We start from the raw sequence: 227,676 nt of genomic DNA, 5'->3' as shown, positions 1-227,676 counted from the left end.
CCATGGACGCCTCCCGCGGGAACAGCCTGTCCGGCTGCGCGTCACAGTCCAGGGCCACCTCGCGCACCAGCAGCCGGGTGCACTCGATCTCGGTGGCGAGGTCGGCCACCCGGTGCCGCAGCGCCTGGAAGGATCCGACGGGCCGCCCGAACTGCTCGCGTTCACGGACGTAGGCGAGGGCGTCGTCGAAGACGCGGCGCGCCAGGCCCAGCATGTTCGCGGCCAGGAAGAGCCGCTCGTGGTTCAGCCCGGCCATCAACTGCCGCCAGCCGTCGTCCACCCGGCCCACCACCGCGTCGGCGGGCAGCCGGACGCCGGTGAGGAACACGTCGTTGACCTCCCGGCCGCCCATGGTCTCGATGCCTTGCACCTCCACGCCCGGGGCGTCGGCGGGCAGATGGAACATCGTCAGCCCGCCGTGCTTGTCCTCGCCGGTGCGGGCCACCAGCAGAATGCTCTTCGCCAAGTGTGCGTTGGAGATCCAGGTCTTCTGCCCGTCGATCTCCCAGGTGCCGTCCGACGCCTGCCGGGCCCGGCAGCGCAGCGCGCCGACGTCCGAACCGGCGCCCGGCTCCGACATGGCGATCGACAGGACGTCGCCGCGCACGGCGCCGGACAGCACCTCGTGCCGCTGCCGCTCGGTGCCGAACCGTTCGTACGCCTTCGCGGCGATGACGGTGGTGACGAAACCGCCGGCCGGGACCATCCCGTAGGAGGTCTCCTCCAGGAACAGGCAGGCGTCGGCCAGCCCCCCGCCGGAGCCGCCGTACTCCTCCGGAAGGCACACCCCGAGCCAGCCCAGGCCGGCGAGCCTGCCGTACAGCCCCGGATGGTGCGCCTCACGACCGCCCGCGGTCAGCGCGTCCCGCTGCTCCCGGGTACCGCACTCGCGCTTGGCGAAATCTCTGACGGCCGCGGCGAACGCGGACTGCTCTGCGGTGAGACGACTGCCCATCAGGCCCTCCAGAGTTCGTGTTACAAAGTGTTGAGAGTTGTTACTTGTTTCCCGGGACGGGGGTGTCGGTTTCGTGAGCACGGTCCGGAAGACCGAGACGGAGGACCCGACCGCACGGCGCATCCTCGACGCCGCGCTGGAGCAGTTCACCGCCTTCGGCCTGCGCCGTTCCTCCGTCGACGACGTCGCCAAACGGGCCGGTGTCTCCCGGGTCACCGTCTACCGGCGCTTCCAGAACAAGGACAGGCTGGTCGAGCAGACCCTGCTGCGCGAGAACAGCCGGTTCTTCCAGCGGCTGGACTCGGCGGTGGCCGCGCTGCCGACCATGGAGGAACGGGTCGTCGAGGGATTCGTCGTCGCCTTGCGCCACACCCGCGCACATCCGCTCTTCGGCGGCCTGCTGCGCCTGGAACCCGAGGTGGTGCTGCCCTACCTGACCGTGCACGGCGGCTCCTCGCTCTCCGCCACCGTCGAGTACCTGACGGGACATCTGCGCCGTGCGCAGCAAGCCGAGGGCCGCCCCGACGCGGACCCGCGGCCGGTCGCCGAGCTCATGGTGCGCGTGGCCGTCTCCTTCCTGCTCAACCCCGCCAGCTGCATCGAGATGGAGGACGAGGACCAGGCCCGGGCCTTCGCCCGTCGCTATCTGGCCCCCCTCCTGAACGCCTGACCGGCCGTCAGGGCGCGGTCCGGCGGGTCAGTGCCGCAGGTGCAGAGCCCGGGCCAGCCGCACCGCGCGCTCCCGTGCGGCGGCCGGTACGTCGAAGGAGGTCAGCGCGATCGGCGGGGTGAACCGCTGCACGGTCGTCGACTGCACGGCGGTGAAGGCCCGCAGCCCCTCCGCGCCGTGTATCCGCCCGAAGCCGGAATCCTGCGAACCGCCGAACGGCAGCGCCGGTACGGCCGCGAAGCCCAGCACCGAGTTCACCGACACCGCTCCCGCGCGCAGCCGTGCCGCGATCGCGGCTCCGGCACGCCGGTTCCCGCAGAACACGGCGGCTCCCAGGGCGTACCGGGAGTCGTCGGCGCGGGCCACCGCCTCGTCCACGTCGGCCACCGCGTTGATCGCGACGACCGGTCCGAACGTCTCCTCCGTCATGGCCGCCGCGTCCTGGGGCACATCGGCCAGGACGACGGGCGCGACGTACGGCGCCCGGACGGACTCCGGTCCGCCCAGCAGGAGTCGCGCGCCCGACGACACCGCCGTGGTCACGTGCCGCTCCACGGTCCCGATCTGGCCCGGCAGGGTCATCGGACCGTAGGCCGCGTCGCCGCCGGCGCCCGGGCGCAGCGCACCGGCGCGCTTCACCACCCGTTCGCACAGCGCCGCATGGATCTCGCGCACGGCGTAGACGCGTTCCACACCCGCACAGGTCTGTCCGGCGTTGCTCAGCGCGCCCCACACGATCGCGTCGGCGGCTGCGTCCAGATCCGCGTCCGCGGTGACGATCACGGCGTCCTTCCCGCCGCACTCGGCGAGGAACGGCGTCAGCGTCTCGGCGCACACCGCCATCACCTTGCGCGCCGTCCCGGGCGAGCCGGTGAACGCCAGCTTGTCGACCCCGGAGCGGGCCAGCGCCTCTCCGGCGGCCGCGGCGCCCGTGACGGTGGTGAGCAGCCCGGCGTGCGCGGGCACGGCCGCGTCGAACAGTTCGGCGAGCAGCACACCGGTGCCCGGGGTCAGCTCGGACGGCTTGAGGACCACGGCGTTCCCGGCCGCCAGGGCGTACCCGACGGAGCCCATCGGGGTGTAGCAGGGGTAGTTCCACGGGCCGATCACGCCCACCACGCCCAGCGGCCGGTGCACCAGCGAGGCCCGCTGGTGGGCGGTGAACAGCCCGGTGCGCACCCGCCGTCGGCGCAGCACGCGGTCGGCGTTGCGCGCGGCCCAGCCCAGGTGCTCCAGAGTGAGGACGACCTCCAGCGCGGCGTCGCCGGCCGGCTTGCCGGTCTCCTCGGCGATGGTCCGGGCGACGGTGCCCAGGTCGGAGGCGAGGGCCCGCTTCCAGCGCAGCAGATGGTCACGGCGCCGGGCCGCGGGCAGCGCGGTCCATTCCGCCTGCGCCTTCCGGGCCCGGGTCACGGCACGGGCGATCTGCTCGGGACCGTCCACCGGGTACTCGGCGAGCGGCTCGCCGGTCGCCGGGGAGCGGGTGGTGAACGTCGCGGTGCGGGGGGCGGCGTCCGGGGCGGTGTCGGTCATCGGGCTCCCTGCGAGTCGAAGATACAAAAACTATTAACTTGTTTCATGGGGGCGTCAATACTCCGGTCGCGAGGGAGGGGTGCCGCGCACCGTGGCCGCTCCCGCGCGTCCACCCGGACGTACGGCGCCGCCCGTCACTCACGGCGACTGAACCTGATCGAGTCGGACCGCTCTGCAGCGCTTCGGGAACGGAAGCTTCGCCGACTTATCGGGCTGTCGTACGAGGGCTCATACCAGAGCGGGACGTTGTCCGGGGGACTTTGTCAACTGCCCATCGCGCAGGATGCGCAGGCGACTACTGTCAGTGTCCGTCGGGCGGCGTAGGGCCGGTTCACCACCCTCGGTCCGTTCGGCCGACACCGCGATGACGCGTGCCCGCGTGGCGTCACGTGGCCGCGTGGCACTCCGCCACCACGCGCGAGCACCAGGGTCCGATCCGGGCCCGACGGACCAACGGACCAGTACGAGGACCCCGATGTCTCACCTCCGCGCCCCGGCCGCGCGAGCAGACCGCCGTGAGGGCGGGCGGCACGGCCGGCCGGCCTCACGGACAGCACCCGCGCTGCCCGAGACCCACATACGGCCCCAACTCCTGCGTCTCGCCGTGCTGCCGCCCGTCGCGGTCGCCCTCAGCGCCAGCGCGGTCGTCCTGTTCACCGTGCGGTCCACCGGCGCGCGGCCCGGCCCCGTGCTGTGGGTCGTGCTCGCCGGCGCGGTCTCGGTGACCCTCGCCGCCGTGGTCATCGCCGCCGTCGCGGCCGACCGCGCCGCGCGGTCCGTGTACCAGCGCGTCGGCGCACTGCGCCGCAGCACCGCGCGTGGAGAGGGCGAACTGCGTGCCGTGGTCGAGGCTCTGCGCCGCGGCGAGACCCCGCCCCGGCGCAAGCCGCGCAGCGGACCGCCGGACGACGCCGACGACTTCGAACTGCTCGCCGCCGACCTGTCCCGCGCCCACGACGGCGCCGTCACCGCCGTCGTCCGGGCCGCCCAGCTCTCCAGCCAGGCGGGCAGCGAACAGAAACTGGAGGTCTTCGTCAACCTCGCCCGGCGCCTGCAGTCGCTGGTGCACCGGGAGATCTCCATCCTGGACGAGCTGGAGAACGAGATCGAGGACCCCGACCTCCTCAAGGGCCTCTTCCACGTCGACCACCTCGCCACCCGCATCCGCCGCCACGCCGAGAACCTCGCCGTGCTCGGCGGCGCCGTCTCGCGCCGCCAGTGGAGCAACCCCGTCGACATGACCGAGGTGCTCCGCTCGGCCATCGCCGAGGTCGAGCAGTACTCGCGGGTCCGGCTGGTCCCCCCGATCGACGGCACCCTGCGCGGCCACGCCGTCGCCGACGTCATCCACCTGCTGGCCGAACTCGTCGAGAACGCCACCCTGTTCTCCGCCCCGCAGACCCAGGTGCTGATGCGCGCCAGCCTCGTCACCTCGGGCCTCGCCGTCGAGGTCGAGGACCGAGGACTCGGCATGCCCGTGGGCGAGCAGAGCCGGATGAACACCCTGCTCGCCGACCCCGACCAGGTCAACGTCGCCCGCCTGCTCGCGGACGGCCGCATCGGGCTGTACGTCGTCTCGCAGCTCGCCAAGCGGCACGGCATCACCGTCCGCCTGCAGAGCAACATCTACGGCGGTGTCCAGGCCGTACTGGTCGTTCCGCAGGCCCTGCTGGGTACGGAGCCGGACGCCCTCCCCGGGGGCGTGACCCGGCCGGCGGAGGTCACGGGGGCCGAGCCTGAGCCCGTACCGCCGCTCCCGCGGCAGCCGAGCCCCACGGTCACCTTGGTACCGCCGATTCCCGTCGCGCCGGTTCCAGCGGCGCCGGCCCCCGATCCCGCTCCCGCCGCTCCCGTCCCCGCCCCAGTCGTCCCAGCGGCGCCCGCGCCGGCCGTGCTCCGGGAGGTGGACAGCGGCGAACCCATGCCGCTGCCCGTCCGTGAAACCCACCAGGAACGGCCCACCCCGGCCGCCGCCGTACCCGGTGTCCGGGCCGAGGACCGCGGCGTCCTCGCCGAGCACGCCGCCACCCCGCCCGTCTCGCGCCACGGCGTGGTGCGCGGCACCATGGGCAAGCCCCAACTGCCCCGCCGCCGCGCCCAGGAGCACATCGCACCCCAGCTGCGGGGCGGTCCCGCACCCCGCCAGGAGCCCGAGCAGCACGTCGGCCACGACCCCGGACTGATGGCGGCCTTCCAACGCGGCATCGGCCTTGCGGAGGCGCGGCAACGCAGGGAGTCGACCTCCATCGAGCCGCGCCGTGCGGAGCCGGCCCTTGTGGAGCGGGCCCCTGGGGAGTCGGCCCATGTGGAACCGACCCATGGGGAGGGGGGCCACACAGCGCCGACCCACACAGCGCCGACCCACACAGCGCCGACCCACACAGCGCCGACCCACACAGCGCCGACCCACACAGCGCCGACCTACACAGGCCCGGCCCACACAGGCCCGACCCACATGGTGTCACCGCACATGGAGCCGACCCACAGAGACCCGGCCGGATGACCACTCCCGCAACCACCCCCAGTTCCCTCCCCACCACCACGACCAGCGCTCCCGCACACCTTCGTACCCCAAGGAGTCGATCCACCATGGCGAGCGACGCGCCGACCGGCCATGTATCCGATCTCGACTGGCTGATGAGCGGCCTCGTGCAGCGCGTACCGCACACCTCCAGCGCGGTGCTCCTGTCCTGCGACGGACTGGTGAAGTCCGTCCACGGCCTCGACGCGGACAGCGCCGACCACATGGCGGCCCTGGCCTCCGGCCTCTACTCCCTCGGCCGCAGCGCCGGTGTCCGCTTCGGCGACGGCGGCGACGTACGGCAGGTCGTCGTCGAACTCGACTCGACCCTGCTGTTCGTCACCACCGCCGGTTCCGGCACCTGCCTCGCCGTGCTGGCCGGCCGCGAGGCCGACGCGGCCGTACTCGGCTACGAGATGGCGATGCTGGTCAAGAGCGTCCGGCCCTACCTGGTCACCGCGCCCCGGCAGCACGCGGTCGAACCCCCGGCGATGAGGCCTTGAAGGTGGCCGCGGCCGGCGACGGGCCCTGGCTCGACGACGCGGCCGGACGGCTGGTGCGCCCCTTCACCGTGAGCAACGGCCGTACCCGGCCCACCGTCGCGCTCGACCTGATGTCCCAGGTGATGGCCACCGGAGCGACTCCCCTCGGCTACCTCGGTCCCGAGCACGCGCAGGCGCTCGACCTGTGCCGGGCGCCCCTCCCGGTCGCCGAGCTCGCCGCTCATCTGAGGCTTCCGGTGGCAGTCACCAAGGTGCTGCTGTCGGACCTCGTGGACTGCGGCGCGCTGACCACGAAACCCCCCGCCGCGTTCCACCACGACCCCACGGACCGGGCCCTTCTGGAGGCAGTGCTCGATGGACTACGACGACAGCTCTGACTACGACCACGGATCCGGCCCAGGAGCCGGCCACGACACCGACCCCTTCCCCACCGCGCTCAAGATCCTCGTGGCGGGCGGGTTCGGAGTGGGCAAGACGACCTTCGTCGGCGCGGTCAGCGAGATCGCACCGCTGAGCACGGAGGAACTGCTCACCACCGTCAGCGCCGCGACCGACAACCTCGACGGAATCGAGAACAAACTCGAAACAACCGTGGCCATGGACTTCGGCCGCCTCACCCTCGACCCGGAACACGTGCTGTACCTGTTCGGGACACCCGGCCAGGAACGGTTCTGGTTCATGTGGGACGAACTGTGCGAGGGCGCCCTCGGTGCGGTGATCATCGCCGATACCCGCCGCCTCGAGGAGTCCTTCGCCGCCGTCGACTTCTTCGAGGAGCGCGGACTCGGCTTCGTCGTCGCCATCAACGAGTTCGACGGCTCGTACCGCTACGACCCCGAGGAGGTGCGCGCCGCCATGGACCTCCATCCCGAGATCCCGATCGTCCGATGCGACGCCCGGATCTCCAGTTCCGGCATCCAGACCCTGCTCACCCTCGTACGCCACCTCATCGCCCACACACCGGCCCCCACGACGGGGTACGGCGCCCGCAGGTGATACCCAGGCATACCCAGGTGATCCCCGCCCACACCGCCACGGAGCCGCACATGACGCACGCCCACAGCGACGGAGCCCGCCCATGAGCTATGACCCGCCGCGCCCGGTCGGACGTCTGCTGCTCACCCCCGAGGACCGGGAGGCCCCCGCCCGGGTGCGACGACTGCGCCGGCTCGGTCTGGCGGAACGTCCGGACCCGGCCCTCGACGCCTTCGCGGGCCATCTCGCCCATCTCGCCGAGGCGCCGTACGCGATGGTCAACTTCCTGGTCGAGGGCGGGCAGTTCTTCGCGGGCCTCAGAGTGCCCGAGATCCCGCCGGTGACGCGCGGGGACGGCACCAGTCCGGAGTTCGGCCGCGTCCAGCCCCGGGACCACGGCTTCTGCCCGCACGTGGTGGTCCGGCGCAGGGCACTGGTCCTGGAGGACGTGTGCGACTATCCACGCTTCGCGGGCAACCCGGTCGTCGACGAGTTCGGCATCCGCTCCTACCTCGGCGCCCCGCTCATCGACAGCACGGGGACGGTACTGGGCACCCTGTCCGCGGCCGACGTGCGGCCCCGGGCCTGGGGGAAGGCGGGCCTCGCGACGATCAAGTCGACCGCGGCCGACCTGGTACGCCGCATCGAACGCAGTGCGGAGGACGGACTCCCGCTGTGAACCGCCGGGCGACGGCACAGCGGGCGCGAGGGGTGCGAAGGGCACCAGGGCGGTAAGGGCGGTACGTGCGCGAGGGCGTGAAGGAAAGCTGCGACCGGGCTTAAGAAAGCCTCGATGGACCCGGAACGGCACCGTACGGCAGATTGTCGTGCGATTCCCTCCCCTCCCCGGACGCGGGCTGCCTCGGCATGCCCGGCGCGCCGGGACCTCACCCGTCAGGAGCCGTAGCGTTGAAGGCGCTGGTCAAGGAGAAGGCGGAGCCCGGGCTGCGCCTCGCGGACGTCCCCGAGCCCGTCATCGGACCCGGTGACGTGCTGATCAAGGTGCTGCGCACCGGCATCTGCGGCACCGACCTGCACATCCGGGCCTGGGACGGCTGGGCGCAGCAGGCCATCCGCACCCCGCTCGTCGTCGGGCACGAGTTCGTCGGCGAGGTCGTCGACACCGGGCGGGACGTCACCGACATCAAGGCCGGTGACCGGGTCAGCGGCGAGGGCCACCTCGTGTGCGGCAAATGCCGCAACTGCCTGGCCGGACGGCGCCACCTGTGCCGCGCCACGGTCGGTCTCGGCGTCGGCCGGGACGGGGCGTTCGCCGAGTACGTCGCCCTGCCCGCCGCCAACGTCTGGGTGCACCGCGTCCCCGTCGACCTCGACATCGCCGCGATCTTCGACCCGTTCGGCAACGCCGTGCACACCGCCCTCTCCTTCCCGCTGGTCGGCGAGGACGTCCTCATCACGGGCGCCGGACCGATCGGCCTGATGGCCGCCGCCGTGGCCCGGCACGCCGGGGCGCGCAACGTCGTGATCACCGACGTGAGCGAGGAACGCCTGGACCTCGCGCTCAAGGTCGGTGTGAGCCTCGCCCTCGACGTCTCGAAGGCGACCATCGCCGACGGACAGCGCGAACTCGGCCTGCGCGAGGGCTTCGACATCGGCCTGGAGATGTCCGGCCGCCCCGAGGCCATGCGCGACATGATCGCCAACATGACGCACGGCGGCCGGATCGCGATGCTCGGCCTGCCCGCCGAGGAGTTCCCGGTCGACTGGGCCCGCATCGTCACCTCGATGATCACCGTCAAGGGCATCTACGGCCGCGAGATGTTCGAGACCTGGTACGCCATGTCGGTGCTGCTCGAAGGCGGCCTCGACCTCGCCCCCGTCATCACCGGCCGCTACAGCCACCGCGACCACGAGGCCGCCTTCGCCGACGCCGCCAGCGGCAAGGGCGGCAAGGTCATCCTCGACTGGACCGCGTAGGACGTCCGCGCAGGACGACCGCCCACCACGTACGTACTCCTAGGAGCTTCACGATGTTCGACTCCGTGCGCGACGACCTGCGCGCCACCCTCGACGAGATCCGCGCCGCCGGCCTGCACAAGCCAGAGCGCGTCATCGGCACCCCGCAGTCCGCGACCGTCAACGTCACCGCCGGCGGCCGCCCCGGCGAGGTCCTCAACTTCTGCGCCAACAACTACCTCGGCCTCGCCGACCACCCCGAGGTCGTCGCCGCCGCCCACGAGGCGCTGGACCGCTGGGGCTACGGCATGGCCTCCGTGCGCTTCATCTGCGGCACCCAGGAGGTCCACAAGGAACTGGAGGCCCGGCTCTCCGCGTTCCTCGGCCAGGAGGACACGATCCTCTACTCCTCCTGCTTCGACGCCAACGGCGGCGTCTTCGAGACCCTCCTCGGCCCCGAGGACGCGGTGATCTCCGACGCCCTCAACCACGCCTCCATCATCGACGGCATCCGCCTCAGCAAGGCCAAGCGCCTCCGCTACGCCAACCGCGACCTGGCCGACCTGGAGACCCAGCTCAAGGCCGCCGGCGACGCCCGCCGCAAGCTGATCGTCACCGACGGCGTCTTCTCCATGGACGGCTACGTCGCCCCGCTCGCCGAGATCTGCGACCTCGCCGACCGCTACGACGCCATGGTGATGGTCGACGACTCGCACGCCGTCGGCTTCGTCGGCCCCGGCGGACGCGGCACCCCCGAACTGCACGGCGTCATGGACCGCGTCGACATCATCACCGGCACCCTCGGCAAGGCCCTCGGCGGCGCCTCCGGCGGCTACGTCGCCGCCCGCGCCGAGATCGTCGCCCTGCTGCGCCAGCGCTCGCGGCCCTACCTCTTCTCCAACACCCTCGCCCCGGTGATCGCCGCCGCCTCCCTCAAGGTGATCGACCTGCTGGAGTCGGCCGGCGACCTGCGCGTGCGGCTCGCCGAGAACACCGCCCTGTTCCGCCGCCGGATGACCGAGGAGGGCTTCGACATCCTCCCCGGCGACCACGCCATCGCGCCGGTGATGATCGGCGACGCGTCGAGGGCGGGCCGCATGGCGGAGCTGCTCCTGGAGCGCGGCGTCTACGTGATCGGCTTCTCCTACCCGGTCGTGCCGCAGGGCCAGGCCCGCATCCGCGTGCAGCTGTCCGCCGCCCACTCCACCGAGGACGTGAACCGCGCGGTGGACGCCTTCGTGGCGGCACGTGCGGAGCTCGACGCCTGACACGTGCGTGACCTGCGCACATCGATGAGAGAATCGATGCCGTGATCGAAGCGCGGCGGCTGCACATCCTCCGGGCGGTGGCGGACCACCGCACCGTGACGGCGGCCGCCGCCGCGCTGTACCTCACCCCCTCGGCGGTCTCCCAGCAGCTGACCGCCCTGGAGCAGGAGACCGGACACCGCCTGGTCGAGCGCGGCGCCAAGGGCGTACGGCTGACCCCGGCCGGCGAGATCCTGCTCGACCACACCAACGCCGTCCTCGCCCAGCTGGAGCGGGCCGAGGCCGAGCTCGCCGCGTACAGCTCGGGCGAGGCCGGCACGGTCACGGTCGCGTCCTTCGCGACCGGCATCGCCCTGGTCGTCGCGCCCGCGCTGGCCCGCCTCGCCGAGTCGGCGCCCGGCATCCGCATCCGCGTCCAGGACGCCGAGGGCGACGCCAGCCTGCCGATGGTGCTGGACCGGCAGGTCGACGTGGCCGTCGCCGTCGAGTACCGCGGGGCGCCGCCCGCCGACGACCCGCGTCTGACGCACGTCCCCCTGTACGCCGAGCCCTTCGACGCGGTCGTTCCGGTCGCCCACCGCCTCGCCGACGCCGACGAGGTGCCGTTGGCGGAGCTGGCCAAGGACCCGTGGATCGGTCCCTACCCCGGCAACCCGTGCCACGACGTCGTGGTCCTGGCCTGCGAGAACGCAGGCTTCCAGCCCCGCATGGAGCACTCCTCGGACGACTTCCGCGCGGTGGTGTCCCTCGCCGCGGCCGACGTCGGCGTGGCGCTCGTCCCGCGTTCGGCGCTGCACGGCACGGACCTCACGGGCGTGGTCGTCCGTCCCGTCGACGGGGTCGCGCCCACTCGCCGGGTCTTCGCGGCGGTACGCCGGGGTGCCGAGGAGCACCCCTTGATCCGCCCGGTCCTGGACGCACTCGACGAGGCGGCCCGGGCGTGAGGCTTCGGTAACACGGTTGTCTCGTACGCGGGATAGCGTCCCGGATATGAGAGACGCCGATGACGCGCCCGATCCCGTGGACGCCCGGCTCGCCACCCGGCTGGCCGGGCTGCGCGCCGAACGAGGCTGGTCACTGAGTGAGTTGGCGGAGCGCAGTGGAGTGAGCCGGTCCACGCTCTCCCGGGCCGAACGCGCGGAGACCAGCCCCACCGCCTCCGTCCTGAACCGCCTCTGCGCGGTGTACGGACGCACCATGTCCCGGCTGCTCAGCGAGGTCGAGGCGGAACCCGCGCCGGTGGTCCGGGCCGCCGAGCAGCCGCTGTGGGAGGACCGGTCCGCCGGCTTCGTACGCCGCTCGGTGTCCCCGCCGCACGCCGGGCTGCGCGCCGAACTCGTCGAGGGACGGCTCGCCGCGGGCGCCGACATCGCCTACGACCGGCCGCCCGTGCCCGGCCTGGAGCAGCACATCTGGGTCCTGGAAGGGGCCCTGAGGGTGACGGCACAGGATGTCGAGCACCACATCGGTACCGGGGACTGCCTGCGCACGCGGGTGTGGGGGCCGACGAGGTTCCGGTGCGCCGGCCCCGACGACGTCCGCTACGTGCTGGCGGTGGTGCTGCCGTGACGGTGAGCCGCGTGGACGAACACCGACTGACCGGTCTGCTGGAGGAGTTGGCGGACCTGCTCACCGAAACCGTCGACGGCGGCGCTTCGGTCGGTTTCCTCGCGCCGCTCGACCGGGCCGAGGCCGTCGCCTGGTGGCGGGGCCGGGCCGCCGCCGTGGCCGCCGGGAGGCTCGCCGTCTGGGTGGCGTGCGAGGGGGAGCGGGTGGCCGGGACCGTGAGCCTCGCCCTGCCCGACAAGCCCAACAGCCGCCACCGCGCCGAGCTGGTCAAACTGATGGTCTCCCGCACGGCCCGCGGCCGGGGCCTGGGCCGCGGGCTCCTGACCGCCGCCGAGGAGGCGGCCGTGGCGGCCGGCATCACCCTGCTCCACCTGGACACCGAGACCGGCAGCCCCGCCGAACGCCTCTACCGCTCCGCCGGGTGGACCCGGGCCGGGACGATCCCCGACTACGCGGCGGACCCGGGCGGGGAACTGAGGCCGACGACGCTCTACTTCAAGCAGCTCGGCGCCCCGGCCGCCACCGGGTGATTGTCAGTGGCGGCGGCTACGGTGCCTGACATGCCGGACGCAGAAGACGTACGCCGTATCGCCCTGTCCCTGCCGGACACGACGGAGAAGATCGCCTGGAGCATGCCCACGTTCCGGGTCGCGGGCAAGATGTTCGCCACGCTGCCCGAGGACGAGACGTCCATCGCGGTGCGCTGTCCCAAGGAGGAGCGCGCCGAACTCGTGCTGGCCGAGCCGGAGAAGTTCTGGATCGCCGGCCACGAGGCCCAGTTCGCCTGGGTGCGGGCCCGCCTCGCGGCCCTCGACGGCGAGGAGGAGCTGCGTGACATCCTCGCCGACTCCTGGCGCCAGGCGGCCCCGCCCCGGCTGCTGGAGGCCCATCCCCGGCTGGGGCTGCCGGCCGGGGGCTGAAAACCCTTCGGGCGTTGTCAGTGCCCCGTGGCATGATCCGAAGGCTTGCGTCGCAGCCGGAGCCGGAGGGGGGCTCCGGCTGTCCGACGTACGACGTGAGCAGGGAATGGCAGCGGTGGTACGGGGGTGGTCGCCGCGGGCCGGCCGGGGGGAGGGGGAGCGCGGGATGACAGGGACGTCGTCGCAGTCCACGCACGCGGGTGAGGGGACGGGCGGGCCGCGGGCGGGACGAGCAGTGTGGTCGCGGGACTTCGCGTTGTTCTTCGCCGCGCGGGCCGTCGCCAGGCTGGGCGACACCATGCTGCCCGTCGCACTCGCGGCCGGTCTGCTCCAGCACGGGTACGGGGCGGGCGCGGTCGGTCTCGCCATGGCCGCGACGGCCGCCGCGTTCGCCGGCCTGGTGATCTTCGGCGGTGTCCTCGCCGACCGGTTCAGCACCCGCAAGCTGATGATCGGCGCCGATCTGGTGCGGCTGGGCACCCAGGCCCTGGCAGCCGTGCTCTTCTTCTCCGGACACGTCGTGCTGTGGCAGATCTGCGCGATCGGGTTCGTCAACGGTGTCGCGGGCGCCGTGTTCCAGCCCGGCGTCGCCAGCACCGTGCCCCGGCTCGCCTCCGACATACAGGGCGCGAACGGCGCGATACGCGTCGCCGAGTCCGCCGCCCAGCTCGCGGGCCCCGCCGTGGCCGGCCTCCTGGTCGGCTTCGCCTCACCCGGCGGGGTCTTCGCGGCCCACGCCACCACGTACGCGGTCAGCGCGCTGTGCCTGCTGCTGCTCCGGCTGCCCCCGCTCGCGCCGGGCAGCCGGGCGGCGGCCGGCCGTGGGGCGAAGGCCTTCCGCGCCGACCTGGTCGAGGGATGGCGGGAGTTCCGCTCCCGTCAGTGGCTGTGGGGCGTCATCGCCGTCTGGGGCGTCTACATGATCGCCGTCTGGGGGCCGACCGTTCCGCTGGTGGCCACCGAGGTGGTGCGGGAGCACGGCCCCCGCGACTACGGCCTGGTCAACTCCGCCCTGGGCGCCGGCACCGTCGTCGGCGGGCTCCTCGCGCTGCGGCTGCGGCCTCGCCGCATGCTGCGCGCCGGGGCGATCGCCCTCGTCGGCTTCGCCGCCTTCCCCGCGAGCGTCGGAGCCGGTCTCGGCGTACCGGCCATGGCGGCGGGCGCCGCCGTCGCCGGGGCCGGGATGTCCTTCTGGGGCGTGATGTGGGCGACCAGCGTGCAGACCCAGGTCCCGCCGGACGTCCTCAACCGCATCCACGCCTACGACGTGGCGGGCTCGCTCGCGATGATGCCCGTGGGCCAGGCCCTCGCCGGGCCGGCCGCCTCGGCCGTCGGCGCCGACCATGTGCTGCTCGTGGCCGGCGCGACGAGCCTCGCCGTCTGCGCCGCCCTGCTCCTGATACCGGCGGTACGCGACCTGGTGCGGGTCGACGCGGCAGCGGCCGACTCCGGCCGCACGGCGGCCCTGCCCCTGCGGTCCCGTAAGGAGAAGTGCTGACCGGCGGACGGCGCCCCCGGAAACGCGATGCGCGACCACGGGCCCGAGTGCGGTATGGTTTTCCTGCGCGTCCGGCCGGGGAAACCCCAGGTCAGACGGGAAACGGGACGTGGCGCAGCTTGGTAGCGCACTTGACTGGGGGTCAAGGGGTCGCAGGTTCAAATCCTGTCGTCCCGACTCGAGAGAGTCGCAGATCGAGGGGTGCTTCCGGAGAGATCCGGAAGCACCCCTCGATCAGTAGGTCACGGAAGCCGGGTCGGCCCGGGGCCGGTCCGGTGGCGTCGCGGACACTGCGGCGTGCCTGGGCGCCCAGACCGGGTGCCCGATATATCACTGTCGGGTGTCCTGTCCTTCCGCCGCCACCGTGCCTTCGCGCGGACCCGCATGACCGCACTCGTCCTCTGCCACTTCGCGCTCGCGCTGTTCGCCGCGCCGCTGGTGAGGTGGTGCGGAACCCGTGCCTTCCTCGTGCTGGCCCTGCCGCCCGCGGCGGCGGCCGTCTGGGCGGCCACCCGGTGGAGCACGACGGCCGCGGGCGGTGCCGACACCGCCGAGTGGGCCTGGCTGCCCGCCTACCACGTGGACTGGGCGCTGCGCCTGGACGCCCTCGCCGAACTGATGGTGCTGCTCGCCGCGGGAGTGGGCACCCTCGTCCTGGTCTACTGCGCCTCGTACTTCGACGACCGGTCGCGGCAGCTGGGCAGGTTCGCCGGGAACCTCCTCGCCTTCGCCGGGGCGATGCTCGGCCTGGTCCTCGCCGACGATCTCATCCTGCTCTACATCTTCTGGGAACTGACGACCGTCTTCTCCTACCTGCTGATCGGCCAGACCAGCGACCACAAGCGGAACCGGCGCAGCGCCCTGCAGGCCCTGACGGTCACCACGCTCGGCGGACTGGCCATGCTCGTCGGTTTCCTGATCCTGGGTCACGAGGCGGGCACCTACCGGATCTCGGCGATCCTCGCCGACCCGCCGCCCGCGTCGGCGGCGCTGTCCACGGCGGTCGTGCTGATCCTCGTCGGGGCCCTCGCCAAGTCCGCGATCTGGCCGTTCAGCCTCTGGCTGCCCAACGCCATGGCCGCCCCCACCCCGGTCAGCGCCTACCTGCACGCCGCCGCGATGGTCAAGGCAGGCGTCTACCTCATCGCCCGGCTCGCTCCCGCGTTCGCGGAGGTCACGCCCTGGCGGCCGCTGCTGCTCGTCCTGGGCTCCGCGACGATGCTGCTGGGCGGCTGGCGGGCGCTGCGCCTGCACGACCTGAAACTCGTCCTCGCCCACGGCACCGTCAGCCAGCTCGGCTTCCTCACCGTCCTCGCCGGGGCGGGCCGCCACGACACCGGCCTCGCCGCCACCGCCATGATCCTCGCCCACGCCCTGTTCAAGGCCCCGCTCTTCCTGGTCACCGGGATCATCGACCACGCCACCGGCACCCGCGACCTGCGCAGACTCTCCGGGCTCGGGCGCCGGCTGCCCGCCGTGTGCGCGGTCGCCGGGGCCGCCGGACTGTCCATGGCCGCCGTACCGCCGCTGCTCGGCTTCACCGCCAAGGAGGCCGCCTTCCAGTCCCTCCTGGACGGGAGCACCGCCGACCGCTGGGCGCTCGCCGCGACCGTCGCCGGCTCGGCCCTGACCACCGCCTACACCCTGCGCTACCTGTGGGGCGCCTTCGCCCGCAAGCCCGGCGTCCCCGACACGGACGCGCACCCCGTCCCGCCGGCCTTCCTCGCCCCGCCCGCCGTGCTCGCCCTGGCCTGCCTCGTCCTCGGCCCCGGCGTGCCCTGGCTCCAAGGGCTCCTCGGCACCTACGCCGAGCAGTTCCCCGCACCCGCCCACCCGTACCACCTGGCGCTGTGGCACGGGCCGGGCCTCGCCCTCGGCCTGTCCTGCGCGGCCTGGGCGGGCGGTGTCCTGCTGTTCCTCGCCGCGGGCCCCGTCCGGCGGGCCGGACAGGCCCTCGCCTGGCGCTCCGCCGACCGGGTCTTCGGACGGCTGCTGCTCGCGCTGGAGCGCACCGCCCTGCAGTGCACCGGTTTCGTGCAGCGCGGCTCGCTGTCGGTGTACCTCGTGACGACCATGAGCGTGGTCCTCGCCGGGCAGATCGCCGTCCTCGTCGCGGACGAACCCTGGACCTCGGTGCCCGCCCCACGGCTCTGGGACCACCCGGCCCAGGCCGGTGTCGCGCTGCTGACCTGCGCGGCCGCCCTGCTGTGCCTGGGGGTGCGGCGCCGGATGAAGGCCGTCGTGTTCGCCGGTCTCACCGGATACGGCACCGCGCTGCTCTTCGTGGCGCAGGGCGCGCCCGACCTCGCGCTGACCCAGTTCGGCGTGGAGACCGTCTCGATGATCGTCTTCGTGCTCGTGCTGCGCCGGATGCCGGTGTACTTCGAGGAGAACTACAGCCGGTGGCGACGCGCACTGCGGATGCCGGTGGCGCTCGCGGGCGGCGCCGCCCTCGCCGTCGTCGTCTGGATCATGGCGGGCCACCGCCGGGCCGACAGCGCCGGAGCGGCGATGGTCGAGGAGACCGCGCACCACGGCCTCAAGGAAGTCGTCGCGACGATCCTCGTCGACCTGCGGGCCTGGGACACGATGGGGGAGTCCGCGGTGCTCGCCGCCGCCGCGATCGGCGTCACCAGCCTCATCTACCTGCACCGCCGCACCGACGACGCCGAGCAGCCCGTACTGCCGCTGCCCGGGGACCACCCCCACGCCGGCCTGCGCACCGCCTGGCGGGCGACCCCGTACGAACTAGCGGGCCTGCCCAGCGGCGACGAGGGCGCCCCGGAGCGGACCTGGCTCGCGGCCAGTTCCACCCTCGCACCCGAGCGCCGCTCCCTCGTCCTGGAAGTGGTCGCCCGCCTCATCTTCCATCCGATCCTCGTCCTCTCCGTCTACCTGCTCATGTGCGCGGAGAACCTGCCGGGCGGCGGCTTCGTCGCGGGCCTGACCGCCGGCGTCGCCTTCATCGCCCGCTATCTCGCGGGCGGGCGGCACGAGCTCGCCGACGCCGTGCCCTTCAAGGCGGGCCTGTTCACCGGCCTGGGCCTGTTCCTGTCCACCGGGGTCGCGCTGGGCGGCCTCGCCGAGGGCACCGTGCTGCACGGCTGGACCTGGCACGGCCACCTGCCCGTCTGGGGGGACGCCCACCTGTCCACCGCCGTCCTCTTCGACTGCGGGGTCTACCTCCTCGTGCTCGGCGTGGTCCTGGACATCGTGCGGGCCCTCGGCGCCCGCGTCGACCGGCAGATCGAACGGGCCGCCGGCCGGCGCGCCCCGCGCGCGGAGGCGGGCCCCGCATGACCGTGAGCCTCTCCCTCCTGGTGGCGGCCGCCGTCCTCAGCGCCGTCGGCGCCAGCCTGTTGCTGACCCGGTCGCTGACCCGGATCCTGCTCGGCGCGGTCGTCCTCGGCAACGGCGTCAACCTGCTGGTCCTCGCCTCGACGGGCAGGGCGGGCAACGCGCCGCTCCTCTACCCGCACGTCATCCGCAACCGGGTCACCGACCCGCTGCCCCAGGCCATCGCCCTCACCGCGATCGTCATCACCCTCGCCACCACCGCGTTCCTGCTCGCCATGGCCTACCGCAGCCACCAGGTCACCGGTTCCGACGAGATCAGCGACGACACCGAGGACCGGCTGGTCGCCCTGCGCGCCGAGTTCCTCGACCGGCGCGGCGAACTGCGCGACCGCTACCGCGAAGCCCGGGCCGAGCCCGGCACCGACCCCGAACTGGGCGCCCGCTACCGCGCCGCACGCAAACGGCTGCGCCGGCGGGTCCGCGAGGAACGCGCCTACCAGGCCCGCGCCAACGACGTCTCCGGGAACCTGTGGAACGACATCCTCGGCGCCGACCCCGAGGACTACCGGGAAGGCCGGGAGCTGGGCTCCACCGACGCGGCGGGCCGGCCCGGACCGGCACCGGCCCGTGTCGCCGGGCCCTCCAACGACCCCGAGGAGTCCGGCCGCGAGCCCGATTCCCACCCCGGCGAGGACTCCGGCCACCCGCCGCCCGACCAGCCCGACGACCCCGAGGGCGCCGGCACGGAAGGAACCAGGTGAACGCGCTCGTCCCCCTCCCCGTCCTGCTGCCCCTGTGCGTCACGGGCCTGAAGCTCGCCATCGGCCCCCGGCTCCAGCGGTTCCAGCGCTTCATCACCCTCGCCGTGCTCGGCGCGGTCCTCGTGCTCTCCGTGCTCCTCATGGTGGCCGCCGACCGCCACGGCCCGCTCAGCGTGCACCTCGGCGACTTCGCGCCGCCGATCGGCATCACCCTCGTCGCCGACCGGCTCGCGGGCCTGATGCTCACCGTGTCCAGCGCCGTCACCCTGCTCGTCAACCTGTACTCGCTCGGCCAGGGCATGGCCGACCGCGACGACCAGACGCCGGTCGGCGTCTTCCACCCCGCCTACCTGATCCTCGTGGCAGGCGTCTCCTGCACCTTCCTGGCCGGAGACCTCGTCAACCTCTACGTCGGCTTCGAGATCATGCTCGTCGCGAGTTTCGTCCTGCTCACCATCGGCGGCACCGCGACCCGTATCCGGGCCGGATCGACGTACGTGATCATCTCGCTGTTCTCCTCGGTGCTGTTCCTGGTCGCGATCGCCATGACGTACTCGGTCGCGGGGACCGTGAACTTCGCGCAGCTCGCGGGGCGGCTGCAGGAAGTCCCGGTCGGGGTGCGCACCCTGCTGGAGGCCATGCTGCTGACGGTCTTCGCGATCAAGGCGGCGGTGTTCCCGCTCGCGGCCTGGCTGCCCGACTCCTACCCGACCGCACCCGCACCGGTCACCGCGGTCTTCGCCGGTCTGCTGACCAAGGTCGGCGTGTACTCGATGCTGCGCACCCAGACCCTGCTCTTCCCCGGCCACCGCCTCGGTGACCTGCTGATGCTCGCCGCGCTCGCCTCCATGGTCATCGGCATCCTCGGCGCGGTCGCCCAGACCGACCTGAAGCGGGTGCTGTCCTTCACCCTCATCAGCCACATCGGCTACATGGTCTTCGGCATCGCGCTCGCCGGGCGCGGCTCGATCGCCGGTGCGATCGTGTACGTGGCCCACCACATCACCGTGCAGACCACCCTCTTCCTCGTCGCCGGGCTCGTCGAGCGGCGGGGCGGCACCACGGAACTCACCCGCCTCGGCGGCCTGGCGAAGACGGCGCCGCTGCTCGCCGTGCTGTTCTTCGTGCCCGCCATGAACCTCGCCGGCATCCCGCCGCTCTCCGGGTTCATCGGCAAGCTCGGCCTGATGCGGGCGGGCGTCGACAACGGCGGCGGCTGGGCCTGGGCGCTGGTCGCCGGGTCCGCCGCCACCAGCCTGCTCACCCTCTACGTCATGGCGAAGGTCTGGAACCTCGCGTTCTGGCGCGACGCGCCGCCGGGGGCCGAGGGCGAGGGCGTGGTCCTGGAGTCCGCCGGCGACGAGCCGGGCGACGATTCCGGCGACGACGAGGACGGGGAGGCGACCGGCTCCGGGAGCGGCCTGCCGGTACCGGCGGGCGCCGTGGTCTCCGCCGGCTTCCTGGGACAGTCCATCACCACCACCAGGCGGCTGCCCTGGCCGATGCTGGTGGCGACCGGCGCCGCCGTCGCCCTCGGCCTGCTCTACACCGTGCTCGGCGGCCCCCTCACCACCTTCACCGACGCGGCCGCCGCCGAACTCCTCGCCCGCACCCCCTACATCGAGGCGGTGCTCGGCCGATGAGCAACCTCTACCGCGACCGTTCCCCCTACAGCTGGTCGTTCCGTATCGGCGGCGGCAGACGCGTTCTCGACCTGCCGCTCATCGCCTGGCTCACGGTCATCTGGATCCTGCTGTGGGGCACCCCGTCCTGGGCCAACCTCGTCAACGGCGTCATCGTCGCGGTGTGCCTGTGCCTCGCCTTCCCGCTGCCCGCCGTAGACCTCGGCCTGCGGCTGCGCCCGCTGGGCATCCTGCGGCTCGCGGCCTACCTGCTGTACGACATGTTCTCCTCCAGCGTCGAGGTCACCCGGCAGATCTTCGCCAAGGGCCCCTACCACGCCGCGGTCGTCGCCGTCCCGCTGCGGGTGCGCAGCGACCTCATGCTCACGGCCACCGCGGTCGCCGTCTCCAACGTCCCCGGCGGCTCGGTGATCGAGGTGCGCCGGTCGACGGCCACCGTGTTCCTGCACGTCCTCGACGCCGACGACCCCGGCGAGATCGAGAGCGCCCAGCGGTCGGTGTGGCGCATGGAGGAACTCGTCGCCCGCGCCTTCGGCACCGCCGAGGACATCGCCCACGCCGCCCGGCCCGTACCGGAAGGGGACGCCTCCCCGTGACCACCCTGCACGCCGTCGAACAGGCCATGCTGGTCGCCTCGCTGGTGATGATCCTCGTCGCCGGCGCCCTGCTGCTGTACCGCGTCTGGTACGGGCCCTCGATGCTGGACCGCGCGGTCGCCCTGGACGTGGCGGCGGCGCTCATCATCGCCGGCATCGCCGTCAAGGCCGTCCACGACGGAGACTCCTTCTACTTCCCCGTGATGCTGGTGCTCGCCTTCCTCGGCTTCACGGGCTCCGTGGGCATCGCCCGGTTCATCGCCGTACGCGACCGGCCCCCGGTCCGGGCGGACGGCAAGGAGGACCACCGGTGAGCGGCTGGGCCGAGGCCGCCGACCTGGCCGGGGCGGCCCTGCTGTTCCTCGGCTGCCTGCAGTGCCTGCTCGGTGTGATCGGGATGCTCCGCTTCCCCGACGTGCTCTCCCGCAGCCACGCCGCCACCAAGCCGCAGACCCTCGGGACGCTCCTCGTCCTCGCCGGGGTGGCGCTGCATCTGCGTCACGGCATCGACCTGGGCACCCTCGCGCTCATCGTCTTCTTCCAGTTCCTCACCGGCCCGGTCGCCTCCCACCTGGTGGCCCGCTCCGCCTACCGCACCGGCCAGACGGGGTCCCGGGGGCTGCTCCGGGACGATCTGGACCCGCAGTTGAGCGACGGGGAGCGGCCCGAGGAGTAGCTCCGCGGGCCGCCTTCGGCCGGTCGGCGGTGTGGCGCCACCGGCGTCCGGCCGGCGTCCGGCGAGCCACCGAGCGCTCAGACCACGCAGCCCACATGCGCCAGCGCCTGCTTCAGGAGCACCCCGTGCCCGCCCGGCATCTCGCTCTGCACCGCCGGTGACAGGGCCTCCTGCGGGCTGAACCAGACGAGGTCCAGCGCGTCCTGACGGGGCCTGCAGTCGCCGGTCACCGGGACGACGTAGGCGAGGGAGACCGCGTGCTGCCGGGGGTCGTGGTACGGCGTGACGCCGTGCGTGGGGAAGTACTCGGCCACGGTGAACGGCTGGAGCGAGGACGGCACCCGGGGCAGCGCCACCGGGCCGAGGTCCTTCTCCAGGTGACGCAGCAGGGCGTCCCGGACCCGCTCGTGGTGCAGCACCCGGCCGGAGACCAGCGTCCGGCTGACCGTTCCGTCGGGCCCGATGCGCAGGAGCAGGCCGACGCTGGTGACTTCGCCGCTGTCGTCGACGCGCACGGGCACCGCCTCGACGTACAGGATCGGCATGCGGGCGCGTGCCATCTCGAGGTCGTCGGTCGACAGCCAGCCCGGTGTGGTTTCGGTCGTGTCAGACATCGCTTGATCATACTTTCAGCCGCTCCCGCTTCCCGGGCGGCGCTCCAGGACTGTGACCCGTCCCACGCCCCTCAGCCGTCGTCCACCGGGGAGCCGGCGTCAGTCCGGGTCGGTGGGCTGCGGGGACGGGGTTCCGCCGTGCAGGACGGTTTTCAGGCGCTCGGTGCCCTGTCGCACCCCCTGTTCCACGTACGCGAGCTCGCCGCCGTCCAGGCCGCCGCCCGTGACGGTGAGGGCGGAGGTGCCGACGCGTACGGCTGCGATGTCGAGGGTGAGGGTGGCCGGGGTGTCGGCGGCGGTGCCCTGGACGGTCACGTGCAGGCCCTCGCGGGCGTCGCCCACGTCGGGCACCGAGGACTCGGTCACCTGGACCGTGCGCTTGTCCCCGTTGTCGTCGGTCGCGGTGAACTGGTCGCACTTCTGCGGCAGGGAGTCCAGCCACTTCAGGCGGTCGTCGAGCCCGGCGCGGTCGTAGCCGGCGACCTGCTCCAGCAGGCGGGAGTCGCCCTGCTCGAAACCGGTGAGCGCCGACGGGCCCGACGGCTCGCCCAGCAGGTCGTCCCGGTAGAGCGAGTCCAGCAGTTTCTGGCAGTCGGCGGCGTCGGTCCTGGCCGTGAGGAAGTCGGACACGTCGACCTCGCCGACGAGCAGCCGGTCGCGCCACTTGTCCGCGTCCTGGACCTGGTTCCAGTCGCCCTCCAGGTCGGCCTCGGTGAGCAGGGCGGCCCTGGCGCCGGATTCGGTGAGGGCCGCGGCGGCGGTCGGGGAGGCCGTCGAGGAGCCGGTCGGGGACCCGGTGGGGGAGCCGGTCGGGGACGCGGTGGGAGCCTGTTTCGCCGCGGCCCGGGCGGACTCCCCGGCCGCGGTGTCGGGGGCGGCGCCCGGAGCGCCGTCGTCCGAGCAGGCCGCCGTGGCCAGCAGCGCCCCGGCCGCGAGCGCGGAGGCGAGGAGACGGACGGGGTGGGGCGGACGACGGCTCATCGCGGATGCCTCCTGAGGGACGTGGCACTGTGCCCCAAGGGCATCACCGCGTCCTCGGGGCCACCAGTGCGCGGGGCCGACCGGGTGACGGCGCGACCACCGGTCGCGGTGCCCGGCCGGCCACGACAAGGGCCCTGTCCCCGCCGCCGGAAGGGTGGCGAGGACAGGGCCCTTGCCCTGGGCTGTGCGCCGAGGCGCTACATGTAGTAGCCGAACAGGTCGGCGATCACATGCACGCTGCCGGCGTTCGGACGGAAGTCGATCTTTCCGTTGACGACCGGTACGGTCACCAGGTTGGCCACGGTCTGGCCCTTGACCCAGTTGACGCTGGAGGCGTTGGGCAGCGCGGTCCCGTCGGGCCAGACGGTCAGGAAGCCGCTGGACGTCGGGGCGGTGACGGTGACGTTGAGGACCACGGCCTTGGCCTTCGCCAGGGTGTGGCCGTCGTCGACGTTCAGCACCAGCGTGGCGCCGCCGGGCACCGGGGTGTTGCGGGCGGTGCCGAGGGCGTAGCGGGTGTCGAGCAGTCTGCTCGGGCCCGCGGTGTGGAAGGACGAGCCCGTCGTGTCGGCCGTGAAGTAGCCGGCGACGTCCGCGACGAAGTGGACGGTGCCGTAACCGGCGTTGAACAGGTTCACCTTGCCGTCGGTGCCGATGGGCAGCACGACCATGTTCGGACGGGTCTGCCCCTTGAGCCAGTTGATGTTCGACGACTCCGTGCGGGTGGCGCCGTTCGGGTAGGCGATCAGGTGGCCGGTGGAGGCCGGTGCGGTGGCGGTGATGTTGAGGACCACGGCGGTCGCCCCCGCGGCCGGCACGCCGCCGGCGCCCGCGACCTTCAGGGAGACGGTGCCCCTGCCCGCGACGGGCGTCCTGGTGGACACGCCGATGGCGTTACGGGTGTCGAGGACGCGGGACGGACCCTTGGGCAGGTAGGTGCCGCCGCCGGCTTCGGTGGAGTAGTAGCCGGCGACGTCCGCGACGAAGTGGACGGTGCCGCTGGAGGCGTTGAACAGGCTGACCGAGCCGTCCTTGCCGACGGGGACGGTCACCAGGTTCGGGATGATCTCGCCCTTGAGCCAGTTCATGTTCGACGACTGGGGGCGGGTGGTGCCGCTCGGGTAGGCGATGAGGTGGCCGGTCGCGGTGGGCGAGGCGGCGGTGACGTTGACGACGACCGCGGTGACACCGGTGGCCGGGACGCCGCCGGCGCCGGTCACCTTCAGGTTGACCGTGCCGTTCGCGGCGACCGGGGAGGTGCCGGCGCGGCCGAGGCCGTAGCGGGTGTCCAGGACGCGGGTCGGGGTCAGCGCGTTGAACGTACTGGCCGCGGAGCGCGGGACGGCGGCGCACAGACCCTTGACGATCTCGCGGCCGTTGGGCGTGCCGAGGCCGGTGGCGAGGTCGTAGCCGGTGCCGGCCAGGTACTGGCCGCTGTGGTTGCCGGACTCGGTCAGGTTGTTGTTGCCGGTGGTGACGTCCCGGAACGCGGTGGCCGGCAGCCGGTACAGCGCGTTGTGCGCGTGGCCGACGGTGCCGTTGGCCTGGCAGGCGAGGTCCTGGTCGGCCTGCGCCATCAGCGCGGCCCACACCGGAGCGGCGCCGCTGGTGCCGCCGATGATGTGCCAGTACTGCCCGCCGGTGCTGGTGCGACCGAAGGCGACCGGGTAGCCGGTGGCCGGGTCGCCGACCGCGGACACGTCCGGGACCTGACGGCAGGTCTCGCCCGAGCCGGCGGCGCAGACGTTGGCGTAGCCGGTACCGGTTCGGTTCTGGAAGCTGCCGGAGGCGAGCTTGGCGCGCTGGGAGACGCCGCCGCCCGAGCCGGTCCAGGTGGTCTGGCCGGTGACGGCTCCGCGCATGGTGGTGCCGCCGACCCCGAGGACGTACGGCGAGCTCGACGGCCAGTCGGTGACCAGCCGGTCGGCGTTGGGCGCGTCGTAGTACGGGTTGTAGCAGCCCGTGGAGCCGCTGTCGCCGGAGGCGGCGACGACGGTCTGGCCCTGCGCGGCGGCCTGCTGGTAGAGCAGGTTCTCGGCGTCCATCACCTCGGTGGGCGTGTTCGCCTCGCACAGGCCCCAGCTGATCGAGACGACCTTGGCGCGGTTGTCGGTGACGATCCGGCGCAGCACGGCCGTGGCGTCGTCCCAGGTGTTCTCGCCCTGGTAGACGAGGACCTTGGCCTGCGGGACGAGACCGATGACGGTCTGCACGTCCAGCGCGGTCTCCATGCCGACACCGGTGTCGATGCCGGACGGCTCGGAGGGGCCGCCGTTGACCCGCACGGAGCTGACCGAGGCCTTGGTGCCGTGGCAGGCCTGGTAACTGTTGATGTCGCGCAGGTCGTAGTTCTCCAGCGAGTAGACGGCGACGGTGGTGCCTGTCTGCACGTTGGGCTGGTCCGCCATGTTGTACGCGGCCGCCAGCGACCGGGCGCTCCAGTAGTCCTGCTTGTCGTACGCGGCCGGGGAGCCGTCCGAGGCGGTCCCGTACAGGTTCTTGATGTCGGCGCACATCGTGCCGGTGGTGCCGGTCAGCCGGGGCTGGCGGGCGCCGTCCGGGGCCGTCTGCAGCCGGGCCGGGCCCTTGGCGCCGGAGTTGCGCGGTACGTAGCCCGCGAGCGTGCTCAGGCCGACCACCGCCCGGACGTCACCGGCGATCTCGCCGGCGAACCGCGGGGCGCGGGTGTTGGTGAACCCGGTCCCGCCGTCCTTGAGCCGGTAGCCGTCGAAGTCGGTCGCGAAGGCCTCGGCGGCCTTGCCGACCGTCGCGTGCACGGGCAGGGTGAGACCGTCGGGCTCCAGCGTGCCGACCTCGAGCCCCCGGGCCGCGAGCTCCGCGCGGACCTGGGCGACAGTCTGCGGCGACGCGCCGAAGCGGCCCGCGAACTCGCCCGTGCCGAGGTACTTGCGGTAGTTCGGGGATCCAGGGTCGGAGACCTCGGCGAGGAATCGGTTCAGCGCCGCCGGGTCGCGCGGCTCCAGGACCACGCTGAGATCGAGCGCCTGACCCGCCGCCGGGTCCGCCGCGCGCACCGCTCCCGCCGGGATCTTCGGAGCGCCGCCGACCCGCTGCGGGGTCGGCTCGTCCGCCGCGCCGGCGTACGACATCGGTGCCATGGTGACGACCGTGGCCAGGGCGGCCGCGGTCGCCGTCCCCCATCTGAACGCCTTCTCGCGGGCGGTTCTGCCCATGCACACTCCCTCTTCGTCGGTTCCCCGCCGCCCGTGTGCGTGGAGGCAGGTGGAACCGCGGAAGGGCGCGCCCGTGCGAACACGGGCGGAAGCGTGAAGAGTCGCGTGCGAAAAGGTCCGGCATGACCGGACCTCGGAAAAGCCCCCCCGGCGATGTCACCGCTCCCACACGGTGGACGACGGCCAGACCCGAATCTCTATCAGGCTCAAGATCGGCTCGCCAAGCCGGAGGACTGGCGTGATCGTATCGTGACCATGACAAGTTGGGGTGTTCGTGACCAAAGCCGCCGTGCCGTCGGGGCGAAGGCGGTGTCGGTCATGTGGAGTGTGCTCGTGCAGGTGTCCGGGGGTGCGGCGCTGTTTCCGCCGACGGGGCCGGCGCCCGCGAGTGCGTCGCGGCCGTCGGGGGCCGGTCCCGTGGTGGGTGCGTTCAGCCGGCGCGGTCGAGGGTGTCCCGGCCGACCTCCTTGTCCACCGCCGCGCGTACCAGCGCGGCCGCGAGGACGGCGGGCTCCGTCGTCCCGGCCAGGGAGACGAGCCGGTCCGGGTCCGCGGGCAGGCCGAGGCGTTCCGCGCCTTGGAGGGCCTTGCGGTCCAGATAGGGGGCCACCTCCGGCCAGACGCCCTGGACCTCGCGCAGGAAGATGTCCGCGCCCGTCGGGCCCACTCCGGGGAACTCCTGGAGCAGACGGCGCACTTCGGGCACCTCGCCGTCCGCCTCCTCGCGCAGTCGCCGCAGGTCACCGCCCCATCGCTCGGTCAGCAGTTCGGCGGCCTCGCCGAGTTGGGCGGCCGTGCGCTCGTCGTAGCGCCGGTAGCCGCCCCGGCCCAGCGCGTCCACCCGCTCCTGCCAGTCGGCGTCGGCCATGCGGCGCGGGTCGCGCAGCCCCGCCTCGCTCAGGGCGCGGGCGGCGGCCACGGCGACCGAGCCGCGGATGCGGGCGCTCAGCAGATGGGCGAGGACCAGCAGCCGGTACAGCGGCTGCGGGGTGTCCTTCAGCCGGATGCCCGCCTCCTCGGCGTACGTCCGCCCGTGGGCGCCGACGAGTTCCCGTACGACGCTCCGCTGGTCACGGCTCACGGCTACGGTTTCAGCGGGTCGTGGCCGACCGTCATCAGCCGGTGCCGCAGCCGGGTGTCCTCGGCCCGGGGCTCGTTCTCCAGGTCGGTCTGCGACGTCACGAGGTCCACGACCTTGCGCATCGCCCGGAGGTCGTCCTCCGTCAGGTCCGTGCGCCGCTTCTGCAGGATCGCGAGGACGTGCTGACCGAGCGGCGAGCCGGCGTCGTCCGGCACCGGCTCGGTCAGTTCGCCGGAGTCGCGTACCCGCAGCCAGTCCGAGAGTTCCGCGGAGGTCATGTTCACGACGCGGTGGAAGTCCTCCCACAGCGCGTCGAGTTCGAGGGCGTCGGCCATGAGGTGCCCCTCTTTTCGTCGTGCGTATGTGCGTACTGCGCGGTCGTACGGAGCGGGGCGACGCGCTCGTCCGCGTCGGCGCCTTCCCGGATGCCCGACGTCTGCCCCGGACCGGGGCGGGCCCCGGCACCGGGTGCGCACCGGGCAACGGGCGCGGACGCTCGGTGGCCTCGGTGTCCCGCCGGGCCGGTCCTGCCGGCCCACCGGGAGGAACAGTGGGGGTTCCGCATCCACACGGGCGGCGCGGCGCAACCACTCCATGGGGGCGCGGGTGCCCATGGGGCACCGGGGGCAAACGCTCCGGCCGGGCGCCGGGGTGAACGCCCCGGCCGGTCAGCGGGCGAGCACGCCGTCCAGGAAGCGGGTGACGTCGGCGAACACCTCCGCGCGGTTCGTCTCGTTGAAGATCTCGTGCCGGGCTCCCGGATAGATCCGCTCGGTCAGGTCTCCGCCGCTGAGCCGCTCGACGCCGACGCGGCTGCCGGGCAGCGGTACCAGCCGGTCGTCGTCGCCGTGCGCCCACAGCAGCGGCAGCCGGCCGACGTCGCCTTCCTTGGTCACGGTGTCCAGGGTCCGTACGAACGCCTGGGCCGTCGGCCGTTTCATGGGGCCGTGCCACACCAGCGGGTCCGCCGCGTACGCCGCCCCGACCGCCGGGTCCCGGGAGAGCGAGGCGGGGCTGATCGGGGTGTCGGGGATCTCGTCCAGGGCGAGGAGCCGGCGCGGCAGCTCCCAGTCGCCGATGACCGGTCCGGACAGCACCAGCGCGGTCAGCGTGCCGGGGTGGCGCTGGGCGTAGCGGGAGGCGATCAGGCCGCCCATGGAATGCCCGACCATGACCACCGGGAGGTCCGGGTGGGCCGTGCGGGCCCGCTCGGCCACGGCGTGCACGTCGGTGACCACGTCCTCGAAGTCCTCGATCAGCACCCGCTCGCCGTCCGACCGCCCGTGTCCGGTGTGGTCGGCGCCGTACACGGCCGCACCGTGCTCCGTCAGGACGCCGGCCACCTCTTCGTAGCGGCCGATGTGCTCGCCGTAGCCGTGTACCAGCAGCGCCACATACGTGGGCCGCTCGGCGGGCCACTCGCGGGTGGTGAGGCGTCCCCGGGTTCCGGTCAGGACGTGTTCGCGGGGCTCGGTCATGTCTCCTCCGGCTGGCGTCGGTGAAGGTCACCGGGGGATCTTCCCAGGGAGCCGCCCGGAGGTCTATAGTCCAAAACTAGCAGTGCTAATTAAGTGTTCGCTCGCCGCCCGGCGACCGAGTGACGGTCAGGAGTCCCCCGTGCGTCCCGTCCACTTCGCGGCCGCCCGCCGCACCCCGATCGGCAAGCTCCGCGGCGCCCTGTCCACCGTGCGGCCCGACGACCTCGCCGCCACCGTGATCCGGGGCCTGGTCGCCGACGTGCCCGCGCTCGACCCCGCCCGCGTCGACGACGTCTACTGGGGCGCCGCCAACCAGGCGGGCGAGGACAACCGCAACGTCGCCCGCATGGCCGCCCTGCTCGCCGGCCTGCCCGAGTCCGTGCCCGGCGCCACGGTGAACCGGCTCTGCGCCTCCGGTCTGGAGGCCGTGACCACCGCCGCCCGCACCATCGCCGCCGGCGAGGCCGACATCGTCCTCGCGGGCGGCTCGGAGTCGATGAGCCGCGCCCCCTTCGTGCTGCCCCGCCCCGACGAGGCCCTGCCGCACCGCATCGAGACCGCCGACACCAGACTCGGCTGGCGCCTGGTCAATCCGGCGATGAAGGACCTGCACGGCCTGCTGGCCATGGGAGAGACCGCCGAGGAGGTCGCCGAGCGGTACGGCGTCCCGCGCGAACGCCAGGACGCGTTCGCCCTGCGCAGCCACCGGCTGGCCGCCGAGGCCCGCAAAAACGGGCATTTCACCGACGAGCTGCTCCCCGTCGAGCGTCCCGACGGCGTGGTCGTCGACACCGACGAGTGCGTCCGCGAGGACACGTCCCTGGAGAAGCTGGGCCGCCTGAAGCCCGTCTTCCGCCCCGGCGGCACGGTCACCGCGGGCAACGCCTCCCCGATGAACGACGGCGCCGCCGGACTCCTGCTGGTCAGCGAGGAGGCCCTCGACGACCTGGGCCTGGAGTCCCTCGGCCGCTACGTCGCCGGCGGCTCGGCGGGCGTCCACCCGGACGTCATGGGCATCGGCCCCGTCCCCGCGACCCGCAGGGTCCTCGCCCGGGCCGGCTGGAACGTCGGCGACCTCGCGGAGGCCGAGTTCAACGAGGCGTTCGCCGCCCAGGCCCTCGCCTGCGTGGATCAGCTGGGCATCGACCCGGACCTGGTCAACCCCAGCGGAGGTGCCATCGCGCTCGGCCACCCGCTCGGCTGCTCCGGCGCCCGCATCCTGACCACCCTGCTCCACCGCATGCGCCGCACGGGAGCGGCCCGCGGGCTCGCCACGATGTGCGTCGGCGTGGGGCAGGGCAGCGCGGTCCTCGTCGAACGGCACTAGGGACTGGCTGAACGGCACCAGGGACTGGCCGAACCGCACCAGGGACTGGCCGAACCGCACGGGGGACCGGCCAGCCGCACACCACCCACCCTCCGCAGAGCCGCAGCAAGGAAACGGAGCAACACCCCATGGCAACCCTCTCCGTCGCCGCCGTACTCGCCGAGAACGCCCGACGCCGTCCCGACAAGGAGGCACTGGTCGAGGGCGACCTGCGGCTCACCTTCGCCGAGGTGTGGCAGCGGGCCCGGGCCCGGGCCGGCGCCCTCACCGGCCTGGGCGTCCGGCCGGGGGACCGGGTCGCGCTGATGGCGCCGAACACCGCCGACTTCCCCGTGGCCTACTACGCGATCGCCGCGACCGGTGGCGTCGTCGTACCGGTTCACCTGCTGCTGTCACCCGCCGAGGTCGAGCACGTCCTGCGCGACAGCGGCGCCACGCTGCTGCTGTGCCACCCGGCGCAGGCGGAGACCGGGGCGGCCGCGGCGCGGGAGGCGGGCGTCCGGGTGATCACCCTCGGCGACGAGTTCGACAAGCTCGCGGCCGACGCCGAGCCGCTGCCCTCGTACGTCACCCGCGACGCCGACGACCCGGCCGTCGTCTTCTACACCAGCGGCACCACGGGCGTCCCCAAGGGCGCGGTGCTCAGCCACTTCAACCTGGTGATGAACGCGACCGTCAACGCCTTCGACGCCAACGACATCCGGCCCGACGACGTCGCGCTCGGCGCGCTCCCGCTGTTCCACGCCTTCGGCCAGACCGTCTCCCTGAACTCCACCTGGCGGGCGGGTGCCACCCTCGTCCTGCTGCCGCGCTTCGACGCGGCGCGCGCGATCGAACTGATGGTGAGGGAGAAGGTCAACACCTTCCACGGGGTGCCGACCATGTTCGTCGCACTCGCCGCCGCGGCGGCCGGGGCCGACGCCCTGCCCGGCCTGCGGGTGTGCGTCTCCGGCGGCGCCTCGCTGCCGGTCGCCGTGCTGGAGCGGTTCGAGGAGGCCTTCGGCGCCAGGATCTACGAGGGGTACGGGCTGTCGGAGACCTCCCCGGCGGCGGCCGTGAACCAGCCGGTGTTCGGTGCCAAACCCGGCACGATCGGCCACCCGCTGTGGGGCGTGGACGTCGAGATCGCCCGCGCGGAGGCCGAGGACGGCATCGAGCTGCTGCCGCCCGGTGAGCTGGGTGAGGTCGTCGTGCGCGGCCACAACGTCTTCTCCGGCTACCTGGGCCGGCCCGAGGCCACCGCCGAGGCGCTCGTCGACGGCTGGTTCCGCACCGGGGACCTCGGCACCAAGGACGACGAGGGGTTCCTCAGGATCGTCGACCGGAAGAAGGACATCATCATCCGCGGCGGTTACAACGTCTATCCGCGCGAGGTCGAGGAGGTGCTGATGCGCCACCCCGGCGTCGCGCAGGTCGCCGTCATCGGCCTCCCGGACGAACTGCACGGCGAGGAGGTGTGCGCCGTCGTCGTCCCCGCCCCCGGTGCGACGCCGGACGCCGCCGAGGTCACCGAGTGGTCCAAGCAGTACCTCGGCAGGTACAAGTACCCGCGCCGCGTGGAGTTCACGGACGCGCTGCCGCTGGGCCCGAGCATGAAGGTGCTGAAGCGGGAGCTGCGGGTGCGGTACGCGGTCGGCTAAGGGGCCACTTGGCGAGACGGTGCTTACGGCGTCGGTCGGGTGCCGCATAGCATCAGTGCCCGCAATGGACATCATGACGCACTGGCACCTCACCGGCTGGGAGTTCGCCGCCCTCGCCCTCGCCGCCTTCCTCGTCGGCTTCTCCAAGACCGCCGTGAGCGGGGCCAACACGGTCAGTCTCGCGATCTTCGCGGCGATCCTGCCCGCCCGTGCCTCCACCGGCATCCTGCTGCCGGTCCTGATCGCGGGTGACGTCCTGGCCGTCCTCACGTACCGGCGCCACGCGCACTGGCCCACGCTGTGGCGGCTGTTTCCGGCCGTGGGGGCCGGCGTGGCCGCCGGCACCGTGTTCCTGGTGTGGGCGAACGACGCGCTCGTACGGACCTCGATCGGCGTGATCCTGCTGCTCATGGCCGGGGTGACGGTGTGGCGCCGACGGCAGGCCGACGCGGCCGGGCAGCCGGCCGAACAGCCGGACGGGACGATGTCGCGGGCCGGCCGGGTGAAGGCCCGCTCGTACGGCGTCCTCGGCGGTTTCACCACGATGGTCGCCAACGCGGGCGGCCCGGTGATGTCGATGTACCTGCTCTCCGCGGGCTTCCGGAAGCTGGGATTCCTGGGCACGTCGGCCTTCTTCTTCCTGATCGTCAACGTCTCCAAGCTGCCCTTCAGCGCCGGCCTCGGCCTGATCGACGGCCACTCGCTGGTCCTCGACGCCGCACTCGTGGTGTTCGTGGTGCCCGGTGCGTTCATCGGCAAATGGGCTGTGAACCGGATCAACCAGCGCCTGTTCGAGCGGTTGGTGATCGCGGCGACGGTGGTGGGGGGCCTCCAGCTCCTGGTGCACTGACGGCCCGTAGTCTCGACGCATGTCCTGTCCGGTCCCGTCGTCCAGCCCGCTGCCGTCCCCGTCCCGCTCGTCCCCGTCCCGCCCGTCCCGCCCGTCCCGCCACGTGCTGATCCTCGGCGGCACCACCGAGGCCCGTCGGCTGGCCGCCGACCTGACCGCGTGTCCCGGTGTCCGCGTCACCACCTCCCTCGCGGGACGCGTGACCCGGCCGGGCCCCCTCGCCGGTGACGTGCGGACCGGCGGCTTCGGCGGACCGGAAGGACTGGCCGCCTGGCTGCGCGAGCAGCACGTGGACGCCCTCGTCGACGCGACCCACCCCTTCGCCGGGACCATCACGGCGAACGCGGTCCGCGCCGCGGCGGCCACCGGCGTCCCCGCGGTGATCCTGCGCCGCCCCGGCTGGCAGGCCGGCCCCGGTGACCACTGGCATCCGGTCGCCTCCCTCGCCGAGGCGGCCGACCGGCTCCCGAGCCTCGGCCGCCGCGTGTTCCTGACCACCGGCCGCCTGGGTCTGGCCGCCTTCGCGCACCTGACCGGCCTCCACTTCGTCGTTCGCTCGGTGGAGCCCCCCGAGCCGCCCCTCCCGCCGGACACCCGTGTCGTGCTGGCCCGCGGCCCGTTCACGGTGGCCGACGAGACGGCCCTCCTGCGCGATCACCGCATCGACGTCCTGGTGACCAAGGACAGCGGGGGAGCGGCCACCGCGGCCAAGCTCACGGCTGCCCGCGAGCTGGTGCTGCCGGTGGTGGTGGTTCGCAGGCCCCCGCTGCCGGAGGGTGTGCGGGTGGTGCCCGACGTGCCGGCGGTACTGGAGCGTCTGGGCCTCGGCGGACCGTGACCGTGTCCGTGACCGCTCGGAACCGGCGGACGGTGACCGGCCGGGGCCTCAGCGGACCATGACCGGGGTCCGGGCCGCACTGGGCCGTGACCGGGGTCCGGGCCACAGTGGACGGTGACCGGTCCGGGTCGCAGCGCGCACGAGAGCCGCGGGTGAGTGACCGGCCGGGTGTCAGCGGACCGTGACCGGCTGCCGCACGCGGCCCGGCAGGCCGTTGCCCAGGTCCTCGACCAGCAGGCGCTTCGCGATGGAGTCGAGCGCGGCGCGCAGTTCCGCGTCCGAGGGGCGGCCGACGTCCTGCTCCACCCGGTCCTCCAGCCAGGCGGTCCAGGCCCGTCCGATGACCAGCGCCTCGCGGGCGCCCGCGTCCGTGTGGGAGAGCAGGGAGCCGTGACGGGTCAGGAAGCCCTCCTCGACCATGCGGTCGAAGACCGGCAGCAGGACCTCCGGCGGCATCCGGCGGCGGGCGGCGATCAGGCCGAGGCTGGCGTGCCCGACCAGCCGGGTGAACAGCTCGACCTGCATGACGGCCCAGGCGCCGGCGATGTCGAGCCGGGTGTCGCTGTCCGCGATGATCCGGCGGGCGGTGTCCAGCTCCGTACTGCCGATGATCCTGCCGACGGCGGCCTCCAGCGCCCGTCTGCTGCTGGCGTCGTGCGGTGAGGCGAAGCCCTCGCCCATGTCGGTGGAGCCCATGCGGGCGCTGTCCCGCAGCTGGACCTGCTTGAGGAACAGGGCTACGAGGAAGCCGAGCGCCGCGACCGGCACCGTCCACAGGAACACGGTCTGGATGGTGTCCGCGTACGCGCCGATGACCGGCGCCGACGCGTCCGGCGGCAGCCGGTGCACGCCCTCCGGACTGGTCGCCGCGCCGCTGATCACGTCTGGGTCGGCGGCTCCGGTCTCCGCGGCGGCAGTGACGCCGTCCCGCAGGTTGGGGCCGAGCGCGTTGGCGTAGATCGTGCCGAAGACCGCGGTGCCGAAGGAGCTGCCCAGCGTGCGGAAGAAGGTGACGCCGGAGGTCGCGGTGCCGAGGTCGGCGTAGTCGACGGTGTTCTGCACGGCGATGGTCAGCACCTGCATGGACAGGCCGATGCCCGTGCCGAGCACGAACATGTACAGCGACTCCAGCCAGGCGCCCGTGGACGGGTCCATGAGCGACATCAGATACAGGCCGACGCCCATCACCAGGGTGCCCACGATCGGGAACAGCCGGTACCGCCCCGTCCTGCTGACCACGCTGCCGCTGAAGACCGACGCGATCAGCAGTCCGGCCACCATCGGCAGTGTCCGGACGCCCGAGACGGTGGCCGAGTCGCCGTCGACGTACTGCAGGTAGGTCGGCAGATACGTCAGCGCGCCGAGCATCGCGAAGCCGACGATGAAGCTGAGGACCGAGCAGACCGTGAACACCGGGTCGCGGAACAGCCGCATCGGCAGCATCGGTTCGTCCGCCCGGGTCTCCACCCAGCAGAACAGCCCGAGTGCGATCAGCCCTCCGGCGAACAGGCCGATGATGACTGCCGAGCCCCACGCGTACTCGTTGCCGCCCCAGCTCGTCGCCAGGATCAGTGCGCTCGCGCCGACCGCGACCAGTGCGATGCCCAGATAGTCGACGACGGGCCGGGCGGCCGACTTCACCACCGGGATGGTGCGGGCGGCGGCGATGACGACGACGATCGCGATGGGCACGTTGACGTAGAACGCCCAGCGCCAGGACAGGTGGTCGGTGAACAGCCCGCCCAGCAACGGCCCGATGACGGTCGCCACCCCGAACACCGCGCCGATGGCGCCCTGGTACTTGCCGCGCTCCCGCAGCGGGATGACGTCCGCGATCAGTGCCATCGACGTGACCATCAGCCCGCCCGCGCCGATGCCCTGCATCGCCCGCCAGATGATCAGCAGCGGCATGGTCGTGGCCAGCCCGCACAGGAACGAGCCCGTGATGAACACGATCGCCGAGACCTGGAAGACGACCTTCCGGCCGAACATGTCGCCGAACTTGCCGACCAGCACCGTCGCCACGGTCTCCGCGAGCAGGTACGAGGTCACCACCCACGACATGTGCTCGCCGCCGCCCAGGTCCGACACGATCGTCGGCAGCGCGGTGCCGACGATGGTCTGGTCCAGGGCCGCCAGCAGCATGCCCAGCATGATCGTGACGAAGACGACGTTGCGGCGGCGCCTGTCCAGCACGGGCGGCTGGGCGGCGGCGGCCCGTGGCGTTTCCTCGGCGACTGTCACACGGTCACGATCACACCGGTGCACCGGCCACGCATGCGGGGGCGGTCCGCCCGGGTGCAGCCACCGGACCGGCTGGTCAGCCGGTTCGGTGAGCCGGTCCGGTCAGCCGTCGCCGGGGTTGCGCCGCAGCAGATACGTGTCCATGATCCAGCCCTTGCGCTCCCGCGCCTGTGCGCGCAGCCGCTCGATGCGGGGCGCGGCCTCGGCGATCGGACCGGAGGCGAGGATCTCGTCGGGGGTGCCCAGGTAGGCGCCCCAGTAGATGTCGATGTCCTGATCCGCGTACTGCCGGAAGGCCTGGTGGGCGTCGAGCATCACCACGACGTCGTCCACGCCCTCCGGGAAGCCCTCCGAGAGCCGGCGCCCGGTGGTGATCTGCACCGGGCGCGCCACCCTGTTCAGCCCGGTGCGGTGCCGGGCGACGAGCGAGGAGACGCTGCTGATACCCGGCACGACGTCGTACTCGAACGCCACCGCGCCGCGCTCCGTGATCTCCTCCAGGATGCCCAGCGTGCTGTCGTACAGCGCCGGGTCGCCCCACACCAGGAACGCGCCGCTCTGGTCCTCGCCCAGTTCCTCGGCGATCAGCCGCTCGTAGATGCCGGCACGGGCGCTGCGCCAGTCCTCGACGGCGGGGGAGTACGCCGTGCCGCCCGCGCTCCGGTCCCGCTCGGGGTCGCGTGCCTCGACGATCCGGTACGTCCCCTCCGGTATGTGCGTCTCCAGCATGTCGAGGCGCAGCCGCACCAGGTCGGACTTCACCTCGCCCTTGTCCAGGACGAAGAACACGTCCGTGCTCCGCAGCGCCCGGACCGCCTGCAGGGTCAGCTGGTCGGGGTCGCCCGCGCCGATACCGATCACATGAATCTTCCGCACGCCACGAGTCTGCCGTACGCCACTGACAACGCCCCGGCCGGGCTCTCCCCAGCCCTGTGGCCGGGGCTCCCCTCAATCCCGGGGCCGGGCTCTCCCCGATCCCGCGGCCGGCGGATCTCAGCCCCGCAGCCGAGGCGCCCGCGCTCCCGCGTCCACGGGCGCGCCGCCCTCCACGTCCTGCGCCAGCTCCCGGGCCCACCCGGCGATCCGCCCCAGATCCATCCCGTGAGGGCGGTCCTGCCCGGACGCCGAAGCCGCCCACTCCGTCACCGCCCCGGCCCCGCGCCGCAGCAGCCTCGCCCCGCCGGTGACGTTGCCGCGGGCCGCGTGCGTGAGCCCCACGGCCAGCTGGGCCATCCCCCGCCACAGCTCCCGTTCCTCCTCGGGGCCCGACTTCCAGGCGTCCTCGAAGACCTCGTGCGCGTGGAACGGCCGCCCCGCGTCCAGCAGCCGCTGCGCCTCGGCGACCGTCTCCCCGGGGGCGCGCACGACGCCTTCCGGCTGGCGGGGGACGCCGTCCGCGCCGTACGGCAGGGGGCGTCCGAGCCCGTCCCGGGGCCGGGCGTTACGAGCGCGCCCCTCGCCGTCGCGGTCGCGCGCGTCCACCGGGCGGAGCGGGTCTGCGCTGTGTCGGGGGCTGTCGGCAGGGCTGTCCATGGGCCGATTGTCCCTCGCCCGTGCCCGCGTAGGAGTGGCCCGGTGGGTGGGGTAAAGTTCTCTACGCGTGATCGCGCGGTTCGCCGCGTGTGAGTACGCCGGGACGTGGCGCAGCTTGGTAGCGCACTTGACTGGGGGTCAAGGGGTCGCAGGTTCAAATCCTGTCGTCCCGACTGGAGACAGTCGCAGATCAGGGCCGGTTTCGGAAGCATCCGAAACCGGCCCTTGGTCATTCTCGGGACCGGTCGGGGACCGGCGTGCTCGACCGGAGTCAGCGGGTCACGACGATCGGGCTCGGCAGCGAGCGCGGTGCGCGCACCACGCTGAAGCGGGCGGAGAGCGCGGCGCCGGCGTCGGGAGGCGCACGGACACACGCGGACACACGCGGACACACGCGGGTGTCCCGCCCGGATGGTGTATGCGTCAACCGACGGGACGGCAGGGCAGATCCATTTGCCGCCCTCCCCGGTCGGAGGGACGATGAAAGTGCACTGCGGCGCCCCACGGCCGGGCCTGCGTCCTCGGTCGCACTCGGTCGCGTCGGGCGGCCCGCACGCCTCACGTCCCGGCCCGTGACACAGCATCCGCGTTCCTGCGATGCCCACCTGGGGGTCCGGATGGCGAGAGTTCCGCGTGGCGTGGCCGATGCGCGCGGCCGGCAGGCCGTCGTGCACGATCACGAAGGTGCGCTGATGGCGCTGGACCTGGAGACCGGCGCCCTGCTGTGGCGCCACGCGCCCAGTCTGCGACCGTGCGCACTGCTCGCCGTTTCCGTCGTGACCCTGAGGATCAGCCCGTCGCCGACGCTCGTGGTCGTGGTGCTCGACGCCGCGACCGGCGAGGACCGCTGGACCTCGGAGCCCGTCGGCCTGCCGCCGTGGGCGCGTTGCACCCTCGACGACACCCGCGCCTTCACCCTGCGGACCGACGTGGCCGACGACACCGTGGTGCTCCGCTGGGTCGCCCGGACCTGGTACCGCGGGGGTGCCGCACCGAGCGCACGCGTCCTGGAGGAGTCCCGGCGCGTGGCGCACGGAGCAGTGAGGGTCACTCTGGCCGGCACCCCTTCGCTGGAAGTGCTCCCCGAGGCGGAGGCCGGGGCCGAGGCGTGGGCGGAAGCCGGAGCGGGGACCTGGGCGGAAGCCGGGGCGGAGGCAGAGGCGCTCCCGGAGACGGCCGACGCCGAGGTGCCGGCCCCCGCACCTCCGGCGGCTTCCGACCGGCAGTCCGCCGTACTGGACCGGAGCCTGGTCGGCGACAGACGCATGGACCTCCTCCTCCGCCCCGACTCCGGCGCCGTCGTCCTCAGAGCCGTTGATCCCCGCACCGGCACGCTCGCTTGGGAGGTGGAACTGGACCGCGCGACCCCGAGGCGGGCGCCCAGGCTCCGGCCCTAGACGCTCTCTCGTCCCCACCGCACCATCCCACCCCGATCGGGGGTGCCATCATGGCCATCTCAACCGAAGAAGTCGCCCAGTCGAAGAACATCAGCGTCGCGCAGGTGCAGGCGCTGTGCCGTTTCCGGGGCACGACGAACGAGACGCTCGCGGCCCTGCCCGAGACCGCGGTACGACGGGCCCTGCTGCGCCTCGACTTCCCCGACCTGCCCACCGCCCGCGGGCTCTTCCGGGTCAAGCAGGAGCGCAGTGACGACGGGAACGTCCGGCCGCACGGTCTGGGCGAGGCCTACGTGCAGGTGGAGAGCCTGCTGGGTCGCGAGGCGCCGCCCATGACCGCCGGTGTGCCGACCGGTCCGAACGGCCGGACTCGCCGGGCCGGACCGGCACCGACGGCCGGCATGCAACTGTCCAACTGGGTGTGGCTCGGCCCGGGGAACATCGGCGGACGGACCCGCGGCATCGTGATCGACCCGGCCGACCCGGACAGCATCTGGGCCGTGAGCGCCGGCGGCGGGGTGTGGCACACCGAGGACGGCGGTGCCCAATGGGCACCGGTCGACGACTTCCTGGAGAACCTCTCCTGCGGCTGCATCGCCGTGGACCCGTCCGACGCGGCCACGATGTACGTGGGGACGGGCGAGGCCTTCCACAACCTCGACGCGATCCGGGGCAACGGCATCTTCCGCACCACCGACGCGGTCGCCTGGGCCCCCATCACGGCCACCCAGACCCCGGACTTCCAGTTCGTGAGCCGGATCGCGGTGTCGCGGGACGGCGCGGTCGTCCTCGCGGCCACCTCCACCGGGCTCTTCCGCAGCGCCGACCCCGCGCGGGCCACCTGGACCAAGGTGCTCGGCCACCCGCTCGGTGACGTCCGATTCGATCCGCTGGACAGCGACAAGGCGGTCGCCGGGGCGCTGGGCGCCGGCGCGGCCTGGTTCAGCCGGGACGGGGGTCTCACGTGGGACCTCGCGACCGGCGGCCCGTGGAGCGGCCGGGTCGAGCTCGCGTACGCGGCGAAGGACCCGGACATCGTCTACGCGTCGGTCCAGATGACCACCGGCCAGATCTGGCGGTCGCAGGACGGCGGCGCGTCCTACACGCGGAGGCAGACGCTGACCCCGGACGGCCTGCCGTCGGACTACCTCGGCGGTCAGGGCTGGTACGACAACGCCGTCTGGGCCGGGGACCCGACCGACGCCGACCTGGTGGTCGTCGGCGGCATCGACCTGTACCGCAGCACCGACGGCGGCGACCATCTGGCCGAGATCAGCACCTGGTGGGAGCCCACCTCGGTCCACGCCGACCAGCACGCGATCGTCGCGCACCCCTCGTACGACGGGGTCACCAACCGCACGGTGTTCTTCGGCAACGACGGCGGTGTGTTCAGGGCGGACGACCTGGCGACGGTCGGAACCGAGCCGGAGCCCCCGTTCGTGAACGGGTGGACCGAGCTGGTGAACGACTACGGCGTGACGCAGTTCTACGCAGGGGCCGGCCACTCCGGCAGCGGGAAGATCATCGGCGGCGCGCAGGACAACGGCTCGCTCGTCTTCGACCCCGCCCTCGGCACCCAGGACTGGCGCGAGTTCTTCGGCGGTGACGGCGGCTGGTGCGCCTCCGACCCCACCGACCCCGACGTGTTCTACGGCGAGTACGTCTTCCTCAACATCCACCGCAACACCGACGGCGCCACCAGCGACGACACGCAGGGCGACCGCTACATCAGCGGCCAGTTCTTCAACTTCGCGACGCGCGACTGGTCCTGGAAGCAGGTGCCCTTCCGTATCCCGGACGCGAAGAACGAGAACGCGCTCTTCATCGCACCGTTCGTGCTCGATCCCAACGACGAGAACCGGATCCTGGCAGGCGGCGCGTCGCTGTGGCGGACCGACAACGCCAAGCAGCCCAACACTCCTGCCGACGGACCGTCCTGGCGGGCGATCAAGCCCGGCGCCGGCGCGTTGATCAGCGCGATCGCGGTGGCGCGCGGCAACTCGGACGTGGTGTGGGTGGGCCACGAGAACGGCATGGTCTTCCGCACCGCCAACGGCACCGCGCCGACGCCGACCTGGGCGCGCGTGGGCGCGACGGGGCCGAGTCCGCTGGAGCCACGGCGCTTCTGCACCGGCATCACCGTGCACCCGACGGACCCGGACACCGCCTACGTCACCTTCGGCGGATACGAGCGTGGCAACCTGTGGGTGACCACGGACGCCGGTGCCGCCTGGACCGACCTCGCCACCGCTCTGCCGCGCGCGCCGATCCGGGCCCTGGCAGTGCACCCGCGGCGGACGGACCTGCTCTACTGCGGCACCGAGGTGGGCCTGTTCGCCAGCGAGAACGCCGGGGCGAACTGGTCGCCGACGAACGAGGGCCCGACCAACTGCTCGGTCGACGACCTGTTCTGGATGGACGAGGTGCTCGTCTGCGTGACCCACGGCCGAGGGATGTTCCAGATCGACCTGTCGACGATCCCGTAAGGCGAGACGCGATGGAGCCGCTTCTGATTCCGGTCGTGTTCCTCGCGGTGGCGGCCGCGTTCCTCCTGTCCGCCTCGGCCGGGTTCGGGGGCAGTCTGATTCTCGTCCCCACGCTGGCGCTGGTTCTCGGCACCAAGTCCGGGGTGGCGCTGGCGGCCCTCCTCCTCGCCGCCAACAACCTGGTGAAGGTCTTCGCCTACCGGACGACGCTTCCCTTCCGCAAGGCCGCGGTCGTGATCCTGCTGGTCGCCGCGGGGGCCTTCCTGGGGGCCAAGTTGCTCGTCTCCGCCCCGGAACGGGCCGTGACGCTCGCGGTCATCGCGAGCTTCGCCGCCGCGTTCCTGGCGGAGACGTTCGATCTGACCCGCTGGCGGCGGGCCGGCTCCCCGCTGCTGGCCTTCGCCTCGGGTGCGACGTCCGGATTCAGCGGTACGTCCGGCCCCCTGAAGGGCCTCGCGGTCCGCGGACTGGTTCTGGACCGCCTCCACCTCGTCGGCGCGCTCTCCCTGGCCTCACTCGTCGGGGACGTCACGAAGACCGCCGTCTGGACGGATGCCGCACTGCTGACGGGTCGGGACTACCTTGTCGCCCTGATGTGCGTGCCGCTGATGTTCGTCGCGACGTTCCTCGGCAGACGTTTCAACACCGGCATCGGCGAGCGGGGCTACACGGGCCTGTTCTGGACCGTGATGGTCGGCTACACCGGGCGCCTGCTGGCCGGCCTGTGACCCTGACCGTCACCGCCCCAGTCCGCGGGAGGTGACGGTCGGTCCGGTCTGGGACTGGTTCGAGCCGCAATAACTTGCGGAAACTTTCAGAAGGTCATTGCCGACCGGGCGGACGGCTGCTTGACTCACGACATCCGAGCGAGAGGAACGAGCCGACTCCCATGGCCATTGAGACCGACGTCCTCGTCCTGGGCGGCGCGGGCGTGGACACCATCGTCCACGTCCCGGAGCTGCCGCTCCCCTACGCCGACAGCTACATGATCCAGCCGGGCATCGTGACCCGGGCGGGCCAGAGCGGGGACTTCGTCGCGCTCGGCGTGAGCGCCCTGGGGCTGCGCACCCACCACATCGACGTCGTCGGTGCCGACCCCGAGGGTGACCTGGTGCGCGCGCTGCACCGGGACCGGGGGATCCCCTTCACCGAGGTGCACTCCGCGGCGGGCACCAAGCGCGCGGTCAACCTGGTCGGTCCGGACGGGCGGCGGCTTTCCCTGTACGACAACACCCGCAGCCAGGAGACCGACCGGCTGCCCGAGGTCACGGTGCGTGCCCTCGCCGCCGCGAGCCGCCACGCCCACGTGGTGATCACGCACCCGTGCGCGTACGCCCTGCCGGCGCTGCGCGAGTCCGGGGTCACCCTCTCGACGGACCTGCACGACTGGGACGGCGTCAATCCGTACCACGAGCCGTTCGCGCTCGCCGCGGACCTGGTCTTCCTGTCCACCACCGCCCTGGCCGACCCGGAGCACACCATGCGGGACATCGCCGCGCGCGGCCGGGCCCGGATCGTCGTGGCCACCGCCGGGGCCGAGGGCGCGTACCTGCTCGTCGACGGCGACCTCAGCCACGTACCCGCCGTCGCTCCCCCCGCTCCGGTGGTGGACTCCAACGGGGCGGGCGACGCCTTCGCCTCCGGCTTCCTGCTCGGCTGGCTGGAGGGCGAGGACCCGCTGCGCTGCGCGCGCTACGGAGCCATCGCCGGCGCGCACGCCTGCACGGTGCCGTCGACCCGTGCCGACGCTCTCGCGCGTGACGGACTCCTCGCCCGCGCGGCCGAGCCGGACGCCGTCGCAGAGGGCGCCGGGGTGCACGGATAGCAGGGGGCACGGATAGGAGGGTGCACGGTTGAGCAGGACCGAGGCCACCGTCGCCGGGGTCCGGCCCGGCCGGGCCGGACCCGACCACGGACCCGACCACGGACCGGACCGGTGGCTCCGGCGGAGGGCGACGGCCACCCCGGGCGACCGGTTTCCGCGGGAGCCGGCGTGAGGGCCGGACGCCGGAGCGGATCAGGGAAGCCGAGCGGAACGGCCAGTGAGGTCCGCCGTGTCCGCCGTGTCCGCCGTGTCCGGCGACCTCACTGGTCTGACCGACCTGACGCGCCTCAGCGGGGGCCGCGCGCCCCCGCGGCGGTCAGCAGGTCGACTGTCTCGGGATGCGGTCCCTTCATCGCCCACTCCAGCGGGGACCAGCCGGTGCCGTGGTCCTCGCGGAGGTTCGGGTCGGCGCCGTGTTCGAGGAGGGCGCGTACCGCCTCGGTGTGACCCCAGCAGGACGCCCCGCACAGGGGCGTGCCCTCGGAGCCGATCCCGCTCTCGGTGTCGGGGGAGGCGCCGGCCGCCAGCAGCAGGCGGACGATGTCGGCGGCTCCGCTCACGGAGGCCAGGTAGAGAGGCGTGGTGCCCGCGGTGTCGGCCGTCTCGGCCGGCGCTCCGGCCCGCAGCGCCGCTCTCACCCCCGCGATGTCGCCGACCAGCGCGGCGTCGACGAGACGGCGGGACAGCTTCTTGTGTCGTCGTCTGTTCACGGGGCCTCCACGACCGGCGGCTCGCCGCGCGGCAGGGTCAGGGCGGCGCGCAGTGCCGTGGCCGGCGCGGCGCCGATGCGGTCGGCAAGGACGTTCTCGATGACGTCGAGGGTGGCCTGGGCGCGTTGGTGGACGCGGGTGCCCTCCGCGGTGATGCGGATCAGGCGGTTGCGTGCCGAGGTGGGGTCCGGCACCTGTTCCAGCAATCCCAGTCCCACCATGCCGTGCACGGCCTGGTGGGCGGTCTGACGGGTGACGCCGAGGCGGCGGGCGAGCTCGGCGACCGTGGTGCCCTCCGTGTCCAGGAGGGCGAGGACCTGGCCCTGGGCGCTGCTCAGCGGCTGCTCGCCCGCTGCCCGCATGCTCGCCATCAGCGCGTCGTCGAACCAGCGCTTGGCTCCGGCCAGCAGCAGGGGCATGTTCTGTGCGGTTTCCGTCATGTCTCCTCGGGTTCCTCCGGCTCCGAGCATACGGGCAGCTCCGGCAGGCGTTTTCCTCTTTTTCCCGGGCGGGAGCTTGCCGCCACCCCAAAATGTCAGGTAGCCTGACAGTCACGCGAACGTCAGGTAACCTGACGTTATTGTTCGACCGGAGGCTTCCATGACCATCGAATTCGCCAGGCGCTCCCACTCACTCATCCCCGCCGAACCCGGCAAGCCGTACTTCATCGAGAAGGGCATGGGCGACCGCGCCCACCTCTTCGGCGACCTGTTCACGATCTACGCGGGCGGACCGCAGACCGAGAACACCTTCAACTTCTTCACCTGCGACGGTCCCAAGGGCGACGTCATCCCGGCCCACTCCCACCCCGACACCTACGAGGTCTTCTTCGTCACCCAGGGCGCCGTCCGGCTCTTCGTCGAGGACCTCGAGGGCGAGCAGCAGGAGAAGCTGCTCACCGTCGGCGACTTCGGCTTCGTACCGAAGAACTGCCCGCACGCCTACCGCATCGAGCGCCACCACAGCCAGATAGTCGGCGTCGCGGCCGGTCCCGGCGGCACCTTCGAGCGGTTCTTCGAGACCCTCGGCACCGAGACCGACGAACTCGGCCTGCCCAAGCGCCCGTTCGTGCCGGAGCCGCACAAGTTCGGCACCGTGCCGCAGCGGTACGACGTGACCTTCCTGCCCGACCACCAGTGGCGAACGGAAAGCTGAGAGCACGATGGCGTACGTATGGGCGCTGCTGGCCGGCGCTCTCGTGGGCGCGCTCTACGCCGCCCTGAAGGTGAGGTCCCCGGCGCCTCCGCCGGTCGCCCTGTTCGGCCTGCTGGGCATGCTCGCGGGCCAGGCCCTGCTGGGGGCGCTGTGAGGTCCCTACTCGCCCGTGCACGCGGCCCTGCCGTCAGCCTGCTGGCCGGGCTGCTGATGGGGGCCGTCTACTGGGCCCTCGGCCTCACCTCACCCGCTCCGCCCCTGATCGGCCTGACCGGACTGCTCGGCATCGTGCTGGGCGAGCGCGCCGTCACCCGGCTGCGCGACCGTACGGCCGCGTCGAGAAACCACCCCCGGAAGGAAGAGTCCCATGACGGTCCCCGCTGAAGGACCCGGTCTCGTCGACGTCCACGCCCACTTCGTCACCGAGTCCTACGTACGCCGGGCGAAGGCCGCCGGCCACGAACTGCCCGACGGCGTGCCCGCCTGGCCCTCCTGGTCCGCCGAAGCACACCTGGCGCTGATGGACCGCAACGGCATCCGCACCTCGATCCTCTCCGTCTCGTCGCCCGGCGTGCACTTCGGCGACGACACCGCCGCCCGCGGCCTCGCCCGCGAGGTCAACGAGGACGCCGCCCGCACCGCCGCCGAACACCCCGGCCGCTTCGGCTTCTTCGCCTCCCTGCCGCTGCCGGACGTGGACGGCGCCCTCGCGGAGATCACGCACGCCTTCGACGAACTCGGCGCCGACGGAGTGGTACTGGAGACCAACACCCACGGGGTGTACCTGGGCGACGCGCGGCTGGAGCCCGTCTTCGCCGAACTCGGCCGCCGCCGCGCGGTCGTCTTCCTGCACCCGACCTCCCCCGTGTGCTGGGAGAGGTCGGCGCTCGGACGGCCGCGCCCCATGGTCGAGTTCGTCTTCGACACCGCCCGTACCGTCACCGACCTGCTCATGGCCGGCACCCTGGAACGCCACCCCGGCCTCGAGGTGATCGTCCCGCACTGCGGTGGCGCGCTGCCCGCCCTCGCCGACCGCATCAACGGCTTCATGAAGCTCTTCCTGCCGTCCGGCGAGGACGGCGCCCCCGACGCCGTCCGGCAACTGCGCCGCCTGCACTACGACATGGCCGGCCCCGCCTTCCCGCGCCAGGTCCCCGCGCTGCTCGGGCTCGTCGAACCGGACCGGCTCCTGTACGGCAGCGACTACTGCTGGACCCCGGCGCACGCCGTGGACGCCCATGTCGCCTCCGTCGAAGCGGCCCCGGTGCCGTCGGGTGCGGCCGGCTGGCGGGACCTGACGACGGCCAACGCGCACCGACTGCTGCCCCGCCTCGCCGGCCGCCCGCCCCGCACACCCGGGAAGTGACCTCGTGCACTGCGCACTCGCCCCGTTCCTCGCCCCGCCCGACCCCGCGGCGCTGCCCCTGCCGGCCGCGGCGCACCCCGCGGACGGCGTACGGCTCCTGCGCGCCGTCCCGTACGCCGTCCGCGACGGCAGCCGCCCCCTGGAACTCGACCTGTGGCTCCCCGAGGAGCCGGCCGCCGGCCCGCCGCCCGTGATCCTCTTCGTCCACGGCGGCGCATGGCGCACCGGACTGCGCGACGACCTCGGCCCACGCTTCCGCGACCGGCGGCCCGGCCCCTTCGCCCGCCTCGTGCGAGCCGGGTTCGCCGTCGCCTGCCCCGACTACCGGCTCAGCGGCGAAGCCGCCTTCCCGGCCCCGCTGGACGACCTGTCGGCGGCGCTGGCCTGGCTGCGCACCCGCGCCGCCGAACTCGGCGTCGACGCCGACCGCGTCGTCGCCTGGGGCGAGTCCGCGGGCGGCCATCTCGCCGCGCTCCTCGCCCTGACCGCCGCCCCGGCAGCCGTGCGCGGCTGCGTCGTCTGGTACGGCCCCACCGACCTCACCGCCGCGCCCCCGCACACGCCCGAGGCGGCACTCCTCGGCGCCCCCGCCGCCGACGCCCCGGACCGGGCCCGCGCCGCCAGCCCGCTCGCCCGGGTCGCGCCCGGCGCCCCGCCGTTCCTGATCCTCCACGGAGCCGAGGACACGGTCATCCCCGTCGCCCAGGGCGAGGCACTCGCCTCGGCACTGCGCGCGGTGGGCACGGAGGCCGCCTTCCGGGCCGTCCCAGGCGCCGACCACCTGTGGATCGGAGCGGCCGAACAGGACGTCGAGGACTGCTTCACCGCCTCCCTCGACTTCGTACGCGACCGGACCAGGTGATAGAAGCGGGCATGACCAACTTGCCCCACACCGTGCCCCCGAAGGGCCCCCGGCCGGACGGCCGCCGATGACCGCCGGCATCGACACCCCGGACCGCCGGGGCCGCACCGGACTCGACCGGGCGGGCCGGGACCTGACCGGCAACCCCCGGGTCAGGGTCCGGGACGTACGGCTCCTGTCCAGTCACTGGTACGTCGAACGCACCACGACCTTCGACATCCAGCGCGCCGACGGCACCTGGAGCACCCAGGAGCGCGAGACCCACGACCGCGGCAACGGCGCCACCGTGCTGCTCCACGACACGGAACGCGGAACCGTGCTGCTCACCCGCCAGTTCCGCCTCCCCGTCTACGTCAACGGCCACCCCGACGGCATGCTGATCGAGACACCCGGCGGGCTGCTCGACGACGAGGACGAGCACCCCGAGGTCGCCGTGCGGCGCGAGGTCGTCGAGGAGACCGGGCACACCGTCGGCGAGGTCCGGCACGTCTTCGACGTCTACATGAGCCCCGGCTCGGTCACCGAACGCGTCAGCTTCTACGCCGCCGCCTACGGCCCCGCCACCCGCACCCACGAGGGCGGCGGCCTGGACGAGGAGGGCGAGGACATCGAGACCCTCGAACTGCCCTTCGGCCGGGCCCTGGAGATGATCCGCACCGGCGAGATCGCCGACGCGAAGACGATCATGCTGCTCCAGTGGGCCGCGCTGGAGGGTCCCTTCGCCCGACCCCTTCGGGAAGACCCCCGGGAATACACCAGGGATGACACCCGGAACGACATCCGCGAAGACACTCGAGACGCTTGACTTGAAGCGCACTTCAAACTGAAGACTCCCCTTCGTGCCCGGACGACCGGGCGCGAAGGGGAGGACCACCATGAAGTACCGCACCATCGGCACCGATCCGGCCCACCGTGAGGTGAGCGTGCTCGCGCTCGGCGCGATGCTGTTCGGCTCGCTGACCGACGAGAAGACCTCCTTCGCCGTCCTCGACCGCTATGTCGAGGCCGGCGGGAACTTCATCGACACGTCCGACAACTACGCCTTCTGGACCGATGGCGGCCAGGGCGGCCAGAGCGAGGAACTCCTCGGCCGCTGGCGGCGCAGCCGCGGCATCGGCGACGAGATCGTCATCGCCACCAAGGTCGGCGCCCGCCCGCTCGCCCCCGGCACCAGCTACACCGACAACGCGGAGGGCCTGTCGGCCAAGGTGATCCGCGAGGCCGCCGAGCGCAGCCGGGAAAGGCTCGGCGTCGACAAGCTCGACCTGCTGTACGCCCACATCGACGACCACACCGTGCCCCAGCGCGAGACCGTCGAGGGGTTCGGAGAACTGGTCGCGGAGGGCACGGTCGGACTGCTCGGCGTCAGCAACCAGGCGATGTGGCGCGTGGAGCGGGCCCGCGCGCTCGCCGCCGCGGCCGGACTGCCCGGCTACGAGGTGCTCCAGTACCAGCACAGCCACCTGCGGCCCCGCTTCGACGTGCCCAGTGACCTCTTCCCGGACGGCAGCCTCGGCCACGCCGGCCCCGAACTGCTCGGCTACCTGCGGGCCGAGCCCGCCCTGACCCTGGTCGCCTACTCGCCGCTGCTCACCGGGGCGTACGTCCGCGAGGACAAGCCCCTGCCCCCGGACTACGACCACCCGGGCACCCCGGTCCGGCTCGCGGTGCTCCGCGACATCGCCCGGGAGACCGGCGCGAGCGTCAACCAGGTCGTCCTCGCCTGGCAGATCGGCGCCGAACTGCCGATCGTCCCGCTGGCCGGGGCGTCGTCGGTGGCGCAGCTGGAGGAGAACCTGGCCGCCGTGGACCTGGACCTCACCCCGGAGCAGCGGGCCCGGCTGGACCGGGCCCACTGACCGGCGTCACGGCCTGACCAGCAACTGGAAGTCGAACGCGTACCGGGACGCGCGGTATATGTGCGTCCCGTACTCGACCGGCCGCCCGGTGTCGTCGTACGCCGTGCGCGTCATGGTCAGCAGTGCGGCACCCTCCTCCTCGTCCAGGCGGCCCGCCTCCTCACGGGTGGCCGAGCGGGCGCCCACGGTCTGGCGGGCGCTGTGCAGGGTGATGCCGCAGGCGCGCATCATCCGGTACAGGCCGGTCGACTCCAGCCGGGCGTCGTCGAGCTCCAGCAGCGTCACCGGCAGGTAGTTGCACAGCAGTGCCACCGGCCGGCCGTGGGTGAGGCGCAGCCGCTCCAGGACGGTGACCTCGCCGCCCTCCGCGATGCCCAGGGCCGCCGCCACGTCGGCGGAGGCGGGCACGCCCTCGTTGCGCACCACCCGCGTGGTGGGTCCCTGCCCGGCCGCCTCCAGGTCGTCGTAGAGACTGCTCAGCTCCAGGGGGCGCCTGACCTGGCTGCGCACCACCTGCGTGCCGACCCCGCGCCGCCGGACCAGGAGGCCCTTGTCGACCAGGGACTGGATGGCCTGGCGGACGGTCGGCCGGGACAGGCCGAGGCGGACGGAGAGGTCGACCTCGTTGCCCAGCAGATTGCCCGGGGCGAGGACGCCGTGCTCGATCGCCGCCTCCAACTGCTGGGCGAGCTGGTAGTACAGCGGCACCGGACTGGCCCGGTCCAGGGCGAACTCCAGGGTGCTGAGCGCGGGGGCGGTCACGGCACGTGCGGGGTCGCCGGTCCTCGCCATGGACGTACCTCCTTGCGTGGGTGCCGAAGTGTCAGAGGTGGCGGCGGCGGTCGGCGACGGCGCGTTCGTACGCGGCCCGGGCGCCGGTGGCGGCCTCGCGGGCGGACACCTCGGCGACCGGCACGTCCCACCAGGCCTCGGCGGCGGGCGCGGTCGGCGCGGGGTCCGTCTCGACGTAGACGCAGGTCGGCCGGTCGGAGGCGCGGGCCGTCCGCAGGGCCTCGCGCAACTCCCCTACGGTCTTCGCCCGCAGCACCTCCACGCCGAGGCTGGCCGCGTTGGCGGCGAGGTCGACGGGGAGCGGGGCGCCGGTGAAGGCGCCGTCGGCCGCCCGGTGGCGGTACGCGGTGCCGAAGCGCTCGGCGCCCACCGACTCGGAGAGGCCGCCGATGGACGCGTAGCCGTGGTTCTGCACCAGGACCAGCTTGACCGGCAGGTTCTCCTGGACGGCGGTGACGATCTCCGTCGGGTTCATCAGATAGGTGCCGTCGCCGACCAGGGCCCACACCGGCGTGCCGGGCGCGGCCTGCTGGACGCCGAGCGCGGCCGGGATCTCGTAGCCCATGCAGGAGTAGCCGTACTCCACGTGGTACTGGCGCGGGGAGCGGGCCCGCCACAGCTTGTGCAGGTCGCCGGGGAGCGAGCCGGCCGCGTTGATCACCACGTCCTCGTCGCCGACGACGGCGTCCAGCGCGCCCAGCACCTGCGTCTGGGTCGGCACGGCACTGTCGTCGTCGGCGCCGAGCGCCGCCTCCACCGTCTCCTCCCAGCGGGCCCGGCCGGCGCGGTACTCGGTCTCGTACAACGCGGCCACCCGGTGGCCGGACAGCGCGTCCGCCAGCGCCGTGAGCCCCGCCCGCGCGTCGCAGACCAGGGTGCGGGCGGCGAGCTTGTGGGCGTCGAAGGCGGTGATGTTGAGGTTCAGGAAGCGGACGTCCGGGTGCTGGAAGAGGGTGCCGGAGGCCGTGGTGAAGTCCGTGTAGCGGGTGCCGACCCCGATCACCAGGTCCGCGGTGCGGGCGACGTCGTCGCCGACGGCGGTGCCGGTGTGGCCGACGGCGCCCAGGTCGGCCGGATGGTCGTGGCGCAGCGCGCCCTTGCCGGCCTGGGTGGAGGCGACGGGGATGCCGGTGGCGTCCACCAGCGCCTTCAGCGCGCCCTCGGCCTCGCTGTGGTGGACGCCGCCACCCGCCACGATCAGCGGCCGCCCGGCGGCGCGGATCGCCCGCACGGCCTCGACCAGCTCCTCCGGGTCGGGTGCGGGGCGCCGTACGCGCCAGACGCGGTCGGCGAAGAACTCCTCGGGCCAGTCGTACGCCTCCGCCTGGACGTCCTGGGGGAGGGCGAGGGTGACGGCGCCGGTCTCGGCCGGGTCGGTGAGCACGCGCATCGCCTGGAGCACGGAGGCGACGAGCGCCTCGGGGCGGGTGACGCGGTCGAAGTACCGGGAGACGGGGCGCAGGGTGTCGTTGACGGACACGTCCGCCTCGATCGGGTGCTCCAGCTGCTGGAGCAGCGGGTCGGCGGCGTGCGAGGCGAAGTAGTCGCCGGGGAGGAGGAGGACCGGCAGGCGGTTGATCGTGGCGAGTGCGGCGCCGGTGACGAGGTTGGTGGCGCCGGGGCCGATGGACGTCGTCACCGCCTGCGCGGACAGCCGGTTCAGGTGGCGGGCGTGGCCCACGGCCGCGTGCACCATGGCCTGTTCGTTGCGGCCCTGGTGGTACGGCATGACGTCGCCGTACTCGACGAGGGCCTGGCCGAGTCCGGCCACGTTGCCGTGGCCGAAGATGCCCCACGTGCCGGCGATCAGGCGGCGCCGTACGCCGTCGCGTTCGGTGTACTGGGCGGCCAGGAAGCGCACCAGGGCCTGGGCGGTGGTCAGTCGGCGGGTGGCGGCGGCGCTCATGCGGACCTCTCCGGTGCGGTGTAGAGGGGGAGCCTGGGGTCGACGGGCCGGCCCGCCCAGGTGTCGCGGATCCAGGCGTGGTCGGGGTGGTCGCAGATCAGCCAGGCCCGTTCGGCCTCCGGGCCGGCCATGACGTTGAGGTAGTACATGTGGTGGCCGGGGACCGCCATGGACGGTCCGTGCCAGCCGTCGGGGATGAGGACCACGTCGCCGTCGCGCACCTCGGCCAGTACGTCCGTGCCCCGTCCCCGCCCGGACGGGGAGACCCGCTGGTAGCCGAGGCCGGGGGTGCCGTCGTGGTCCGCGAACTCGAAGTAGTAGATCTCCTCCAGCACCGACTCCTCGCCGGGGCGGTGCTCGTCGTGCTTGTGCGGTGGGAAGGAGGACCAGTTGCCGCCCGGGGTGATGACCTCGACCGCGATGAGCTTGTCGCACGCGAACGTCCCCGCCGCGCCGAAGTTGTTGACCTGCCGCGAGCAGTTCCCGGTGCCCCGCAGCTCCACGGGCACCGACGACGCCGGGCCGTAGCGGGCGGGCAGCCGGCGGGTGCAGCGGGCGCCGGTGAGGGCGAACCGGCCGCCGCCGGTGGACGTCACGGTCGTACGGGCGTCGCGCGCTACGTACGCGAAGTCGCTGACGCCGCTGAACACGCTGTCGCGTCCGGCAAGTTCGAAGGTGTCCTGGCCGAAGTCGTCGGCCGTGGCGACGGTGCAGCCGCCGCTGAGCGGGAGGACGATCCACTCGCTGTCGCCGCTGTCGAAGGTGTGGCTGCCGCCGGGGGGCAGGTGGAGCACGCGCAGGCTGGAGTGGCCCCAGCCGGCCTTCTCGGGCGTCACGTCGACGGCCAGAGCGCCGCCCGCGGTCGTGCCCGCCGGAAGGTGGTACGTCATCTCCTCGTCCCTCTCCTCGTGAGTCGCCTCGTCGGTCACAGCAGTCCGACGGCCGTGTCCACCGCCTGTTCCACGCTGCCCTCGGCCGGGTAGAGCAGTGAGCGGCCGACGACCATGCCCTGCACGGTGGGCAGCGTGAGCGCCTTGCGCCAGCGTTCGTAGGCGGCGGCCTGGTCCGCGGGGGAGCCCCCTATGTCACCGCCGAGCAGGACGGCGGGCAGTGTGGAGGTCTCCAGGACCTCGCCCATGTCGTCCGGGTCGTGGGTGACGGGCAGTTTCAGCCAGGTGTAGGCGGAGGTGCCGCCCAGGCCCGAGGCGATGGCCACGGACCGGGTGACGGCCTCGGCGGACAGGTCGTTGCGGACCCGGCCCTCGACGCGGCGCGAGATGAACGGCTCGACGAAGACGGGCAGTTCCCGCGCGGCCATGGCGTCGACCGCGCGGGCGGTGGACTCCATGGTCGCCAGCGAGCCGGGGTCGTCGTAGTCGATGCGCAGCAGCAGTTTGCCGGCGTCGAAGCGGAGGCGGGCGATGTCCTCGGCGCGGTGGCCGGTGAAACGGTCGTCCATCTCGAAGGCGGCGCCCGCGAGGCCGCCGCGGTTCATCGAGCCCATGACGACCTTGTTCTCCAGCACCCCGAGAAGCAGCAGGTCCTCCAGCACGTCGGCGGTGGCGAGCACCCCGTCGACGCCGGGCCGGGACAGCGCGGTGCACAGGCGTTCCAGCAGGTCGGCCCGGTTGGCCATGGCGAGCCGGCGGTCGCCGACGCCGAGCGCCCCGCGCGCGGGATGGTCGGCGGCGACGATCATCAGGCGGCCGGAGCCGCCGATCAGCGGGCGGCGTGCCCGGCGGGCGGCCGCCTCGGCGATCGCCTCCGGGTGCCGGGCTCTGACCGCGGTGAGGTCGGGGATGCTGAGGGACAAGGCGTTGCTCCGTTCAGGGAGTGGCTCGCGCGAGGAGGTCGTCGACCTCCGCCTCGGTGGGCATCGCGGAGGAGCAGGCGAGACGGGAGGCGACGAGGGCACCGGCCGCGTTGGCGTACCGCATGGTCCGCTCCAGCGCCCAGCCGGAGAGCAGGCCGTGGCAGAGCGAGCCGCCGAACGCGTCGCCCGCGCCGAGGCCGTTGACCACCTCGACCGGCACCGGAGGCACCTCGGCGCTGCGGCCGTCGCGGTGCACGGCGAGGACGCCCTTCGGGCCCTGCTTGACGACGGCCAGCTCCACCCCGGCCGCCAGCAGTGCCTCGGCGCAGGCGCGCGGCTCGCGCACGCCCGTGGCGATCTCGCACTCGTCGACGTTGCCGACCGCGACGGTCGCGTGCCGCAGCGCCTCGGCGTAGTGGGGGCGGGCCCGGTCGGGGTCGGTCCAGAACATGGGGCGCCAGTCCAGGTCGAAGACCGTGGTACCGGACTTGGCGCGGTGGGCGAGGGCGGCCAGGGTCGCCGTACGGCTCGGCTCCTCGCTCAGCCCCGTGCCGGTGATCCAGAAGACGGAGGCGGCGCGGATCGCGTCGAGGTCCAGTTCCTCCGGGTGGATTTCCAGGTCGGGGGCCTTGGGGCGCCGGTAGAAGTACAGCGGGAAGTCGTCCGGCGGGAAGAGCTCGCAGAAGGTGACGGGAGTCGGGTGGGCGGAGACCGGGGTCACCCAGCGGTCGTCGACGCCGAACTCCTTGAGCGCCTGGTGCAGATAGCCGCCGAACGGGTCGTCGCCCGTGCGGGTGACGACGGCCGTGGCGCGGCCGAGGCGGGCGGCGGCGACCGCCACGTTCGCGGCCGATCCGCCGAGGAATTTCCCGAAGGTCTCAACCTCCGCCAGGGATACACCCGTCTGCAGGGGATAGAGATCGACCCCGATGCGGCCCATCGTGATCAGATCGAAACGCGGGACTGACTCGGCCATGTGCGACGCTCCTCTGGCTGGGCGGGGGCCTGCCGCCTCCCAGGTGTATGACTCCGAGGCGACCGTGTCAATGCTTTGTACTTACATTCGGACTAGCTCGTGAAATGATGTCTTAACAAAGTATTGACAGCGGGCGTCCCAAGGACTTGTATCCGGTCCCAGCGCAACAGCCGTTCTTCTCTGGTCTGGCACACGGCTTCCCCGTCGCACAGTCGCACAGTGAGGTGCAGGAAAGATGGACCGCTCTTCGCACGCCCGCTCCCGCGGATTCGCCCCCGCCGTGGCCCTCGCCGCCGCCGCGGCCCTCGCCCTGGCCGGCTGCTCCAGCAGTTCCGGGGGGAAGAAGGCCGACGAGGAGGGTGACTCGGGCGGCTCGGCGGGCAAGGCGAACACCCCCCGGATGACCGTCGCCCTGGTCACCCACCAGGCCCCCGGCGACACTTTCTGGGACATCGTCCGCAAGGGGGCGGAGGCGGCCGCGGCCAAGGACAACATCAAGCTCGTCTACTCCGCCGACCCGAACGCGGGCAACCAGGCCAACCTGGTGCAGAACGCGATCGACCAGAAGGTCGACGGCATCGCCGTCACCCTGGCCAAGCCGGACGCCCTGCGCAGCGTCATCGAGAAGGCCGAGAAGGCCGGCATACCCGTCGTCGGGCTCAACTCCGGTCTCGCGGACTGGAAGAAACTCGGCCTGATGGAGTTCTTCGGCCAGGACGAGACCGTGGCCGGCGAGGCGCTCGGCAAGCGGCTCAACGAGGACGGCGCCAAGAACGCCGTCTGCGTGATCCACGAGCAGGGCAACGTCGGCCTCACCCAGCGCTGCGACGGCGTGAAGAAGACCTTCGAGGGCTCGATCGAGAACCTCTACGTCAACGGCACCGACATGCCCTCGGTGAAGTCGACCATCACCGCCAAGCTCAAGCAGGACGGCGACATCGACCACCTGGTCACCCTCGGCGCCCCGTTCGCCATGACCGCGGTGCAGTCGGTGGACGAGGGCGGCAGCAAGGCCAAGGTGGCCACCTTCGACCTCAACAAGGAACTGACCGGCGCCATCGAGAAGGGCGACATCGAGTTCGCCGTCGACCAGCAGCCCTACCTCCAGGGCTACCTCGCCGTCGACGGCCTGTGGCTCTACGAGAACAACGGCAACTACAGCGGCGGCGGTGAGCAGCCGGTGCTGACCGGCCCGGCCTTCGTCGACAAGACCAACGTGAAGGCCGTCGCCGAGTTCGCCGCGAAGGGCACCCGGTGATGAGCGCGACCCGACAGGCCGGGCCGGCGGTCACCACACCGCCGGCCCCCGGCCCCGGCCGGCCCGACGGGCGGACCCGGCAGCGCTCCCTGGCGCTGCGACTGCTCGCCCGGCCCGAGGTCGGGGTCTTCCTCGGTGCCGTCGCCGTGTTCGTCTTCTTCCTGATCGCCGCGCCCTCGGTGCGCGACGGCAGCTCCATGGCGACGGTCCTCTACCAGTCGTCCACCATCGGCATCATGGCCCTGCCGGTCGCCCTGCTGATGATCGGCGGCGAGTTCGACCTGTCGGCCGGTGTCGCCGTGGTCACCTCCGCGCTCACCGCGAGCATGCTCAGCTACCAGCTGACCATGAACGTCTGGATGGGCGTGATCGTCGCCCTCGTGGTCTCCCTCGCGGTCGGCGCCTTCAACGGCTGGGTGCTGGTCAAGACCGGCCTGCCGAGCTTCCTGGTGACGCTCGGCACCTTCCTGATCCTCCAGGGCGTCAACCTGGCGGTCACCAAGCTGGTCACCGGCAACGTCGCCACCGACGACATCAGCGACATGGACGGCTTCGACCAGGCCAAGGCCCTCTTCGCCTCCTCCTTCGACGTCGGCGGCGTCCAGGTGAAGATCACGGTCGTGTGGTGGCTGGCCTTCGCGGCGCTGGCCACCTGGGTGCTGCTGCGCACCAAGTACGGCAACTGGGTCTTCGCGGTCGGCGGCAGCAAGGAGTCCGCCCGCGCGGTCGGCGTCCCGGTCACCTTCACCAAGATCACGCTGTTCATGCTGGTCGGCTTCGGCGCCTGGTTCGTCGGCATGCACCAGCTCTTCTCCTTCAACACCGTGCAGTCCGGCGAGGGCGTCGGCCAGGAGCTGATCTACATCGCCGCGGCGGTGATCGGCGGCTGTCTGCTCACCGGCGGCTACGGCTCCGCCATCGGCCCGGTCTTCGGCGCCTTCATGTTCGGCATGGTGAACCAGGGCATCGTCTACGCCGGCTGGAACCCCGACTGGTTCAAGGCCTTCCTCGGCGTGATGCTGCTCGGAGCCGTCCTCATCAACCTGTACGTCCGCCGCGCGGCGACCCGGAGGTGACAGCGATGACCAGCAAGACCACCGGCACCCACGGTGCCGTCCTCGCGGATCCCGCACCCGAGAAGGACGGCCGGCCGATCGTCGAACTGCGCGGCGCCGGCAAGGCCTACGGCAACATCCGCGCCCTGCACGGCGTCGACCTCGCCGTCCATCCCGGCCGGGTCACCTGCGTACTCGGTGACAACGGCGCCGGCAAGTCCACCCTCATCAAGATCATCTCCGGTCTGCACCAGCACACCGAGGGCGACTTCCTCGTCGACGGCGAACCGGTGCGCTTCAGCACGCCGCGCGACGCCCTCGCCCGCGGCATCGCCACCGTCTACCAGGACCTCGCCACCGTCCCGCTGATGCCGGTGTGGCGCAACTTCTTCCTCGGCGCCGAGCTGACCAAGGGCCCCTGGCCCGTACGCCGCCTCGACATCGCCCGTATGAAGCGGACCGCCGACGAGGAACTGCGCAACATGGGCATCGTCCTGGACGACCTGGAACAGCCCATCGGCACCCTCTCCGGCGGCCAGCGCCAGTGCGTCGCCATCGCCCGCGCCGTCCACTTCGGCGCCCGCGTCCTCATCCTCGACGAGCCCACCGCCGCCCTCGGCGTCAAGCAGTCCGGCGTCGTCCTCAAGTACATCGCCGCCGCCCGGGAACGCGGACTCGGCGTCATCTTCATCACCCACAACCCCCACCACGCCTACCTGGTCGGCGACCACTTCAGCGTGCTGCGCCTGGGCACCCTCGAACTCAGCGCCGCCCGCGCCGACATCACCCTCGAGGAACTCACCAACCACATGGCGGGCGGTGCCGAACTCGCCGCCCTCAAGCACGAACTGGCGCAGGTCGGCGGGGTGGACGTGGCGGCGCTCCCGGAGGAGCCGGAGGTCCCCGCGGCCGGCGTACCCGACCCGGCCGGCGACACCCCCGCGTCCGACACCGCCGCACCCGCCGAAGGGAAGGCCTGACATGCCCGCTGCCCTGGACCGCATCCGCGTCGGCTCGGCCCCCGACTCCTGGGGCGTCTGGTTCCCCGACGACCCGAAGCAGGTCCCCTGGGAACGCTTCCTGGACGAGGTCACCGAGGCCGGCTACGAGTGGATCGAACTCGGCCCCTACGGCTACCTCCCCACCGACCCGGCCCGCCTCACCGACGAGGTGACCCGGCGCGGACTCAAGGTCTCGGCGGGCACCATCTTCTGCGGGCTGCACCGCGGCCCCTCCGAATGGGACGGCACCTGGGAGCAGGTCAGCCGCGTCGCCGCCCTCACGCAGGCGATGGACGCGAAGCACCTCGTCGTCATCCCGTCCTTCTGGCGCGACGACAAGACCGCCGAGATCCTGGAGCCGCCGGAGCTGACCGGCGAGCAGTGGGCATACCTGACCAAGGGCATGGAACGCCTCGGCCACGAGGTGAAGGAGACCTACGGCCTGGACATCGTCGTCCACCCGCACGCCGACACCCACATCGACACCGAGGAGCACGTCGAGCGCTTCCTCGACGCCACCGACTCCGACCTGGTGAGCCTCTGCCTGGACACCGGCCACTACGCCTACTGCGGCGGCGACAGCGTCAAGCTGATCGAGACCTACGGCGAGCGCATCGGCTACCTCCACCTCAAGCAGGTCGACCCGGAGATCCTCGCCGACGTGCGCGCGAACGGCGTCCCGTTCGGGCCGGCCGTGCAGCGCGGGGTGATGTGCGAGCCGCCCGCCGGAGTGCCCGACCTGGGCCCGGTGCTCACCGCGGCCCAGAATCTCGACGTGGACCTCTTCGCCATCGTCGAGCAGGACATGTACCCCTGCGAGCCCGACAAGCCGCTGCCCGTCGCCGTCCGCACCCGCAGGTTCCTGCGCTCCTGCGGCGCCTGACGGCACACACGCGGCCACCCGGCCCGGCCCTCCCGCCACGAGCCACGAGGACCGGGCCACGAGGACCGGGCCACGAGGACCGGGCCGGCCGCGTGCGCCCCGCTCGGCGAGCCGTTGTCAGTGCCGCGCGCTAGCGTGCAGGGCACAGACCGTTCATCCCGTTCCGGGAGGTTGACATGGCCTCGCGCCTCAACCCGTATCTCAGTTTCGACGGCGACGCCCGCCAGGCGATGGAGTTCTACGAGCAGGTCTTCGGCGGGACCCTCGCGCTCAACACCTTCGGAGCGTTCGGCGACGCCGACGCCCCGGAAGCCGACAAGATCATGCACGGCATGCTGGAGACGCCGAGCGGCTTCACCCTGATGGCCTCGGACACCCCGCCCGGCATGGAGTACACCCCGGGCACCAACTTCTCGGTGAGCCTGAGCGGCGACGACGAGACCGAGCTGCGCGGCTACTGGGAGAAGCTGTCCGCCGGCGGCACCGTCGCCGTACCGCTGGAGAAGCAGATGTGGGGGGACGTCTTCGGCATGTGCACGGACCGGTTCGGCGTCCCCTGGATGGTGAACATCAGCGAGCCGGCGGGCTGACCACTCGGCCCGCCGGCCCGCCGGTCCGCCTGGTTCGCTTCAGCCCCGCCGCACCTCCGCGACCGTCACGGGACGGTGCTCCCGCAGCGACAGCGTGCACGCCTCGGCGATCCAGCCCGCCTCCAGCGCGTCCTCGATCGTGCAGGGAGAGGGGCGTGCCCCTGCGACGACCTCGGTGAACGCGGTCAGCTCGGCGCGGTAGGCGGCGGCGAAGCGGTCCATGAAGAAGTCGTGCGGGGTGCCCGCCGGGAAGGTGGCGCCGGGCTCGACCGAGCGCAGCGGCAGCTTGTCCTCCAGGCCGACCGCGATGGAGTCCGCGAAGCCGTGGATCTCCATGCGGACGTCGTAACCGCGCGTGTTGTGACGGCTGTTGGAGACCACGGCGATCGTGCCGTCGTCCAGGGTGAGGACCGCGCCGGTGGTGTCCGCGTCGCCCGCCTCCCGGATGAAGTCGGCACCCCGGTTGCCGCCGACGGCGTACACCTCGGTGACCTCGCGGCCCGTCACCCAACGGATGACGTCGAAGTCGTGCACCGAGCAGTCGCGGAAGATGCCGCCGGAAGCGGCGATGTACGCGGCCGGCGGCGGCGCCGGGTCCAGCGTGGTCGACCGCACGGTGTGCAGCTTGCCCAGCTCACCGGCCTGGACGGCCGCCCGTGCGGCGACGAAGGCGGCGTCGAAGCGGCGGTTGTAGCCGATCTGCACGGGCACGTCGTGACCCGCGACCGCCTTGAGCACCTCCACGCCCTCCGTCATGGTGCGGGCGACGGGCTTCTCGCAGAAGACGGGGACCCCGGCCTCCACGGCGGTGCGGATCAGGACCGGGTGGGCGTCGGTCGCCGCCGCGACCACCACGCCGTCCACCCCGGCGGCCAGCACCGCCTCGGGAGAGTCCGCGATCTCGGCGCCGAACCGCTCGGCGGCCGCTGTCGCGGCGTCCGAGAACGGGTCGGCGACGACGAGCGAGTCGACCGCGTCCAAGGCGGCGAGGGTCTCGGCGTGGAAGGCGCCGATGCGGCCGAGGCCGAGGATTCCGATGCGCATGGTTCTCGTTGCTCCTTGTGCGTGGTTGCCGTGTCGGGCCTGCGGTGCGTGGTAGGGGTGCCGGGCCGGCGGTGCGTGGTTGCCGTGTCGGGCCGACGGTGCGTGGTAGGGGTGCCGGGCACGCGGTGCGTGGTTGCCGTGCCGGGCCCGCGTACTCAGTCCAGGCCGCCCAGGACGTTCTGGTCCCAGTCGATCACCGAGCCCGTGACCACCCCGGACCGGTCCGACAGCAGCAGGACCACGAAGTCGGCGATCTCCTCCGGCTGCCCGAGCTTCCCCATCGGCAGCCGAGCGGCGGCCTGCTCGCGCCAGTCGTCCCCGGCGCCGTGGAAGGCACGCTGGGTCGCGTCCTCGCCCTCGGTCGCCGTCCAGCCGATGTTCAGGCCGTTGATCCGCACCCGGTCGAAACGGTGCGCGTGGGCGGCGTTCCTGGTCAGGCCCACCAGGCCGGTCTTGGCGGCGACGTACGGCGCCAGGAAGGGCTGACCGCCGTGCGCCGACGACGTGATGATGTTGACGACGGTGCCGGGCGCGCCCCGGCCCACCATGTCCGCCACCGCCGCCTGCATCGCGAAGAACGGCGCCCTGAGGTTGACCGCGATGTGCTGGTCGAACAGCTCGGGCGTGGTGTCCAGCAGCGTCCCCCGGGAGGTCAGCCCCGCCGAGTTGACGAGGCAGTCGACACGGCCGTACACCTCCACCGCCTGGCCCACGGAGGCCTTCGCCTGCCCGGCGTCCGCCAGGTCGGCCCGTACGAACAGTGCCCTGCCGCCGGCCGCCGTCAGTTCGGCCACCAGGGCCTCGCCGGGTTCCGGCCGCCGCCCGGTGACCGCCACGACCGCACCCTCACGGACGGCGGCCCGGGCGATCGCGGCGCCGACGCCCTGGCTTCCGCCGTTGACCAGGACGACCTTGCCGTCGAGAAGCGTCATCGCGTCCCCCGGCTCGTCCGGCGCCCGGAGCCGGCCCGCAACCGGGCGCCGAGCGCCTGCGGCGTCCACTCCTCACGCAGCGCCCGCCGCACCACGTCCGCCTGGGACGGAGGGGCCAGACCGTCCACGGGCGGATCGCTGTCGAGGTCGGTGGGGAAGGGGTAGCCCTCCGCGCTCGCGGCGACCACGTTCTCCAGCCACCGCTCGCCCACGCCCACGGCCTTGCGCCTGAGCAGCACCGGGTAGACCGCGTCGACCACCGCCTCCCGGTCCACGGTCTCCATCGCCCGGCCGAACGCGGAGGAGACCTGCAACAGGTTGGCCATGCGGCGGATGTCCGACGAGCGGTTGGTGCCTGCCGCGTGGAACAGCGCGGGGTTGAAGAACACCGCGTCGCCCTTGGCGAGGGGCAGCTGCACGTGGTGCGCCTCGAAGTAGCCCCGGAAGTCGGGGAGCCGCCAGGCCAGGTAGCCCGGCTCGTACTTCTGGGAGTGCGGCAGATACATCGTGGGGCCCGACTCCACCGGCATGTCGCAGTGCGCGACCGCGCCCTGGAGCGTGAGGACGGGGGAGAGGCGGTGCACGTGCGCCGGGTAGGCCGCCGCGGCCTCGTCCGAGAGGAAACCGAGGTGGTAGTCGCGGTGCGCCGTCTGGGCGGCGCCGCCCGGGTTGATCACGTTGATCTGCGAGGTGACCTGGTAGCCGGGGCCGAGCCAGGCCCGGCAGACGAGGGCGAGCACGTGGTTGGCGTAGTAGTCGGCGAACGTGTCGGGGTCGTGCAGGGCGGCCTTCTCCAGCGCGTTCCACACCCGGTCGTTGGCCCCCGGTGCGGCGAAGTGGTCGCCGGCGGTGGCACCCGAGGCACGCTGCCCGGCGATCAGCGCCTCGAACACGGCGGTGGCCCGGTCGACGACCGCCGTGTCCGGGAAGGCGCCCTTGAGGACGATGATGCCGGGGCCGTCGGCGAGGGCGTGGACGAGTTCGGCCGCCGTCCCCGGGTCGTCGCGCAGCCGGCCCGCGTCGTACACGGGGACGTTCTGCTCCACGGCGGTGGCCCGCGGGTGCGCGGCGGGGTCGGTCGGCTGCTCGACGAGCGTACGGAAGGTGTCGAGGTCGCAGTCCTGCTGGGACAGCCAGGCACGGTGGGAGGGGGCGTGAGTGGCGGGCATCGGCGTCACCTTCGGTGAGGGAGCGGTGCGGGGAGGGGGAAGAGGAGGCGTTCAGTGCGGGGTGCGGTGCTTCGCCGGAGGTCCCGTCTCACATCTGGGGACACACATCGACCCAGGCACCCCGCTCCGCCGACCGCGCCATCGCGTCCAGTACCTCCGCACTGCGCACGGCGTCCGGCAGGGTGGCGCCGTACGGGGTTCCCTCCGCGATGGAGCGCAGGAAACGGTGGGCCTCCACCACCTTGAGGTCGTCGTAGCCCATGGCGTTCGCGGCCCCCGGCTGGAAGGCGGCGAACTCGCCGTGCGCCGGGCCGACGTAGACCGTGCTGACCGGCTGGTCCTGATAGGCCGTGCCGCGGCTGACGCCCAGCTCGTTCATACGGCGGAAGTCCCAGAACACCGCGCCCGTGGTGCCGTGCACCTCGAAACCGTAGTTGTTCTGCTCGCCGACCGAGACCCGGCAGGCCTCCAGGACACCGCGGGCGCCGGAGGCGAAGCGCAGCAGGCAGCTGACGTAGTCCTCGTTCTCGACCGGGCCCGACTCGCCGCCCGAGGCCCGCGCGTGGCCGGCGGTCGCGGCGGTCGGGCGGGCCCGCTCCGGCAGGAAGACCGCCGTGTCCGCGGTCAGGGACGCGATGTCGCCGAGCAGGAACCGGGCCAGGTCCGCGCCGTGCGACGCCAGGTCGCCGAGCACCCCGCTGCCACCGCGCTCCCGCTCGTAACGCCACGTCAACGCGCCCTCCGGATGAGCGGCGTAGTCGCTGAAGAGGCGGATGCGGGCATGGGTGACGGCGCCTATCTCCCCGGCGGCGATCAGGTCGCGGGCGGCCTCCACGGCGGGCGCGTTGCGGTAGTTGAAGCCGACCGCGCCCTGGACTCCGGCCTTGGTGACCGCGTCCGCCACCGCCCGGGCGTCCTCGGCGGTCAGGCCGACCGGCTTCTCGATCCAGATGTGCTTGCCGGCCTCGGCCATCGCGACGGCGATCTCGCGGTGCAGGAAGTTGGGGGCGGTGATGCTGACCGCCCCCACCCGCGGGTCGCCGGCCACGTCGCGCCAGTCCCGGGTCGTCGACGCGAACCCGAACTGCGCGGCGGCCTCCTCCGCGCGCCCCGGCACTTCCTCGGCGACCGTGACCAGCTCCGGACGCAGGGCGAGTCGCGGGTAGTGGTGCCGGACACGGGCGTACGCCTGGGTGTGCACCCGGCCCATCCAGCCGAAACCGACGACGGCGACACCGAGCGCATCCACCATGAGAGCCCCTCTTCGGACCGGTCCCTGCTCTGTCCCGCCCACCCTGGGTCGGGCATCGGCATCATGTCAACCTTTTGACAGGACAAATGCCCGGCGGGAGCGGGACACCCCGGCCCTCGTCCCCAGTCCCGAACCCGCTGGAGACCGGCGACACGCTCCCGGCCCCCGCCCGGACGTCCGGACCGGCCGCCTTCCCCTAAACCTTCCGGTAGGAATACGCCTCCTCCGCCGCCGCCTCCACGGCCGCGAGGCCGGCGCCCGTCGACGCCGTGACCACCGCGGCCACCGCGCCCTCGACGAAGGGGGCGTCCACCAGACGGGTGCCGTCCGGCAGTTCGTCGCCCTCGGCGAGCAGCGCCTTGACGGTGAGCACCGCGCTGCCGAGGTCGGTGAGGACGGCGACTCCCGCGCCCCGGTCCACGGACGCGGCAGCGGCGGAGACCAGCTCGGAGCTGGTGCCGAACCCGCCGGAGGCGGTCCCGCCCGCCGCGGCGACGGGCACGGCCGCGCCACCACCCGCCAGGCCCTTCGCCAACTCGGCCACGGACGCGGCGACCTCGGCGCTGTGCGACACCAGCACGATCCCGACCAGCTTCCCGTCACTCACCGGCCGCCTCCTCCAGCGCGGCGACGAGCAGTGCCGCCGAGGTCGCCCCGGGGTCCTGGTGCCCGATGCTGCGCTCGCCGAGATAGCTCGCCCTGCCCTTGCGGGCCTGCAGGGGCACGGTGGCCTCGGCCCCCTCGTCGGCGGCGGCGCGGGCCGCGGCGAACGAGTCGCCGAGGGCGTCCACGGCGGGCACCAGGGCGTCGATCATGGTCTTGTCGCCCGGCGCGGCACCCCCGAGCGTCCGGACGGCGTCCACCCCTGTCCGCAGCGCCTCGGCCAGCTGCTCCGGACTCACCTCGGCGGCGTCCCCGAGCGCCTTGCCGGTACGGCGCAGCAGCGTCCCGTACAGCGGCCCCGAGGCGCCGCCGACCGTGGAGATGAGCTGCCGTCCGGCGAGGGTCAGTACCGCGCCGGGCGTGCCGGGCGCCTCCTTGTCCAGCGTGGCCGTCACGGCCGTGAACCCGCGCTGGAGGTTGCTGCCGTGGTCGGCGTCACCGATCGGCGAGTCGAGGGCGGTGAGCCGTTCCGCCTCGCGGTCGACCAACGCGGCGGTCGCCGTCATCCAACGGCGGAAGAAGTCGGCGTCGAGCACAGGATCTCCTTGCCTGGTAGGTACTTGCGATCCCTTCCCCGTTCGCCGTCACATGCCCCACCTCAGTCCCGGTGTCTTCACCGGCGCGTCCCAGAGTCCGAGCAACTCCTCGTCGATCTCGCACAGGGTGACCGAGGCCCCCGCCATGTCCAGCGAGGTGACGTAGTTTCCGACGAGGGTGCGGGCGACGGCGACACCGCGCTCGCCCAGTACGCGCTGCACCTCGGCGTTGAAGCCGTACAGCTCCAGCAGCGGCGTCGCGCCCATGCCGTTGACCAGGGCCAGGACGGGGTTGCGCGGGTCGAGGTCGGTCAGGACAGCGTCCACGGCGGCCTCGGCGATCTCACCCGAGGTCATCATCGGGCGCCGCTCCCGACCGGGCTCGCCGTGGATCCCGATGCCGAGCTCCAGTTCCCCGGCCGGCAGGTCGAAGGTCGGGCTGCCCTTGGCCGGTGTGGTGCAGGCGCCGAGCGCGACACCGAAACTGCGGGAGCTGTCGTTCACCTGACGGGCGATCGCCTCCACCCGTTCCAGCGGCCGGCCCTCGTCCGCCGCGGCCCCGGCGATCTTCTCCACGAACAGCGTCGCTCCCGTACCCCGCCGCCCGGCCGTGTAGAGGCTGTCCGTCACCGCCACGTCGTCGTTGACCAGTACCTTGGCGACCTGGATGCCCTCGTCCTCGGCCAGCTCGGCGGCCATGTCGAAGTTGAGCACGTCACCGGTGTAGTTCTTGACGACGAACAGCACCCCGGCCCCGCTGTCCACGGCGGCCGCCGCCCGCACCATCTGGTCCGGCACCGGCGAGGTGAACACCTCACCCGGGCAGGCCGCCGACAGCATCCCGGGACCCACGAACCCGCCGTGCAGCGGTTCGTGCCCGGAGCCGCCCCCCGACACCAGGGCGACCTTGCCGGCCACGGGAGCGTCCCGCCGCACGATCACCCTGTTCTCGACATCCACGGCCAACTCGGGATGGGCCGAGGCCATACCGCGCAGCGCGTCCGCGACCACGGTCTCCGGGACGTTGATGAGCATCCTCAAGGGTATCTCCTAAGCAGGTTAGCAGAGGGGCCTGTGACCTGTGTTTTTACTGGTCAGAGCAGGATCGGGTAGTTCGTGATCGGGGCGGTCCATGGCGGTCGTGGGCGGGTTCTGGCGGTACTGATGCTGACTCAATGCTGACTTTGGTGACGCACCGTCAGGTCTTTTCGGCGAGTCGACTGCAGACCGACGGGAGTCCTCCAGGGGCAGTATCGACCTTGCGACCGCGAAGGTCACGCGAGGCGGCGTTGGGAAAGACTGGGGAGTACCGATCTGGCAGATGCGGCCAGCTCTCAGGACCTGTCGGACGCCGGGTCATGCCCCAAGGTGCTGTCGCTTGCCTTCGGTGTAAACACCTGCTCGCGCCGTCACGGTCCTGGCGCCATCAGCGTGTAACGGAGAGAGGACGAGCGTGAACGTTGACACGGTTGCGCCGGCGGGACCGTCCATCGACCAGGCTGGGCGCGATGCACAGTGGTCACGACCGCGCGCCGGGAACGTGCCTGGTGATCGCGGCGTACGGCTCCGGCGGGCAGGCATTGCAGATCGCCGCCTTCATCCGGATCAGGCCCGGCATCTCGCGGAGCACACAGGATTTCGACACCGTGGGTGATGTCTCTGCCGTCCAGGTCCACGGCACCGCTCACCGGTCAGGCCCCATGCATGTGGTCCCGGACTGGGATCGGTCTCTGCCAGCGGCCACTCGTGCTTTCACCGACTGGAGTCCCGCGCGGCCGGAGAGGCTGTGTTCGCGACGCGGCTGTGCTTGCCAGAGTGCTGGTCACTTGAGCGGAAGATGCACTTCGGAGTGCGCCGCGTTTTGTCAAATCCTCCTGGTGTCAGGGGAGATGTCGTCTAGCGTCTGGTCTGTCGGGAAGGGACGGAGGCGGTGTCGATGAGCGACGGCGGTGGGAAGCGGAGCCGTCCTTCATCCAAGGCGGTTCTCGCCGTCTGGGTGCGCAGTGGAGGCAGGTGCATGCTGTGCAACGCGTATCTGCTGGAGGGGCCGATGTCGGGACGGACGCTGCCTTTGGGCGAGGTCGCGCACATCGTCGGGCAGAGCACTGATCCACGCTCGCCGCGCGGTTGGGATCCGTTGGAGAAGGAGCTGCGGGACGAGGCGGACAATCTGATGCTGCTGTGTGCCCAGCAGCACATGGAGATCGATGCGAAGGCTGCACTGGACGTATTCACCGTCGAGTGGCTGCGCCGCGTGAAGCAGGAGCACGAGGACCGTGTCAGGCACCTGACTGCGCTGGGGCCGGAAAGGGCCACCACGGTGGTGCGGATGGTGGGGTCGGTGCATGGAAATGCGGTGGAGTTGTCAAGGGAGACCGCTGCTAGCGCTGTGACGGCGGCCCGCCGATTTCCTTTGTACCTGGAGTCCTACACCCGGCACGGTGTGGAGATTGATCTGCGGCAGACCCCCGGCGAGAGGGCAGCCGCTGCCTGGGACGCTGAGTCTGCCGCCGAGGCCAGCCGTCACTACTACCGGCAGGCTACAAGGGTCATCGATGACATAGTCCTGCATCGGCTGCGGCCGGGGATAGAGCGAGACTCCGTGCAGCACGTGAGCGTGTTCGGGTTCGCGCGTCTGCCGTTGCTGGTCTACCTGGGGTCACTCTTGGACGACACTGTGCCGACGGACATCTACCAGCGTCACCGACACGAGCAGACCTGGGTGTGGCCTGTCGAGAGCGGCCCGGCTATTGAGTTCGCCGCGCATCTGGTTCAGGTCGGGCCGAGCGGGGACGAGGCTGTTGTCGTGGTGAATGTCTCGGGGGTCATTGCCCCTTATGAGATTCCGCGGGAGCTTTCGGCTCTGCGCCGCTACGAGGTCAGCCCGGTGGGCGCACAGGCCGGTCCGGACATAATGCGGTGCCCGGCGTCATTGCGGCGGCTGGAGGAGACGCTGCGGGTACTTCTTGCGCGGCTGGAAAGGGAGGCGAAGTCGGTGCGCCGCCTGCATGTCCTGCCTGCCGTTCCCCTCTCTGCGGCTGTCGCCCTGGGCCGTGCTCACCATCCACAGGTGCACCCGCAACTGGTGATTTACGAGCGTTTGGCGGGCAGCTACGTGCCCACCTTGAAGGTGGCGCAGGTTCCCGGCTGACCCGGGGCGGTAGTGCGCCGTACGGCACCTTCTCCTCAGGGCTTGGAGGTATGTGGTCACGGCGGGGTGTGCGGGTCCTTGCGGAGCTGCGCTGTGGGTGCGGCCTGGGTACGCCTGGCCTGTTGCCGACGCCCGACAGCCTCACGGGCGGACGGCCCTGCCGGGGGATGCAGAGCCGCCGGTTCAGCGACTCGGGGACTATTCCTTACGCGGTTGTGTGGGGAATGAAGTGGTGTGCCGGGGCCGTCCCGGTGTGGGGCTGGGCGCACAGGTGCGTCCCGGATATGGGGTGGCGCATCTGGGTGCCCAGCAGGGTGATCAGGGTGGCGGTGGTTGCCATCAGGTCGGCGGCAGAGCCGTGGAATGTGGGAGTGGAGCAGCCTCTTGTGGGGCGCAGTTCCTCGCCCGGGGCTGGTTCGTCCCATAGCGCCTGGTACGCCTCGAGGGTCGGGTCGTTAAGGACGTGGCCGCCGGCCGTGTGGTCGATGGTGGACAGGGGGGTTGGGTTGCCCGGGGCAGCGATGGTGAGGACACCCAGGCTGGCGGTGAGGCTGTCCGTGGCGAGCTGGGCGAGGACGGCTTTGCGGTGAGGCTGCTGGGCAAGGAGGTCGAGGAAGCGTCCAGCGGTGATGCTGACGGTGGCGTCGATGATGAGGTCGGCTTGGTCTGCGGCGGTCAGGAGGGCGGGGTCGGGGGGTGAGGTGGCGGTGTCGATGTGGATGTCGTGATGGATGGTGCGCAGGTGTGAGGCCAGAGCTGTCGCCTTGGTCATGCCGATGTGGTGTTCGGTGTAGTTCTGCCGGACCAGCAGGCCGCCGGTGACACGGCCGGGGTCGCTGAGGGTGAGATGCGAGGCGCCGGCCCGGGCCACTATCTCGGCTGCCCAGGAGCCGATGCCGCCGCAGCCCCAGATGTGTATGTGGCAGTCCTGGAAGGCGCGGACGGGGCGGAGGATGTCACGGCGGGTGGTTACTTCGGGGCGCTCGTCGGAGAGGTAGCACCATTCGATGGGGGTGTGGCGCAGGCCGTCGGGCAGGTTGCCCAGGCGGCTGGGGGTCGCGCGGCATGCGAGGCGACGCAGCGTGTCGCTGGCCTGGGGCTGCAGGCGGCCGGCGAGGAGGAAAGGGGGGGTTGCGGGTGTGGCGGGGTGCCGGACGGCCAGGACGAAGTGCTGGGTGGTGCCCTCGGGGTTTCGCAGGGCGCTGGCGGCGAGTGCGGTCAGCAGTGCCGGGGATGCGGCGTCGGCCGCTTGCGAGTTGTGGGCGGTGGTGGGGTGTGTGAGGGTGAGGAGTTCGGCCAGAGTGCTGCCCGCGCCGAGGGGCAGCGTGTCCACTGGCACGATGGGGGTGCGATGGCTGTGGGAATCTGCCGGGGCGCTGGCCAGGTCGAGCCGGTCGGTGGTGCGCTGGGTTAGCCAGGCTGTGGCCAGCCGGTGGGAAACGGGTTCTCGTACGACGACGGTGGGAGTGCCCAGGGTGTGGTGCAGGACACCGCCGACGGGGTGGTAAAGGGCGGTGGCGGGATCGAACGTGCCGGCTGCGGCGGCTGTGAGCCACTGCCACAGGCGGTTGATGACGGGGGTGATTCCGGCGGCGGGGTCCCATTCGCGGGCCGGGTCGAGGTAGAGGCACAGCCGGTTGCCCTGTAGGACGTGCGGGGTGCCGGCAAACCGGAAGTGAGGGGTGCGCACCTGGGGTGGAATTCTCGGGGTGGCGGGCAGAGTGAGGTGGAAGTCCTCAGTCTCTTTGAGTTGCAATCCTCCTGGAGCGTGCGGCATGCCGCCGGTGCGGACGCTGATGAGGACGGTGACCAGGCCGTCGGCGTCGGCTCGGGGACGGTCGGTGATGCGCAGGTCCGGCTCATGCGTGGTTGCCAGCGTTGTGAGCTGGTCCAGGATTCGGCGCTGGGAAGGGTTGGGACGGGCTGCGGGCGGCTTGCGCTTGCTCATCCGGCCCGCCCTGTGCGGGAGGTTGTAGTGACCAGCAGCGGGGAGGCGAACTTGGCCGCTGTGGGGGCGAGGGAGGCGGCGGCACGCGGCAGGTCAGGGAAAGCGTCGCCGAACAGCTTGCGCCACAGCCGCACGCTCCGGTCGTAGTCCGGCTCGTCGTAGGCTGCGCGGATCTCGCGGGCGTGGGTGTGGATGCGGGCCCGGAAGTAGCTGTAGGTCGTCTGGTCCCAGCGGTGGTCGAAGGTGACGCCCGAACCGGAGGGGTCGGGGATGGAGGGCTTGTAGGGGCGCTCCTGCAGCCAGCGGTCGAGGTCCTCGACGATGGTGAGCAAGGCGGTGGGCACGTCGCTGTGACAGCCGGGTTCCGTAAGCGTCTTGATCTCCGCGACGCGCTCGCCGAGCAGGGTGGTGAGGATGATGGAGCGGGTGCCGGTGAAGGAGCCGCGGTGATTGCGCAGGTACTTCATCAGGCGGATGACCTTGCGAAGGTTGTTGTTGGCAATGCCGTCTTTCGTCTGCATCCAGGCGGTGAACCCGGCCGGGTTGGTCTGCTCCCACGTGTTGGCGTCACGGTTGACGATCACCTCGCGGCCGTCGGCCAGCTGAAGGTAGGGGACGATGTCGACGTGCATGGAGTTGGCGTAGCTGAGCTGCACGCAACGGCACTTGCGGGTGTGGGGCATGCTGCCGTAAACGCTGTGGCGGTGCAGCGCGGTGTAGACCTTGTCGATGTAGGTCTTGGGATTATCGGCCCACTCATCCTTCTCGGTGAAGTGGAGCATGAAGTCGGCGTCGAACTCGCTGTTGCCGACGGGGTTGATGATGGTGCGCTGCGCCCAGGAGCCCTGGGGCTTCTTGCCGCGGATGAGCGGGCCGAGTTCGGGGTCGGCTTTGAGGGCTTTGTAGATGGCTTCGACACGGTCGTCGAGGAGAGTGAGCTTGGCCTCGCTTAGGTTCACGGTGTCCTTCAGGAAGGTGTCGAAGTTCTTGCGGCACTGCATGATGAGCGTTCCTTTCTGCGGCGCCCCGGCTGAGGGCTCAGGATGATGGGTTGTACGTGGAGGCCTGCCGACGGGATACGTGACGGCGCGGCGTAGGGCATGGAGGGACCGGGACGGCGAGTGGGCTTGCCTGTAAGGCGGGCGCACGGGTGCGAACGTGTGTGTGCATGCGCGAGAGGCCTGGTGTGGGCTCGCGGAAGGGGCCGACCATGGCACTGGGCAGAGGGTCGGCCGATGCATGGCATCAGCGGATGGCCGTGGTGACGGCTGGCCATCGACGGGAACGGTGCAGTCCAGTCGACAATGCCCGCCATCATGGCCGGGTACGCAACGCGGTACTGCCCGCGAGTGGACTTTCCCGTCGGCCTCACGCCGAGCAGGGGCCACCTGTTATGCACAGAGACCGGTCACTCTCTGCGGTAACTAGTACACCACGCAGAGCGACACTCGCGCAAGGCGTTTTTTGGATGTCAATTTGGCTGACGTCTCTTCAGGGCCAGTTAGGGGACGGTTGGTTCGGTTCCCCTCGTCGCCCTTCGGGCAGCCGAAGGGGAGATCCGAAGGGGAACGGTCCTCAACGGGCGTGGCAGGGCGGGGCCAGGAACGACCATCGGGCGGCAGGGGCTGGGCCGGCGCTCTGGTGGGGTGGCATCAGTGAGCGGGGCCGGAGAGGATGCCGAGGTTCATCAAGCGGTAGGTCATGGCCACTTCGCTCAACTGGAAACGCTTGGCCAGGACCTGCACAAGGTCGTCCGTCGTGCGGAAGCTGATGTGCTGTGCCGCTCGGCGGACCATGTCCTCCGGAGCCAACAGTGCTGCGGCGAATCGGTTGGCGTCGATCTCCTCGCGGTCCGTGGCCAGGCTCGAGACCGCGTTTCGGTAGTTCACGCGCGCGTCGGTGTCCAGGATCAGCGGGCGCCCTTCGTGCAGGCGCAGGTGTCCTAGTTCGTGTGACACCGTGAAGCGCTGCCGTTGGAAGGAGTGCGCTTGATTGACGCCGATGACGCAGGTTCCGTCTTTCCGTAGGAGCATGCCAGAGACATCGTCGTCCATGTGCTGCGGGACGACCAGGACGCCGAGGAGTTCGGCCAGATCGAAGGGGTCGACCGGTGGCGCGTCAATCCGGAGCTCTCGCAGCAGCCCGCGGGCGGCCAGGTCAGCCTTCGCCACCGCCACCCCTCCTCTTCGAGGCCTGTGCCCACACCGCGGCGACATCAGCGGCATGGCGTGCGGCAAGTCCAGACGCCGCGTCCAGGCTGAGTGGAGGGAGCAGGTCGGCAGGCTCCGTGTTGACCGCTGCGGCGATCAGGGCAAGCCGGTAGATGGGTGGGGACTGGGCTCCGGACTCGATGTTCGTGATCGAACCGCGGGTCAGCCCCGCCTGACGCCCTACGTACTCCTGTGTCACTCCAGCACGCTTCCGCGCATCTCGGATCAGTCGGCCAACGGTTTCGTTGAACTCTCGCTCTTCCATATATCCCCCAAGCGCTGCCAGTCTCCCTGACAACCTAGTTCCCCGCTCTGTACCCGACCAGCGTTCTTGACGACGCGAGCGCGTCCGCTGTCGGCGCCTGGATCCCCAGGCGAAACCGCGGCCAGGTCATCGTGATGGCGCTGGGTGGTCACTGGCCGGGGGCGGGTGGGCGCATCGATCTACATCTGATGAGCCGCGAGGAAGCACTCGAGCTGCTGCATCTGCGGTTGCCGGTCGGCGGACAGGAGGCCGTCGAGCATGCTCCAGTACTGTTCCATCTGGCATGCTCAAGCGCGGTCCTTGCGGGCTTTCAGGACCCGATCGTGGCCCGCACATTCACTTGATCCAAGCGGTTGATCGCCCTACTTATCAAACAGCCCTGCCGGGACAAAAGGCTCCTTAAAAGAGCGTTTTGTCCTGGCGGGGTTGTTTGGTTCGAGGTTTAGGTGTCGCGCCAGTTTTGGGTGGATTCGCTGGTAAGTCGTCGGCTTATGAGGTCGATCATCGCGATGTGAATCATCGCTTCGGACTGGGCGTGGGTTTCGTAGTCGCGGGCGAGGCGGCGGTGGTGCATGAGCCAGCCGAAGGTCCGCTCGACCACCCATCGCCGGGGAATCACCTTGAAGCCTTTGGTTCCAGGGTCGCGCTGGACGACTTCGACGTCGATGCCGAGGCGGGCGCCGTGGTCGATCACCTTCGTGCGATATCCGGTGTCGGCCCATGCCTTGGTCACGTGGGGGCTTGTGCTGGCGATCTGGGAGAGCAGGTGGATGCCGCCGGCGTTGTCGGAGACGCTGGCCGCGCTCACCCAGACGGCCAGGAGCAGTCCGAGGGCGTCGACCCCCAGGTGGCGTTTCCGGCCTGCGATCTTCTTGCCTGCGTCGATGCCCTGATCGGCTGCCAGCACGTTGGCGGAGGTCTTGACGCTCTGAGCGTCCAGCACGCAGGCGCTCGGCTCTGCGCTGTGGCCTTCGGCTTCACGTACCAGGCGGCGCGGCAGGCCGTTGAGCTGGTCGAAGACGCCTTCCTTCTGCCAGGCGGCGAAGTAGCCGTAGACCGTCTCCCACGGTGCGAAGTCGTGCGGCAGGTAGCGCCAGGGGATCCCGGTGCGGTCGACGTAGAGGATGGCGTCCATGATGCGGCGCAAGTCGTGTTCGGGCGGGCGGCCGATGTCCAGGCCCTTGCACCTGCGCTGGGCCCGCCAGGCGGTGAGCGTGGGACCGATCAACTCCCATCGGGCATCGGACAGGTCGCTGGGATACGGGCGCTGTCGCGTCATGTTTCGGTAGTACCGTCGAGCAGGCCACCTCCACAGGGCGCAAACAGCGTCAACCGGGGGCGCTTTGGAATCAGACAGGAGCGACTCGACTCAAACGGGCAGAGCTATGGAGACTCCTGCCGCACAGGTCGCATTGCCCACTCTTACCTCAGCAGTGACAGCCCCACTCGCCCTTCAAAGCGCTACCAAACACCCTTACCAGGATGAAACGCTCTTTAAGAGGTCGTTTTCGCCTGGACGGCCCGAGTGTTGAGAGGTTTTCAGGCCGGCAGGGCGTGGTGCTCGTGTGGCTGGAAATGTGGGGTGGTTCTTGCTGGTCAGGTGGGGTGGCAGCCGACGCGACGCCCGTACCCGAGCGATCTATCCGATGCACGCTGGGAGTTGATCGAGCCGGTGCTGTCTGCCTGGCGCTTCGAGCGCCGGGGCAGGGCCCTGGACTTCGGCCGGCCGCCGGAACATAACCTGCGCGACACCATGGACGCGATCTTGTACGTGGACCGGTCCGGGGTTCAATAGTGCTACCTCACTCACGACTATCCGCACTGGAACACGGTCTACGGCTACTTCGCCAAATGGGCCGACGAGGGTGTGTCCACCAGCCCAATGGCCTGCTCAGGCAGCAGCTACGCGAGAAGGAAGGACGGGACGCTGAGCCGTCGGCCTGCGTTATCGACGCCCAGAGCGTCAAAACCTCCACCAGCGTCCCCGCCACCGGCCAGGGCATCGACGCCGGAAAGAAGATCGTCGGCAGGAAGCGGAGCATCGTCACCGACACCCTCGGGCTCCTACTCGCGGTGCTGGTCACCGCGGCGAGCGTGGAGGACTCCATCGCCGGCACACGCCTCCTGGACCAGGTCGCCGCAGACCACCCCGGGATCCGAAAAGTCTGGGTCGACGGCGGCTACCGACAGCACCTCGCCGAGCACGCGGCCGCCCTCCGCGTCGACATGGAAATCACCGGCCGCAAGCCCGGGACCAGGGGCTTCACACCGATTCCGAAGCGGTGGGCGGTCGAACGTGCTTACGGCTGGCTTATGCTCCACCGCCGCCTGCCCCGCGACTACGAAACCTTGCCCACCCCCTCCGAAGCCATAATCCACACCGCCATGACCGACCTCATGGCCCGCCGTCTCACCGGCAAGGACACCATCTCCTGGCGTGCTCCGACACTACAGACAAAACAACAGATTCCAGGATGAAACAAAGGGAGGAAATGAACTGTAAAGGGTGCTGCAGAAGCCCATGAACTGGGCATTGGATGGGGTGTTGAGGACCGATCGGGTGTGGGTGGAGACGTTCACGGGGTTGCGGGTCGATCAGTTCGGCCGACTGCTGCGGGCGGTCCGGGAACGTGGTGGAGAGGGCTGCGGCTGGGGGCGTCCGTGGCGGCTGCGGCTGGCCGAGCGGGTGCTGCTGGTAGCCGTGTACTACCGCACGAACCTCACCATGTTGCAGCTCGCACCGCTGTTCGGCGTCTCTCCGGCGACAGTGTGCCGGGCGATCCAGCGGCTCGGCCCGCTGCTCGCACCTGAGCCGGCCCGCACCCCCCATGACGCTGTCGAGCGAGTGTGGGTTGTCGACGGCACCCTCATCCCGGTCCGCGACCGCACGGTTGGGGCGTCCTCCCGCAACTACCGGTTCTCGGGCAACGTACAGGTCATCGTGGACGCCGAGACAGGACTGCAGCAGGCGCACTGCGAGCCGCTGCCAGAACTTCTCGCTGCCTCGAAACGTGGAAGCGAATCACCGACGGCAGTGGTCCTGCCGCCTGTCCCATCCCTGGCCGGGCCCGCTGCCGTGACAAAGTGGCGCACTTCGTCGCATGCGGCGCAGACGGACCGCCACCCGCTCGACGGCCGGCCGGACGCCGAGCGACGCAGGTTGTAGGTGTACTCGCCGCCCCCGTGCGATGTGGTGGCCTGGGGTGGGCGCTCGGCCCGGCCAAGGGCCCGGGCAGGTGGCGGCACCGTGGCTGCCATATATCCGGGCGAAAGGGCAAGTAGAAGACGGGGCCCCCGTTGCCACAACTGCTGCGTTCGGATACCGGTCATACCCGAGGCCCGGTGTCCTCCAGCTGCGCGAGCAACGACACCCGGTTATGCTCGACGAGACCGGTTACGTTCCGGAGTGGAAGTACTCCCCCGGGGAGGAGATCCGCCGTCACGCGGTGCGGATCGCGGAGAAGTTCGATCTCTATGCCGACGCCGTCTTCTCTACCTCCGTCGCTTCTCTGACCTGGGACGACACCTCGCAGGCATGGATTGTGTCGACCGACCGGGATGACAAATTCCGGGCCAGGTACGTCATCACGGCTACGGGTACCCTCACCGAGCTGAAACTCCCCGGGATCCCCGGCATCGAGGACTTCAAGGGGCACACCTTCCACACCTCGCGCTGGGACTACGCCTACACCGGCGGCACCCCGGACGGCGGCCTCACCGGCCTCGCGGGCAAACGCGTGGGCGTCGTCGGTACTGGAGCCACAGGTGTCCAGGTCGTCCCCAAGCTGGCCGAGGACGCGGGACACCTTTACGTCTTCCAGCGCACCCCCACCACCGTGGACGTGCGTGCCAACCGGCGTACCACCGCGCGGGACGTGGGCGCCGATCACGAGGGCTGGGCGCGCGAGCGCCGCGACAACTTCCTGCGCATCGTGTCCGGAGAGTCCGTGGAGCACGATCTGGTGGCGGACCGGTGGACCTCGTCGGCCGGCCTGCTGGAGAAGCTCCTGCCGAGCTTCCGCCGCCCTGCGGACCGGCAGGCGTTCGAAGCGGCCTACGAGGTCGCGGACGCGGAGAAGATGAACGAGGTCCGTGCCCGCGTCGAGCGGATCGTCGCCGACGCGGACACGGCGGAGAAGCTCAAGCCCTGGTACCGGTACGCCTGCAAGCGCCCCACGTTCTCCGACGCCTATCTGCAGGCGTTCAACCGCGACAACGTCACCCTGGTCGACACCGCGGACACCCATGGCATCGAGCGGATGACCGAGCACGGTGTGGTGGTGGGCGACGCCGAATACGAGCTCGACTGTCTGATCTTCGCCACCGGCTTCTCCGTCGGCGTTTCCGGCGTCCACTCCGGGAAGCTGTCCGTCCGAGGCCGGGACGGCGTCGAGCTGCTGGACGCGCTGACAGAACGCGGACCGCGTTCCCTGCACGGCTTCACCAGCAACGGGTTCCCGAACCTGATCCAGCTGGGGGCCACCCAGAGCGCCAGCAGCGTCAACTTCACCCATGTACTCGACGAGCATGCCGTCCACGCGGCGGCACTCGTCGCGGCAGCCGTGGCCGAGGCAGCCGTCATCGAGCCGTCCCGCGAGGCCGAGGACGCCTGGCTTGCGGTCCTGGCCGAGGGCGCGCCCGACCACGAGTGGTTCCACGCCGAGTGCACACCTGGGTACTACAACGGTGAGGGACGTGGCCGCCCGAACGCGCAGATCGCCTACCCTCACGGCGCGGCTGCCTTCCACGACCTCCTGAAGCGCTGGCGCGAGACGTCCATGAACGACGTTCTCCAAGTCGGTAGGCCTTCTTGAGCTTGTGGCGGGGCCGCAAGGCACTGTGGTTCGGGGCTCGGCAGCCGCCGGGCCCCGTCCCGTTTCGGCAGGGCCCTGTCTTCCTTCGAACCACGGATGAGTGAGGTGCCGCGTGCTCGAGTCGAAGCGGTGCGACTCCTCGGCGGGTGTGGCCAAGGCGCGTCAGACGGCGGACCAGCCGTCGTCGACGGGGAGGATCGCGCCGTTGACGTTGCTCGCGGCGTCCGAGGCGAGGAACAGGATCGCGGCCGCCTGCTCCTCCGGCTGTGACACGCGCCCGAGGTTGACGAAGTGCGGTCCGATCGCCGCCGGCCCGTGCGCCGTGCGGTCGGCCTCCACCGCGATGGCGGTGGCGGTGCCGCCCGGGCAGATGGCGTTGGCGCGGATGCCGTTCTTGCGGTACATCACCGCCAGCGACTTCGTCAGCCCCACCACACCGTGCTTGGAAGCGGTGTAAGCGGCGCCCGCCGCGCTGCCGCGCAGGGCTGCCTCGGAGGCGGTGTTCACGATGGCGCCGCGGCCCGCGGCCAGCATGTGGGGCAGCACCGCGCGGGTGAGCATGAACGGGGCGGTCAGGTTGACCCGGACGACCCGGTCCCACTCGGCGTCACTCACGTCGGCCGGTGCCGACATGCTGTCCATGATCCCGGCGTTGTTCACCAGGACGTCCACGCCGCCGAACCGCTCCACCGCCGTCGCCGTCACCCGGTCCACGACGGCCTGCTCGCCCAGGTCACCCGTGACGGCCACCGCGGTGCCGCCGGCCTGCTCGATCTCCTTGACGACCGCGTCGGCTCCGTCGGCGTTGAGGTCCGCCACCACCACGCGGTCGCCCTGAGCGGCGAAGGCGAGCGCTGCCGCGCGCCCTATGCCCGATCCCGCTCCGGTGACGATCACGCTGCGTCCGTTCAGATCGCCGGTCATGAAGTGCTCCATCCAGGAAGTGCCGACGCGGCGGACTCCTGTCGCACCGCACCGGCACCCCACTCGTTTATGTCTCTGAGTGACATAAAGTCGGGGTGGGGGAGAATGCCCATGGCAGTGATCACCGGCGCCGGAGGGGCAGATGACCGCAGCTCGCGGACGGACGGGGCGGCCACCCCTGACCGAGGAGCGCAAGGCCGCCATCAGGCTGGAGATCGCCCGGGCCGCGGTCGACCTGTTCATCGCCCAGGGCGTCGCCGCGACGACGGGTGAGCAGATCGGACAGGCGGTCGGCGTCTCGGCACGCACGGTGTGGCGCTACTTCCCGACCAAGGAGAGCTGCGTACGGCCGCTCTTCTCCACCGGCATCGACACGATCGCCACCGCACTGCGGCAGTGGCGCCCCGGCCGGCCCCTCGAGGAAGCCTTCGACGGACTCTGGACCCGCGACGCGCCCCTGCCCGGCCCGGACGTGGGCGCCCTGCTCCGGCTGACCCGGACCGAACCTGGGCTGCGCGCGGTCTGGCTGCAGACCCACGACGAGGCGGAACCCGCCTTCGCGCGCGCCCTCGCCGAGCGGGCCGGGCTGCCCGCCGACGACGTACGGCCCGCGATCCGGGCCGCCATGCTCAACGCCGCGCTCCGTGCGGCGGTCGAACACCACGCCTACCGGACGACCGAGCCCGGAAGCGACCCCGCGACCGCCCGCGCCGACCTCGCGGAGACCCTGCGGACCGCCCTAGCGGTCACGGCGGCCGGCCTCGCTTGAGTGCTCCGGCGTTGCCCTGCTCCCCCCTGCGGACGCGGTCAGTCATGTGACGGCTTACGGCCGCCCAGTGACTTCCAACGGGTGCGCAGGGCGTGCGCGGCTGCTTTGGGCCGCCGGTCGCGGGTGAAGACTCCCTTCCTGTTGCCGTCGACCCGGTGTATGCCATTGGAGGTCTGGAAGTCGGCGAAGTTCCACACGTGCTCGCCGACCACGGCCTCGCTGCGGTCGAAGGCGCGGTGGTTGGCCTCCAGGTAGGCGAGCTGGTACTCCTCCGTCCACGGCATGTCCCACACCGAGTGCAGCCCCGGCAGCGCGTCGGCGCCGTACTCGCTCATGAGGATGGGCATGTCGAACTTCTCCGCCCAGCCGCGGAGCTCCATGTCCATGTACGTCTCGGCGGTGGCGAGGTCACCGGTGGCGACGTACCAGCCGTAGTAGCGGTTGAGGCAGACGATGTCGAAGAGGTCGGCGATACGGTCGTTCTTGTAGGTCGCGAACATCACGGCCGCATAGCTGACCGGCCGGGTGGGGTCGAGCTTGCGGGTGAGCTCGACCAGTGGTTCGAAGTACTCGCGGGCTCCGTCCTCGTGGGAGGAGGGTTCGTTGGCGATGCACCACATGACGACGCTGGGATGGTTCTTGTCCCGGGCGACGAGTTCGCGGACGGCCTGTGCATGGGCGGCACGGGTGTCGTCGTTGAAGGTGTCCGGAGAGAAGGTGGGCTTGTGGGGTCGGCCGGCCAGCCCGCCTTCGACGGCCAGGTTCAGACCGACGGCGGCGGTCTCGTCGATGACGACGATGCCGTGCCGGTCGGCGAAGTCGAGAACCTCATCGGCGTAGGGGTAGTGGGAGGTGCGGAAGGAATTGGCGCCGATCCATTCCATGAGCTGGAAGTCGTGCACGAGATAGGCGTCGTCGTGCCCCTTGCCCCGGACGGGTGAGTCCTCGTGTTTACCGAAGCCGGTGAAGTAGAAGGGTTCCCCGTTGATGAGGAAGTCCCGCCCGCGGATCTCGACGGTGCGGACGCCGAAGGGCAGAGTGTAGGTGTCGGTCACCTCATCTCCGTCGATGATCTCGGCGACGAGGTCGTACAGGTGGGCCGCGCCTGGACGCCATGGGGTGACGTCTTCGATACGCAGGGTGTTGGTGGCTCCCTCGACGGCTGCCACCTGTGTGCCGTCGGCGTCGAGGACGCGGACACGTACGCGGGCGGACGCGGTGGTCTCGACCGAGTAGTCGACGATCCCGACGCCTCCCTCGATGCCGGTGGCGATGGTGATGTCATCGATGTGGACGGCGGGGACGCTGTGGAGCCGTACCGAACGGGCGATGCCGGCGTAGTTGTAGAAATCGTGCAGGTACTTTTGCGTGCGTCGTCCGTCCTGGGCCACCGTGATGGTGCCCGGCGGGATCGTTACGTTCGTCAGCTCGTTGTTGACGCCGACAGTGACGCGGAACTCCTCACCCGCGCCGACGAGTTCGGTGATGTCCGCCTCGAACGGCGTGTATCCGCCCACGTGCTCCGCGACAAGGTGATCGTCGACGTACACCTTCCCTTCGTGCGTCACGGCGTCGAAGCGCAGCATCACGCGCTCTCCCGCCCAGCCGCGCGGCACTCGTGCGGTGCGCTGGTACCACACCCAGCCGACGTGGTCACGGATCGCGCTGTCGGTGAATAGGTCGTTGTAACTGGCGGGTACGGCGGCTTCGAGTGGTGTGTCGAGCGGGCCGGCCCATGGCTCAGGGCCGGCGCCCGCGGAGGTGGCGAACTTCCAGAGGCCGTCGAGGCCGACGAGCTCGCGGGTGGAGGTGGGACGGGGTTTCAACATGGGCGTTCTCCTTCTTGGAACGCTCCGGTGCGCCTGCGGGCGCGCCGAAGCCGCGCGGGGCGGAAGCGGTCGGGCGGTGCGGGGCGCGGGACCTCAGCGAGCGCGGCCGGGGGCCCGGGTGAAGGCGGACGCCAAGGCGCCGGACGTGCCGGGGAACTGGTCGAGGACGGTCCGCAGGGTGGTGCCGGCCGAACTTCTGGCAGCGTAGGAGATCGGGATCTGCGGCAGGTGCTCGGAGAAGACCCGCTTCACCGCTTCCCAGACCAAGTCGTCGCTGACGAGTACACGCAGAGGGGTGTGCAGGGTGTACAGGGCATGTGGGTCGTACCCCGGCGGTGCTGGGTGGGTCCAGTCGTGCGTGCCCGCGGTTACTGCGGTCCGTAGTTCTTCGGGGTGGAGAGGAAGCGTGACCGTGGCCTCGGTGCCGGGCGGCACGGTGACCTCTACGGTCACGTCCGAGGCGGTGACCCGCCAGGCGACCCGGACCTCGCCGTGCACGGTGAGATGCCGCAGCGAGGCGTGAGAAAGGCCCGGCCCGGGACGCGGGGCCACGGACATCCGGCGGTAGCCGGGTTCCGTCGGCCTGAGGCCACCGACGCTCTGGTGCAGCCAGGCGGTCACCGCGCCCAGGGCGTAGTGGTTGTAGGAGGTCATGTCCGAGGGATGCCGGCTTCCGTCGGGACGTATGGCGTCCCAGCGTTCCCAGACGGTAGTCGCTCCCTGGGTGACCGGGTGGAGGAAGGAGGGGCACCCGGTCTGCACGAGCATGCGGTAGGCCGCGTCGAGGTGTCCGGTTTCGGTGAGCGCGGGCAGCACCCACGGAGTGCCCGCAAAACCGGTGGTGATGCGGAAACCGGCCTGGGTGACCAGTTCGGCGAGGCGGGCGCCGGCCTTGGCTCGATGGACGGGGGAGAGGAGGTCGAAGGAGATGGCCAGGGAATAGGCGGTGACCGTCCCACCTGCGAGGTGGCCCGAGGGGGTGACGTACTCGCGCCGGAAGGCGGCGCGCACCGCGTCGTCGAGCGCCGCGAAGCGTCCGGCGTCGTCGCGCTCGCCGAGAGCCCGGGCGGCCCGGGCCATCTCGCGGGTCGTCTTCGCGAGGTACGCCTGAGCGACCAGATACCTGTCGGTCTTGCCCCTGGCCGCGTCATCGGCGGGGGCGTCCGGGTCCAGCCAGTCACCGAACTGGTGACCGCTGCTCCACAGGCCCTCCCCGTCGAGCAGCTTCTCGACATCCCCGACGAACCGCGTCATGGACGGGTAGGCGCGGCGCAGGATGCCGAGATCGCCGTACTCCTGGTACAGCGCCCATGGCAGGTTGACCGCCACGTCGCTCCAGAGCGCGGCGGGTGCCGAGGGGCGGACGAACACGTCGGGCACGACGTGGGGGACGTAGCCCTTCTGCCGTTGTTCGGCGGCGAGGTCGTCGAGCCAGGAGCCGAGAACGTCGCGGACGTCGTAGAGGAAGGCGGCGGTGGGGGCGAAGGCATTGATGTCGCCGGTCCATCCCAGGTGTTCGTCGCGCTGAGGGCAGTCGGTGGGCAGGCCCACGAAGTTGCCGCGCATCGACCACACGGTGTTGGCGTGGAGCCGGTCGACCAGGGGATGCGAGGTCTCCAGCCAGCCGGTGCGCCGCATGTCATTGTGCACGACGACGGCGACAACCTCGTCGAAGGCATCGTCGATCTCCGCATAGCGGAAACCGTGGAGGGTGAACGCCGGTTCCCACACCTCCGGCCCGCCGCCGCGCAGAACGTACCGGTCGACCGACTTTGCCGAGCGCAGCGACGTCGTGTCCAAATCGCCGTCGGTGAGGATCTCGGCGTGGCGCAGGGTGACGGTCTGTCCGGCCCGGCCGGTGGTGGTCACGCGGAGACGGCCGGCGATGTTCTGGCCGAAGTCGACGATGGTGCGCCTCGAGGGGCTGGTGGTGACGGCGACCGCTGCGAGTTCCTCGGTCCGACGGATTGGTTCGGCCGTGCGCGGGATCAGCGTGGTCATGTCCCAGTCGTACCGAACGGCCGGCGACCAGCTGGTGTCGTCGAAGCCAGGCTTGTCCCAGCCGACGGGTTCCAGCCGGGCGGCGGGGGTCTCGCCGTCGTAGAGGCTGCGGGCGATGACGGCACCGGTGGCGCACCTGAAGGACTCGTCCGTGCCCAGCACGTGGGTCGTGCCGTCGCTGTGCCGCAGCTCCAGTTGGAGGAAGAGCGCGGGGCGGTCGGCGTAGTGGCAGCGAGCGCTGTCCTGCACCGCCGAGGGGTAACCGATCCTGCCGACCGCCCAGCCCTCGCCCACGATGGCGCCGAGGGCGTTGGCGCCGGGCGCGAGCAGACCGGTGACGTCGTGCGTGGAGACGGGCAGCCGGTGCTTGTAGGACGTCCAGCCGGGCGCGAGCACCTCGCCGCCGGCGCGGGTGCCGTTGAGATACGGCTCGACGACGCCCAGCGCGGTCACCCGCAGGAGGGCCCGCTCCGGCAGCCGGTCCACGGAGAACTCGCGTCGGAGGTAAGGTGCTTCGCCCTCTGCGGAGAGCGGGAAGGACGGGGTGATGAAGGTGGCCTGAGACGTGTCGTTCATCTTGTCGCCTGTCAGGCTCGGGTGCCGGAGTCGCTGAACACCGCGGGGACGCGGACCGTCTTGGTGCATCGGATGTCGTCGCTGCTCAGTCCGGCCATCAATGTCACCTCGCCCGCTTCGCAACGACGCCGGCCGTCGGGAAGCGTGTAGGACAGCCGCTCCAACGGCGCCTGGAGGACGAGGTCCGCGGACTCCCCGGCGGCCAGAGCCAGACGCTGGAAGTCGAGGAGCTGACGCACCGGACGTACGACGCTCGCGTGCTCGTCCCGCGCGTACAGCTGCACGACCGTCTCGCCGTCGCGGGCACCGGTGTTGGTGACCCTGACAGGCGTCCGCAGCGTTCCGTCGCGCACCTCGGCGTCGCCGTCGGACGTCACCTCGAACGCCGTGTACGACAGTCCGTGTCCGAAGGGAAACAGCGGGGCCTGGTCGGGCAGGTCGACGTAGGTGTAGTTCTCGCAGGCCGGATGGTCGTAGCCGCTGCCGTGACGGTGACCGTGGTAGGCGGGGATCTGGCCGAGGTGCCGGGGGAAGGTGGCGGGTAGCTTGCCGCTGGGGTTCGTAGTGCCGAACAGCGCGGAGGCGATCGCCGGCCCCGCCTCCTCTCCGAGGAGCGGCGCGAGCAGGACGGCGGCGGATGCCCGGACCACTCGGTCCAGGAGCAGGGGGCGGCCGGAGACGACCACGGTGACCACCGGCTTGCCGGTCGTGGCCAGCAGCTCGACCAGGTCCTCCTGGTCACCCGGCAGCGACGGCGACACGCTGCTCCGGCCCTCACCGGCGGTGTTGCCGCCGACCCGGCCGCTGCGCTCGCCGACCACGGCGACGATCACGTTGGCTTCGGACACCGCCGCACCGACCGTCCCGGCGTCGAGGGGCTCGGCGTCCTCCGTGGTGAAGGACCCGAGCGACACGTACTCGGCCTTGGCACCCGTCTCCCGCAGGGCTTCCCACACCGTGGAGGACTCGGGATGCAGGGCGCGGGTCATGTCCTCGAACTGCGGCTGCAGCGTCGGCAGCGGTGTGGAGACGATGTCGGTCGAGGCGAAGGTCGTCGGGTCGACGCCCGGCACCTTGCCCATCCGTACCGCCTTGATGGCCGCGGGCATCTCCGCCGCGGCCACCGAGGTGTAGGCCCCGAAGTGGATGCGGAGTTCGTCGGCGGCCGGACCCGTCACCACCATCCGGTGCTGCTCTGCTGCCAGCGGCAGGGTGCCGTCGTTGTGCAGGAGTACCGCGCCGCGTGCCGCGAGTGCCTGCCGGATCGTGGCGGCCTTCGTGCGGTCCGGGCCCACGGGCCGCGCCGGGGTCGGCCTACCGAACCCGGGGATCAGGCCGGTGCGCGCCTTCACGGCGAGGACACGGGCCACGGCCTGGTCGATCAGCTTCTCGTCCACACGACCCGCGGTGACCTCCGCGACCAGGTCCGGGTAGTTGACCGCGTGCGGCAGCTCGACATCCAGGCCCGCCGTGACCGCCTGCGCCGCGGCCTCGCCGGGGGTGGCCGCCGTACGGTACCGGGTCCGCAGCATGGCGACCGAGTCGTAGTCGCTGACGGTCATGCCGCTGAAGCCGAGTTCCTCGCGTAGGAGGGTGGTCAGCAGCCAGTGGTTGGCGGTGGCCGGGACGCCGTCGATGTCGTTGTAGGCGTTCATGACCACTGACAGGCCGGCCTCGGCGATGGCCCTGCGGAACGGTTCCGCGTACTCGTCGACGAGCGCGCGACGGCCGAGCTGGGTGGTGGCCATGTTGAGGCCGCCCTCGGAGGCGCCGAAACCGAGGAAGTGCTTGCCGGTGGCGAGGAGCTCGTTGCCGCCGTACTCGTCCGGCGCGCTCTGGATGCCCTGGACGAAGGCGACCGAGAACCGCGCGGCCAACTCCGGGTCCTCGCCGTACGTCTCGTGCACACGCCCCCAGCGCGGGTCCCGGCTGAGGTCCATGACCGGGGCGAAGACGAGCTGTACGCCGAGGTCGCGCATGTGCGCGGCGGTGACGGACGATGCCTGCCGGGCCAGGCCGGGGTCCCAGGTGGCCGCCTGGGCCCAGGCGGTCGGGAACTGCTCCCCCGCCGCGTGCAGGAAGCCGTTGATCCCCTCGAAGTGGACCAGCCCGCCTATCCCGAACGGCGATGCCTCGCGCGCCGCCCGCTGCACCTGCGCCAGCGCGTCGCGCAGGCTGTCGGCGTCCTGGCCGAGGAACCAGGCCAGCGACAGATGCCCGACACCGTGGGGGCACAGTTCCGCGATCCGGTCGGTGTCCAGCTTGGGTGTTCCGGTCGGGCCGGGGGCGAGCAGGCCCGGCAGGGCGATGCCGCCGAGTTGCGCGACCTTCTGCTCCAGGGTGAGCCGTCCGATGAGCGCGGCAAGGTTTTCGGGGGTGGCCATGCCATTCCTCTCAGTGCATTGTGCTGGATGTACCGGGTGGTGCGCGGGCGTCAGGCGGCCGTGCCTGCCGCGTGCACTGTCACGCTTGCCGTCTCGCAGTCGTTCGCGGTGACCGTCACCGGGATCGGCCGGTTTTGGTGGGCCGTACGACGGCGAGCGCCCGGCCGTCGTTCGTGGTGTGCGTGCAGCCCGCGAAGGTCTCCTCGGTGGCGGGCCGTCCGAAGCCGAGGCTCTGGAGCACTCCGGGGCCGGTGATCTCGACGGTGACGGGACGGTCCGCACGGCGCCGGGGCATGCAGTCACTGTCGGTGATGCCGACCTCTGGGCATGCCAGGTCGGTCTCGCTGGCTCGGAGGTCCCGGTAGACGACGCCGACCGCGGGGTACTCGATTACGCCGTTCAAGAGGAAGTTCGTCGCGCCGCCCGACTCGGGAGTGCCGCCGACTCGGGAGTGCCGCTCGGACTCGATCACGGCGTCGTGCGGAAGGGTCACGCTGCGGTGAGCCGGAGCGCGGCTGCCTCTCTCCAGGAAGCGGTTGACCTTGGGGCGGAACTCCCAGCCGGAGTTGGGTGACGTGAAACGCACGGTGCTCCTCGGTAGAACAGGGTGGTGAACGGATTCGGTGGCAGGTGTCGGGGAGTGACTCAGCGCACTCCTCGGACCCGGCAGAAGGCGATCAGTCCGCCCAGCAGTCCCAGAACGCCGGACGACAAGTACAGAAGGGTGTAGTTCTCCTCGCCGACGGCACCGAGGGCGAGGAGCAGCGGGGCGGTGAGCGGGGCGAGCGCAGCGGGTACCTTCTGGGAGAGCGTCACGATCGCCAGGAAGCGCCCCGCCTCGGTCTCCCGCTCGGGGAGGATGTCGAGCACGGTCGCCTGGCTGCTCGCCGAGAAGACCGCGATGCCGAGGTTCATCAGAGCGGCACCGGCCAGGATGCCGGCCAGCGTGTGCGCCGACGCCGAGGCCACGGTCCCGGCGGCGAAGATCACGGCGGCTGCCAGTGCGAAGGGACGGCGGCGGCCGAGGCGGTCGGACAGGAAGCCGCTGCCGAGCGTGCCCGCTGTCATCGCCACGACGCTGATCCCGCCGCTGACCGCTACGAGTCCGGCGACCTCGGCCAGAGTGATGCCGAGTCGTTCGGCGTAGAAGAAGGTGACGAAGGACGTGTAGAGGGACTGGCCGTAGTAGAAGACGAAGCGTGCCAGCAGGTGCCACGTGAAGTCGGGGTAGGACCGCGGATCGAAGAGGTAGGCCCGCAGGAGGCGTCCGGTCGTCAGTCGTTCCGGGACTGCGAGCGCCCGAGTGTCGTCCTCCCGGACGAACACCACCAGGACGGCGAGCAGTACGGCCCCCAGGACGCCTGGCAGGAGGAACACCAGAGGGTGGTTGTCGCTCACGGCGCCGACGAGGAGGACGCCGACGACGGGTGCCACCATGGTGGTGGCTCCCGTCAGACCGGCGACCTTCCCTCTCTGGGAAGGCGACAGCCTGTCGGCCTGCAGCGTACTCAGCGTGCCGAGTACCGTCCCCCAGCCGAGTGCGGCCAGGGCCCACCCGGCACCGAGGACGGTGATGTTCGGCGCGTACGCCATCACCACCAGGGCGGCCATGCCGAGTACGCCACCCCCGATCAGGTAGGGCGTCCGGCGCCCGAGGCGAGAGCGGGTGCGGTCGCTGAACGTGCCGATCGGCGGCCCGGTGATCAGGGAGAGGGCCGAGCCGATGCCGAGGATGTAGCCGACGGCGGCCTCGTCGCCGGGAGCGAGCCGGTCCGCGCGCAGGGCGAGCGAGAAGGCCATCGGCACCATGAGTGCCATCGCCGCACCGAAGGTGGCCGCCACCAGGAGCGCGATGCGGCCCCGGGACAAACGGGGGAGGGTGAGGTCGGAGGGGCTGGCCGGGGCGGGTCCCGTGTCCTTGGTCCCGTCCTCGGCCGCCTCCGACGCGGAGCGCCGGCGGGACGTCGTCATGTCGGTCAGGGCCGCCCGCGCCGCGCGACCTCGCCCAGCCACTTCAGGCTGGGCTTCGGCCGGCGCTCGAACGTCTCCCGGTCCACGGCGATCAGGCCGAACGTGGGCTCCCAGTGGCCCCACTCGAAGTTGTCCAGCGCGCTCCAGTGCAGGTAACCGCGGACGTCGGCGCCTTCCTCGACGGTCTCGAAGAGGTGGCGCAGGGCTTCGGAGGTGTAGGCGATCCGACGGTCGTCGTCCTCGGTGGCGATGCCGTTCTCGGTGACGAGGACGGGCGTGTTGTCCGTGGCCTTCCACGCGTGCCGCACGGCGATGCCGAGCGCGTCGGGCCGGTAGGCGTTGCCCGTGAGCGTGTTGTCGGGGTGTCGCGGATGCGGTACGACACCGTTCTCGTCGACCTCCTGGCTGGAGTACGACTGCACGCCGATGAAGTCGTCATCGCGGGCCGCCTCGAGGTAGAGGTCCTCCCGGACGTACCGCAGCTCCTCGAGCCTGCCCTCGTTGCCCGGCGTGGCGGTCAGCGCCTGGCAGGCCACGGTCCAGCCGACCTTCGCACCGGTGTGCTGCCCGAGCACGTCACGGGCGCGGTGGTGCGCCTCTGCCAGGCGGAGGCCGATCTGCGGGTCGGGGTCTGGCAATACAGGCCGTGCGGCGCCCTCGACGGTGGGGCTGAGCCACTTCTTGGTCTCGCCCGTGCGTGCGGCATGGCTCATCATCACCATGAGGGCGAGCATGTTGGGTTCGTTGAGGGTGCAGACCCACTCGACGCCGTCGAGGATCGTGGTCGTCGCGTGTATGTAGGAGACGAAGCGGTCGATCGCCTTCTCGTGCATCCATCCGCCGGCTTCGGCGAACCAGCGCGGATGGGTGAAATGGTGCAGGGTGACGACCGGCTTCAGGCCCAGGTCCAGAGCCGTGTCGATCATGCGGCGGTAGTGGGCGAGTTCCGCCCGGGAGATGTGCCCCTCGGCGGGCTCCACGCGGGCCCACTCGATGCCGAACCGGTACGCGTTGAGGCCGGCGTCGGCGAGGAGTCGCATGTCCTCGGCGTAACGGTGGTAGCTGTCGCAGGCGTCGCCGCTGCGTTCCATCCCAGCGGCGCGGTGCTCACGCACCCACCAGTCGCTGTTGGTGTTGTTTCCCTCGATCTGGTGCGGCGCAGTGGACGCGCCCCACAGGAAACCGGGAACGGTGGAGTTCATGGTCAGCTCGCTTTGCTTTCGGACGACTTGAGCGCGGCCAGGCGACGGCGCTTCTCCCGGCGCTCCCGCTGACGTGCAGGGTCGGCGACCGGAGCGGCCAGCAGGAGATCCCGGGTATAGGGATGTTCGGGCGAGGTGGTGATGCGGTCGGCCGGACCGGTCTCGACGACTTCTCCCCGGTACAGGACGGTGACTCGGTGACTGACGTGCCGGATGACCGCCAGGTCGTGCGATACGAACAGGTAGGCCACACCCGTGCGGCGCTGGATGTCGATGAATAGGTCCAGCACGCGGGTCTGGGTGGACAGGTCGAGAGCGGAGACGGGTTCGTCGCAGACGATGAGTCTGGGGCGCGGAGCCAGGGCGCGGGCGATCGCCACCCGCTGCCGCTGGCCCCCGCTGAACTCGCGGGGCAGCCGCGCCGAGGCGTCCGCGGGCAGGCCCACCTGGTCCAGCAGTTCCAGCACCCGGGTCCGGGCGTCGGCGACGGACGCGCCCTGCACCACCAGCGGTTCGCTGAGGATGTCACCGATGGTGAGGGACGGGTTGAGGGAGGTGTAGGGGTCCTGGAAGACCACCTGTATGTCGCGCGCCATGGTGCGGCGGACCTTCGCCGGGACATGGGTGATGTCCCGGTCTTGGAAGAGGATCCGTCCGCCACTGGGCTTGGCCAGCCCGAGGACCGCACGACCGATGGTCGTCTTGCCGGAACCCGACTCACCGACGAGTCCGAGGGTCTCACCTGTGCGGACACTCAGCGACACTCCGTGCAGCACCTCGTGCGGTCGGGCGCGGAAGCCCCGCCCGGGATAGGCGACACGTAGTTCGCTCACATCGAGAAGAGGGCCGGTCATGACGCCTCCGTCCTGACCACGGTGCTCGCCGCGGGGGAACCGGGTTCGACCGGCCCGTCGGTGCGCACCTTGCTCTCGTCGAGGATGGAGTCGAGCAGCATCCGGGTGTAGAAGTGCGTGGGTTCCCCGAACAGGTCGTCCGTGCGTCCCGCCTCCACGACCTCGCCCCGGCGCATGACGGCGATGCGGTCGCAGCTGTCGGCGACGACGCCGAAGTTGTGGGTGACCAGAAGAACGGCCATGTTGAGTTCCTTCTGCAGGTCGCGTAGCAGGTCGAGGATCTCCGCCTGGACCGTCACGTCGAGCGCGGTGGTCGGCTCGTCGGCGATAAGCAGCAGGGGCCGGCTGGCCACGGCACCCGCGATGAGCACCCGCTGGGCCATGCCGCCGGAGATCTGGTGTGGGTAGGAGGCGAAGGTCCGCTCGGGTTCTGGGATGCCCACCCGGTCCAGCAGGGCGAGGACCCGCTCGCGTGCCTCACGCCGGGAGAGGGTGGTAGCCGCGCGGACGCCCTCGACGAGCTGGGCGCCCACTGTGAACGAGGGGTCCAGGTTGGACATCGGTTCCTGCGGGACGTACGCGATCGAGGTGCCCCGTACCTTGCGCAGTTCAGCCTCGGGAAGCCTGAGGAGTTCGCGTCCGTCGAGGCGGATCGAGCCCCGGACGACGACCGCTTCCGGGGGCAGCACCCCGAGAGCGGCGAACGCGGTCTGGGTTTTGCCGGAGCCCGACTCCCCGACCAGGCCGAGGGTCTCCCCGGCCTCCAGGGTGAGGCTGACGTCGCTGACGACCTCTTTCAGCGTCCCCGAGGGTGTCGGGTAGGCGATGGCGAGGTCTTCCACGACGAGCAGCCCGGAGAGGGTGCCCGTCTCGGAGGCGCCCGGGCGACCGGGTTGCCGTGTGGGCCGGCTGGGGGAGCGGGCGACGCCGGTCGCCTTGGGCCGGCCGCCTTCCAAGGCGTCCCGCAGGGCGTTGCCGAGCAGTACCAGGCAGGCGGTCATGATGCCGAGCGACAGGCTGGGCCAGACGAACTGCAGCGGCTCCTCGTAGAGGTTGGTGAAGCCGTCGGAGACCATCGCGCCGAAGCTGGGCACGTCGTTGGAGCCGATGCCCAGGAAGGCGAGGCCGGACTGGACGCCGATGGACGAGCCGGCGAGGAACGCGGCCGCGATGACGATCGGTCCGCGGACGACGAAGAGGACGTGCCGCCTGAGGATGCGCTGATCGGGCAGCCCGGAGACGCGCGCGGCATCGACGTACAGCTCTTTGCCGACGCCGACCACCAGGTTGCGTACCAGACGGTAGATGCCGGGGGAGAGCAGCACACCGAAGATCAGCATCGTCACCCGGTAGTCGCCGTCGGTGACCGGGAGCAGCACGATGAGCAGCAGCAGTCCGGGAAAGGTCATGACGAGGCTGAACAGCCACTCGGTGACCCCTCGGACGCGTCGGCCGAAGTAGCCGCCGATCAGGCCGAAGGTGACACCGATGGCGAGGGCGATGCTCGCGCCGATGAGGGCGGAGACGACACTGGTGTTGATCGAGTGGAGCAGCCGAGCGAAGATGTCGCGCCCGCTCTTGTCGCCGCCGAGGAGGTAACCGTCCGTCCCCGGGGCGGTGTTGACCGCGTCCAGCGACGAGTTGTTGGGGCCGTGCTCGGTGAGGATCGGGCTCAGCAGGCCCAGTAGGACGATGACGAGCAGGATGCCCGCGCTGACGACCGCTTGTGGATCACGCAGGAGCGTGTGCAGGGCCGACTTGCGGCCGGGCTCGGCCGACTTCCCCGCGGAATGCGTTTCGGTGGCCTTCGACGAGCTGCTCAATGGATCCTCGCCTTCGGGTTGAGCCAGCCGTTGACGAGATCGACGGCGAGATTGACACAGATGACGAGCAGGACGCCGAAGAGCGTGATGCCCATGATGATCGGGACGTCCCCCTGCAGTGACGCGTCGAAGGCGTAGCTGCCGAAGCCCGGAAGGGCGAAGACCTTCTCGATGACCAGCGCGGCGCCGAACATCTGCACGAACTCCAGGGACAGCACGGTCAGCGCCGGCCCGGCGGCGTTGCGCAGGGCGTGCCGCAGCACGACCGACCGGGTCGGGATGCCGCGCGTGCGCAGGGTGCGTACGTAGTCCTTGCGCAGCTCGCCGATCATGGCACCGCGGATCTGGGCCGTCAGGTTGGCGATGCCCGGAATCATCAGGGCGATCACCGGGATGGCGATGGACTTCGCCCAGCTACCGGGGTCGTCGGTGAGCTCGGTGTAACCGGTGGCGGGCAGCCACTTCAGTTCGATCGCCAGCAGGTAGACCAGGGCGATCGCGATCAGGAGGTTCGGCACGAGAAAGCCGATGAGGGAGGCGCCCTGGGCCACCCGGTCCACGGCACCGCCCCGGGAGGCGGCCAGGACGCCGAGGACCACGCTGACCACGGCCGTGATCAGCAGGGCGGCGAGCACCATGGAAAGAGTGACGCCCAGTCGTGCGGCGATGGCGGAGCGGACGGGCTCGGCGGTGAAGAAGGAGGCGCCGAGGTCACCCCGGACCGCGTGGGAGAGCCAGTCGGCGTACTGGGTCAGGATGGGACGGTCGAGCCCCATCTGGGCTTTCTGGGCCTGGATGCCCTCGGGGGTCGCCCCGCTGCCGAGGATGGTGCCGGCGACGTCGTCGAAGGAGGTGCCCAGCAGCAGGAAGGTGATCAACGTGACCAGGACGGCAAGGACCAGGCCGGTGCCCAGGCGGCGCGACACGTAGGAGATCATCGGTCGATTCCTCCGGTCACTGACCCGTGACGCCGAACTGGCGGACGGTGCTGAACGTGGAGGAGCCGTCGCCGAGGTAGGTGATGCCCTTCTTGGTCACCCAGTAGGTGCCGACGTAGAAGACGGGCGCGTTCCAGGCGTTCTCGACGGTGAACGCGTTGATCTCCCGGTAGGTCTTCGCGGCCTTCGCGGGGTCGACCGCACGGTTGGCCTGGGTGACGAGCGCGTCGAACCGCTCGTCCGAGGTGCCGAAGACGTTGCGCGTGCCCTCCGGGTTGAAGTTCTTCCTCACCTCCATCGGAGCGGTGTCGAGGCCGTCCATGGTGAAGAACATCGGGTACTTCTTGGAGATCAGTGCGGAGTTGGTCTGCTGCGCGGGCACCGTCTCCCACTTCACCGAGATGCCGATGTCCCTGAGGGACTGGGCGATCGTCGGCTCGAAGGGCTTGGTGTACACCAGACTCGGCATCGACACCGAAAATCCGTTGGGATAGCCGGCCTCCGCCAGAAGCTGCTTGGCCTCGGCCGGGTCGTAGCCGTACGTCTTCTCCAGGGCCGGGTCGTAGGCCTGGCCCTTGGGATTGAACACCTGCACCGTCGCCTTGCCGCTGCCCTGGAGAATCTGCTTGACGATCTTGTCGCGGTCGAAGGCCATGTTGATCGCCTTGCGCACGCGCACGTCGCCCAGTGGCTTGAGCTTCGTCCCGGTCCGGTCGGCCAGTACCAGGACGCCGGCGGCCGTCGCCTCGACGTGCTTTACCTCGAAACCGGAGGATTCGAGAGCCCCCACCTGTGCCGCCTCGACACTGCCGGCGTTGACCTCGCCCGCCTTGAGCGCGTTGACGGAGGCGGTGCGGTCCGCGATCACCCGCACCTTGATGGTGGGGAACGGGTAGGCCTTCTTGTTCCAGTAGTCGTCCCGTCGCTTCAGTACGTAGACCGAGCCGTTCACCGTGGCCTTCTTGTCCAGCGTGTACGGTCCGGAACCGATCGGGTTCAGGGCGGCGCCCTTCGACGTCATCGTCTCGGGGTCGCCGATGACTCCGGCCGCGCTCGAGAGTGAGGACAGCAGGGCGCCGTCCGGCCGCTCGAGGTCGAGTACGACACCGTGGTCGCCGTTGGTCTCCACCGACTTGACGGCTGCCAGTGACGTCTGGTTCGGCCCCGGCGTCGTCCTCATCCGGTCCAGGGTGGCCTTCACCGCGGCCGAGGTCACCGGTGTGCCGGTGCTGAACTTCATTCCCTTGCGGATCCGGAGCGCCAGCGTGCGCCCGTCGTCCGAGTATTCCCAGCTCTCCGCCGCGCCCGGAGCCAACCCGCCCTTGTTGTCCTGGGTGAGCAGTGTGTCGTAGACCGAGTCCCAGACGTACGTCTGCTGGCCGTCGATGAGCTGAGTGGGCTCGAACGAGTTCGGCGTGCCGATGATGGCCAGTGACAGCGTCTTTCCGCCGTCCGACGAGGCGCCCGCCGGTTGGTCGTCGCACGCTGTCGTCGAAAGCAGGGCCGCCATCGCGACCGCGACGGGTACGGCCCGTGACAGTGGCCGCGCGTGCGGGAAGCGGTTGCGCATGGGCAATCTCCTTCGACTGCGGGGGGTCCGTGGGGACGTCGGGTGCTGGTGGTGGGGCGAAAGGTGTGCGGGGCGACTCTCGGTCAACACTTACCAGTCGGTTGGTTTTCGATGGGAACTGTGACCCAGGGAGGGAAGGTGCGGAAGACGCCGGTAGGCCTTCGTAATGAGAGCGTTACCTTCGAGTTGTGTGTCCGCGGAGCGTTGGCATTCTTGGGGTGCGTGGCTCTCGGCGCGAAAAGCAACCGCGTGGTAGATATTGGGCGGCCGTGATGAGCGGACAGGAGTCGAAGCTCGGAAAGAGCGTCGGAAATGGTGCCTTCGGGGTGCCTGGGGAGAGAGGCGTTGGCCGTGGGGCAGGCAAAGTCACGGGGACCGTATGCGAAGACGGCGGCACGGCAGGCGGAGATCCTGCGCGCGGCACGTGACAGCTTCGCCGAGCGCGGTTACGCGGCCGCCTCGTTGCGGGACATCGCGGAACGGGCCGGCATCACCCATGCCGGGTTGCTGCATCACTTTCGCAACAAGGAGGAACTGCTCGCCGCCGTGCTCGCCCAGAGGGACGCGGAGGAGTGGCAGGAGGGCAGGACGGAGGTCGACAGGCAGGCCGAATCGCTGGGCCGCTACCTGGTGAACGTCCTGCTCCGTCACCAGAAGTCTCCGGAACTGATGCGTCTGTGGCTCGAATTGACCGCCGCGTCGTCCCGCCCCGACCATCCCGCGCACGACTACTTCGTGGATCGGTACGAGCGCAGCCGTGTGCACCTGACGCATGCGACCCAGGAGCAGTCGGTGCGAGGTGAACTTCGCGAAGGGCTTTCGCCAAAGCAGGCGGCGGTTCTTCTTCAGGCCGTGCTCAACGGCTTGCAGATGCAGTGGCTGCTCGACCCACGCATCGATCTCGCCGATGCGGTCAACGCCTTCCTGGAGCTGATCCACGCCCCAGGTGATCGGTGATTGCCGGAATCGTCATGTGACGGGCATCGAGCGTGTCGCCCATGGCGCCACGGGCCCCGGGCCCGTGGCCTTCCCGGGGGTCGTTCAGCGCTTGTTGGGGCGGTGGTCCCCGGGCAAGGTCACGGGACGAATCCTTTCGTCAGTCGCCCACGACGATCCGGGCCCGCGCCAGATTGCCGATGCGGCCGAACAGTGTGTCCGCGTCCGCGTCGCGCTGTGCTGTGACCCGCACGGTGGCGAAGTGGGTGCCGGGCGCCGAATAGGTGTGGTGCCGCTCCAGGGTCAGCCGGGAGGCGGGCTCGACGAGGTCGTCGATCTCGTACACACCGTCCCCGTCCAGGTCCCACTGCACCCGCACGATCCTGCCGGCTCCCGGCGGGGATTCGACGGTCGCCACCAGGGCCACGCGGGAGCCGGCGGGCACGTCGGCCCTCGCGCCTCCGTCGACGTCGAGGCGCACCACCGGTTGGACACCGCCGCGGTCGGTGGCGGAACCCGGCACGACGACCTGTCCGTCACTGATCCCGTACCGGGTGCTCGGGGCCGGGCGTATGCCCTTCTCCACCCAGTCGGCCAGCTCGCGCAGCGCCTCGTGCAGCACGCCGAGGTAACTGACGGTGGAGGTCGGGTGTTCCTGCCGTTCCGCGTCGGCGTGCAGCGCGTTGTCGACGTACCAGAGCCGGAAGTGGTCGTCGAAGGCGTCCCCGAGGTGCTCGGCGGCCTTGCCGCGGTACCAGTCGGCCTGCCACGGGAAGGCTTCCCGGTCGAGCAGGCAGGACACGACGATCATCTTGCCGGTGAACTTCCCCGTGGGCACGTGCCCGGCAGCGGACGCGGCGAACATCGGGGCGAGCAGGAACGGCCGTTGCGGAGGTATCGCGCCACCGGCGGAGTCCCGGAACTGGTCCCACGCCGCATACTCGGGCCCCGGCACCTGATGGCGGTGGTAGGTCTGCGCCGCGAGGAAGTTGCTGTTGTCCACGCGGACGGTGTCACCGGGACGTACACCGCTGAGGGAGCGCTCGGTGTCAGGCATGTCGATGACGGCGAGGTCCTGCCGGAAGCCCTTCAGGCGCAGCCGGGTGCCGGCCGCGGCGCCGCTGGTGACGGTCAGTTCGGCGCCCACGGTCTCGGTGCCGGGAACGGAGGTCAGGCGTAGCGCGACGACGGTGCCGCCCTCGCCCGCGGGCCCCTTGAACGCCTCGTCCACGCCGCCCTGCGGAGCTTCGCCGGCTTCCGTGAAGGGCCCGAGATCAGGGACGTCACGTCTCAGGAGGACGCCGCCGACCGTGCCGTCGAAGCGGACGCGGTCGCGATGGATCGAGGAGTCGGGGTCGGCGCCGAGGTGCCCGGGCTCGGTCCAGAACTCCTCGAAGTACCCCGGGTCCGCGGCGACGATGTGCGGATACAGCGTGCCGAAGGCGTGTGTCCCCATGGTGCGGTGCCCGAACCAGGAGCGGATCGGGAAGCCCATCCGCGTCACCTCGGTCAGCGCGGCGCTCTCCTCAGCGGTCAGGCCCTCGTGGGGGTCACCGCTGCCGCCGGGTTCCACCGCGTCCACGATCCGGTCGAGCTTGTGGCGCAGCACCCGCTGGGCGTGCATGCGCACGGCGAAGACGTTGGGAGCGGCCATCGGGCTGCCGGGGACGTAGGGGACGAAGCCGTCCCACACGCCTTCGGTGTTCTCCGCGCACCCCATGGTCCGGAAGGCGCCGCCGCTCCCTCCGTAGGCGTACCCGTAGGGGCGGTGGTCGTCGTCGTACACCTGATGGGCTATCAACCGCGAGTACTCCGCGGTGGCGGCGTTGGCCCGGTAGCCGGCGATGGTCGGGTCGGTGTCGGAGCCCGGTGTGCCGGACGGCCCGCCGCCGTTCGTCTCCAGGAAGTAGCCGCCGGCGCTGAAGGCGAACGCGATCTTGTCCTCCTCGCCGGTGGCGGACTGCGCGAGGTGCTCGCTCTCGGGAACCGGGGTGATGTGCTGGAAGAAGCGTCCCTGGTAGATCTCAGGGGGAGGGAAGTAGAGGGAGAAACGGGTGTCGGTGCCCTTGAAACCTCCGTGTATGTAGCGGTGGGGCTGAGGTGAGTCGCGCCGTTCGTCGATGTCCACGTAGGGGCTGTCGAAGGTCTGTGCCGTCACGTGTATCTGCTTCCGTTCGCTCAGAGGCCGTAGTCCGGCCGGTTGAGGGCGGCCAGTCCCTCGATCCAGTTCTGGCCCGTGAGGCGGCGGACGCCTTCCACCAGCGCTCGACCGCAGTCGAAATCCGGGTCACTGAGGTGTGCCAGGACCAGGCCGTCCCAGAGTGCGAGAACCTGCCGGGCCGCATCGCCCGGATCCAGACCGGGATGGGCAAGTCCGTCACGCTGCCTTCTCGAGATCATCTCCGTCCAGACGGTCAGCGCGCGCTCCGTGCGACGGGCGAAGTACTCCGCTGCCGGGTGGTTCGGCGTGGCGGCCTGGCCGCGCAGCTTCACGAACAGACGCAGTCGCCGTACGTGTGCCGACACCGCGGCATTCGCGACGGTGCGCAGGGCGTCGAGGTCGAGCGTCAGTTCTCCGTCCCCAGCGGTGGCCAGGCCCAGCTCGAGGTCGTCGGAGCGGTCAAGGGCGGCGACGAAAAGGTGCTCCTTGGTCGGGAAGTGATAGAGCACCGTCGGTTCGCTCGATCCCGACCGGGTGGCGACGAGCGAGATGGTGACTCCTTCGTGGCCCAACTCGTCGACCAGCTCCAGTACCGCGAGTGCGATGCGCTCCCGACGTTCGCGGGACCGTTGGTACGGGCCGCGCTTTCGTGGGCGTGTGTCGGCATCCATGGTCAGCGGGCCTCTGTGACCTCGTCCACCAGGCCCCAGCGCAGTGCGTCCGGCGCGGCCAGCGGGGCGCCGGAGAGCGCCAGGTAGGCGGTCCTTTCCCGGCCGACGCGGGCCGGCAGGCTCGCCGTGCCACCCGCGCCGGGGATGAGGCCCATCCCGATCTCGGGCAGCCGTATCACCGTGTCCGCGGTGGCGGTCACCCGCCCGGCGAATGCCGCCAGTTCGATGCCCGCGCCCACGCAGGCCCCGTGCAGGTGTGCGCTCACCTTGTCCGCGCAGCGCAGGAGCAGTGCCGCGGGGCTGCGGGACACCCGCACCCGGTGCGCCTGCGCGGTGTCCCGTGAGGTGCCGAACTCGGTGAGGTCGCCCCCGCTGCAGAACGCCGGGCCGGTGCCGCGCAGGTCGACCCGGGTGATCGACGGGTCGGCCGCGGCGACTTCCAAGGCTTCGCAGAGGGCGTCCCGGGTGGCCGCGTCGAAGGCGTTGCGTGCCCAGGGGCGGTCCAGTACGACGCTCAGCCGGTCGCCGTGGCGATGGAGCCGTACCGGTTCCTTCGCGGGGCGTGGTGTACGCGGCGGGGCGGCGGCCAGCCAGGCGCGGAAGTCTGCACCGCCCTGGAGGGCCGAGTACGCGAGGGACTCGACCAGCAGCCTGTCCGGCGGGAGAAGCGCATGCCCCATGCGGAGCACCTGGACCAAGGCCAGGGAGGCGGTGGGGTGTCGGCTCACTGCCTCGCCGATACGGCGCGCGGTGAGGTGCGGATCAGCACACGCCACCCAGGGGCGCGGCGCATCGGAGCCGGCGGTCAGAAGGAGGTCGAAGCCGACCGGCGCCTGCCCCGGCCGGGCGGCCACGCCCACCACGACCTCGTCGTGCGCAGGCGACGGTGGCGGTGTCGAAGGCGTTATGTCGATCACGCAGAACGGCGACTCCATGACCATCCGAGTGTAATGTGAATCTCTCCTAGGAGAAGGGTGTTTGCGCGATGGATAATGCCACTCTCGACCGGTGGGTGTCGTCCACCGCGACCAATCTCGGTCCGCTGCGTGCCGTCGTCGGTGACTTCACGGCCCGCACCGGCGTCGCCGTCGACCTGCCCACGGCTCTCTTCCTGCGGGCACGGCTCGCCGGGCTCCCGCCGCCGGGCCGCATCTCGGCCGGTGGCTCCTGCCGACTCCTCGGAACCGCCGACGGATGGGCCGCAGTCAACCTGGCCCGTGCGGCCGACCACGCGTCCCTTCCCGCGCTGCTCGCCCTCCTCGCCGCCGGCGACACGGACCTGTCCGGCGCCGCCTGTCGAACCACCGCCTCCCGACTCGCCGACGCCGCCCAGACGGTGGGCATCCCGGCCGCCGCGCTCGGAGCGGCCCGTTCCCTCCGCGGCCCCGTCCGCGCACGCTCCTACGGCGGACGACGATCCCGCCCACTCGCTGGGCTGCGCGTGCTCGACCTCTCCGCCCTCTGGGCCGGGCCCCTGTGCGCGCGGTTGCTCCATCTGGCCGGGGCACACGTCACCAAGGTGGAGAGCACCACCAGACCTGACGGAGCACGATGGGGGAACCCGGAGTTCTACCGCTGGCTGCACGACGGACACGACAGCCTGGTGCTGGACTTCGCCTCCGGAGCCCTGGCGGACGCCGTGGAGCGGGCGGACATCGTCATCGAGGCGTCCCGGCCCCGCGCCCTGCGCCGACTCGGGGTGTACGCCGAGGAGTTCCTGGCCGCGCGTCCCGGGCGGGCCTGGGTGAGCATCACCGGATACGGCCGCGACGACGACCGGATCGCCTTCGGGGACGACGCGGCGGTGGCCGGCGGACTGGTCGGCCGCGACGCGCACGGCGATCCGGTGTTCCTCGGTGACGCCCTCGCCGACCCCGTCACCGGCCTGTACGCCGCGCATGCCGTCGTCCGCTCCCTCGCGTCCGGCGGCGGGGAGTTGCTGTGCGTGTCCATGGCGGCGTGTGCCGCGGCGCTCGCCGCCTCCCGGACGGCGGTGCCGTGCTGATCCGGAACGTGGAGGTCGAAGGACGGGCCGGTCTGGACGTGCGGGTCGGCACCGACGGCCGGATCAGGGAGATCGGTCGCCGCCTGCCCGGAGAGGAGCAGATCGACGGACGCGGCGGGGCGCTGCTGCCCGGACTGCACGACCACCACGTGCACCTGACCGCGCTCGCCGCGGACGCCGCCTCCGTCCGGGTGGGCCCCGCCGAGGTGAGCGGACCGGACGGACTCCGGGCGGCCCTGCGTACGGGGCGGCCGGGGGAGTGGGTGCGGGCCGTCGGCTACCACGAGAGCGTCGCGGGGGACCTCGACCGCTCGGCGCTGGACGCGCTCGTCGCCGACCGGCCCGTGCGGGTGCAGCACCGCAGCGGGGCGATGTGGTTCCTGAACACGGCAGCGCTGCGGGCGGCCGGGCTGGACGGCGACGGCCGCCTGTGGCGGGAGGACGAGCGGCTGCGCCACCTCGTGCCGCCGGTACGGCTGGACCTGGAGCGGCTGGGCCGGCGGGCCGCGCGACTCGGCGTCACCGGCTTCACCAACGCCGACCCGCACCCGGCGCCCGGCCTGCGAGGGACGCTGGCGGTCCTGCCGCAACGGCTCACCGTCATGGGCGTCGACCCACCCGTGAAGATCCTGCTCGACGACGCCACCCTGCCGGCGCCCGGCGACCTGGCCGCCGGGGTGCGCGCGGTACGGCCCCGTCCGGTCGCCGTGCACTGTGTCACCCGCGTGCAGTTGCTCGTCACGCTGCTTGCCCTGGAGGAAGCCGGACCGGCCGCCGGGGACCGTATCGAGCACGGTGCGGTGATCCCGGCGGAGACCGTCCCCTGGATCGGACGGCTCGGCCTGACCGTCGTCACCCAGCCGCACTTCCCGGTGGAGCGGGGCCGCGAGTACGCCACCGAGGTCCACCCCGACGACCGGCCCCACCTGTACCGGTGCCGCAGCCTGGCGGAGGCGGGCATCCCGCTCGCCGCCGGGACCGACGCGCCCTACGGCACCGACGACCCGTGGGCGGTCATGCGGGCCGCCGCCGGACGCGACGACGGTGAGAGCCTGACACCAGAGGCCGCCCTTCGGCTCTTCCTCGGCGCGCCCGACCGTCCGACCCGGGTCCGTAGGCTGACGGCGGGCGCGCCGGCCGACCTGTGCCTGCTCCACGTACCGCTGCGCGAGGCCCTCGGCGTCCTGTCCGCCGACACGGTGCGGGCCGCATACGTGGGGGGCCGGCCGATCACCCCCTGAACCACCGTGTGCTTAGACGCTGTAGCCGCCGTCCACGCCCAGGGCCTGCCCGGTGATGAACCCGGCGCGGTCGGACGCGAGGAAGGAAACGGCCTCCGCGATGTCCTGAGCCCGACCGAACCGGCGCATCGGGATGCTGCGCCGCGTCACGGCGAGGGCGTCCCCGTCCAGCTCGCCGGTGCTGATCAGCCGGCCGGCGATGCCGTCCGTGAGCATGCCCGGGGCGACGCAGTTCACGCGGACGCCGTACCGTCCCTCCTCCGCGGCTAGCGCCCGGGCCACCGCCTCGACCGCGCCTTTGGCGCCGGAGGACAGCCCGTCCCGGACTGGGTACCGGCGGGTGGCGACCGTCGTCACGGCGACGACACTGCCCTTGCTCTCCCGCAGCAACGGCAGCGCGGGATGGACCAGGTTGAAGAAGGCCACGGCGTCGGCCTCGAGCTGGGCGCGGTACCGCGCGGGCGTCACCTTGCTCAGATGCGTCATCGGTACGTGCGGTCCGGCCGCGTAGACGAGTGTGTGCAGGCCGCCGAAGTGCTCCGCGGCGGCACGCACGGCACGTGCCGTAGCCTCCTCGTCGGTCAGGTCGAGCCCGGTCGCCGAGACCCTGCGCCCGCAAGTCTCGACCTCTTCGGTCAGTGCCCGCGCGGCCTCCTGGTTGGCGCGGTAGGTGAACACCACGTCGCTGCCGCGTTCGGCCAGCATGCGGACGATCGCCGCGCCGATGCCGCCGGTGCCGCCCGCGATGAGGGCGACACCGGGACGGGACGAGAAGTCCTCCATGCCTCACAACCCCAGGGACTTGGCGATGATGACCTTCATGACCTCGCTGGTTCCGGCGTAGATGCGGGTGATGCGGGCGTCCGCGTACAGCCGCGCGATCGGGTACTCCAGCATGTAGCCGTAACCGCCGAAGAGCTGCAGGCAGCGGTCGACGGCGCGGGCCTGCGTCTCGGTGCAGAACAGCTTCACCTTGGCGGCGTCGGCGCCGGAGAGGCGGCCGTCGACCAGTTCCAGCACCGCCCGGTCGAGGACGGCCTGTGCCGCCTCCACCTCGGCGGCCACGGCGGCGAGTTCGAACTTCGTGTTCTGGAAGGAGGCGACGGCGGTGCCGAAGACCTTCCGTTCCTTCACGTACGCGAGGGTGGTGTCGAGCGCGGCCCGCGCCTGTGCCACGGAGCCGACCGCCACCGTCATCCGCTCCTGCGGCAGGTTGTGCCCGAGGTAGCCGAACGCCCTGCCCTCCTCGCCGAGCCGGTTGGCGACGGGCACCCGGACGTCGTCGAAGGCCAGCTCCACGGTGTCCTGCGCCTTGATGCCCATCTTGTCCAGCACCCGTCCGCGCATGAATCCGGGCATCCCGTCCTCGACCACCAGCAGGGTCAGTCCCGCCCGCCGGTCATCGGGGTCGTGCGAGGTGCGCGCCACCACGATCACCAGATCGGCCAGAAGGCCACCTGTGATGAAGGTCTTCGCGCCGTTCAGGACGTAGGTGTCCCCGTCGCGTACGGCGGTCGTACGGATGCCCGCGAGGTCCGAGCCGGTGCCGGGTTCGGTCATCGCTATGGCGGTCAGGAGGCCGCCGGAGGCGAGGCCGGGGAACCAGCGCTCGCGCTGCCGCGGGTTCGCGTAGGCGAGGAAGTAGGGGAGCACGACGTCCAGTTGGGTGCGGACCGTGCCCAGGGTGACCAGGGCGCGGACCGCTTCCTCCTGGAGGACCACGTTGTAGCGGTAGTCGGTCTGACCGCCTCCGCCGTACTCCTGCGGTATCGCCATGCCCAGCAGGCCGAGCGAGCCCAGCTGTTCGAAGAACGAGCGGGGCAACCGGCCGGCCTTCTCCCACTCGGAGTAGTGCGGGACCACCTCTTTGGCCACCACGTCCCGGACCAGTTCCCGGAAGTCCTCGTGGTCGGCGGTGAAGACGTCTCGGCGCACGGTGACTTCCCTCCTCAGTCGGCGAGTTCGACGACGGTGGCGTTGGCGGTTCCGCCGCCCTCGCACATGGTCTGCAGGCCGTAGCGGATGCCGTGTTCGCGCATGTGGTGGATCATGCGGGTCATCAGCACCGCGCCCGACGCGCCCAGCGGGTGGCCCAGCGCGATGGCGCCACCGAGGGGGTTCAGCAGCTCAGGGTCGGCGCCGGTCTCGGTGAGCCAGGCCAGCGGTATCGGGGCGAACGCCTCGTTCACCTCGAAGACGCCGATCTGCCCGAGCGAGACGCCCGCCTTCCGCAGGACCTCCTCGGTGGCCGGGATGGGCCCGGTCAGCATCAGCACGGGGTCCGAGCCGACGACCGCGCCCGCCCGGTAGCGGACCAGGGGGGCGAGCCCGAGTTCCCGCGCCTTCTCCGCCGTGGTCACCAGCAGGGCCGCCGCTCCGTCGGAGATCTGCGAGGCGTTGCCCGCGTGCAGAACCCCGTCCGCCTCGAACGACGGCTTCAGCTTCGCGAGCGTCCGCACGCTGGTGCCGCGCCGGATCCCCTCGTCGCTTCCTACCCCCGCCACGGGCACGATCTGCGCGTCGAACGCCCCGGCGTCCTGCGCGGCCGCCGCCCGCTCGTGGGACTGCGCGGCGTACGCGTCGAGCCGGTCCCGCGTGAACCCCCACTTCCGCGCGATGCGTTCCGCCGAGATCCCCTGGTTGAAGGAGAAGTGGTCGTACCGGTCCAGGACGCGCGGGCCGTACGGCATCCCGTCCGCCTTCGCGGCCCCCAGCGGTACCCGGCTCATGACCTCGACGCCACCCGCCACCACCACGTCCTGCTGCCCCGACAGGACCGCCTGCACCGCGAAGTCCAGCGCCTGCTGGCTCGACCCGCACGCCCGGTTGACCGTCGTCCCCGGAACGCTCTCCGGCCAGCCCGCCGCCAGCACCGCGTACCGGCCGATGTTGCTCGACTGGTCGCCGATCTGCGACACGCAGCCCCACACGACGTCGTCGACCACCTCCGGATCGATTCCCGTCCGCTCTGCCAGGGCCCTCAGCACGGCGGCGGACAGGTCCGCCGGGTGGGAACCCGCCAGACCACCGCCCCGTTTGCCGACGGCGGTGCGGACCGCACCGACGATCACCGCTTCCCGTGTCATGTCCGGTCCTCCGATCGTCCGGCCGCCCTGCCGGGCACCGCCCAGCGGCCGGTGAAGTGGGCATCACGTCCCTCGGCGAAGGCCGCGTACGCCTCCGGCGCGTCGGCGGTCGCGAAGTTCACCGCCTGCGCCCGCGCCTCGCCGACGAGAGCCTCCCGCAGGGTGTGATCGGCGCCCTCGTTCAGCAGAGCCTTGGTCTGTGCGAGTGCGACCGGTGCGCCGGCCACCAGACGGGTGGTGAGGTCGTCCACGAAGGCGTCCACCTCCCCGGTGCCCACCACCCAGGTCACCAGATTCAGGGCGCGGGCCTCCTCGGCGTCGATGGTCTCCGCCAGCAGCGCGAGGCGCTTGGCCTGCTGAAGGCCGACGAGCCGGGGCAGCAGCCAGGAGCCGCCGCAGTCGGGGGACAGCCCCCGGCGGGTGAAGATCTGCGAGAACGTCGCCGAAGGGGTCGCCACGACGAGATCGCAGCCGAGCGCGAGGTTCCAGCCCGCGCCCACGGCCACCCCCGTCACCTTCGCGACCGTCGGCACCGGCAGCTCGTGCAGCAGCAGCGTCACCTCGGTCAGCGTACGCATCCGGTACACGGGGTGGACGTCACTGAGCCCTTTGGAGATGTCGGCGCCCGAGCAGAACGCGCCGCCCGCCCCGGTCAGCACCAGCGCCCGCACACTGCGGTCCCGTCCGGCCTCCTCCAGGGCCGCGCGCAGCGCCTCCCAGAGTCCGGCGTCGATCGCGTTCCGGCGGTGCGGCCGGTTCAGGGTGAGGGTGCGTACGCCGTCGGCGTCGTCGACGAGGAGACCGGTCACCGCACGGCCCCCTGCGCACGGAGCGCCGCGATCTCCCCGTCGGTGAGCCCGAGTTCGCCGAGTACGGCGTCCGTGTGCTCGCCCAGTGCGGGCACCGCGCCCATCGGCGGCTCGTACCCGGCGATGACGGGCGGCGGCAGCAGCGCGGTCACCGGCCCGCCGGGCGTCGCGATCTCCCGCCAGCGGTCGCGTGCGGCCAGCTGCGGATGGGCCAGGACGTCCCGCTGGGTGTTGAAGCGGGCGTTGCCGATGCCGGCGGCGTCCGCGCGCTCCTGCACATGCCTCAGGTCGTGGCGAGCGCACCAGGCGGTGATCGCGGCGTCGAGGACGGCCCGGTGCTCGACCCGGCCCGCGTTGGTCCGGAAGCGTTCGTCGTCCGCCAGGTCGGGCCGTCCGAGCAGGTCCCGGGCCAGACGCTGCCACTCGCGGTCGTTGGTGGTCCCGAGGACGACCGTCTGTCCGTCGGCGGTGCGGTAGGCGCCGTACGGGGACACGGCGGGCGAGCCCATGCCGAGCGGTTGCTGCTCGACGCCGGAGTGCCGGGTGTACGTCAGCGGATAGCCCATCAGCTCCGTCATCGTGTCGAACAGGCTCACCGAGACCGAGGCGGTGGGCCGGCCCCGCCCTTTGCCGTGCAGCAGGGCGAGGACGGACAGCGCCGCGTACAGGCCGCTGCACACGTCGGCCACCGGCGGTCCCGGCTTGGCGGGCGCCCCCGGGTGCCCAGTGACCGCGCACGCGCCCGACTCGGCCTGCACGAGCAGGTCGTAGGCGCGCTTGTGCGACAGGGGCCCGCCGGGTCCGTATCCGTCGATCTCGACGGCTGTCAGGCCCGGGTGGCTGACCTCCAGATCGGCGGGGGACAGGCCCAGCTTGGGGGTGGTGCCCGGGGCGAGGTTGGAGACCAGCGCGTCGGCGCGGTCCAGCAGCCGGTGCAGGACGGCCAGCCCGGCATCCGACTTGAGGTCCAGCGCGACCGACTCCTTGCCCCGGTTGACCCACACGAAGTGGGCCGCCAGACCGCCCACCACGTCGTCGTAGTGCCGGGCGAAGTCGCCGCCCGCCGGGTTCTCCACCTTGATCACCCGGGCGCCGAAGTCCCCGAGCGTGCGGGTGCACATCGGCGCCGACACGGCCTGCTCCAGCGCCACCACGGTGACACCGGCCAGCGGTCCCTCACTCATCGGCGCTCCCCTCCCGGTACCGGGCGCGCAGGTCGTCCTTCAGGACCTTCAGACTGGCGTTGCGCGGCAGCGCGTCCACGAACCGCACGTGCCGGGGCACTTTGAAGTTGGCCATGTGCTCCCGCGCCCACGCCACGACGTCCTCCTCGGTGGGGCGGGCGCCCGGTGCGGGGACGACGAAGGCGCAGCCCACCTCGCCCAGGCGCGGGTCGGGCACGCCGACCACCGCGACCTGTGCGACTCCCTCGCAGCCGAGCAGCAGTTTCTCGATCTCGGCCGGGTAGGCGTTGAAGCCGCCGACGATGTACATGTCCTTCTTGCGGTCGACGATCACCAGGTTGCCGGACGCGTCCAGGTGCCCGACGTCACCCGTGCGCAGCCAGCCGTCGCCGTCGATCGCCGCGGCGGTGGCCTCCGGGTCGTCCCAGTAGCCGCGGGTGACGTTGTAGCCGCGCACCTGTATCTCTCCGTCGGCGTCCGGTGGCACCCGTCGTCCCGAGGGGTCGGTGACGCGGACCTCGACGTCCGGGATGGGACGGCCGGTGGTGCGGGCCACCGTCTCCTCCGTGTCGCCGGTCCGGGTCGTGGTCGCCAGTGCGGTGGACTCGGTGAGCCCGTAGGCGCTGAGCACGATGTCGAAGGAGAGGTCCTTCTTCATGGCGCGGATCAGGGATTCGGGGATGGTGGAACCGCCCGTCATGGACAGTCGCAGGGACGACAGGTCGCGGTCCGGGCGGCCGGGGTGGTGCAGCAGGTCGTGGAAGATGGTGGGCGGCCCGAGCAGGATGCTCACCCGTTCCCGTTCGATCAGCTCCAGCGCCCGCCCCGCGTCGAAGACGGCCATCGGGATCACCGTCACCCCGTGCAGGAACGAGGCGAGCCAGCCCGCCTTGTAGCCGAAGCAGTGGAAGAACGGCGGGATCACCAGGAAGCTGTCCGAGGGTGCGAAGCCGTACTCGCGGGACATCCAGCCGTAGGCGCGCAGGGACTGCCCGTGGGTGAGCATGACGCCCTTGGGATGCCCGGTGGTGCCGGAGGTGAACATCACGTCGCTGACGTGGTCCGGGGTGAGCCGGTCGATGGCCTCGTGCGCGCCGGCGCGGTCCGCTCCCAGGCCGAGGAACTCGTCCCACGTCAGGTCGGCCTCGCCGCGCTTGCCCAGCAGCGACACGGTGGTGCGCAGCGCGGGCAGCTCCGGGTCCGCACGCTTCAGGCCGGCCACGTAGTCGTTGCCGAGGAAGGACGCCGCGGCGAACAGGGCCTTGGCCTCGGACTTGCGCAGGATGTAGGACAACTCCTCGGCCTTGAACCGGGTGTTCAGCGGTACGACGATGCCTCCGGCACCCTGGATGCCGAGGGCCGCCACGATCCACTCCACCGAGTTCGGCGCGCACAGTCCGACCCGGTCGCCCGGCTCGATGCCAAGAGCCATCGCGGCGGCGACGGCCTGCACCATCTGGTCCTTCAGCTGCCAGAAACTCAGGCGCTGGTCCCCGTCGACGAGGGCGGGAGTGTCCGCGAACCGCCGGGCGGCGGTTCTGACCATGTTCGGGATGCTCTGGTGTTCCTGGTCGTGTCGCATGACGGGACTCCGTTCAGCCGCGGCCGTCGGCCGGCAGGCGCAGCAGCCGCTTGGCGATGATGTTCCGCTGGATCTGGGACGTCCCGCCGTAGACGGACGCGGCCCTGGAGTAGAGGTAATCGCCGAAGACCTCCCCGCCCTCCCCGTGCAGTTCCTCGGGGAACACCTTCAACGCCGTGTCGTACAACCGCTGTTCGGCCCGGGTCATCAGCAGTTTGTCGACGGACGACTCCGGGCCGGCCACCCGCCCCGCCAGCCGCTCGGCGGTGCGGCGCCGGGCGTGGGCGACCAGTACCTGGTAGTCGACGACGCACCGGCCGATGTCCGACAGCAACCCGTCCGCAAGGGCCGTGCGGTGCTCGCGTGCGCGGTGGCGCAGCCGCTCGATCAGCAGGCCGTACTTCGACAGGTGGCCGGTGTCGAGGGCGTTGCGCTCGTACGCCACGGTCGTCATCGCCAGCGGCCACCCGTCGCCCTCGGCGCCGATGCGCTCGGACTCCGCCAGGCGGACGTCGTCGAGGAACAGTTCGCAGAACTCGTCGTCGCCGTTGGCCGCGCGCAATGGGCGTACGGTCACGCCCGGCCGGTCGAGGGGCAGCACGAACGCCGAGATCGAGGCATGCGCGGCGGCGTCCGGGCCGGTGCGGGCCAGGAGCAGGCAGAGATCGGAGTACTGGGCGTAACTGGTCCACAGCTTCTGCCCGTTGAGGGTGTAGTGGCCGTCCGCGCCACGCTCGGCGCGGGTGCTCATGCCGGCCAGGTCCGAACCCGCGCCCGGCTCGCTGAAGCCCTGGCACCACACGTCGTCGCCCGCGAGCATGCGCGGCAGCAGCAGGCGCCGCTGTTCCGCGGAGCCGAACTCCAGCAGGGCGTGGGCGAGATATCCGATGCGGGGGACGCCGGGTGCGCCGCGCGCTCCCAGTTCGTCGCTGACCGCGACCTGGTGCAGCGCGGTCAGTCCGCGTCCGCCGTACTCCCGCGGCACGTCGAGACCGACCCAGCCACCGGAATGCAGTATCCGGTGCCAACGGTGCAGGAAGACGGGGACCGGCTCGTCAGCGTCGCGCTCGGGGAGCGGGTGCTCGGCGAGCCAGGCGCGGAAATCACGGCGCAGGCGCTCCAGGTCGGCGGGATCGCCGAAGTCCAGCGGGAGGCCGGTCATCGTGTCACCTCCGGGGCGGCCGTAGTGGTGGCGAAGGGCTCGGCCAGTGCGGGCAACAGGTCCGCAGTGGTCGCCAGCAGGCGGGCGCCCACCAGAACCCGGCGCAGGTACAGGTGGGCGACGTGCTCCCAGGTCTGGGCGATGCCGCCGAGCACCTGCATGCCGGCGTACACCGCCTCGACCGCGGAGGCGTTCACCTCTGCCTTCGCCACCCGAGCCGCCGTGAGCGCCCGGTCCGCGGGCTCGTGGTCCAGGCACCAGGCGGCGTACCGGGTGGCGCTTGCGCACGCCTCGACCAGGACCGTCGCGTCGGCGAGAAGGTGCTGCACGGCCTGGAAGGAACCGATCGGGCGCCCGTACTGGCGACGGTCCCGGGAGTAGTCCGTGCTCAGGGTGACGAGCGCGTGTGCCGCGCCGACCAGTTCGGCGGCCACCACGACCAGGGCGTACGCCTGCCAGCGCTGCCGGGCCTCGACGGTGAGCCGTCCGATGACCTCCCCGCCGTCGCCGGTCCCGGAAGCCTCGCGTACGTGGCGCAGCAGGTCGGCGGTCCGCACGGGCGGTCCGAGGGCGACCCGCCGTACCGTTCCGTCGGGAGCGACGTGCAGCGCGCAGTCGGCGGCGTCGCAGTCCCAGGCGGCCGGCGGTGCCGGGTCCGGGCCGGGGAAGCGGAGGTCTCGGGCGAGGGCGATCGTCGGGCGGGACGCCGGGGCCGGGGTCCCGAGCAGACGCAGCAGCTCCGGGGCGAGGAGGGCGGTGCCGAGCAGGGAGGTGGTCAGGGGGTGTCTGCCGTGTTCCTCGGCGAGCAGCGCGCACTCCTGCACCGTCGCGGCCGGCGGGGAGGTGCGGCGCAGTTCGCCGAGGCCCAGCTCGTCCAGCGCGTGCTGCGCGGCTGTCCGGGACTGCGGCTCGATCTCGTCGGCGGAGCCGACGCGGTGCCGGAGCGCGAACGACCGCAGCATGTCACGGACCAGGGTGTACTCCTCGGTCTCCATGCTCACTCCTCCTCCGGGGCGGTGGCGCGACGGGATGCGCGGGCGGCCAGGCCGGTGATGACGCGGATGTGGTCCGGGCTGGTCATCGTGGACCGTTCGGCCTGCAGGGCCGCCTCCATGCCGCCGCGCGTCACCTGCTCCACCACCGCGGCCAGCGCGGCCTTGGTGGCGCGCAGCGCCTCCGCCGGCTGGGCCGCGAGCCGGTGGGCGAGTGCCAGGGCCTCGTCCATCAGCTGCCCGGCGGGCACCGTGCGGTTGGCCAGCCCCAGGGCGACCGCCGTGGCCGCCGGGATCCGGCCGCCGGTGAACAGGTACTCCTTGACCCGCAGCAGGCTGGTCAGCAGCGGCCACAGGGTCACTCCGCCGTCGCCGGCCACCAGGCCGACGGAGACATGGGGGTCGGCGAGGTAGGCGTCCTCGGCCATCAGGACCAGGTCGCAGCCGAGGGCCAGGCTGCAACCGAGTCCCACAGCCGGGCCGTTGACGGCCGCGACCACCGGGAGCGGGAAGCGGATCATCTCCGTCTGGATGGTCCGGTCGAGCCGGATCGAACGCTCGCGCAGTTCCGGGTCGTCGTGGTGACGCAGCAGGTGGTCGAAGTCGCCTCCGGCGCTGAACGCCCGTCCCGCCCCGGTCAGCACGACCGCCCGGGCCTCGGTGTCCTGCGCCAGCTCCCGCCACACCTCGGACAACCGGCGATGCAGTTCCTCCGAGACGCCGTTGAGTCGCTCGGGCCGGTTCAGTGTGACGACGCGGACATCGCCGTCGGCGGCCACAGTCAGGACGGGGCTCACGTCGCTCATGCGGTGATGGTAGTAAAGGTCAGACCGATACTGTCAATGGCATTGCCTCAGTTGGAGAATCTAATTCTCGCCCAGGTGTGCGCGGTCCGTGGTCGTGCGCGTTCCGGGAAGGGGCGTCAGTCGCCGGAGTCCGGCAGGTCCACCAGTTCGCGTCCGTCGACCTCGGCGGCGGCGCGGGCGAAGCCGCACACATGACGGCTCATCCGCCGGTGCGCCGCCTCCGCGTCGCCCGCCCGGATCGCCTCCGTGATCCGGGCGTGGGCATGGGCCGTGAGCTGACGGATACGCAGGTCGAGGAACCGCGCCAGGTCCGTGGACGCGTGGATCGACTCCGAGAGCGCGCCCAGGAAGCCGATGAGCAGTTCGTTGTCGCCCGCCCTGGCCACGGCGTTGTGCCACTGGATGTTGGCCCGCAGGAACCGCGGCAGGTCCTCGCCCGCCCCGACCAGCTCGGCGTGGGCGGCGTCCAGATCCGCCAGGTCCCGCTCGGTCCGTCGTCTGGCCGCGAGTGCCGCGCACGCCGGCTCGATCGCCTCACGGGTCTCGTGCAGCGCCTCCAGCCGGATGCGCTGCCCCCGGATCACCAGCCGCACCGTATGGGCCAGCGACTCACGCCCGGGCCGGTGCACGAAGGCCCCGCCCCCACGCCCCGGCCGTATCTCCACCAGTCGTTCGACCTCCAGGATGCGCAGCGCCTCCCGTACCGTCGCCCGGCTCAGCCCGGTCTGCTCCACGAGCTGGCGTTCGGGCGGCAGCGCCGTGCCCTCGCCGAACTCCCCGGACAGGATCCTCTCCCGAACCTCGGCCGCCAGCACGTCCGACGCCTTCGGGACGGTGAGCGTCTCGAAGCGCGGGGTGGGCGGGGTGGGTTCGGCGCTGGACACGGTGCGGGCCTCTCGTCGGGCGTTCTGCTTTTCGGCTGAACCATTCAACACAGCCGACGAGGCGCCTGTCACATGACCATGCCCCCGTCCACGGGCAGCACCTGCCCGGTGACGAACGAGGCGGCGTCCGAGGCGAGGAAGACGAACGCCCCGGCGACCTCGTCGGGTTCGGCCCACCGGCCGAGCGGGATACGGGCGAGCATCCGCTCCGCGAACTTCGGGTCGGTGCGGATGGTCTCGGTCATCGGGGTCGCGGCCAGCGGTGCCAGGGCGTTGACCAGGATGCGCTTGCGCGCCAGCTCCCGGGCGAGCGACTTGGTGAGGCCGACGATGCCCGCCTTCGCCGCCGAGTAGTTCACCTGGCCGAGGGTGCCGGTCAGTCCGGCGGACGACGTGACGTTGATGACGCGTCCGGTCCCGTCCGTCGGCAGGTACGGCAGGGCCGCCTGCGCGCAGTGGAAGGCGCCCATCACATGGACCTCGATCAGCCGCCGCACGGAATCCTCCGTCAGCCTGTCGAACATGGCGGGCGCGGTGACCCCGGCGTTGTTGACCAGGATGTGCAGGGTCCCCTCGGCGAGTGCGGCGGCTGTGGCCACGGCGCCGTCGGCGGCGGCGCGGTCCGTCACGTCGAGCGCCGCGCCCTCGGCGGTCAGCCCCGCCGCGGTCAGCTTCCCCGCCACGGCCGCCGCCGCCCCGCCGTCCACGTCGGTGACGAGCACGGCCGCCCCGGCACGGGCCAGGGCGCCCGCCACGGCGGCGCCGATCCCGCCCGCCGCCCCGGTCACCAGCGCCGAGCGCCCCGTGAGGTCGAACAGGTCCGTACGTCCGGTCATACCGGGCTCCTCCTCGTAGACACGAACTCGTACTCACGAAGACTCAGTACTCGCGAAGACTCAGTACTCAGACTCAGTACTGATGAAGACTCAGTAACTGCGGGGCAGTCCCAGCGTGTGGGACCCCAGGTAGTTCAGGACCATCTCCTGGCTGACCGGCGCGATCCGCATCAGCCGGGCCTCCCGGAAGAGGCGGGCCACGGGGTACTCCTCGGAGTAACCCATCCCGCCGTGCGTCTGCAGGGACCGGTCGGCCGCGGTGAAACCGGCGTCCGCGCACAGGTACTTGGCGGTGTTCGCCTCCCTCCCGCAGGGCCGCCCCCGGTCGTACAGCCAGGTCGCCTTGCGCAGCACCAACTCCGCGGCGTCTAGGCGGGCGAGCGAGTCGGCGAGCGGGAACTGGATGCCCTGGTTCATGCCGATGGGCCGGCCGAACACCTCCCGCTCACGGCCGTAGCGCACCGCCCTGTCGAGGGCCACCCGGCCGATGCCGAGGGCCTCGGCGGCGATCAGCATCCGCTCGGGATTCAGACCGTCGAGGAGGTAGCGGAACCCTTGGCCCTCCTCGCCGACCCGGTCCCGGACGGGGACGCGCAGCTCGTCGATGAACAGTTCGTTGGAGGTGACGGCGTTGCGGCCCATCTTCGGGATGGGGCGAATGTCCACGTGGTCGCGGTCGAGGTCGGTGAGGAACAGCGTCATGCCGTCCGTCGGCTTCGCCACCTCCTCGCGCCGCGTCGTGCGGGTCAGCAACAGGATCTTCTCCGACTCCACCGCCTTGGAGATCCACACCTTGCGGCCGCTGACCACGTAGTGGTCACCGTCCCGCCGCGCGTACGTGGTGATGCTCGTCGTGTCCAGGCCGGCGCCCGGCTCGGTCACGCCGAAGCAGACGTGCAGATCTCCGTCGGCGATGCGGGGGAGCGTGCGGCGCTTGAGGTCCTCGGAACCGTGCACCACGACCGGGTGCATGCCGAAGATGGACAGGTGGATGGCGCTGGCGGCGTTCATCCCGCCCCCCGAGCGGGCCACCTCCTCCAGCAGCAGCGTGGCCTCGGTGATGCCGAGCCCGTGGCCGCCGTACTCCTCGGGCATCGTGATGCCGAGCCAGCCGCCGCGCGCGACGGCTGCGTAGAACTCCTCGGGGAAGGTGTGGTCGCGGTCCTTCTCCATCCAGTACCGGTCGTCGAAGTCGCGCAGCAGGCCGGCCACGGCCTTGCGGATCGTCTCCTGGTCGTCGGTCAGCTCGAAATCCACGGCGGGGAACCCCTCTGCCGGACGCTGATGTGTGAAACATATCAAAGGTCAGACCGAAAGGGAGAGTCAACTACCTGGACGTGGGCGGTACTTGTCCGGCATGCGGGAAGGGCCCGCCGGAGCGAGCCCTTCTTCGTGTCGGTGCCGGCGTCAGCCCTTGGTCGCCGTGGCCTTCCTGCCCGTGGCCTTCTGCGCCGCCGTCTTCTTGACGGCAGGCGACTTCTTGGTGGCAGATGCCTTCTTGGCGGCGGGCGTCTTCCTGGCTCCGGCCGAGTCGTCGCCGGCGGCCCCGCCCGATCCGCTGATGCCGCCCAGGCAGAACGCCCAGACATCCTCCGCGCCGATCCGGGAGGGCTGCGCGCCGACGGGGGCGGCGGGCGCCTGCGCCGTGAACATCGCCGTCTGCATGATCAGGGATGCGGTGCGGCGGGGCCGGGGCGCGACGGCCACACCCGCCTCGACCGCGTCCTCCACCAGTTCCGTGAACAGAGCCAGCAGCGGCAGGTGCGCGGTGGCCACCTGGTCCGGGTGGCTGACCAGCAGCTGGATGGCGAAGTCGGTGAAGAGCGGGGACTGCTGCCCCTCACGCGGCGTGGAGGCGTCGTACAGCAGGTCGACGGCGACCTTGAGGCGCTCCAGCGGGTCCGTCACGGTCGTGATCCGCTCGCGCATCTCGACCGCCGACTTCGACAGCGCGTCCTCGAAGAGGGCGAGCAGCAGCTCGTGCTTGCCGTCGAAGTGCTGGTAGAAGCTGCGCAACGACTGGCGGGAGCGCTCGACGACCTCCTGCACCGTGACATCGGTGGTGCCCTTGTCGGCGATCAGCTCCTGGGCCGCGTCCAGGAAACGCTGTACGCGCTGTTCTGCGCGGAGTTTCGCGGCCCGGGTGGACCGCTCGACGGCACGCTGCCGCCATGCGGGCTCAGGGGGCTCGACCGGTTCGGCGGGGACGACACTCATGGGAAGAACGGTACTCCACGTATGTGAAAAGAGACGGCACTCCCCCTACCGAATCGCGCTCCGCGCGAAGCGAGACTCTTACTTCCTAGTAGTGAGAATGATATTCTCGCACCGTGTGTTGCCGCACAGGGCGCCGCCGGGACGGCGGGAGAGAGCGGAGGCCGGGCGTGGAGTTCGAACTCGACGAGGAGCAGCGCATGCTGCGCCGCACGGTGCGCGAGACGGTCGCCAAGGTGCGCACCCAGGGTGAGGAACGGCAGTGGGACACCTACCGCGCTCTCGGCTGGCTGGAGGCGCCACCGCTGGAGCTCGTCCTCATCCTGGAGGAGCTGGGATACGCGGCCGATCCCACCCCTTTCCTCGCCACGGCGACCTGGTTCGCCCCCCTTGCCGGCCGCCTGCCGGAGGGCAGCGGTACGGCCGTCTTCGACGGTGCCGGCCGCTACGTCCTCGACGCCGACCGAGCCGACGAGGTCGCGCTGCTCACGCCGGAGGGCGTCACCGTCGTGCCGGGCGCGCACCTGACCGCCCGACGTGTGGAGGTCCTCGACCCGCACCTGCACGTCGCGCACGTCGACGCGGGCCCGCTCGCCGCCGCCGTTCCCGACCTCGCCCTCACCGGCCTGGCCGCCACCGCGGTCGGTGCCTGCCGCCGCGTCCTGGACCTGGTCCTCGCCCACGTGAAGCAGCGCACCCAGTTCGGCCGCACGCTGGGCTCGTTCCAGGCCGTCAAGCACAAGGCGGCCGACATGCACGTGGCCGTCGAGCGGGCCCGTGCCCTCACCCACTTCGCCGCGCGCGCCCTCGCTGAACAGGACCCGCGCCGCACCCAGGCCGCGCACATGGCCAAAGCCGCGGCGGGGGAGTGCCAGCGCCTGGTCTTCCGGCACGGCCTGCAGCTGTTCGGCGCCATGGGCTTCACCTGGGAAAACGAACTGCAACTGCACCTGAAGCGGGCCCAGGCCTGCGACCTGCTGCTCGGCACCGCGTCCGCCCACAGGAAGGCCCTGCTGTCCGCATGAAGCTCGCCGACGACCCCGAGGTGGAGGAGTTCCGTGCCCGGTTCGCCGCCTTCCTCGACACGCACCTGCCCGCCGAGGCCCAGGCCCGCGAACGCGCCCGCTCCAGCGCCCACATCCCCGACTGGGCCCGCCGCTGGCAGCGCACCCTGTTCGACCACGGCTGGCTGCTCCCTGGCCGGCCACCCGAGTACGGCGGCCGGAACGCCACCCTGCCCCAGCAGCTCGCCCACCTGGAGGAGCTGGCCCGCCGCCGGATCTACCACAGCTTCAACCCGCAGGGACTGGGCATCATCGCCGCCTCCCTGCTCTCCTTCGGTACCGAGGAGCAGAAACGGCGCTGGGCCGTGCCGATCCTGCGCGCGGAGATCACCGCCGCGCTCGGCATGAGCGAACCCGAGGCCGGCTCCGACCTGGCCTCGCTGCGCACCCGGGCCGTCCTCGACGGCGACACCTTCACGGTCAACGGGCAGAAGATCTGGACCTCCGGCGCCCACGACGCCGACGTCCTCCTCACCTTCGTGCGGACCGACCCCGACGCGCCCAAGCACAAGGGTCTCAGCGCGCTGCTGATCCCGACCGACACTGACGGCGTCGTCCGTCGGCCCTTCGGCTCGATCGCCGCCGAGGACGACCACGACTTCAACGAGGTGTTCCTCACCGATGTACGCGTGCCTCGGGCGAACCTGCTGGGGCCGCTGGGCGAGGGCTGGCGCGTGGCCAACGGCTCCCTCGGTCACGAACGCACCCTGCTGTGGCTCTCCTACGCCGAGCGCCTGGAGGACCTGGTCCGTGACGCCGCGGACGTCGGTGCCGGACAGGAGTGGTACGCCACCCTCCTCATGGACCTGACGGCCCTGCGCCTGCTCGGCCACCGGCAGCTCGGCCAGGACCGCGACCCGGCCGAGATCTCGGTGCTGAAACTCTTCGGCTCCGAGGCCGTGCAGAGCGCCTCCCTGCACGCCCTGGAGGCGCATGGCGCCGACGCGCTGGTGCACCCCGCCCGCACCGGCCCGTACCACCACATGCACCACGAGGACTTCGTCTCCAGCTGGTTCGAGCGGTATGCCCGCAGCTTCGCCGGCACCATCGCCGGCGGCACCAGCGAGATCCAGCGCAACATCATCGCCGAGCGCATCCTCGGCCTACCGCGTTAGGACGCCGGTCATGGACCAGATCCTGTACGAAGCGGGGGACGGCGTCGCCGTCATCACGCTCAACCGCCCCGAGGCCGCCAACGCCCAGACCATGGCCCTCCTGGACGACCTGGACGCCGCCTTCACCCGCGCCGCCCGGGACGAGGAGGTGCGCGTGGTCGTGCTGCGGGCCAACGGCCGCCATTTCTCCGCCGGGCACGACCTGAAGGACCGCTGGCCCGGCCCCGACGAGATCACCCTGGAGTGGATCTACGACGCGGAGACCCGCCGCTACCTGGAGTACTCGCTGAAGTGGCGCAACATCCCGAAGCCCACCATCGCCGCCGTGCAGGGCAAGTGCATCGCCGCCGGACTCATGCTGTGCTGGCCGTGCGACCTGATCGTGGCCGCCGAGAACGCCGAGTTCTCCGACCCGGTGGTGCACATGGGCATCGGCGGCGTCGAGTACCACGGGCACACCTGGGAACTGGGCCCCCGCAAGGCCAAGGAAATCCTGTTCACCGGCCGGCCGCTGACCGCCCGGGAGGCCGAGCGGACAGGCATGGTCAACAAGGTCGTCCCGCTCGACGCCCTGGACGACACGGCCCGTGAACTGGCCGCGCGGATCGCGACGATGCCGCCCTTCGGGCTGCGCCAGGCCAAGCGGGCGGTCAACCAGACCCTGGACGTCCAGGGCTTCTACGCCGCGCTCCAGTCCGTCTTCGACGTCCACCAGACCGGTCACGGCAACGCGCTCAGCGTGGGCGGCTTCCCGATCCTGACCCGTCTCGACGACATGAAGCAGCGCATCAAGCAGGGCTGAGGACCACATCACCCGGGGGGACGGCCCGTGCCGGAGTCCAGGCGACTCCGGCACGGGCCCGCGGCCGTCAGCCGAAGCCGTCGTCGTCGAGCCCGGGCTCCTGTTCCACATCGAAGGTGTTCAGGACCGCCGCCAGCATCCCGTACGCGCCCACGGTGAACACGAAGTCCAGGAGCTGGCGTTCGTCCAGTTCCATCGCCAGCTCCGCATATGTGGTGTCGGAGAGCGTGGAGGTGGTCTCCAGCTCGTCGACGGCCCGGTTCACCAGCGTGCCGGCGCCGGTCCGGACCCCCTCCAGGTCGTCGTCCTCCAGGCCCGCCTGCCGCCCGATGAGGACGTGCTGTGCCCACTCGTAGCGGCACCGGCGGCGCCAGGCGACCCGGAGGACGGCCAGTTCACGCATCCTCGGCGGCACCGAATTGCGCGCCAGCAGGTGGGTGGAGAAGGTGAGGAACGACTTGGCCAGCGCCGGATGGTGGAGCAGCAGGCCCAGCACGTTCGAGGGAGGCACGGTCCGCCCGCCCGTCAGCGGGCGCAGCGCCTCGGCGTCCCAGTCCTCGTACGGCACCGGGGGCAGTCGCGTCATGTGTTGCGGCCTCCGTTCACGCCGATGATCTGCCCGGTGACGTACCCCGCCTCCTCACTCACCAGGAAGGAGCACGTCGCCGCGATGTCCTCCGGGAGGCCCACCCGGCGCACCGGGGTCCGCGCGATGTGCTCCTCGACGGTGCCGCCGAGCCGCTGCTCCTGCTCGGCGGTGCGCAGCATCGGGGTGTCGATGAAGCCGGGCGGCACGGCGTTGACGGTGATGCCCCGGGGCCCCAGCTCCAGGGCGAGGGCCTTGGTCAGCCCGTTCACCGCCGACTTGGCGGCGACGTAGTGGGCCATGAAGGGCTGGCCGGAATGGGTGCTGGAGGAAGAGATGTTGACGATCCGTCCCCAGCGGCCCTCCCACATGTCGGGCAGCGCCGACTGCACGCAGTGGTACACCCCGTTGAGGTTGATGTCGACGATGCGCTGCCACTCCTCGAAGGAGAGCTTCGCGAACCGGGTGAAGCCGTCCTTGCCCGCCGCGTTGACCAGGACGGAGACCGGGCCGTAGCGGTCGCGCACCGCGTCCATCGCCTTGTCCACCTGTGCCCGGTCGGTGACGTCGACGGACAGCGCGTAGCCGTCCTCGGCCGGCGCGATGTCGAACACCGCCACGTCGAACCCGTCGTCGGTGAGCCGCCGCGCGATCGCCCGGCCGATGCCGGAGGCGCCGCCGGTGACGACGGCCGTCCTCGCCGCGCTCACGCGAACGCCTCGTCGCCGACCACCGTCGTGCGGTGCAGCAGGCGCTCGGAGGTCTCGTCGTAGGGCAGTGCCCGGTGCAGGATCCCGGTGTTGTCCCACACCACGAGGTCGCCGACCTCCCAGTCGTGGGTGTAGCGGAACCGCTCCTGGGTGGACCAGTCGAGCAGTTCGTCGAGCAGCGCACGGCTGTCGGCCGGGTCCATCCCGACGATGTGGTCGGCGGTGGTGCCGGTCACCAGGGAGCGGCGGCCGTCCCGGCGGCGCCACACCAGGGCCGCCTCGTGGCTGGGCTGGGTGCGCCAGGCGGCCAGCTCCTTCTCGCTGGGGTCGGGATTCACCAGCCGCTGGGCCGCCTCGAAGCTGTGCACCACGCGCAGGGACTCGTAGCGCTCGCGTTCCTTCTCCGGCAGGTTCTCGTACGCCGCGTAGGTGCTGGCGAACTCGGTGCCTCCGCCGATCGTGGCGACGTGCCGGGCGGTCAGGGTGGTCGCCTTGACGGGGACGTCGTCGCTGGTGCCGTCCAGATGCCAGTGGAAGGCGCCCTTGAGGTACTTGGCGCTGCTGCTCTTGGCCGGGTTGACTGAGATGGGAAAGATCTCCTGGCCGCGCAGCGCGACCACCTCGCCGAGCGCGCGGCTGAACGCCAGCTGCCGTTCGTCGTCGAGGTGCAGCCCTCGCACGAGGAGGACCCCACGCCACTTCAGGGCCTCGGTCGCGCGGTGCACGAAGGCGTCGTCGAGCGGGTCCGTCACGCCGGTGAACTCGACCCCGAGCGACGGACTGAGGGCCTTCGATTCGATCATGGAAACACCCCTTTCGTTTGCGAGAATCATATTCTCGCAAACGGTGAGCCGGGAACCCCCGTGCCCGGTGCGGGGCCGACGGGTCGTGTGGGCGCCTTGGGGTTTCACCGAAGTAAGCATCAGCTTCTCTTGTCTGAATGCTTGATTCGCTGAAAGTGAGAATGTAGTTTCCGAGCAATCGAGCGAGGAGGCTGGTATGCGCTTCGAGGGCAAGGTGGCGATCGTCACCGGGGCCGGTCAGGGCATCGGCGAGGGATACGCGAGGGCATTGGCCGCCGAAGGCGCACGGGTCGTGGTGGCCGAACTGAACGAGGAGCAGGGGCAGCGCGTCGCCAAGGAGATCGGCGACGCGCTCTTCGTGCGGACCGACGTCGGTGACCCGGCGTCCGCCGAAGCCCTCGCCGACACGGTCATCCGGGAGTACGGCCGCATCGACCACCTGGTCAACAACGCGGCGATCTTCCAGGGCATGCGCCGCGAGGGCCTCACCACCGTCGACTACGACTACCTGGACCAGTTCCTCAAGGTGAACCTGCTCGGCGCCCTGCACATGACCCGCGCCGTCCTGCCCCACCTGAAGGAGGGGTCGGCCATCGTCAACCAGTCGTCCACCGCCGCCTGGCAGGCGACCGGTTTCTACGGCCTGGCCAAGGCCGGCATCAACCACCTCACCGCTTCCCTCGCCGCCGAACTCGGTGACCGCGGCATCCGCGTCAACGCGATCGCGCCGGGGCCGACGGACACCGAGGGATCCCGCGACATCATCCCCGAGCAGGTCCGAGAGGCACTGGTGCGGTCGCTCGCACTCAAACGCATGGGGCAGCCGGCGGACCCGGCGGGTGCGCTGCTCTTCCTGCTGTCCGACGCCGCGAGCTGGGTCACCGGCCAGGTCATCGCGGTCGACGGCGGATCGGTGGTGCGCCTGTGAACACCACCCCCACCAGGTCCCAGCTCATCGACGGCAAACTCGTCGCCTCCCAGCCGGCCTTCGCCTCCCACAACCCCGCCACGGGCGAGCTGGTCGGGCACGCGCCGGAGGCCACCAGGGCGGACGCGGAGACGGCTGTCGCCGCCGCCCGCCGCGCCTTCGACACCACCGACTGGCCCACCGACCGCGACCTGCGCCTGCGCAGCCTTCGCCGGCTCCACCAGGTCCTCGACGAACACCGCGAGGAACTGCGCGAGTTGACCATCGCCGAGGTCGGAGCCCCCCGTCAGCTCACCCACGGCCCTCAGCTCGACGAACCGATCGGCATCGTGAAGTACTACGCCGACCTGCTGGAGTCCTACGAGTTCACCGAGGACCTAGGCGAGATCGAGTCGCGCGGGCAACGCCACCACCGCTGGGTGGAGAAGGAGGCGGCCGGCGTCGTCGCCGCGATCCTCCCGTACAACTTCCCCAACCAGCTCGCCCTGGCCAAGCTCGCCCCCGCGCTCGCCGCCGGCTGCACCGTCGTCCTCAAGGGCGCCCCGCAGACGCCGCTGACCACCCTCGCCCTCGGTGAACTGATCGCCGAGCACACCGACATCCCGCCCGGCGTCGTCAACGTCCTCAGTTCCTCGACACCCGAGGTCGGCGAGGTGCTCACCACCCACCGCGGTGTCGACGTCGTCACCTTCACCGGCGCCACCGCCACGGGCCGACGTATCATGGCCGCCGCATCCGGATCGGTGAAGCGGGTCTTCCTCGAACTCGGCGGCAAGTCCGCCATGATCGTCCTGGACGACGCCGACGTCACCAAAGCCGCCATGTTCGCCGCATTCACGATCTGCTCCCACTCCGGCCAGGGCTGCGCCCTCACCTCCCGCCTGCTCGTGCCACGCGCCCGCCACGACGAGATCGTGCACATGGTCGCGGCCGGACTGGACCGCGTCCGGGTCGGTGACCCGAACGATCCGCAGACGAACATGGGCCCGCTGATCAGCGAGGAACAGCGGGACAAGGTCGACAGCATGGTCCGCCGGGCCGTCGACGAGGGGGCCGTCCCAGTCCGCGGGGGCAAGCGGATCGACCCCGGCTTCTTCTACGCCCCGACCCTGCTGGCCGAGGTCGACCCGGAGAGCGAGATCGCCCAGGAGGAGGTCTTCGGCCCCGTCCTCGCCGTGATCCCCTACGACGACGAGGACGACGCCGTCCGTATCGCCAACAACTCCAGGTACGGGCTGTCCGGCGCCGTGCACAGCGCAGACGAGGACCGCGCCGTCCGCATCGCCCGGCGCATCCGCACCGGCACCTTCTCCATCAACGGCGGCAACTACTTCGCCCCCGACGTGCCCTTCGGCGGCTACAAGCAGTCCGGCATCGGACGGGAGAGCGGCCGGTCCGGCTTCGAGGAGTTCCTCGAGGAGAAGGCCTTCGCCCGCATCGTCGTACCGCGGGAGCAGGGATGAAGCCGCTGGAGGGGATCCGCGTCCTCGAGGTCGCGATGTACGGCTTCGTGCCCTCGGCCGGCGCCGTCCTCGCCGACTGGGGCGCCGACGTGATCAAGGTCGAGCACGCGGTCACCGGCGACCCGCAGCGCGGACTGCGCCGGACCGGCGCGTTCACCGTGGAGGGCGATCCCAACCCCAACGTCGCCCACGCCAACCGCGGCAAACGCTCCCTCGGTCTGGACATGTCCAACCCGCGGGGCCGCGAGGTGCTGCACGAACTGGTCCGGGACGCCGACGTCTTCCTCACCAGCTTCCTGCCCGCCTCCCGCGCCCGGCTCGGCATCGACGTCGACGACATCCGCGCCGTCAACCCGCGGATCGTCTACGCCCGCGGCAGCGCCCTCGGCCCCCGCGGCGCCGAGTCCGACCGGGGCGGCTACGACATGACCGCCTTCTGGGCCCGGGCCGGCACCGCCGCCAGCATCACCCCGCCCGGCACGGACGGCGTGATCACCGCGCCCGGACCGGCCTACGGCGACACCGTCTCCGGCACCAACCTGGCCGGCGGCATCGCAGCCGCCCTGCTGCGCCGCGAACGCACCGGAGAGTCGTCCGTCGTCGACGTCTCCCTGCTCGGCAGCGGCCTGTGGGCGCTCGGCCACTCCATCGCCCTGTCCCTGCACCTGGACCGAGCCTGGGAGGGCGTCACGCCCAGCGCCCACGCGTCCCCCGCCAACCCGCTGACCGGGCTCTACCGCACCGCGGACGACCGCTACGTCTCCTTCGTCATGCTCCAGCCGGCGAGGTTCTGGGCCAACGTCTGCCACTGCCTCGGCCGCCCCGACCTCGCCGACGATCCCCGGTTCGCCACCACGGAGTCCATCGCCGCGCACACGGCCGAGGCGGTCAAGATCCTGCGCGAGGTGATCGCCACCCGGCCGCTGGCCGAGTGGTCCGAGCGTTTCGTCGCGCTGGACGGCCCCTGGGCGCCCGTGCAGGACACCCTCCAGGCCGCCGCCGACGCGCAGGTACGCGCCAACGGCTACATCGGGCAGGCCGGCGACCTCGAACTCGTCGCCAGCCCCGTCCAGTTCGACGTCGAGTACACCAGCCTCGGCTCCGCTCCGGAGTTCGCCGCGCAGACGGAGGAGATCCTCACCGAGCTCGGCTACGACTGGGACCGCATCCTCGCCCTCAAGGCGAGCGGAGCGGTCACCTGACCCGCATCTCCCGTCACCTCCCTCGGACGACGGCGTCCGAGCTTCCCGAGGAGGCACCATGCGCAGGCTGCTCACCGGCGGTGTCACCGCTCTCGCGGTACTGCTGGCCGCCGGCTGCTCCACCCGGTCCGACGACGACCCCGACCCCGGGCGGCAGAACAGTCCCGCCGCCCAGGAGACCGAGACCGCCTCGTCCGGCTTCGGCACCCTGAAGGGCGTGTGCGGCCCCGGCACCGCCGAGAAGTCCACCGCGCAAGGGGTCACCGACGACACGATCCAGGTCGGCGTCCTGTCCGACGTGGGCTTCACCAAGAAGTCCGAGTTCGTCGACACCGCCGAGGTGTTCACCTCCTGGTGCAACGACGCGGGCGGCATCAACGGACGGAAGATCGAGGCGGTCTCCCGTGACACCCGCTTCACGGAGGTCCGGCAACGCACCATCGAGGCGTGCAAGGAGGACTTCGCGCTGGTGGGTGGCGGTGCCGCCCTGGACAGCCTGGGAGTCAAGGACCGGCTGAAGTGCCTGCTGCCCAACTTCCCCGCGCAGTCCAGCCAGATCGGGGCCATCGGCTCCGACCTCCAGGTGATCGCCTCACAGCCGACCGCCGGCTACTTCCAGTACTCCGGCTACTACTCCTGGCTGATGAAGGAGAAGTACCCCGAGTCGGCCGACAGGGTCGGCGTCATCGCCGGTGACTCGCCCGTCACCAAGGTGATGTCCGCCCAGTTCGAGGAAGCCGTGGCCGGCCTCGGTGGCAAGGTCTCCTACACCGACCTCTACCCCGCCTCCGGGGTCTCCGACTGGACACCGTACGCCCAGGCCGTCAAGGAGGAAGGCGTCCGGGGCCTGGTCTTCCTCGGCGACTTCGCCAGCCTCGCCAAACTGGAGCAGGCCCTCACCAACATCGACTACGTGCCCGACTGGATCGACGCCAACTCCAACGCCTACGGACCGGCCTTCCCGCAACTGGCCGGGGCGGCACTGGCCGAGCAGCACAACTACGCCGAACTCTTCGCCACCGCACCGCTGGAGAGCGCGGCCGACAATCCCGCCACCCAACAGGCCGTCGACCTGTTCGAGAAGTACGCGCCGGGGAAACAGCTCACCTACCCGGCCCTGCGCGCCTTCTCCTCCTGGCTGCTGTTCGCCACCGCCGCCCGGGACTGCACCACGCTCACCCGCGCCTGCGTGTACGAGAACGCGCGCAAGAACACCGACTGGACGGCGGGCGGCCTCCAAGCGCCCTTCGACCTGACCTCCGAAGAACCGACCACCTGCTTCGCCGTCGTGGAGGCCACCGCAGAGGGCTGGCGGCCCGCCGACTTCGAGCCCGACCAGGGGGCCTTCCGCTGCGACGGGCCCGCCTACAAGTACAAGGGCGACTACGGCAAGCCCGCCACCCTCGCCTCCGTGGGCAAATCCCTGTCCGACCTGAAGTGAACGCGAACGTGAACGGGAGCTGAGTGACGTGAAGGTACGCGTCGACCCCGAGCGCTGCCAGGGACACACCCTGTGCGCCATGCGCGCCCCGAAGGTCTTCGAACTGAGCGAGATCGACGGCCACTCCTCGCCCATCGGCGAGGAAGTCCCCGACGACCAGCAGGACCAGGTGGTGGAAGCCGTCCGGTCCTGCCCCGAGCGAGCCATCAGCGTCTACTAGGCCGTGTTCACGGTCTGGCCGGGCGCGCGGCCGACACGAGGAGAACGCACACCATGACCGGACCCGACTCGCACGACGACGAGGCGCGCAGGCAGCCCCGTGTCCACTTCGACCGGCACGCCCCCGAGTACCGGGACCAGTTCGAGGAGCAGACCCGCGCCTTCCACTCCGGCTGTCCGCTCGCCTGGTCCGACACCTACGGCGGACACTGGGTCGCCGCCGGCAATCGCGAGCTGCTCGCCTTCGCCCGTGCCGGACAGCAGCTGTCCAACGACCACGACGTCAACGGCGAACGCCGTGGCTACCAGGGCATCAGCATCCCGGCGCCGGTGCGCGGCAAGGGCTTCCGCGGCGGCTTCCTGGAGATGGACCCGCCGGAGCAGCGCGCCTACCGCAACGCCCTCAACCCCTACCTCTCCCCGGCGGCCGTCGCCCGCTGGATCCCCTTCATCGACGAGGTGGCCCGCGCCTGCCTCGACGAGCGGATCGAGTCCGGCCGGATGGACTTCGTCGACGACCTCGCCAACATCGTCCCGGCCGTCTTCACCCTCGCCATGATGGGGGTGCCGCTGAAGAAGTGGCAGCTCTACAACGAGCCCGCCCACGCCGGCGTGTACACCCCGCCGAACTCCCCGGAGATGGCCCGGGTGGCCGAGGCCCACATGGCCATGCTCAAGGACATCGCCACCACCCTGCACGAGGTCCGGGCCCGCCCGCGCCCGGGGCTCGCCGACGCCCTCGCCCGGCTGGAGATCAACGGTGAGCGGCCGTCCGACCTCGATCTGGTCGGTGCCATGGCCCTGCTGATCGGCGGCGGCTTCGACACCACCACCGCGCTCACCGCGCACGCCCTGGAGTGGCTCTCCCAGCACCCCGGGGAACGAGCCCGGCTGAACCGGGAACGCGACACCCTGCTGGACACCGCCACCGAGGAGTTCCTGCGCTATTTCACGCCGGCTCCCGGCGACGCGCGGACGGTCGCGGAGGACTGCGAGATCGCCGGGAAGGAGTTCAAGGAGGGCGAACGGCTGTGGCTGTCCTGGGCGATGGCCAACCGCGACCCGGCCGTCTTCCCCGACCCGGACCACGTCGACCTGGAACGCGGCGGCAACCGCCACACCGCCTTCGGCCTCGGCATCCACCGCTGCATCGGTTCCAACGTGGCCCGTACGGTCTTCAAGCGGATGCTGATCCAGGTCCTGGACCGCATCCCGGACTTCGCCTGCGACCCGGAAGGAACCGTCCACTACGAGACCATCGGCGTCATCCAGGGCATGCGCCACCTGCCCGCCACCTTCACGCCGGGACCCCGCCTCGGCCCCGGCCTCGACGAGACGCTGGAGACCCTCCAACGGGCCTGCGACGAGCAGGGACTCGCCGAACCGGTCACCGTGCGCAAGGCGGAGGCGAAGGTCCGTTGACCGCGCCCCACCCCGGAGCCGCCCGCCCGCGGCCGCAACCGGACCAGGAGAGCGAGTTCTTCTGGACCTCCGGCCGCGACGGACGCCTCCGCTTCCGGTCCTGCACCGCCTGCTCGGCCCTGATCCACCCGCCGCAGCCGCTCTGCCGGCACTGCCGGGGCCACGACACCGACGTCCGGGCGGTCTCGGGCCGGGCGACCCTGATCGGCTTCACCGTCAACCACCGCTTCCCCCTCCCCGGCCTGCCCACCCCGTTCGTCGTCGCCCAGGTCGCGATCGAGGAGGATCCGCGAGTCCGCCTCACCACCAACGTGGTCGACTGCGGGCCCGAGGACCTGCGTATCGGCATGCGGATGGAGGTCGTCTTCGAGCAGGCCGGAGACACCTGGCTGCCGCTCTTCCGCCCCGCCGCCGACCAGCCCGACCCGGCCCCGCTCCCGGCCGACGACCCACCGCCCGAGTACGTACGGGGCCATGTCCGCCGCACCCCGGTGACGAGCCGGTTCGAGGACCGTGCCGTCATCAGCGGAGCCGGTGCCTCCCGCATCGGCCGCCGCCTCATGGTCCCGCCCCTCCACCTCACCGTGGAGGCCTGCGAGAAGGCCGTCGCCGACGCCGGGCTCACCCTCGACGACATCGACGGCCTGTCCACCTACCCCGGCGGGGGCGCGTACGGCGGCTTCGCCGAAGGAGGTGTCACCGCGCTGGAGTCGGCGCTCGGGCTCCGCCCGGTGTGGCACAACGGGGCAGGGGAGACCTTCGGCCCCGGCGGCTCCGTCATCGCCGCCATGCTCGCGGTGGCCGGCGGCCTCGCCCGGCACGTGCTGTGCTTCCGCACGGTGTGGGAGGCGACGTACGCCGAACTCGTCCGCCAGGGAAAGATCCGGCTGCCCCGGGGGAACACCGCCGACGGCTGGTTCAAGCCGTTCGGCGCCGTCTCGCCCGCCGTCATGCTGGCGATGAACGCCCAGCGGCACATGCACCGCTACGGCACCACCCGCGAGAGCCTCGGCTGGATCGCCCTCAACCAGCGGGCCGGCGCGGCCGACCATCCGGACGCGATCTACCGCGACCCGCTCACCATGGACGACTACCTGTCGGCTCGCCCCATCGCGACCCCCTTCGGCCTCTACGACTGCGACGTCCCCTGCGACGCGGCGACGGCCGTCGTCGTGTCCGCCGCCGAGACCGCGGCCGACCTCCCGCGACCGCCCGTCCGGATCGAGGCGGTCGGGACGCAGGTCGCCGAACGCCCCGAGTGGGACCAGGCGACCCTCACTCACGAACCCCAGGTACTGGGCCAGGCCGCCCACCTGTGGACCCGCACCGACCTGCGTCCGCCGGACGTCGACGTGGCCCTCCTGTACGACGGCTTCACCTTCAACTGCCTGTCCTGGATCGAGGCCCTCCGTTTCTGCGCGATCGGCGAGGCCCGCGACTTCCTGGACGGGGGAAAGAACATCGCCCGGGACGGGATCCTCCCCCTCAACCCGCACGGCGGACAACTCTCCCACGGCCGCACCCACGGCATGGGCCTGCTCCACGAGGCCGTGCTCCAACTGCGCGGCGAGGCCGGCGCGCGCCAGGTCCACAACGCGCGGACGGCCGTGGTCTCCAGCGGCGGGCTCACCCCCAGCGGCGTACTCCTGCTCAGGACGGACCGATGACCTCGACCGAACCCGAACTCGCCACCGGCGTCCACCGGGAGGTGGCCGACGTGCACGGCGTCCCCGCCTCGGCGCTCGTCGCCGAGGCGGCGCACCCACGCGCCGTGATCGTGGCCCTGCACGGCGGCGCCACCACCTCCACCTACTTCGACCACCCCGGCCACCCCCGGCTCTCCCTGCTGCGCACGGCGGCCACGGCCGGCTTCACCGTCATCGCGCTGGACCGCCCCGGCTACGGCAGCTCCGCCGGACACGAGGAGCGCATGCGCGCACCACGGCAGCGCACTGACTACGCGTTCGCCGCCGTCGACGCGTTCCTCGAAGGTCGGGACAAGGGCCTCGGCCTGTTCCTCTGGGCCCACTCGGCGGGCTGCGAGCTGACCATCCGCATGGCGAGTGACCCGCGCGGCGCCGGCCTGCTCGGCGTGGAACTCGCCGGCATGGGCCGCACCCACCATCCCACGGTGCTCACCGCCATGGAGGAATGGCGCAACGATCCCGGCCGCACCCGGCCCAACCTGCGCAGCGCCCTGTGGGACCCGCCGCACGCCTACCCGCCCGACGTCTACGGGGGACGCGGCATCGGCGCCACCTCCCCGTCGTACGAGGGCCGCCGGGAGAGCTGGCAGGAGGAGTTCGCCCGGCTCGCCGCACGCGTGCCGGTGCCGGTCCACCTCACGCTCGCCGAGTACGAGCAGGTGTGGATGAACGGTCCGGAAGGACTGGCCGACCTGGCCGCCATGTTCACCGCCGCGCCCCGCCTGGTACTGCACGAACAGGCCGGCGCGGGCCACAACACCAGCGTCAGCCGCACCGCGCTCGCCTACCACCTGCGCGTCCTGGCCTTCGTCGAGGAGTGTGCGCTCGGCGTGCCGGCCCTGCCCTCGGAGAGGGGGCGGGGCGATGGGTGAGCCCGGGGACGCCGCGCTGCTGGCTGTCCGGGTCGTGCTCGGCGCGGTCATGGTGGCGCACGGCTGGAACCACTGGCGGGGTGGGGGCGGCATCGCCGGTACGGCGGGCTGGTTCGCCGGACTCGGGCTGCGGCGTCCGCGCCTGCAGGCCTGGTTGAGCGTGCTGACGGAGATCGGCGCGGGAGCGCTGCTGGTCCTGGGGCTGTTCACGTCACTGGCCTGCGCGGCGGTCCTGTCGGTGATGCTCGTCGCCGGGCTGCTCGCGCACCGCCCGCACGGCTTCTTCGTCTTCAAGGAGGGCTACGAGTACGTCCTCGTGCTGGGCGTGCTCGCGGTGGCGCTCGGGGCGTGGGGACCGGGGGAGTACGCCGTCGACACGGCGGCGGACCTCGCGGTCACCGGATGGGGCGGTGCCGGTCTGGTGCTCGGCGTGGCGGCCGTGGCGACGGGCGGACTCCTCGCCGCGTTCTGGCGGCCTCGGGAAACGACGTGAAAGGGCGACGCGACATGCGGGTCGGCTTCATCGGGCTGGGCAGCCAGGGCGCGCCGATGGCGCGGCGCATCGTGCGGGCGGGATACGAGACCATGCTGTGGGCGCGCCGGTCCGCCACACTCGCATCGTTCGCGGACACCGCCGCCAAGACCGCCGGATCACCGGCCGAACTGGCGGCGGCCTGTGACGTGGTGTGCCTCTGCGTCGTCGACGACGCGGACGTCGAGCAGCTCACCACGGGAGCGGACGGCGTCCTCGCCGGGATGCGCGCAGGCGGGGTGATCGTGGTGCACTCCACCGTCCACCCCGAGACCTGCCGCCGGCTGGAGGACCGTGCCCGCATCCAGCGGGTCTCGGTACTGGACGCGCCGGTCAGCGGCGGCGGACGGGCCGCGGAACAGGGCACCCTGCTCGTCATGGCGGGCGGTGATCCGCAGGTCTTCGCCTTCTGCCGACCGCTGTTCGCCACGTACGGCGATCCCGTGGTCCACCTGGGCCCGGTCGGCTCGGGACAGGTCGCCAAGCTCCTCAACAACGTACTGTTCACCGCCCAGTTGGGACTCGCGGCGGACGCGCTCGAACTGGGAGGACAGCTGGGCCTGGACACCGAGGGGCTCGGCCGGATCCTGCCACGCGGCAGTGCGGCGAGCTTCGCGCTGGAGCGGGTCGTCGACGCGGGCGGCACCCTCGCCCGCATCGCGGCACACGCGGGCGGGCTGCTGGCCAAGGACGTGCGGCTTCTCGCCGACGTCGCGGACAACGCCGATACCTCCGACATCGCCGATACGCCCAGCCTCACCGAGAGTGCCGCGCCCCACGGGGAACGGCGGCCGCGCCCGGTGCGGGAAGCGGCTCGTTCCGCACTGGACGCCATGGGACTCTGAGGTGCGTACTGTGTGCGGGCGGCTCTCCAACGGCGGAAGGTGCACCACGTGGGTTCTGCGCGGCGTCAGGCGATACTGGAAGCGGCCCTGGAGGTGTTCGCCGAGCGCGGCTTCAAGAGCGCGTCGATCGACGCGGTGGCCGAGCGGGCCGGACTGACCCGGCAGGGCGTCCTGCACTACTTCCCCAGCAAGAAGCGGCTGCTGCTGGAGATGCTGACCTTCCGTGAGCAGCTCAACCGCGAGCACCTCGCGGACCACCCGGCCGGTGAGGACCTGCCCGCCGACTTCGCGGCGGCCGTCGCCTTCGAGCAGGGCCACCCGTCGTTCGCCACCGTGCACAGTGTGGTGATGGCCGAGGCTGTCACCGGCCAGGAACCCGCCCGGGGCTACGTGGGAGACCGCTGCCGCTCCCTCCAGGCCCACCTCACCGCCCGGCTGACCGAGCGCTACGGCGAACGGCTGCCCAGCGGACTGAGCGCGTCGGCCGCCGCCACCGCCGTCCTCGCCCTGATCGAGGGCATCCACCAACTGTGGCTGGTGGACCCCGGACCGGACACGGACCGCTACCCGAGCGTGGTGCGAGACGCCTTGGCCGTCCTCGTCGGGGAGGAACCAGGGGGTGGCGGGGAGGCGAACGATCCTGCTCAGGCGCCTGTGGTGAAGGGGTAGATCCGGGTGAAGTCGGCCCCGGGTTCCGCGGCGGCGAACGCCTCCCACACCGCCCGGGTGACCGCGGCGACCGCGGACGTGCCGCCGAGGGCTTCGCTCTCCTCCAGGTACAGGCCCACGTCCTTGGCCATCAGCGTGTTGCTGAACCCGGAGGCGTAACGGCCGGTCAGTACCTCGTCGGGGAACTTCTCGGCGGTGGCACCGCTGCGTCCGCTGGAGACGTTGAGCACCTCCAGCATCACGGCCAGGTCCAGCCCCGCAGCCCGTCCGAAAGCGACGGCCTCGCTGGTGGCGGCCAGTGCGGTGGCGGACAGGAAGTTGTTGGCGAGCTTGAGCGCCTGCGCCTGGCCGGGCCGGTCGCCGACCCGGCGTCCGCGGTCGCTGAGCCCCGCGAGTACGGGCTCGACGCGCGCGCAGTCCTCGTCGGTCCCCGCGTACATCACCATCAGGCTCCGGCCGCGCGCCCCCGCCACCCCACCCGACACGGGCGCGTCGACGTACGCCGGCCCCAGCGCGGCCAGCTCGCGCGCGGCCACGACACCGACGGTGGACGTGTCGACGACGTGGGTGACCCGGCCCTCGCGGGCGTCCGCGAGTTCCCGGACGACCTTCGCGCAAACCGCTCCGTCGGGCAGGCTGAGCACCACGACATCCGCGGCCCGCGCCACGTCCGCAGGGCTCGGTGCCCACTGGGCGCCCGACGGGCACCGGGCCGGTCCCGCCGCGTCGTGCGCCACGACCTGGAACCCGGCCCCTACCAGGTTCTCGGCCAGTGCGCCGCCCATGTTCCCCAACCCGATGAATCCGACCGGTCGGGGTTCTTCGCCGTGGTGGTGATGTTCCGTCAACATGGCCTCACTGTTCGAGAGAGTTGTGCTAACGATACCGGAGAATGTCATTTCCGAAGGGTGCCGGCTGTTGCCGGCCGAGAGGCGGAGGTCGTCGTGGAGCTGGGTTTCGTCGGTGCCGGGCGGATGGGCCGCCCCATGGTGCGACGACTCGTCCGGGCGGGGCATCGGGTGCGCGTGTACGCCCGTGGCGCCGAGGCGCGCCAAGCGCTCGCCGGGGACGGCGCCGGGCCCGTCACCTCGCTCGCTGCCGTGGCGCGCGGCGTGGACGCGCTCCTCGTCTGCGTCCTCACCGACGCGCAGGTCCGGGAGGTCTGCTTCGATGGGGCACTGGGAGCGGCGTTGCCCGCCGGAACGGTGCTCGTCGTGCACACCACCGGCGACCCGCGCACGGTACGGACGCTGGCCGACCGGGGCGCCGACGTCGTGGACGCGCCCGTCAGTGGCGGGCCGCACGACATCGAGGCCGGCCGCCTGACGGTCTTCGCCGGAGGCCGGCAGGAGGCGGTGGACCGGGTGCGGCCCGCGCTGAGCGCCTACGCGGATCCCGTGCTGCACGTCGGGCCGCTCGGTGTCGGGCAGAGTGTCAAGCTGGTGAACAACGCCCTGTTCGCAGCCCAGTTGGGGCTCCTCGCGCAAACCGTGGAGGTGGGACAACGGCTCGGGGTCGACGAGGGAACGCTGCTGGCGGCCCTGGCGCACGGCAGTGCGGCCGGAAACGCCTCGGCGGCGTCCGCCGCCCGGGGCGGGGTGGCCGCACTGGCCGCCGGCGCCGGCCCCTTCCTGCGCAAGGACCTGGCGGTGGTCACCGCCCTCGCCGGGGAGCTGGGCCTGGGGCTCGGCGCCCTGGAGCCGGCCGTCCGCAACCTGGAGGAACTGCTGCACGGCGGCGGCTGACCTGCCCGCCCGGCCCGCCGGGCTCCCGTCGCGAGAGGTGGTAACGCTATTCTCTCAGAGTGAGATCGCTGTTATCTTCAGGGCGTCCGGTCGGCAGCGAGCAGATACGGAGATACCGCCATGGCCCAGGACCGCACCGCCACCCCCAAGCCGACCGGAGACCGCGCCGGGACGGCCGCGTGATGGCCGCCCGGCAGAGCGCGCCGCGACCCCCCGTGCTGCTGCGGGCGGCACGGATGCTCGACATCGACAAGGGCGAACTCGTGGAACCTGGCGGCCTGTCGGTCACCGGCGAACACATCACCCAGGTGGGACTGCCGCACCGGCTGCCCGAAGGCACGGTCGTGCGCGACCTGGGTGACGTCACCCTCATGCCCGGCCTGATGGACATGGAGGTCAACCTCTTCCTCGGCGGCCCCGACCACCGCAGTCCGCTCATCCCGGTCCAGGAGGACCCGGCGGTGCGGACCCTGCGCGCGGCGGCCAACGCCCGGCGGACCCTGCGGCGCGGTTACACCACCGTCCGCAACCTCGGACTGTTCGTGCAGACCGGCGGCGTCCTCCTGGACGTGGCGCTGAAGAAGGCCATCGACCTCGGCTGGGTCGAAGGACCGCGTGTGGTGCCCGCGGGACACGCGATCGCCCCGACCGGCGGCCACCTCGACCCCACCATGTTCCAGGCGTTCGCCCCCGGCGTGCTGCCGCTCACCGTCGAGGAGGGCATCGCCAACGGTGTGGCGGAGGTGCGCAAGGCCGTCCGGTACCAGATCAAGTACGGCGCACGGGTCGTCAAGGTGTGCGCCTCCAATGGGGTCATGTCCCACACCGGCCCGGCGGGCGCCCAGCAGTACTCGGACGAGGAACTGCGCGCCATCGTGGACGAGGCGCACCGGGCGGGCGTGAAGGTCGCCGCCCACTGCATGGGGGACTTGGCGATCCGGGCCGCCGTGGAGGCGGGCATCGACTGCATCGAGCACGGCTTCCTGGCCAGTGACGCCACCCTGGACCTGATGGTGGAGCGCGGCACCTTCCTGGTCGCCACCACCTTCCTGACCGAGGGCATGGACACCGAGCACGCCGACCCCGCCCTGCGGGCCAAGGCGGCCGACGTCTTCCCCCGCGCACGGGAGTCCACGAGCCGCGCCATCCGCCGAGGCGTCAAGGTCGCCCTGGGCACCGACGCCCCCGCCGTCCCGCACGGCAGGGGAGCCCTGGAGCTGGGCGCACTGGTCGACCGCGGCATGCGCCCCCTGCAGGCCCTGCGTGCCGCCACCACGGTCGCCGCCGACCTGATCGACGCGGACGATCGGGGACGCCTGGAACCCGGTCTCCTCGCGGACGTCATCGCCGTGCCGGGCGACCCGCTCGCGGACGTCTCCGTCACCGGGCGGGTGTCGTTCGTTATGAAGGGCGGCCAGGTCTACCGCGACGACGCTCCGGAGCCCTGAGCCCACGACCACCCGGCCGGCCGAGCCGCGGGTTGCCGAGGGTCCGCGCGCCGGCCGCGACCCGTCCCACGGTGGCGCGGGGACCGCGGGACCGCACCGGTTCCGGCAGGCGGCCTCCAGACACGCGACGTCCTCCGGCGCCACCTGGGCGCCCCGGCGGCACGCCCGCGCCGCGACGAAGGAGTCTCGAGATGTACGACTACGTGATCGCGGGCGCCGGGTCGGCGGGCTGCGTCCTCGCCGACCGGCTCTCGCGCGACCCGGGTGTCCGGGTGCTGCTGGTGGAGGCCGGCGGCCCGGACCGCCACCCCTACCTGCGCATCCCCAAGGGCGTCGGGAAACTCTTCGGCGACCCGTCCTACTCCTGGCACTACCGCACCCGGCCCATGCGCCCCGGCGGCAACCCGGACATGTGGGTGCGCGGCAAGGTGCTCGGGGGATCGAGTTCCGTCAACGGCATGGTCTACAACCGCGGCACCCGCGCCGACTGGGACGGCCTCGAAGCCCTCGGCAACCCCAGATGGGGCTGGGACGCCGTCCTGCCGGCCTTCCGTGCCATCGAGAACAACGCCCTGGGCCCCTCGCCCACCCGGGGCACCGGCGGACCCCTGCACGTCTCCACAGTCCGGGACCCCGACCCGCTGTGCGACGAACTCATCGCCACCGGCGAGGCAGTCGGCCTGCGGGCGGTGCCCGACGTCAACGAACACGACGGCGAACGCGTCGGCTACGCCATGGCCACCATCAAGAACGGTCAGCGTTTCAGCGCCGCACGTGCCTTCCTCCGTCCGGCGCGCTCCCGCCCGAACCTGACCGTGGCCGCCGGCACCACCGTCATCCAGGTGCTGTTCGACGGGGACAAGGCGACCGGCGTGCGCGTGCGCACCGCCGACGGGGCGAACGAGGAGATCCGCGCCCGGCGCGAGGTGATCCTCAGCCTCGGCAGCCTGGCCACGCCCAAGCTGCTCCAGCTCTCCGGTATCGGCCCCGCGGAGATCCTGCGGGCCGCCGGAGTGGACGTACGCCTCGACCGCCCGCTGGTCGGGGCCCGGCTGCGCGAGCACCGCTGCCTGGCGCTGCGATTCCGCCTCAACGCCCCGCTCGGCGCCAACCGGATGCTGTCCTCCCCCCTCGCCCAGGCCCGCACCGGCGCCGCGTACCTGCTCACCCGCAAGGGCCCGCTGGCCCGGCCCGCCTATGACGTGATGGCGTTCCTGAAGTCCCGTCCCGACGCCGAGCGTCCCGATGCCGAGGTGCTGCTGGCGCCCTGGTCCCTGGGCGCGCTCGTACCGGGCAAGCCCGCGGCCGTGGAACGGGAGCCCGGGGTGTCGGCGTGTGCGATGGTGCTGCGTCCCACCTCGGAGGGGTCGCTGGCCATCACCTCGGCCGACCCCGACGCCGGCCTGGACATCGACCCCGGGTACTTCTCCTCCGCCTACGACCGGAACGTGGCCGGCGACGTCTTCCGGCGGTTGCGGGAGTACTTCGCGACCGATCCGATCGCCTCCCGGATCACGCGCGAGACCTTCCCCGGTCCTGCCGTCGCCTCCGATTCCGAGGAGGACGTCGTCCGCTCGGCCCTGGACGGCGGTTACTGCGGTTTTCACGCCATCGGAACCTGCGCGATGGGCTCCGCACCGGAGGACGTGATCGACCCCGACCTGCGGGTGCGGGGTGTGGACAACCTGCGAGTGGTCGACGCGTCCGTGCTGCCGGTGATGGTCGCAGGCAACCTGAACGGCCCGGTCATGGCGATGGCCTGGCGGGCCGCGGAATCCCTCCTCGGCGCCAGGTGAGGAACGGCCGGCGGGGGAGTGCGGGTCCCGCCGGCCGTCGGCATCGTCGTCGGACCGCCCTCAGACCTCTCAGGCGTCCTCAGACCGTCCCTCGGACGTCCGAGGAACTGAACGACGCCGACCTGTGCCACGACATCAGGAACGCCGCCATGGCACCCAGCCCCTTCAGCACTTGCGTCGACAGATCCTCGTACACCCGCAGATCCACGGTGACTCCGGAGTGCGCGGCCCGGGTGGCGAACGACAGCGTGTCGTCGAGCAGCACCTCCGTGCCGGCCGCGTGGAGCTGCACCGGCGGCAGACCGTGCAGGTTGCCGTGGAGCGGGCTGAGCAGCGGATGGTCGCGCGGGGTGGACCCCGCGTAGGCCGCCGCCCGAGTGGCGAGCGCCTCGGAGTCCACCGTGCGGTCGGCGACCGCGTTGAACAGCAGGCTGGGCGCGTCCAGCGTGAAGTCCAGCAACGGAGACGTCAGCACGGCACAGGTGGGCAGTGGCGCGTCCCCGTCCCGCAGACGCAGCAGCAGACCGGCCGCGAGGGCCCCGCCGAGCCGCTTCCCGGCCACCGCCACCGCACCGCCCTGGTCGTGGCAGTACTCCCAGGCGGCGTACAGGTCGTCCAGGGCCAGCGGGAAGTGCGGCCGGTACCGAGCACAGACGACCGCCTGACCGGTGAGCCGCGTCAGCTCCCGAGCGGTCGGCAGCGCGTCGCGCGGGGTGCCCGCCAGCCGGGGATCACCGTGCGCGTACAGCACGGTCTGCCCGGCCGCCTCGCCCTCCGGCCGCACCTCGGGCCCGAACGGCCCCTCCACCACACGGACTTCACTTGCCACGGGACATCACCTTCTCCGCCGCTTGCCAGTGTTCCTCCGACACCCACAGCCGGGCGAAGGCCGCGGCGGCCTCCTCCGGCGGACGGGTGCGAGTCGTGAGCTTCTTGACCTCCTGGGCCTGGGGTGTGGCCAGGGCGCGTGCCACGCCGCGCCAGCCCCGCTCGAATTCCGCGCGCGGCAGTACCAGATCGACGAGTCCCGCGCGTTCCGCCTCCGCGGCGTCCAGCAGGCGGCCGGTGCCCGCCAGCAGCAGTGCCCGCCCGGGGCCCACCAACCGTGCCAGACGCTCGGCGCCGCCCCAGGCGGGCACGATCGCGAGGGCGGTCTGGTTGAAACCGACGCGGATGTCGTCCGCCGCGATGCGGATGTCCGCCGCGACCGAGACCTCCGCCCCGCCGCCCAGCGCGTGCCCGTTGAGCGCGGCCAGCACCGGTCCCGGGAAGGCGGAGATCCGGTCGCACAGCGCCCGCATGCGCAGGGCCATCGCCGACGCCTGTGCCTCGGTACGCAGCCGGGACAGTTCCTTCAGATCCCCGCCGGACACGAACGCCCGGTCCCCGGCCCCCGTGACGGCGAGTGCCGACGCGCCCTCGGCCGCGTCCAGCGCCTTCTCCAGCTCGTCCATGGCCTGGAGGTCGAGGGCGTTGCGGGCATGCGGGCGGTCGATCGTGACGACGGCCAGGCCGTCCTGAAGCTCCAGCTCAACCATGCGCGGCCTTCCGGTCGTCGGGGAGGACGGGTCGGACGGATCAGTCCTCGTACACCACGGTGACCTCGGGGGAGGTCGGTTCCGCCTGGCAGGTGAGCACCCAGCCCTCGGCCACCTCGTCGGCGTCGAGCGCGTTGTTCACCCGCATCTTGACCTCGCCCGACCTCAGGAGCGCCATGCAGGTGGCGCAGTCCCCGGACTCGCAGGAGAAGGGCGGGGCGAATCCAGCGCGGCGGGCGGTCTGGATCAGGGTCTCGCCGGGCCGCTGCGGGACGGTGCGCCGCTGCCCGCGCAGGCCGACCGTGACGGTGCCCGGCTCGGTGGCAGGCGCGTCGGCGTCCGCCGGAACCGGTTCCACGGGCTCCGACGCGGCCGGGGTGAAACGCTCGACGACGATTCTGTCGGGCCGCACCCCCGCCCCGGCCAGTGTCCGCTCCACGAGGTCCATGAACGGGGCCGGTCCGCACACGTAGAAGTCGCTCTCCCGCGGCTGTTCGCCGGCCACGGCACGGATCTCGTCCGCGGTGACCAGCCCGTCCCGGTCGTCGAGGTGATGCCGTACCCGGAACCGCGCGGTGTGCCGCAGGGCGAGCGCGTCCAGTGACGCCGAGAAGATGGCCGACTCGCGGTCCCGGTGGGCCGTCAGTAGCCGCACGGACCGGGTGGTGGTGGCCAGCGCGCTCTTGACGAGGGAGTACACGGGGGTGATTCCGCTGCCGCCCGCGAAAGCCACGAGCGCCCGGGAGCCGGCCTCCTCGCGCAGGCAGAAGGCGCCGGCGGGCCGGGTCGCCTCCAGGGTGTCGCCCGCCTTGAGGTCACGGTGCATCCACTCGGAGACGAGTCCGCCGGGCACGCGCTTGACGGTCACGCACACCTCGCCGTCGGTGTCGGGACTGCTCGACATCGAATAGCTGCGCAGCGCGCCACAGGCCCGGAAGGTCAGGAACTGCCCGGCGCGATAGGGGAAGGGAGCGTCGAGGGTGAAGGTGCGGACATCCGGCGCCTCGTCGGTGATCCGGGTGATGCGCACCGGATGGAAGCCGTGGTCGCGTGCCATGTATGGAACTTACCTTCTCGCCATGGGAGAGTGCAATTCTCGTAACGCCCATCGCGTGTGAGAGGAGTGCCCCCGGCATGTCGACGTTTCCCTCCGCTGCCCTGCGGACCGTGCCGCCCGAACTGGTCGCCCACTACGAGGAGTCGGGCTGGTGGACCGACGAGACCTTGGGCGGCCTGCTGGCCGCCGGCCTGGCCGGGTCCCGGGACGTGGAGTTCCGCGTGCACTCCGAGATCCGCCCGTGGGCCGGGACGTTCGCCGAGGTGGAGCTGGTCGCCCGGCGTCTGGCGGCGGGTCTGCGCGAACGCGGGGTGGGGCCCGGCGACGTCGTCGTCATGCAGCTGCCCAACTGGATGGAGGCCGCCGCCGTGTTCTGGGCCTCGGCCCTTCTCGGGGCCGTGGTCGTGCCCGTGGTGCACTTCTACGGCGCGAAGGAGGTCGCGTACATCCTCGAGGCGACCCGCCCGAAGGCATTCTTCACGCCCGAGGTCTTCGGCCGGCAGCGGTTCCGCCCGGACCTGTGCGAGCGGGTCCCGATCGTCGGCGTGGTGGGGCGCGACTTCGACGACCTGCTCGCCGAGGAACCGATGCCGGGCGTGACACCGGTCGACCCGGACGCCCCCGCTCTGGTCGCGTTCACCTCCGGGACCACCCGCGACCCCAAAGGCGTGGTCCACAGCCACCGCACGCTCGGTTACGAGACCAGGCAGCTCGCCTCCTCCTACCCGCCGGACCGAGGGCGGCAGTTCACGGTCGCGCCGGTCGGTCACTTCATCGGCATGGTGAACGCCTTCCTGATACCCGTGCTCGACGGGACGCCCGTCAACCTGGGCGACACCTGGAACCCGGCGCAGGCCCTCGCGCTGATGCGCGGCGACGGACTGACCGTCGGCGGCGGGGCCACGTACTACATGACGAGCCTGCTCGACCACCCCGACTGCACCCCGCAGCACATCGCCCGTCTGAAGTACGCGGGCCTCGGCGGCGCGGCCGTGCCCTCGGCAGTGACGACCCGGCTGGAGTCCCTCGGCATCAGTGTGTTCCGCGCCTACGGCTCGACCGAGCACCCGTCCGTCACGTGCACGCCGTACGACGGGCCCGTCGACAAGCGCCTGTACACCGACGGCGTGCCCCTCCCCGGCGTGGAGGTGCGCCTCGCCGAGGACGGCGAGATCCTCACGCGCGGACCCGACCTCTGCCTCGGCTACACGGACCCGGAACTCACCCGGGCCGCCTTCGACGCCGACGGCTGGTACCGCACCGGCGACATCGGCTCCTTCGACGCCGACGGCTGGTTGTGCATCACCGACCGCAAGGCGGACGTAATCATCCGCGGCGGGGAGAACATCAGCGCCCTGGAGGTCGAGGAGGTGCTCCTCGGCGTGCCGGGTGTGGCGGAGGCGGCCGTGGTCGCCGTGCCGGACGCGCGGCTCGGGGAGCGGGCCGCCGCCGTCCTGCGGATGAGGCCCGGATGGCAGGTCCCGGTCCTGGCCGAACTGCGGCTCCACCTGGAACGGGCCGGTCTGGCCCGGCAGAAGTGGCCCGAGCGGATCCATGCCGTCGACGACTTCCCGCGCACCCCCAGCGGCAAGGTGAAGAAGTTCGTCCTCCGCAACCACATTGCCACTCCCACTCGGTGAGAATACGATTCTCTCAATCGGCTAAGGAGGATCTCATGCCTTCTCGTGAGCTCGCGTATCCGCTCTTCGACGCGGACAACCACCTCTACGAGACCCAGGAAGCCCTGACCAAGCACCTCCCCAAGGAGTACGACGGGGCCATCGAGTACGTGGACGTCCGGGGCCGCACCAAGATCGCGATACGCGGCCAGATCAGCAACTACATTCCCAACCCCACCTTCGACGTGGTGGCCCGCCCTGGCGCCATGGAGGAGTACTTCAAGGTCGGCAACCCCGACGGCAAGACCCGGCGGGAGATCTTCGGCGAGCCGATGCGCTCCGTCCCGGCCTTCCGCGAGCCGGCCCCGCGCCTGGCCCTGATGGACGAACTCGGCGTCCAGCGCAGCCTGATGTTCCCCACTCTGGCGAGCCTCATCGAGGAGCGGATGAAGGACGACCCGGAGCTGATCCACGCGGTCATCCACTCCCTCAACCAGTGGCTGCACGAGACCTGGGGCTTCACCTACAAGGACCGCATCTTCACGGTCCCCGTCATCACCCTCCCGATCGTCGAGAAGGCCATCGACGAGCTGAACTGGGCGGTGGAGCGGGGCGCGCGGGCCATCCTCGTCCGGCCGGCCCCCGTCCCCGGCTTCGGCGGCACCCGGTCCTTCGCGCTGCCGGAGTTCGACCCGTTCTGGAAGCGGGTCGTGGAGACCGGCGTCCTGGTCGCCCTGCACTCCTCCGACTCCGGCTACGCCAATTACGCCAACGACTGGGAGGGCCAGCGGCGCGAATTCCTGCCGTTCAAGCCCAACGCCTTCCGCCAGGTCCACGAATGGCGGCCCATCGAGGACGCGGTCACCTCCCTGATCTGCCACGGGGCGCTCTCCCGCTTCCCCGAACTGAAGATCGCGGTCATCGAGAACGGCGCCTCGTGGGTCGAGCCGGTGCTCAACAGGCTCGCCGACGTGCACAAGAAGATGCCGCACGAGTTCCAGGAGGACCCGGTCCAGGTCTTCCGGCGCAACATCCACATCAGCCCGTTCTGGGAGGAGGACATGGCCGAACTCGGCAACCTCATCGGCATCGAGCGGGTCCTGTTCGGCTCCGACTACCCCCACCCGGAGGGCCTGGCCGACCCCGTCACCTACGTCGACCACCTCTCCAAGCTCAGCGAGGAGGACAAGGCGAAGGTCATGGGCGGCAACCTGGCCCGGCTGATCGACGCATGACGTCGGCGAACGCGGGATGGCGAAGCATCCCCGAACTGGTACGGAGCGCGGCCGAGCGGTTCGGTGACGCCGAGGCCGTGGTCGACGGGGACCTGCGCCTGTCCTTCACCGAGCTGGCCGACCGGGTCCGGCGCACCGCCGGGGCGTTCGCCTCGGCGGGCATCGGGCCCGGCGACCGGGTCGCGCTGTGGGCGCCCAACTCGGCCGAGTGGATCGTCGCAGCCTTCGGCCTGCTCACCGCCGGCGGTGTCCTGATCCCGGTGAACACCCGCTTCCGCGACGAGGAGGCACACGACATCGTCGTACGCGGCGGCGCCAAGGCACTGCTGGTCCAGAACGGTTTCCTGGACCGCGAGTTCACCGCCCCGCCCGGCGTGCCCGTCATCGACATCAAGAAGGACGGCTTCCTCGCCTCCGGAGAGCCGCTGGAGCGCGAGGTCGGTGAGGAGGAACTGGCCGACATCGTGTTCACCTCCGGGACGACGGGCCGCCCCAAGGGAGTGATGACCACCCACGGGCAGACCCTGAGGCTGTACGCGGAGTGGTGCGACCTCGCACAGCTCCGGCAGGGCGACCGCTACCTGATGGTCAACCCGTTCTTCCACATCTTCGGCTACAAGGCGGGCCTGGTCGCCTCCCTCATCCGGGGCGCGACCGCGCTGCCCCTCGCGGTCTTCGACGCGGACCGGGTGCTGGAACTCGTGGAAAAGGAACGGGTGACCGTCCTGCCCGGCCCGCCGACCCTCTACCACTCCCTGCTGGAGGCGGACGCCGGACGCGACCTGTCGTCGCTGAGGGTGGCGGTGACCGGATCCGCCGACATCCCGGTGGAACTGGTGCGCCGCATCACCACGGAACTGCCCTTCACCCACCTCATGACCGGTTACGGCCTCACCGAGGCCGGCACCGTCACCGCATCCCGCCCCGGCGACCCCTACGAGGCCGTCGCCACCACCGTCGGCCGGCCATGCGAGGGCTTCGAGGTCCGCGTCGCCGACGACGGGGAGGTCCTGGTGCGCGGCTACTCCGTGATGCGCGGCTACCTCGACGACCCCGGCGCCACGGCCGAGGCGATCGACGCGGACGGCTGGCTGCACACCGGTGACCTGGGCGAACTGGACCAGGACGGGCGGCTGAGGATCGTCGGACGCAAGAAGGACATGTTCATCGTCGGCGGCTTCAACGCCTACCCGGCCGAGATCGAGAGCTTCCTGCTGGAACACCCGGCCGTCGCCCAGGCCGCGGTCGTCGGCGTGCCCGACGCACGCCTGGGGCAGGTCGGCAAGGCGTTCGTGGTGCGGCGCGGCGATATCAGCGAGCGCGAGCTGATCGCCTGGGCGAAGGAGCGGATGGCCGGCTTCAAGGTGCCCCGCCACATCGAGTTCCGCACCGGCCTGCCGCTCACCGCCACCGGCAAGGTGCTGAAGGACCGACTGCGCTGACCCCGGAACACCCGGGCCCGCCACACCTCACACAAGGACGACGCCTCGCCATGACCGACGACGCCCGCACCGCCTCCGGCATCCCGCTGAAACCCCTTTACGGCCCCGAGGACCGGTCCTTTGATCCTCCGCCCCCCGGTGCCTTCCCCTTCACCCGCGGCAATTACCCCACGGGGTACCGGGGCCGTACCTGGACCTTGCGCCAGTACTCCGGCTTCGGCACCGCGGAGGAGTCCAACCGCCGCTACCGCTACCTCCTGGACCAGGGCGGTACGGGGCTGTCGGTGGCACTCGACCTGCCCACACAGTGCGGGTACGACTCCGACGACCCGGAGTACGCGGACGAGGTCGGACGCGTCGGTGTGGCCCTCGACACCCTCGCCGACGCCGAGATCCTCTTCGACGCGATCCCCCTGGACCGCATCAGCACCAGCTTCACCATCAACGGCACCGCCGCCGTCCTGCTCGCCTTTTACGTCGCCGCCGCCGAGAAGCGCGGCATCCCGCGCGCGAAACTGACCGGCACCATCCAGAACGACGTGCTCAAGGAGTACGCCTCCCGCGGTACCTGGATCTGGCCGCCCGAGCCGTCGCTCAGGCTCATCGCGGACACCATCGAGTTCTGCGCCGCCCGGGTGCCCCGTTTCAACGCCATCTCGGTCGCCGGGGCGCATTTCAGGGACGCGGGCGCGAACGCCGTGCAGGAGATGGCGTTCACCCTCGCCGACGGGGTGACGTACTGCGAGACCGTCCTCGAGCGCGGCCGCATGACCATCGACGAATTCGCCCCGCAGATCTCCTTCTTCTTCTACACGCACGGGGACTTCTTCGAGGAGGTAGCCAAGTACCGTGCCGGACGCAGGCGTTGGGCCACGATCGTACGGGAGCGGTTCGGGGCGAAGACCGACAAGGCGTGCATGTTCCGCTTCGGCTGCGTGGCGGGCGGGGCCTCACTCTACGCGCCCCAGGCCCGCAACAACACCGTCCGTGTCGCCTACGAGGCGCTCGCCTCCGTCCTCGGCGGCGTGCAGTCGATGTTCACCGCCGCCTGGGACGAGCCGTTCGCCCTGCCCAGCGAGGAGTCGGCCACCCTCGCGCTGCGCACCCAGCAGATCCTCGCCCACGAGACGGGCGTGACACGGGTCGCCGACCCGCTGGGCGGCTCCTACTTCGTCGAGGCGCTCACCGACGCCACCGAGGAACGCATCGAGCGGATCATGGCCGACCTGGAGGCACACGGCGGCATGGTCCGCTGCATCGAGGACGGCTACCTCCAGACCCTCATCGCCGACGAGGCGTGGCGGCTGCACCGCGAGGTCGACTCGGGGGAGCGGCCGGTGGTCGGTGTCAACCGCTTCACCACCGAGGAGCCCCCGCCCGACCTCGCCACCTACGAACTCGACGCCGAGGGCCGGGAGCGGCAGCTCAAGCGGCTTGCCCGGATCAAGGCCGAACGCAGCACCGCCGACGTCCGCGCCCGTCTCGCCGACCTGAAACGCGCCGCCGAAGGAGACAGCAACCTGATGGACCCCTTGATCGACTGTGCCAACGCCTACTGCACGGTGGGCGAGACGGCCGGCGCCCTGCGCGAGGTGTGGGGCGAGTTCCGGCAGCCGGTGGTGTTCTGATGGCGCCACCGGTACGGGTCCTCGTCGCCAAGCCCGGGCTCGACGGGCACGACAGGGGGGCGAAACTCGTCGCGCGGGGACTGCGGGACGCCGGGTTCGAGGTGGTGTTCACCGGTATCCGCCGCCGTGTCGACGACATCGCCGCCACCGCCGTACAGGAGGACGTCGCCCTGGTCGGGCTGTCCATTCTGTCCGGCGCCCACCTAGCGCTGACCCGCCGCACGGTCCAGGCACTTCGCGCGGTCGGCGCCGAGGACGTCCCCGTCGTGGTCGGCGGCACCATCCCCGCCGGGGACGTGGACCGGCTGTACGAGGCCGGGGCCGCCGCCGTGTTCCCCACCGGCACGGCACTGGACGCCGTCGTGGCCGGTGTCCGCGCCCTGACCTCCACGCCCGAGGCTCTTTCGATGACAGAGGAATGACATGCGAGTCGGAGTGATGAGCGGCCCCGAACGGGGCGACGCCGCCTACAAGGCGGACCGCATGGTCGACGACGCCCGCTGGGCGGAGGAGGCCGGGTTCGACACGGTGTGGGTGCCGCAGGTGCCCACCGACTTCGACGCCCTGACGGCCGTCGCCCTGATGGGGCAGGCCACGTCACGTGTCGAACTGGGCACGGCGGTCGTCCCCGTACACGCCCAGCACCCCGTCGCCCTGGCCCGTCAGGCCATGTCCGCCCACGCGGCGGCCGGCGGGCGGCTCGCACTCGGCGTCGGCGCCTCCCACCACTGGATCGTGCGCGACATGCTCGGCATCCCCTACGAGAAGCCGGCCGCGTACACCCGCGCCTACCTGGAAGTACTGAACGCGGCCGTCGGCGGAGCGACGTCGGTGGATGTCGAGAACGACGTCTTCCGCGTCCACAACCCGCTCACCCTCGCCCCGGTCTCCACCCTGCCGGTCCTGCTGGCCGCACTGGGGCCGGTGATGCTGCGGATCGCGGGAGCGCTGACCGACGGAACCGTGCTGTGGATGGCGGACGAGCGGTCGGTGGCCGACCACGTCGTCCCGACCATCACCAAGGCGGCGCAGGAGGCGGGCCGCCCGGCCCCCCGCGTCGTGGCCGGCATCCCGGTCTGCCTGTGCGCGCCGCACGAGGTCGACGCGGCCAGGGAACGCGCCAACCGCATCCTCGGCGAGGCCGAGGTGTCCCCGAACTACCAGCGCCTGCTGGAGTACGGTGACGCGCGCGACGTCGGCGACCTGTGCGCGGCCGGCGACGAGGCGGCCATCAGGGCCCGCTTCAGGCGGTTCGCCGACGCGGGCGTGACCGATCTGTCCGTGCGCCTGCTGCCCATCGGCAGCGGGCGGGAGGAGTTGGTCGCCTCCAAGCTCCGCACCCGGGACGCGGTGGCGGCGATCGCCGCGGACTTCCGGTGAGCGGGCCGGGCCCGCTGTCCGGGCTGCGCGTCCTGGAGGTCGGGCACATCCTGGCCGGCCCGTACGCCACGATGCTGCTGGCCGACCTCGGCGCACAGGTCACCAAGATCGAACCGCCGGGTGGCGACCTGTCCCGCCGGGTCTCGGACGCCTACTTCGCCAGCCTCAACCGGGGCAAGCGCTCCGTTCGCCTGGACCTGGCCACACCGGAGGGGCAGGGACGGCTGCACGAGCTCGTGCGGGGCGCCGACGCACTCCTGGTCAACCTCAAACCGTCCGCCATTCGCCGCTACGGCCTCACCTACGAGAGTCTGAAGCCCTGGAACGAGCGGCTGGTGTGTGTAGCGCTCACCGGCTGGGGCATGGACGCGGGTGACGAACCAGCTTTCGACTACGTCGTCCAGGCCGCCACCGGCATCGCCGCGCTCACGGGCGAGCCCGACGGCCCGCCCCAGCTGCCGGGCTACTCCTCCGCGGACAACTCGGCAGGCCTCGCCGCCGCCCTCGGCCTGCTGGCGCAGGTCGTCTCCGGGCGGGGCGGCCAGGTCGACGTCTCCCTCCGGGACGTGATGCTCTCCCAGCTCAACTACCACGCGTCCGCCTGGCTCAACGACGGCGCGGCACCGCGCCGTCTCGGCGGGGCCCACGCCTACTACGTCCCCGCACAGCTCTTCCCGACCGCCGACGGCCACCTGGCCCTGTTCATCACCCACGACGGCTTCTGGCGCGCGTTCGCGACCGAGGCGGGCATCGAGGGCCACACCACGATGGCCGAGCGCGCGGCCCACCGCGACGAGGTGGTCGCCGCGGTGACGAAGGCCCTCGCCGCGGACACGGCGGTGGGCTGGGAGGCCCGGCTGCGCCCGCTGCTCGTGCCCGCCGCCGCCGTGCGCACCCTGCCCGAGGCCCTCGCCGAGGCACCCGGCGCGGTGGTGGAGGCGGGCGGCCACCGGCTGATCGGCAGCCCGGTTCGTATCGCCGGATACGAACCGGAGTACGGGGCGCCGCCACAGCTCGGCGAACACGGGGATGCCGTCTGATCCGAGGCTCGCAGCAGCGCAACCGGTGACTGCCCGCTGTCTTGTCGGCCCACCCCGCTGGTCACGTGGTCATGTCCGACCGCAGATCTGCCGTTGGCCAGGTGGAGCCGCGCCTCAACCGGTCGTCCGACTAGGACTTATCCAACGTGGTGTGCTCTGGCTCAATCGGCCGGAGGTCAGTTACATCATTGTCGGTACTGTGATTCCGGGGATGTGTCATGTGGTTGAACGTATCGAATGAGGAACTGCCCGCGAAGGAGCAGTTGCCTTTTTGGGCCGAGTTAGTTTCCCGCGAACTGGCACCACTCACCCTGAGCGGCGCGAGCGCCGCAGAGGACTTTCCCGCACGGGCCTCGGTGCTGGACCTCGGCTCGGTACGTGTGGCCGCGTTCGACACCCCACCCGGCCACATCAAACGCACCCGGGTGGACATCCAGCGAGCTGACCCGGGTACGTACCAGCTGACCTTCGTTTCCGGCAGCCCGCTGTGGGTCAGCCAGCAGCGTCAGGACTCCGGACTGGTGCTCGACGACATGGTGCTTTTCGACATCTCGTACCCGTTCGAGGGAGCGGTGCCTGACAAAGGCCGCCATGCCCAGGTGGTCATAGTGCAGTTGCCACGCGAGGAACTGCCGCTTCCACTGGACAAGGTCCACAGGCTGCTCGCCCAGCCCTTGTCGGCCCGCACCGGTATGGGTGCGATCCTCGCCCGGTTCATGACCACATTGGACACCTACGGCCCCGACTGCGACCCGCGTGATCTGAGCCGATTAGGGAGCACGGTGCTCGACCTGGCGGGCGCATGCTTGGCCCAGTGCCTCGGAGCTTACGACGACCTTCCGGCCGAGACCCGCCAGCAGGCCGTGCTGGCGCGTGTCAACGCCTTCATCGACCACAATCTCGGTGATCCGGACCTGGGGCCGTCGGGGATCGCGGAACACCACCACATCTCCGTGCGCTCCCTGCACACGCTCTTTCAGCAGCAGGGGGAGACTGTGGCAGCATCGATACGCCGGCGCCGTCTGGAACGCTGCTACGCCGACCTCACCGATCGACGACTGCAGCGGCACTCGATCAGCGCCATCGCCGCGCGGTGGGGTTTTCTGCGCCCGGCGGACTTCAGTCGCGCATTCCGAGCCGCGTACGGCGTGGCCCCCAGAGAGTTCCGGAAGTCAGCGCTGCGCATTCGGGCGAAGGCGCAGTGAGCCGCATCGAGCAACAAGTATCGCCGCACGCATCGCCAACTCGCGGCCAGCGGAGCGCGCCACCATGTGAGGGCGCAAAGGGGAACATGGGCGCGCCGGCCCCGTGCCTGCCGCCCTTTGCCCAACTGGTCACAACAGGAGTGCTGCGCCACATGAGCATCAGAACAACACTCCCGACAAGAAGAGGAACATCCATGCGAAAACTGCTAGCCGTGTTCGCCGGTGTCGCTGCGCTCGCAGCGACACTTGCCGGACCGAACGTCGCAAGCGCGTCCGAGACCCGCTTCACCGAAGTTGCCGGGGTCGAGGGACTGTACAGGGTGACTGGAACCAGCGGTGACAGCATCGCGCAGGCCGCCTACGACCGTTGTGGGGCGGGTACGTGCTTCTTCCAGCACTACCAGGGCGAAGGGCTCTTCTGGGTCGTCCCCAGCTGTGGACGGCACCATCTTCCCGGTTACCTGGACGGCAAGTCGACCTCGGCCTGGAACAGGACCCCGACCCCCGTCATCCTTTACGACGGCACCTACACCGGGCGGCTGGGAACCATGCCGGGGTGGTTCAAGGGCGACCTGAACCCCAGCCACGACAACAAGCTGAGCTCCGTCGACGCGGCTTGCTGAAAGCCATTTCCCTGTCGTGAGTGAGGCGCTGGTCTGCTTCGGTCACTGAAACTCACCGCGAAAATTCACAACGGATTTGGCACAGTCAGGGCGGCCACGGGTTTTGCGTCGTGGCCGCCCCCATGCCTTACCTCAGACGGCCTCGACCTGCGGCATCCATCCCAGAAACGACCGTCCGGTTCACGGCCGTGGGCCTTCGGCGCGGTCGGCGGCGGGCCCAGGGTGAAGGCCCTGAACGCCTGCCTGCGCCGGTTGCGCAGCGGCGAGCCACTCGAGGGTTGCGAGGTACCTGCGCGGATTCCGGCCTCCTGCGCGGAGACCGTCTTCCGGCGCTTCGAGGGCACCCCGAGCACGCGCTTCGGCAGGGTCCGCAATGATCACGCACGCTTGCTCTACGCCGCCGCGGCCGCCACCGGAGGCGGCGGGGCCGGATGGCTGCTGCGACTGTTCCTCGGGGAGGAAGCAGCAGATATCTCCTTCGGTCAAGTGCATCATCGCGCGTACGAAGCCGGCAGCTGTGCCCAGACCCGTGTCCTTCCCGACCGCGGACCCGTCCCGCTTTCGGGACACTGGAACCGTGATGCACGGGCCGCATGAACGAGCCGGACCGGGGTTCTCGAGAGCTATTTGGTCGGGAACCGCAACCCGCCGTCCAGGCGCACCACTTCACCATTGAGGTAGTCGTTCTCGCACAGGTGCTGCACCAGTGCGGCGTACTCCTCGGGCCGTCCCATCCGCCGCGGGTGCGGCACCTGAGGCCCCCAGTACGCTTCCAACTGGTCGCCCGCCTTGCCGTAGGCCGGGGTGAGGACGGTGCCGGGGGCGACGGTGACGACGCGGATGCCGAGGGGGGACAGGTCGCGGGCCGCGACCAGGGTCATCGCCGACACGCCACCCTTCGCCGCCGCGTAGGGAAGCTGGCCGACCTGTCCCTCGTACGCCGCGATGGACGACGTGGTGACGATGACGCCGCGTCCGCCGTCGTCGTCGAAGGGTGCCGTGCGTCCGATGGCCTCGGCGGCGAGCCGGAGTATGTTGAAGACTCCGGTCAGATAGACGTCGACGGTCGTGCGGAAGCCTTCCAGCCCCAGGGCGGAGCCGTCCTTGCCGACGAGCCGCCCGCCGCTCGCGGGCCCGCCGTGGCAGTCCACCGCGATGCGGAGCGGGCCGGTCCTTGCGGCCTCGTCGACCGCGACCCGGACGGAGTCCTCGTCCGTCGCGTCGGTACGGACGTAGCGCACCCCCAGTTCCGCCTCCAGGGCCTTGCCCTTGTCGTCGGCGAGATCCGCGACCACGACCCGGGCGCCCGCCGCGTGCAGGCGCCGGACCGTCGCCTCGCCCAGCCCGCCCGCTCCGCCCACCACCAGGGCAGCACAATCGTCGATGCGCACGGCATTCCCCTCCCTTGCGAGTATGGATCTGAGTGTAGGAGAATGTCATTCTCATGAACATAGCCGTGATCCTGGAAATGGCAGCCTCGGCGGAAGACCGGCCGGCCGTCACCGCAGGCGACCGCACGATCTCCGCCTCCGAACTCCAACGCCTCGCGCACCACGCGGCCGAACGCTTCCGTGGCCGCACCGCCGTCCTCTACCTGGGAGCGAACCACCTGGCCTACCCGGTCGCCCTGTTCGGCGCCGCACTGGCCGGGGTCCCCTTCGTCCCCCTCAACTACCGTCTCGCCGAGGAGCAGTCGGCCGCGCTGATCGAACGGCACCCTGGCGCCGAGGTGCTGAACCCGGCCGACCTCGACGGGCTGCTCGCGGACCCCGGCGACGCCGAGTGGTCGCCCGCGCCGCAGGACCAGGACGCCATCGCGGTGATCCTCTACACCAGTGGCACCACCGCCGCCCCGAAGGCGGCCCTGCTCCGTCACCGCCACCTGCTCGCCTACGTCTTCAACACCCAGGACTTCGGGGTGGCCGACCCGAACGACGCCAGTCTGGTGGCGCTCCCGCCGTACCATGTCGCCGGCCTGATGAACCTGCTCACGAACCTGTACGCCGGTCGCCGCGTCGTCTACCAGGCCGTCTTCCAGCCGGCCGAATGGCTGGCGACCGTGCGGCGCGAGGGCGTCAGTCACGCCATGGTCGTACCGACCATGCTGGCGCGGGTGACCACCGAGCTGGGGGACGCGCGGGCGGACGTGCCCACGCTGCGGAACCTCGCCTACGGCGGCGCGCGCTGTCCCCGGCCGGTGGTGGAGCGTGCCCTGCGGCAGTTCCCGGACACCGGCTTCGTCAATGCCTACGGGCTGACGGAGACTGCCTCCTCCGTGTGTGTGCTGGGTCCCGACGACCACTGGCAGGCGGTCGCCTCGGACGACCCCGAGGTGCGTGCGCGGCTGGGCTCGGTGGGGCGTGCGCTGCCCGGTGTCGAGGTCGAGATCCGCGACGAGGACGGAACGTCGCTGGGCCCTGGAGAGACGGGGCTCGTCTTCGTGCGCGGCGCCCAGATCTCGGGCGAGTACGAGGGCGCGGGCGGCCCCGGCGGGGACGGATGGTTCGCAACCCGGGACCGCGGCCGGCTGGACAAGGAGGGCTACCTGTTCCTCGAAGGCCGCGCGGACGACACCATCATCCGGGGTGGGGAGAACATCGCGCCCGCCGAGATCGAGGACGTCCTGCTCCAGTACCCGGGGATCCAGGAAGCCGCCGTGCTCGGACTGCCTGACCCGGAATGGGGCCAGCGGCTGGTCGCGGTGCTCGTCGGCGCGGGGGACCCGGAGGAGATCCGGTCCTTCGCCAAGGGGCGCCTGCGGTCGTCGAAGACCCCGGACACCGTCGTCTTCCGCTCCGAACTGCCCCGCACCGCCACGGGCAAGCTGCTGCGCCGCACCCTCGTTGCCGAGCTCGCCGAACCGGAGGAGACCAGCGATGCCTGAAGCCGTACTCGTCGCCGCCCTGCGCACCCCCATCGGCACCGCCTTCAAGGGCAGCCTGCGCGACACCACCGCCCACGAACTGGCCGACCGGATCGTCACGACGGTCGCGGAGGGCCTCGACCCCGGCCTGGTGGACGACGTGGTGCTCGCCGAGTCCCACTACGGCGGCGGCGTCATCGCCCGCCACGCCGCGCTGACCGCCGGCCTGACCCAGGTGCCCGGACTCGCCCTGAACCGGCACTGCGCCGCCGGCCTGTCGGCGGTGCAGACCGCCGCCGCCTCGGTACGTGCCGGGATGGACCGGCTCGTGCTCGCCGGCGGAGTCAACTCCGCATCCACCGCGCCCAAGTTGTCCTTCCGAGGTGTCGATGGCCCCTGGGTGCCCCCGTCCCACCCGGACCGCGCGGACGCCCCCAACCTCGACATGTCGGTCACCGTGGGCTGGAACACCGCGGTGCGCGCCGGCATCACCCGCGAGGAGATGGACGCCTGGGCGCTGCGCTCCCACCGCAACGCCGTCCGCGCGCTGGACGAGGGCCGCTTCAAGGACGAGACCGTGCCCGTCGAAACCTCCCGCGGACCCTTCGAGGCCGACGAGCACCCGCGCCGCGACACCAGCGCGGAACGCCTCGCCGCCCTCAAGCCGCTCCATCCGGAGATCGAGGGCTTCTCCATCACCGCCGGCAACGCCTGCGGCGCCAACGACGCCGCGGCCGCGGTCGCCGTGGCGGACGCGAGCCTCGGTCTTCCGGCCCTGGCCACCGTCCGGTCCTGGGCCTCGGTCGCCGCCGACCCCGCCGAGACCGGCCTCACTCCCGTCCTGGCCATTCCGAAGGCGCTGCGGCGGGCCGGCCTCACCCTTGCCGACGTCGACCTCTTCGAGATCAACGAGGCCTTCGCGTCGGTGGCCGTCGCCGCCGTCCACCGTCTCGGCCTCGACCCGGACGCCGTGAACGTCAACGGCAGCGGCTGCTCCCTCGGTCACCCGGTCGCGGCGACCGGCACCCGCATGGTCGTCACCCTCGTCCACGAACTGCGCCGCAGGGGCGGGGGAGTGGGCGTCGCCGCCATGTGCGCCGGGGGCGGGATGGGTTCGGCGCTGGTGCTGGAGGTGGCCGCCCCCTGAGCCCGGGCGCCTCCGGCGGAGGTCAGGTGAACCGCAGCAGGGCCTCCTGGGCGTAGGACGCGACCAGGAGGCCCTCCTCTGTCAGCACGTCGCCGCGCCCGAAGCACCGCCCGTGCGCTGCCGACGGGCTGTGCTGGCGCAGCAGGAGCCACTGTCCGCTGTCGAAGGACCGGTGGAACCAGACGGTGTGCGAGGTGACCGCCGACACGAACGTCGTGCCGGCGTCGGCCTGCGTGACGCCGGCCACCGGCCGCAGCGCGGTGCCGATCGGGGTGAGGTCGGTGGCGTACGAGACGAGGGCGGGAACAGTGGCCCGGGGTGCCTCTGGGACGCGTGTCCACAGCTCGTGCACGGGTGGTTCCGCCTTCTCGGTGTCGAGGTCGGTCGCCGCCCGTGACTCCCACGGCAGCAGGCCGAGGTCCACCCGGCGTTCCGGGCCGGGCAGCGCGGCGGGCGGATCGGCCGACTGGCGGTGCGGCCCGTCCTCCCAGGTGTGCAGGCTCGCACTCGCCACCGCGATCACCCCGTGCTCCTGCCGCGCGGTGAGCCGCACGGTCGCGAACGTGCGCCCTTGCTGCGGCACGTCCGTCCCGTAGCGCACCGGCTCCCCGGTACGGCCCTCGCGCAGAAAGTGGGTGTGCAGGGATTTCAGATCCTTGCCGGTCGCGGACAGGGTCGCCGCGCGGGCGAACTGGGCCAGGAGCTGTCCGCCGAACAGCCGCCGGTAGTCCAGCAGTTGGGAGCGGCCCTCGTAGGTGTGCTCGTCCAGGGCGGTCAGATCGAGGCAGCCGAGCAGGTCGTGCCAGCGGTCGGTGGTCACGGGGCTCTCCTCACAGGTCGACCAGGCGTGGTGTCCGGCCCTCGCGCAGCAGCAGCGTGCCCGCCTCACGCGTCAGGTCGCGGGCCGAGCCGAGCAGGCCGTCCAGGACCAGGGCACGTCTGACATGCCGGTGCAGCTCGTGTTCGGCGGTGAAGCCGATGCCTCCGAGCGCCTGCTGACAGTGCCGGGCCGCGGTGAGGGCGGCCCGTCCGGCGGCGGCCTTGGCCAGCAGGGCGGACGCGTCGTCGTCCCCCGCCGCGGTCAGCGTCGCCTCGGCGCCCTCCAGAGCGACGTAGGTCTCCGCCATTCGGTGCCGCAGTGCCTGGAAGGAGGCCAGCGGGCGGCCGAACTGGTGCCGGTCCAGGACGTGCCGACGGGCCAGCGCGAGCATCGCCCGCCCTGTCCCGAGCAGCCACCAGCCCAGCGCCCGGCGTCCGTCCGCCACGGCCACGGGGCTGCCGACGGGTGCCCGACGCAAGGGGAGTTCGGGGTCCAGGGCCCCGCAGTTCGCGCTGTCGTCCCGTACCCACTCCACCCATGTCCCGCCCGTGTACGGCAGCGGCAGCGTCCAGCCCGGTGGGCTGCCCGTCTCGCGCAGCACCACGTCGTTGAGGACGGAGGCGTGCGAGCCCGTCTCGCCGAGCAGCCGGAAGACCAGCGGGACCGACGTGCCGGGCTCCTCGGCCAGCATCTGGGGCCATCCGAGGTCGGCCAGGGCGGCGTCCAGAGCCGTGCCCGACGCCCCCGTCATCGTCTTGCGCAGGACCTCTTCCAGCAGCGCCCGTTCGTCGGCGTCCATGGTGGTCACTCCTTCCCCAGGTCCAGCAGTCGGCGGGCGACGATGTTGCGCTGGATCTCCGCGGTGCCGCCGTAGATGGTCGCCGCGCGCGAGTAGAGGTATTCCGTGCGCCACGCGTCCTCGTCGGACAGTTCGACGGTTCCGGGCAGCAGGTCGCGCGCGGTGTCGTAGAGCCGTTGCTCGGCGGTGGCGAGGAGGATCTTGTCCACGGACGTCTCCGGCCCCAGCCGACCGGCCCGGGCCGGCGTCCGCTGGGTGAGCGCCGAGCGACAGCGCGCGGTGTGCAGGTCGAGCCAGGCGGCGCCGAGCGAGTGGGCGTCCGGTTCGCAGTCGTCCGCGAGGAGCCGGTCGAGGCGGCGGTGCAAGTGGGCGATGCGGTGCCAGAAGCAGGTGGAACGCTCGTGCGGCAGCAGGTCCATGGCCAGACGCCAGCCGTCGCCCGGTGCGCCGAGCAGCCGGTCTCCCGGGACCCGTACGTCGTCCAGGAACACCTCGGCGAACTCGTCGACGCCGTGCATCGTGCGCAGCGGCCGTACGGTGATGCCGGGGGAGTCCATGTCCACGAAGAAGGCGCTGATGCCGTCGTGCCCGGGCCCGCCGGTGCGGGCCAGCAGTACGCAGCGGGCCGCGTACTGGGCGAGGCTCGTCCACACCTTCTGACCGGACACCGCCCACCCGTCCCCGTCGCGCACCGCCCGCGTGGACAGCGAGGCCAGGTCACTGCCCGAGCCCGGCTCGGAGAAGCCCTGGCACCACTGTTCCCGGCCGCGCAGCAGACGAGGCACCATCTCCGCGGCCAGCGCCGGCGGTGCGTAGTCGATCAGGGTGGGCACCAGGACCTCGACCATCGACCAGATGCCGGGCTCGGCCAGGTCACGGGAGGCGACCTCCTCGCCGAGCACGGCCCGCAGCACATCGGGCCCGCCCAGCCCACCCACTTCGCGCGGCCAGCCGTACCGCATCCACCCCGCCTCCCACAACGCCCGGCGCACCCGGGCGAGCTGGGCCACCTGGGCGTCGAGGCCGTGGTCGGCACCGGACAGGTCGTGACCGTCCAGCCAGGCCCGCAACTCCCGCCGGAAGTCGGTGACGTTCATGAACGCGAACGCTCGAAGGCGTGCGGGCGGCCCGAGTCGTGGTCGCCACTGCGCCGGATGAAGGTCATGGCGCGGGTGCGCAGCCGCCATCCGTCGCCGGTGCGCATGTAGGTGTCGTTGTAGTAGCCGATGCGCATCGCGTGCTCCGAGTGCTCCACGAAGCACAGCGGTTGCGTACCGGTGGCCGTGTCACCGTCCAGTTCGATCACGGGCGTGCCCACGAGGAACAGGCCCTTGGGAGCCGCGGCGATCAGCGCCGGGAACTCGTCGAGCGGATAGGTGTCGCCGAACGCGCTGTAGGCGCCGTCCGGGGTGAACACGCCGAGCACCCGGTCCAGGTCACCGCGGGTCATGGCCACCGCGTAACGCGCCAGCAGTTGCTCGATCTCCACCACGTCGTCGGTAGGACTCAACGGAACCGCCTCTCTCGTCGCCCGCCTCGTGCGAGAACGGGATTCTCGTTGATGAGTATCATGTCCGGATGGTTGATTCTCCAATAGGGAGAAGCTAGTTTCCAACTCATGGATCAGTTCCTGGCCTTCACGGTGGTGGGCCTGAGCACCGCCGCGATCTACGCAGTGATCGGCAGCGGCCTGGTACTCACCCACACCACGGCGGGCGTCTTCAACTTCGCCCACGGCGCGGCCGGCATGCTCGCCGCGTTCTCCTACTGGCAACTGGCCGTCGGCTGGGGCTGGCCCGTGCCGATCGCCCTCGCCACCGTGCTGCTCGTCCTCGCACCCGGCTTCGGCCTGCTGGTGGAGCGGGTGCTGATGCGCCCGGTCCAGGCTCTCGGCGAGGCGGAACGCCTCGTCATGACCGTGGCTCTGCTCACCGGGTGCATCGCCCTGGCCCGCTGGGTCTGGGACCCGAACACCGCCCGCCCGCTCTCCCCGTTCTTCACCGACCGCTCGGCGATCCGCCTCGGACCGGCCTCCGTCACCTGGCACCAGACGGTCACCATGGCCGTCGCGGTCGCCGTCGCCGCCGCCCTCTGGTTCCTGCTCCACCGCACTCGGGCCGGCACCGAGATGCGCGCCTCGGTCGACGACCGCGCCCTCGCCTCCCTCAACGGAGCCGACCCACAGCGGGCTGCCCGCCTCGCCTGGATCCTCGGCATCCAGCTCGCCGCCGTCGGCGGCATCCTCATCGCGCCCACCGTCGCGCTCGACGCCCAGCAGCTCTCCCTGCTCATCGTCAGCGCCTACACCGCCGCCGTCTTCGGCAGGCTGCGCAGCCTGCCGCTCACCTTCCTCGGCGCGGTCGCCATCGGCCTCCTCGAGGCCTACCTCACCGGCTACCTGCCGCGCAACGACTACCTGCCCGGCCTGCGCCTGGCCGCCCCCGCCCTGCTGCTCCTGCTGGCCCTGCTCGCCTTCCCGCACCGCCGGTTGCGCGGACGCGACCGCCGACTGGTCCGAGTACCGCTGCCGACAGCGCGCGGCAGCCTCGTCTTCGCGGGCAGTGTCCTGGTCCTCGCACTCGTCCTGGTCACCGTCCTGACCGAGGACGCCGTCATCTCCTACGGCACGGTCTTCTCCCTGGGCATCATCGCCCTCTCCTACGTCCCATTGGCGGGTTTCACCGGACAGATATCGCTGTGCCAGCTGTCGATCGCGGGGATCGGGGCCGTCGTGTGGGGACACCTCGGCGCGCACGGCGAGTTGTGGGCCCTGCCCGTCGCCGTGCTGGTCGCGGGGGCCGTGGGCGCGGTCGTCGCCGTGCCCGCGCTGCGTCTGTCCGGCGTCTACCTGGCGCTCGGCACCGCCGCCTTCGCCGTCATCCTCGACCGCTGGATCTTCACCCTCCCCGCCTTCGACGTGCTCGGTGTCCGCATCTCCCTGTTCGACCAGGGCTCCGTAGCCGTTACCGGGCCCGACCTGTTCGGCTGGCATCTGGCATCGCCCGCTCAGCTCCTGCTCCTCGCCGCCGTACTCCTCGCCGCCTCCTCGCTCGCCGTGGCCGCGCTGCGCCGGGGCCGCTTCGGGCGCCGGCTGATCGCCCTGCGCGACAGCGAGGCCGCCTTCGCCACGCTCGGGGGGCGGCTGCTCGGCGCCAAGGTCGCCGTCTTCGCCCTGTCGGCGGGCCTCGCGGGCCTCGGCGGGGCCCTCTACGGCATGCAGCTCCAGACCGTCACCGCCGAACAGTTCAGTCTCGTCGCCGGGCTGCCGATCTTCCTCGTCGCGGTCGTAGGAGGGCTCGGAGCCGTGGGCACGGGCCTGTTCGCCGGCCTCGCCTTCGTCGTCCCGACCCAGCTGTTGACGGAGCTCGGATCGTGGGCGCACGACCTCTCCGCGCTCCTCATCGCCCTCGCCGGCATGGGCCTCGCCCACAGCCCGGCCGGAGTCGTCCCCCGGATGCACACCGAGTGGGCACGACTCGCCCGCGACCGCACGCTGTTCCCCGTCCTGCTCGGCGTGCTCGGCCTGTGCTGGCTGCTCGCCGCCACGGACACGGCCGACGGCGGTTTGCTGCTCGGCGTGTCCCTCGTGACCGCCCTCGCGCTCAATGCCCACGCCTCGGCAGGCGGAAAGAGGGATCACGATGTCCCCGTGGAGTGGTGGGGCCTTCGCCACCCTTGGCGGCCCGAGGACAAGGAGGTGCTGAGCCGTGCCACTGCTGCGAGCTGAGGAGGTGAGCGTCTCCTTCGGAGGCCGCCGCGCGTTGGACACGGTGACCCTGGACGCCGAGGCGGGACGCGTCACCGGGCTCATCGGACCGAACGGAGCGGGCAAGAGCACGTTGTTCGACGTCGTCTGTGGACTGCGTCGACCCGGCACCGGCCGCGTGCTGCTGGACGGCCGCGACGTCACCCGCGAGGGCCCGGCCCGCCGAGCCCGGCGCGGGCTGGCCCGCACCTTCCAGCATCTGGAGCTGTTCGGTCGGCTCACCGTCCGGGACAACCTGCTCGTCGCCGCCGAACTCGGCTCCGGCCGACGCCACGCGGCCCGTACGGCGGACCGGGTGCTGGACCGCCTCGCTCTGACGGACCTCGCCGACGCGCCCGCCGATGCCCTGCCCACCGGAGCCGCCCGGCTCGTCGAGGTCGCCCGCGCGCTCGTCCTGGAACCGAAGGTCCTGCTCCTGGACGAACCCGCCGCCGGGCAGGACAGCGAGGAGACCGGCCGCTTCGCCGGCCTGCTGCGCTCCCTCGCCGCGGAGGGCACCGCCGTCCTGCTCGTCGAACACGACATGAGCCTGGTGATGACCGTCTGCGACACGGTCCACGTCCTCGACCTGGGCACCGTCGTCGCGAGCGGCCCGCCCGCCCGCATCCGCCACGACGCGACGGTGCTCGCGGCCTACCTGGGGGAGGAGTGAGCGTGGGAGCCACCGGTGTACCGCTCCTCGAACTGAGCGGTGTGCGCGCGGCGTACGACGGGATCACCGTGCTGCACGGTGTGGACCTCGCCGTCCGCCCCGGCCAGATCGTGGCCCTGCTCGGGCCCAACGGAGCCGGCAAGACCACGACCCTGAAGGTCGCCGCCGGAGTCCACCCGGCAAGCGGCGGCCGACTCCTCCTGGGCGGCCGGGAGGTCACCGGAGCCCGCACCGTGGACCTCGCCCGCGCCGGCGTCTGTCTCGTGCCCGAAGGCCGGGGCGTCTTCCCCAACCTCTCGGTGCGCGACAACCTCTGGATGATGACCTGCGCCGGGCGCGCCCGGGACGAGATCGAGGACACCGCCTACGCACGCTTCCCCGTACTCGCCGACCGGCGCGCCCAACCCGCCGGCACCCTCTCCGGCGGCGAACAGCAGATGCTCGCCCTCGCTCGCGGGCTCACCACCGACCCCGCCGTCCTGCTGCTGGACGAACTCTCCATGGGCCTGGCCCCGCTGATCGTGGCCGACCTGTACGAACGGGTGGCGGACATCGCCCGTCAGGGCGTCGCCGTCCTTGTCGTCGAGCAGTTCGCCACCGCCGTACTGAAGATCGCCGACCACGCCGCAGTGCTCGCGCGCGGCCGCATCCCCTGGCAGGGGCGCCCCGACGGCTCCCTGCAAGCCGAACTCTCCTCCTACTACCTGGGGAGCGCCTCATGACCTCCAGCCCCGCCCCGGAGCCGCGCGCGGAACGGTTCGTCCGCGAACTGGCCCAGCTGAAGATCCCGGACCCCGCGGCCGCCCGCGCCGCCCTGTGGCTCCGCCTGGGCGGGCTGCTGATGGTAGTGGGGCTCGTGCTCGGTGCCGTCGCCTTCCCCCTGGCCCACGGCACCGACAACTCCCTCGCGCAGGGCGACGCCCTCGCCATCGGCCTCGGCGGGATCACCGCCGCGGTGGTCGGCGCGGCGCTCTTCCTGCGCTACTCGCTCACCGGCTTCCTGCGCTTCTGGCTGGCCCGCCAGTCCTACGACCTCGAACTGCTGGGGGAGCGGCTCACCGCCGCGTCCCCGGCGACCGCACTACCGGAAGGAGATCCGCGCAATGGCGTCCCCCGCACCGACCCCGCGCCCCGGTGACCAACTGGCCTCCGCCACCGGCACCACCCGGGTCATCGTCATCAGGGCCCCGCAGCAGGCGGACGGCCCGATCGAGTGCGGCGGCAGCCCCATGGTCCCCGCCGCGCAGGCCCCCGCCCCGGCACCGGCCGGCGACGCCCCGGGCACCCTCATCGGCAAGCGGTACGTGGACGCCGCCGACACCCTCGAACTGCTGTGCACCGCCTCCGGATCCGGCCCCCTCACCTACGCCGGGCAGCCGCTGACCATCAAGGCGCCCAAGGCGCTGCCCGCCTCGGACTGAACCCGCCCCGAGCCCAAGGAGAGTCGCCATGAACCGCGACGACATGATCCTCATCAGCGTCGACGACCACATCATCGAGCCGCCCGACCTCTTCGCCAACCACCTGCCGGACCGTTACAAGAAGGACGCCCCGCGGATGGTCCACCGCGACGACGGCACCGACGTCTGGCAGTTCCGGGACAACTCGGTCGGCAACGTCGCCCTCAACGCGGTCGCCGGCCGTCCGAAGGAGGAGTACGGCATGGAACCGCAGGGCCTGGACGAGATCCGGCCCGGCTGCTACGACGTGGACGAGCGGGTCGCCGACATGAACGCGGGAGGCGTCCTGGCCCAGATGAACTTCCCCTCCTTCCCCGGGTTCTCCGCCCGGATGTTCGCCACCGAGGACTCCGACTTCTCCCTCGCCCTGGTGCGCGCCTACAACGACTGGCACATCGACGAGTGGTGCGGCGCCCACCCCGGCCGGTTCATCCCGATGGCGCTCCCCGCGATCTGGGACGCCGAACTGTGCGCCCAGGAGATTCGCCGGGTCGCCGACAAGGGCTGCCACTCGCTGACCTTCCCCGAGAACCCGGTCCCGCTCGGCTACCCCAGCTTCCACACCGAGTACTGGGACCCGGTATGGCGGGCCCTCACCGACTGCGGCACGGTGATGAACCTGCACATCGGCTCCTCCGGCCGCCTCGCCATCACCGCCCCCGACGCCCCGCCGGACGTCATGATCACCCTCCAGCCGATCAACCTGGTCCAGGCCGCCGCCGACCTGATCTGGTCCCGCGTCCTCAAGGAGTACCCCACCGTCAAGATCGCCCTGTCCGAGGGCGGCACCGGCTGGATCCCGTACTTCCTCGACCGCATCGACCGCACCTTCGAGATGCACGCCACGTGGACGCTCCAGGACTTCGGCGGCAAGCTGCCGTCCGAGGTCTTCCGCGAGCACTTCCTCACCTGCTTCATCTCCGACCCCATCGGGGTGAAGCTGCGCCACGACATCGGCGTCGACAACATCTGCTGGGAGGCCGACTACCCGCACAGCGACTCGATGTGGCCCGACGCCCCCGAGGAACTGCACGAGGTGCTGACGGCCAACGAAGTGCCGGACGCCGAGATCGACAAGATGACCCACCAGAACGCGATGCGCTGGTACTCCTTCGACCCCTTCGCGCACGTCCCGCGCGAGCAGGCCACAGTGGGCGCGCTCCGCAGGGCCGCCGGTGGGCACGACGTCTCGGTGAAGCCGCGCAGCAAGCAGGCGGCCGTCGCCCCGCAGGAGAAGCTGGCCAACTACCGCAGGAAGGCCGCGGCCGCACTGGCTGCGTCACGGGACTGAACCGCACTCGGACGAACCGGCTGGTGCGCCGCCGAACCACCGAACCGGGTCGGTGGTGCACCGGCGTCCCGAGGTTGCCCCAACCGCCGAGACCCGGGCGCACGAGGCCCTCTGGACGATCACTTGAGAAACGAGGGCGATCTCCTGCCTGAGGATGAGCCCGCAGACGCGGCGGCCCCCATTCACCGGGCGCATTTGGCACGTCGGTCGGCACGGCGCCGGCCCGAGGCGACTCTCAGAGTTGTTCCGCTGTGTGCGGGCGCGGCCAGGGCATCCCGTGGAGGCGTTCGATGCCGGAGTTGAAGCGTCGGAGGTAGTGGGCGAAGGCGGCGATGTCTTCCTCCGGCCAGTCGGCCATGATGCGGTCCAGGCTGGCGACCAGGCCCGTGCGTTCCTCGTCGAGGCGCCTTTCACCTTCTTCCGTGATGCGGAACTTGCGGGCCATGCCGCCTTCCGGGTCGGGGATGCGCTCGACCAGACCGGCGCGCATGGCGGCCGCGGTCTGCCGGTTGAGAGTGGACGCGTCTAGCCCGAAGGCGTCGCCCAGCTGTCCGATCGACATCGGGCCCTGCGTGCGGATCCGGCTGAGCAGAATGTAGGCGCTGCGGTCCAGGGCGCTGCCGGTGCGGCGGCCCTTTCCCTTGTGCAGATGCATGTAGCGGCTCAGCAGCATCTGCTCGAACTCCACCTGCTCCGTGGCCCTGTCCGCGGTGTTCACGTGTCCTCTTCTCTGCGATGCGACTCCTCCGAGCTCACTCGAGGCCATCATATGCGCCAGCCATGTAATGTGGTGGGTACATAGAGTGTGTATGGTGCACAATGTGGCCGAGTGCCGCGCTCTCAATTGACTTCGTAGAGGAGCTCCACCATGGACGGCCCCCAGCCGACCACTCGCTCAGGCGCTGTCGTCGCCACGCTCGCGCTGGCGGGCACCGTGGCCGCGATCATGCAGACCCTGGTCACCCCGCTCATCGCGGACATGCCGCAGATCCTGGGCACGAACCCGTCGAACGCCGCCTGGGTGGTCACTGTCACGCTGCTCGTCGCGGGGGTGTGCGTCCCCATCTCAGGGCGCCTCGGCGACCTGATGGGCAAGCGCCGGATGCTGCTCGTCTGTGCCGTCCCGCTCGTGGCGGGCTCGGTGGTCTGCGCGCTCGCCTCGTCCGTTGTGCCGATGATCGTCGGCCGCGGTCTGCAGGGAATGGGTATGGGCATGGTGCCCTTGGGTATCGCGCTGCTGCGTGACGTCGTCCCGCAGGAGAAGCTGAGCGGCTCCATCGCCCTGGTCAGCGCCTCCATGGGCATCGGCGGCGCGATCGGCCTCCCCCTGGCGGCGGCCGTGGCCCAGTACGCGGACTGGCGGGTGCTGTTCTGGGGGTCGGCCGTGCTCGCCTTGCTGATCGGCATCATGATCTTCGTCTTCGTCCCCGACGTGCCCGCCGCCGCCAAGGGGCAGCGATTCGACGCCCCCGGCGCCGTCGGTCTCGCCATCGGCCTGGTCTCGCTGCTGCTGGCGATCTCCAAGGGTGGCGACTGGGGCTGGACCTCCGGCACGACCCTGGGCCTGTTCGCCCTGGCCGTTGTCGCCCTCGCCCTGTGGGGCTTCTACGAGCTGCGCACCCGGGATCCCCTGGTCGACCTGCGCACCACCGCCCGGCCCCGCGTCCTGTTCACCAACGCGTCCTCGATCCTCATCGGCGTCGGCATGTACGCCTTCATGCTGATCGCACCGCAGCTCCTCCAGTTCCCCGAGGCCACCGGCTATGGCCTGGGCCAGTCGATGCTGGCCGCCGGCCTGTACCTCGCGCCCGGCGGCGTGATGATGATGATCGTCTCCCCGCTCGGCGGAAAGCTGATCAACGCCCGCGGACCGAAGTTCACCCTCATCTGCGGGGCCCTGGTCATCGCCGTGGGGTACGCGATTGCGCTCCCGCTGATGGGGACCGCCTGGGGCTTGATGATCGTCGGCATCGTCATCAACAGTGGCGTCGGCCTCGCCTACGGCGCGATGCCCGCCCTGATCATGAGCGCCGTCCCGGTTTCCGAGACGGCTGCCGCCAACGGCTTCAACACCCTGATGCGCTCGCTCGGCACCACCATCGGGGCGGCGGTGATCGGCGTCGTCCTGGCGCAGATGACCATCACCATGGGCGGTCACACCCTCGCCTCCGAGGACGGCTTCCGCACCGGGCTGATGATCGGCTGCGGCGTGGCCGTGGTCTCGGCGGCCGTCGCCCTGCTGATCCCCGCCGTGCGCACCGGCACCGGAGACTCCGTGGCCGACAAGGCTCCGGCCGACCGGGCGCCGGCCCGCGCCTGAGAGGAGCACCGCCGCCTGGTGCGCCCACCTCGTGCGCGAGGTGGGCGCACCGGTATCTGATGGGGCTGTCGCAGCGCTCGAGCACCCGGTGACGGCCCAGGCACTCACTCAGGACGGACAGTTCGGCGAAGTCGGGTCCCGAGGGCAGACCGCAGGACAGTTCCACGTCACCCGTGCCGGCGACTGTTCGTCGTACGGCGGCCCGGACGGCGCCTCACCGTGTGTCGCCCTGTCCCGGGGACTGTGTCGGCGGTTCGAAGCCGGCGATGATCACGGCGTTGGTGACCGCTGCCGCATGGCCTCGTGGTAGTCGGCCGACCCGTAGCAGGCACGCGCCGCCTCCACCGACGCGAACTCGAAGACGGTGCGGTCTCCGTGCCACGCGCGCCCTTGAGGACCCGGGAGCGGGGGTCCGACCGCCCGGACGCGTGGGCCGGCCTTGGCCATCGACGCAGGACGTAGCCCTTGGGCATCGGAGTCGTCTTCATGGGGCCGGGCGTCAACCCGTGGTCGTGATGGCGTGCTCGGGGCAGAGCGCGGCGGCCCGGCGGACGGCTTGTTCCTGCTGGGCGGGGATCTCCGGGAGGAGCACCACGGAGTACCCGTCGTCGCTCAGGTCGAAGACCTCGGGACAGATGCCGCAGCACACGCCGTGTCCGCGGCAGCGGTCGTCGTCGACCGTGACCTTCATCGCTCCCTCCTGTCGGACGCCTCGGTGGTGCCGGGGGGTTCGGCGGGATCGAACTCCAGGTGCAGTTCGGTCAGTCCGCGCAGGATGAACGTGGGGACGTAGCTGAAGCGGCGGTCTCCGGCCGGGCCGTGCGCCCGCTCGGAGATCCTGATGTCGCTCGTGCGGTCCAGCAGGCGCTCGATCGCCACCCGCGCCTCGGCCCGCGCGAGCGGGGCGCCGGGGCAGCTGTGCACGCCGCGGCCGAAGGCGATGTGCCTCCGGGCGTTCGGCCGCTCGATGTCGAAGACGGCCGGGTCGGGGAACTGGCGCGGATCACGGTTGGCCGCGCTGTTGACGAGCATCACTGTGGTGCCGGCGGGCAGCTCGGCCCCGCCCACCGTCGTGGCGGTCCGTGCCAACCGGAAGTCACCCTTGACCGGACTCTCCGTGCGCAGCGACTCCTCGATGAACAGGGGGATGCGCTGACGCTCGGCCCGCAGCAGCCGCTGCAGGTCGGGACGCTCAGCGAGGGTGAGTAGGGCCGAACCGAGCAGGCGGACGGTCGTCTCCTGGCCGGCCGCGAACACGTTGGCGGCGACGCGCACCACGTCGGCGACCTCGGGCGTCGCACCGTCGGGGAAGGCGGCGGTGGCCAGACCCGTCAGCACGTCCCCGCGGGGCCGGCGGCGGCGTTCCTCGATGTACGTGGTGAACCGCCCGTAGAGGAATTCCAGTGGCGTGTGCTCCAGGGTCTCCTCGCCGGTGCTGCCGATGCCCGGCTTGTGCGCCTCGGGGCTCTGGAGCCTGGCCCGGAACTCCGCTCGGTCCTCCTCGGGCACACCGAGCAGGTCGGCGATGACGAGCATGGAGAAGGGGCCCGCGAAGCCGCGGACGAAGTCCGCCTCGCCACCGTCCAGATAGTCGTCCAGGAGCGCGTCGGCGATGTGCCACATGGCGGCCTCGTTCTCTTTGAGGCGCTTGGGCGTGATCAGACGCATCAGCAGCGCGCGGTGCGCGGTGTGCACCGGCGGGTCCAGAGTGGGCAGCTGGTCGCTCATGGGCAGCTCATCGCGGTGCCGTTCGATCAGCTCGCTGACGTCGTCCCCCTCCAGAAGGACCGGGAAGCCCGGGAAGGGGCCGGTGACCGAGGTGCACGACGAGAACGTCTCGTGGTCGTTGTAGATCTGTACTGCCTCCTCGTAACCCGTCACCATCACCACGCCGTGATGCGGTTCGCGCTGCAGCGGGCACCGTGCCCGCAGGTCCTCGAAGTACGGGTAAGGGTCGATGACGAGTGCTTCGTCATGGAAGAAGCAGATCGCGTCGTAGTCCGTCATGGGTTGGGCGCTCCCCTCGTGGTGCCCGGAGACGGGAACGATATCTGGCCTCTTCGTATTGGAGAAGAGTGTTACCGGCATCCTGTCGCTCTGATGTCGGGTATGTCCCATCCGGCCTCGCTCGACGGCCGGGATGAGGTCGAGAGTGGCCGCCTCCTCCTTGACGATTAGGCAAAAATGAGAATAGCGTTCTCGCTGTCGAGATCGTAATTATCTGACGAGCGGTGTCGTCAACGGGAGGAACCGATCCCCATGGCCCATTTCAAGAAGCCCGAAGAGGGCTCCTGGACCGAGCACCTCAAGGTCGACACGGAGCCGGTCTCCTACGCGGACTCGATCTCGCCGGAGTACTACGAGTTGGAGAGGGAGGCGATCTTCAAGCGGACGTGGCTCAACGTCGGGCGCGTCGAGCAGCTCCCGCGCAAGGGCAGCTACTTCACCAAGGAACTGGACGCGGCCCGCACCTCGGTCATCGTGGCGCGCGGCACCGACGGTGAGGTGCGCGCCTTCCACAACGTCTGCCGGCACCGCGGCAACAAACTCGTGTGGAACGACTTCCCGCGCGAGGAGACCAGCGGCGTCTGCCGCCAGTTCACGTGCAAGTACCACGCGTGGCGCTACGACCTGGACGGCAAGCTCGCCTTCGTCCAACAGGAAGGCGAGTTCTTCGACCTGGACAAGTCCGACTACGGACTCAAGCAGGTCCGGGCCGAGGTGTGGGAGGGGTTCATCTTCGTGAACCTCGACACGGCGAACACCACGCCGCTGAGCGAGTACCTGGGCGAGCTGGCCAAGGGCATCGAGGGCTACCCGTTCCACAAGCTGACGCAGGTCCACAAGTTCCGGGCGGAGATCGGCAGCAACTGGAAACTCTTCATCGACGCGTTCGCCGAGTTCTACCACGCGCCGATCCTGCACTCCGGCCAGTACATGCCCGAGCAGGCCCGGAAGATCCAGAAGTACGGCTACGAGGCACTCCACTACGACATCGACGGTCCGCACAGTATGGTGTCGTCCTGGGGCGGCATCGCTCCGCCGCACGACCGCGAGATGGTCAAGCCCATCGAGGCGGCGCTGCGCAGTGGCCTGTTCGGCCCGTGGGATGCCCCGGACATCGGCATGACCGCCGACGAGTTGCCGCCGGCGATCAACCCCACCCGGGACCCGCGCTGGGGGATGGATTCCTTCGTGTTCTTCCCCAACTTCATGCTGCTCATCTGGCGCCCGAACTGGGTCCTCACGTACCACTACTGGCCGACGTCGTACAACACGCACATCTTCGAGGGGACGTGCTACTTCGTCCCGCCCAAGAATGCCTTCGAGCGACTTCAGCAGGAGCTGGCCGCCGTGTCGTTCAAGGAGTACGGCCTCCAGGACGGCAACACGCTGGAGGCGACCCAGACCATGCTCGAGTCGGGCGCGGTCGACCGTTTCCCGCTGAACGACCAGGAAGTACTCCTACGGCACCTCCACCGCTCCGCCGAGGAGCATGTCCGCGAGTACCAGCGCCGTACGTCCGGCGCCCCGGCAGTGTCCTGACCCCGAGGAGGACCCCACCATGGCCAGTGCATTCCCCGAGGGCTTCGAGGCCCTGGACCCGTTCGTCGACTGGGCGATCCCGACGGAGAAGGCCCGCTACGCCAAGCGGATCTCCAGCACGATGGACGAGCTCGACGCGTTCTACGACGTCGCCTTCCCTCTCCTGAAGTCCGGCACCGCCTACCTGGAGAAGACTCCGATGGAGGGCATCTCCGAGCCCGACAAGCGCCTGCTGTGGCTGTTCTGCTCGCTGGTGACCGTCGCCTTCTCCGTGGAAGCGTGGCGCCAGCCCCGGGTGCCCGACTCGGGCGCCTCCAGCATCGACGCGATCCTCGAGCCGACGGTTTGACCGGGCTCTGCACGGCGGCGCCGAGACCCGCCCGTAGGCTCATTTAGCGGGCCGCCGGCGTCCTTGCCCTCTGCACTTACCTCTACGCCAGGCGCCGCTGGGCGCTTCCCCGGGGTGCGCGGAGGCCCGCGGCCTTCGGCGAGGACCTGTGCGGCCATCGCGCCGGGGAGGTGCCGGTTCCCGTCCCCTGCGGCGCTGGTCTGTCCCTGTCTCACGCGCTCCCCCAGGGCGCAGGAGGTCTGCGGCATCGACAGACCCCGATTTGACCGTCCGCCCGGCTTCAACGACGAGCTCGTACCTGAGCGTGTCACTCACGCCGCGTTCGGCCGGCACCGATCAGCCCTACCCACTGTGTCCCGATGGTCCTCATGGCTTCCCGGAAGTGAGGTTGTGTCCAGATGCGGACAACCAGAAGGTGCCCCGCCAGGCGGGGGCTGGGAGCGGCAGCGATCGCCGCCCTCCTCGTCACTACGTCGGTTCAGTCCGTCGCGGCGCAGGCCGATGTGCCGCACGCGTCTTCCTCCTCGGCGAAGGTATCTGTCGATTTCGGCTCGCGGCAGGGCGAACTGCCGCGTCCGGAGCGGCTGAACAACTTCGGCAACGTCACGGCATGGCCCAAGCAACGTGCCGACGACGTGAAGTTCCTGAACCAGCAGGGGCTGCACGGCGACGTCTACCGCGTGTGGGTCAGCAGTCCCAATGCCTCCGCCGCGGACAACGTCTTCAACCAGTGCGACCTCAAGACCCGGACCTGCGACTTCTCCAGGCTGGACGCCTATCTCACCGAGGCGAGTACGGTGTCCGACTCGCTGCTGATCAACCTGAACCCGACGGACTTCGTCGAGGGCAAGCGGCCGATGCAGGACCTGGAGCCGATGCTCAGACTGATCCTGCAGAGGATCAAGGAGAAGTATCCCCGCGTCAAGTACGTCGAGGCGTTCAACGAGCCGGACTGGCAGTTCCACGGAAAGCAGCGCCAGCAGGGACGCCCGGCGGACCGGACGACGTTGCAACCCGGCGATCTGTACCGCTTCTACGAGCCCTACTACGAGGCCGTCCATCAGGTCAACAAACACCTCCGGCGTGCGGACCGGCTCCAGCTCGGCGGACCGGCGCTGATGTACATGGACCCGAAATGGATGAAGCCCTTCCTCGACGACTTCGCAACCGACAAGGACCCGCGCAAGCGTCTGGACTTCCTCTCGTACCACGCCTACCTCGCTTGGGACGACAACTACCAGGTTCCGACGATGTACAACGGTGACCTGAGAGTGGTGGCGTCGCAGCGGGAGACCCTACGCGGATGGCTGGAGGAGCGCCGCATCCGCCGGGACATCCCGAGCTATGTCACTGAGACGGGCATCTATCCCGGTCCGGCCTACGACGACACCGATCCCAAGAAGGACTACATTCGGCAGGCGGCCGGCATGGCCACTTACGGCTACCTGTTCGCGAACCAGCCAGACACCTACATGTTCAACTGGTGTGTTCGGCACCGCGTCGAGGAACGCAAGGACCAGTTGGTGACTCGCACGCCGTACGGACCGGCCGCGAACACCTTCACTCCGTATGGGAACATGCTGCTGATGCAGTCGAGGATGAAGGACACCCGGGTGTCGGCCGTCTCGAAGGACAGTCTCGAAGGGGACAACGGCGTCTACGCGCTGGCGTCGAAGGACCGGACCGGCGCGTCCCTCATGGTCTGGAACTGGCAGCACGTGAACGACCGCAGTTACCGGGCCACCATCGACATGTCCCGGATGCCGTCGGACCTCAGGCACGGTCCGGTCCGCCGGCTCATGTACCGGATCGACCAGACGACGAGCAACTACTTCGCCGATCCGGCCAAGGCAGAGCTTCAGATGGTCGACAAGAGGATCATCAGGCCCGGCAGGACCCACACCGAGATCGTCGACTTGCCACCCAACGCGATCTATCTGATCGTCTTGGAGCGCGTGTAGACAAACCGGAGGGCGGCGCGGGCCGCTCAGCGTGGTGGAGGCGGGCGTATGCGCCGAGTTTGGCGGCGAGGCATTCGGGGTGCCCATGGTGGCCCGGTCGACTTCGACGAAGGCTCGCAGCATAGAACTGCCCCACCACCGTCGTCGGCGTTGAGCCGGTGGTAGAGGAGGGCCCCGGGGACGACGGCCCCGCACCCTCTGAGGGGGTGAACCTCGGGGACCCAGTCCAGGGGCTGGCTCGTCTCCCCGTTCGCGGGCGCCCGGGACGAACGCGAGCCCGGCCTGGGACACGCCCGCGCATGTGTGAGGCGCAGCCGGGCGACGGTGCGGTCGGACACTGCCCGCGATGGTCGCCAGCTACGCGGTCCGGGCCATGCGGAGGCGATCTGCGTCCCGTACTGGTGAGGAACCAGCAGCGCATGCGACTGGCCTGGGCAGGGTCACCCGGTCCACCACCCCTCCTTGCCGAGCTTAGCCAGGCGCCCCCCCGTGTCGGCTCGATCTGCATCCGGGGTGATCAGCAGATGCATCTCTTGCGTCATCGCCTTCCGTCACGGCGGCAGTACGGCCAGCGCGAAGCGGTCCCCACCGCCTACGGCCTCGTGCATCGTGCCGGAAAGCTCCATAGCCTCTGTCAGGCGCGCGGTGGACTTCCTGTGCTCCGCCTTTGCCGCGCCAGGTCGTCCTGGCCTGAATCAACCCCGGTGCCGCGGCTGGTGGATTTCGGCCCCCTCAGGCTTCTTCACCCCAGTGGCCATCCTCGTGCAGAACGACGTCGTCGTTCTGCACGAGGATGGCCCGCGCCTGCTGCGTAGCCACGAGGACCAGGTCACTGCACTGACACGATGCCCCGGCAGCACATGGAAGGAGAGCCTTGGTACCTACCTGAGAACAGACTTTGGAGAGACCCTTCTCGTGGCTACCTTCCTGTACAGACTGGGCCGCACCGCCTTCCGGCGGCGCTGGCTGGTGACCTTGCTCTGGGCGGTGATCCTCGGCGGTGTCGGTCTCGGCGCCGTCAAGGCCCCGGCCGCGGGCGATGACGGCGCCTCGTTCATGCCCGGCATCGAGGCCCAGAAGGCGTTCGACCTGATCGGGGAGCGATTCCCCGGCTCGGATGCCAAGGGTGCCGACGCTCGTATCGTGTTCATCGCCCCCGATGGGGAGAAGGTGACAGCCGAGGACAAGCGCGCCGCCATCGATGAGCTGGTGTCCACGGCGGCCGAGGGCTCTCAGGTGGATAGCGTCGTCGATCCCTTCAAGGCCGGCGCGGTCAGCAAGGACGCCTCGACCGCGTACGCCACGGTCAATTACAAGGTCAAGTCCGGCGACCTGACCGACACCAGCAAGGACAGCCTCGAGGAGGCCATCGAGAAGGCTCGCGGCTCGGGGCTCACTGTGGAGGTGGGCGGCACGGCTCTTGCCTCGCAGCCAGCCGCGGGAGGCTCTGCCGAGGCGATCGGCATCGCTCTGGCCGCCGTCGTCCTGTTGATCACCTTCGGCTCCCTGGCCGCGGCCGGGCTGCCGCTGCTCACCGCCGTCATCGGCGTCGGTGTCAGCATGTGCGCGATCCTTGCTCTCGGTAGCACCCTTGGCCTGTCCATGACCACCGGCACGCTCGCCTCTATGCTCGGGCTCGCGGTCGGTATCGACTACGCCCTCTTCGTCGTCTCCCGTTACCGCGAGGAGCGCGCGAACGGGCACGATCCGAGGGAAGCAGCGGGCCTCGCGGTCGGCACGGCCGGTTCCGCCGTGGTCTTCGCCGGCCTGACCGTGATCATCGCGCTCGCCGGCCTGTCCGTGGTCGGCGTGCCAATGCTGACCAAGATGGGCCTGTGCGCCGCCGGAGCGGTCGCCATCGGCGTCCTGGTCGCCCTGACCCTTGTACCCGCCCTGCTCGGCATGTGGCCGAACGCCGTCCTTTCCCGGAAGGTCCGAAGGGCAGGGGAGCGGGGCGGCGGCACCGGATCCCGTTCCGGGTCCGCTGCCAACGGCGGCACCCGTTGGGCTCGCTTTGTGATGAGGCGGCCCGTGGCGGTCCTTGTGCTGGGTGTGGCCGGTCTGGGAGTCTTGGCACTGCCCGCCGCTCAGCTGGAGATGGGCATGCCCGGCGCCGAGTCGAAGCCCACGTCGACGACGGAGCGACGTGCCTACGACGCGCTGGCCGACGGCTTCGGTGCGGGCTTCAACGGACCGCTGACCATCGTCGCCGACGTCAGGGGAGCAACCGACCCACAGAGGGCCGCAACCGCGATGGCCGAGCAGATCAAGGGCACCGACGGCGTCGTGTCCGTCACGCCCCCGCGGTTCAACGAGGCCGGGGACACCGCACTCTTCTCCGCTGTGCCCGCCACCGGACCGAATGAGGAGGCCACGAAGGACATCGTCCAGACCATCCGGGCGGAGCGTCCCGGTCTGGAGGGGGACACCGGTGCGACCTTCGAGGTCACCGGCAGCACCGCGATGGACATCGACGTCGCCCAGGCCCTGCAGAACGCTCTCGTGCCCTACCTGGCCGTCATCGTGCTGCTGTCCCTGCTGCTGCTCCTGGTGATCTTCCGGTCCATACTCGTGCCCGTCAAGGCGGCTCTCGGGTTCCTGCTGTCGGTACTCGCCTCGCTCGGCTCGGTCGTCGCGGTGTTCCAGTGGGGCTGGGGTGCCGAACTGCTGGGCGTGGAGCAGACCGGCCCGATCATGAGCCTCATGCCGATCTTCCTGGTGGGCATCGTGTTCGGTCTGGCCATGGACTACGAGGTCTTCCTTGTCGCCCGCATGCGCGAGGCGTACGTCCACGGTGAGCGCCCCGGCCAGGCGGTGGTGAGCGGTTTCCGGCACAGCGCCCGGGTCGTCGCCGCCGCGGCCGTGATCATGATGGGGGTCTTCTCCGGCTTCATCGGGTCCGGAGAGTCCATGATCAAGACGATCGGGTTCGGGCTCGCCGTCGCGGTCCTCTTCGACGCCTTCGTCGTCCGCATGGCCCTGGTGCCCGCCGTACTCGCCCTGCTGGGCGACAAGGCATGGTGGCTGCCCGGGTGGCTCGACAAGGCGCTCCCCCGAGTTGACGTCGAGGGCACCGGACTCACCTCACAGGCTCAGGCGCCGGCCCCGACGGGCCCTGAGGCTCACCCGTGGGAGTCGGCCCGCACGTTCTGAGACGAATCAGGCGCAGACGCGCCGCGGTGCCGTGCATCGGTGCCGCGGCGCTTCTGTCACCCTGAACCGGCTGGTCTCACCTCGGAGTATGACGATGAGTGCACGATGGGAAAGCCGCGCCGCTGACCGTCCCTACACGGTTCAAGTGGTGACTACGGGCTTGCTGCTCGCCTTCACCGTGAGTGGTGTCTTCCTCACCCGGGCGGTCGCGGCCGAGGAGCCGCTCGTCCTCTGGCCCGGCCTTGTGCTGTCCGTCTTGGCCTGCGTGACTTTGCTGCGCCGCCGCAGCCACCCGCTTCTCGTACTTCTGGTGACCACGGTATGCATCATGACCGAGGGGTTCCTGGGGGACCTCATGACGCCGCTGCTCATGGGGCCGATGCTGCTCGCTCGGTACGCCGTGAGTCTGCGTCCTGATCGTAGGACCACCTGGTACACGGCCCTGGCAGCCGCCGCCGGAATCGCGCTCACCGGCTTCATCACCACAGACTCTCCGCACGAGTGGATCATCGGCTTGGTCAATCCGGCGGCCTGGGTCCTGATGGTCGCGTCCTTCGGCAGCTACGTGCGCGTGCGCCGCGAGTACGCCGTCGCCCGCGCCGACCATGCTGCCAGGAGCGCGACGAGGAGGCGCGCCGGCGGGTGATCCAGGAGCGCATGCGGATCACACGCGAACTGCACGACGTGGTCGCCCACCACCTCGCTCTGGCCAACGCCCAGGCCGGCACCGCCGCCCATCTGGCCCGGTCCCGTCCCGACCAGGCCATCGCCATGATCGAGAAGTTGCCGGAAGTGACCGCCTCGGCTCTCCGTGAACTCAAGGCCACCGTCGGCCTGTTGCGTCAGGAAACCGACTCGCAGGAGCTGGCTCCCGCACCGGGCCTGGATCAGCTGCCGCAGCTCGTCGAGACCTGCGCGTCAGCGGGTCTGGACGTCTCCGTCAGCACCGAGGGCCAGCCACAAGCACTTACGCCCGGCCTGGACCTCACGGCCTACCGGATCGTCCAGGAAGCACTGACCAATGTCACCAAGCACGCCGCCACACCCTCCGCGCGGGTGCGGCTGGACTACACCGCTCACTATTTGACACTCACCATCACCAATGAAGGCGGCTCACTTCCCTCGGCTGCTGCCGCCTCCCGTGGCTTCGGACTGCTCGGCATGCGCGAACGTGCCTTGTCGGCAGGAGGAACGTTCCACGCCGGCCCGCGGCCCGGAGGCGGTTTCGAAGTCGCCTGCGCGCTTCCCCTTCCCAGCTCCGAGGAGAGCACCTCATGACCATCCGCGTTCTGCTCGCCGACGACCAGGCGCTGCTCCGCGCCACCTTCCGCATCCTTATCGACTCCGACCCGGACATGACGGTCGTAGCAGAGGCAACTGACGGGCAGCAGGCCGTACAACTGACCCTCGAACACCACCCCGACGTCGTCCTCATGGACATCCGCATGCCCGGCACCGACGGACTGGCCGCCACGGCCGACATCTGTGCCCGGACCGAACTGTCGAGCACCCGGGTCCTGATCCTCACCACGTTCGAGAACGACGAGAACGTCGCCGTCGCCCTGCGGTCCGGGGCGAGCGGCTTCCTCGGCAAGGACGTCGGCCCCGACGTCCTGCTGGCGGGCATCCGCACCGTGGCGGCGGGAGACTCCCTGCTCTCACCCACGGCCACCCGGGCATTGATCACCCGCTTCCTGGCCTCCCCGGCCGACCGCGTGCCCCTCACCGCGCCAGAACGTCTCACTCTGCTCACCGAGCGTGAACGTGAGGTCATGGCACTGGCCGCGCTGGGCAAGTCGAACCACGAGATCGCCGACCAGCTGGTCCTCAGCCATCTGACGGTACGCACCCATATCTCCCGCGCGATGACCAAGCTCAACGCACGCGACCGGGCTCAACTGGTCGTGATCGCCTACCAGAGCGGCCTTGTCCGACCGAGCCTCGGCGGTTGACCGCCCCTCCCACGTTGTTGCCCGGTCGCCCCGATGACACGGCCGTGCTGCGCTACGTGGGCCGGACTGTCCCGCTCGCCAGGGCGTCGGCCGCCGCGTTCACGGGGGTGCTCGGGTATCCGTGGACGGGGCGCACGTGTACTGCCGGGTGGGGTGCGCGCAACGTTCTGGCCATCACCCTCCTACGCCTACACCGGCGGCACTCCGGACGGCGGTTTGACGGGCCTCGCGGACAAGCGCGTGGGCGTCGTCGGCACCGGCGCCACCGGCATCCAGGTAGTCCCGAAGCTCGCCGAGGACGCTCAGCACCTCTACGTCTTCCAGCGCACCCCCTCCACGGTGGACGTGCGCGCCAACCGTCGCACCACCGTCCAGGACGTCGGCGCCGACCACCACGGCTGGGCGACCGAACGCCGCGACAACTTCCTGCGCATCGTCTCGGGCGAGAGCACCGAGGAGGACCTCGTCGCGGACCGGTGGACCCGGTCGGCCGGTCTCCTGGAGAAGCTCCTGCCGAGCTTCCGCCGGCCTGGCGACCGGGCAGCCTTCGAAGCGGCCTACGAGGTCGCGGACGCCGCCAAGATGAACGAGGTCCGTGCCCGTGTCGAGGAGATCGTCACCGATCCGGAGACCGCGGACAGGCTCAGGCCCTGGTACTGGTACGCGTGCAAACGTCCCACCTTCTCCGACCTGTACCTCCAGGCGTTCAACCGGGGCAACGCCACCCTCGTCGACACCGCCGACACCCACGGCATCGAGCGGATGACCGAGCACGGCGTCGTGGTCGGCGACACCGAGTACGAATTGGACTGCCTGATCTTTGCCACCGGCTTCTCCGTCGGCGTCTCCGGCATCCACTCGGGCCGGCTGCCCGTGCACGGCCGGGACGGCATCCTGTTGCAGGACGCGTGGGCCGCGCGAGGACCGCGCACGCTGCACGGCTTCACCAGCAACGGCTTCCCGAACCTGCACCAGCTGGGCGGTGTGCAGAGTGCGGCAAGCGTCAACTTCACGCACGTGCTGGACGAGCACGCCGTCCACGCCGCGGCACTCGTCGCGGCCGCCGAGGCGAAGGGAGCCCTCATCGAACCCTCCCGCGAGGCCGAGGGCGCCTGGATCACCACCCTGGCCGAGGACGCCCCCGACCACGAGTGGTTCCATGCAGAGTGCACCCCCGGCTACTACAACGGCGAGGGACGCGGCCGGCCGAACGGCCCCACCGCCTACCCCCATGGGGCCTTCGCCTTCCACGCGCTCTTGAAGCAGTGGCGTGCACAGTCCATGGGCGAAGTGCTGCAGACCAGGAGAACTGCCCGGCTGTAGGGAAGGTCTCCGACGCACCGTCCGTCTAGGTGCGCCGCTCACCGGGCTGCCGGTGTGCGGCACGGGGCGACGCCGAAGTCAAGGACTAGGATCGCTGCGGCCAGCTCCTCCGGTTGTGACACGCGGTCGAGGGTGGCGAACCGGTCCACCGCCGCCGTCAGCGGGCTGCACCACGGCACCGAGGTGACCCCAGCCACCCCAGTGACCCAACAGGCGATGTGGGGGCGGAACCAGCACCCACACCGAGGAGGGTCTTGGAACGCGAACGAATCGGTCAGCCTCCAGGGGGAGCGGCGTCATATGGCTGTCTCCTCCTCCTGCTGGACGCCGGATGATGGCGCGAGTATCCGCGTGAATGTCTCGGCGATGGCGATGATGTCCACCGTGGGGTCGTGCATCCACTGAAGCTGCAGGCCGTCCAGGAGCGCCAGCATCGCCCTGGTCAGATGGTCCGCCGGTTCGTCAGCCTGGATGACGCCAGCCACCGCGGGCCTTCTTGGAGCCACGCACGCCGCAGGGTTTTGAGCGTCCATGTGATGCCGACTACACGCTTCGTCCCTAGCCAATGTCACCGCCGTATCAGCAACAACTGCCACGCTCGGGTTTGTAGAGCAGGCGCTTAGAAGGCACGTGCTCTATCCGCTGAGCTACGGGGGATGACCTGCGTAAATGCAGCTTCCGGGCGCTGCCCCCCAGGATCTGCAGGGGTGTGCTGCAAGACGTTGGTGAGGAGTTCGTTGACCACGGTCAGCATGCGGAACGCGGTGCCATTGTCGACGCGCCACCAGCAAAGGTGCGCTGCGACGATGTCCCGCACGGTCCCCAGGTCTTCAGCCCGGACGTTGAAACTCATGTCGAGTTGACCGTCCACGCTCCTGGACGTGGCTCGAACAGAAGCATCCCGCTCGCGAGTGTCGGCGAGTAGTTCCATCGCTGCTTCCTCCGTTCTGCCAGAACCCCTTCAACAGGGGTGGGTTGCGGTGTGTACTGGACTGGAACCGATCAGCAACCATTTAGGCAGAGCGCACCGAGCGCGTGCAGAGCCTGATGCCGAGAGGTGAGAAGTTCGGCATCAACGACTTCGGGGGCCGAACATGCCGCAGCCAATGAAGCAGCTCGATCCGGGGGCGTCCCCCCAGGAGTGGTTCGGGAACGAGCTGCGCAAACTGCGCCTGGAGCAAGGGCTGTCGGCCAAGGAGCTGGGGCGGTTAGTGCAGGTCAGCGACGACATGATCTTGTCGATCGAGAAGGGCAAGTACCCGAGCTGTCGTCGCGACGTGGTTCAGCGGCTCGATGATGTCCTAGGCACGGGAGGGCTGCTTGACCGGGCCTGGCCGATGGTCTTCGGCAACCGTGATGCCGAGAAAAGGCGGGCTGATGCCGATAAGGCTTCCACGTGCAAGAGGGAGAGACCCGCTCAGGCGCCGGCAGGCAGCATCCTGGTCAAAGACGAACCGACTTTTCGCCCTGGGAGCCATGAGCCCGTGATTCGACGCTCGTTCCTCCAAATCGGCGGCCTCGCCGCCATAGCGCCCATCAACCTCACCGACGTCTTCGCCCCCTCGGAGCTGTTTCTCCCGACAGCTGTTAACCCGAGCCACATCGACCAGGTCCTTGCCGCGGCCACCGCCGTCAGCGGCATGGACAACGAGCTGGGGGCGGCGGCATGGTGCGTGACGTAGCCAGTCGCGCGATGCAGTGGTCGGCTGGCCTGCTCCAAAGCCAGTGCCCCGAGCACCTGCGAACCGAACTGTTCGCCGCTGTGTCACGATTCGGGATCGTGGTCGGCGCCTCCGCCTTCGACGCTTACCACCACGAGGAAGCCACCCGGACGTTCCGATTCGCAGCGGACTGCGCCGAGGAGGCTGGCGACTGGCACCTACGAGCCAAGACGTACTCGTTCCTCGCACGGCAAGCCGTATGGATCGGAGCGCCCGATGACGGTCTCACCTACGCCGAGAAGGGGCTCGTGCGCTCCGACCGCCTGACAGCGACCGAGCAGGCGATGCTCCACACCGCACGGGCCAGGGCCTTCGGGAAGATGGGCAACGTGCGTGACACCATGGCGGCCGTCGGCGCCGCGGATGAAGCATTCACCCGGGCCCGGCCCGCCGAAGACTCGCCATGGATGGCCTACTACGACGAGGCGCAGCACAACGGGGACACGGCTCACGCCCTGTTTGATCTCGCCATCCTTGCGGGTCAGGACCCGGGCCGGGTAGCACGCCGATTTGACACAGCGGTGAAGGGACACACGGACGCCTTCAAGCGGTCCCGGGCGATCTCGCGGACCAGGCTGGCATCCCTGGTCATGGCCAAGGGCGACCCTCGCCAGGCGGCGGCCCTCGGTCACGACGCCCTGGACGAGGTAGGCCGGCTCACCTCCCGGCGAGCCGCCGACGATCTGCGGCAGCTCGGCCGATTCGCCTCGAAGCATCGGACCATCTCGGAGGCTTCAGGGCTGCGAGATCGGATCGCCGCTACGGTTTCCGCATGACTACTTCGGCGGCCGCACCCGCGCGCCACGCTCTGGAGCAGGCGTGTGCCGCGGCCGGATTGGACTCCGACGGGGCGGAACCGCTTCGCCTAGCCGAAAACCAGATATGGCGCCTCCCTGGTCAGGGGGTGATCGTGCGGATCGCACGGGAAGGTCAAAGTGCGGCAGCGGCCCGTGAGGTGCGTGTCGCACGTTGGCTCGCCAGAGAGAACGTCGCCGCCGTTCGCCTGATCGACGTGGAGCAGCCGGTCGACGCGGACGGTAGGCCCGTGACCTTCTGGGTAGAACTACCGCCGCAAGAACACGGCTCCGTTGAAGAGGTCGCCCATCTCCTGTCGCAGCTCCACTCCTTGCCCGCACCAGACATTGAGCTGGGGTACCTCGATCCCTTCGTCCGGGTCGACGAGCGGTTGCAAGCGGCAACCACGATCCGCGACGAAGACAGAGACTGGCTGCATGGTCTTCACCGCGACCTCGCATCGGCCTGGGCTGAGCGGCCGGCTGGTCTCCCCGACCGGGCTGTGCACGGCGACGCCTGGCCCGGCAACTTCGTCCGCACGGTCGACGGGGTCCTGATGATGGACCTGGAGCGCTTCTCCGTGGGGCCTCCGGAGTGGGACCTCGTGTCCACCGCGGTGCGCGCGAAGACCACCGGAGCGGTCAGCATGCGCGAGTACGACCGGTTCTGTGCGGTCTATGGGCACGACGTGACGGCGTGGGAGGGCTATGCCGTCCTCGCGTACGCCCGAGAGCTGCGGATGGTGACGTACGCGGCCCAACACGCAGCCAGCAACGCGGAGTGGAGCAGCCAGGCGCAGTACCGGATCGACTGTCTGCGCGGTCGTTCCGGCCCGCGACCGTGGTCGTGGAAGGGAATTCTCTGAAGAGGGCCTTCGCGACGCCCCTCTGGTCTGCTCAGGCCTCCGACTGCGCGAACTCGCGTATCGCCAGGCCACGCGGAGCGAAGCCGTTCGGCGATGGTGAACGAGCCTATCCGCAGAGGGCGGATACCGGCGACGAGCTCGCGCCAAGCCTCGAACCTCGCGTTCATGCGCTCCCTGTGGATCCCAGGTACGCCACGGCCGCGCGTCAGAAGCGCCATCCGGGTGGTGCCGGTCGTGACGGGACGGATCGACCTTGCGCCGGGCGGCCATGCGGCCGAACACGGAGTAGTCGTTGACCGTGAGGTCGTCCATCAGCTCAGCCTGGCGTTCCAGAAACCACCGGTGGTCGATGGAGTACACGGCAGGCACAGGTTAGGTCGCCCGCGGAGCGGTCTGAGCCGGTGCGGGGCCACCGTGTTCAGCGTCCAACGCTGTCACCGTCTCCGGGGCACAGGTGACTGCCCGGAGTTCTCCCCGCCTTCCTCCAGCGCACGCTTCCGCCGCTCCTCCTCAGCTACCTGCTCGAGGTAAGCGTCCAGCGGCAGCCCCGCCGCTTGGCCAGGGACTGCAGCGCGTCACCAGTGGTGTCCTGGGATCTCCATGCCAGCCACGCATGGAGTACGGCGCCTGATTACCTGCCTAGGACCAATCACCTGAGGAGAGGCCTGACCCGCGCGTCTACAGTCCGATTAACGCAGTTTGGCACCTGAATCTGCCGCAGAGAGGCACGGCTCCAGGCCGTCAGTCAGACAACTCGATACATGCAGGCTCTTCCACCGATGGCCTGTAGCGGTATGCAGACGGCCCGTACGTGATTCGGCGGGTTCACGGGCGGCCTGCATGCGAGCCTTGAGGTCCGCCAGCTCTGCGAGCGACATGGCGTTCAGCGCAGCGAGCCTTTCCTTCTCGGGCGAGCAGCGCAAGAAGTCGGGGTCGATGGTCAGCCACCTCATCCGGCAACCGGCCCGCACAGCGGGAGGGCGTCCGGCGGGTCGATCTCGCTGGTGTCGAGGTGCCGGTCTAGTCGCAGACATCGTCGGCGAGGGCGGAGTCCGGCGTCCAGTCGCCTCCCGCGTTTCGGTCGGCGATCGGGGCCAGGCCAGGCCGCGTCGACGGTGGCCGACCACCCGGGGCGCGGGCTCGTCGGCGCGGCGAAGCGGGCCAACATAGCCGACGATCGCCGGTTACTGAGGTTGAACTCGTGATGTCGTGCTGTTGGTCAGGCGGACCTGACGGCCAGGCCAGTCTCGGCAAGGCAGCCGTCTATGAGGTGGCTGCGGTACTGGATGTGCCGTAGGCCGCGTCGGATGCGATGGATGAGGTGTTCGGGCGTACTGAAAGCGACGTTGGAGAGCCAGCCGCGTCGCAGGAGGGACCAGATCCCTTCGACGGGGTTGAGGTCGGGTGCGTAGGGCGGCAGGTAGTAGATGGTCAGCCAGTCCCGGGCTTCCGCCCATTCCCGCAGATCAGCGGCTTTGTAGACGTTGAGGTTGTCCCAGACGAGCACGATCGGGCCGCCGAGCTGCTGATGGGCGGCGATCAGCAGGTCACGGTAGTCGCGCCAGGAGAAGCTCTTGCGTCCGTCGCGCCGGCCGTCGTCCCGGCGCGGCCGGTAGATCAGCCGGGACCGGTGACCGGGTTTGTAGCAGGTCAGTGCGGCGATCGAGACGCGTCTGCGGGAGCGGCCGCGGACCCGCACCGCCGGGGTCCGGCCGCGCTGTGACCAGGTGTTCGCCTGCGGCGGCGTCATGGAAAAACCGGCTTCGTCCTCGAAGACGAGCCAGGCTCCACGGGCCGCCGCGAGCCTTCCGCGCACGGCCACACCTCCTTGACCCACCCCGCGACCGCGTCGTCGTCCCGTTCCATGGCCCGTCGGGCCGGGACCTGGCAGGACCAGCCGTTACGGACCAGGAGCTTGTGCACACCCTGGATCGTGTAGGTCAGGTGGAAGCGCCGACCGATCACCATCTTCACACGGCTCAGGGTCCAGCATTGGTCTTCCCAGCCGTGCGCGGCCGGCCCCTTGGCCAGCTCCGCCTCCAGCTGGGCGAACTGTTTCTCGCTCAGCCTCGGCAACGATGGCGGCCCCTGTGACCGCAGAGCCCGCGGACCGCCCTCGTCCCACATCCGACGCCACCGCTGCACCGACCGGACACTGACCCGCAGGTCCTTGGCGATCGCCGAGCTCGCCTCGCCCTGGGCGAACCTCTCGGCCGCCTTGAGCCGTAACCCCTCACGGAACTGCTGCCGTTCGGCGGTCAGCCCGCCCCCTTGTGGATACCGCATACCTTCGGTGATATCGCACGGGCGACGAACCGTCAGCCCCTACGACTCCACGAGTTCAACCTCAGTAGCGAAACCGGCGTATGTGCAGATGCTTGTGTCTCTGCCGACCGCCTGAGGTCGGCAGGTTGAGTGCAGACATCGAACAGGAAGCGCCGACGATGAGCGAAGAACGCCCCGCTATCAGGGTTAGAGGGGACCAGACCTGGCAGGAGAGGGCTGCATGCGCCGTGGCTGCTGAGGTGGTGACGGACCCTGATCTCTTCTTTCCCGGTCGGGGCGCCAACGACGAGCGCATTCAGCTCGCGAAAGGGATCTGCTCATCCTGCGCAGTGAGGGCGACGTGTCTCGAAGCGGCGTTGGAATGCAGAGACGCTGTCGGCGTACGAGGTGGCCTGACGGTGGCGGAGCGTCGGGCAGTCCGGCATAGCTTCGACTTGCGGTGTGATTCCGCCAGGGTCACGGCAGCGCTCGCTGGGAGAGATGTGCACCTCACCAGGCCGGAGAGGCAAGAACTGATCCGGTGGGCTGCAGCGTCCAACACATCGACTCCGCTGCTCGCGAGCGTTCTCAAGATTTCCGAGGCGCATGTGCAGAAACTGCTCCGTCGGGAGCGTCGGAGCGACGTCAACGACTCGGCAGAAACCGTAAGTGCCGGGCAAGCCGCACGCCAGGCGGCTGCAGCATGAGTGGAGCGGGGTTGGACCAAGAAGCTCGGTGTGAGGCGAGGCGTCGGTATGTGGGAGTGGACGAAGCGGCGTCCTACCTCAACGTGAGTCGGCGCTGGATGTATTGGGAATTTTTACGTCACGGGCTACCGCGATACTACTTCGGCGGGAAGCTTAGGTTTAGAGTCGACGACCTGGATAATTGGGCTCGTCAGCAAAAGACCTCCTGAAAAGGGGCGGGCATAGGCCCGCACCTTTTTCGTGCTACAAGCCTTCGTTCAAGAGCTTCGCAGCGCGCCCGATGGATGCCGGCATGAGGTGCCGGTAGATCTTGAAGGTCATGTTGATGTTTCTGTGCCCCATCCATTCTGCGACGTCTGTGATGGGCATTCCCTGGGCCAGGCAGTTCGAGGCAAAAAAGTGGCGCAAGGAGTATGTGGTGAGCTTCTTGGTGATTCCTGCCCGTTTCTTGGCGGCGCTCCATTGGTATTCGAGTGTGGTGTGAGACCAGTACGGTGAGCGTTGAGTTCGAAGAAGGTACCCGTTCGGATCGGCGCCATGCTTCCCTTCGTAGCGGAGCAACGACTCTCGGACTGTCCACGGCATCGGGGTTTCACGGAACTCCCCGAGCTTTCGGTGCTTGAGCGGTGCCCGCTCGCGTGTCTTGCCTTCGATTTGTTCGGTGATGCGGTAGACGTCGTCGGCGACGATCCGATCCAGATTCGCGGCGTAGGCCTCCCCGTTGCGAAGGCCACAACCGTGCATGAGATCGATGACGAGCCGGAGCCCGTCACCGCTGGCGGCCTTCAAGGTGTGTATCTCGTCCAGGGTCGGGATGGTGATCTTGCGGGGTATGTACTTGGGCGGTATGACACCGTCGAACGGATCGTCCGTGATGCCGCCGCGACGGCGCGCGTCAAGGAGGATCTTCTTCAGGGTGTCGAATGCGTTCTGTTGGGCCGCTGGCCCGACGGAACGTTCCTCCATCGACATGATGAAATCGTCGACGACTGTCGCCGTGAATGTATTGATGCGCCGGGACTCGAGTGCCGGCAGGATCTGGCTGTTGAGTACTTGTGTAACGGAGCGCACGCTCCCAGGGACATAGTGACGCTGCCGGGTCAGCCACGCGGAGGCGTAGCGCCCGAAGCGCTGCTGGCCGATCTCCCGCTTGAGATCGGCCTGCGCGCGGGGCGTGGTTCGCTTCTCTTCGTAGACCTTGGTCAGCCGATCGAGTGCCGCTTGTTGCGTCGAGAACCCAGTCTCCTCGCGTTGGCGGCCGGTGGCATCGCGGTAGCGAATGGCGTACGGGTGGGCGCAACGGTTCTGGCGCGCGCATGCGCAGCTCTTGAAGAAGCTGCCCATTCCGCGGACGAGCTGGGTCGCCAAGTACACGTCTCCTGACTCATGCTGGGAGTTTGCTGACCAAGGGCCTCCGAGCATGGGCCTGACCTGCGGCCGCACCAAACTACGGGACGTTGATGAGCATCCTCACTGGTACCTCCTGGGAAGAGTAGTAGACGGGTCTTGACCTGCGTTTTTGCTGGTGAGGGTGGGTGTTGCCAGTTCTTGGTCCTGGCGGTCCGTAGCGGTCTCGAGCGGGGTCTGGCGGTACTGATGCCGATGTTGGTGACGGTACGTCAGGTCCACTGGGCGGCCGGACCAGGGGGGACGGGAGTCCTCCTGCCGGAAGTATCGACCTTGCGGGAGTGAAGGTCACGTGCCCGGGCGCTCAGACCCGCCCGGGAGGCGGGAGCGGCCTGCCGCCTGCACCGTGCGGCGCGAAGGGCCTGACCGCGGTGCCGAGTGCACGGTGGTCATGTGCTGCGGCACAGAGCGTGGTCGATGAGGTTGCGCAGTGCGTCTTCCTGACGGGCCGCGGTCCGAGGGTCCGCCGAGCGGCTGTGCGCGGAGACGGTGACCGTGCGCCGGCCGTCCGTGGTTGTCGCTGCCCGGATGACGTACCCGAAGCCGCTTCCTCCATGCCCGAGGTAACCGCCGCCGCAGGACAGGGGCGTGAAGAACAGGCCCAGGCCGTCTCGGGTGTCTGCCGGGTGACCACTGTCCTCAGGCACCGGGATCGTGGTCCGCATGGCTGCGAGCTCGGCGGGCTTCAGCAGCCGTCCGTTGGCCAGGGCGGTGAAGAAGCGGTTGACATCGCGGGCCGTGCCGGTCATCGAGCCGTCGGCCCCGCTGTCGAAGGGACGGTAGGGGATCGTGGTGTCGACCATCGGGCCGTCCACGGTGAACTGCTGGTAGTTGGCCGTGTGGGGATGAGGGAGGAAGGGCTTTGTGCCTGGGGTGTCGGTGCGCTGCAGGCCGAGGGGGCGCAGGATGCGGTCGTGGACCTGCTGTTCCCAGGTGCGGCCGGTGATCTCCTCGATGATCATTCCGGCGAGTACGTAGTTCGTGTTGGAGTACGCCCAGCGGGTGCCGGCCGGGAAGTCCGGCTTGTGGCGCATGGCCAGGGCGACCAGTTCTTCGGGCCGGTAGGCGCGCCATCGGTCGGCGAAGTAGGTCTGGGCACTGGGGTCGGGGAAGACGTCGTAGATGTAGTCGGACAGGCCGCTGGTGTGTTGCAGCAGGTCGCGGACGGTGATGGCCCGGCCGTCGTTTCCGTTTCCGGACACGACCCCGGGCAGCAGTTGCTCCACCGTCTGCTCAAGGGAGATCCGCTTCTCACCCACCAGTTGCAGGACGACGGTGGCGACGAACGTTTTGGTGGTGCTGCCCAGGCGCAGGTGGCCGTCGTTCGAGACCGGACGACGAGTGACCAGGTCCCTCACTCCGGAACGAACCGTGATGGTCCGGCGCGGCGTCTCCAGGCGGACTGCCACTCCGGTGACCCCGGTGTCCCGCAGCGCGTCGGCGTCACGCTGCACGGACCAACCCGTGCCGGAGGGGCGTGGCGCGGCCGAAGCGGCAGCGGACGGCAGAGACGACACGGCCAGCGCGAGCACCGCAGTTGACAACCACAAACGGCGAAAGATCATGACCTGAGGCTAGGAACGACAAGGGCCGGCAACCATCCGGGGTACGCCCCTCGTGAACGGGGGCCGGCCGGATGGACAAGCGCACCAGGTATCCGGCATCACCACTGAGCTTCCACACGGGATCACGGCCTCCGAACAGCAGAAAGGCGCTGGCGGCCGGGCTCGTCGCGTCGGCGGGGCACCGGCACGACGAGCCGCCGGCGAACGTGCGTCGGCGGCTGGGCGCGAGCTTCGCGGTGTACGTGCTGACCGGCCTGGCCGGGGCGGTGGCCGCACCGGCCGCTTCAGGGACAAGATGGGGTGTGCCGTCCGCGTCCGTGGCCGACGCCCCGGACGTCCACCACCCGAGCAAGGAACACTCATGAACGGATCGTCCCTGCAGACGTACGCCGCCGAGTGCGCGGAGGAACTCCCCGGAGCCCGGCTGGAGCATCCCTTCGGCCCCGACTGGGAGGTCTTCAAGGTAGGCGGCAAGGTGTTCATGCTCATGACCAGCGTGCCCGGTCGACCGGTCGTGATCCTGAAGTCGGAGCCGGGTGAGGCTGAGGCCCTGCGCGAGACGCACACAGACGTCACCCCCGGCTACCACATGAACAAGAAGCACTGGATCACGCTGGAGGCCGGCGACTCGATCGACAAGAAGCTGGTCAAGGAGCTCGTCACGGAGTCCTACCGGCTCGTGGTCGGCAACCTTCCCCGGTCGGACCAGCCGGTCGATCCGGAAACGTACGGCGCCCACGCCGGGGCTGCGCGACGATGACGATCACCGGAAAGCGGCTCCAGGATGTCGCGCGCGGTACCGCGAACAAGCTGCCCGGCGTCAGCAACGGGCGCCCGTTCACCGAGAAGCTGGATGTCTACAAAGTGGCGGGGAAGGTCTTCCTGATCGTCACGGACGACCCCGACGAGCAGATCATCACCGTCAAGGCCGAGCCTGACCGTGCGTGGTCCCTGCGACAGGAACACGACTGCGTCGGTCCCGGGCGCTACCTCGACAAGCGGCACTGGATCTCCGTGAGCGCGGGCCAGGACATCACCACGGGGACGGTGAAGGATCTCGTCGGCCATTCCTATGACCTCGTCCTGGAATCTGTGCCGAGCAAGCGGCGCCCCCGGGAAGCGGGCCAGTAGCCGGGACGACCGGACACCGCCCGACGTGAACGGCATCACCGAGGCGTCGACGACATGGGCGCGCCCCGCCTTGGCAGAACCACCGTGGACACCCGCGCGACCAGGCGAACGGACTCGTCCGGAGGCAACCACAGGTGAACGGGTGCGGAGTTCTCGTCCCCGGCGGACTGTGTCCTGACGGTCGGGCGTCATGCGACGATGCGGTCGACCGGCGGCGGACGCCGAGCAGCGACGTCGCCCGTCACCGACAGCCGTGATATCGACTGCCCTGCCGCAGACAGCGGCACGGTTCGAAGGAGTGCCCACGATGCCTTTGGCGGCCGAGCGTCAGGAGAGGATCCTCGCCGCAGTGCGCAAGCACGGCACGGTGCGTCTGGCGGATCTCGTGGAGCAGTTGGGTGTCACGCCCGTGACGGTACGCAGGGACGTGACGTTGCTCGCCGACCGAGGGCTGGTGCAGCGCGTTCACGGCGGGATAGCCCTGCCGCACAGAGTTCAGACGCCCCAGACGCGGGGAGTCCCCGGCACGTACGGCCCCATGGCGACTCACGCCCTGGTGGGCATGGTGGTGCCGTCCGTCGAGTACTACTGGCCGCCCGTCATCCAGGGCGCGCACACCGCCGTGGCCGCCGCCCGGGGCCGGCTCGTCATGCGGGCCTCCCGCTGGGAGGATCCGGCCGAGGACCGGCGGCAGGTCAACGCCCTCCTGGAACGGGGTGTCCAGGCTCTTCTCGTCGCCCCCACCACGGCCGGGACTGCTGCCATGGAACTCCTGCGCTGGCTCCGCTCGCTCACCGTGCCCGTCGTCCTCGTCGAGCGCCGCCCGCCTCAGGAACTGGCCACCCTCGCGCTGGACGCCGTGATGACCGCCCATGCGCTGGGCGCGGGCCTGGCGGTGCGCCATCTCGTGACGCTCGGGCACCACCGCATCGCGCTGATCACCACCCACCGGAGCCCCACGAGCAAGGCGCTGCGTGCCGGGTGGCAGGACGCGGTGGACGTGCTCGGACTCGAGTCCCACGAAGGGCTCGACATGGAGGTGCCCTCCTACGGGTCTGCGGGATGGGCGGAGTCGTACACGGACGTGCTCAAGTGGTGCCGTGGTCGGGGAGTGCGCTCGTTGCTGGTGCACTCGGACCGTGAAGCCATCGGCCTGATCGAGCAGGGCCGTGAACTGGGCATCAGCGTTCCGCACGATCTGGCCATCGTGACGTACGACGACGAGATCGGAGCAGCGTCCGACCCGCCGCTGACCGCGGTGAGGCCGCAGAAGTACCGTCTCGGCGTGCTTGCGGCGGAACTGGCGCTGGCGAAGGTGGCCGAGGTCGGCGAGGAGTGGCCGGTCCACCGGCTCGAGCTCTGGCCGAACGTGGTGGTCCGGGAATCCTGCGGCACCGTGCCGACACCGGAGCCGCTGTGAACGGCGGCCGAGCGGCGCGTCCCGTCGTACGCGCTGCCCGACGAAAAGGACGGTTCACCTCACAGCCTTGAGAGGGGTGAAGCCACTCTCCGCGCTTTCCGGTGCAAATACCCCCTAAATCAATGTGCGATGTTGATCGATTTTCTTCGCTTTTGGTTTCAGGTCTGGTGATCGCATACGTGGGACCTCTATTCCTGATGCAGCGTGTTCCGGGCGGGTTCCGCCGGACGCGTGTGCCCGTGTTCTGAGACAGAGGGGGGAGCCTCGTACCCCATGCGGACCAAGCCCACTGCTCCGGTGGTGATGAGCAGGTCGGGTTTCGAGGCACGTTTCGGCCGGTCCCGGCTGCGGTGTCTCGCCGTCTTGGTGTGGCTGGGCGACCCGTATCCCTCCCTGCGACTGGAAGGAGACGCGCGTGACGCGCGTGCGCAGAATCACCAGATGGGTTCCGTTGGCCGCGTCCACGGCCCTGGCACTGGCGGCCGGCTTGATCGCCGCGCCCGCCGCCCATCCCGTGGACAGCCCCGTGGAGATCGTCGTCGACGGGAACGACGTCCGCGCCGACAACGTGAACGGCCTGACCTACAAGGGCCTCGGTCTGCTCAGCTGCAACAGCACGAGCAACCTGCTGATGGACTACAAGGCCGAGCATCCCGAGCGGTACTGGGAGCTGATCAGGGTCCTGTTCGGCGGGAAGAACCCGCTGATCAACCATGTCAAGATCGAGATGGGCTCGGACACGAACACGTCGACCGGCGCCGACCCGGCGACCATGCGTACCCCCGACGAACTCGCCGACGCCTCCCGTACCCCCGGCTTCCAGCTGGCCGCCGACGCCAAGACGGTCAACCGGGACCTCAAGGTGTCGATCCTGCGCTGGACCATGCCCGAATGGGTCCAGAACGAATGGGACAAGGGCACTGGTCATGACGAGATGTACACCTGGTACAAGGAGACGATCCTCGACGCCTACCAGAAGTACGGGTACATGGTCGACTACGTGAACCCGGACACGAACGAGACGCGGAACCCCGACGAAGCCTTCATCAAGTGGTACAAGAACGCGATCGTGACCGACACGGACTTCTCGGACCCGCGCTACGGCATTCCGGCCGAGAAGCGGAAGAAGGTCGCGAAGGCCTACCACGACATCAAGATCGTCGCTTCGGACGAGAACCAGACACACAACATAGGCCCGTCGCTGCTCAGTGACGAACAGCTCTTCGGCATCGTCGACGCGGTGGGCTACCACTACAACACCGACGACCGCCGCGAGGGCAGCCCCGGCAGCGACACGTACCTGCCCTACACCCGCCTGGCGACCGGCGAGAACAAGTACCACCAGGACAAGGAGGTCTGGTACAGCGAGGGAACCGCCTCCTTCGGCTACACCGACCACCGGGTCGCCAACACGGAGGGCCCCAACGGCGCGAGCACCGGCATCGGCGGCGTCCAGAGCACACTCGATCTCGCCAACCGCCTCGTCAAGAGTTACGCCAACTCCAAGCGGACGCACTACATCTTCCAGCCGGCGATCGGGTCCTTCTACGAGGGCGCGCAGTACAGCCACAAGGAGCTGGTCAGCGCCCGTGACCCCTGGTCGGGCCATCTCCACTACGACGCGGCCCTGTACGTGATGCAGCACTTCACCCAGTTCGCCAGGACCGGGTGGGAGAACGACACCAACACGGCGGGCATCTGGCGCACCGTGCCGGAAGCCAGCTACAGCGGCGTGAACGGCACCGAGAACCTCGACGGCTCGAACGGGGCCCCGAGCTACATGACACTCGCCGACCCCCGCAAGAAGGACTTCTCCACGGTCGTCGTGAATGACAGCGACCAGCGGAAGACGTACCGGATCAAGGCCGAGAACATGCGGCTCGGCGATCCCACCATGGAGATCTGGGAGACCCGCGGACCGGACGCGGGCCAGGCCTACGACGCGAACCTCAAGCACCTCGTCGACGAGATCCGGCCCGACGGCGACGGGTACTACACGTACACGGTCGAGCCCCGGTCGATCGTCACCCTCACCACGCTCGACAAGAGCCGCGACAAGGAGACGAAGCGGCGGCTGCCCGAGTCCGGGGACCGCACGGTGCTGGACACCGACGCGACCGGCAAGAAGCACAACACCCGCGACTCCGTCCTGTACGCCGACGACTTCGGCTACGAGGAGGAGGGCGAGGTCGAGGTCGGAACGGCCGACGGCGCCCGCAGGACGTCCCAGCCCTACCTGACGTCGCGCGGCAACCAGCCCCGCTACATGGTCGACCAGACCGGCGCCTGGGAGGTCGGCAAGGACGCCGACGGCGACAACGTGCTGTACCAGTACATGGACCAGTCCATGAAGGACACCCACGCCTGGAACCGGCACACGCCCAACACCACCGTCGGTGACTTCCGCTGGGAGAACTACCGGGCCACGGTCGACGTCTCGTTCCCCGACCCGGACGGCGGGCTCGCGACCCTGGGCGTCCGCCAGCAGAAGGGCATGGCGGTCAGTGACGCCGCCTACAACATCCGCGTCCGCCCGGACGGCACCTGGACGTTCTACGAGTACGGCACGGTGATCGCGAAGGGGACGGTCGCGGCCTCCGACGGTTACCGCCTCGCCATCGAGGCCAAGGGCGCGTCGATCACGGCCTACGTCGACGGGAAGGCCGTCCACACGTACCAGGACCCGACCCCGCAGGCTGGAGGCCGCGTCAAGCTCGGCACCGACTTCTACACGACGGCGTTCGACAACCTGAAGGTCGAAAAGATCGACGGGTACGCGCCCTACGCCACCGCACTGACGGACAGCATGGACGGCTCGGTCACCCACAGCGGCGCCTGGAGCAGGAAGAGCGCCTACGGCGACGCGATGGACTGGTACCGCTCGACGTCGACGAGCCAGACCGCCGGCGCGTCGTTCAGCGTCCCGTTCACCGGTACGGGCATCGACATCATCGGCGGCAACACCGGCAGCGCCGTGTTCGACGTCTACGTCGACGGCAAGCTGATCGCGAAGGACGCCGGGACGGTCGCCTCCGACAAGCGCAGGGCGACGTACGCGCTGCGCGGCCTGCCCGACCGCGCCCACACGGCGAAGTTCGTCCTGAAGTCCGGAACGATCGTGTTCGACGCGTTCACCGCCATATCGGGTGACGTGGACGGCCGGGTGGACACGACACCGATCCGGGACAGCCTCGCCGAGGCGGGACATCCGGTGCGGGCCGACTACACCCCCGACTCATGGGCTCTGTTCGACTCCGCGCGCTCGGCCGCCCGGGCCGCCCTGCGAGGCCAGAAGGGACTGGACACCCTCGGGGCCGCCCAGATCGCCCACCGGCTCGACGAGGCCTTCGCGCGACTGGTACGCAAGGACGCCACCACCCCGTAGCCACCGGGTTCCGGCATCTCCCCGTCCCGCTCCGAGGAGGGTTCAGGGACACGGCGACGGACACGTCCAGCTGACGGTCAGGCACAGCTTCCTGTGCCTGACCGTGACGAGCGCCGGGCCGGGCGGGCGGCGACCCCCGGTGGGGCGAGATGGACGGCGTGGTGGCCCGGACCCGAGCCGATGTGCAGGACGCGGCGGCCGGTGAGGTCACCAAGGACTTCTGCTCCGGGCCCGACCCCGTCCCAGGGCGTCCATGCCATCTGGTCCGGCTTGGGCGGCCTGTAGGCACCGGCCAGTTGACGCGGGCGCCGGGGCTGTGGCTGCCTCCTCCTGGGGGGTGTGCGGGCCGGGCACCGTCGCGCGGATGGACAGGTCCGCATCGAGGCGGCTGTTCATGTCCAGCTCGAACCGGCCGTACGGATTGACGATTGACGTGGGACCAGGACAGCGGTGACAAGGCGATGGGGTCCGCGTCGGTGAGCTTGTCCGCCCACTTCGGATCGGCCAGGACTTCCTGTACCCGCAGCGCGTTGACGTGCCCCGGCGCGGACGGGAGCAGGTGCAGCGCAGGCACGCTGACCTCCTGGTCCTCCTCAGTGATCGCCCGGAACCCGTAGGCTGCCCGGATCCCACCCCGGTGACGCTGAACCGTCTTGCCCTGCCAGTCGTAGGCGACCGACGCCTCCGCCGGCACCTTCGCTAGCTGAGCCACGTACTTCAACAGCCGTACTTCAACAGCATCGCGAACCCCAGCCGGTTCGCCCCCGACTTGTTCCGCAACCGCTTCATGTCGTCTTCGAGCAGCGTTCAGACCTCGATCAGGTACTCCGGCTCCCCGTCACGACGCTGGGACCGGTGGCTCCTCCACGACACGGTCGGGACGTGTGATGGTGTAGCGCAGCTGCACCGCGACCTCCTGGCCGATCTGGGGCGGCGCACCGTCCCCGGGCACCTGCAGGACGGATTCCTGCAGGTGGGGAGGGGCCGCGAACCTGCACCGCCTGCCGTCCCAGAGGAAGGGCGACAGGTGGTGGTTGAGGCAGGCGTGACCGATGCCCGCGACATGGCGGGCACGGTCCCGCAGACCGCTCAGCCTCCTGGGTGCCCTCAGCCCCACCCCGTGCGAGGTGCCGCCCGCCACGACGACGAGATGAGGGCCGGAGAGCGGCTGCCGTCGTCCGGCACCGAACCGCTTCCCCCGGTCCGGGCGTATGAGGTCGAGTATCCGGCTGTGGTACCGGGTGGCCTCCGGGGCTCCGAGCCACAGCTTCGTTCCCGTGCGCAGCCGGAAACGGGTCCGCGGGAACTCGTCGTGCAGCCTGGTCATCTCCTCGGCCGACAGGTGGCTCACGAAGACCTGATGGAGCGGCATCCTTTCCTCGCGCAGTCGCCGTACCCAACAGGCGACCTCTTCGGCCCCGCCGGCGCCGCCCACCCGGTTCAGCGGGAGGTGGATGGAGAAACCCTCGAACTCCCACCCGCTCATCACCGGGCGCAGGGCGGGCAGGTCGGCCTCGGTGATGCCGTGCCGCTTCATGGAGGACATGAGCTCCACCACGACCCGGCGTCCCGCCAGGCCGTCGCAGTGCCCGGGGGAGGAGACGACGCGAACGGTCCGGTCGGACAGTGCCGGGGACGCCTCCCCGTTGCGGTACGGCGTCAGCACCAGGAGGTCTCCGGGAAAGGAGTCCTGCACGAGGGCCGCTTCGTGGACGGTGCCGACGGCGGCGAGTCCGGTGCCGAGCCGAGTCGCTTCCCGCATCAGCCGGTGGAGGCCGAACCCGTAGCCGTTTCCCTTGCAGACCGGCACGAGCCCGGGGAACCGGTCGAGGACACCGCGGTGGTGTTCCTGCCAGCGCACGGTGTCGATGGTGAGTGTGAGTGTCATGGTGTGTCTCCTCGAAGAAACCGCTCGCCGGGGCCGTTCCCGCCGGTGAGCGGCCAGGATGCCGCGCCCCGCTCCCGCTTGTGGCGGTGGGCCGTGCCGGGGTCATCTGGCGGAGAGGTGCAGGAGCCGGGTGGCTCCGTAGTAGTCCTTTCGCGGCATGGCCTCGTCCAGTGGGACCCGTGAGGCGGGTCTGCCGGTCCGTGGGGCGTGGATCACCTCGTCGTCCCCGCAGCGGAGGCCGACATGGTAGACGCGCGTGCCGCTGAGCCGGAAAACCGGGTCGTCCGGCCAGTACGCGTAGCGCACCAGGCTGGAGCAGTCGAACCCCGGGTGACGGCGGCGGCGCGGTGTCCTCGTCGCCGTGCGGCCACCGTCCGGGGCCGGCGGGCGGGCGGAGTTGGCCTCCGGACCGAGGCGCACACCGTCCTGTTCCCCGGGCCGGGCCGCGGGCACCAGGACCGCGCGCAGCCCCGCGATCGGGCTCGTGCTCCGCCTCCGCAGAATCCGCTGGAGGCCCGGCCGGCGGGCATCGGCTGATCGACCTGTGTCGCTGGTCCACCTGCCTCGACGGGGAACGGCGTGAACAGCGGTTGCGCGCCGGGCCGAAGGCGGTGCAAGACCGTGCCGCCGCTTCCTCCGTCGGACAGGCAGGACTTCATCGACAGTGAGCCGAAGTGGACAGAATATGGTCAGAAAATGACCTGTTGCCTGTTCGCGGAACACACGAGAATGAAGGTCGGCCCGGAACGGGCCCGGGGTCCTCCCCACGGCCACCGCACCGCTCGCCCTCTCCCGGAAGGTGACTTCCGGTCACCTTCACCCCTGCACAAGGAGCACGACAGAATGCCGGAACTTCCCAAACGGGACATAGGCCAAGGCCGACGCGTGGGCTCACCGCCGGACAGGCATTCCGGTATCAACGATGCGGCGAAGCTGGCAGCAGCCCGTGCCGCTCTCGCCCGTGCGGCCACGGCCCACCGGGCCGACACCGCGGAAGGCAAGGAAACCGCACCACCGGAGCCGCCCCTCCGTGCCACCGGCCGTGACGAAGGCCCCGCCGCCCCGGCGGCACCGGACGAGAGTCCCCGGCGCGGCCCGCGCCGCCCACCAGCGAAGTGGATCGCCATCGCCGCCGCCGCAGCCGTCGCGGTGACAGCCGCCGCAGTGGCCGTCACGCGCGGTGGGTCCCAGGAGGAGGCCGATCGGCAGCCCTACGCCGCAGGCGGGCCGCGCCAGTCCGATGCGACCGCACCTCGAATCCCCGGTACGGAGCGGTCTCCGAACGCTTCAGCGAGCGCGGACGCGTCGTCCCGACCCGCTTCCAGCAGCTCCGCCACGCCCTCCGGCCAGGCCTCCGACCAGGAAACCCAACCGGGCACGGACAAGGCGGCGGAGCCCGACGCGAAGCCCACCGCGAGCGGGGCGCCGCGCAAGGACGGAACCGACGGAGGAGGCGACCCGGCTCCCGGCCCCGGGAAGGCGCTCGCGGTCGAAGCCTCCGGCAACTGCCTCACAGGCGCCGGCTCGGGTTCCGAACTGGTGGTCGCGGCCTGCACCGGCGCGACCTCCCAGTCGTGGAACACCGGGTCCGGCACGGCACTCCAGCAAGGTGGCCTCTGCGCGACCGTCACCGGCACCGCGGACCGCACACCAGTGGTCCTCACACCGTGTGACCGGTCGGCGGCTCAGCGGTTCAGCCTGTCAGGACAAGCGCTGCTGTCCGCGTCGAGCGGTAAGTGCCTGGACCTCTTCGGAGGCGCGTCCGGCACCCAGGTGGTGCTCTGGGAGTGCAACGGCCGTGACAACCAGCGGTGGAGCAGTACCTGACCATCCCTCACCTGGGCCGGCGGCCTGCCCGCCGGCCCAGGCGAGCGGGCTGCGCAGGGCGGTGCGGGCGGCCTCCGCGCGGTGGCCAGGGCCTCGCCCCGAATCCCGCAACCGCGAGTACCTGCGGAGCTCATGAGCCGGCGTCGTACCGAGAGGTTCGGTTGCGGACCCGTCGCTCCGTTGCTCCGGCGGAGAAGCCGGCCAACCACCGCGGGAAGGCCGAGGTGGCACTCGCGGCGGCCGCGGACCGACCCCGGGCGCGGGCCGGGCGCCGGACCGCGCCTGCTTCGCCGGTATCCACCTGGTTCCGTCCGAGCGCCTGCCCGATATTCTCCCGGAATGACGCAGCAACCCACGTCCGACGAGCGGCGGCCCGCCAGCGGAGGCCAGAAGGCCGCCGCCCGCAACCGGGCCGCCCTCATCGCCGCTGCCCGGGAGATCTACGCGGAGCACGGGCTGGACGCTCCGCTGTCCGCGATCGCGCGCCGGGCAGGCGTGGGTCAGGGCGTGCTCTACCGGCACTTCCCGGACCGGTCCGCCCTGGCCATGGCCGTGCTGGAGGAGAACGTCCGGCAGATCGAGCGGGCAGCGGCGTCGGACGGTGTGGACCTCGCCCAGGTGCTCGGTGTGCTGACCTGGCACCAGACGGAGTCGACCGCTTTCGTCGGCGTCCTGCACGCCGACGGCGCGGCCAGTCGCTCCGGCACCCCCGCCTACGCGGTAGAGCTGTCCCAGCGGGTCGAACGCGCCCTGCGCCGGCTTCTGCCCGCCGGCCATCCGCTCGCCTCGCAGCGGGAGGACCTGATGATCGCCGTCGGCATGGTCTCCGGAGCCGTCACCGGCCCCACCCGCGAGCACCGGGAACGCCGGGCACGGGCGGCGTGGCGGTTGCTCGGTGTCGAGGTGGGTCCGGTGCGCCCCTACGAGGAGTGAGGTGCGTCCCCACGGGGAGTGAGGTGCGTCCCCGCGAGGGGTGAGCCCCGCGCGTCCCTGCGGGGAATGAGCCCGGCGCGCCCTTACGGGAGTGGGCGCGGGCGGCGGCATCAGCCGCCGTTGGACTGCCGTACTCCTTCCGCCAGCGCGTCGAACGTGTACAGGTAGCCTCCGTCCGGCCCGCTGACGGTCATGTAGGCCTTCCTCCCGCCGGGGGCGATGGCGACGTTGGTCGCCGATTCGAGTCCTTCGGCGGCGCGGGCGGGCACCTCGACGGTCGCCAGACGGTCGCCGTTCTCGCTGTAGACCGCCATCGCGGGCCGGCCGTGCAGCCCCTGGTAGAGATTGCCGTCCGCGTCCACCGCGATCGAGTCGGTCTGGGCGACCCCGCCGTCGACCCGGACGGCGGTGTGGCGCGACGCCACGTCGCCCTCGCCGTCGAGGAGCAGGTAGGAAATGCGGTTCTGCGTCAGTTCGCTGAACCACAGCCCGCGGTAGTCCGCGTCGAAGGAGATGCCGTTCGGGGCGGACAGGCCGTCGGCCAGGACGGTGGCCTTCTTCCCCGAGCGGTCGATCCGCACCACGCGGCCCTTCGCCTCCCCCTCGGACATGCCGCGGGAGTCGCTGACGTACAGGTTGCCCTCCCGGTCGAAGGCGAGGTCGTCGGGGTTCATCCGCGCGCCGTCGACCTCGCCGGAGAAGAACGTCCGCGGATCGCTGCCGTCGGGGGCCAGGCTCACGATGTCGCCGTGGGAGAAGTCGGTCAGGTAGATCCGTCCGTCGTACGGGCTGAACTGGGCCGAGGTGTAGGTGCCGCGGGCGTCGGTGTGCACCTGCTCGGAGGTCTTCTTCCGGACGTCGACGCGCAGCACCTTCGGCTCGCCGGCCGGCGCGGTGACGTCGACGACGAGCAGCCTGCCGTCCTCGTCGAAGACCGGGCCCTCCAGCAAGGTCATCCCGGTCTGCTGGTGTACCTGCGTCAGCCGCATGACCTGCTGTGCGCGGATGGTCCGGTCCGCACGGGCGCCACCCGGGTCCGCCGTGGACCCGCTGGTCTGCGTACCGCAGCCCGCGAGGGCCAGCACGCCGATCGTGGTGAGCCCGGCGAGAGGCCGGATCGGGAGTCGTCGCATGCGAATCACTCTTCCTGTCCGAAAGTATGCGGAAGCAACCACGAGGCAACCGGACAATGCTGTCCGGTTGTTGTTACGGTAGTGCATGGCTGCTCAAGTCCTGCGACTCCGTGCCACGTTCATGGACGAGGTGTCTCCCCGGCAGCGAACCGGAAGGAACGAGGTCCCCCACATGGAACATTCACAGGCGCTCTCCGGCGAGGTACTCGCCGCACTGCGGGAGCGTTACCGGATCGAACGGGAGCGCCGTGTGCGACCCGACGGCGTACGGCAGTACCTCGGCGCCGACGCGGAGTTCGGCTACTACGCCGCCGACCCGTACGCGGGAGAGGCCACCGAGCGGGAGCCGGTGCGGGACCGGGTGGACGTCGCGGTCGTCGGCGGCGGATTCGGCGGCATCCTGGCGGGGGCGCGGCTGCGTCAGCGGGGTGTCGAGCGGGTCCGCGTCCTCGAGAAGGGCGGTGACTTCGGCGGGACCTGGTACTGGAACCGGTACCCGGGGATCCACTGCGACATCGAGTCGCACGTGTACCTGCCGATGCTCGACGAGACCGGGTACGTACCGGAGTGGAAGTACGCCCCCGGTGAGGAGATCCGCCGGCACGCGGTGCGGATCGCCGAGAAGTTCGACCTCTACGCCGACGCGCTGTTCTCCACGGCGGTCACCTCGCTGACCTGGGACGACACCACCGAGACGTGGATCGTCGCGACGGACCGGGGCGACAGGTTCCGGGCCACCTACGTCGTCACGGCCACCGGCACCCTCTCCGAGCTGAAGCTGCCCGGCATCCCCGGCATCGAGACGTACCAGGGCCACACCTTCCACACGTCACGCTGGGACTACGGCTACACCGGCGGCACCCCGGACGGCGGCCTGACCGGCCTCGCGGACAAGCGCGTGGGAGTCGTGGGCACCGGCGCCACCGGCATCCAGGTCGTCCCGAAGCTCGCCGAGGACGCCGGGCACCTCTACGTCTTCCAGCGCACTCCCTCCACGGTGGACGTGCGCGACAACCGCCGCACCACCGCTCGGGACGTGGGCGCCGACCGCCCGGGCTGGGCGGGCGCACGCCGGGACAACTTCCTGCGCCTCGTCTCGGGCGAACCGGTCGACGAGGACCTGGTGGGGGACCGCTGGACCTCGTCGGCCGGCCTGCTGGAGAAGCTCCTGCCGAGCTTCCGCCGCCAGGGCGACCGGGAGGCGTTCGAAGCGGCGTACGAGGCCATGGACGCCGCCAAGATGAACGAGATCCGCACCCGCGTCGACCAGGTCGTCACCGACCCGGACACGGCGGAGAAGCTCAAGCCCTGGTACCGGTACGCCTGCAAGCGCCCGACCTTCTCCGACCTGTACCTCCAGGCGTTCAACCGGGACAACGTCACCCTCGTCGACACCGCCGACACCCACGGTATCGAGCGGATGACCGAGCGCGGCGTCGTGGTCGGCGACACCGAGTACGCACTCGACTGCCTGATCTTCGCCACCGGGTTCTCCGTCGGCGTCTCCGGCGTCCACTCGGGCAGGCTGCCCGTCCGCGGCAGGGACGGCGTCCACCTCCAGGACGCGTGGCGGCAGCGGGGCCCGCGCACGCTGCACGGTTTCACCAGCAACGGTTTCCCGAACCTCATCCAGCTGGGCGGAGCGCAGAGCGCCAGCAGCGTCAACTACACCCATGTCCTGGACGAGCACGCCGTCCACGCCGCGGCACTCGTCGCCGGCGCGGAGGCCAGGGGCGCGGTCGTCGAACCGTCCCGCGAGGCCGAGGACGCCTGGACCGCCGTATGCGCCCAGGACGCCCCCGACCACGAGTGGTTCCACGCGGAGTGCACCCCCGGCTACTACAACGCCGAAGGACGCGGCCGGCCCAACGGTCCGACCTCCTACCCGCACGGCGCGGCCGACTTCCACGAACTGCTGAAGCGCTGGCGGGTCGAGTCCCTGGACGAGGTCCTCCGCACCAGGACCGCCGCCCGCCACTGAGGTGCGGCCTCGGGGGCCGGCCGGTGTCGCTCGCCTTCCGGGGCGTGCGACGCCGGCTCCTCGCGCCTGGGCCGCCGGCCTCCGGGCGGGGCATCGGTGCCTTTGGCGATGCCTGTGCGCGCGTCGCGAGGCGGCGTGGCGCTCGAGGGTGGCTCAGGTGCGCCGTTCCGCTCCGTGCGCGCGTGGCCAGGGCATCCCGTGAAGGCGCTCGATGTCGGAGTTGAAACGGCGGAGGTAGTCGGCGAAGGCCGCGATGTCCTCCTCCGGCCAGTCGGCCATGATGCGGTCCAGGCTGGCGACGAGGCCCGTGCGTTCCTCGTCGAGGCGCCGCTCACCTTCTTCGGTGATGCGGAACTTGCGGGCCATGCCGCCCTCGGGGTCGGGGATGCGCTCGACGAGGCCGGCGCGCATGGCCGCCGCGGTCTGCCGGTTGAGGGTGGACGCGTCCAGCCCGAAGGCGTCGCCCAGCTGTCCGATCGACATCGGGCCCTGTGTGCGGATCCGGCTGAGCAGGATGTAGGCGCTGCGGTCCAGGGCGCTGCCGGCGCGACGCCCCTTGCTCTTGTGCAGATGCATGTAGCGGCTCAGCAGCATCTGCTCGAACTCGACCTGATCCGTGGCCCTGTCCGCCGTGTTCACGTGCCCTCTTCTCTGCGGTGCGACTCCTTCGAGCTCACTCGGTCCCATCATATGCAGCCCGCATGGCATGTGCTAGATACATAAGATATGTATGATGCATGAGGCGCTCGTGTTCGAGGCGCCGGTTCTCATTGACTCTCGTAGAGGAGCACCACCATGGACGGCCCCCAGCCGACCACTCGCCCAGGCGCTGTCGTCGCCACGCTCGCGCTGGCGGGCACCGTGGCCGCGCTCATGCAGACCCTGGTCACCCCGCTCATCGCGGAGCTGCCGCAGATCCTGGACACCACGCCCTCGAACGCTGCCTGGGTGGTCACGGTCACGCTGCTCGTGGCGGGCGTGTGCGTCCCGGTCTCGGGGCGTCTCGGCGACCTGCTGGGCAAGCGGCGGATGCTGCTCGTCTGCGCCGTCCCGCTGGTGGTCGGCTCGGTGGTCTGTGCGCTCGCCTCGTCCGTCGTGCCGATGATCGTGGGCCGCGGTCTGCAGGGCATGGGCATGGGCATGGTCCCCCTGGGCATCGCGCTGCTGCGCGATGTCGTTCCGCAGGAGAAACTGAGCGGCTCCATCGCCCTGGTCAGCGCCTCCATGGGCATCGGCGGCGCGATCGGCCTGCCCCTGGCGGCGGCCGTGGCGCAGTACGCGGACTGGCGTGTGCTGTTCTGGGGAGCGGCAGCGCTCGCCCTGCTGATCGGCACTCTGATCTTCGTCTTCGTTCCGGACGTGCCGGCCGGCGCGAAGGGGCAGCGATTCGACGCCCCCGGCGCCGTCGGTCTCGCCATCGGCCTGGTCTCGCTGCTGCTGGCGATCTCCAAGGGCGGCGACTGGGGCTGGACGTCCGGCGCCACCCTGGGCCTGCTCGCCCTGGCCGTCGTCGCCCTCGCCCTCTGGGGCTTCTACGAACTGCGCACCCGCGACCCCCTGGTCGACCTGCGCACCACCGCCCGCCCCCGCGTCCTGTTCACCAACGCCTCTTCCGTCCTGATCGGCGTCGGCATGTACGCGTTCATGCTGATCGCTCCGCAGCTCCTCCAGTTCCCCGAGGCCACCGGCTACGGTCTGGGTCAGTCGATGCTGGCCGCCGGCCTGTACCTCGCGCCCGGCGGTGTGATGATGATGATCGTCTCCCCGCTCGGCGGAAAGCTGATCAACGCCCGCGGGCCCAAGTTCGCCCTCATCTGCGGCGCGCTGGTCATCGCCGTGGGGTACGGCATCGCACTGCCGCTCATGGGGACAGCCTGGGGCCTGATGATCGTCGGCATCGTCATCAACAGCGGCGTCGGCCTCGCCTACGGCGCGATGCCCGCCCTGATCATGAGCGCCGTCCCGGTCTCCGAGACGGCCGCGGCCAACGGCTTCAACACCCTGATGCGCTCACTCGGCACGACCATCGGGTCGGCGGTGATCGGCGTCGTCCTGGCGCAGATGACCATCACCATGGGCGGTCACACCCTCGCCTCCGAGGACGGTTTCCGTACCGGGCTGCTGATCGGCTGCGGTGTGGCCGTGGTGGCGGCCGCCGTCGCACTGCTGATCCCCGCCGTGCGTACCGGTACCGGTGACTCCGCGGCCGACAAGGCCCCGGCCGAGGCATCGAGCGAGCAGGCGCCGACCCGCGCCTGAGCCGGCCGTCGGCGCCCGGCGCGCCCACCCGTGTGCCGGGTCGGGCGCACCGGGTGCCGCTCTCCGCTGTCGTGGCTCCGCCGATGGCCTGGGCGCCCGACCTGCCGTGACCTCGCCCGCCCGGAGCCGGTCACCGAAAGCGGGCGTCGAAACCTACGGGGGAAAAGGCGTCGCCGTCGGGCCCCGGTCCCGGCATGATTCCCAGCGTGCACAGGGACGACGAGAACCATCGCGGGCGAACGAGGTGTACGTCGACGTGGTCCTCGATCCCCTGGCCGAGGGCGGCACGCCCGTCACCCCGGCGTGATCCACGGTCCGCCCGCGTGCTCGGCGTCCACATCGACGTCGCCGGCCAGTGGCAGCACGCGTCAGCCTGGGACCGGGCCGCCGCTGACGACGGCCGTCGCCTTCAGGAGAACCGATGAACGTGTCCATCACCATCCACCAAGCCCGCCTCGGTCCGAGAGAGTTCAAGGTGATCCGACCGGCCCGCCCGCTGACCCGCGCCGTGCTCATCGATCACGACCGGCACCTGGACGTCTGTCTCGATCAGGACGCGGCACGGCGAATCGGCGGGCTGTGGGAGCTCGCCGCCTCCTCACCGCGCGCAATGGTCCACCTGCCTCTGCGAGGCAACCCGGCCCCTGCCGGCGATCTGCCCGGCGACGGCGCTCGGCAGCTCGATCTCGTGCTGCTGCATCACTCGCTGCAGTTCGCGCCCTCACGCTGGAAGGAACTGCGCGGGCGACTGGACCAGGGGCGGCCACGCACCGTCACGCTGCCCGGCGCGGGCCGTCCCGCCGGAGCCGTGATGGACCCGCAGGCCCGGCACCACCGGGAGAACCGAGACCTCTTCCACCAGCACCTCCATGCCGAGACCCTGTTCATGACGGGCAGCAGGAAGGTGTTCAGGGAAACCGCGCGGCATTTCCTCGATGTCGCTCACAAGGGCCCTGGCTACGTCCCTGTCCACCCGAACTACCCGTACTTCTGCACGGAGCTCCACTCCAACGACGGCGTCCTCGGCGACGCCCGCGAGATCCACATCGAGTACCGCGACCAGTGGGAATCGTAATCCGGCAGACAGGTGGCAGCGAGCCGCGGAACGACGGAACGGGCAGACGCATGGGTGTGTACGTGTCGGTCAGAGGATGGCTGGAGTGCGACGACACCCAGCTCGCCACCGTCCAGGAGATCATCGCGTCCCACGCCGACGACCACTACTCCGGTGGATGGAGCACACCTCGGCAGCGGGTCGACCGGACCCGTTACCGGGCCGGCCGGGAGGCCGGGGTGGCTTCGGCCCGTTCATCCTGTACGCGCCCCGCTTGACCTTGTCACGGTGACAACGTCTTCACTGTGGTCGAGGAGGTGGTCCCGGTGACCTTGCCGGAACAGGACACGGGGGATGCGATGCGGGTCCTCCGGGGGCTGGACGACGGCCACGCGTCGGTGCGGCTGCGTACGGCGTTGGCGGCCGGTACGGCACCTGAGCCGCGGTATGTCGGCCGGCTCGTCGAACGATGCGCGACCGAACCCGATTTCCACGTACGGGAGATGCTGACGTGGGCGCTCACCCGGCACCCCGCGTCGACGACGGTGCCGAGGCTGATCGACGAAGTACGGTCGGAGCGTGTCCAGGCACGCAGCCAGGCCCTGCACACACTGTCCAAGATCGGTGACCGCCGGGCGTGGCCGGCGGTCACCCGGACGCTGCTGTCCGACGCCGACGACGAGGTGGCGCGGAGCGCCTGGCGGGCGGCGGTCGTACTCGTGCCCGAGGACGAGGAATCAGAGCTGGCCGACGTGTTGTCGGCACAGCTCGGGCGTGGCGGGCGTGAGACGCAGCTGAGTCTCAGCCGGGCACTGATCGCGCTCGGTGAGATGATCCTGCCGACGCTGCGCGCGGCGATGACGGACGCCGACCCCGGCGTGCGCGCGCACGCGATCGCCACGGAACGGCTGCTGCGCGACCCCGATTCCGGGTTCGGCTCCGCGATCGAGGAGGCGAAGCGTGTCGTGGCCCTCGGCGCGCACGGCCAGGAGAGGTGACAGACGGTGCTGATCGGTGAGGTGGCGCGGAAGTCGGGGGTCAGCGCCCGCATGCTCAGGCACTACGAGTCGCTGGGCCTGGTGCGGCCGACGGGCCGGACCGGGGCCGGCTACCGGGAGTACTCCAGCGAGGACTGCCGCCGGATCTTCCACGTCGAGAGCCTGCGGTCACTGGGGCTGTCCCTGCGCGAAGTCGGCCGTGCGCTCGACGATCCCGGTTTCGTGCCGTCCGGTCTCGTCGAGGACCTGATCCGGCGGACGCGGGAACGCATCGAGGCCGAGACGGAGCTGCTCACGCGACTTCGCCGGATCGGTACCGCGGAACCCGAGGGATGGGAGGACGTCCTCCAGACCGTCGCGCTCCTCCAGGCCCTGGCCTCGCAGAACGCGGGCGAGCGCCAGCGCGCGGCCCTGGCCCTGGCCGAAGAGGTTCCGGTGCCCGTGGAGGCGCTGGCCGAGGCGGTGCTGAGCGAGCCGGACCCCTACGTCGCCGGAGCCCTCCGCTGGGCCCTGGCGCAATCGGGCCCCGACGGACTGGTGCCGCTGGCGGAGGGGCTCGGCTCACCGCAGGCCGAGGTGCGCGAGCGTGCGGTCCGGTCCATCACCGAGTTCCCGGACCGCGCGGCGACCGCACTGCTGCGGGACGCGCTCGCCCACCAGGACCTCGCGGTCCGCAGGTACGCGGCCCTGGAGCTCGGGGCGCGCGGGGTGGCCGAGGCGGTCCCCACACTCGTCGGCATGGTGGCCGAAGGGGCGAACGACGTCGACGCGGCGGACGTGCTGGCCACGCTGGCGAGCCGTCCGGAGCCGGCGGACCGGATCGCCGCCGGGCTCGTCGACCGCCTCACCCACGGCGCCGCGCAACCGTCCGTGCGCCGACGGCTGACACAGGCGCTCGCCGACATCCCGGGAGCCACGGCGTCACGCGCGCTCGCGGAACTGTCGCACGACGAGGACCGCGCCGTCGCGCTCACCGCCGCCTACCTGCTCGGACGACGCGACGCGAAGTGACGGCCCCTTCCTGAAGGGACGGCTTCGGCCTCCAGCGTGGAGCAGGATCTCGACCGGCCGGCCCCGCGGCACGTCAACGACGGCCGGATGGGCACCCGCTGGGCCTCCGACTACTCGGACGACGAGTGGGTGCGGATCGAGCTCGCGGCTCCGGCGAAGGTCGTGGCGGTGACCGTCGCCCGGGAGAGCGCGTGCGCGACGGAGTACGCCGTCCAGACCTCCCCGGACTGCGTGAACTGGAAGACCGTGTCCACGCAGCGCCCGGACAACTGGCAAGGACGTCGTCCGGCTCGCCGGTGACGAGGCCGTGAGCCACGTCCGTGTGCAGGGCGTCGAACGGAGGACCGCCTGGGGCTACTCGATCCACGAGACGGGCGTCTGCGGAGCGCCCGCGGCTCAGTGAGGTGACGTCGTCTCGAGCCGCCGCCCGCTACGCCGCCGGAGGCGGAGGAGGGGGGTGAGTGTCCAGCGGCCCGGGCCGATGGCGGCGACGAGAAGGAACGACCAGCAGAACATGACTGCCGCCTCGCCGCCGTTCTCGATGGGGAAGAGCGCCTCGGACTGGTGCTCGGTGAAGTAGGCGTACGCCATGGACCCGGAGCACAGGACGGCTGCGGCCCGGGTCGTGAGACCGCACAGAACCAGTGTGCCGCCGAGCAGTTGGACGACCGCGGCCCACCAGCCGGGCCACTCGGCGAACCGGGGTCCGGCTCCGTGCGGTCCGCCCAGCACGTCGAACAGGGTCGCGGCCCCGTGACAGGCGAACAGCATTCCCACGACGATGCGGAAGAGTCCGATCACGTACTCCCGGCTTCTTTCCAGCGCTTCCATCGGCGGTGCTCCTCTGTCAGTGGGGGTCACTGGGGGGCGATGCAGGGCCGATCCCGGCCCGAAGTCGGCGCCTTTGCTCGGCGGTTCACTTCGCTCAGGCCCTTGACCGGATCTCGTCCACGGCTATGGTCTAGACCTAGTGCTGCTAGGTCTAGACCTATATCGGCCTCTGTCCTCGGCCGCCGGCGCCCATCGCGCCGGCGGCGGGCATGGACGTACCGGAAGAAAGGGCATGGCATGAACACGAAAAGACGGGTGGCTCTCGCGGTCGGAGCGCTGGTCGCTCCCCTGCTCGCCGTCAGCCTCCCGGCGAGCACGGCGAACGCCCATGGCTGGGTGACCTCGCCCGGAAGCCGGCAGGACCAGTGCGCCGCGGGCGTCGTCGACTGCGGCCAGATCACCTACGAGCCGCAGAGCGTCGAAGGGCCGAAGGGCCTGCGCAGCTGCAGCGGCGGAAACAGTCAGTTCGCCGAACTCGACGACGACAGCCTGGGCTGGCGGGTCACGCCGGTCGGCACGACGCACGCCTTCACCTGGCACCACACGGCGCGGCACGCCACCGACACCTGGCAGTACTTCATCGGCGACCAGAAGATCGCCGAATTCGACGGCCATGGCGCACAGCCCGCCCCGGACGTGAGCCACCAGGTGGACTTCCAGGGCTTCAGCGGCCGTCAGAAAGTACTCGCGGTCTGGAACGTGGCGGACACCGGCAACGCCTTCTACTCCTGCATCGACGTCAACATCGGCGGCGGTGGTGACGGTGGAGGTGATGGCGGCGGTGGTGACGGCGGCGGTGACGGTGAGCCGGATGCCTGCGCCGCGCCGCTGTGGAGCGCCGGGAACGTCTACACCGGCGGCGACACCGTCTCCTTCGGCGGCCACAACTGGCGCGCCAAGTGGTGGGTGACGGGCGAGGAGCCCGGCACCACCGGTGAGTGGGGCGTCTGGGAAGACCTCGGAGCCTGCACGGCAGCGTGAGTGCGGCGGGTCGGCGCGCGCTCGGCGGGGCGCACGCCGACCCGGCCGGTGCCGTCAGTGACCTGCTGACCGGGACGGGGCGTCGGGCGACGAAGGCAGGTACCGGGGCCGCCCGCCAGGTGTCCAGCAGATCCTCCATGGCCGCCCCCAGCGACAGCAGTTCGGCGTCCTGGCGGTCGCCCGCCATCAGGAGCAGGCCGACCGGCAGGTGGTTCACGGACTCCGCCGGCACGGACAGCGACGGGTATCCGGCGACCGCGGCGGGGGTGGAGGACGGGATCACGTCGTTGTCCCCCCGCGCACAGTCGGTCGTCCACGCGGGCGGATTCGCCGGTGGGGCGATGGCGTCCAGGCCGTGCGCGGCCATGGTCTCGTCGATGGACCGCTGGGAGAGGTCCGTCGACTCGGCGCGCATCGCCCGGTGGCGCGGGTCGGTGGTGGGCGGCGCGGCCAGGGCCTGCTCGAACAGCTCCTGGCCGGCGAAGCAGGTCCGCTCGGCGGGGTGCGCGCGGTTGAACTCGATCAGCTCGGCGAGGTGCCGGGGCCCGGTACGGGTGGCGAGGTAGGCGTCTATGTTCCGGTGGCCGACCTGCTCGCCGCGCTGTCCGACGCGCTGACACGGACCGGGTTCCAGGACCCGGAGGGCGCCCGGCTGCTGCTGAGGGCGGGGATCAGGGGCGGTCTCGTGCCGGCGGCGGAGAACCCCGACTTCCCGTTGCGGCGGCTGGAGGGACGTCCTCCTCGCACATGTTCTGCGGACAGACCGGTGACAACACCGAATGAGTTCTGTTTTCCTGTAAGCAGGTAAACCGTAGAGGTATACGTTCGGCCATTCACGCACCCGCACCTTCCAGGAGGGGGTCGTAATGGATCCATGGCTGATCTGGCTGATCGTCGCGGCCGTTCTGATCGTGGCGGAGATCTTCACCCTCACCGCCGCGCTCGGAATGCTGGGTGCGGCTGCGCTGATTACGGCGGGATCCGCGGCGGCCGGACTTTCACCGCCTTTCCAGTTCCTGGTGTTCACCGTCGTCGCCACGTTCACCGTCCTCTTCGTGCGCCCCATCGCACTCCGTCACGTCCTCCGGCCCCAGACCGAGCGATTCGGTGTGGACGCATTGGTCGGCCAGGCCGGCTACGTCGTCTCCGAGGTGACGGACAGGGAGGGCAGGGTCCGCATCGGCGGTGAGGAATGGACGGCCCGTTCCTATGACGAGACGCTGGTGATTCCTCGCGGAAAAACCGTCGACGTCATGGAGATCAGCGGATCCACCGCCCTCGTCTATCCCCGGGAGTGACCATGGAAGCCTCGGCGTTTCTCGTCGCCGGTGTGATCGTCGCGCTTCTCGCGGTTTTCACCGTGGTACGGGCGGTACGCATCGTGCCCCAGGCCCGCGCCCGCAATGTCGAACGGCTCGGCCGCTACCTTCGCACGCTGAAACCCGGCCTCAACCTCGTCATCCCGTACATCGACCGCGTCTATCCGATGATCGATCTGCGGGAACAGGTCGTCTCCTTCAAACCGCAACCGGTCATCACCGAGGACAATCTGGTCGTCGAGATCGACACTGTGCTGTATTTCCAGGTCACCGATCCGCGTGCGGCCTTCTACGAGATCGCGAATTTCCTCCAGGCGGTCGAGCAGCTCACCGTCACCACGTTGCGCAATGTCGTCGGGTCCATGGATCTGGAGAAGACCCTCACCTCACGCGACACCATCAACAGCCAGCTCCGCGGGGTGCTCGACGAGGCCACCGGCAAGTGGGGGCTGCGGGTGAACCGGGTGGAGATCAAGGCCATCGACCCGCCGCAGTCCATCAAGGACGCGATGCAGAAGCAGATGCGGGCCGAGCGGGACAAGCGGGCCGCGATCCTCGGCGCGGAAGGGCAGCGTCAGTCGCAGATCCTCACCGCCGAGGGCGACAAGCAGGCCGCGGTCCTGCGCGCGGAGGGCAACCGTACCGCCGAGATCCTCAAGGCCGAGGGGCAGTCCCGGGCCATCGACGAGGTCTTCCAGGCCGTGCACCGCAACGACCCCGACCCCAAGCTCCTCGCCTACCAGTACCTCCAGGTGCTGCCTCAGCTCGCGCAGGGTTCGGGCAGTACCTTCTGGGTCATCCCCAGCGAGGTCACCTCCGCGCTCCAGGGGGTGTCCCGCGCCTTCACCGAAGCCCTGCCCCAGTCGCCCGCCACCAGGGAGAAGCCCTCCGACGAGGGCGTCGCCCAGGCCGCCAACGACACGGCGCAGGCCGCGGAGGCCGCCGCCCAGGCCCTCGCGGACGCGGCCAGGGCCAACGGTGTGACGGCCGAGGCGCTGCGCCCCCGCCCCGTGACCGAGGACGGGTGACGACCGCCCCGTCCGTCGTCGGGTAGGGCACACTCGAAGACACGGGTGTTCTGCCGGCTGATCATTGCGAGGCCCGCATGTTCGATGTGCCGTACTGGCTCTGGATAGCCTTCGTCGCCACCGTGGTCGTGTCGCTCGTCGTCGACCTGCTGGCCCACCGCAGTGCTCATGTCATCGGATTCAAGGAAGCGGCGGCCTGGAGCGGGCTGTGGGTGGGGCTCGCCCTCGTCTTCGGAGCGGTCGTCTTCCTCGTCCTCGGGGGGACGGCGGGCACGGAGTACACCACCGCGTGGCTGCTGGAGAAGAGCCTCTCGGTCGACAACCTCTTCGTCTTCGCCCTGATCTTCGCCTACTTCAAGGTGCCCCGCGCCTACCAGCACCGGGTCCTCTTCTTCGGCGTCATCGGCGCCCTGGTGTTCCGGGGCGTCTTCCTCGCCGCAGGCGTGGCCGTGGTCAGCCGGTTCACCGCTGTCCTGTTCGTCTTCGCGGCCATCCTCTTCTACAGCGTCTACAAGATCCTCAAGGGAGAGGAGGAGAGCTTCGACCCGGGCCGCAGCTTCGCCGTCCGGCTCCTGCGCAAAGTCGTTCCGGTGCGTGACACCTACGCGGGACCGAAGTTCTTCGTGAAGGAAGCGGGCAAGCGTGTGGCGACGCCGCTGCTCGCCGTCGTCGCCGCCATCGAGGCGGCCGACCTCATCTTCGCCGTGGACAGCGTGCCGGCCGTGCTCGCCGTCAGTGATGACGCCTTCATCGTCTACACCAGCAACGCGTTCGCCATCCTCGGGCTGCGGGCCCTGTACTTCATGCTCTCCGGACTGCTGGACCGCTTCCACTACCTGAGCAAGGGCCTGGCGATCATCCTCGGGTTCATCGGCGTCAAGCTCATCCTCCAGGCGACGCACAAGATGGTCAGCCCGTCCGTGCCGGAGATCCCGTCCCCGGTGAGCCTGGCGGTCATCGTCGTGGTGCTGGCGGCATCGGTGATCCTGAGCCTTCGGCGTCCTCCCGGCGCGGCGGGCGGGGAAGCGGGCGGTCCCGAGGGGGAGGAGGCCCTCACGCCACCCCGGGGACGGCAGCAGGACTCCCGGTGAGGGGCAGACTCGGTACCGATTGTTCCTGGCGGACATATGAACGTAAAGTGGGAGCAAAACCTTTCCCGAAGCCCCTCCCGGCGTGGACGTGAGAACCATGAGCAGTCACACGCGGCAGACCAGAACGACGCAGACCGCAACGCGGCAGAGCGAGGTGCAGCGCGGGCACGTCTGCCCGTCCTGCGGCCACCATGTTCCCGCGGAGATCAAACGGCACAAGACTCTCGGGATCTACGTTCCGGTCTGGTACCCGGGTACCTGCCGGAACCCGGACTGCGACGCCCACACTGACCGACGCCGCTGACCCCGGTTCGGCGCGGGACGCGGCCGCCGCCACGACCTCCCATCGGCCGACGGCCGCCCCGCCCGTCGGCCGTCGCCGTACGCGGCACCGTGCCGGCCCCTTGCCGCGCGCCCGTCCGCGCCACCCCGGCACCGCTCGCCGCCGTGCACGGGTCTGCGCCCAGCCGACGGCGGGCCCGGCGAAGGGGACGGGCCGGCCGTCGCGGTCGTTCGTAGAGCCAGACGTCGGTCCTGGTAGGACATCACGTCATCCTCCGCGTAGTACCGCGCGGCCGGCAGCCACCGTTCCAAGCTGACTGACCTCCTGGCCCACGTCGCAGTGCAGTTGACCTGGCCGCCGGTGTCCAGACCGTGCCGGCCGCGGATGTCGTCCACCGCCTCCGCCGTGGCGAGCCCGTACCCGGAAGCCGGACCTGTCGCCGGCCTGTCCGCCGAGGCCCGCCCCCGTCGGCCGTCCAGCCCCGCCCGCCCCCGCCGACGGCACCGGGCCGGGGGCCGGGCCCTTCTCCTTCTCCTCCTCCGCAGCCTTTCCGGCCCCGGCCTCGGGCTCTTCCTCCCTGACCTCTTCCGTCTCGGCGACGCCGCGTGAGGCCGGTCGCTCCGACGCCGAGGAGGTCCTTGCGGCACCGGCGGGCCGGTCCAGCCACGACTGCCCGACGGGCAAGCCCCGTGCGGCCGACGGGACGGGCAGTGCCGACGGGATCGGCGGCACGGGCGGCGGATGACGCCCCACAGGCAACCCCGAGGATCTTCCTTACCTCCTCCCACGGGGGGCGTCCGCACGGGCGGAGCCCCGACCCGAGGTATTGAGGAGCGGATTCTTGATACGTGCTCGAAAGACATGGGCCGCCGCGTTAGCGGTGCTGACGGTGGTGGGAGTGGCGCCCGCCGCGGCCCAGGCCCGGCCGCAACCGTCCGGCGCCCCTTCCGTCCAGGCGGCACCGATGGGCGACGCCGACCTGCCGCCCGGCTGGCGGATCACCGGCACCGACGGGGGGAGGGCCTTGGAGTGGCGCTCCCCGAGAGCCGTCCCGCCCGGCGACGCACGGGTGGAGTTCCGCACGGACGGCCGCCTGCTCGGCGTACCGGAACCGGACGAGGACGGCAGGACCTTCCGGCTGGCCCTGGACGGCACGGAACCGACTGCCCTGAACGGGCTGACGGACCTGCAAGTCGTGGCCGCCGGGCGCCGGTTGGACGAGGAACCCGGTGCCGCCGCCCGCGAGCGCCGCCCCTCCGGCTCGCCGCCGGCGAAACTCCCGCCCCGGCTCCCCGCCGGCACCGTCGACCCGGGCAGACCCGGCCGGTTCGCCACGACCACCGGTGAGTACACACTCGACCCGGTCCGACTGCCCGGCTTCCCAGCCCCGGTCGAGATGGAGGGCCTGGTCGTCGCGCCGAAGGGGGCGACCGGCAAGCGCCCGCTCGCCCTGTTCCTGCACGGCCGCCACGCCACCTGCTACGTCCCCGGGGAGGGCGACGAGGCCGTCACGATCGACTGGCCCTGCGCGGACGGCGCCCGTCCCATCCCCAGCCACCGCGGCTACCTGGAGGACCAGAAGCTGCTGGCCTCCCAGGGCTATGTGACCGTCTCGATCTCGGCCAACGGCATCAACGGTCAGGACGGAGACGTCGAGGACGGCGGCGCACAGGCCCGCTCCTCGCTGGTGCGCTCGCACCTGGCACGCTGGGCGGACTGGGCAGCCGAGCCCGGCACCGCGCCGACGTCCGTACGCCGGGGACCGAAGGCGGACCTGTCCCGTGTCCTGCTCGTCGGCCACTCACGGGGTGGCGAAGGCGTCGACCGGGCCGCCATGGACAGCCTCTACCCGCCGCCCGCGAGCCAGGACGGCCACCCGGCACGGGCCCGCTGGAACATCCGCGGCACCGTACTCATCGGCCCCACCGCCTTCGGTCAGAACCCGGTACCCGACGTGCCGTCACTGACGATCCTGCCGGGCTGCGACGGCGACGTCTCCGACCTCCAGGGGCAGCTCTACGTCGACGGCACCCGCGGCGTGAGCCGGGGCCGGGCGCTGCACAGCGCCGTCCACATCACCGGCGCCAACCACAACTACTTCAACAGCGAGTGGACGCCCGGCCAGGCCCAGGCGCCCGCGAGCGACGACTTCTGGGACGACCCCGAGGACCCCGACCCGGTCTGTTCCGTGGGCAGCCCCACCCGGCTCACCGCCGAGCAGCAGCACCGGGCCGGCGCGACCTACATCGCCGCCGCCGCACGGCTGTTCGTCGCCGGTGACGACCGGGTGCGCGAGCTGATCGACGGCACCGGCCGCCGCGCCCCCTCGGCCGACCCCGCACGGGTGCTGACGCACGCGGTGGGTGCCGGCCGCGGCGCCGGATTCCTGCCCGACGGCGGGGTGACGGTGACCGGCGGACGCCTGTGCTCCGCGATCGACCCCGACCCGGGCACCGCCTGCCTCGGCGACGACGCGCGCGGCTCCTCGCCGCACTTCGCGCACTGGCAGCCGGAACGCGAGGCCGGCCGCGGCGCGATCGCCCTGGACTGGTCCGCACCGGGCACCGCGACCCGTATCCGGCCCGGCGCCCCGGTCTCGCTGAAGGGCGCGAAGAGCCTGGCCCTGCGCGTCATCGTGCCGCCGGGCAGCACCGGCACCCGGCTCGACGTCTCCGTCACCGACACCGAAGGCAGGCGTGCCACCCTCGGCCAGGTCCGCGCGGACGGACTGCCCGGCAGCGCACGCACCGCCTCCTACTGGGCGCAGGAACTGCGCGTACCGCTCGCCGCCGCCGGCCGCGCCGGAGTCGACCTGCGCCGCGTCACCACACTGGAAGTGACGCCGCGTTCCCACTCGGGCCAGGCCTGGCTGATGGACGCCTTCGCGTGGCAGCCGGGCACGCCCCGGGTGCGGCCGGCCCCGCTGGCCCGGGTCGACGTCGGCCGGACCAAGGTCGAGGAGGGCGACTCGGGCGTGCGTACCTACCAGGTGCCGGTGCGCGTCTCCGGCAAGGGCGGCGGCACGGTCAGGATGTACGTCACGGACCCGGCCACCGGATCCGCCGAGCACCGCCTGGTCACCGTCCGCCCCGGCAGCCCCGGCATCGACGTGACCGTGCGGGTGGAGGGCAACGAACGGTACGCCTGGGACACCTCCCACGACGTGCTGGTGAAGGCGGTACGGGGCTCGGTCGTCGGCTCGTACGCCGGCGGCGTCACGGTCGAGAACGACGACCCGATGCCCGAGGTCAGTGTGACGCCGGTCGCCGGCACGGTGACCGAGGGGCAGGCGCTGCGCTGGCGGGTCTCGCTGTCCGAGCCCGCCGACGTGGATCTGGGCACGACGCTGACGGCGGTGCCGGACGACGCCCGTCCCGAACTGTCCACCGAGGACGTCGACCGTGACTGGCTGCTGAGTAACGCGTGGGACGTCCCCGACGGGGAGGTCCCGCTGTCCCGGCTGGAGTACTTCTCGCTGTGGGCCTCGGTCCCGCCCGGTGAGACGGCCGCCGAGGTGACGGTGCCCACGATCGGCGACGAGGTCACGGAGCCCACGGAGTACGTCGGCTTCCAGAGCTGGGACGAAGAGGGCGAGCCGCAGGGCCCGGTGCTGACCGGCACCGTGCTCGACGCGTCGTAGCCCGCCCCCCACACCCCGCACGCGGGCCCGGACCCGGCGCCGCCCGGCCCGGGCCCGTGATCGGCCGAGCCACCCGGCGGGTACCCCGACGTCCGCACCGCACCGGGTCACGCGGTCGGGACGGGTGCGGAACCGCTCGTCACCGGCGGGCCCGGGTGCGCCGAGCCCGCCGCGGCGACCGAGGACGGCTTCCGTACGGGGGAGGGGCCGGACGCCTGACGCCCGACGCCGGCCGCGGCGTGGCCGTACGCCCGGGCCCGCGGCGCGTGGGTACCCTCCGCCGCATGGCGGTGGACAGGAGGACGGAGCCGCCGCGCCGGGCACCGGCGCGGCAGCGGACGAACCGCACGCTCGGGCGGGCGCTGGCCCGGTGGGCGACGACGACCGATCACAAGGTGATCGGCAATCTCTACATGACGACGTCCTTCGGGTTCTTCCTCTTCGGCGGCGTCCTCGCCCTGCTGATGCGCGGTGAACTGGCCCGCCCCGGGCTCCAGCTGTTCACCGCGCACCAGTACAACCAGCTCTTCACCGTCCACGGCACCATCATGATGCTGCTGTTCGCGACCCCCCTGTTCGCGGGGTTCGCCAACGCGGTCATGCCGTTGCAGATCGGCGCCCCGGACGTGGCGTTCCCCCGGCTCAACGCGCTCTCGTACTGGCTGTACCTGTTCGGCGGCCTGATGGTGGTGGCCGGGTTCCTGACACCCCAGGGAGCGGCGGCCTTCGGCTGGTTCGCCTACGCGCCGCTGAACAGCGCGGTGTTCAGCCCCGGCACGGGCGGAGACCTGTGGACCATGGGCCTGGTGGTGACCGGTGTGTCCACCACACTCGGCGCGGTCAACTTCATCACCACCATCCTGTGCCTGCGCGCCCCCGGCATGACCATGTTCCGGATGCCGATCTTCACCTGGAACGTGCTGTTCACGTCGATCCTGGTGCTGCCCGCCTTTCCCGTGCTCACCGCCGCGCTGCTCGCGCTGGAGGCCGACCGGAAGTTCGGCGCGCACATCTTCGACGCGGCGAACGGCGGGGCGCTGCTGTGGCAGCACCTCTTCTGGTTCTTCGGCCACCCCGAGGTGTACATCGTCGCGCTGCCGTTCTTCGGCATCGTCTCCGAGATCATCCCGGTGTTCAGCCGCAAGCCGATCTTCGGCTACGTCAGCCTGGTCGGCGCCACCATCGCGATCACCATGCTGTCCGCCGTGGTGTGGGCCCACCACATGTTCGCCACCGGTGCGGTGCTGCTGCCGTTCTTCTCCCTGATGTCGTTCCTCATCGCGGTGCCGACGGGAGTGAAGTTCTTCAACTGGATCGGCACGATGAGGTACGGCTCGCTGTCCTTCGAGACACCCATGCTGTGGTCGACCGGATTCCTGACGACGTTCCTGCTCGGCGGCATGAGCGGCGTCCTCATCGCCTCCCCGCCCCTGGACTTCCACCTGACGGACTCGTACTTCATCGTCGCCCACCTGCACTACGTGCTGTTCGGCACGGTCGTCTTCGCGATGTTCGCCGGCTTCTACTTCTGGTGGCCGAAGTTCACCGGCAAGCTGCTCGACGAACGCCTCGGCAAGATCCACTTCTGGACGCTCTTCGTCGGCTTCCAGACCACCTTCCTCGTCCAGCACTGGCTCGGTGAGCAGGGCATGCCGCGCCGCTACGCCGACTACCTGGCCGCGGACGGCTTCACCGCGCTGAACACCGTCAGCTCCATCGGCGCCTTCCTGCTCGGCCTGTCCACCCTGCCGTTCCTCTACAACGTGTGGCGCACCCGCCAGTACGGCACGAAGGTGGAGCACGACGACCCCTGGGGTTACGGACGTTCCCTCGAATGGGCCACCACCTGCCCGCCCCCGCGGCACAACTTCACGTCGCTGCCACGGGTCCGCTCCGAGTCCCCGGCGTTCGACCTGCACCACCCCGACATCGGCCGGCACGACCAGCGGCACGAGCAGAGGAAGGAGCGGAGGAACGAGCAGTGAGGACCGAAGCCCGTCTGTTCACCGGCGTGGCGGCCTTCTTCGCCGTCACCGCGGCCGGCTACGGCTGGTTCTCCGAGGAGCCCGCCGGCACCGCCGCACTGACCGTGGCCTTCCTGATGGCCGCGCTCGTCGCGTTCTTCCTGCACGTGCAGTACCGCAAGCGCGGGCTGCGGGCGCAGGACCGCGGTGACGCCGAGGTCCTGGAGACCGCGGGCCCGCTGGACTTCTTCCCGCCGCACAGCCCCTGGCCCGTCACGGTCGCACTGGGCGCCGTCGTCCTCGCGCTCGGCATCGTCTACGGCCTGTGGCTCGCGCTGATCGGCTTCGGCGTGCTCGCCCTCGCCGTCCTCGGCCTCGTCTTTCAGTACGCCGGCCGGGAGGCTCAGCGTCCCAACTCGCCCGAGGAGGACTCCGGCTCCGGCTCCGGCGCCGCCTCGTCGACGTCGACCCGGTCGCCGTAGTACCACTCGCTGAGCGTCGCGCGCACGCTCCCCACGTGCGGGGCGTCCCCGTCGGCGGCCGCGGGCGCGAGCGGCTCCGGCTCCCTGCGCGACCGCAGCACGTACCGCTCCTCGGCGTCAGGGGGCTCGTGGCTCTCCGCGTAGCCGCCCGCGAGGGTCTGCCGCAGCTCGCCCGTCTCCCGGCCCTCGGCCAGCCGCTCGCGCTCCCGTTCCTGCAGTGCCAGGCAGACGCGCCTGGTCACCATGAACGCGATCGGCGGCAGCAGCACCAGGGAGACCCGGAACACCCAGGTCAGCAGGTTCACCGAGACGTCGAAGACGTGGGCGAGGATGTCGTTGCCGCCGGCCAGGAGCAGGACCGCGTAGAAACCGATCGCGGCGACGCCCAGCCCGGTCCGCACCGGCTTGTCCCGGGGCCGGTCGCACAGATGGTGCTCCTCGTGGTCGCCCGTCACCCACCGCTCGAAGAAGGGGTAGGCGTACAGCACCGCGAACAGAGCGCCCGGCAGCACCAGGGCGGGCACCAGGACGTTCCACATGACGGTGTGACCGGCGACCGCCGTCTCGAACGGCGGCATCAGCCGCAGCGAACCCTCCAGGAAACCGACGTACCAGTCCGGCTGCGAGCCGAAGGAGACGACGTCGGGCCGGTAAGGCCCGTACGCCCAGATGGGGTTGATCTGCGCCACCGCCGCGAGCAGCGTCAGGACGCCGAAGACCATGAAGAACAGGCCCGTGGAGTTGGTCACGAACTGCGGGAACATCGGCTTGCCCACCGCGTTGCGGTTGGTGCGGCCGGGCCCCGCCCACTGGGTGTGCTTGAGGTGGAAGACCAGGACCAGATGGAGCGTCACCAGTGCCAGCAACAGCCCCGGGACCAGCAGGACGTGCAGCGAATACAGCCGCGGGACGATGTCCTCGCCCGGATACTGGCCGCCGAAGGCGAACATGCTGATGTACGTCCCCACCACCGGGATCGACAGCATGATGCCCTGCGCGATGCGCAGCCCCGTGCCGGACAGCAGGTCGTCGGGGAGCGAGTAGCCGGCGAAGCCCTCGACGAGCGCCAGCAGGAAGAGCGTCACGCCGATCAGCCAGTTCGCCTCACGCGGCCGGCGGAACGCACCGGTGAAGAAGACCCGGAGCAGATGCACTCCGATGGCGGACAGGAACACCAGGGCCGCCCAGTGGTGCAGTTGCCGCATCAGCAGCCCGCCCCGCACGTCGAAACTGATGTCCACCGTCGAGCGGTACGCCTCCGACATGCTCAGCCCGAGCAGCGGCTCGTACGACCCGTCGTAGACGACCTCCGTCATCGAGGGCTTGAAGAACAGCGTCAGCCAGACACCGGTCAGCAGCAGCACGACGAAGCTGTAGAGGGCGATCTCGCCCAGGAGGAACGACCAGTGCTCGGGGAAGGCCTTGCGCAGCAGCCCCCCGCCCTCGGAGACGGGGAGCCGCCCGTCGGCACGGTCGACGGTGCGTTCCGCCCAGTGGCGGGCCCGCACACCCGCGCGGGCCCTTCTCCTCTTCGCCAGCACGGCGGCATGGGTTCCCCGGTGCCCGTGCCGCGGAAACTACGCCCGGACCAGGCGCGGTCCGCCGGAACCCATTGGGGTGGCTCCACGTGCACGATGCCGGGGCAGGTTCGAGTCTGAGGGCATGAGCATCCGTCCATGGGTCGTCGTGGAGACGCCGGACAGCCGCGGTCTTCGCCGTATCACCCTCGACGGCGAGACGGTCGGCAGTGCCTGGTCATCGTCGGAGCTGCGCAGAAAACTCGGCCGTCTCGGTTATCCGGAAAGCATGGATCTGGACGATCCGGCATCCATATGCTGGCGCGGGGGTGACAGCAGGACCTGGCCCGACCATGCCTGGAGAAGGCGCTCGATCATGTCACTCATGACGGCCGGGCTGCTCGTTTCCATGGTCTTCAGCGCAGCCATCGGATGGCCGGACGCCTCGGGGGCCCTCACCTTCGCTCAACGGATCACCGGAGTGCTGTTCGTCCTCTCGGGTGTGGTACTGGGAATCGCGGCGATCGCGGCACTGGACTACTGGGGGAGGCGACATGTCAGGGCTTCCGGGGCGGTTGTGCTGCTGGGGGCGATCATCGTGTTCGCCACCGACGGGCTCCTTCTCCTTCTCTGGTTCGAGGAACGGGAGTACACGCGCTATCTGCTGATCTATTTGCCTGCCTTTTTCTGGTCCATATGGGCAGTGTTTCTTCTTGTGCGCAACAAATCGTGGAAGGGAGTACCGCAACCCAAGAGATTCGCGGCCGGAGTGCTTGCCACGGCAGTCCTGACGGCTGTCAGCCTTGCATATTCCACCATGTACCAGCCTGCAGCCGCCCCCATGCACTTCACCTTGAAAGCGGAATTCGGGAAGGTCTGGGAGGACCGTAACGATCTTCCCTTCGTGCATGTCCCGCTGACGCTCTACATGAAGAACACCGGAGGTATCCCGGTGTACATCATCAACGACATCTACACGGTCCGCGGCAGGGTCGCCTTGTATTCCCTGAAGGAGGAGGGCCTGGTGGCGGAGTGGAGGGAGAGTGTCGGGAGACAGGGGGCGGCCGAGGGGGAGGCCGAGCTCTACGTCGACCAACTCGAGTACACCACGATCAGCAGTGGAAGATTCCAGCGCCCCGGTAACTCGCTCGACGTCGGGCAGGAGTACGCCTTGAAGCGTATATTCCAGCTGCCCCGGAGCGTCGGGTACGACACGGTGAGCGTCGATGTGCAGATCTCGTACATGAGAAAGGATCGCGGGAGGCTCGACGTGGAGGAGTTCAGCTCCCCTCACCCTTCGTGGAGCGATGGTGACCCGCGCTACCACTGCGAACCGGCGGTATGCGGGAGTCAGCTCGTGTATCGAGGAAGGGTGCGGCACAACAACAATCTCATCAATGTGACACGCAAGCCACGTTATGTGACGGCTGTCTGGTCTCCGGGGGGCAGCTTCATCTCATCGATCTCGTCCTTCTCCTTCAATTTCTCCGGGGTGGATGACTACGCGGAACACTACGCGGAAGAAAGGAGGGAGCTGGAGAGATACGGAGCGGCGCGGGCGCGGGCCGATTCGGAGATATCCGTGGCCGAACTGTTGGCATCCGCCGGCGTCTGACCCGTCACTCGACGGTCCTGGTGAGCCAGGTGTCCACCGTGACCCCGAACTTCTCGTCGAGGTAGGTGGCAGTCTGCTTGCAGGACAGGGCAGAGCCTCCCAGGGTCCCGAACAGTTCCTTGTGCGGTACGAGCTCGGCGAGTTCGGTGATGAGCGGTACGACGTCGAACGGGCCTTGGGTGTGCTCGTTGTTCCGCAACTGGGCGAGGACGTCGACCACTTCGTCGCTCTTCTCCTTCGCCTTCCAGAAGTCCTTGACCCCTTCGTCGTCCCACTGTGCGGGAATCAGCTTCTTCAGCCCCCGCGCGAGGTCGGACTCGGGGGTGGACTCGAATATGGCGCTGGTGCAGAACGCGGCGGCCTTGCCGAGCGACTCCTCGGGGCGCTCCTGGGCGGAGGCGGACTGCTCCTGCTGGTCCTTCATCCGAGAGGTCTTCTCATCCAGTTCCTTCCTGGCTTCCGACCGCTCCTCCTGCGATGTCCCGGGGTCGCTGATCTTCCTCAGCAGGGCGCTGACCTGCCGCGTGATCTCCGCGAGCCGTTCTCGTTCCTCCGGCGGTGTCCTGCGGTCGCCCATGATGTCCGCAGAGGAGCTCACGGACACCAGAGCCCCCGGAGCGCCCTGTTTGTAGCCCGTGCTCCGGAGCGCGTCCGGAGCGTCGGCCTGTGCCCCGTCCTGACTTCTCTCCGCGGCGTAGGTCGCGTCTTTCAGTATGGTGATCATCCGGTCCCGCAGGTCCTGCGGCGTCTTGGGATCGCAGATCAGGTCCAGGGTGGATGTGGTGCGTTTGATCACCAGGATGAGTGCGGAGCGCTGTTCGGCCGGTACGCGGGAACCGTTGACCACCTCGAGCGCCGAAGCCACCTGCTTCACGATCGCGCTCAGCTCTTTCCGCAACTCGGGAGGCGTTTTCGGGTCGTTGATGGCGGCCAGTGCGGTGGACAGGTTCTTCGCGCTCTCGATGACTCCCTGCCTGTCCTGCGGCATCGTCTCCGGATCATCGACCGTGCCGATGACGGCGATCAACGTTTCCACGGCCGACTCGAGTTCTTCGGGGACTCGTTCCTTCTCCTCGTTCAGGGCCGTCGTCGCCTCGTCGATTTCCGTCTTCTGCTCCGGCGGAGGGTCGGGCGTCTGTCCGTCCGTGTCGTCGGGGTCCGCCGGTTCCGTGGTGTCGGACGTCCCGTCCGTCTCGGAGGAGGGGGGCGTCGGTGGTCCCGTCGGATCGCCGGGTGGGGAGTCCGACGGAACGGAGGGTGTCGTGGGTCCCGTCGGATCACCCGGCGTGGTGGGAGGGGACGGCGGAGGATCGGTGGTCTGGGCCGGTGTTCCGGCGCGGCCCCCGTTCGAGCCCTGAGAATCCGCTGCGGCAATCGTCAGACCTGCCGGGAACGCGAGCACCGCGGCCAGAACCGATGCGTTGGCCGCGTGAAAGAGGTGTCGCCGGGAGATTCTGGCCATGATGGTTCCAGGTGCTTGGCGCCGTGCTGTTCCGTCCGTCGTGGACTCTGCCCGTCGGGTGCGGTTCAAGAAATTCCGGAGCCGGGAGAAGGCACAGCCGATCTGCATCCCACTCTTCACCCGTCCGGCGCATTCCGCAACGGGAACACCAGGAGGCGCAGTTGTGACCGGCTGACGCCGGCCGCATGCCTCCACTCGACTTCGCGGCGCTGCTCGCCGACGGTCGCGGCTTTCACGGTTTGCCGCAGCACCCCACCAGTCGCATCGTAGGAAGCGGGGGAGGGGCCTGCCGCAGGGCCCGTTGTCCGTCCGGCGTCTGCTTCCCCCGGTCGCCCCGCCGTACCCCACCACCCTGTGCGGTGCGAAGAGGGAAGGATTTCGCCATGCCCGATCCATGGATGCCCCAGGCTCTCCGGGCGGACGTCGGGGACCATGCGCCGTGCGACCCCGAGTTCCCGGCAAGGGCGATCGCGCACATCACGGCGGACAGGGAGGCCACGGCCGAAGCTCCCCTGGACCTGGTCCCGTTCGCCAATCTGAAGAGCTTTTTCACCGGCAGCGGCAAGGGCCAGGCTCCGCAGATCCTCTGGGACCCCTTCACCGGAGCGTTCGCCCAGTTCTTCCCCGCCACCTCCCGCAGCAAAGCCGTGGCCGACGCGCCCGGCGGTACGCGTACCAACCGGGCCGGCAAGGTCGTCATCCAGGTCGAGGCCTTGTTCTTCCCGCACTGCCGCGTGAACGGCAAGGTGTTCGCGAGGCTGGTCGACACTCCCTGCACCGGCTGGGGCGATCTCCACGCATGGATCAGCTCGTGGGGCGTACCGGACGTCTGGCCCATGGGCCGCCCGACCTCCCTGACCCGCAACACGTGTCCGGCCGGCAAGTGGCGGACGGAGGGCGGGTGGTACGCCCATGCCCATGTCCCGGAGAACGACCACGTCGACCCCGGCTCCTGGCCGGAGTTCGTGTCCCAGCCCCTGTGCGAGCCGTTCCCGGGTGCGTCGTTCTTCCAGGCGGGCCGCCGGTCGCCCGTCATCGGGAGAATGCACAGCCGGCTCGTCGCCGAGGACTGCGACCGCTACACCTCCCACGCCGGTCCCGACATGTGGGGAGCGGGCGATGTGAGGTCGTACGCCGCCTGGCAGCAGAAGCTGGGCTTCGAGGGAAGGGCTGCCGACGGCATCCCCGGCCGGTTCAGCTGGGACAGGCTCAAGGTCCCCCGAGGCTGACAAGGCGACGTCACGTCGCGCGGTCGACTCCGTCGCGCGCGCCGGCCGACGCCTCCGGACCGGACGCCGACGGCATGGGCGGCAGGCCCGCCGAGAGGCCCGGCAGCAGGACGGGCTCCAGCCGGACCCGCCCCTGTCCGCCCAGGTAGCGTGCCAGCTCCGGCGGCCGGTAGCCCGTGTCCCGGTCGTAGCGCTCCTTGGCGGGCACCGCCAGGAACTCGTTGCCGTCGGGCCGGCCGGCGTCGTCCACCGCTCCTTCGAGCGGCCGGTGCAGTGGCCTGGACAGTCGGTACACGCCCGTCCGCGAGACATGCACGGGGCCCGAGACGTCCGGCCGTACGCGGAAGTCGATGCCTTCCTGAGGCCGCATCACCCGCGGCCCGTCCGTGCTCAGCGCATGCGCGTCGAACTCCAGCCCGTACCTGCGGGCTTGGTCGACCATCCACAGCAGGGCGATGTCGGACAGCCCCGTCTCCTCGTAGCCGCCACCGACGTCGGAGTGGACCCCGGCGAACCACACCTGCTTGAGCTCCTGGCCCTGTGCGGCGGAGCCGGGCTGCTGATGCCACAGCGTCGGCCGGAACGCCGAGCGCTGCTCGTCGGCGGCCAGCGCGTGGAAGGCCGCCTTGACCCAACTGCTCAATTCGGTGTTGTGGAACGCCCAGCGGCGGTTGAACCGGGTCGCCGCCGGCTGCACCCACGGGGTGTCCGGAACCGGGATGCCCAGGGCGCCGACCGTGTCCCACACCCCGACGAATCGGATCTCCGTCTCGCGCGCGTACGAGCGGCGGAACAGGGTGGCGGCCGCGCCGTTCGGCCGCTCGATCCGGTTGCGGTACAGAGCCCAGGCATCCGGGATCCGGTCGGCGTGTTCCCGGCTCAGGATGCCGCTGTTGCGTACCAGCCCCGCGAGGCTGCGGGCGGTGAACGCACCGCGGCTGAAGCCGAAGAGGAACAACTCGTCGCCGGGCTCGTACGTCTCGACGAGGAACCGGTAGGCGTTCACGATGTTCCGCGACAGCCCCACACCGAACGCGCCGCCGCGCAGGCGCTCCCTCCGGTGGGTGCCGACACCGCTGTGGTAGTAGACGCGCTGCTCCACCCCGGCAGCGGATCCGGGGCGCACGGCCAGGGCGACCTTGGCGACGTTGGTCTTGCTCGGCTGGTCCGCGAAGTTCCATGTACCGTCGCAGCAGACAACCAGACGCTTGGCCATGACCAACCCTCCTCGCGGGAGCGCGGAACGGCGCACAGCACCACTCCCAGGGTCGCACCGCCCGCCGCGCCCCGCCACGCGACAGCCACTCCGCACTCACGCCACGGGGGCACCGGGCCGACTTCCCGCCAAGGCCAAGGCTTCTCCGACCACGACAGCCGTGATCCCCACGGCGGTGGTGATCACGACCGTCATCGCTGACTCGATGCCGCGGAGTCCCTAGGTGCGGTCACCCTTCGGCTTGCCCCGCTGGTCCGGGGTCCCGTGCGGCGGCGGGGAGAACGGCTGAGGGGAGGTCGCGGGCGACACGGGGGAGCCAGTGCGGCCCTGCCCCTGCTCCGGGCGTACCGCGCCCGGGTCGCCGGAGGACGGCTCCGCGCCGGACCGCAGCTGCTCGAGCCGGGCCCCCAGCAGCCGCGTGGCGGGAAGCCGGTCGGCGTGCGACCGTTCGTACGCCAGCAGTTCCTCCACCTCCTCCGCTCCCAGCGACCGGATACGACTCTCCAGCCCGCCGATCGGCAGATGGTCGTAGTCCGGCAACGGCAGAGTGTGGCGAGCGGGGTCGGCCATGGTTCTCACATCCCTCTGTACGACCTGTACGACATTCTCGGAAGGTCAGCGTCCGCCCGGTCCGCCGCTGCCGAACGAGCCGCTGCCGCCCTCGTCCCAGCGGGGCCGCTCCTGCCCGGAGGCGGTGTGGCTGCTCTGGTGCCCGAGGTCGTGCGGCAGCGTCCGGTCGTCGGTCCTGGGCATCTCGTCGGGTTCCCGCCGCTCCCGCGTCTCGCGGACGGGCCCCCCGTCAGGGATACGGGGCTGCTCCTCCGGGCGCGGCGGTGGCGGCTCCCGGCGCTTTTGCCGACTGCCGAAAGCGAACGCGCCGATCAGCAGGGCCACGACCACGACGGCCGCCACGATCAGGCCGATACCGAGTGCGCCGGAGCCCGCGGCCAGGTCCATCCATGCGTTGGTCATGCGGCGCGGGTACCCCCGGACCAGGTCACCAACCCACTCAGCCCGACCGGGACGCTCGCGTCTGCGAACGGTTGGCCTTCCGGATGGCCGTGAGCAGATCCGCCTTCGACATCCGGGACCGGCCCTCGACGCCCAGTCGCTTCGCCACGCCGTACAGGTGTTCCTTCGAGGCCCTTTCGTCGACGCCCTCGCTACTGCGCCCGCCCTGCCCGCGGGGCCGCGCGGACCGCGGGTCGGAGGGGCCCTTGCGGCCGCCCTCCTTGCGCTCCCAGTGGTCGCCGACCTTCTCGTACTTGTGCTTCAGAGCCCCGTACGCCACCCGGTGGGCCCGCTCGCCCTCGCCGTACTCCTCCACGGCCGAGTCGTGGGCCTTGATCCAGGTGCGCTGGGCCTCCCGGGGGGAACGCTCCAGGGTCGACGGCAGTTCCTGTCGTCCCGGCATGTCGTGCACCTCCGTACCTCGTCCGCGTCATCGCTGTCACCAGCTCGGGCAGAGTCCACGGGTGCCCTGCGGACCACCCCGAAAACGGGCCGAATCCCTTGGGAACACCGGGCCCGGCGGTTTGGCGCCGTCCGCAGCGGCAACCCGCGCGGTGTGACATCGACGACGACTTCCCAGCAGGAACTGTTCCGCTTCCTGGAGGACCGCTTCGCCTGTGCACAGGCGTGCACCGAGTGCGCACGGGCGTGCGCGCTGCGGGCGAGCCTCGTGGACCCGGACGGAACGGAGAACCAGGAGCTCGTACGACGCAAGGGCATCATGTGCGCGGAGGTCTGTGACGCGACCTGCCGGGTGCTGTCCGAACAGAACCAGGTGGACGAGTCCGCGATCCGCGTCCAGCTGGAATGGTGCCGGCAGGTGTGCCTGGAGAGCGCGCACGTCTTCGACGAGCACCCGGGCGCCGAGGAGAGCGCCGAGGCATGCCGCGCCTGCGCACGTGCCTGCGGCGAGTTCCTCGCCACCCTGCGCTGAGGGGCGACGGCACGGGCGGGCCCTCACGGAGGCCCACGCCGGCCGCCACCTCGCCGAACACCGGCACGGCTCCACAGCCGGCCGCCGGCGACGAGGCGCAGGAGGCGGGCGGCTCCCGCGCCGCCGCCCACGCACCCCCGCGCGGTCCCCGCACGCCCGCTGCTGTGGCGGCGGGTGGCACACCTGGCGTACGACTTCCTACGGCCGTACGCGCACGAGCCCTACGGCGGACCGGCCACCGCACCCGACACCGCCACCCGGCGGCCGCGCGCCACCGGCCCCCGCCCCGCCGGCTTCCCGCACTCTGCGACGGCAGCCGCCGCCCAAACACATCCCGCGCGCCATGGCGCGGCTCGGAGCGGCCGCGCGCCCGGCACCGTACAAACCTGGCCCATAAACCGCCATACTGGACCGGCCAGGGGAGGGCGGGGCGAACTGCTACGGGGGCGGGCAGCGAGATGGGGGACAGCACGCTGATCCAGGGCCGGTACCGGCTGCTGGAGCGAATCGGGCGCGGCGGCATGGGCGAGGTGTGGCGGGCGAAGGACGAGTCTCTGGGCCGTCGCGTCGCCGTCAAGTGCCTCAAACCGCTGGGCGCGCAGCACGACCACTCCTTCACCCGCGTCCTGCGGGAGAGATTCCGGCGCGAGGCCCGGGTGGCCGCCGCGCTCCAGCACCGCGGGGTGACCGTCGTCCACGACTTCGGCGAGTGGGACGGCGTGCTCTTCCTGGTCATGGAGTTGCTGGAGGGCCGCGACCTGAGCCGGCTCCTGGAGGACAACAAGCATCATCCACTGCCGGTCCCCGACGTCGTCGACATCGCGGAGCAGGTCGCCTCCGCGCTCGCCTACACCCACGAACAGGGCATCGTGCACCGCGACCTGAAGCCCGCCAACATCGTCCGGCTCACCGACGGCACCGTGAAGATCTGCGACTTCGGTATCGCCCGGCTCGGCCACGACGTCGGGTTCACCGCCCGCCTGACCGGCACCGGCATCGCCATGGGAACCCCGCACTACATGTCGCCGGAGCAGATAGGCGGCGACGAGGTCGACCGGCGCAGCGACCTGTACTCGCTGGGCTGCGTGCTCTACGAGATCGCCACCGGCGTCCCGCCCTTCGACCTCGACGACGCCTGGGCGATCCTCGTCGGCCACCGCGACACCGATCCCGAGCCGCCCCGCAGTCACCGCGCCGAACTGCCCGGATACCTGGACCGGATCATCCTCGACCTGCTGGCCAAGCGGCCCGAGCAGCGCCCGGACGACGCCCGGGAACTGGGCCGCCGGATCACCGCCGGCCGCACGGTACCGGCGTACGCGCCGGCCATGGTGGCGCCCCGGAGCAGGACGCCCCAGCCGGTCGGAGGGGGCCGGGCCGCGCTGCCGTCCTGGACCCACGGCATGACCACCGGGCACAAGGCGACGGGGACCGGTCTCGGCTCCACGCCCCCGGACTCCGCCGCCGGGCTGTCCGGCGAGTGGATCCCGCGGCCCGCCGGCGAGTCGGCGCTCGTCGGGGCGCCCGTCCCCGACGAGCGCCCCGACCCGCGGCCCGAGGCGGTCGCCGCGCTGGCCGGGCGGCACAACGCGGGCCTGACCCTCGGGAGGCTCGGCCGCTGGGAGGAGGCGGGGGAGGTACACCGGGCGGTGGCCGTCGAGCGCGAGCGTCTGCTCGGCCCCGACCACCCCGACACGCTCGCCAGCCGCTACGAGGTCGCCTTCGCCCTCAGCCGCACGGGTCACGCCGCCGACGCGCTCCGCGCCTACAAACGCGTGGCCGAGGCCAGGATCCGGGTGCTGGGCGCCGACCACGCGGACACGCTCGCCGTCCGCCAGGAGATGGCGTACGTCCTGGGCCGGCTGGGCCGGTACGCCGACGCCCACCAGGTCTACACGTCGGTCCTCGCCGCCCGTGAGCGCGTCATGGGCGCCGACCACCCCGACACGCTGCGCTGCCGGCACAACCTCGCCTTCAACCTCGGCCGGCTCGGCCGCCCCGAGGACGCCCACCGCATGGCGCGCGAGGTGGCCGCCGCCCGCGCCCGCGTACTCGGTCCCGACCACCCCGACACGCTGGTCACCCGCTACGAGGTGGCCTACGAACTCGGTCGGCTGGGCCGCTGGCAGGAGGCCCTCGCCACCTACCGGGAGGTCGCGAGGGCCCGCGAGAGGGCGCTCGGCCCCGACCACCCCGACACCCTCGCCGCCCGCTACGAGATAGGCATCAGCCTCGGCCGCCTCGGCCGCAGCGCCGAAGCGCTGACGCTGTACGAGGAGCTGATCGACGACCGCACCCGCGCGCAGGGCCCCGAACACGCCGAGACGCTGCGTGCCCGGCACGGCCGGGGCGTCAACCTCGGCCGGCTCGGCCGCTGGGAGGAGGCCCTCGCCGAGTCCCGCGAAGTGTGCGCGATCCGCGAACGCGTCCTCGGCCCGGACCACCCCGACACCCTCGTCAGCCGCCGTGAGGTCGCCGTGGGCCTGGGCTGGCTGGGCCGCTGGTCCGCAGCCCTCACCGAGTACCGCAGGGTCGCCGCCGCCCGCGAACGCCTCCTCGGCCCCGACCACCCCGACACCCTCGCCGGCCGCGACGACGAGGCCCACTGCCTCGAACAACTCGGCCGCGGTGCCGAGGCCGTGGAGCTGTACCGCAGGGTGGCGGTACAGCGCAGAGCGGGGGCGCGCTGAGCCGGGCCGGGGGCACGGCGGCCGTACGCGCACCACGGCCGGCCGGCCGCACGCGCACCACGGCCGGCCGGGCGGTGGCCGACCGGGCCGG

The 227,676-nt window shown here is 70.9% G+C and carries 202 protein-coding genes, 2 tRNA genes and 8 pseudogenes (1 of these 212 only partly in view); 121 read left to right on the top strand and 91 right to left on the bottom strand.

All coding sequences use genetic code 11. The annotated features are described in order from the left end of the window. Positions 1–955, bottom strand: the 5' portion of a protein-coding gene (locus ACP4J0_RS09665; protein WP_426598213.1) for an acyl-CoA dehydrogenase family protein. 185 nt of this gene lie to the left of the window's left edge; only the first 955 of its 1,140 coding nucleotides appear in the window; it begins with the start codon at positions 953–955; its stop codon lies off the left edge, out of view. 73 nt (positions 956–1,028) lie between these two features. On the opposite strand from ACP4J0_RS09665, the gene ACP4J0_RS09660 reads away from it, so the two are divergent. Beyond that, on the top strand, positions 1,029–1,625 hold the full coding sequence (locus ACP4J0_RS09660; RefSeq protein ID WP_426598212.1) for a TetR/AcrR family transcriptional regulator: 597 nt from the start codon (positions 1,029–1,031) through the stop codon (positions 1,623–1,625). 27 nt (positions 1,626–1,652) lie between these two features. On the opposite strand, the gene ACP4J0_RS09655 is transcribed toward ACP4J0_RS09660, so the two are convergent. Beyond that, positions 1,653–3,158, bottom strand: a complete 1,506-nt coding sequence (locus ACP4J0_RS09655; RefSeq protein WP_426598211.1) for an aldehyde dehydrogenase family protein — start codon at positions 3,156–3,158, stop codon at positions 1,653–1,655. Positions 3,159–3,633: 475 nt separating this feature from the next. Here ACP4J0_RS09655 and ACP4J0_RS09650 point away from each other — a divergent pair, with 475 nt between their 5' ends. The 19 genes from ACP4J0_RS09650 (at position 3,634) to mnhG (ending at position 21,302) form a co-directional block, all read left to right on the top strand. Next, positions 3,634–5,661, top strand: coding sequence for an ATP-binding protein (locus ACP4J0_RS09650; protein ID WP_426598210.1), 2,028 nt, complete (start codon positions 3,634–3,636; stop codon positions 5,659–5,661). Positions 5,662–5,747: 86 nt separating this feature from the next. Beyond that, positions 5,748–6,182, top strand: a complete 435-nt coding sequence (locus ACP4J0_RS09645) for a roadblock/LC7 domain-containing protein (RefSeq protein WP_279560566.1) — start codon at positions 5,748–5,750, stop codon at positions 6,180–6,182. A 2-nt stretch (positions 6,183–6,184) separates the two neighbouring features. Continuing rightward, positions 6,185–6,559, top strand: coding sequence for a DUF742 domain-containing protein (locus tag ACP4J0_RS09640; protein WP_019330485.1), 375 nt, complete (start codon positions 6,185–6,187; stop codon positions 6,557–6,559). Continuing rightward, positions 6,537–7,178 (top strand): GTP-binding protein, encoded by a 642-nt coding sequence (locus ACP4J0_RS09635; RefSeq protein ID WP_426598209.1) that lies wholly within the window; start codon positions 6,537–6,539, stop codon positions 7,176–7,178. The genes ACP4J0_RS09640 and ACP4J0_RS09635 overlap by 23 nt, the downstream gene beginning before the upstream one ends. Before the next feature lie 82 nt (positions 7,179–7,260). Beyond that, the gene (locus tag ACP4J0_RS09630; RefSeq protein ID WP_426598208.1) at positions 7,261–7,836 is read left to right on the top strand and encodes a GAF domain-containing protein; all 576 of its coding nucleotides are present in this window, start codon (positions 7,261–7,263) and stop codon (positions 7,834–7,836) included. A gap of 230 nt (positions 7,837–8,066) precedes the next feature. Then, positions 8,067–9,095: an L-threonine 3-dehydrogenase gene (tdh, locus tag ACP4J0_RS09625; protein WP_426598207.1), complete on the top strand. Its 1,029-nt coding sequence runs from the start codon at positions 8,067–8,069 to the stop codon at positions 9,093–9,095. A 53-nt stretch (positions 9,096–9,148) separates the two neighbouring features. Then, positions 9,149–10,342 carry a glycine C-acetyltransferase gene (locus ACP4J0_RS09620; protein ID WP_426598206.1) on the top strand — a complete coding sequence of 398 codons (1,194 nt, stop codon included), beginning with the start codon at positions 9,149–9,151 and terminating at the stop codon, positions 10,340–10,342. A 41-nt stretch (positions 10,343–10,383) separates the two neighbouring features. After that, positions 10,384–11,286: a LysR substrate-binding domain-containing protein gene (locus tag ACP4J0_RS09615; RefSeq protein WP_426525557.1), complete on the top strand. Its 903-nt coding sequence runs from the start codon at positions 10,384–10,386 to the stop codon at positions 11,284–11,286. Between the two features lie 46 nt (positions 11,287–11,332). After that, a complete protein-coding gene (locus tag ACP4J0_RS09610) occupies positions 11,333–11,911 on the top strand; it encodes a helix-turn-helix domain-containing protein (protein ID WP_426598205.1) in 579 nt (192 codons plus the stop codon). Further along, entirely contained in the window at positions 11,908–12,441 is a 534-nt protein-coding gene (locus ACP4J0_RS09605) for a GNAT family N-acetyltransferase (RefSeq protein WP_426598204.1), read from the top strand. The genes ACP4J0_RS09610 and ACP4J0_RS09605 overlap by 4 nt, the downstream gene beginning before the upstream one ends. A 30-nt stretch (positions 12,442–12,471) precedes the next feature. After that, positions 12,472–12,831, top strand: a complete 360-nt coding sequence (locus ACP4J0_RS09600; RefSeq protein WP_426598203.1) for an MmcQ/YjbR family DNA-binding protein — start codon at positions 12,472–12,474, stop codon at positions 12,829–12,831. A gap of 166 nt (positions 12,832–12,997) precedes the next feature. Further along, positions 12,998–14,329, top strand: a complete 1,332-nt coding sequence (locus ACP4J0_RS09595; protein ID WP_426598202.1) for an MFS transporter — start codon at positions 12,998–13,000, stop codon at positions 14,327–14,329. Between the two features lie 103 nt (positions 14,330–14,432). Continuing rightward, positions 14,433–14,506: transfer RNA gene (locus ACP4J0_RS09590), tRNA-Pro, on the top strand. Positions 14,507–14,713: 207 nt separating this feature from the next. Further along, on the top strand, positions 14,714–17,629 hold the full coding sequence (locus tag ACP4J0_RS09585; protein WP_426598201.1) for a Na+/H+ antiporter subunit A: 2,916 nt from the start codon (positions 14,714–14,716) through the stop codon (positions 17,627–17,629). Continuing rightward, positions 17,626–18,387 (top strand): Na(+)/H(+) antiporter subunit C, encoded by a 762-nt coding sequence (locus ACP4J0_RS09580; protein WP_426598200.1) that lies wholly within the window; start codon positions 17,626–17,628, stop codon positions 18,385–18,387. Before ACP4J0_RS09585 ends, ACP4J0_RS09580 begins: the two co-directional genes overlap by 4 nt. Next, a complete protein-coding gene (locus tag ACP4J0_RS09575) occupies positions 18,384–20,030 on the top strand; it encodes a Na+/H+ antiporter subunit D (RefSeq protein ID WP_426598199.1) in 1,647 nt (548 codons plus the stop codon). Before ACP4J0_RS09580 ends, ACP4J0_RS09575 begins: the two co-directional genes overlap by 4 nt. After that, positions 20,027–20,626 (top strand): Na+/H+ antiporter subunit E, encoded by a 600-nt coding sequence (locus tag ACP4J0_RS09570; RefSeq protein ID WP_426598198.1) that lies wholly within the window; start codon positions 20,027–20,029, stop codon positions 20,624–20,626. The genes ACP4J0_RS09575 and ACP4J0_RS09570 overlap by 4 nt, the downstream gene beginning before the upstream one ends. Continuing rightward, the gene (locus ACP4J0_RS09565) at positions 20,623–20,940 is read left to right on the top strand and encodes a monovalent cation/H+ antiporter complex subunit F (RefSeq protein WP_426598197.1); all 318 of its coding nucleotides are present in this window, start codon (positions 20,623–20,625) and stop codon (positions 20,938–20,940) included. Before ACP4J0_RS09570 ends, ACP4J0_RS09565 begins: the two co-directional genes overlap by 4 nt. After that, entirely contained in the window at positions 20,937–21,302 is a 366-nt protein-coding gene (gene mnhG, locus ACP4J0_RS09560) for a monovalent cation/H(+) antiporter subunit G (protein WP_426598196.1), read from the top strand. The genes ACP4J0_RS09565 and mnhG overlap by 4 nt, the downstream gene beginning before the upstream one ends. 77 nt (positions 21,303–21,379) lie before the next feature. Here mnhG and ACP4J0_RS09555 read toward each other — a convergent pair whose 3' ends face one another. The 6 genes from ACP4J0_RS09555 to ACP4J0_RS09530 all read right to left on the bottom strand — a co-directional run bounded on the left by ACP4J0_RS09555 (position 21,380) and on the right by ACP4J0_RS09530 (position 28,650). Continuing rightward, a complete protein-coding gene (locus ACP4J0_RS09555; RefSeq protein WP_426598195.1) occupies positions 21,380–21,916 on the bottom strand; it encodes an NUDIX hydrolase family protein in 537 nt (178 codons plus the stop codon). Positions 21,917–22,015: 99 nt separating this feature from the next. Continuing rightward, positions 22,016–22,897, bottom strand: a complete 882-nt coding sequence (locus ACP4J0_RS09550) for a hypothetical protein (RefSeq protein WP_426598194.1) — start codon at positions 22,895–22,897, stop codon at positions 22,016–22,018. A gap of 197 nt (positions 22,898–23,094) precedes the next feature. Next, positions 23,095–26,091, bottom strand: coding sequence for a S53 family peptidase (locus ACP4J0_RS09545; RefSeq protein ID WP_426598193.1), 2,997 nt, complete (start codon positions 26,089–26,091; stop codon positions 23,095–23,097). A 430-nt stretch (positions 26,092–26,521) separates the two neighbouring features. Further along, on the bottom strand, positions 26,522–27,172 hold the full coding sequence (locus tag ACP4J0_RS09540) for an endonuclease (RefSeq protein ID WP_426598192.1): 651 nt from the start codon (positions 27,170–27,172) through the stop codon (positions 26,522–26,524). Between the two features lie 2 nt (positions 27,173–27,174). Beyond that, entirely contained in the window at positions 27,175–27,507 is a 333-nt protein-coding gene (locus tag ACP4J0_RS09535) for a DUF3140 domain-containing protein (RefSeq protein WP_426598191.1), read from the bottom strand. A gap of 333 nt (positions 27,508–27,840) precedes the next feature. Then, positions 27,841–28,650: an alpha/beta hydrolase gene (locus ACP4J0_RS09530; protein WP_426598190.1), complete on the bottom strand. Its 810-nt coding sequence runs from the start codon at positions 28,648–28,650 to the stop codon at positions 27,841–27,843. Positions 28,651–28,789: 139 nt separating this feature from the next. On the opposite strand from ACP4J0_RS09530, the gene ACP4J0_RS09525 reads away from it, so the two are divergent. The 4 genes from ACP4J0_RS09525 to ACP4J0_RS09510 all read left to right on the top strand — a co-directional run bounded on the left by ACP4J0_RS09525 (position 28,790) and on the right by ACP4J0_RS09510 (position 33,305). After that, positions 28,790–29,977: a thiolase family protein gene (locus tag ACP4J0_RS09525; RefSeq protein WP_426598189.1), complete on the top strand. Its 1,188-nt coding sequence runs from the start codon at positions 28,790–28,792 to the stop codon at positions 29,975–29,977. A gap of 128 nt (positions 29,978–30,105) precedes the next feature. Next, positions 30,106–31,617 (top strand): long-chain-fatty-acid--CoA ligase, encoded by a 1,512-nt coding sequence (locus ACP4J0_RS09520; RefSeq protein WP_426598188.1) that lies wholly within the window; start codon positions 30,106–30,108, stop codon positions 31,615–31,617. Positions 31,618–31,681: 64 nt separating this feature from the next. Next, entirely contained in the window at positions 31,682–32,467 is a 786-nt protein-coding gene (locus ACP4J0_RS09515; protein ID WP_426598187.1) for a sulfite exporter TauE/SafE family protein, read from the top strand. 19 nt (positions 32,468–32,486) lie between these two features. Continuing rightward, positions 32,487–33,305: a cobalt-precorrin-6A reductase gene (locus ACP4J0_RS09510; RefSeq protein ID WP_426598186.1), complete on the top strand. Its 819-nt coding sequence runs from the start codon at positions 32,487–32,489 to the stop codon at positions 33,303–33,305. A 171-nt stretch (positions 33,306–33,476) separates the two neighbouring features. Here ACP4J0_RS09510 and ACP4J0_RS09505 read toward each other — a convergent pair whose 3' ends face one another. From ACP4J0_RS09505 to ACP4J0_RS09495, 3 genes are all read right to left on the bottom strand, one after another. Beyond that, complete coding sequence (locus ACP4J0_RS09505) at positions 33,477–35,549, bottom strand: MDR family MFS transporter (RefSeq protein WP_426598185.1); 2,073 nt, start codon at positions 35,547–35,549, stop codon at positions 33,477–33,479. A gap of 102 nt (positions 35,550–35,651) precedes the next feature. Beyond that, entirely contained in the window at positions 35,652–36,425 is a 774-nt protein-coding gene (gene cobF, locus ACP4J0_RS09500; RefSeq protein WP_426598184.1) for a precorrin-6A synthase (deacetylating), read from the bottom strand. 117 nt (positions 36,426–36,542) lie between these two features. Continuing rightward, complete coding sequence (locus ACP4J0_RS09495; protein WP_426598183.1) at positions 36,543–37,082, bottom strand: DUF309 domain-containing protein; 540 nt, start codon at positions 37,080–37,082, stop codon at positions 36,543–36,545. Positions 37,083–37,181: 99 nt separating this feature from the next. Between ACP4J0_RS09495 and ACP4J0_RS09490 the strand changes: the two genes are divergently transcribed. The 5 genes from ACP4J0_RS09490 (at position 37,182) to ACP4J0_RS09470 (ending at position 42,790) form a co-directional block, all read left to right on the top strand. Continuing rightward, positions 37,182–37,255 (top strand) — tRNA-Pro (locus tag ACP4J0_RS09490). 465 nt (positions 37,256–37,720) lie between these two features. Continuing rightward, the gene (locus ACP4J0_RS09485; protein ID WP_426598182.1) at positions 37,721–38,479 is read left to right on the top strand and encodes a hypothetical protein; all 759 of its coding nucleotides are present in this window, start codon (positions 37,721–37,723) and stop codon (positions 38,477–38,479) included. 50 nt (positions 38,480–38,529) lie between these two features. Continuing rightward, entirely contained in the window at positions 38,530–40,965 is a 2,436-nt protein-coding gene (locus tag ACP4J0_RS09480) for a WD40/YVTN/BNR-like repeat-containing protein (protein WP_426598181.1), read from the top strand. 11 nt (positions 40,966–40,976) lie between these two features. Next, positions 40,977–41,693, top strand: coding sequence for a TSUP family transporter (locus ACP4J0_RS09475; RefSeq protein ID WP_426598180.1), 717 nt, complete (start codon positions 40,977–40,979; stop codon positions 41,691–41,693). A gap of 161 nt (positions 41,694–41,854) precedes the next feature. Then, a complete protein-coding gene (locus ACP4J0_RS09470; protein ID WP_426598179.1) occupies positions 41,855–42,790 on the top strand; it encodes an adenosine kinase in 936 nt (311 codons plus the stop codon). Positions 42,791–43,077: 287 nt separating this feature from the next. Here ACP4J0_RS09470 and ACP4J0_RS09465 read toward each other — a convergent pair whose 3' ends face one another. Both ACP4J0_RS09465 and ACP4J0_RS09460 read right to left on the bottom strand, forming a co-directional pair. Next, positions 43,078–43,500 carry an ankyrin repeat domain-containing protein gene (locus ACP4J0_RS09465; protein ID WP_426598178.1) on the bottom strand — a complete coding sequence of 141 codons (423 nt, stop codon included), beginning with the start codon at positions 43,498–43,500 and terminating at the stop codon, positions 43,078–43,080. After that, positions 43,497–43,940, bottom strand: a complete 444-nt coding sequence (locus ACP4J0_RS09460; RefSeq protein WP_426598177.1) for a MarR family winged helix-turn-helix transcriptional regulator — start codon at positions 43,938–43,940, stop codon at positions 43,497–43,499. Before ACP4J0_RS09460 ends, ACP4J0_RS09465 begins: the two co-directional genes overlap by 4 nt. A 160-nt stretch (positions 43,941–44,100) precedes the next feature. Here ACP4J0_RS09460 and ACP4J0_RS09455 point away from each other — a divergent pair, with 160 nt between their 5' ends. The 7 genes from ACP4J0_RS09455 (at position 44,101) to ACP4J0_RS09425 (ending at position 48,742) form a co-directional block, all read left to right on the top strand. Continuing rightward, on the top strand, positions 44,101–44,655 hold the full coding sequence (locus ACP4J0_RS09455; protein WP_426598176.1) for a quercetin 2,3-dioxygenase: 555 nt from the start codon (positions 44,101–44,103) through the stop codon (positions 44,653–44,655). Between the two features lie 7 nt (positions 44,656–44,662). Continuing rightward, complete coding sequence (locus ACP4J0_RS09450; protein ID WP_426598175.1) at positions 44,663–44,809, top strand: DUF1427 family protein; 147 nt, start codon at positions 44,663–44,665, stop codon at positions 44,807–44,809. After that, positions 44,806–45,039, top strand: a complete 234-nt coding sequence (locus tag ACP4J0_RS09445; protein WP_426598174.1) for a DUF1427 family protein — start codon at positions 44,806–44,808, stop codon at positions 45,037–45,039. Before ACP4J0_RS09450 ends, ACP4J0_RS09445 begins: the two co-directional genes overlap by 4 nt. Further along, positions 45,023–46,021: an amidohydrolase family protein gene (locus ACP4J0_RS09440; protein ID WP_426598173.1), complete on the top strand. Its 999-nt coding sequence runs from the start codon at positions 45,023–45,025 to the stop codon at positions 46,019–46,021. Before ACP4J0_RS09445 ends, ACP4J0_RS09440 begins: the two co-directional genes overlap by 17 nt. 4 nt (positions 46,022–46,025) lie before the next feature. Next, positions 46,026–46,883 carry an alpha/beta fold hydrolase gene (locus ACP4J0_RS09435; RefSeq protein WP_426598172.1) on the top strand — a complete coding sequence of 286 codons (858 nt, stop codon included), beginning with the start codon at positions 46,026–46,028 and terminating at the stop codon, positions 46,881–46,883. Positions 46,884–46,950: 67 nt separating this feature from the next. Next, the gene (locus ACP4J0_RS09430; RefSeq protein ID WP_426598171.1) at positions 46,951–47,688 is read left to right on the top strand and encodes an NUDIX domain-containing protein; all 738 of its coding nucleotides are present in this window, start codon (positions 46,951–46,953) and stop codon (positions 47,686–47,688) included. Between the two features lie 70 nt (positions 47,689–47,758). Then, a complete protein-coding gene (locus ACP4J0_RS09425; RefSeq protein WP_426598170.1) occupies positions 47,759–48,742 on the top strand; it encodes an aldo/keto reductase in 984 nt (327 codons plus the stop codon). A gap of 6 nt (positions 48,743–48,748) precedes the next feature. Here the strand turns inward: ACP4J0_RS09425 and ACP4J0_RS09420 are convergent, their stop codons facing one another. From ACP4J0_RS09420 to iolC, 5 genes are read right to left on the bottom strand one after another with little or no spacing between them, the layout of a single operon-like run. Continuing rightward, complete coding sequence (locus ACP4J0_RS09420; RefSeq protein ID WP_426598169.1) at positions 48,749–49,534, bottom strand: GntR family transcriptional regulator; 786 nt, start codon at positions 49,532–49,534, stop codon at positions 48,749–48,751. A 31-nt stretch (positions 49,535–49,565) separates the two neighbouring features. Beyond that, positions 49,566–51,440, bottom strand: a complete 1,875-nt coding sequence (gene iolD / locus ACP4J0_RS09415; protein ID WP_426598168.1) for a 3D-(3,5/4)-trihydroxycyclohexane-1,2-dione acylhydrolase (decyclizing) — start codon at positions 51,438–51,440, stop codon at positions 49,566–49,568. After that, a complete protein-coding gene (gene iolB, locus ACP4J0_RS09410) occupies positions 51,437–52,330 on the bottom strand; it encodes a 5-deoxy-glucuronate isomerase (protein ID WP_426598167.1) in 894 nt (297 codons plus the stop codon). Before iolB ends, iolD begins: the two co-directional genes overlap by 4 nt. Positions 52,331–52,365: 35 nt before the next feature. Further along, positions 52,366–53,253, bottom strand: a complete 888-nt coding sequence (locus ACP4J0_RS09405) for a Cgl0159 family (beta/alpha)8-fold protein (RefSeq protein WP_426598166.1) — start codon at positions 53,251–53,253, stop codon at positions 52,366–52,368. A 13-nt stretch (positions 53,254–53,266) separates the two neighbouring features. Further along, the gene (gene iolC, locus ACP4J0_RS09400; protein ID WP_426598165.1) at positions 53,267–54,229 is read right to left on the bottom strand and encodes a 5-dehydro-2-deoxygluconokinase; all 963 of its coding nucleotides are present in this window, start codon (positions 54,227–54,229) and stop codon (positions 53,267–53,269) included. A gap of 235 nt (positions 54,230–54,464) precedes the next feature. Here iolC and ACP4J0_RS09395 point away from each other — a divergent pair, with 235 nt between their 5' ends. The 5 genes from ACP4J0_RS09395 (at position 54,465) to ACP4J0_RS09375 (ending at position 59,016) form a co-directional block, all read left to right on the top strand. Further along, a complete protein-coding gene (locus tag ACP4J0_RS09395; protein WP_426598164.1) occupies positions 54,465–55,487 on the top strand; it encodes a sugar ABC transporter substrate-binding protein in 1,023 nt (340 codons plus the stop codon). Beyond that, positions 55,487–56,563, top strand: coding sequence for an ABC transporter permease (locus ACP4J0_RS09390; protein WP_426598163.1), 1,077 nt, complete (start codon positions 55,487–55,489; stop codon positions 56,561–56,563). Before ACP4J0_RS09395 ends, ACP4J0_RS09390 begins: the two co-directional genes overlap by 1 nt. A 5-nt stretch (positions 56,564–56,568) precedes the next feature. Further along, positions 56,569–57,522 (top strand): ATP-binding cassette domain-containing protein, encoded by a 954-nt coding sequence (locus ACP4J0_RS09385; protein WP_426598162.1) that lies wholly within the window; start codon positions 56,569–56,571, stop codon positions 57,520–57,522. A 1-nt stretch (position 57,523) separates the two neighbouring features. Further along, the gene (locus tag ACP4J0_RS09380; protein WP_426598161.1) at positions 57,524–58,426 is read left to right on the top strand and encodes a sugar phosphate isomerase/epimerase family protein; all 903 of its coding nucleotides are present in this window, start codon (positions 57,524–57,526) and stop codon (positions 58,424–58,426) included. 176 nt (positions 58,427–58,602) lie between these two features. Continuing rightward, positions 58,603–59,016: a VOC family protein gene (locus ACP4J0_RS09375; RefSeq protein WP_426598160.1), complete on the top strand. Its 414-nt coding sequence runs from the start codon at positions 58,603–58,605 to the stop codon at positions 59,014–59,016. Between the two features lie 39 nt (positions 59,017–59,055). Here ACP4J0_RS09375 and ACP4J0_RS09370 read toward each other — a convergent pair whose 3' ends face one another. The 7 genes from ACP4J0_RS09370 to dhaK form a co-directional block, all read right to left on the bottom strand. After that, entirely contained in the window at positions 59,056–60,060 is a 1,005-nt protein-coding gene (locus ACP4J0_RS09370; protein ID WP_426598159.1) for a Gfo/Idh/MocA family protein, read from the bottom strand. Between the two features lie 155 nt (positions 60,061–60,215). Beyond that, on the bottom strand, positions 60,216–60,992 hold the full coding sequence (locus tag ACP4J0_RS09365; protein WP_426598158.1) for an SDR family oxidoreductase: 777 nt from the start codon (positions 60,990–60,992) through the stop codon (positions 60,216–60,218). After that, positions 60,989–62,161 carry a phytanoyl-CoA dioxygenase family protein gene (locus ACP4J0_RS09360; protein WP_426598157.1) on the bottom strand — a complete coding sequence of 391 codons (1,173 nt, stop codon included), beginning with the start codon at positions 62,159–62,161 and terminating at the stop codon, positions 60,989–60,991. The genes ACP4J0_RS09365 and ACP4J0_RS09360 overlap by 4 nt, the downstream gene beginning before the upstream one ends. A gap of 88 nt (positions 62,162–62,249) precedes the next feature. Continuing rightward, positions 62,250–63,413 (bottom strand): Gfo/Idh/MocA family protein, encoded by a 1,164-nt coding sequence (locus ACP4J0_RS09355; protein ID WP_426598156.1) that lies wholly within the window; start codon positions 63,411–63,413, stop codon positions 62,250–62,252. Positions 63,414–63,609: 196 nt separating this feature from the next. Next, positions 63,610–64,020 (bottom strand): PTS-dependent dihydroxyacetone kinase phosphotransferase subunit DhaM, encoded by a 411-nt coding sequence (locus tag ACP4J0_RS09350; RefSeq protein ID WP_426598155.1) that lies wholly within the window; start codon positions 64,018–64,020, stop codon positions 63,610–63,612. Continuing rightward, on the bottom strand, positions 64,013–64,612 hold the full coding sequence (gene dhaL, locus ACP4J0_RS09345; protein WP_426521687.1) for a dihydroxyacetone kinase subunit DhaL: 600 nt from the start codon (positions 64,610–64,612) through the stop codon (positions 64,013–64,015). The genes ACP4J0_RS09350 and dhaL overlap by 8 nt, the downstream gene beginning before the upstream one ends. Before the next feature lie 48 nt (positions 64,613–64,660). Then, positions 64,661–65,653 carry a dihydroxyacetone kinase subunit DhaK gene (dhaK, locus tag ACP4J0_RS09340; RefSeq protein ID WP_426598154.1) on the bottom strand — a complete coding sequence of 331 codons (993 nt, stop codon included), beginning with the start codon at positions 65,651–65,653 and terminating at the stop codon, positions 64,661–64,663. Positions 65,654–66,629: 976 nt separating this feature from the next. Here dhaK and ACP4J0_RS09335 point away from each other — a divergent pair. Next, on the top strand, positions 66,630–67,763 hold the full coding sequence (locus ACP4J0_RS09335) for an SAVED domain-containing protein (RefSeq protein WP_426598153.1): 1,134 nt from the start codon (positions 66,630–66,632) through the stop codon (positions 67,761–67,763). A gap of 205 nt (positions 67,764–67,968) precedes the next feature. On the opposite strand, the gene ACP4J0_RS09330 is transcribed toward ACP4J0_RS09335, so the two are convergent. The 5 genes from ACP4J0_RS09330 to ACP4J0_RS09310 all read right to left on the bottom strand — a co-directional run bounded on the left by ACP4J0_RS09330 (position 67,969) and on the right by ACP4J0_RS09310 (position 73,465). Beyond that, entirely contained in the window at positions 67,969–69,711 is a 1,743-nt protein-coding gene (locus ACP4J0_RS09330) for a ThiF family adenylyltransferase (RefSeq protein ID WP_426598152.1), read from the bottom strand. Then, positions 69,708–70,712, bottom strand: coding sequence for an SMODS domain-containing nucleotidyltransferase (locus ACP4J0_RS09325; RefSeq protein WP_426598151.1), 1,005 nt, complete (start codon positions 70,710–70,712; stop codon positions 69,708–69,710). The genes ACP4J0_RS09330 and ACP4J0_RS09325 overlap by 4 nt, the downstream gene beginning before the upstream one ends. Positions 70,713–71,363: 651 nt before the next feature. Continuing rightward, complete coding sequence (locus ACP4J0_RS09320) at positions 71,364–71,882, bottom strand: ImmA/IrrE family metallo-endopeptidase (protein ID WP_426598150.1); 519 nt, start codon at positions 71,880–71,882, stop codon at positions 71,364–71,366. After that, complete coding sequence (locus ACP4J0_RS09315) at positions 71,869–72,186, bottom strand: helix-turn-helix domain-containing protein (protein WP_426598149.1); 318 nt, start codon at positions 72,184–72,186, stop codon at positions 71,869–71,871. The genes ACP4J0_RS09320 and ACP4J0_RS09315 overlap by 14 nt, the downstream gene beginning before the upstream one ends. 442 nt (positions 72,187–72,628) lie before the next feature. Beyond that, a complete protein-coding gene (locus tag ACP4J0_RS09310) occupies positions 72,629–73,465 on the bottom strand; it encodes an IS5 family transposase (protein WP_426598148.1) in 837 nt (278 codons plus the stop codon). 321 nt (positions 73,466–73,786) lie between these two features. Between ACP4J0_RS09310 and ACP4J0_RS09305 the strand changes: the two are divergent. The 3 pseudogenes from ACP4J0_RS09305 to ACP4J0_RS09295 form a co-directional block, all read left to right on the top strand. Next, positions 73,787–74,664, top strand: a pseudogene (locus tag ACP4J0_RS09305) (IS5 family transposase). A 55-nt stretch (positions 74,665–74,719) separates the two neighbouring features. Beyond that, positions 74,720–75,175: pseudogene (locus ACP4J0_RS09300) on the top strand (helix-turn-helix domain-containing protein); the annotation flags it as partial. Between the two features lie 388 nt (positions 75,176–75,563). Next, positions 75,564–77,000 (top strand): annotated as a pseudogene (locus ACP4J0_RS09295) (flavin-containing monooxygenase); the annotation flags it as partial. A 162-nt stretch (positions 77,001–77,162) separates the two neighbouring features. On the opposite strand, the gene ACP4J0_RS09290 reads toward ACP4J0_RS09295, so the two are convergent. Further along, positions 77,163–77,924, bottom strand: coding sequence for an SDR family NAD(P)-dependent oxidoreductase (locus tag ACP4J0_RS09290; protein ID WP_426598147.1), 762 nt, complete (start codon positions 77,922–77,924; stop codon positions 77,163–77,165). Positions 77,925–78,066: 142 nt separating this feature from the next. Between ACP4J0_RS09290 and ACP4J0_RS09285 the strand changes: the two genes are divergently transcribed. Further along, the gene (locus tag ACP4J0_RS09285; RefSeq protein WP_426598146.1) at positions 78,067–78,693 is read left to right on the top strand and encodes a TetR/AcrR family transcriptional regulator; all 627 of its coding nucleotides are present in this window, start codon (positions 78,067–78,069) and stop codon (positions 78,691–78,693) included. A gap of 38 nt (positions 78,694–78,731) precedes the next feature. On the opposite strand, the gene uidA is transcribed toward ACP4J0_RS09285, so the two are convergent. The 10 genes from uidA to ACP4J0_RS09235 form a co-directional block, all read right to left on the bottom strand. Further along, positions 78,732–80,522 (bottom strand): beta-glucuronidase, encoded by a 1,791-nt coding sequence (uidA, locus tag ACP4J0_RS09280; RefSeq protein ID WP_426598145.1) that lies wholly within the window; start codon positions 80,520–80,522, stop codon positions 78,732–78,734. Between the two features lie 93 nt (positions 80,523–80,615). Further along, a complete protein-coding gene (locus ACP4J0_RS09275) occupies positions 80,616–83,099 on the bottom strand; it encodes a family 78 glycoside hydrolase catalytic domain (RefSeq protein ID WP_426598144.1) in 2,484 nt (827 codons plus the stop codon). 11 nt (positions 83,100–83,110) lie between these two features. Then, the gene (locus ACP4J0_RS09270) at positions 83,111–85,483 is read right to left on the bottom strand and encodes a glycoside hydrolase family 3 N-terminal domain-containing protein (protein ID WP_426598143.1); all 2,373 of its coding nucleotides are present in this window, start codon (positions 85,481–85,483) and stop codon (positions 83,111–83,113) included. 115 nt (positions 85,484–85,598) lie between these two features. Continuing rightward, positions 85,599–86,069, bottom strand: coding sequence for a hypothetical protein (locus ACP4J0_RS09265; protein ID WP_426598142.1), 471 nt, complete (start codon positions 86,067–86,069; stop codon positions 85,599–85,601). A 59-nt stretch (positions 86,070–86,128) separates the two neighbouring features. Beyond that, positions 86,129–87,454, bottom strand: coding sequence for an MFS transporter (locus tag ACP4J0_RS09260; RefSeq protein WP_426598141.1), 1,326 nt, complete (start codon positions 87,452–87,454; stop codon positions 86,129–86,131). A gap of 5 nt (positions 87,455–87,459) precedes the next feature. Further along, complete coding sequence (locus ACP4J0_RS09255) at positions 87,460–88,656, bottom strand: glycoside hydrolase family 1 protein (protein WP_426598140.1); 1,197 nt, start codon at positions 88,654–88,656, stop codon at positions 87,460–87,462. Positions 88,657–88,658: 2 nt separating this feature from the next. Continuing rightward, complete coding sequence (locus ACP4J0_RS09250) at positions 88,659–89,510, bottom strand: ATP-binding cassette domain-containing protein (RefSeq protein WP_426598139.1); 852 nt, start codon at positions 89,508–89,510, stop codon at positions 88,659–88,661. Beyond that, positions 89,507–91,333 carry a dipeptide/oligopeptide/nickel ABC transporter permease/ATP-binding protein gene (locus ACP4J0_RS09245; RefSeq protein WP_426598138.1) on the bottom strand — a complete coding sequence of 609 codons (1,827 nt, stop codon included), beginning with the start codon at positions 91,331–91,333 and terminating at the stop codon, positions 89,507–89,509. The genes ACP4J0_RS09250 and ACP4J0_RS09245 overlap by 4 nt, the downstream gene beginning before the upstream one ends. Then, positions 91,330–92,271, bottom strand: a complete 942-nt coding sequence (locus ACP4J0_RS09240) for an ABC transporter permease (protein WP_426598137.1) — start codon at positions 92,269–92,271, stop codon at positions 91,330–91,332. Before ACP4J0_RS09240 ends, ACP4J0_RS09245 begins: the two co-directional genes overlap by 4 nt. A 16-nt stretch (positions 92,272–92,287) precedes the next feature. Further along, entirely contained in the window at positions 92,288–93,841 is a 1,554-nt protein-coding gene (locus ACP4J0_RS09235; protein WP_426598136.1) for an ABC transporter substrate-binding protein, read from the bottom strand. Positions 93,842–94,192: 351 nt separating this feature from the next. Between ACP4J0_RS09235 and ACP4J0_RS09230 the strand changes: the two genes are divergently transcribed. Beyond that, complete coding sequence (locus ACP4J0_RS09230; RefSeq protein ID WP_426598135.1) at positions 94,193–94,798, top strand: TetR/AcrR family transcriptional regulator; 606 nt, start codon at positions 94,193–94,195, stop codon at positions 94,796–94,798. 139 nt (positions 94,799–94,937) lie between these two features. Here ACP4J0_RS09230 and ACP4J0_RS09225 read toward each other — a convergent pair whose 3' ends face one another. From ACP4J0_RS09225 to ACP4J0_RS09215, 3 genes are read right to left on the bottom strand one after another with little or no spacing between them, the layout of a single operon-like run. Then, positions 94,938–96,935: a PKD domain-containing protein gene (locus tag ACP4J0_RS09225; protein WP_426598134.1), complete on the bottom strand. Its 1,998-nt coding sequence runs from the start codon at positions 96,933–96,935 to the stop codon at positions 94,938–94,940. A 20-nt stretch (positions 96,936–96,955) separates the two neighbouring features. Continuing rightward, positions 96,956–97,609, bottom strand: coding sequence for a TetR/AcrR family transcriptional regulator (locus tag ACP4J0_RS09220; protein ID WP_426598133.1), 654 nt, complete (start codon positions 97,607–97,609; stop codon positions 96,956–96,958). 2 nt (positions 97,610–97,611) lie between these two features. Further along, a complete protein-coding gene (locus tag ACP4J0_RS09215; protein ID WP_426598132.1) occupies positions 97,612–98,544 on the bottom strand; it encodes an enoyl-CoA hydratase/isomerase family protein in 933 nt (310 codons plus the stop codon). Positions 98,545–98,594: 50 nt separating this feature from the next. Between ACP4J0_RS09215 and ACP4J0_RS09210 the strand changes: the two genes are divergently transcribed. Together ACP4J0_RS09210 and ACP4J0_RS09205 are read left to right on the top strand one after the other, a co-directional pair. Further along, positions 98,595–99,614: a CoA transferase gene (locus ACP4J0_RS09210; protein WP_426598131.1), complete on the top strand. Its 1,020-nt coding sequence runs from the start codon at positions 98,595–98,597 to the stop codon at positions 99,612–99,614. After that, positions 99,608–100,855 (top strand): amidohydrolase family protein, encoded by a 1,248-nt coding sequence (locus ACP4J0_RS09205; RefSeq protein WP_426598130.1) that lies wholly within the window; start codon positions 99,608–99,610, stop codon positions 100,853–100,855. Before ACP4J0_RS09210 ends, ACP4J0_RS09205 begins: the two co-directional genes overlap by 7 nt. A gap of 12 nt (positions 100,856–100,867) precedes the next feature. Here ACP4J0_RS09205 and ACP4J0_RS09200 read toward each other — a convergent pair whose 3' ends face one another. The 13 genes from ACP4J0_RS09200 to ACP4J0_RS09140 form a co-directional block, all read right to left on the bottom strand. Beyond that, entirely contained in the window at positions 100,868–101,638 is a 771-nt protein-coding gene (locus tag ACP4J0_RS09200; RefSeq protein WP_426598129.1) for an SDR family NAD(P)-dependent oxidoreductase, read from the bottom strand. A gap of 3 nt (positions 101,639–101,641) precedes the next feature. Then, entirely contained in the window at positions 101,642–102,790 is a 1,149-nt protein-coding gene (locus tag ACP4J0_RS09195; protein WP_426598128.1) for an acyl-CoA dehydrogenase family protein, read from the bottom strand. A 14-nt stretch (positions 102,791–102,804) separates the two neighbouring features. Next, on the bottom strand, positions 102,805–103,941 hold the full coding sequence (locus ACP4J0_RS09190) for a thiolase family protein (protein ID WP_426598127.1): 1,137 nt from the start codon (positions 103,939–103,941) through the stop codon (positions 102,805–102,807). Next, complete coding sequence (locus ACP4J0_RS09185) at positions 103,938–104,750, bottom strand: enoyl-CoA hydratase/isomerase family protein (RefSeq protein ID WP_426598126.1); 813 nt, start codon at positions 104,748–104,750, stop codon at positions 103,938–103,940. The genes ACP4J0_RS09190 and ACP4J0_RS09185 overlap by 4 nt, the downstream gene beginning before the upstream one ends. Further along, complete coding sequence (locus ACP4J0_RS09180) at positions 104,747–105,934, bottom strand: CaiB/BaiF CoA transferase family protein (protein WP_426598125.1); 1,188 nt, start codon at positions 105,932–105,934, stop codon at positions 104,747–104,749. The genes ACP4J0_RS09185 and ACP4J0_RS09180 overlap by 4 nt, the downstream gene beginning before the upstream one ends. Then, on the bottom strand, positions 105,927–107,516 hold the full coding sequence (locus ACP4J0_RS09175) for a FadD3 family acyl-CoA ligase (protein ID WP_426598124.1): 1,590 nt from the start codon (positions 107,514–107,516) through the stop codon (positions 105,927–105,929). The genes ACP4J0_RS09180 and ACP4J0_RS09175 overlap by 8 nt, the downstream gene beginning before the upstream one ends. Positions 107,517–107,529: 13 nt before the next feature. Then, positions 107,530–108,678 (bottom strand): acyl-CoA dehydrogenase family protein, encoded by a 1,149-nt coding sequence (locus ACP4J0_RS09170; RefSeq protein ID WP_426598123.1) that lies wholly within the window; start codon positions 108,676–108,678, stop codon positions 107,530–107,532. Then, a complete protein-coding gene (locus tag ACP4J0_RS09165; protein ID WP_426598122.1) occupies positions 108,675–109,673 on the bottom strand; it encodes an acyl-CoA dehydrogenase family protein in 999 nt (332 codons plus the stop codon). The genes ACP4J0_RS09170 and ACP4J0_RS09165 overlap by 4 nt, the downstream gene beginning before the upstream one ends. Before the next feature lie 2 nt (positions 109,674–109,675). Further along, positions 109,676–110,476 carry an enoyl-CoA hydratase/isomerase family protein gene (locus tag ACP4J0_RS09160; RefSeq protein WP_426598121.1) on the bottom strand — a complete coding sequence of 267 codons (801 nt, stop codon included), beginning with the start codon at positions 110,474–110,476 and terminating at the stop codon, positions 109,676–109,678. A gap of 116 nt (positions 110,477–110,592) precedes the next feature. Then, on the bottom strand, positions 110,593–111,360 hold the full coding sequence (locus tag ACP4J0_RS09155) for a FadR/GntR family transcriptional regulator (protein ID WP_426598120.1): 768 nt from the start codon (positions 111,358–111,360) through the stop codon (positions 110,593–110,595). Between the two features lie 68 nt (positions 111,361–111,428). Further along, positions 111,429–112,196 carry an SDR family NAD(P)-dependent oxidoreductase gene (locus ACP4J0_RS09150; protein WP_426598119.1) on the bottom strand — a complete coding sequence of 256 codons (768 nt, stop codon included), beginning with the start codon at positions 112,194–112,196 and terminating at the stop codon, positions 111,429–111,431. A gap of 90 nt (positions 112,197–112,286) precedes the next feature. After that, positions 112,287–113,453, bottom strand: coding sequence for an acyl-CoA dehydrogenase family protein (locus tag ACP4J0_RS09145; protein ID WP_426598118.1), 1,167 nt, complete (start codon positions 113,451–113,453; stop codon positions 112,287–112,289). A gap of 150 nt (positions 113,454–113,603) precedes the next feature. Then, positions 113,604–114,413, bottom strand: coding sequence for a TetR/AcrR family transcriptional regulator (locus ACP4J0_RS09140; RefSeq protein WP_426598117.1), 810 nt, complete (start codon positions 114,411–114,413; stop codon positions 113,604–113,606). Positions 114,414–114,580: 167 nt separating this feature from the next. On the opposite strand from ACP4J0_RS09140, the gene ACP4J0_RS09135 reads away from it, so the two are divergent. The 3 genes from ACP4J0_RS09135 to ACP4J0_RS09125 are packed head-to-tail and all read left to right on the top strand — an operon-like array spanning position 114,581 to position 117,391. Next, the gene (locus ACP4J0_RS09135) at positions 114,581–115,435 is read left to right on the top strand and encodes an acyl-CoA dehydrogenase family protein (protein ID WP_426598116.1); all 855 of its coding nucleotides are present in this window, start codon (positions 114,581–114,583) and stop codon (positions 115,433–115,435) included. Next, on the top strand, positions 115,432–116,589 hold the full coding sequence (locus ACP4J0_RS09130; RefSeq protein WP_426598115.1) for an acyl-CoA dehydrogenase family protein: 1,158 nt from the start codon (positions 115,432–115,434) through the stop codon (positions 116,587–116,589). The genes ACP4J0_RS09135 and ACP4J0_RS09130 overlap by 4 nt, the downstream gene beginning before the upstream one ends. Before the next feature lie 10 nt (positions 116,590–116,599). Then, positions 116,600–117,391 carry an enoyl-CoA hydratase gene (locus ACP4J0_RS09125; protein WP_426598114.1) on the top strand — a complete coding sequence of 264 codons (792 nt, stop codon included), beginning with the start codon at positions 116,600–116,602 and terminating at the stop codon, positions 117,389–117,391. A 67-nt stretch (positions 117,392–117,458) separates the two neighbouring features. Here ACP4J0_RS09125 and ACP4J0_RS09120 read toward each other — a convergent pair whose 3' ends face one another. The 3 genes from ACP4J0_RS09120 to ACP4J0_RS09110 are packed head-to-tail and all read right to left on the bottom strand — an operon-like array spanning position 117,459 to position 119,490. Further along, complete coding sequence (locus ACP4J0_RS09120; protein WP_426598113.1) at positions 117,459–117,977, bottom strand: carboxymuconolactone decarboxylase family protein; 519 nt, start codon at positions 117,975–117,977, stop codon at positions 117,459–117,461. Further along, entirely contained in the window at positions 117,974–118,687 is a 714-nt protein-coding gene (locus ACP4J0_RS09115; protein ID WP_359977286.1) for an SDR family oxidoreductase, read from the bottom strand. Before ACP4J0_RS09115 ends, ACP4J0_RS09120 begins: the two co-directional genes overlap by 4 nt. After that, positions 118,684–119,490, bottom strand: a complete 807-nt coding sequence (locus ACP4J0_RS09110) for a TauD/TfdA dioxygenase family protein (RefSeq protein ID WP_426598112.1) — start codon at positions 119,488–119,490, stop codon at positions 118,684–118,686. The genes ACP4J0_RS09115 and ACP4J0_RS09110 overlap by 4 nt, the downstream gene beginning before the upstream one ends. 196 nt (positions 119,491–119,686) lie before the next feature. Between ACP4J0_RS09110 and ACP4J0_RS09105 the strand changes: the two genes are divergently transcribed. From ACP4J0_RS09105 to ACP4J0_RS09055, 11 genes are read left to right on the top strand one after another with little or no spacing between them, the layout of a single operon-like run. Continuing rightward, entirely contained in the window at positions 119,687–120,418 is a 732-nt protein-coding gene (locus tag ACP4J0_RS09105; RefSeq protein WP_426598111.1) for an SDR family oxidoreductase, read from the top strand. Beyond that, a complete protein-coding gene (locus ACP4J0_RS09100) occupies positions 120,415–121,881 on the top strand; it encodes an aldehyde dehydrogenase family protein (protein ID WP_426598110.1) in 1,467 nt (488 codons plus the stop codon). The genes ACP4J0_RS09105 and ACP4J0_RS09100 overlap by 4 nt, the downstream gene beginning before the upstream one ends. Further along, complete coding sequence (locus ACP4J0_RS09095) at positions 121,878–123,083, top strand: CaiB/BaiF CoA transferase family protein (protein ID WP_426598109.1); 1,206 nt, start codon at positions 121,878–121,880, stop codon at positions 123,081–123,083. Before ACP4J0_RS09100 ends, ACP4J0_RS09095 begins: the two co-directional genes overlap by 4 nt. Before the next feature lie 58 nt (positions 123,084–123,141). Continuing rightward, the gene (locus ACP4J0_RS09090; protein WP_426598108.1) at positions 123,142–124,524 is read left to right on the top strand and encodes an ABC transporter substrate-binding protein; all 1,383 of its coding nucleotides are present in this window, start codon (positions 123,142–123,144) and stop codon (positions 124,522–124,524) included. Between the two features lie 28 nt (positions 124,525–124,552). Beyond that, the gene (locus ACP4J0_RS09085) at positions 124,553–124,744 is read left to right on the top strand and encodes a ferredoxin (RefSeq protein ID WP_359977280.1); all 192 of its coding nucleotides are present in this window, start codon (positions 124,553–124,555) and stop codon (positions 124,742–124,744) included. A 53-nt stretch (positions 124,745–124,797) separates the two neighbouring features. Then, the gene (locus tag ACP4J0_RS09080; protein WP_426598107.1) at positions 124,798–126,165 is read left to right on the top strand and encodes a cytochrome P450; all 1,368 of its coding nucleotides are present in this window, start codon (positions 124,798–124,800) and stop codon (positions 126,163–126,165) included. Beyond that, entirely contained in the window at positions 126,162–127,832 is a 1,671-nt protein-coding gene (locus tag ACP4J0_RS09075; protein WP_426598106.1) for a thiolase C-terminal domain-containing protein, read from the top strand. The genes ACP4J0_RS09080 and ACP4J0_RS09075 overlap by 4 nt, the downstream gene beginning before the upstream one ends. Beyond that, positions 127,829–128,743, top strand: coding sequence for an alpha/beta hydrolase (locus ACP4J0_RS09070; RefSeq protein WP_426598105.1), 915 nt, complete (start codon positions 127,829–127,831; stop codon positions 128,741–128,743). The genes ACP4J0_RS09075 and ACP4J0_RS09070 overlap by 4 nt, the downstream gene beginning before the upstream one ends. Next, positions 128,736–129,236 (top strand): DoxX family protein, encoded by a 501-nt coding sequence (locus ACP4J0_RS09065; RefSeq protein WP_426598104.1) that lies wholly within the window; start codon positions 128,736–128,738, stop codon positions 129,234–129,236. The genes ACP4J0_RS09070 and ACP4J0_RS09065 overlap by 8 nt, the downstream gene beginning before the upstream one ends. Then, the gene (locus ACP4J0_RS09060; protein ID WP_426598103.1) at positions 129,233–130,120 is read left to right on the top strand and encodes an NAD(P)-dependent oxidoreductase; all 888 of its coding nucleotides are present in this window, start codon (positions 129,233–129,235) and stop codon (positions 130,118–130,120) included. Before ACP4J0_RS09065 ends, ACP4J0_RS09060 begins: the two co-directional genes overlap by 4 nt. Before the next feature lie 48 nt (positions 130,121–130,168). After that, positions 130,169–130,789 carry a TetR/AcrR family transcriptional regulator gene (locus ACP4J0_RS09055; protein ID WP_426598102.1) on the top strand — a complete coding sequence of 207 codons (621 nt, stop codon included), beginning with the start codon at positions 130,169–130,171 and terminating at the stop codon, positions 130,787–130,789. On the opposite strand, the gene ACP4J0_RS09050 is transcribed toward ACP4J0_RS09055, so the two are convergent. Continuing rightward, complete coding sequence (locus ACP4J0_RS09050; RefSeq protein WP_426598101.1) at positions 130,765–131,640, bottom strand: NAD(P)-dependent oxidoreductase; 876 nt, start codon at positions 131,638–131,640, stop codon at positions 130,765–130,767. The two genes, ACP4J0_RS09055 and ACP4J0_RS09050, sit on opposite strands and share 25 nt — an antisense overlap. A 57-nt stretch (positions 131,641–131,697) precedes the next feature. Between ACP4J0_RS09050 and ACP4J0_RS09045 the strand changes: the two genes are divergently transcribed. From ACP4J0_RS09045 to ACP4J0_RS09035, 3 genes are all read left to right on the top strand, one after another. After that, positions 131,698–132,534, top strand: coding sequence for an NAD(P)-dependent oxidoreductase (locus tag ACP4J0_RS09045; protein ID WP_426598100.1), 837 nt, complete (start codon positions 131,698–131,700; stop codon positions 132,532–132,534). A 182-nt stretch (positions 132,535–132,716) separates the two neighbouring features. Beyond that, positions 132,717–133,982 (top strand): amidohydrolase family protein, encoded by a 1,266-nt coding sequence (locus ACP4J0_RS09040; protein ID WP_426598099.1) that lies wholly within the window; start codon positions 132,717–132,719, stop codon positions 133,980–133,982. Positions 133,983–134,173: 191 nt separating this feature from the next. Next, positions 134,174–135,778 (top strand): GMC family oxidoreductase, encoded by a 1,605-nt coding sequence (locus ACP4J0_RS09035; RefSeq protein WP_426598098.1) that lies wholly within the window; start codon positions 134,174–134,176, stop codon positions 135,776–135,778. A 79-nt stretch (positions 135,779–135,857) separates the two neighbouring features. Here ACP4J0_RS09035 and ACP4J0_RS09030 read toward each other — a convergent pair whose 3' ends face one another. Genes ACP4J0_RS09030 through ACP4J0_RS09020 form a run of 3 tightly spaced genes read right to left on the bottom strand, consistent with a single transcriptional unit; the run spans position 135,858 to position 138,373 of the window. Further along, on the bottom strand, positions 135,858–136,607 hold the full coding sequence (locus tag ACP4J0_RS09030; protein ID WP_426598097.1) for an alpha/beta hydrolase fold domain-containing protein: 750 nt from the start codon (positions 136,605–136,607) through the stop codon (positions 135,858–135,860). Continuing rightward, positions 136,597–137,316: an enoyl-CoA hydratase/isomerase family protein gene (locus tag ACP4J0_RS09025; RefSeq protein WP_426598096.1), complete on the bottom strand. Its 720-nt coding sequence runs from the start codon at positions 137,314–137,316 to the stop codon at positions 136,597–136,599. Before ACP4J0_RS09025 ends, ACP4J0_RS09030 begins: the two co-directional genes overlap by 11 nt. Positions 137,317–137,356: 40 nt before the next feature. Beyond that, positions 137,357–138,373 (bottom strand): 2Fe-2S iron-sulfur cluster-binding protein, encoded by a 1,017-nt coding sequence (locus ACP4J0_RS09020; protein ID WP_426598095.1) that lies wholly within the window; start codon positions 138,371–138,373, stop codon positions 137,357–137,359. 77 nt (positions 138,374–138,450) lie between these two features. Here ACP4J0_RS09020 and ACP4J0_RS09015 point away from each other — a divergent pair, with 77 nt between their 5' ends. From ACP4J0_RS09015 to ACP4J0_RS08975, 9 genes are all read left to right on the top strand, one after another. After that, on the top strand, positions 138,451–140,013 hold the full coding sequence (locus ACP4J0_RS09015) for an AMP-binding protein (protein WP_426598094.1): 1,563 nt from the start codon (positions 138,451–138,453) through the stop codon (positions 140,011–140,013). 35 nt (positions 140,014–140,048) lie between these two features. Then, the gene (locus ACP4J0_RS09010) at positions 140,049–141,227 is read left to right on the top strand and encodes an amidohydrolase family protein (protein ID WP_426598093.1); all 1,179 of its coding nucleotides are present in this window, start codon (positions 140,049–140,051) and stop codon (positions 141,225–141,227) included. Then, positions 141,224–142,669, top strand: a complete 1,446-nt coding sequence (locus ACP4J0_RS09005; RefSeq protein WP_426598092.1) for a FadD3 family acyl-CoA ligase — start codon at positions 141,224–141,226, stop codon at positions 142,667–142,669. The genes ACP4J0_RS09010 and ACP4J0_RS09005 overlap by 4 nt, the downstream gene beginning before the upstream one ends. Positions 142,670–142,719: 50 nt before the next feature. Next, positions 142,720–144,297, top strand: a complete 1,578-nt coding sequence (locus tag ACP4J0_RS09000) for a methylmalonyl-CoA mutase family protein (RefSeq protein WP_426598091.1) — start codon at positions 142,720–142,722, stop codon at positions 144,295–144,297. Next, positions 144,297–144,719 (top strand): cobalamin B12-binding domain-containing protein, encoded by a 423-nt coding sequence (locus tag ACP4J0_RS08995; RefSeq protein ID WP_426598090.1) that lies wholly within the window; start codon positions 144,297–144,299, stop codon positions 144,717–144,719. The genes ACP4J0_RS09000 and ACP4J0_RS08995 overlap by 1 nt, the downstream gene beginning before the upstream one ends. Position 144,720: 1 nt before the next feature. Then, the gene (locus ACP4J0_RS08990; protein WP_426598089.1) at positions 144,721–145,677 is read left to right on the top strand and encodes a TIGR03564 family F420-dependent LLM class oxidoreductase; all 957 of its coding nucleotides are present in this window, start codon (positions 144,721–144,723) and stop codon (positions 145,675–145,677) included. Continuing rightward, positions 145,674–146,717, top strand: coding sequence for a CaiB/BaiF CoA transferase family protein (locus ACP4J0_RS08985; protein ID WP_426598088.1), 1,044 nt, complete (start codon positions 145,674–145,676; stop codon positions 146,715–146,717). The genes ACP4J0_RS08990 and ACP4J0_RS08985 overlap by 4 nt, the downstream gene beginning before the upstream one ends. 218 nt (positions 146,718–146,935) lie before the next feature. Continuing rightward, on the top strand, positions 146,936–147,922 hold the full coding sequence (locus ACP4J0_RS08980; RefSeq protein WP_426598087.1) for a helix-turn-helix domain-containing protein: 987 nt from the start codon (positions 146,936–146,938) through the stop codon (positions 147,920–147,922). Positions 147,923–148,242: 320 nt separating this feature from the next. Beyond that, positions 148,243–148,545: a peptidase inhibitor family I36 protein gene (locus ACP4J0_RS08975; protein ID WP_426598086.1), complete on the top strand. Its 303-nt coding sequence runs from the start codon at positions 148,243–148,245 to the stop codon at positions 148,543–148,545. A gap of 623 nt (positions 148,546–149,168) precedes the next feature. Here ACP4J0_RS08975 and ACP4J0_RS08970 read toward each other — a convergent pair. After that, entirely contained in the window at positions 149,169–149,936 is a 768-nt protein-coding gene (locus ACP4J0_RS08970) for an SDR family oxidoreductase (RefSeq protein ID WP_426598085.1), read from the bottom strand. A 53-nt stretch (positions 149,937–149,989) separates the two neighbouring features. Here ACP4J0_RS08970 and ACP4J0_RS08965 point away from each other — a divergent pair, with 53 nt between their 5' ends. Both ACP4J0_RS08965 and ACP4J0_RS08960 read left to right on the top strand, forming a co-directional pair. Then, positions 149,990–151,429 (top strand): class I adenylate-forming enzyme family protein, encoded by a 1,440-nt coding sequence (locus ACP4J0_RS08965; RefSeq protein WP_426598084.1) that lies wholly within the window; start codon positions 149,990–149,992, stop codon positions 151,427–151,429. Further along, positions 151,422–152,555, top strand: a complete 1,134-nt coding sequence (locus ACP4J0_RS08960) for a thiolase family protein (RefSeq protein ID WP_426598083.1) — start codon at positions 151,422–151,424, stop codon at positions 152,553–152,555. Before ACP4J0_RS08965 ends, ACP4J0_RS08960 begins: the two co-directional genes overlap by 8 nt. 22 nt (positions 152,556–152,577) lie before the next feature. Here the strand turns inward: ACP4J0_RS08960 and ACP4J0_RS08955 are convergent, their stop codons facing one another. Genes ACP4J0_RS08955 through ACP4J0_RS08940 form a run of 4 tightly spaced genes read right to left on the bottom strand, consistent with a single transcriptional unit; the run spans position 152,578 to position 155,684 of the window. Next, a complete protein-coding gene (locus ACP4J0_RS08955) occupies positions 152,578–153,375 on the bottom strand; it encodes an acyl-CoA thioesterase (RefSeq protein ID WP_426598082.1) in 798 nt (265 codons plus the stop codon). Positions 153,376–153,385: 10 nt separating this feature from the next. Next, positions 153,386–154,174 carry an acyl-CoA dehydrogenase family protein gene (locus ACP4J0_RS08950; RefSeq protein WP_426598081.1) on the bottom strand — a complete coding sequence of 263 codons (789 nt, stop codon included), beginning with the start codon at positions 154,172–154,174 and terminating at the stop codon, positions 153,386–153,388. Between the two features lie 5 nt (positions 154,175–154,179). Then, on the bottom strand, positions 154,180–155,271 hold the full coding sequence (locus ACP4J0_RS08945; RefSeq protein ID WP_426598080.1) for an acyl-CoA dehydrogenase family protein: 1,092 nt from the start codon (positions 155,269–155,271) through the stop codon (positions 154,180–154,182). After that, the gene (locus ACP4J0_RS08940; protein WP_426598079.1) at positions 155,268–155,684 is read right to left on the bottom strand and encodes a nuclear transport factor 2 family protein; all 417 of its coding nucleotides are present in this window, start codon (positions 155,682–155,684) and stop codon (positions 155,268–155,270) included. Before ACP4J0_RS08940 ends, ACP4J0_RS08945 begins: the two co-directional genes overlap by 4 nt. Before the next feature lie 108 nt (positions 155,685–155,792). Between ACP4J0_RS08940 and ACP4J0_RS08935 the strand changes: the two genes are divergently transcribed. From ACP4J0_RS08935 to ACP4J0_RS08910, 6 genes are read left to right on the top strand one after another with little or no spacing between them, the layout of a single operon-like run. Beyond that, complete coding sequence (locus tag ACP4J0_RS08935; protein ID WP_426598078.1) at positions 155,793–157,901, top strand: ABC transporter permease subunit; 2,109 nt, start codon at positions 155,793–155,795, stop codon at positions 157,899–157,901. Further along, positions 157,882–158,592, top strand: coding sequence for an ABC transporter ATP-binding protein (locus ACP4J0_RS08930; RefSeq protein WP_426598077.1), 711 nt, complete (start codon positions 157,882–157,884; stop codon positions 158,590–158,592). Before ACP4J0_RS08935 ends, ACP4J0_RS08930 begins: the two co-directional genes overlap by 20 nt. Positions 158,593–158,594: 2 nt before the next feature. Further along, entirely contained in the window at positions 158,595–159,314 is a 720-nt protein-coding gene (locus ACP4J0_RS08925; RefSeq protein WP_426598076.1) for an ABC transporter ATP-binding protein, read from the top strand. After that, entirely contained in the window at positions 159,311–159,730 is a 420-nt protein-coding gene (locus tag ACP4J0_RS08920; protein WP_426598075.1) for a hypothetical protein, read from the top strand. Before ACP4J0_RS08925 ends, ACP4J0_RS08920 begins: the two co-directional genes overlap by 4 nt. Next, the gene (locus tag ACP4J0_RS08915) at positions 159,696–160,013 is read left to right on the top strand and encodes a hypothetical protein (RefSeq protein WP_426598074.1); all 318 of its coding nucleotides are present in this window, start codon (positions 159,696–159,698) and stop codon (positions 160,011–160,013) included. Before ACP4J0_RS08920 ends, ACP4J0_RS08915 begins: the two co-directional genes overlap by 35 nt. A 28-nt stretch (positions 160,014–160,041) precedes the next feature. Continuing rightward, complete coding sequence (locus ACP4J0_RS08910) at positions 160,042–161,343, top strand: amidohydrolase family protein (protein ID WP_426598073.1); 1,302 nt, start codon at positions 160,042–160,044, stop codon at positions 161,341–161,343. 235 nt (positions 161,344–161,578) lie between these two features. Here ACP4J0_RS08910 and ACP4J0_RS08905 read toward each other — a convergent pair whose 3' ends face one another. Continuing rightward, a complete protein-coding gene (locus ACP4J0_RS08905; protein WP_426598246.1) occupies positions 161,579–162,016 on the bottom strand; it encodes a MarR family winged helix-turn-helix transcriptional regulator in 438 nt (145 codons plus the stop codon). A 195-nt stretch (positions 162,017–162,211) separates the two neighbouring features. On the opposite strand from ACP4J0_RS08905, the gene ACP4J0_RS08900 reads away from it, so the two are divergent. After that, the gene (locus ACP4J0_RS08900) at positions 162,212–163,663 is read left to right on the top strand and encodes an MFS transporter (RefSeq protein ID WP_426598072.1); all 1,452 of its coding nucleotides are present in this window, start codon (positions 162,212–162,214) and stop codon (positions 163,661–163,663) included. Positions 163,664–163,933: 270 nt separating this feature from the next. On the opposite strand, the gene ACP4J0_RS08895 is transcribed toward ACP4J0_RS08900, so the two are convergent. From ACP4J0_RS08895 to ACP4J0_RS08885, 3 genes are read right to left on the bottom strand one after another with little or no spacing between them, the layout of a single operon-like run. Continuing rightward, the gene (locus tag ACP4J0_RS08895) at positions 163,934–164,110 is read right to left on the bottom strand and encodes a DUF1330 domain-containing protein (RefSeq protein WP_426598071.1); all 177 of its coding nucleotides are present in this window, start codon (positions 164,108–164,110) and stop codon (positions 163,934–163,936) included. 52 nt (positions 164,111–164,162) lie between these two features. Continuing rightward, positions 164,163–164,354 carry a ferredoxin gene (locus tag ACP4J0_RS08890; RefSeq protein ID WP_426598070.1) on the bottom strand — a complete coding sequence of 64 codons (192 nt, stop codon included), beginning with the start codon at positions 164,352–164,354 and terminating at the stop codon, positions 164,163–164,165. Then, on the bottom strand, positions 164,351–165,670 hold the full coding sequence (locus tag ACP4J0_RS08885) for a cytochrome P450 (protein ID WP_426598069.1): 1,320 nt from the start codon (positions 165,668–165,670) through the stop codon (positions 164,351–164,353). Before ACP4J0_RS08885 ends, ACP4J0_RS08890 begins: the two co-directional genes overlap by 4 nt. Positions 165,671–165,922: 252 nt before the next feature. On the opposite strand from ACP4J0_RS08885, the gene ACP4J0_RS08880 reads away from it, so the two are divergent. From ACP4J0_RS08880 to ACP4J0_RS08850, 7 genes and pseudogenes are all read left to right on the top strand, one after another. Further along, positions 165,923–167,209, top strand: coding sequence for an aromatic ring-hydroxylating oxygenase subunit alpha (locus ACP4J0_RS08880; RefSeq protein WP_426598068.1), 1,287 nt, complete (start codon positions 165,923–165,925; stop codon positions 167,207–167,209). A gap of 19 nt (positions 167,210–167,228) precedes the next feature. Beyond that, positions 167,229–167,558 carry a hypothetical protein gene (locus ACP4J0_RS08875; RefSeq protein WP_426598067.1) on the top strand — a complete coding sequence of 110 codons (330 nt, stop codon included), beginning with the start codon at positions 167,229–167,231 and terminating at the stop codon, positions 167,556–167,558. A 398-nt stretch (positions 167,559–167,956) separates the two neighbouring features. Beyond that, positions 167,957–169,519, top strand: a complete 1,563-nt coding sequence (locus ACP4J0_RS08870) for a hypothetical protein (protein ID WP_426598066.1) — start codon at positions 167,957–167,959, stop codon at positions 169,517–169,519. Positions 169,520–170,434: 915 nt separating this feature from the next. Next, positions 170,435–172,672 carry an MMPL family transporter gene (locus tag ACP4J0_RS08865; RefSeq protein WP_426598065.1) on the top strand — a complete coding sequence of 746 codons (2,238 nt, stop codon included), beginning with the start codon at positions 170,435–170,437 and terminating at the stop codon, positions 172,670–172,672. Positions 172,673–172,766: 94 nt separating this feature from the next. Further along, positions 172,767–173,950, top strand: a pseudogene (locus ACP4J0_RS08860) (sensor histidine kinase). Next, entirely contained in the window at positions 173,947–174,624 is a 678-nt protein-coding gene (locus ACP4J0_RS08855; RefSeq protein ID WP_359977235.1) for a response regulator transcription factor, read from the top strand. Before ACP4J0_RS08860 ends, ACP4J0_RS08855 begins: the two are co-directional and overlap by 4 nt. Before the next feature lie 183 nt (positions 174,625–174,807). Then, a pseudogene (locus ACP4J0_RS08850) lies at positions 174,808–175,947 on the top strand (flavin-containing monooxygenase); the annotation flags it as partial. A gap of 296 nt (positions 175,948–176,243) precedes the next feature. Here ACP4J0_RS08850 and ACP4J0_RS08845 read toward each other — a convergent pair. After that, the gene (locus ACP4J0_RS08845) at positions 176,244–176,432 is read right to left on the bottom strand and encodes a hypothetical protein (protein ID WP_426598064.1); all 189 of its coding nucleotides are present in this window, start codon (positions 176,430–176,432) and stop codon (positions 176,244–176,246) included. Positions 176,433–176,566: 134 nt separating this feature from the next. Further along, positions 176,567–176,878 (bottom strand): hypothetical protein, encoded by a 312-nt coding sequence (locus tag ACP4J0_RS08840; RefSeq protein WP_426598063.1) that lies wholly within the window; start codon positions 176,876–176,878, stop codon positions 176,567–176,569. 175 nt (positions 176,879–177,053) lie between these two features. On the opposite strand from ACP4J0_RS08840, the gene ACP4J0_RS08835 reads away from it, so the two are divergent. From ACP4J0_RS08835 to ACP4J0_RS08825, 3 genes and pseudogenes are all read left to right on the top strand, one after another. Further along, entirely contained in the window at positions 177,054–177,629 is a 576-nt protein-coding gene (locus ACP4J0_RS08835; protein WP_426598062.1) for a helix-turn-helix domain-containing protein, read from the top strand. Continuing rightward, positions 177,614–178,444: a hypothetical protein gene (locus ACP4J0_RS08830; RefSeq protein WP_426598061.1), complete on the top strand. Its 831-nt coding sequence runs from the start codon at positions 177,614–177,616 to the stop codon at positions 178,442–178,444. Before ACP4J0_RS08835 ends, ACP4J0_RS08830 begins: the two co-directional genes overlap by 16 nt. Positions 178,445–178,473: 29 nt before the next feature. Further along, a pseudogene (locus ACP4J0_RS08825) lies at positions 178,474–179,328 on the top strand (phosphotransferase family protein); the annotation flags it as partial. A 1,219-nt stretch (positions 179,329–180,547) separates the two neighbouring features. Here ACP4J0_RS08825 and ACP4J0_RS08820 read toward each other — a convergent pair. Further along, positions 180,548–181,614 (bottom strand): IS630 family transposase gene (locus ACP4J0_RS08820; protein ID WP_426598060.1). Its coding sequence is split into 2 segments (ribosomal slippage): positions 180,548–181,165 and positions 181,168–181,614, totalling 1,065 coding nucleotides; the frame shifts between segments, so codons are not numbered across the junction. An 80-nt stretch (positions 181,615–181,694) separates the two neighbouring features. Here ACP4J0_RS08820 and ACP4J0_RS08815 point away from each other — a divergent pair. Continuing rightward, the gene (locus ACP4J0_RS08815) at positions 181,695–182,300 is read left to right on the top strand and encodes a WhiB family transcriptional regulator (RefSeq protein WP_426598059.1); all 606 of its coding nucleotides are present in this window, start codon (positions 181,695–181,697) and stop codon (positions 182,298–182,300) included. Next, complete coding sequence (locus ACP4J0_RS08810; protein WP_426598058.1) at positions 182,297–182,509, top strand: helix-turn-helix domain-containing protein; 213 nt, start codon at positions 182,297–182,299, stop codon at positions 182,507–182,509. Before ACP4J0_RS08815 ends, ACP4J0_RS08810 begins: the two co-directional genes overlap by 4 nt. A 34-nt stretch (positions 182,510–182,543) precedes the next feature. On the opposite strand, the gene ACP4J0_RS08805 is transcribed toward ACP4J0_RS08810, so the two are convergent. Continuing rightward, positions 182,544–183,668 (bottom strand): tyrosine-type recombinase/integrase, encoded by a 1,125-nt coding sequence (locus ACP4J0_RS08805; protein WP_426598057.1) that lies wholly within the window; start codon positions 183,666–183,668, stop codon positions 182,544–182,546. 428 nt (positions 183,669–184,096) lie between these two features. Beyond that, positions 184,097–185,272, bottom strand: a complete 1,176-nt coding sequence (locus tag ACP4J0_RS08800) for a serine hydrolase domain-containing protein (RefSeq protein WP_426598056.1) — start codon at positions 185,270–185,272, stop codon at positions 184,097–184,099. 71 nt (positions 185,273–185,343) lie between these two features. On the opposite strand from ACP4J0_RS08800, the gene ACP4J0_RS08795 reads away from it, so the two are divergent. The 5 genes from ACP4J0_RS08795 to ACP4J0_RS08775 all read left to right on the top strand — a co-directional run bounded on the left by ACP4J0_RS08795 (position 185,344) and on the right by ACP4J0_RS08775 (position 191,208). Further along, positions 185,344–185,637 carry a hypothetical protein gene (locus ACP4J0_RS08795; protein WP_426598055.1) on the top strand — a complete coding sequence of 98 codons (294 nt, stop codon included), beginning with the start codon at positions 185,344–185,346 and terminating at the stop codon, positions 185,635–185,637. Beyond that, entirely contained in the window at positions 185,634–186,032 is a 399-nt protein-coding gene (locus ACP4J0_RS08790) for an MmcQ/YjbR family DNA-binding protein (RefSeq protein WP_426598054.1), read from the top strand. Before ACP4J0_RS08795 ends, ACP4J0_RS08790 begins: the two co-directional genes overlap by 4 nt. After that, positions 186,029–186,403, top strand: coding sequence for an MmcQ/YjbR family DNA-binding protein (locus ACP4J0_RS08785; protein WP_426598053.1), 375 nt, complete (start codon positions 186,029–186,031; stop codon positions 186,401–186,403). Before ACP4J0_RS08790 ends, ACP4J0_RS08785 begins: the two co-directional genes overlap by 4 nt. Positions 186,404–186,710: 307 nt before the next feature. Beyond that, entirely contained in the window at positions 186,711–187,823 is a 1,113-nt protein-coding gene (locus ACP4J0_RS08780) for a substrate-binding domain-containing protein (RefSeq protein WP_426598052.1), read from the top strand. Positions 187,824–188,238: 415 nt separating this feature from the next. Beyond that, positions 188,239–191,208: a GH59 galactosidase gene (locus ACP4J0_RS08775; protein ID WP_426598051.1), complete on the top strand. Its 2,970-nt coding sequence runs from the start codon at positions 188,239–188,241 to the stop codon at positions 191,206–191,208. A gap of 436 nt (positions 191,209–191,644) precedes the next feature. On the opposite strand, the pseudogene ACP4J0_RS08770 reads toward ACP4J0_RS08775, so the two are convergent. The 3 genes and pseudogenes from ACP4J0_RS08770 to ACP4J0_RS08760 all read right to left on the bottom strand — a co-directional run. Next, positions 191,645–191,902: pseudogene (locus ACP4J0_RS08770) on the bottom strand (hypothetical protein); the annotation flags it as partial. Positions 191,903–192,046: 144 nt separating this feature from the next. Further along, complete coding sequence (locus ACP4J0_RS08765; protein ID WP_426598050.1) at positions 192,047–193,096, bottom strand: alanine racemase; 1,050 nt, start codon at positions 193,094–193,096, stop codon at positions 192,047–192,049. 102 nt (positions 193,097–193,198) lie between these two features. Beyond that, the gene (locus tag ACP4J0_RS08760; protein WP_426598049.1) at positions 193,199–193,516 is read right to left on the bottom strand and encodes a hypothetical protein; all 318 of its coding nucleotides are present in this window, start codon (positions 193,514–193,516) and stop codon (positions 193,199–193,201) included. A 423-nt stretch (positions 193,517–193,939) separates the two neighbouring features. On the opposite strand from ACP4J0_RS08760, the gene ACP4J0_RS08755 reads away from it, so the two are divergent. Together ACP4J0_RS08755 and ACP4J0_RS08750 are read left to right on the top strand one after the other, a co-directional pair. Beyond that, the gene (locus ACP4J0_RS08755; RefSeq protein WP_426598048.1) at positions 193,940–194,923 is read left to right on the top strand and encodes an RICIN domain-containing protein; all 984 of its coding nucleotides are present in this window, start codon (positions 193,940–193,942) and stop codon (positions 194,921–194,923) included. 339 nt (positions 194,924–195,262) lie between these two features. Further along, positions 195,263–195,856: a TetR family transcriptional regulator gene (locus tag ACP4J0_RS08750; protein ID WP_426598047.1), complete on the top strand. Its 594-nt coding sequence runs from the start codon at positions 195,263–195,265 to the stop codon at positions 195,854–195,856. A 110-nt stretch (positions 195,857–195,966) separates the two neighbouring features. On the opposite strand, the gene ACP4J0_RS08745 is transcribed toward ACP4J0_RS08750, so the two are convergent. After that, complete coding sequence (locus tag ACP4J0_RS08745) at positions 195,967–196,989, bottom strand: SMP-30/gluconolactonase/LRE family protein (RefSeq protein ID WP_426598046.1); 1,023 nt, start codon at positions 196,987–196,989, stop codon at positions 195,967–195,969. A gap of 172 nt (positions 196,990–197,161) precedes the next feature. Between ACP4J0_RS08745 and ACP4J0_RS08740 the strand changes: the two genes are divergently transcribed. After that, entirely contained in the window at positions 197,162–198,970 is a 1,809-nt protein-coding gene (locus tag ACP4J0_RS08740) for a flavin-containing monooxygenase (protein ID WP_426598045.1), read from the top strand. Between the two features lie 153 nt (positions 198,971–199,123). Here the strand turns inward: ACP4J0_RS08740 and ACP4J0_RS08735 are convergent, their stop codons facing one another. Beyond that, positions 199,124–199,564, bottom strand: a complete 441-nt coding sequence (locus tag ACP4J0_RS08735) for a MarR family winged helix-turn-helix transcriptional regulator (RefSeq protein ID WP_426598245.1) — start codon at positions 199,562–199,564, stop codon at positions 199,124–199,126. Between the two features lie 201 nt (positions 199,565–199,765). Between ACP4J0_RS08735 and ACP4J0_RS08730 the strand changes: the two genes are divergently transcribed. The 6 genes from ACP4J0_RS08730 (at position 199,766) to ACP4J0_RS08705 (ending at position 204,592) form a co-directional block, all read left to right on the top strand. Continuing rightward, positions 199,766–201,229, top strand: coding sequence for an MFS transporter (locus ACP4J0_RS08730; protein WP_426598044.1), 1,464 nt, complete (start codon positions 199,766–199,768; stop codon positions 201,227–201,229). A 421-nt stretch (positions 201,230–201,650) separates the two neighbouring features. Further along, the gene (locus tag ACP4J0_RS08725) at positions 201,651–202,304 is read left to right on the top strand and encodes a hypothetical protein (RefSeq protein ID WP_426598043.1); all 654 of its coding nucleotides are present in this window, start codon (positions 201,651–201,653) and stop codon (positions 202,302–202,304) included. Positions 202,305–202,354: 50 nt separating this feature from the next. Then, positions 202,355–202,561, top strand: coding sequence for a hypothetical protein (locus tag ACP4J0_RS08720; RefSeq protein ID WP_426598042.1), 207 nt, complete (start codon positions 202,355–202,357; stop codon positions 202,559–202,561). 48 nt (positions 202,562–202,609) lie between these two features. Continuing rightward, on the top strand, positions 202,610–203,281 hold the full coding sequence (locus tag ACP4J0_RS08715; protein ID WP_426598041.1) for a HEAT repeat domain-containing protein: 672 nt from the start codon (positions 202,610–202,612) through the stop codon (positions 203,279–203,281). 6 nt (positions 203,282–203,287) lie between these two features. Then, positions 203,288–204,292, top strand: coding sequence for a HEAT repeat domain-containing protein (locus ACP4J0_RS08710; protein WP_426598040.1), 1,005 nt, complete (start codon positions 203,288–203,290; stop codon positions 204,290–204,292). A 36-nt stretch (positions 204,293–204,328) separates the two neighbouring features. Next, positions 204,329–204,592 carry a discoidin domain-containing protein gene (locus ACP4J0_RS08705; RefSeq protein WP_426598039.1) on the top strand — a complete coding sequence of 88 codons (264 nt, stop codon included), beginning with the start codon at positions 204,329–204,331 and terminating at the stop codon, positions 204,590–204,592. 96 nt (positions 204,593–204,688) lie between these two features. On the opposite strand, the gene ACP4J0_RS08700 is transcribed toward ACP4J0_RS08705, so the two are convergent. Then, the gene (locus ACP4J0_RS08700; protein WP_426598038.1) at positions 204,689–205,123 is read right to left on the bottom strand and encodes a DoxX family protein; all 435 of its coding nucleotides are present in this window, start codon (positions 205,121–205,123) and stop codon (positions 204,689–204,691) included. Between the two features lie 237 nt (positions 205,124–205,360). On the opposite strand from ACP4J0_RS08700, the gene ACP4J0_RS08695 reads away from it, so the two are divergent. Further along, positions 205,361–206,104 (top strand): lytic polysaccharide monooxygenase, encoded by a 744-nt coding sequence (locus ACP4J0_RS08695; RefSeq protein ID WP_426598037.1) that lies wholly within the window; start codon positions 205,361–205,363, stop codon positions 206,102–206,104. A 54-nt stretch (positions 206,105–206,158) separates the two neighbouring features. Here ACP4J0_RS08695 and ACP4J0_RS08690 read toward each other — a convergent pair. Beyond that, positions 206,159–206,687: pseudogene (locus tag ACP4J0_RS08690) on the bottom strand (amidase family protein); the annotation flags it as partial. A gap of 283 nt (positions 206,688–206,970) precedes the next feature. Here ACP4J0_RS08690 and ACP4J0_RS08685 point away from each other — a divergent pair. From ACP4J0_RS08685 to ACP4J0_RS08660, 6 genes are all read left to right on the top strand, one after another. After that, positions 206,971–207,402, top strand: a complete 432-nt coding sequence (locus ACP4J0_RS08685) for an NfeD family protein (RefSeq protein WP_426598036.1) — start codon at positions 206,971–206,973, stop codon at positions 207,400–207,402. Between the two features lie 2 nt (positions 207,403–207,404). Beyond that, positions 207,405–208,451, top strand: coding sequence for an SPFH domain-containing protein (locus tag ACP4J0_RS08680; RefSeq protein WP_426598035.1), 1,047 nt, complete (start codon positions 207,405–207,407; stop codon positions 208,449–208,451). Between the two features lie 77 nt (positions 208,452–208,528). Next, positions 208,529–209,542 (top strand): TerC family protein, encoded by a 1,014-nt coding sequence (locus ACP4J0_RS08675; RefSeq protein WP_426598034.1) that lies wholly within the window; start codon positions 208,529–208,531, stop codon positions 209,540–209,542. Between the two features lie 1,124 nt (positions 209,543–210,666). After that, the gene (locus tag ACP4J0_RS08670; protein WP_426598033.1) at positions 210,667–213,465 is read left to right on the top strand and encodes a hypothetical protein; all 2,799 of its coding nucleotides are present in this window, start codon (positions 210,667–210,669) and stop codon (positions 213,463–213,465) included. Positions 213,466–213,749: 284 nt separating this feature from the next. Then, entirely contained in the window at positions 213,750–215,450 is a 1,701-nt protein-coding gene (ctaD, locus tag ACP4J0_RS08665; RefSeq protein WP_426598032.1) for a cytochrome c oxidase subunit I, read from the top strand. Beyond that, positions 215,447–215,911 carry a cytochrome c oxidase subunit 4 gene (locus ACP4J0_RS08660; RefSeq protein ID WP_426598031.1) on the top strand — a complete coding sequence of 155 codons (465 nt, stop codon included), beginning with the start codon at positions 215,447–215,449 and terminating at the stop codon, positions 215,909–215,911. The genes ctaD and ACP4J0_RS08660 overlap by 4 nt, the downstream gene beginning before the upstream one ends. Here the strand turns inward: ACP4J0_RS08660 and ACP4J0_RS08655 are convergent. Beyond that, positions 215,833–217,452, bottom strand: a complete 1,620-nt coding sequence (locus tag ACP4J0_RS08655; RefSeq protein WP_426598030.1) for a cytochrome b — start codon at positions 217,450–217,452, stop codon at positions 215,833–215,835. The genes ACP4J0_RS08660 and ACP4J0_RS08655 overlap by 79 nt on opposite strands. A 121-nt stretch (positions 217,453–217,573) precedes the next feature. On the opposite strand from ACP4J0_RS08655, the gene ACP4J0_RS08650 reads away from it, so the two are divergent. Then, complete coding sequence (locus ACP4J0_RS08650; protein ID WP_426598029.1) at positions 217,574–219,043, top strand: hypothetical protein; 1,470 nt, start codon at positions 217,574–217,576, stop codon at positions 219,041–219,043. Between the two features lie 4 nt (positions 219,044–219,047). Here ACP4J0_RS08650 and ACP4J0_RS08645 read toward each other — a convergent pair whose 3' ends face one another. After that, positions 219,048–220,079 carry a hypothetical protein gene (locus tag ACP4J0_RS08645; RefSeq protein WP_426598028.1) on the bottom strand — a complete coding sequence of 344 codons (1,032 nt, stop codon included), beginning with the start codon at positions 220,077–220,079 and terminating at the stop codon, positions 219,048–219,050. Positions 220,080–220,888: 809 nt separating this feature from the next. Here ACP4J0_RS08645 and ACP4J0_RS08640 point away from each other — a divergent pair. Next, entirely contained in the window at positions 220,889–221,734 is an 846-nt protein-coding gene (locus ACP4J0_RS08640; protein ID WP_426598027.1) for a peptidoglycan-binding protein, read from the top strand. 10 nt (positions 221,735–221,744) lie between these two features. On the opposite strand, the gene ACP4J0_RS08635 is transcribed toward ACP4J0_RS08640, so the two are convergent. The 4 genes from ACP4J0_RS08635 to ACP4J0_RS08620 form a co-directional block, all read right to left on the bottom strand. Further along, positions 221,745–222,950: a DUF2235 domain-containing protein gene (locus ACP4J0_RS08635; protein WP_426598026.1), complete on the bottom strand. Its 1,206-nt coding sequence runs from the start codon at positions 222,948–222,950 to the stop codon at positions 221,745–221,747. Between the two features lie 219 nt (positions 222,951–223,169). After that, positions 223,170–223,520 (bottom strand): hypothetical protein, encoded by a 351-nt coding sequence (locus tag ACP4J0_RS08630; protein WP_426598025.1) that lies wholly within the window; start codon positions 223,518–223,520, stop codon positions 223,170–223,172. Between the two features lie 45 nt (positions 223,521–223,565). Further along, positions 223,566–223,922 (bottom strand): DUF6479 family protein, encoded by a 357-nt coding sequence (locus tag ACP4J0_RS08625; RefSeq protein ID WP_426598024.1) that lies wholly within the window; start codon positions 223,920–223,922, stop codon positions 223,566–223,568. 37 nt (positions 223,923–223,959) lie between these two features. After that, complete coding sequence (locus tag ACP4J0_RS08620) at positions 223,960–224,364, bottom strand: ChaB family protein (protein WP_426598023.1); 405 nt, start codon at positions 224,362–224,364, stop codon at positions 223,960–223,962. A gap of 153 nt (positions 224,365–224,517) precedes the next feature. Here ACP4J0_RS08620 and ACP4J0_RS08615 point away from each other — a divergent pair, with 153 nt between their 5' ends. Both ACP4J0_RS08615 and ACP4J0_RS08610 read left to right on the top strand, forming a co-directional pair. Further along, entirely contained in the window at positions 224,518–224,895 is a 378-nt protein-coding gene (locus tag ACP4J0_RS08615) for a four-helix bundle copper-binding protein (RefSeq protein WP_345594538.1), read from the top strand. 458 nt (positions 224,896–225,353) lie between these two features. Further along, positions 225,354–227,585 carry a tetratricopeptide repeat protein gene (locus ACP4J0_RS08610; RefSeq protein ID WP_426598022.1) on the top strand — a complete coding sequence of 744 codons (2,232 nt, stop codon included), beginning with the start codon at positions 225,354–225,356 and terminating at the stop codon, positions 227,583–227,585. Positions 227,586–227,676: the final 91 nt, after the last annotated feature.

It is taken from the genome of Streptomyces sp. WG7, from assembly GCF_049975785.1.
Lineage (GTDB): Bacteria > Actinomycetota > Actinomycetes > Streptomycetales > Streptomycetaceae > Streptomyces.
This window is presented reverse-complemented; position numbering and strand designations above follow the sequence as displayed.

Coding starts and splice junctions, on each gene's coding strand:
- ACP4J0_RS09655 (WP_426598211.1), bottom strand. CDS start 3,158: ATGACCGACACCGCCCCGGACGCCGCCCCCCGCACCGCGACGTTCACC.
- ACP4J0_RS09650 (WP_426598210.1), top strand. CDS start 3,634: ATGTCTCACCTCCGCGCCCCGGCCGCGCGAGCAGACCGCCGTGAGGGC.
- ACP4J0_RS09645 (WP_279560566.1), top strand. CDS start 5,748: ATGGCGAGCGACGCGCCGACCGGCCATGTATCCGATCTCGACTGGCTG.
- ACP4J0_RS09635 (WP_426598209.1), top strand. CDS start 6,537: ATGGACTACGACGACAGCTCTGACTACGACCACGGATCCGGCCCAGGA.
- ACP4J0_RS09630 (WP_426598208.1), top strand. CDS start 7,261: ATGAGCTATGACCCGCCGCGCCCGGTCGGACGTCTGCTGCTCACCCCC.
- ACP4J0_RS09620 (WP_426598206.1), top strand. CDS start 9,149: ATGTTCGACTCCGTGCGCGACGACCTGCGCGCCACCCTCGACGAGATC.
- ACP4J0_RS09610 (WP_426598205.1), top strand. CDS start 11,333: ATGAGAGACGCCGATGACGCGCCCGATCCCGTGGACGCCCGGCTCGCC.
- ACP4J0_RS09600 (WP_426598203.1), top strand. CDS start 12,472: ATGCCGGACGCAGAAGACGTACGCCGTATCGCCCTGTCCCTGCCGGAC.
- ACP4J0_RS09595 (WP_426598202.1), top strand. CDS start 12,998: ATGACAGGGACGTCGTCGCAGTCCACGCACGCGGGTGAGGGGACGGGC.
- ACP4J0_RS09585 (WP_426598201.1), top strand. CDS start 14,714: ATGACCGCACTCGTCCTCTGCCACTTCGCGCTCGCGCTGTTCGCCGCG.
- ACP4J0_RS09580 (WP_426598200.1), top strand. CDS start 17,626: ATGACCGTGAGCCTCTCCCTCCTGGTGGCGGCCGCCGTCCTCAGCGCC.
- ACP4J0_RS09570 (WP_426598198.1), top strand. CDS start 20,027: ATGAGCAACCTCTACCGCGACCGTTCCCCCTACAGCTGGTCGTTCCGT.
- ACP4J0_RS09555 (WP_426598195.1), bottom strand. CDS start 21,916: ATGTCTGACACGACCGAAACCACACCGGGCTGGCTGTCGACCGACGAC.
- ACP4J0_RS09550 (WP_426598194.1), bottom strand. CDS start 22,897: ATGAGCCGTCGTCCGCCCCACCCCGTCCGTCTCCTCGCCTCCGCGCTC.
- ACP4J0_RS09545 (WP_426598193.1), bottom strand. CDS start 26,091: ATGGGCAGAACCGCCCGCGAGAAGGCGTTCAGATGGGGGACGGCGACC.
- ACP4J0_RS09535 (WP_426598191.1), bottom strand. CDS start 27,507: ATGGCCGACGCCCTCGAACTCGACGCGCTGTGGGAGGACTTCCACCGC.
- ACP4J0_RS09530 (WP_426598190.1), bottom strand. CDS start 28,650: ATGACCGAGCCCCGCGAACACGTCCTGACCGGAACCCGGGGACGCCTC.
- ACP4J0_RS09520 (WP_426598188.1), top strand. CDS start 30,106: ATGGCAACCCTCTCCGTCGCCGCCGTACTCGCCGAGAACGCCCGACGC.
- ACP4J0_RS09515 (WP_426598187.1), top strand. CDS start 31,682: ATGGACATCATGACGCACTGGCACCTCACCGGCTGGGAGTTCGCCGCC.
- ACP4J0_RS09510 (WP_426598186.1), top strand. CDS start 32,487: ATGTCCTGTCCGGTCCCGTCGTCCAGCCCGCTGCCGTCCCCGTCCCGC.
- ACP4J0_RS09495 (WP_426598183.1), bottom strand. CDS start 37,082: ATGGACAGCCCTGCCGACAGCCCCCGACACAGCGCAGACCCGCTCCGC.
- ACP4J0_RS09480 (WP_426598181.1), top strand. CDS start 38,530: ATGGCCATCTCAACCGAAGAAGTCGCCCAGTCGAAGAACATCAGCGTC.
- ACP4J0_RS09475 (WP_426598180.1), top strand. CDS start 40,977: ATGGAGCCGCTTCTGATTCCGGTCGTGTTCCTCGCGGTGGCGGCCGCG.
- ACP4J0_RS09470 (WP_426598179.1), top strand. CDS start 41,855: ATGGCCATTGAGACCGACGTCCTCGTCCTGGGCGGCGCGGGCGTGGAC.
- ACP4J0_RS09460 (WP_426598177.1), bottom strand. CDS start 43,940: ATGACGGAAACCGCACAGAACATGCCCCTGCTGCTGGCCGGAGCCAAG.
- ACP4J0_RS09455 (WP_426598176.1), top strand. CDS start 44,101: ATGACCATCGAATTCGCCAGGCGCTCCCACTCACTCATCCCCGCCGAA.
- ACP4J0_RS09450 (WP_426598175.1), top strand. CDS start 44,663: ATGGCGTACGTATGGGCGCTGCTGGCCGGCGCTCTCGTGGGCGCGCTC.
- ACP4J0_RS09440 (WP_426598173.1), top strand. CDS start 45,023: ATGACGGTCCCCGCTGAAGGACCCGGTCTCGTCGACGTCCACGCCCAC.
- ACP4J0_RS09430 (WP_426598171.1), top strand. CDS start 46,951: ATGACCGCCGGCATCGACACCCCGGACCGCCGGGGCCGCACCGGACTC.
- ACP4J0_RS09425 (WP_426598170.1), top strand. CDS start 47,759: ATGAAGTACCGCACCATCGGCACCGATCCGGCCCACCGTGAGGTGAGC.
- ACP4J0_RS09420 (WP_426598169.1), bottom strand. CDS start 49,534: ATGGCGAGGACCGGCGACCCCGCACGTGCCGTGACCGCCCCCGCGCTC.
- iolD (WP_426598168.1), bottom strand. CDS start 51,440: ATGAGCGCCGCCGCCACCCGCCGACTGACCACCGCCCAGGCCCTGGTG.
- iolB (WP_426598167.1), bottom strand. CDS start 52,330: ATGACGTACCACCTTCCGGCGGGCACGACCGCGGGCGGCGCTCTGGCC.
- iolC (WP_426598165.1), bottom strand. CDS start 54,229: ATGGCCGAGTCAGTCCCGCGTTTCGATCTGATCACGATGGGCCGCATC.
- ACP4J0_RS09395 (WP_426598164.1), top strand. CDS start 54,465: ATGGACCGCTCTTCGCACGCCCGCTCCCGCGGATTCGCCCCCGCCGTG.
- ACP4J0_RS09390 (WP_426598163.1), top strand. CDS start 55,487: ATGAGCGCGACCCGACAGGCCGGGCCGGCGGTCACCACACCGCCGGCC.
- ACP4J0_RS09385 (WP_426598162.1), top strand. CDS start 56,569: ATGACCAGCAAGACCACCGGCACCCACGGTGCCGTCCTCGCGGATCCC.
- ACP4J0_RS09380 (WP_426598161.1), top strand. CDS start 57,524: ATGCCCGCTGCCCTGGACCGCATCCGCGTCGGCTCGGCCCCCGACTCC.
- ACP4J0_RS09375 (WP_426598160.1), top strand. CDS start 58,603: ATGGCCTCGCGCCTCAACCCGTATCTCAGTTTCGACGGCGACGCCCGC.
- ACP4J0_RS09370 (WP_426598159.1), bottom strand. CDS start 60,060: ATGCGCATCGGAATCCTCGGCCTCGGCCGCATCGGCGCCTTCCACGCC.
- ACP4J0_RS09365 (WP_426598158.1), bottom strand. CDS start 60,992: ATGACGCTTCTCGACGGCAAGGTCGTCCTGGTCAACGGCGGAAGCCAG.
- ACP4J0_RS09360 (WP_426598157.1), bottom strand. CDS start 62,161: ATGCCCGCCACTCACGCCCCCTCCCACCGTGCCTGGCTGTCCCAGCAG.
- ACP4J0_RS09355 (WP_426598156.1), bottom strand. CDS start 63,413: ATGGTGGATGCGCTCGGTGTCGCCGTCGTCGGTTTCGGCTGGATGGGC.
- ACP4J0_RS09335 (WP_426598153.1), top strand. CDS start 66,630: ATGCTGTGCAACGCGTATCTGCTGGAGGGGCCGATGTCGGGACGGACG.
- ACP4J0_RS09330 (WP_426598152.1), bottom strand. CDS start 69,711: ATGAGCAAGCGCAAGCCGCCCGCAGCCCGTCCCAACCCTTCCCAGCGC.
- ACP4J0_RS09325 (WP_426598151.1), bottom strand. CDS start 70,712: ATGCAGTGCCGCAAGAACTTCGACACCTTCCTGAAGGACACCGTGAAC.
- ACP4J0_RS09315 (WP_426598149.1), bottom strand. CDS start 72,186: ATGGAAGAGCGAGAGTTCAACGAAACCGTTGGCCGACTGATCCGAGAT.
- ACP4J0_RS09310 (WP_426598148.1), bottom strand. CDS start 73,465: ATGACGCGACAGCGCCCGTATCCCAGCGACCTGTCCGATGCCCGATGG.
- ACP4J0_RS09290 (WP_426598147.1), bottom strand. CDS start 77,924: ATGACCGGCGATCTGAACGGACGCAGCGTGATCGTCACCGGAGCGGGA.
- ACP4J0_RS09285 (WP_426598146.1), top strand. CDS start 78,067: ATGACCGCAGCTCGCGGACGGACGGGGCGGCCACCCCTGACCGAGGAG.
- uidA (WP_426598145.1), bottom strand. CDS start 80,522: ATGTTGAAACCCCGTCCCACCTCCACCCGCGAGCTCGTCGGCCTCGAC.
- ACP4J0_RS09275 (WP_426598144.1), bottom strand. CDS start 83,099: ATGAACGACACGTCTCAGGCCACCTTCATCACCCCGTCCTTCCCGCTC.
- ACP4J0_RS09270 (WP_426598143.1), bottom strand. CDS start 85,483: ATGGCCACCCCCGAAAACCTTGCCGCGCTCATCGGACGGCTCACCCTG.
- ACP4J0_RS09260 (WP_426598141.1), bottom strand. CDS start 87,454: ATGACGACGTCCCGCCGGCGCTCCGCGTCGGAGGCGGCCGAGGACGGG.
- ACP4J0_RS09255 (WP_426598140.1), bottom strand. CDS start 88,656: ATGAACTCCACCGTTCCCGGTTTCCTGTGGGGCGCGTCCACTGCGCCG.
- ACP4J0_RS09250 (WP_426598139.1), bottom strand. CDS start 89,510: ATGACCGGCCCTCTTCTCGATGTGAGCGAACTACGTGTCGCCTATCCC.
- ACP4J0_RS09240 (WP_426598137.1), bottom strand. CDS start 92,271: ATGATCTCCTACGTGTCGCGCCGCCTGGGCACCGGCCTGGTCCTTGCC.
- ACP4J0_RS09235 (WP_426598136.1), bottom strand. CDS start 93,841: ATGCGCAACCGCTTCCCGCACGCGCGGCCACTGTCACGGGCCGTACCC.
- ACP4J0_RS09220 (WP_426598133.1), bottom strand. CDS start 97,609: ATGGATGCCGACACACGCCCACGAAAGCGCGGCCCGTACCAACGGTCC.
- ACP4J0_RS09215 (WP_426598132.1), bottom strand. CDS start 98,544: ATGGAGTCGCCGTTCTGCGTGATCGACATAACGCCTTCGACACCGCCA.
- ACP4J0_RS09210 (WP_426598131.1), top strand. CDS start 98,595: ATGGATAATGCCACTCTCGACCGGTGGGTGTCGTCCACCGCGACCAAT.
- ACP4J0_RS09200 (WP_426598129.1), bottom strand. CDS start 101,638: ATGGAGGACTTCTCGTCCCGTCCCGGTGTCGCCCTCATCGCGGGCGGC.
- ACP4J0_RS09190 (WP_426598127.1), bottom strand. CDS start 103,941: ATGACACGGGAAGCGGTGATCGTCGGTGCGGTCCGCACCGCCGTCGGC.
- ACP4J0_RS09180 (WP_426598125.1), bottom strand. CDS start 105,934: ATGAGTGAGGGACCGCTGGCCGGTGTCACCGTGGTGGCGCTGGAGCAG.
- ACP4J0_RS09175 (WP_426598124.1), bottom strand. CDS start 107,516: ATGCGACACGACCAGGAACACCAGAGCATCCCGAACATGGTCAGAACC.
- ACP4J0_RS09170 (WP_426598123.1), bottom strand. CDS start 108,678: ATGACCGGCCTCCCGCTGGACTTCGGCGATCCCGCCGACCTGGAGCGC.
- ACP4J0_RS09165 (WP_426598122.1), bottom strand. CDS start 109,673: ATGGAGACCGAGGAGTACACCCTGGTCCGTGACATGCTGCGGTCGTTC.
- ACP4J0_RS09160 (WP_426598121.1), bottom strand. CDS start 110,476: ATGAGCGACGTGAGCCCCGTCCTGACTGTGGCCGCCGACGGCGATGTC.
- ACP4J0_RS09150 (WP_426598119.1), bottom strand. CDS start 112,196: ATGACCGGACGTACGGACCTGTTCGACCTCACGGGGCGCTCGGCGCTG.
- ACP4J0_RS09140 (WP_426598117.1), bottom strand. CDS start 114,413: ATGAGTGTCGTCCCCGCCGAACCGGTCGAGCCCCCTGAGCCCGCATGG.
- ACP4J0_RS09130 (WP_426598115.1), top strand. CDS start 115,432: ATGAAGCTCGCCGACGACCCCGAGGTGGAGGAGTTCCGTGCCCGGTTC.
- ACP4J0_RS09125 (WP_426598114.1), top strand. CDS start 116,600: ATGGACCAGATCCTGTACGAAGCGGGGGACGGCGTCGCCGTCATCACG.
- ACP4J0_RS09120 (WP_426598113.1), bottom strand. CDS start 117,977: ATGACGCGACTGCCCCCGGTGCCGTACGAGGACTGGGACGCCGAGGCG.
- ACP4J0_RS09110 (WP_426598112.1), bottom strand. CDS start 119,490: ATGATCGAATCGAAGGCCCTCAGTCCGTCGCTCGGGGTCGAGTTCACC.
- ACP4J0_RS09105 (WP_426598111.1), top strand. CDS start 119,687: ATGCGCTTCGAGGGCAAGGTGGCGATCGTCACCGGGGCCGGTCAGGGC.
- ACP4J0_RS09095 (WP_426598109.1), top strand. CDS start 121,878: ATGAAGCCGCTGGAGGGGATCCGCGTCCTCGAGGTCGCGATGTACGGC.
- ACP4J0_RS09090 (WP_426598108.1), top strand. CDS start 123,142: ATGCGCAGGCTGCTCACCGGCGGTGTCACCGCTCTCGCGGTACTGCTG.
- ACP4J0_RS09080 (WP_426598107.1), top strand. CDS start 124,798: ATGACCGGACCCGACTCGCACGACGACGAGGCGCGCAGGCAGCCCCGT.
- ACP4J0_RS09070 (WP_426598105.1), top strand. CDS start 127,829: ATGACCTCGACCGAACCCGAACTCGCCACCGGCGTCCACCGGGAGGTG.
- ACP4J0_RS09065 (WP_426598104.1), top strand. CDS start 128,736: ATGGGTGAGCCCGGGGACGCCGCGCTGCTGGCTGTCCGGGTCGTGCTC.
- ACP4J0_RS09050 (WP_426598101.1), bottom strand. CDS start 131,640: ATGTTGACGGAACATCACCACCACGGCGAAGAACCCCGACCGGTCGGA.
- ACP4J0_RS09040 (WP_426598099.1), top strand. CDS start 132,717: ATGGCCGCCCGGCAGAGCGCGCCGCGACCCCCCGTGCTGCTGCGGGCG.
- ACP4J0_RS09035 (WP_426598098.1), top strand. CDS start 134,174: ATGTACGACTACGTGATCGCGGGCGCCGGGTCGGCGGGCTGCGTCCTC.
- ACP4J0_RS09025 (WP_426598096.1), bottom strand. CDS start 137,316: ATGGTTGAGCTGGAGCTTCAGGACGGCCTGGCCGTCGTCACGATCGAC.
- ACP4J0_RS09020 (WP_426598095.1), bottom strand. CDS start 138,373: ATGGCACGCGACCACGGCTTCCATCCGGTGCGCATCACCCGGATCACC.
- ACP4J0_RS09015 (WP_426598094.1), top strand. CDS start 138,451: ATGTCGACGTTTCCCTCCGCTGCCCTGCGGACCGTGCCGCCCGAACTG.
- ACP4J0_RS09010 (WP_426598093.1), top strand. CDS start 140,049: ATGCCTTCTCGTGAGCTCGCGTATCCGCTCTTCGACGCGGACAACCAC.
- ACP4J0_RS09005 (WP_426598092.1), top strand. CDS start 141,224: ATGACGTCGGCGAACGCGGGATGGCGAAGCATCCCCGAACTGGTACGG.
- ACP4J0_RS09000 (WP_426598091.1), top strand. CDS start 142,720: ATGACCGACGACGCCCGCACCGCCTCCGGCATCCCGCTGAAACCCCTT.
- ACP4J0_RS08995 (WP_426598090.1), top strand. CDS start 144,297: ATGGCGCCACCGGTACGGGTCCTCGTCGCCAAGCCCGGGCTCGACGGG.
- ACP4J0_RS08990 (WP_426598089.1), top strand. CDS start 144,721: ATGCGAGTCGGAGTGATGAGCGGCCCCGAACGGGGCGACGCCGCCTAC.
- ACP4J0_RS08980 (WP_426598087.1), top strand. CDS start 146,936: ATGTGGTTGAACGTATCGAATGAGGAACTGCCCGCGAAGGAGCAGTTG.
- ACP4J0_RS08965 (WP_426598084.1), top strand. CDS start 149,990: ATGAACATAGCCGTGATCCTGGAAATGGCAGCCTCGGCGGAAGACCGG.
- ACP4J0_RS08960 (WP_426598083.1), top strand. CDS start 151,422: ATGCCTGAAGCCGTACTCGTCGCCGCCCTGCGCACCCCCATCGGCACC.
- ACP4J0_RS08950 (WP_426598081.1), bottom strand. CDS start 154,174: ATGGACGCCGACGAACGGGCGCTGCTGGAAGAGGTCCTGCGCAAGACG.
- ACP4J0_RS08945 (WP_426598080.1), bottom strand. CDS start 155,271: ATGAACGTCACCGACTTCCGGCGGGAGTTGCGGGCCTGGCTGGACGGT.
- ACP4J0_RS08935 (WP_426598078.1), top strand. CDS start 155,793: ATGGATCAGTTCCTGGCCTTCACGGTGGTGGGCCTGAGCACCGCCGCG.
- ACP4J0_RS08920 (WP_426598075.1), top strand. CDS start 159,311: ATGACCTCCAGCCCCGCCCCGGAGCCGCGCGCGGAACGGTTCGTCCGC.
- ACP4J0_RS08915 (WP_426598074.1), top strand. CDS start 159,696: ATGGCGTCCCCCGCACCGACCCCGCGCCCCGGTGACCAACTGGCCTCC.
- ACP4J0_RS08910 (WP_426598073.1), top strand. CDS start 160,042: ATGAACCGCGACGACATGATCCTCATCAGCGTCGACGACCACATCATC.
- ACP4J0_RS08905 (WP_426598246.1), bottom strand. CDS start 162,016: ATGCTGCTGAGCCGCTACATGCATCTGCACAAGGGAAAGGGCCGCCGC.
- ACP4J0_RS08900 (WP_426598072.1), top strand. CDS start 162,212: ATGGACGGCCCCCAGCCGACCACTCGCTCAGGCGCTGTCGTCGCCACG.
- ACP4J0_RS08895 (WP_426598071.1), bottom strand. CDS start 164,110: ATGGCCAAGGCCGGCCCACGCGTCCGGGCGGTCGGACCCCCGCTCCCG.
- ACP4J0_RS08890 (WP_426598070.1), bottom strand. CDS start 164,354: ATGAAGGTCACGGTCGACGACGACCGCTGCCGCGGACACGGCGTGTGC.
- ACP4J0_RS08885 (WP_426598069.1), bottom strand. CDS start 165,670: ATGACGGACTACGACGCGATCTGCTTCTTCCATGACGAAGCACTCGTC.
- ACP4J0_RS08880 (WP_426598068.1), top strand. CDS start 165,923: ATGGCCCATTTCAAGAAGCCCGAAGAGGGCTCCTGGACCGAGCACCTC.
- ACP4J0_RS08875 (WP_426598067.1), top strand. CDS start 167,229: ATGGCCAGTGCATTCCCCGAGGGCTTCGAGGCCCTGGACCCGTTCGTC.
- ACP4J0_RS08870 (WP_426598066.1), top strand. CDS start 167,957: ATGCGGACAACCAGAAGGTGCCCCGCCAGGCGGGGGCTGGGAGCGGCA.
- ACP4J0_RS08855 (WP_359977235.1), top strand. CDS start 173,947: ATGACCATCCGCGTTCTGCTCGCCGACGACCAGGCGCTGCTCCGCGCC.
- ACP4J0_RS08840 (WP_426598063.1), bottom strand. CDS start 176,878: ATGGAACTACTCGCCGACACTCGCGAGCGGGATGCTTCTGTTCGAGCC.
- ACP4J0_RS08835 (WP_426598062.1), top strand. CDS start 177,054: ATGAAGCAGCTCGATCCGGGGGCGTCCCCCCAGGAGTGGTTCGGGAAC.
- ACP4J0_RS08830 (WP_426598061.1), top strand. CDS start 177,614: ATGGTGCGTGACGTAGCCAGTCGCGCGATGCAGTGGTCGGCTGGCCTG.
- ACP4J0_RS08815 (WP_426598059.1), top strand. CDS start 181,695: ATGTGCAGATGCTTGTGTCTCTGCCGACCGCCTGAGGTCGGCAGGTTG.
- ACP4J0_RS08810 (WP_426598058.1), top strand. CDS start 182,297: ATGAGTGGAGCGGGGTTGGACCAAGAAGCTCGGTGTGAGGCGAGGCGT.
- ACP4J0_RS08800 (WP_426598056.1), bottom strand. CDS start 185,272: ATGATCTTTCGCCGTTTGTGGTTGTCAACTGCGGTGCTCGCGCTGGCC.
- ACP4J0_RS08795 (WP_426598055.1), top strand. CDS start 185,344: ATGGACAAGCGCACCAGGTATCCGGCATCACCACTGAGCTTCCACACG.
- ACP4J0_RS08790 (WP_426598054.1), top strand. CDS start 185,634: ATGAACGGATCGTCCCTGCAGACGTACGCCGCCGAGTGCGCGGAGGAA.
- ACP4J0_RS08785 (WP_426598053.1), top strand. CDS start 186,029: ATGACGATCACCGGAAAGCGGCTCCAGGATGTCGCGCGCGGTACCGCG.
- ACP4J0_RS08780 (WP_426598052.1), top strand. CDS start 186,711: ATGCCTTTGGCGGCCGAGCGTCAGGAGAGGATCCTCGCCGCAGTGCGC.
- ACP4J0_RS08765 (WP_426598050.1), bottom strand. CDS start 193,096: ATGACACTCACACTCACCATCGACACCGTGCGCTGGCAGGAACACCAC.
- ACP4J0_RS08755 (WP_426598048.1), top strand. CDS start 193,940: ATGCCGGAACTTCCCAAACGGGACATAGGCCAAGGCCGACGCGTGGGC.
- ACP4J0_RS08750 (WP_426598047.1), top strand. CDS start 195,263: ATGACGCAGCAACCCACGTCCGACGAGCGGCGGCCCGCCAGCGGAGGC.
- ACP4J0_RS08745 (WP_426598046.1), bottom strand. CDS start 196,989: ATGCGACGACTCCCGATCCGGCCTCTCGCCGGGCTCACCACGATCGGC.
- ACP4J0_RS08740 (WP_426598045.1), top strand. CDS start 197,162: ATGGAACATTCACAGGCGCTCTCCGGCGAGGTACTCGCCGCACTGCGG.
- ACP4J0_RS08735 (WP_426598245.1), bottom strand. CDS start 199,564: ATGCTGCTGAGCCGCTACATGCATCTGCACAAGAGCAAGGGGCGTCGC.
- ACP4J0_RS08730 (WP_426598044.1), top strand. CDS start 199,766: ATGGACGGCCCCCAGCCGACCACTCGCCCAGGCGCTGTCGTCGCCACG.
- ACP4J0_RS08725 (WP_426598043.1), top strand. CDS start 201,651: ATGAACGTGTCCATCACCATCCACCAAGCCCGCCTCGGTCCGAGAGAG.
- ACP4J0_RS08720 (WP_426598042.1), top strand. CDS start 202,355: ATGGGTGTGTACGTGTCGGTCAGAGGATGGCTGGAGTGCGACGACACC.
- ACP4J0_RS08700 (WP_426598038.1), bottom strand. CDS start 205,123: ATGGAAGCGCTGGAAAGAAGCCGGGAGTACGTGATCGGACTCTTCCGC.
- ACP4J0_RS08695 (WP_426598037.1), top strand. CDS start 205,361: ATGAACACGAAAAGACGGGTGGCTCTCGCGGTCGGAGCGCTGGTCGCT.
- ACP4J0_RS08685 (WP_426598036.1), top strand. CDS start 206,971: ATGGATCCATGGCTGATCTGGCTGATCGTCGCGGCCGTTCTGATCGTG.
- ACP4J0_RS08680 (WP_426598035.1), top strand. CDS start 207,405: ATGGAAGCCTCGGCGTTTCTCGTCGCCGGTGTGATCGTCGCGCTTCTC.
- ACP4J0_RS08675 (WP_426598034.1), top strand. CDS start 208,529: ATGTTCGATGTGCCGTACTGGCTCTGGATAGCCTTCGTCGCCACCGTG.
- ctaD (WP_426598032.1), top strand. CDS start 213,750: ATGGCGGTGGACAGGAGGACGGAGCCGCCGCGCCGGGCACCGGCGCGG.
- ACP4J0_RS08650 (WP_426598029.1), top strand. CDS start 217,574: ATGAGCATCCGTCCATGGGTCGTCGTGGAGACGCCGGACAGCCGCGGT.
- ACP4J0_RS08640 (WP_426598027.1), top strand. CDS start 220,889: ATGCCCGATCCATGGATGCCCCAGGCTCTCCGGGCGGACGTCGGGGAC.
- ACP4J0_RS08635 (WP_426598026.1), bottom strand. CDS start 222,950: ATGGCCAAGCGTCTGGTTGTCTGCTGCGACGGTACATGGAACTTCGCG.
- ACP4J0_RS08630 (WP_426598025.1), bottom strand. CDS start 223,520: ATGGCCGACCCCGCTCGCCACACTCTGCCGTTGCCGGACTACGACCAT.
- ACP4J0_RS08625 (WP_426598024.1), bottom strand. CDS start 223,922: ATGACCAACGCATGGATGGACCTGGCCGCGGGCTCCGGCGCACTCGGT.
- ACP4J0_RS08620 (WP_426598023.1), bottom strand. CDS start 224,364: ATGCCGGGACGACAGGAACTGCCGTCGACCCTGGAGCGTTCCCCCCGG.
- ACP4J0_RS08610 (WP_426598022.1), top strand. CDS start 225,354: ATGGGGGACAGCACGCTGATCCAGGGCCGGTACCGGCTGCTGGAGCGA.